This is a genomic window from Roseateles sp. L2-2, from assembly GCF_050613215.1.
GTDB lineage: Bacteria > Pseudomonadota > Gammaproteobacteria > Burkholderiales > Burkholderiaceae_C > Roseateles > Roseateles noduli.
This window is the reverse complement of sequence record NZ_CP192509.1, coordinates 5633099-5863784: the sequence shown is the minus strand read 5'-3', so window position 1 is coordinate 5863784 and position 230686 is coordinate 5633099. Positions and strand designations below refer to the sequence as shown.

General features: G+C 68.1%; 196 protein-coding genes and 2 tRNA genes (2 of these 198 cut by a window edge). 114 read left to right on the top strand and 84 right to left on the bottom strand.

The window, feature by feature from the left end; genetic code table 11:
• The 4 genes from ACQZ13_RS26165 to ACQZ13_RS26150 all read left to right on the top strand — a co-directional run.
• Positions 1-444, top strand: partial view of a YggS family pyridoxal phosphate-dependent enzyme gene (locus ACQZ13_RS26165; protein WP_431048765.1) — the 3' portion only. 288 nt of this gene lie to the left of the window's left edge; the window shows 444 of its 732 coding nt (coding positions 289-732); the start codon falls outside the window, past its left edge; the stop codon is at positions 442-444.
• On the top strand, positions 445-1977 hold the full coding sequence (locus ACQZ13_RS26160; RefSeq protein ID WP_431048764.1) for a diguanylate cyclase: 1533 nt from the start codon (positions 445-447) through the stop codon (positions 1975-1977). It abuts the gene before it with no gap.
• A gap of 333 nt (positions 1978-2310) precedes the next feature.
• Positions 2311-3870, top strand: coding sequence for a methyl-accepting chemotaxis protein (locus ACQZ13_RS26155; RefSeq protein ID WP_088407841.1), 1560 nt, complete (start codon positions 2311-2313; stop codon positions 3868-3870).
• A 56-nt stretch (positions 3871-3926) separates the two neighbouring features.
• Positions 3927-4265 carry an energy transducer TonB gene (locus ACQZ13_RS26150; protein ID WP_088407842.1) on the top strand — a complete coding sequence of 113 codons (339 nt, stop codon included), beginning with the start codon at positions 3927-3929 and terminating at the stop codon, positions 4263-4265.
• A gap of 50 nt (positions 4266-4315) precedes the next feature.
• On the opposite strand, the gene ACQZ13_RS26145 is transcribed toward ACQZ13_RS26150, so the two are convergent.
• Complete coding sequence (locus tag ACQZ13_RS26145; RefSeq protein ID WP_431048763.1) at positions 4316-7228, bottom strand: hypothetical protein; 2913 nt, start codon at positions 7226-7228, stop codon at positions 4316-4318.
• Between the two features lie 133 nt (positions 7229-7361).
• On the opposite strand from ACQZ13_RS26145, the gene ACQZ13_RS26140 reads away from it, so the two are divergent.
• From ACQZ13_RS26140 to ylqF, 6 genes are all read left to right on the top strand, one after another.
• Positions 7362-7871, top strand: a complete 510-nt coding sequence (locus tag ACQZ13_RS26140; RefSeq protein ID WP_431048762.1) for a hypothetical protein — start codon at positions 7362-7364, stop codon at positions 7869-7871.
• A gap of 99 nt (positions 7872-7970) precedes the next feature.
• On the top strand, positions 7971-8261 hold the full coding sequence (locus tag ACQZ13_RS26135) for a hypothetical protein (RefSeq protein WP_431048761.1): 291 nt from the start codon (positions 7971-7973) through the stop codon (positions 8259-8261).
• 10 nt (positions 8262-8271) lie between these two features.
• Positions 8272-9717 carry a TolC family protein gene (locus ACQZ13_RS26130; RefSeq protein ID WP_431048760.1) on the top strand — a complete coding sequence of 482 codons (1446 nt, stop codon included), beginning with the start codon at positions 8272-8274 and terminating at the stop codon, positions 9715-9717.
• 26 nt (positions 9718-9743) lie between these two features.
• On the top strand, positions 9744-11174 hold the full coding sequence (locus ACQZ13_RS26125) for a multicopper oxidase family protein (protein WP_431048759.1): 1431 nt from the start codon (positions 9744-9746) through the stop codon (positions 11172-11174).
• A 50-nt stretch (positions 11175-11224) separates the two neighbouring features.
• A complete protein-coding gene (locus ACQZ13_RS26120; protein WP_431048757.1) occupies positions 11225-11617 on the top strand; it encodes a copper-binding protein in 393 nt (130 codons plus the stop codon).
• Between the two features lie 139 nt (positions 11618-11756).
• Positions 11757-12773, top strand: a complete 1017-nt coding sequence (gene ylqF / locus ACQZ13_RS26115) for a ribosome biogenesis GTPase YlqF (protein ID WP_431048756.1) — start codon at positions 11757-11759, stop codon at positions 12771-12773.
• Here ylqF and ACQZ13_RS26110 read toward each other — a convergent pair.
• A complete protein-coding gene (locus tag ACQZ13_RS26110; RefSeq protein ID WP_431048755.1) occupies positions 12767-13384 on the bottom strand; it encodes a trimeric intracellular cation channel family protein in 618 nt (205 codons plus the stop codon). The genes ylqF and ACQZ13_RS26110 overlap by 7 nt on opposite strands.
• Before the next feature lie 133 nt (positions 13385-13517).
• Between ACQZ13_RS26110 and htpG the strand changes: the two genes are divergently transcribed.
• On the top strand, positions 13518-15419 hold the full coding sequence (gene htpG / locus ACQZ13_RS26105) for a molecular chaperone HtpG (protein ID WP_431048754.1): 1902 nt from the start codon (positions 13518-13520) through the stop codon (positions 15417-15419).
• An 18-nt stretch (positions 15420-15437) separates the two neighbouring features.
• Here htpG and ACQZ13_RS26100 read toward each other — a convergent pair whose 3' ends face one another.
• From ACQZ13_RS26100 to ACQZ13_RS26085, 4 genes are all read right to left on the bottom strand, one after another.
• On the bottom strand, positions 15438-22853 hold the full coding sequence (locus tag ACQZ13_RS26100) for a C80 family cysteine peptidase (RefSeq protein WP_431048753.1): 7416 nt from the start codon (positions 22851-22853) through the stop codon (positions 15438-15440).
• 178 nt (positions 22854-23031) lie between these two features.
• Entirely contained in the window at positions 23032-24045 is a 1014-nt protein-coding gene (locus ACQZ13_RS26095; protein ID WP_431048752.1) for a serine/threonine protein kinase, read from the bottom strand.
• A gap of 71 nt (positions 24046-24116) precedes the next feature.
• Positions 24117-25061 carry a DUF2726 domain-containing protein gene (locus ACQZ13_RS26090; protein WP_431048751.1) on the bottom strand — a complete coding sequence of 315 codons (945 nt, stop codon included), beginning with the start codon at positions 25059-25061 and terminating at the stop codon, positions 24117-24119.
• A gap of 239 nt (positions 25062-25300) precedes the next feature.
• Positions 25301-26053 (bottom strand): GNAT family N-acetyltransferase, encoded by a 753-nt coding sequence (locus ACQZ13_RS26085; RefSeq protein WP_431048750.1) that lies wholly within the window; start codon positions 26051-26053, stop codon positions 25301-25303.
• Between the two features lie 296 nt (positions 26054-26349).
• Between ACQZ13_RS26085 and rplM the strand changes: the two genes are divergently transcribed.
• From rplM to erpA, 3 genes are all read left to right on the top strand, one after another.
• Positions 26350-26778 carry a 50S ribosomal protein L13 gene (gene rplM / locus ACQZ13_RS26080; RefSeq protein WP_067065533.1) on the top strand — a complete coding sequence of 143 codons (429 nt, stop codon included), beginning with the start codon at positions 26350-26352 and terminating at the stop codon, positions 26776-26778.
• Positions 26779-26787: 9 nt separating this feature from the next.
• On the top strand, positions 26788-27180 hold the full coding sequence (rpsI, locus tag ACQZ13_RS26075; protein WP_088407854.1) for a 30S ribosomal protein S9: 393 nt from the start codon (positions 26788-26790) through the stop codon (positions 27178-27180).
• A 229-nt stretch (positions 27181-27409) separates the two neighbouring features.
• Entirely contained in the window at positions 27410-27784 is a 375-nt protein-coding gene (erpA, locus tag ACQZ13_RS26070) for an iron-sulfur cluster insertion protein ErpA (RefSeq protein ID WP_088407855.1), read from the top strand.
• Positions 27785-27949: 165 nt separating this feature from the next.
• Here erpA and ACQZ13_RS26065 read toward each other — a convergent pair whose 3' ends face one another.
• Positions 27950-29080, bottom strand: coding sequence for an anhydro-N-acetylmuramic acid kinase (locus ACQZ13_RS26065; protein WP_431048749.1), 1131 nt, complete (start codon positions 29078-29080; stop codon positions 27950-27952).
• 78 nt (positions 29081-29158) lie between these two features.
• Positions 29159-30544, bottom strand: coding sequence for a peptidoglycan DD-metalloendopeptidase family protein (locus ACQZ13_RS26060; protein ID WP_431048748.1), 1386 nt, complete (start codon positions 30542-30544; stop codon positions 29159-29161).
• Between the two features lie 398 nt (positions 30545-30942).
• Here ACQZ13_RS26060 and tyrS point away from each other — a divergent pair, with 398 nt between their 5' ends.
• Positions 30943-32121, top strand: a complete 1179-nt coding sequence (gene tyrS / locus ACQZ13_RS26055; RefSeq protein WP_431053401.1) for a tyrosine--tRNA ligase — start codon at positions 30943-30945, stop codon at positions 32119-32121.
• Between the two features lie 158 nt (positions 32122-32279).
• On the opposite strand, the gene ACQZ13_RS26050 is transcribed toward tyrS, so the two are convergent.
• From ACQZ13_RS26050 to gspG, 13 genes are all read right to left on the bottom strand, one after another.
• Positions 32280-35744 carry a S41 family peptidase gene (locus tag ACQZ13_RS26050; RefSeq protein WP_431048747.1) on the bottom strand — a complete coding sequence of 1155 codons (3465 nt, stop codon included), beginning with the start codon at positions 35742-35744 and terminating at the stop codon, positions 32280-32282.
• A 108-nt stretch (positions 35745-35852) separates the two neighbouring features.
• A complete protein-coding gene (locus ACQZ13_RS26045) occupies positions 35853-36752 on the bottom strand; it encodes a 5'-nucleotidase (RefSeq protein WP_088407860.1) in 900 nt (299 codons plus the stop codon).
• 63 nt (positions 36753-36815) lie between these two features.
• Positions 36816-38027 (bottom strand): type II secretion system inner membrane protein GspF, encoded by a 1212-nt coding sequence (gspF, locus tag ACQZ13_RS26040; protein ID WP_088407862.1) that lies wholly within the window; start codon positions 38025-38027, stop codon positions 36816-36818.
• Between the two features lie 50 nt (positions 38028-38077).
• Entirely contained in the window at positions 38078-39511 is a 1434-nt protein-coding gene (gene gspE, locus ACQZ13_RS26035; RefSeq protein ID WP_431048746.1) for a type II secretion system ATPase GspE, read from the bottom strand.
• A gap of 13 nt (positions 39512-39524) precedes the next feature.
• Positions 39525-41819 carry a type II secretion system secretin GspD gene (gene gspD, locus ACQZ13_RS26030; protein ID WP_431048745.1) on the bottom strand — a complete coding sequence of 765 codons (2295 nt, stop codon included), beginning with the start codon at positions 41817-41819 and terminating at the stop codon, positions 39525-39527.
• Positions 41820-41821: 2 nt separating this feature from the next.
• Complete coding sequence (gspN, locus tag ACQZ13_RS26025) at positions 41822-42718, bottom strand: type II secretion system protein N (protein WP_431048743.1); 897 nt, start codon at positions 42716-42718, stop codon at positions 41822-41824.
• 3 nt (positions 42719-42721) lie between these two features.
• The gene (gene gspM, locus ACQZ13_RS26020) at positions 42722-43219 is read right to left on the bottom strand and encodes a type II secretion system protein GspM (RefSeq protein WP_431048742.1); all 498 of its coding nucleotides are present in this window, start codon (positions 43217-43219) and stop codon (positions 42722-42724) included.
• Complete coding sequence (gene gspL / locus ACQZ13_RS26015; protein ID WP_431048741.1) at positions 43216-44454, bottom strand: type II secretion system protein GspL; 1239 nt, start codon at positions 44452-44454, stop codon at positions 43216-43218. The genes gspM and gspL overlap by 4 nt, the downstream gene beginning before the upstream one ends.
• 168 nt (positions 44455-44622) lie before the next feature.
• Complete coding sequence (gene gspK, locus ACQZ13_RS26010; protein WP_431048740.1) at positions 44623-45684, bottom strand: type II secretion system minor pseudopilin GspK; 1062 nt, start codon at positions 45682-45684, stop codon at positions 44623-44625.
• The gene (locus ACQZ13_RS26005) at positions 45684-46364 is read right to left on the bottom strand and encodes a PulJ/GspJ family protein (RefSeq protein ID WP_431048739.1); all 681 of its coding nucleotides are present in this window, start codon (positions 46362-46364) and stop codon (positions 45684-45686) included. Before ACQZ13_RS26005 ends, gspK begins: the two co-directional genes overlap by 1 nt.
• The gene (gene gspI, locus ACQZ13_RS26000; protein ID WP_431048738.1) at positions 46364-46744 is read right to left on the bottom strand and encodes a type II secretion system minor pseudopilin GspI; all 381 of its coding nucleotides are present in this window, start codon (positions 46742-46744) and stop codon (positions 46364-46366) included. The genes ACQZ13_RS26005 and gspI overlap by 1 nt, the downstream gene beginning before the upstream one ends.
• On the bottom strand, positions 46741-47223 hold the full coding sequence (locus ACQZ13_RS25995; protein WP_431048737.1) for a type II secretion system protein: 483 nt from the start codon (positions 47221-47223) through the stop codon (positions 46741-46743). Before ACQZ13_RS25995 ends, gspI begins: the two co-directional genes overlap by 4 nt.
• Positions 47224-47275: 52 nt before the next feature.
• Complete coding sequence (gspG, locus tag ACQZ13_RS25990; protein WP_431048736.1) at positions 47276-47725, bottom strand: type II secretion system major pseudopilin GspG; 450 nt, start codon at positions 47723-47725, stop codon at positions 47276-47278.
• Here gspG and ACQZ13_RS25985 point away from each other — a divergent pair.
• Positions 47724-48398, top strand: a complete 675-nt coding sequence (locus ACQZ13_RS25985; protein WP_431048735.1) for a hypothetical protein — start codon at positions 47724-47726, stop codon at positions 48396-48398. The genes gspG and ACQZ13_RS25985 overlap by 2 nt on opposite strands.
• Before the next feature lie 50 nt (positions 48399-48448).
• On the opposite strand, the gene ACQZ13_RS25980 is transcribed toward ACQZ13_RS25985, so the two are convergent.
• Complete coding sequence (locus tag ACQZ13_RS25980; RefSeq protein WP_431048734.1) at positions 48449-49567, bottom strand: nicotinate-nucleotide--dimethylbenzimidazole phosphoribosyltransferase; 1119 nt, start codon at positions 49565-49567, stop codon at positions 48449-48451.
• A 191-nt stretch (positions 49568-49758) separates the two neighbouring features.
• Entirely contained in the window at positions 49759-51345 is a 1587-nt protein-coding gene (gene ilvA / locus ACQZ13_RS25975) for a threonine ammonia-lyase, biosynthetic (protein WP_431048733.1), read from the bottom strand.
• 468 nt (positions 51346-51813) lie between these two features.
• On the opposite strand from ilvA, the gene ACQZ13_RS25970 reads away from it, so the two are divergent.
• Positions 51814-52236 carry an OsmC family protein gene (locus ACQZ13_RS25970; protein ID WP_088407875.1) on the top strand — a complete coding sequence of 141 codons (423 nt, stop codon included), beginning with the start codon at positions 51814-51816 and terminating at the stop codon, positions 52234-52236.
• Positions 52237-52284: 48 nt separating this feature from the next.
• Here ACQZ13_RS25970 and coq7 read toward each other — a convergent pair whose 3' ends face one another.
• Entirely contained in the window at positions 52285-52944 is a 660-nt protein-coding gene (coq7, locus tag ACQZ13_RS25965) for a 2-polyprenyl-3-methyl-6-methoxy-1,4-benzoquinone monooxygenase (protein ID WP_431048732.1), read from the bottom strand.
• 271 nt (positions 52945-53215) lie between these two features.
• Between coq7 and ACQZ13_RS25960 the strand changes: the two genes are divergently transcribed.
• From ACQZ13_RS25960 to ACQZ13_RS25930, 7 genes are all read left to right on the top strand, one after another.
• Complete coding sequence (locus tag ACQZ13_RS25960) at positions 53216-54232, top strand: porin (protein WP_431048731.1); 1017 nt, start codon at positions 53216-53218, stop codon at positions 54230-54232.
• 316 nt (positions 54233-54548) lie between these two features.
• The gene (locus ACQZ13_RS25955; RefSeq protein WP_431048730.1) at positions 54549-55610 is read left to right on the top strand and encodes a porin; all 1062 of its coding nucleotides are present in this window, start codon (positions 54549-54551) and stop codon (positions 55608-55610) included.
• A gap of 250 nt (positions 55611-55860) precedes the next feature.
• Positions 55861-56838 carry an ABC transporter permease gene (locus ACQZ13_RS25950; protein ID WP_431048728.1) on the top strand — a complete coding sequence of 326 codons (978 nt, stop codon included), beginning with the start codon at positions 55861-55863 and terminating at the stop codon, positions 56836-56838.
• A gap of 1 nt (position 56839) precedes the next feature.
• A complete protein-coding gene (locus ACQZ13_RS25945) occupies positions 56840-58060 on the top strand; it encodes a M20 aminoacylase family protein (protein WP_431048727.1) in 1221 nt (406 codons plus the stop codon).
• Between the two features lie 73 nt (positions 58061-58133).
• The gene (locus ACQZ13_RS25940; protein WP_088407881.1) at positions 58134-59096 is read left to right on the top strand and encodes an ABC transporter permease; all 963 of its coding nucleotides are present in this window, start codon (positions 58134-58136) and stop codon (positions 59094-59096) included.
• 16 nt (positions 59097-59112) lie between these two features.
• Positions 59113-60114, top strand: coding sequence for an ABC transporter ATP-binding protein (locus ACQZ13_RS25935; protein ID WP_431048726.1), 1002 nt, complete (start codon positions 59113-59115; stop codon positions 60112-60114).
• Positions 60111-61178: an ABC transporter ATP-binding protein gene (locus ACQZ13_RS25930; RefSeq protein WP_431048725.1), complete on the top strand. Its 1068-nt coding sequence runs from the start codon at positions 60111-60113 to the stop codon at positions 61176-61178. The genes ACQZ13_RS25935 and ACQZ13_RS25930 overlap by 4 nt, the downstream gene beginning before the upstream one ends.
• A 44-nt stretch (positions 61179-61222) precedes the next feature.
• On the opposite strand, the gene lptM is transcribed toward ACQZ13_RS25930, so the two are convergent.
• Positions 61223-61372, bottom strand: a complete 150-nt coding sequence (gene lptM, locus ACQZ13_RS25925; RefSeq protein ID WP_431053399.1) for an LPS translocon maturation chaperone LptM — start codon at positions 61370-61372, stop codon at positions 61223-61225.
• Between the two features lie 112 nt (positions 61373-61484).
• On the opposite strand from lptM, the gene cyaY reads away from it, so the two are divergent.
• Positions 61485-61832: an iron donor protein CyaY gene (gene cyaY / locus ACQZ13_RS25920; RefSeq protein WP_431048724.1), complete on the top strand. Its 348-nt coding sequence runs from the start codon at positions 61485-61487 to the stop codon at positions 61830-61832.
• Between the two features lie 166 nt (positions 61833-61998).
• Here cyaY and ACQZ13_RS25915 read toward each other — a convergent pair whose 3' ends face one another.
• Complete coding sequence (locus ACQZ13_RS25915; protein ID WP_431048723.1) at positions 61999-64443, bottom strand: penicillin-binding protein 1A; 2445 nt, start codon at positions 64441-64443, stop codon at positions 61999-62001.
• A 443-nt stretch (positions 64444-64886) separates the two neighbouring features.
• Between ACQZ13_RS25915 and ACQZ13_RS25910 the strand changes: the two genes are divergently transcribed.
• The 12 genes from ACQZ13_RS25910 (at position 64887) to ACQZ13_RS25855 (ending at position 82337) form a co-directional block, all read left to right on the top strand.
• Complete coding sequence (locus tag ACQZ13_RS25910) at positions 64887-65966, top strand: pilus assembly protein PilM (protein WP_088407946.1); 1080 nt, start codon at positions 64887-64889, stop codon at positions 65964-65966.
• A complete protein-coding gene (locus tag ACQZ13_RS25905) occupies positions 65963-66583 on the top strand; it encodes a PilN domain-containing protein (RefSeq protein WP_431048722.1) in 621 nt (206 codons plus the stop codon). Before ACQZ13_RS25910 ends, ACQZ13_RS25905 begins: the two co-directional genes overlap by 4 nt.
• Before the next feature lie 7 nt (positions 66584-66590).
• Complete coding sequence (locus tag ACQZ13_RS25900; protein WP_431053396.1) at positions 66591-67301, top strand: type 4a pilus biogenesis protein PilO; 711 nt, start codon at positions 66591-66593, stop codon at positions 67299-67301.
• A 41-nt stretch (positions 67302-67342) separates the two neighbouring features.
• On the top strand, positions 67343-67891 hold the full coding sequence (locus ACQZ13_RS25895) for a pilus assembly protein PilP (RefSeq protein ID WP_431053394.1): 549 nt from the start codon (positions 67343-67345) through the stop codon (positions 67889-67891).
• Positions 67892-67917: 26 nt separating this feature from the next.
• Complete coding sequence (gene pilQ, locus ACQZ13_RS25890; protein ID WP_431053392.1) at positions 67918-70122, top strand: type IV pilus secretin PilQ; 2205 nt, start codon at positions 67918-67920, stop codon at positions 70120-70122.
• An 85-nt stretch (positions 70123-70207) separates the two neighbouring features.
• Positions 70208-72259, top strand: a complete 2052-nt coding sequence (locus ACQZ13_RS25885) for an Ig-like domain-containing protein (RefSeq protein ID WP_431048721.1) — start codon at positions 70208-70210, stop codon at positions 72257-72259.
• Between the two features lie 22 nt (positions 72260-72281).
• Complete coding sequence (locus ACQZ13_RS25880) at positions 72282-72887, top strand: shikimate kinase (protein WP_431048720.1); 606 nt, start codon at positions 72282-72284, stop codon at positions 72885-72887.
• Positions 72868-73983: a 3-dehydroquinate synthase gene (gene aroB, locus ACQZ13_RS25875; protein WP_431048719.1), complete on the top strand. Its 1116-nt coding sequence runs from the start codon at positions 72868-72870 to the stop codon at positions 73981-73983. The genes ACQZ13_RS25880 and aroB overlap by 20 nt, the downstream gene beginning before the upstream one ends.
• Before the next feature lie 15 nt (positions 73984-73998).
• Positions 73999-75135 (top strand): deoxyguanosinetriphosphate triphosphohydrolase, encoded by a 1137-nt coding sequence (locus ACQZ13_RS25870; RefSeq protein WP_431048718.1) that lies wholly within the window; start codon positions 73999-74001, stop codon positions 75133-75135.
• A 26-nt stretch (positions 75136-75161) separates the two neighbouring features.
• On the top strand, positions 75162-75866 hold the full coding sequence (locus tag ACQZ13_RS25865; RefSeq protein WP_431048717.1) for a transposase: 705 nt from the start codon (positions 75162-75164) through the stop codon (positions 75864-75866).
• 206 nt (positions 75867-76072) lie between these two features.
• Positions 76073-80818, top strand: coding sequence for a glutamate synthase-related protein (locus ACQZ13_RS25860; RefSeq protein WP_431053390.1), 4746 nt, complete (start codon positions 76073-76075; stop codon positions 80816-80818).
• Positions 80819-80861: 43 nt separating this feature from the next.
• Positions 80862-82337: a glutamate synthase subunit beta gene (locus tag ACQZ13_RS25855; RefSeq protein WP_431048716.1), complete on the top strand. Its 1476-nt coding sequence runs from the start codon at positions 80862-80864 to the stop codon at positions 82335-82337.
• A gap of 155 nt (positions 82338-82492) precedes the next feature.
• Here the strand turns inward: ACQZ13_RS25855 and ACQZ13_RS25850 are convergent, their stop codons facing one another.
• The 6 genes from ACQZ13_RS25850 to ACQZ13_RS25825 are packed head-to-tail and all read right to left on the bottom strand — an operon-like array spanning position 82493 to position 89638.
• Positions 82493-86290, bottom strand: a complete 3798-nt coding sequence (locus ACQZ13_RS25850; RefSeq protein ID WP_431048715.1) for a pilus assembly protein — start codon at positions 86288-86290, stop codon at positions 82493-82495.
• Positions 86291-86298: 8 nt separating this feature from the next.
• Positions 86299-86901 (bottom strand): hypothetical protein, encoded by a 603-nt coding sequence (locus ACQZ13_RS25845; RefSeq protein WP_431048714.1) that lies wholly within the window; start codon positions 86899-86901, stop codon positions 86299-86301.
• Positions 86902-86941: 40 nt separating this feature from the next.
• Entirely contained in the window at positions 86942-88153 is a 1212-nt protein-coding gene (locus ACQZ13_RS25840; RefSeq protein WP_431048713.1) for a PilW family protein, read from the bottom strand.
• 2 nt (positions 88154-88155) lie between these two features.
• Complete coding sequence (locus tag ACQZ13_RS25835) at positions 88156-88560, bottom strand: type IV pilus modification PilV family protein (protein ID WP_431048712.1); 405 nt, start codon at positions 88558-88560, stop codon at positions 88156-88158.
• Positions 88557-89177: a pilus assembly FimT family protein gene (locus ACQZ13_RS25830; protein ID WP_431048711.1), complete on the bottom strand. Its 621-nt coding sequence runs from the start codon at positions 89175-89177 to the stop codon at positions 88557-88559. Before ACQZ13_RS25830 ends, ACQZ13_RS25835 begins: the two co-directional genes overlap by 4 nt.
• Positions 89171-89638, bottom strand: coding sequence for a type IV pilin protein (locus tag ACQZ13_RS25825; protein WP_431048710.1), 468 nt, complete (start codon positions 89636-89638; stop codon positions 89171-89173). Before ACQZ13_RS25825 ends, ACQZ13_RS25830 begins: the two co-directional genes overlap by 7 nt.
• Positions 89639-89910: 272 nt before the next feature.
• Between ACQZ13_RS25825 and ACQZ13_RS25820 the strand changes: the two genes are divergently transcribed.
• From ACQZ13_RS25820 to ACQZ13_RS25795, 6 genes are all read left to right on the top strand, one after another.
• Positions 89911-90753 (top strand): ABC transporter ATP-binding protein, encoded by an 843-nt coding sequence (locus ACQZ13_RS25820; RefSeq protein WP_431048709.1) that lies wholly within the window; start codon positions 89911-89913, stop codon positions 90751-90753.
• Positions 90750-91529: a lipid asymmetry maintenance ABC transporter permease subunit MlaE gene (mlaE, locus tag ACQZ13_RS25815; RefSeq protein ID WP_431048708.1), complete on the top strand. Its 780-nt coding sequence runs from the start codon at positions 90750-90752 to the stop codon at positions 91527-91529. Before ACQZ13_RS25820 ends, mlaE begins: the two co-directional genes overlap by 4 nt.
• Before the next feature lie 61 nt (positions 91530-91590).
• On the top strand, positions 91591-92079 hold the full coding sequence (gene mlaD, locus ACQZ13_RS25810) for an outer membrane lipid asymmetry maintenance protein MlaD (protein WP_431048707.1): 489 nt from the start codon (positions 91591-91593) through the stop codon (positions 92077-92079).
• On the top strand, positions 92076-93152 hold the full coding sequence (locus ACQZ13_RS25805; RefSeq protein WP_431048706.1) for an MlaA family lipoprotein: 1077 nt from the start codon (positions 92076-92078) through the stop codon (positions 93150-93152). The genes mlaD and ACQZ13_RS25805 overlap by 4 nt, the downstream gene beginning before the upstream one ends.
• Before the next feature lie 125 nt (positions 93153-93277).
• The gene (locus ACQZ13_RS25800; protein WP_431048705.1) at positions 93278-93922 is read left to right on the top strand and encodes an MlaC/ttg2D family ABC transporter substrate-binding protein; all 645 of its coding nucleotides are present in this window, start codon (positions 93278-93280) and stop codon (positions 93920-93922) included.
• A gap of 4 nt (positions 93923-93926) precedes the next feature.
• Complete coding sequence (locus ACQZ13_RS25795) at positions 93927-94241, top strand: STAS domain-containing protein (RefSeq protein WP_088407904.1); 315 nt, start codon at positions 93927-93929, stop codon at positions 94239-94241.
• Positions 94242-94310: 69 nt separating this feature from the next.
• On the opposite strand, the gene ACQZ13_RS25790 is transcribed toward ACQZ13_RS25795, so the two are convergent.
• Together ACQZ13_RS25790 and zwf are read right to left on the bottom strand one after the other, a co-directional pair.
• Positions 94311-95171, bottom strand: a complete 861-nt coding sequence (locus ACQZ13_RS25790; RefSeq protein WP_431048704.1) for a MurR/RpiR family transcriptional regulator — start codon at positions 95169-95171, stop codon at positions 94311-94313.
• Between the two features lie 10 nt (positions 95172-95181).
• Entirely contained in the window at positions 95182-96627 is a 1446-nt protein-coding gene (gene zwf / locus ACQZ13_RS25785) for a glucose-6-phosphate dehydrogenase (RefSeq protein WP_431048703.1), read from the bottom strand.
• A 229-nt stretch (positions 96628-96856) separates the two neighbouring features.
• Here zwf and tal point away from each other — a divergent pair, with 229 nt between their 5' ends.
• From tal to ACQZ13_RS25770, 3 genes are read left to right on the top strand one after another with little or no spacing between them, the layout of a single operon-like run.
• On the top strand, positions 96857-97807 hold the full coding sequence (gene tal, locus ACQZ13_RS25780; protein WP_431048702.1) for a transaldolase: 951 nt from the start codon (positions 96857-96859) through the stop codon (positions 97805-97807).
• Complete coding sequence (pgi, locus tag ACQZ13_RS25775; RefSeq protein WP_431048701.1) at positions 97804-99432, top strand: glucose-6-phosphate isomerase; 1629 nt, start codon at positions 97804-97806, stop codon at positions 99430-99432. Before tal ends, pgi begins: the two co-directional genes overlap by 4 nt.
• A gap of 40 nt (positions 99433-99472) precedes the next feature.
• Positions 99473-100093, top strand: a complete 621-nt coding sequence (locus ACQZ13_RS25770; protein WP_431048700.1) for an HAD family hydrolase — start codon at positions 99473-99475, stop codon at positions 100091-100093.
• 40 nt (positions 100094-100133) lie between these two features.
• Here ACQZ13_RS25770 and ACQZ13_RS25765 read toward each other — a convergent pair whose 3' ends face one another.
• The 8 genes from ACQZ13_RS25765 to ACQZ13_RS25730 form a co-directional block, all read right to left on the bottom strand.
• Positions 100134-100343, bottom strand: a complete 210-nt coding sequence (locus tag ACQZ13_RS25765; protein ID WP_431048699.1) for a DNA gyrase inhibitor YacG — start codon at positions 100341-100343, stop codon at positions 100134-100136.
• Positions 100344-100406: 63 nt separating this feature from the next.
• Entirely contained in the window at positions 100407-101162 is a 756-nt protein-coding gene (gene zapD / locus ACQZ13_RS25760) for a cell division protein ZapD (protein WP_088407952.1), read from the bottom strand.
• A gap of 76 nt (positions 101163-101238) precedes the next feature.
• Positions 101239-101832, bottom strand: coding sequence for a dephospho-CoA kinase (gene coaE / locus ACQZ13_RS25755; protein ID WP_431048697.1), 594 nt, complete (start codon positions 101830-101832; stop codon positions 101239-101241).
• Between the two features lie 22 nt (positions 101833-101854).
• The gene (locus tag ACQZ13_RS25750; protein WP_431048696.1) at positions 101855-102799 is read right to left on the bottom strand and encodes a prepilin peptidase; all 945 of its coding nucleotides are present in this window, start codon (positions 102797-102799) and stop codon (positions 101855-101857) included.
• Positions 102800-104035: a type II secretion system F family protein gene (locus tag ACQZ13_RS25745; RefSeq protein WP_431048695.1), complete on the bottom strand. Its 1236-nt coding sequence runs from the start codon at positions 104033-104035 to the stop codon at positions 102800-102802.
• A 125-nt stretch (positions 104036-104160) separates the two neighbouring features.
• On the bottom strand, positions 104161-105894 hold the full coding sequence (gene pilB, locus ACQZ13_RS25740) for a type IV-A pilus assembly ATPase PilB (protein ID WP_431048694.1): 1734 nt from the start codon (positions 105892-105894) through the stop codon (positions 104161-104163).
• A 328-nt stretch (positions 105895-106222) separates the two neighbouring features.
• A tRNA-Pro gene (locus tag ACQZ13_RS25735) sits at positions 106223-106299 on the bottom strand.
• A gap of 38 nt (positions 106300-106337) precedes the next feature.
• On the bottom strand, positions 106338-107390 hold the full coding sequence (locus ACQZ13_RS25730; RefSeq protein ID WP_431048693.1) for a polyprenyl synthetase family protein: 1053 nt from the start codon (positions 107388-107390) through the stop codon (positions 106338-106340).
• Positions 107391-107640: 250 nt separating this feature from the next.
• On the opposite strand from ACQZ13_RS25730, the gene rplU reads away from it, so the two are divergent.
• From rplU to proB, 4 genes are all read left to right on the top strand, one after another.
• On the top strand, positions 107641-107952 hold the full coding sequence (rplU, locus tag ACQZ13_RS25725) for a 50S ribosomal protein L21 (protein ID WP_297531896.1): 312 nt from the start codon (positions 107641-107643) through the stop codon (positions 107950-107952).
• A 38-nt stretch (positions 107953-107990) separates the two neighbouring features.
• Positions 107991-108248: a 50S ribosomal protein L27 gene (gene rpmA, locus ACQZ13_RS25720; protein WP_088407914.1), complete on the top strand. Its 258-nt coding sequence runs from the start codon at positions 107991-107993 to the stop codon at positions 108246-108248.
• A 234-nt stretch (positions 108249-108482) separates the two neighbouring features.
• A complete protein-coding gene (cgtA, locus tag ACQZ13_RS25715; RefSeq protein ID WP_431048692.1) occupies positions 108483-109688 on the top strand; it encodes an Obg family GTPase CgtA in 1206 nt (401 codons plus the stop codon).
• Between the two features lie 39 nt (positions 109689-109727).
• Entirely contained in the window at positions 109728-110885 is a 1158-nt protein-coding gene (gene proB / locus ACQZ13_RS25710; RefSeq protein ID WP_431048691.1) for a glutamate 5-kinase, read from the top strand.
• An 81-nt stretch (positions 110886-110966) separates the two neighbouring features.
• Here proB and ACQZ13_RS25705 read toward each other — a convergent pair whose 3' ends face one another.
• Entirely contained in the window at positions 110967-111692 is a 726-nt protein-coding gene (locus ACQZ13_RS25705) for an RNA pyrophosphohydrolase (RefSeq protein ID WP_431048690.1), read from the bottom strand.
• Positions 111693-111828: 136 nt separating this feature from the next.
• Between ACQZ13_RS25705 and ACQZ13_RS25700 the strand changes: the two genes are divergently transcribed.
• The 3 genes from ACQZ13_RS25700 to ACQZ13_RS25690 all read left to right on the top strand — a co-directional run bounded on the left by ACQZ13_RS25700 (position 111829) and on the right by ACQZ13_RS25690 (position 115405).
• Positions 111829-113571, top strand: a complete 1743-nt coding sequence (locus ACQZ13_RS25700; protein ID WP_431048689.1) for a proline--tRNA ligase — start codon at positions 111829-111831, stop codon at positions 113569-113571.
• On the top strand, positions 113568-114668 hold the full coding sequence (locus ACQZ13_RS25695) for a DUF418 domain-containing protein (protein ID WP_431048688.1): 1101 nt from the start codon (positions 113568-113570) through the stop codon (positions 114666-114668). The genes ACQZ13_RS25700 and ACQZ13_RS25695 overlap by 4 nt, the downstream gene beginning before the upstream one ends.
• A gap of 95 nt (positions 114669-114763) precedes the next feature.
• A complete protein-coding gene (locus tag ACQZ13_RS25690; RefSeq protein WP_431048687.1) occupies positions 114764-115405 on the top strand; it encodes a lytic transglycosylase domain-containing protein in 642 nt (213 codons plus the stop codon).
• A gap of 7 nt (positions 115406-115412) precedes the next feature.
• Here ACQZ13_RS25690 and ACQZ13_RS25685 read toward each other — a convergent pair whose 3' ends face one another.
• From ACQZ13_RS25685 to hemA, 6 genes are all read right to left on the bottom strand, one after another.
• Entirely contained in the window at positions 115413-116006 is a 594-nt protein-coding gene (locus tag ACQZ13_RS25685; protein WP_431048686.1) for a UbiX family flavin prenyltransferase, read from the bottom strand.
• Positions 116006-116320 carry a Grx4 family monothiol glutaredoxin gene (gene grxD, locus ACQZ13_RS25680; RefSeq protein WP_088407921.1) on the bottom strand — a complete coding sequence of 105 codons (315 nt, stop codon included), beginning with the start codon at positions 116318-116320 and terminating at the stop codon, positions 116006-116008. The genes ACQZ13_RS25685 and grxD overlap by 1 nt, the downstream gene beginning before the upstream one ends.
• Before the next feature lie 221 nt (positions 116321-116541).
• On the bottom strand, positions 116542-117159 hold the full coding sequence (locus ACQZ13_RS25675; RefSeq protein WP_431048685.1) for a hypothetical protein: 618 nt from the start codon (positions 117157-117159) through the stop codon (positions 116542-116544).
• 206 nt (positions 117160-117365) lie between these two features.
• Positions 117366-118205, bottom strand: a complete 840-nt coding sequence (gene prmC, locus ACQZ13_RS25670) for a peptide chain release factor N(5)-glutamine methyltransferase (RefSeq protein ID WP_431048684.1) — start codon at positions 118203-118205, stop codon at positions 117366-117368.
• Complete coding sequence (gene prfA / locus ACQZ13_RS25665; protein WP_431048683.1) at positions 118202-119293, bottom strand: peptide chain release factor 1; 1092 nt, start codon at positions 119291-119293, stop codon at positions 118202-118204. The genes prmC and prfA overlap by 4 nt, the downstream gene beginning before the upstream one ends.
• 127 nt (positions 119294-119420) lie before the next feature.
• On the bottom strand, positions 119421-120749 hold the full coding sequence (hemA, locus tag ACQZ13_RS25660; protein ID WP_088407925.1) for a glutamyl-tRNA reductase: 1329 nt from the start codon (positions 120747-120749) through the stop codon (positions 119421-119423).
• Between the two features lie 141 nt (positions 120750-120890).
• Here hemA and ACQZ13_RS25655 point away from each other — a divergent pair, with 141 nt between their 5' ends.
• The gene (locus ACQZ13_RS25655) at positions 120891-121163 is read left to right on the top strand and encodes a hypothetical protein (RefSeq protein WP_431048682.1); all 273 of its coding nucleotides are present in this window, start codon (positions 120891-120893) and stop codon (positions 121161-121163) included.
• Positions 121164-121207: 44 nt separating this feature from the next.
• On the opposite strand, the gene miaB is transcribed toward ACQZ13_RS25655, so the two are convergent.
• From miaB to ACQZ13_RS25635, 4 genes are all read right to left on the bottom strand, one after another.
• On the bottom strand, positions 121208-122548 hold the full coding sequence (gene miaB / locus ACQZ13_RS25650) for a tRNA (N6-isopentenyl adenosine(37)-C2)-methylthiotransferase MiaB (RefSeq protein WP_431048681.1): 1341 nt from the start codon (positions 122546-122548) through the stop codon (positions 121208-121210).
• A 93-nt stretch (positions 122549-122641) separates the two neighbouring features.
• Positions 122642-123106 (bottom strand): hypothetical protein, encoded by a 465-nt coding sequence (locus ACQZ13_RS25645; RefSeq protein WP_431048680.1) that lies wholly within the window; start codon positions 123104-123106, stop codon positions 122642-122644.
• A gap of 130 nt (positions 123107-123236) precedes the next feature.
• Positions 123237-123911 (bottom strand): L,D-transpeptidase, encoded by a 675-nt coding sequence (locus tag ACQZ13_RS25640; protein WP_431048679.1) that lies wholly within the window; start codon positions 123909-123911, stop codon positions 123237-123239.
• A gap of 232 nt (positions 123912-124143) precedes the next feature.
• The gene (locus ACQZ13_RS25635; protein ID WP_431048678.1) at positions 124144-125115 is read right to left on the bottom strand and encodes a LysR family transcriptional regulator; all 972 of its coding nucleotides are present in this window, start codon (positions 125113-125115) and stop codon (positions 124144-124146) included.
• Between the two features lie 406 nt (positions 125116-125521).
• Between ACQZ13_RS25635 and ACQZ13_RS25630 the strand changes: the two genes are divergently transcribed.
• From ACQZ13_RS25630 to ACQZ13_RS25615, 4 genes are all read left to right on the top strand, one after another.
• Positions 125522-128773: an efflux RND transporter permease subunit gene (locus ACQZ13_RS25630; RefSeq protein ID WP_431053388.1), complete on the top strand. Its 3252-nt coding sequence runs from the start codon at positions 125522-125524 to the stop codon at positions 128771-128773.
• A complete protein-coding gene (locus ACQZ13_RS25625; protein ID WP_431048677.1) occupies positions 128763-129983 on the top strand; it encodes an efflux RND transporter periplasmic adaptor subunit in 1221 nt (406 codons plus the stop codon). The genes ACQZ13_RS25630 and ACQZ13_RS25625 overlap by 11 nt, the downstream gene beginning before the upstream one ends.
• Entirely contained in the window at positions 129980-131497 is a 1518-nt protein-coding gene (locus tag ACQZ13_RS25620) for an efflux transporter outer membrane subunit (RefSeq protein ID WP_431048676.1), read from the top strand. Before ACQZ13_RS25625 ends, ACQZ13_RS25620 begins: the two co-directional genes overlap by 4 nt.
• Before the next feature lie 270 nt (positions 131498-131767).
• Positions 131768-133228, top strand: a complete 1461-nt coding sequence (locus tag ACQZ13_RS25615) for a pectate lyase family protein (protein WP_431048675.1) — start codon at positions 131768-131770, stop codon at positions 133226-133228.
• A 60-nt stretch (positions 133229-133288) separates the two neighbouring features.
• On the opposite strand, the gene ACQZ13_RS25610 is transcribed toward ACQZ13_RS25615, so the two are convergent.
• Together ACQZ13_RS25610 and ACQZ13_RS25605 are read right to left on the bottom strand one after the other, a co-directional pair.
• Positions 133289-133840: a hypothetical protein gene (locus ACQZ13_RS25610; protein WP_431048674.1), complete on the bottom strand. Its 552-nt coding sequence runs from the start codon at positions 133838-133840 to the stop codon at positions 133289-133291.
• A gap of 205 nt (positions 133841-134045) precedes the next feature.
• Positions 134046-134122, bottom strand: a tRNA-Met gene (locus ACQZ13_RS25605).
• A 99-nt stretch (positions 134123-134221) separates the two neighbouring features.
• On the opposite strand from ACQZ13_RS25605, the gene ftsY reads away from it, so the two are divergent.
• The gene (gene ftsY, locus ACQZ13_RS25600) at positions 134222-135475 is read left to right on the top strand and encodes a signal recognition particle-docking protein FtsY (RefSeq protein ID WP_431048673.1); all 1254 of its coding nucleotides are present in this window, start codon (positions 134222-134224) and stop codon (positions 135473-135475) included.
• Positions 135476-135517: 42 nt separating this feature from the next.
• Here ftsY and ffh read toward each other — a convergent pair whose 3' ends face one another.
• On the bottom strand, positions 135518-136912 hold the full coding sequence (ffh, locus tag ACQZ13_RS25595) for a signal recognition particle protein (protein WP_431048672.1): 1395 nt from the start codon (positions 136910-136912) through the stop codon (positions 135518-135520).
• 45 nt (positions 136913-136957) lie between these two features.
• Here ffh and ACQZ13_RS25590 point away from each other — a divergent pair, with 45 nt between their 5' ends.
• The 7 genes from ACQZ13_RS25590 to ACQZ13_RS25560 all read left to right on the top strand — a co-directional run bounded on the left by ACQZ13_RS25590 (position 136958) and on the right by ACQZ13_RS25560 (position 147419).
• On the top strand, positions 136958-137791 hold the full coding sequence (locus ACQZ13_RS25590; RefSeq protein WP_431048671.1) for a cytochrome C assembly family protein: 834 nt from the start codon (positions 136958-136960) through the stop codon (positions 137789-137791).
• An 88-nt stretch (positions 137792-137879) separates the two neighbouring features.
• A complete protein-coding gene (locus tag ACQZ13_RS25585) occupies positions 137880-138185 on the top strand; it encodes a PP0621 family protein (protein ID WP_431048670.1) in 306 nt (101 codons plus the stop codon).
• A 14-nt stretch (positions 138186-138199) separates the two neighbouring features.
• The gene (locus ACQZ13_RS25580; RefSeq protein WP_431048669.1) at positions 138200-139948 is read left to right on the top strand and encodes a sensor histidine kinase; all 1749 of its coding nucleotides are present in this window, start codon (positions 138200-138202) and stop codon (positions 139946-139948) included.
• On the top strand, positions 139938-141575 hold the full coding sequence (locus tag ACQZ13_RS25575; RefSeq protein WP_431048668.1) for a sigma-54-dependent transcriptional regulator: 1638 nt from the start codon (positions 139938-139940) through the stop codon (positions 141573-141575). Before ACQZ13_RS25580 ends, ACQZ13_RS25575 begins: the two co-directional genes overlap by 11 nt.
• Before the next feature lie 589 nt (positions 141576-142164).
• Positions 142165-145101 carry a ribonucleoside-diphosphate reductase subunit alpha gene (locus tag ACQZ13_RS25570; protein WP_431048667.1) on the top strand — a complete coding sequence of 979 codons (2937 nt, stop codon included), beginning with the start codon at positions 142165-142167 and terminating at the stop codon, positions 145099-145101.
• Between the two features lie 282 nt (positions 145102-145383).
• Positions 145384-146556, top strand: coding sequence for a ribonucleotide-diphosphate reductase subunit beta (locus ACQZ13_RS25565; RefSeq protein ID WP_431048666.1), 1173 nt, complete (start codon positions 145384-145386; stop codon positions 146554-146556).
• Between the two features lie 221 nt (positions 146557-146777).
• Positions 146778-147419: a histone gene (locus ACQZ13_RS25560; protein ID WP_431048665.1), complete on the top strand. Its 642-nt coding sequence runs from the start codon at positions 146778-146780 to the stop codon at positions 147417-147419.
• Between the two features lie 147 nt (positions 147420-147566).
• Here the strand turns inward: ACQZ13_RS25560 and ACQZ13_RS25555 are convergent, their stop codons facing one another.
• The 11 genes from ACQZ13_RS25555 to ACQZ13_RS25505 form a co-directional block, all read right to left on the bottom strand.
• Positions 147567-149186 (bottom strand): zinc-ribbon and DUF3426 domain-containing protein, encoded by a 1620-nt coding sequence (locus ACQZ13_RS25555; RefSeq protein WP_431048664.1) that lies wholly within the window; start codon positions 149184-149186, stop codon positions 147567-147569.
• Between the two features lie 148 nt (positions 149187-149334).
• Complete coding sequence (prmA, locus tag ACQZ13_RS25550) at positions 149335-150231, bottom strand: 50S ribosomal protein L11 methyltransferase (RefSeq protein WP_431053386.1); 897 nt, start codon at positions 150229-150231, stop codon at positions 149335-149337.
• Positions 150232-150372: 141 nt separating this feature from the next.
• On the bottom strand, positions 150373-151722 hold the full coding sequence (accC, locus tag ACQZ13_RS25545; RefSeq protein WP_088406404.1) for an acetyl-CoA carboxylase biotin carboxylase subunit: 1350 nt from the start codon (positions 151720-151722) through the stop codon (positions 150373-150375).
• 12 nt (positions 151723-151734) lie between these two features.
• A complete protein-coding gene (gene accB, locus ACQZ13_RS25540) occupies positions 151735-152205 on the bottom strand; it encodes an acetyl-CoA carboxylase biotin carboxyl carrier protein (RefSeq protein WP_088406403.1) in 471 nt (156 codons plus the stop codon).
• 84 nt (positions 152206-152289) lie between these two features.
• Positions 152290-152742, bottom strand: coding sequence for a type II 3-dehydroquinate dehydratase (gene aroQ / locus ACQZ13_RS25535; protein ID WP_088406402.1), 453 nt, complete (start codon positions 152740-152742; stop codon positions 152290-152292).
• A gap of 167 nt (positions 152743-152909) precedes the next feature.
• Entirely contained in the window at positions 152910-153473 is a 564-nt protein-coding gene (locus ACQZ13_RS25530; RefSeq protein WP_431048663.1) for a TlpA family protein disulfide reductase, read from the bottom strand.
• Positions 153474-154070, bottom strand: a complete 597-nt coding sequence (locus tag ACQZ13_RS25525; protein WP_431048662.1) for a hypothetical protein — start codon at positions 154068-154070, stop codon at positions 153474-153476.
• 75 nt (positions 154071-154145) lie between these two features.
• On the bottom strand, positions 154146-154892 hold the full coding sequence (locus ACQZ13_RS25520; RefSeq protein ID WP_431048661.1) for a transglycosylase domain-containing protein: 747 nt from the start codon (positions 154890-154892) through the stop codon (positions 154146-154148).
• 9 nt (positions 154893-154901) lie between these two features.
• Complete coding sequence (gene aroE / locus ACQZ13_RS25515; protein ID WP_431048660.1) at positions 154902-155813, bottom strand: shikimate dehydrogenase; 912 nt, start codon at positions 155811-155813, stop codon at positions 154902-154904.
• Between the two features lie 39 nt (positions 155814-155852).
• Entirely contained in the window at positions 155853-156713 is an 861-nt protein-coding gene (locus tag ACQZ13_RS25510) for an energy transducer TonB (RefSeq protein WP_421034977.1), read from the bottom strand.
• 18 nt (positions 156714-156731) lie between these two features.
• Positions 156732-158798 (bottom strand): ribonuclease catalytic domain-containing protein, encoded by a 2067-nt coding sequence (locus tag ACQZ13_RS25505; RefSeq protein ID WP_431048659.1) that lies wholly within the window; start codon positions 158796-158798, stop codon positions 156732-156734.
• A gap of 123 nt (positions 158799-158921) precedes the next feature.
• Between ACQZ13_RS25505 and lplT the strand changes: the two genes are divergently transcribed.
• On the top strand, positions 158922-160166 hold the full coding sequence (lplT, locus tag ACQZ13_RS25500; protein WP_431048658.1) for a lysophospholipid transporter LplT: 1245 nt from the start codon (positions 158922-158924) through the stop codon (positions 160164-160166).
• A gap of 171 nt (positions 160167-160337) precedes the next feature.
• Here lplT and ACQZ13_RS25495 read toward each other — a convergent pair whose 3' ends face one another.
• Positions 160338-161594 carry a glycosyltransferase family 4 protein gene (locus ACQZ13_RS25495; protein ID WP_431048657.1) on the bottom strand — a complete coding sequence of 419 codons (1257 nt, stop codon included), beginning with the start codon at positions 161592-161594 and terminating at the stop codon, positions 160338-160340.
• Between the two features lie 175 nt (positions 161595-161769).
• Between ACQZ13_RS25495 and ACQZ13_RS25490 the strand changes: the two genes are divergently transcribed.
• On the top strand, positions 161770-162411 hold the full coding sequence (locus ACQZ13_RS25490) for a hypothetical protein (protein WP_431048656.1): 642 nt from the start codon (positions 161770-161772) through the stop codon (positions 162409-162411).
• Between the two features lie 101 nt (positions 162412-162512).
• Positions 162513-163457 (top strand): alpha/beta fold hydrolase, encoded by a 945-nt coding sequence (locus ACQZ13_RS25485; protein ID WP_431048655.1) that lies wholly within the window; start codon positions 162513-162515, stop codon positions 163455-163457.
• Here the strand turns inward: ACQZ13_RS25485 and ACQZ13_RS25480 are convergent.
• The 3 genes from ACQZ13_RS25480 to ACQZ13_RS25470 form a co-directional block, all read right to left on the bottom strand.
• On the bottom strand, positions 163378-163728 hold the full coding sequence (locus ACQZ13_RS25480) for a hypothetical protein (RefSeq protein ID WP_431048654.1): 351 nt from the start codon (positions 163726-163728) through the stop codon (positions 163378-163380). The two genes, ACQZ13_RS25485 and ACQZ13_RS25480, sit on opposite strands and share 80 nt — an antisense overlap.
• Complete coding sequence (locus tag ACQZ13_RS25475; RefSeq protein WP_431048653.1) at positions 163721-164206, bottom strand: Panacea domain-containing protein; 486 nt, start codon at positions 164204-164206, stop codon at positions 163721-163723. Before ACQZ13_RS25475 ends, ACQZ13_RS25480 begins: the two co-directional genes overlap by 8 nt.
• A 187-nt stretch (positions 164207-164393) precedes the next feature.
• Complete coding sequence (locus tag ACQZ13_RS25470; RefSeq protein WP_431048652.1) at positions 164394-166064, bottom strand: aminotransferase class III-fold pyridoxal phosphate-dependent enzyme; 1671 nt, start codon at positions 166062-166064, stop codon at positions 164394-164396.
• A 77-nt stretch (positions 166065-166141) separates the two neighbouring features.
• On the opposite strand from ACQZ13_RS25470, the gene asd reads away from it, so the two are divergent.
• The gene (gene asd / locus ACQZ13_RS25465) at positions 166142-167035 is read left to right on the top strand and encodes an archaetidylserine decarboxylase (protein WP_431048651.1); all 894 of its coding nucleotides are present in this window, start codon (positions 166142-166144) and stop codon (positions 167033-167035) included.
• Positions 167028-168098 (top strand): transporter, encoded by a 1071-nt coding sequence (locus ACQZ13_RS25460; RefSeq protein WP_431048650.1) that lies wholly within the window; start codon positions 167028-167030, stop codon positions 168096-168098. The genes asd and ACQZ13_RS25460 overlap by 8 nt, the downstream gene beginning before the upstream one ends.
• A 3-nt stretch (positions 168099-168101) precedes the next feature.
• On the opposite strand, the gene ACQZ13_RS25455 is transcribed toward ACQZ13_RS25460, so the two are convergent.
• On the bottom strand, positions 168102-168689 hold the full coding sequence (locus ACQZ13_RS25455) for a YqiA/YcfP family alpha/beta fold hydrolase (RefSeq protein WP_431048649.1): 588 nt from the start codon (positions 168687-168689) through the stop codon (positions 168102-168104).
• A 289-nt stretch (positions 168690-168978) separates the two neighbouring features.
• Here ACQZ13_RS25455 and ACQZ13_RS25450 point away from each other — a divergent pair, with 289 nt between their 5' ends.
• On the top strand, positions 168979-171729 hold the full coding sequence (locus tag ACQZ13_RS25450; protein ID WP_431048647.1) for a zinc-dependent metalloprotease: 2751 nt from the start codon (positions 168979-168981) through the stop codon (positions 171727-171729).
• Positions 171730-171834: 105 nt separating this feature from the next.
• Here ACQZ13_RS25450 and ACQZ13_RS25445 read toward each other — a convergent pair whose 3' ends face one another.
• The 4 genes from ACQZ13_RS25445 to thiD form a co-directional block, all read right to left on the bottom strand.
• Positions 171835-172911: an AI-2E family transporter gene (locus ACQZ13_RS25445; RefSeq protein WP_431048646.1), complete on the bottom strand. Its 1077-nt coding sequence runs from the start codon at positions 172909-172911 to the stop codon at positions 171835-171837.
• A gap of 157 nt (positions 172912-173068) precedes the next feature.
• Positions 173069-174433 carry a UDP-N-acetylmuramate:L-alanyl-gamma-D-glutamyl-meso-diaminopimelate ligase gene (gene mpl, locus ACQZ13_RS25440; RefSeq protein ID WP_431048645.1) on the bottom strand — a complete coding sequence of 455 codons (1365 nt, stop codon included), beginning with the start codon at positions 174431-174433 and terminating at the stop codon, positions 173069-173071.
• Positions 174434-174581: 148 nt separating this feature from the next.
• Positions 174582-175868: a glutamate-1-semialdehyde 2,1-aminomutase gene (gene hemL, locus ACQZ13_RS25435; RefSeq protein ID WP_431048644.1), complete on the bottom strand. Its 1287-nt coding sequence runs from the start codon at positions 175866-175868 to the stop codon at positions 174582-174584.
• Positions 175869-175973: 105 nt separating this feature from the next.
• Positions 175974-176933 carry a bifunctional hydroxymethylpyrimidine kinase/phosphomethylpyrimidine kinase gene (thiD, locus tag ACQZ13_RS25430; RefSeq protein WP_431048643.1) on the bottom strand — a complete coding sequence of 320 codons (960 nt, stop codon included), beginning with the start codon at positions 176931-176933 and terminating at the stop codon, positions 175974-175976.
• A gap of 134 nt (positions 176934-177067) precedes the next feature.
• Here thiD and ACQZ13_RS25425 point away from each other — a divergent pair, with 134 nt between their 5' ends.
• From ACQZ13_RS25425 to ACQZ13_RS25355, 15 genes are all read left to right on the top strand, one after another.
• The gene (locus ACQZ13_RS25425; protein WP_088406382.1) at positions 177068-177259 is read left to right on the top strand and encodes a rubredoxin; all 192 of its coding nucleotides are present in this window, start codon (positions 177068-177070) and stop codon (positions 177257-177259) included.
• 124 nt (positions 177260-177383) lie between these two features.
• Positions 177384-177779: a response regulator gene (locus tag ACQZ13_RS25420; RefSeq protein WP_088406381.1), complete on the top strand. Its 396-nt coding sequence runs from the start codon at positions 177384-177386 to the stop codon at positions 177777-177779.
• A 122-nt stretch (positions 177780-177901) separates the two neighbouring features.
• Entirely contained in the window at positions 177902-178267 is a 366-nt protein-coding gene (locus ACQZ13_RS25415) for a response regulator (protein ID WP_423598206.1), read from the top strand.
• A gap of 4 nt (positions 178268-178271) precedes the next feature.
• Positions 178272-178790, top strand: a complete 519-nt coding sequence (locus ACQZ13_RS25410; RefSeq protein WP_088406379.1) for a chemotaxis protein CheW — start codon at positions 178272-178274, stop codon at positions 178788-178790.
• A 61-nt stretch (positions 178791-178851) separates the two neighbouring features.
• Positions 178852-181113: a methyl-accepting chemotaxis protein gene (locus tag ACQZ13_RS25405; protein WP_431048642.1), complete on the top strand. Its 2262-nt coding sequence runs from the start codon at positions 178852-178854 to the stop codon at positions 181111-181113.
• A gap of 87 nt (positions 181114-181200) precedes the next feature.
• Positions 181201-188019 carry an Hpt domain-containing protein gene (locus ACQZ13_RS25400; RefSeq protein WP_431048640.1) on the top strand — a complete coding sequence of 2273 codons (6819 nt, stop codon included), beginning with the start codon at positions 181201-181203 and terminating at the stop codon, positions 188017-188019.
• Between the two features lie 62 nt (positions 188020-188081).
• Positions 188082-189140, top strand: a complete 1059-nt coding sequence (locus ACQZ13_RS25395) for a GGDEF domain-containing protein (RefSeq protein ID WP_431048639.1) — start codon at positions 188082-188084, stop codon at positions 189138-189140.
• A gap of 4 nt (positions 189141-189144) precedes the next feature.
• Entirely contained in the window at positions 189145-190191 is a 1047-nt protein-coding gene (locus ACQZ13_RS25390; RefSeq protein ID WP_431048638.1) for an alpha/beta hydrolase family protein, read from the top strand.
• 334 nt (positions 190192-190525) lie between these two features.
• On the top strand, positions 190526-191965 hold the full coding sequence (locus ACQZ13_RS25385; RefSeq protein ID WP_431048637.1) for a CHASE3 domain-containing protein: 1440 nt from the start codon (positions 190526-190528) through the stop codon (positions 191963-191965).
• Positions 191946-192584 (top strand): response regulator, encoded by a 639-nt coding sequence (locus ACQZ13_RS25380; protein ID WP_088406373.1) that lies wholly within the window; start codon positions 191946-191948, stop codon positions 192582-192584. Before ACQZ13_RS25385 ends, ACQZ13_RS25380 begins: the two co-directional genes overlap by 20 nt.
• A gap of 155 nt (positions 192585-192739) precedes the next feature.
• Entirely contained in the window at positions 192740-193624 is an 885-nt protein-coding gene (locus tag ACQZ13_RS25375) for a response regulator (protein ID WP_431048636.1), read from the top strand.
• Between the two features lie 40 nt (positions 193625-193664).
• A complete protein-coding gene (locus ACQZ13_RS25370) occupies positions 193665-194138 on the top strand; it encodes a Csu type fimbrial protein (RefSeq protein WP_431048635.1) in 474 nt (157 codons plus the stop codon).
• 123 nt (positions 194139-194261) lie between these two features.
• The gene (locus tag ACQZ13_RS25365) at positions 194262-195020 is read left to right on the top strand and encodes a fimbrial biogenesis chaperone (protein ID WP_431048634.1); all 759 of its coding nucleotides are present in this window, start codon (positions 194262-194264) and stop codon (positions 195018-195020) included.
• The gene (locus ACQZ13_RS25360; protein ID WP_431048633.1) at positions 195004-197493 is read left to right on the top strand and encodes a fimbria/pilus outer membrane usher protein; all 2490 of its coding nucleotides are present in this window, start codon (positions 195004-195006) and stop codon (positions 197491-197493) included. The genes ACQZ13_RS25365 and ACQZ13_RS25360 overlap by 17 nt, the downstream gene beginning before the upstream one ends.
• Positions 197490-197999 (top strand): spore coat protein U domain-containing protein, encoded by a 510-nt coding sequence (locus tag ACQZ13_RS25355; RefSeq protein WP_431048632.1) that lies wholly within the window; start codon positions 197490-197492, stop codon positions 197997-197999. The genes ACQZ13_RS25360 and ACQZ13_RS25355 overlap by 4 nt, the downstream gene beginning before the upstream one ends.
• A 3-nt stretch (positions 198000-198002) precedes the next feature.
• Here ACQZ13_RS25355 and ACQZ13_RS25350 read toward each other — a convergent pair whose 3' ends face one another.
• The gene (locus tag ACQZ13_RS25350; protein ID WP_431048631.1) at positions 198003-199469 is read right to left on the bottom strand and encodes a cryptochrome/photolyase family protein; all 1467 of its coding nucleotides are present in this window, start codon (positions 199467-199469) and stop codon (positions 198003-198005) included.
• A 35-nt stretch (positions 199470-199504) separates the two neighbouring features.
• Between ACQZ13_RS25350 and ACQZ13_RS25345 the strand changes: the two genes are divergently transcribed.
• The 7 genes from ACQZ13_RS25345 to ACQZ13_RS25315 all read left to right on the top strand — a co-directional run bounded on the left by ACQZ13_RS25345 (position 199505) and on the right by ACQZ13_RS25315 (position 205119).
• Complete coding sequence (locus ACQZ13_RS25345) at positions 199505-200083, top strand: YqgE/AlgH family protein (RefSeq protein ID WP_431048630.1); 579 nt, start codon at positions 199505-199507, stop codon at positions 200081-200083.
• 14 nt (positions 200084-200097) lie between these two features.
• Positions 200098-200514, top strand: coding sequence for a Holliday junction resolvase RuvX (gene ruvX / locus ACQZ13_RS25340; RefSeq protein WP_431048628.1), 417 nt, complete (start codon positions 200098-200100; stop codon positions 200512-200514).
• The gene (gene pyrR, locus ACQZ13_RS25335; RefSeq protein WP_431048627.1) at positions 200511-201011 is read left to right on the top strand and encodes a bifunctional pyr operon transcriptional regulator/uracil phosphoribosyltransferase PyrR; all 501 of its coding nucleotides are present in this window, start codon (positions 200511-200513) and stop codon (positions 201009-201011) included. The genes ruvX and pyrR overlap by 4 nt, the downstream gene beginning before the upstream one ends.
• Positions 201012-201015: 4 nt before the next feature.
• Complete coding sequence (locus ACQZ13_RS25330; protein ID WP_331615559.1) at positions 201016-201978, top strand: aspartate carbamoyltransferase catalytic subunit; 963 nt, start codon at positions 201016-201018, stop codon at positions 201976-201978.
• The gene (locus ACQZ13_RS25325; RefSeq protein ID WP_431048626.1) at positions 201975-203303 is read left to right on the top strand and encodes a dihydroorotase; all 1329 of its coding nucleotides are present in this window, start codon (positions 201975-201977) and stop codon (positions 203301-203303) included. Before ACQZ13_RS25330 ends, ACQZ13_RS25325 begins: the two co-directional genes overlap by 4 nt.
• A complete protein-coding gene (locus ACQZ13_RS25320; RefSeq protein ID WP_431048625.1) occupies positions 203303-204040 on the top strand; it encodes a lysophospholipid acyltransferase family protein in 738 nt (245 codons plus the stop codon). The genes ACQZ13_RS25325 and ACQZ13_RS25320 overlap by 1 nt, the downstream gene beginning before the upstream one ends.
• A 206-nt stretch (positions 204041-204246) precedes the next feature.
• A complete protein-coding gene (locus ACQZ13_RS25315) occupies positions 204247-205119 on the top strand; it encodes a ribose-phosphate diphosphokinase (protein WP_431048624.1) in 873 nt (290 codons plus the stop codon).
• A 101-nt stretch (positions 205120-205220) separates the two neighbouring features.
• On the opposite strand, the gene gpmA is transcribed toward ACQZ13_RS25315, so the two are convergent.
• Positions 205221-205964 carry a 2,3-diphosphoglycerate-dependent phosphoglycerate mutase gene (gpmA, locus tag ACQZ13_RS25310; protein WP_088406360.1) on the bottom strand — a complete coding sequence of 248 codons (744 nt, stop codon included), beginning with the start codon at positions 205962-205964 and terminating at the stop codon, positions 205221-205223.
• 211 nt (positions 205965-206175) lie between these two features.
• Here gpmA and ACQZ13_RS25305 point away from each other — a divergent pair, with 211 nt between their 5' ends.
• From ACQZ13_RS25305 to ACQZ13_RS25270, 8 genes are all read left to right on the top strand, one after another.
• The gene (locus ACQZ13_RS25305) at positions 206176-207381 is read left to right on the top strand and encodes a hypothetical protein (protein ID WP_431048623.1); all 1206 of its coding nucleotides are present in this window, start codon (positions 206176-206178) and stop codon (positions 207379-207381) included.
• 21 nt (positions 207382-207402) lie between these two features.
• Entirely contained in the window at positions 207403-207831 is a 429-nt protein-coding gene (locus ACQZ13_RS25300) for a hypothetical protein (protein WP_331615564.1), read from the top strand.
• Between the two features lie 81 nt (positions 207832-207912).
• Complete coding sequence (locus ACQZ13_RS25295; protein WP_431048622.1) at positions 207913-209427, top strand: methyl-accepting chemotaxis protein; 1515 nt, start codon at positions 207913-207915, stop codon at positions 209425-209427.
• Positions 209428-209490: 63 nt separating this feature from the next.
• Positions 209491-209910, top strand: coding sequence for a rhodanese-like domain-containing protein (locus ACQZ13_RS25290; RefSeq protein ID WP_088406357.1), 420 nt, complete (start codon positions 209491-209493; stop codon positions 209908-209910).
• 73 nt (positions 209911-209983) lie between these two features.
• Positions 209984-210241 (top strand): glutaredoxin 3, encoded by a 258-nt coding sequence (gene grxC / locus ACQZ13_RS25285; RefSeq protein WP_431048621.1) that lies wholly within the window; start codon positions 209984-209986, stop codon positions 210239-210241.
• A gap of 120 nt (positions 210242-210361) precedes the next feature.
• Positions 210362-210826 carry a protein-export chaperone SecB gene (gene secB / locus ACQZ13_RS25280; protein ID WP_088406355.1) on the top strand — a complete coding sequence of 155 codons (465 nt, stop codon included), beginning with the start codon at positions 210362-210364 and terminating at the stop codon, positions 210824-210826.
• Positions 210827-210949: 123 nt separating this feature from the next.
• The gene (locus tag ACQZ13_RS25275; protein WP_431053384.1) at positions 210950-211960 is read left to right on the top strand and encodes an NAD(P)H-dependent glycerol-3-phosphate dehydrogenase; all 1011 of its coding nucleotides are present in this window, start codon (positions 210950-210952) and stop codon (positions 211958-211960) included.
• Entirely contained in the window at positions 211954-212946 is a 993-nt protein-coding gene (locus ACQZ13_RS25270) for a Bug family tripartite tricarboxylate transporter substrate binding protein (RefSeq protein WP_431048620.1), read from the top strand. Before ACQZ13_RS25275 ends, ACQZ13_RS25270 begins: the two co-directional genes overlap by 7 nt.
• 190 nt (positions 212947-213136) lie before the next feature.
• On the opposite strand, the gene trmL is transcribed toward ACQZ13_RS25270, so the two are convergent.
• A complete protein-coding gene (gene trmL, locus ACQZ13_RS25265) occupies positions 213137-213607 on the bottom strand; it encodes a tRNA (uridine(34)/cytosine(34)/5-carboxymethylaminomethyluridine(34)-2'-O)-methyltransferase TrmL (RefSeq protein ID WP_431048619.1) in 471 nt (156 codons plus the stop codon).
• Between the two features lie 24 nt (positions 213608-213631).
• Positions 213632-214165 carry a ComF family protein gene (locus ACQZ13_RS25260; RefSeq protein WP_431048618.1) on the bottom strand — a complete coding sequence of 178 codons (534 nt, stop codon included), beginning with the start codon at positions 214163-214165 and terminating at the stop codon, positions 213632-213634.
• Positions 214166-214444: 279 nt separating this feature from the next.
• Here ACQZ13_RS25260 and ACQZ13_RS25255 point away from each other — a divergent pair, with 279 nt between their 5' ends.
• From ACQZ13_RS25255 to ACQZ13_RS25225, 7 genes are all read left to right on the top strand, one after another.
• Positions 214445-215344: a biotin synthase gene (locus ACQZ13_RS25255; protein ID WP_431048617.1), complete on the top strand. Its 900-nt coding sequence runs from the start codon at positions 214445-214447 to the stop codon at positions 215342-215344.
• Between the two features lie 279 nt (positions 215345-215623).
• Positions 215624-216808, top strand: coding sequence for a cytochrome c oxidase subunit II (gene coxB, locus ACQZ13_RS25250; RefSeq protein ID WP_431048616.1), 1185 nt, complete (start codon positions 215624-215626; stop codon positions 216806-216808).
• An 87-nt stretch (positions 216809-216895) separates the two neighbouring features.
• Positions 216896-218527 carry a cytochrome c oxidase subunit I gene (ctaD, locus tag ACQZ13_RS25245; protein ID WP_431048615.1) on the top strand — a complete coding sequence of 544 codons (1632 nt, stop codon included), beginning with the start codon at positions 216896-216898 and terminating at the stop codon, positions 218525-218527.
• 46 nt (positions 218528-218573) lie between these two features.
• Positions 218574-218693, top strand: coding sequence for a cytochrome oxidase small assembly protein (locus tag ACQZ13_RS25240; RefSeq protein WP_331614812.1), 120 nt, complete (start codon positions 218574-218576; stop codon positions 218691-218693).
• Positions 218690-219331, top strand: a complete 642-nt coding sequence (locus ACQZ13_RS25235; RefSeq protein ID WP_431048614.1) for a cytochrome c oxidase assembly protein — start codon at positions 218690-218692, stop codon at positions 219329-219331. The genes ACQZ13_RS25240 and ACQZ13_RS25235 overlap by 4 nt, the downstream gene beginning before the upstream one ends.
• Before the next feature lie 35 nt (positions 219332-219366).
• The gene (locus tag ACQZ13_RS25230) at positions 219367-219618 is read left to right on the top strand and encodes a DUF2970 domain-containing protein (protein WP_088406347.1); all 252 of its coding nucleotides are present in this window, start codon (positions 219367-219369) and stop codon (positions 219616-219618) included.
• 25 nt (positions 219619-219643) lie between these two features.
• Positions 219644-220528, top strand: coding sequence for a cytochrome c oxidase subunit 3 (locus tag ACQZ13_RS25225; protein ID WP_088406346.1), 885 nt, complete (start codon positions 219644-219646; stop codon positions 220526-220528).
• Between the two features lie 50 nt (positions 220529-220578).
• Here ACQZ13_RS25225 and ACQZ13_RS25220 read toward each other — a convergent pair whose 3' ends face one another.
• Complete coding sequence (locus tag ACQZ13_RS25220) at positions 220579-220788, bottom strand: DUF2909 domain-containing protein (RefSeq protein WP_088406345.1); 210 nt, start codon at positions 220786-220788, stop codon at positions 220579-220581.
• 70 nt (positions 220789-220858) lie between these two features.
• On the opposite strand from ACQZ13_RS25220, the gene ACQZ13_RS25215 reads away from it, so the two are divergent.
• Genes ACQZ13_RS25215 through ACQZ13_RS25195 form a run of 5 tightly spaced genes read left to right on the top strand, consistent with a single transcriptional unit; the run spans position 220859 to position 225178 of the window.
• Complete coding sequence (locus ACQZ13_RS25215; RefSeq protein ID WP_431048613.1) at positions 220859-221665, top strand: SURF1 family protein; 807 nt, start codon at positions 220859-220861, stop codon at positions 221663-221665.
• Entirely contained in the window at positions 221658-222374 is a 717-nt protein-coding gene (locus tag ACQZ13_RS25210) for an SCO family protein (protein WP_431048612.1), read from the top strand. The genes ACQZ13_RS25215 and ACQZ13_RS25210 overlap by 8 nt, the downstream gene beginning before the upstream one ends.
• 19 nt (positions 222375-222393) lie before the next feature.
• On the top strand, positions 222394-223593 hold the full coding sequence (locus ACQZ13_RS25205; protein WP_431048611.1) for a COX15/CtaA family protein: 1200 nt from the start codon (positions 222394-222396) through the stop codon (positions 223591-223593).
• A complete protein-coding gene (gene cyoE / locus ACQZ13_RS25200) occupies positions 223590-224498 on the top strand; it encodes a heme o synthase (RefSeq protein ID WP_431048610.1) in 909 nt (302 codons plus the stop codon). Before ACQZ13_RS25205 ends, cyoE begins: the two co-directional genes overlap by 4 nt.
• Before the next feature lie 50 nt (positions 224499-224548).
• The gene (locus ACQZ13_RS25195; RefSeq protein WP_431048609.1) at positions 224549-225178 is read left to right on the top strand and encodes an SCO family protein; all 630 of its coding nucleotides are present in this window, start codon (positions 224549-224551) and stop codon (positions 225176-225178) included.
• A 68-nt stretch (positions 225179-225246) separates the two neighbouring features.
• Here the strand turns inward: ACQZ13_RS25195 and rpoH are convergent, their stop codons facing one another.
• The 3 genes from rpoH to ACQZ13_RS25180 form a co-directional block, all read right to left on the bottom strand.
• Entirely contained in the window at positions 225247-226161 is a 915-nt protein-coding gene (gene rpoH / locus ACQZ13_RS25190; protein ID WP_431048608.1) for an RNA polymerase sigma factor RpoH, read from the bottom strand.
• Positions 226162-226318: 157 nt separating this feature from the next.
• The gene (locus tag ACQZ13_RS25185; protein ID WP_431048607.1) at positions 226319-229108 is read right to left on the bottom strand and encodes a CHASE domain-containing protein; all 2790 of its coding nucleotides are present in this window, start codon (positions 229106-229108) and stop codon (positions 226319-226321) included.
• Between the two features lie 104 nt (positions 229109-229212).
• Positions 229213-230686, bottom strand: the 3' portion of a protein-coding gene (locus ACQZ13_RS25180; RefSeq protein ID WP_431048606.1) for an efflux transporter outer membrane subunit. 50 nt of this gene lie beyond the right edge of the window; only the last 1474 of its 1524 coding nucleotides appear in the window; the start codon falls outside the window, past its right edge; its stop codon occupies positions 229213-229215.

Genomic DNA, 230686 nt, shown 5'->3' with positions numbered 1-230686 from the left:
GACTGGGTGCACAGCGTGGACCGCCTCAAGATCGCCCAGCGGCTGGCGGAACAGCGTCCGGCCGAGCTGCCGCCGCTGAACGTCTGCCTGCAGGTCAACATCAGCGGCGAGGACAGCAAGAGCGGCCTGGCGCCGGCGGAGGTCGCCGACGTGGCCCGGGCCGTGGCCGCGCTGCCGGCGTTGCGCCTGCGCGGCTTGATGGCGATCCCCGAGCCGGCCGCCACACTGGAGGCGCAGCGGCAGCCGCACCGCGCGCTGGCCGATCTGCTGGCCGCGCTGAACCGCGACCTGGGTCTGGCGCTGGACACCCTGAGCATGGGCATGAGCGCCGACATGGAGGCGGCCATCCTCGAAGGCGCCACGATGGTGCGCGTCGGCTCGGCCATCTTCGGCTCGCGGGCCAGACCGGAGCCGCCGGCCGAGCCATCCCTTCCGGCGGTCTGAATGGACCCGCTGCAGCGTCCTGCCGATCTGGTGCCCGACACGCCGGGCGACCTGTCGGTCCGGGCGCTCTGGCGCGAGGGCGGGGCGGCGGAACGGGGCTGGGTGCTCGGCGGCTGGCTCGCGACGATGCTCGCGTGCGTCCTGCTCGGACTGGCCACGGTCCGGGAGGGCTGGTCCGGCATCCCCGTCGATCTCGGCGGCGCCAATGCCTTCCTGACCTTCTATCCCCCGATCCCGCTGTGCCTGTGGTGGACGCTGTGCTTCGGCTGGCGCTGGGGCGCCGTGCCGGCCTGGCTGGCGACCTTCGTCCTCGCCCTGGACGCCGGCATGTCGGCCCCCTGGTCGGCACTGTTCGCCTGCGCCAATCCTCTCGGACTGGCCGTGCTGGCCCTGGGCTACCGCGCCGTCGGCGCGCCGCGCGGGCTGCGCAGCCTGGGCGCCTGGCTGTTCTTCGTGCCGCTGTGCTTCGTCGCGGCGGTGTTCAGCTCCTCGGGCGCGCTGATCTGGAACTTCTCCCACGACCTCCCCGCGCACCGCCAGCTGCCGATCTGGCAGGGCTGGTGGCTGGGCGCCTTCCTCCAGAGCGTCCTGCTCGGCGGGCCGCTGATGGCGCTGACCTGGCCCCGGCTGTCGCGCTGGATCGTCGCGCGCCCGGCGCTGTTCACGCCGCCGCCCAGCGGTCGTCGCGCGATGGGGCTGGGGCTGCTGTTCGCCATCGTGCTGGCGGTGCAGGGGTACGGGCTGGTCAGCCTCGGCCTGGGTTCCCTGCAGCTGCGGACCGCGCTCGGCGGGCGGGACTGGGCGACGCTCGACGAGGCCTCGCGGGCCATGCTCAGCACCGCCTGGGTGTTCTTCTGGGTGTTCACGCTGATCGTGCTGTTCGTCGCCCAGTTCGGCTACCAGGCGCTGTCGCGCTGGCTGCGCTCCACCGAGGCGCTCGTGGCGCAGCTGGCGCAGGTGAACGCGGAACTGGAGCAGCGCTCGCGCACCGACGGCCTCACCGGACTGGCCAACCGCATGGCGACCGAAGAGGGCCTGGGCACCTTGCTGCGCACGGTGCGTCGCTACCGGACGCCGTCCGCGCTGCTGATGCTCGACATCGACCACTTCAAGCAGGTCAACGATCGCCATGGCCACGCCGCCGGGGACGCGGTGATCCGCGCGCTGGCGCAGGTGCTGAAGGCGTCCTCGCGCGACGTGGATCTGCCGGGACGTTTCGGTGGAGAAGAGTTCGTCATCGGCCTCGCCCACACGGATCTGCCGGGCGCGCGCCGTTTTGCGGAACGCCTGCGCGAGCGCATCGCCGCCACGCCGGTGGCGATCGAGGCAAAGGACGGCAGCGCGGCGGCTATCGCGTACACCGTCAGCATCGGTGTCACCGTGCTGCGCGAGAACGATGCCGGCATCGAGGACGCGCTGCGTCGCGCGGACGCGGCGATGTACCGCGCGAAAGAGGGCGGGCGCAATCGCGTCGAGGTCCTCGACGTCGACGTCGACGTCGACGCGGGGTCCGCGCCGACGGGCAACGCCTGACCCCCGCAAGGCTTCGGCAGCGGCGGTTACCGCGCGGGTACGCCCGCTGCACCGGGGCCTTGCGCAGGAATGTGCAGGAATCCTGAAACCGCGACGAGCGGCTCATTAGGGCTTCTACCGAGTGCGTCCGAACGGTTCGGCGAAGCGCTTTCATTCAGTTGCAAGTGCCGCGTCAGAATTCACGGGGCCTTGATCCCGCCCTGCAATCCCCGATTCAAGTGCAACGATGATCGCGCCGAAGCCGATGGGCGGCCCGTACCGTTGGCGCCACAAGCGCTCGCGGATCCACAGCGGTCCGACCATTCAAACAACTCAATCGTTGCGAGGGAATCGATGTCGTTTCTGTCCCGCCTGCGTATCGGCCAGCGTCTGACGCTGAGCTACGCGCTGCTGATCCTGCTGCTGGTCGTGATCGGTGCCTTCGGCGCCCACAACGCCAGCCGCCTGTCCCATGACCTGAGCACGACGGCCAACTCCAGCCTGGTGAAGATCGCGCTGGCCAACGCGCTCGAGAGCGACGTCAACGTCATCGCCCGCGCCTCGCGCGACCTGCTGCTGCTCGACACCGCCAACGCCATCAAGCGCCAGAAGGCCGACATCGCCGCCGCGCTCGAAGACGGCCAGAAGCAGCTGACCGAGCTCGACGGCAAGGTCTCCGACGCCAAGGACAAGGAACTCGCCGCCAAGGTGCGTGAGGCCCAGACCAAGTTCGTCGACTCGGTGTCCAAGTTCCTGAAGGTGCAGCAGGACGGCAGCCCGGACGAAGCGCGCGAAGCGCTGATCAAGGACGTGCGTCCCGCGCAGAAGGACTACCAGGACACGCTGAAGAGCCTGGTCGACCTGCAGTTCGCCAATGGCCGCGAGCTCGCCGAAGGCGGCGCCAAGCTGGCCAACCAGTCCATCGTCATCACCGGCATCCTGGTCGTGATCGCCGTGGTCATCGGCAGCGTCGGCGGCCTGACGATCGCCCGCTCGATCATCGTGCCGGCCCGCAAGGCCAAGGACGCCGCCCAGGCGATCAGCTCCGGCGACCTGTCGCAGCACATCGAGGTCGAAGGCTCGGACGAACTGGCGCAGATGCTGCATGCGATGCGCGACATGCAGACCGCGCTGTCCGGCGTCGTCGCCAGCGTGAGCTCCGCGGCCGGTGAAGTGGCCCAGAACTCCAACGAGATCGCCGGCAGCAACGTGGATCTGTCGGACCGCACCGCGCGTTCCGCCGAGAGCCTGCAGAACACCGCCGCGTCGGTGGAGCAGATCGCCTCCAACCTGAACGGCGCCAGCGAGCTGACCCGCAAGGCCGCGAGCATCGCGACCAAGGCGCGCCAGTCGGCCTCGGCCGGCGGCACGGTGGTGAGCCAGGTCGTGTCGACGATGGAAGAGATCAGCGCCAGCTCGCGCAAGATCGGCGACATCATCGGCGTCATCGACGGCATCGCCTTCCAGACCAACATCCTGGCGCTGAACGCCGCGGTCGAAGCGGCCCGTGCCGGCGAGCACGGCAAGGGCTTCGCGGTGGTGGCGTCCGAAGTGCGCGCGCTGGCCTCGCGCTCGGCGCAGGCCGCCAAGGAGATCAAGGTGCTGATCCAGGAATCGTCCGTCAAGGTCGAGAACGGCACCGCCCTGGTCAACAACGCCGGCGCCACGATCCGCTCGGTCGTCGACGAGGTCAACAACATGGGCCAGCTGATCGAGGAGATCTCGCACTCGGCCCAGGAGCAGGCCGCCGGCGTCGGCGTCGTGAACAACGCGATGAACGAGCTGGACCGCGCCACGCAGCAGAACACCACGCTGGTGGACGAGCTGACCCGCTCCACCGATTCGCTGCGCGACAGCAGCTCGCGCCTGGTGCAGGCCGTGGGCTTCTTCAGCACCGCGCGCGCCGCTTCCTGATTCCCCAGTTCCTACCGGAAACCCGATTTCCTCACCCAAGACGTACGAGGTCCCAAATGAGCAAGCAACTGAACAAGACTGTCTCCCGTACCCTGCTGGGCCTGGCCGCCGCGCTGGTCCTGGCCGCCGGCGCCCACGCCACCCCCAAGATCGTCAAGAAGGTGCCGCCGGAGTTCCCGCCCGAAGCCGCCCGCCAGTCGATCTCGCAAGGCTCCGTGCGCGCCAAGATGAACATCGAACCGGACGGCAAGGTCTCGGGCGTCGAGATCCTGGAAGCCGAGCCGCGCAAGGTCTTCGACAAGGCCGTGACGCGCGCGCTGATGGACTGGAAGTTCGAGCCCAGCGGCCAGAAGGAAACGCACGAGGTCAAGCTCGTGTTCAAGAACGAAGACTGATCCTTGATATTGACGGGACCGATGCCGTCCGCGTCATGATGAAGGGCCGCTCACGCGGCCTTTTCCTTTTCTGCGCCGGGAAGCGCCGGACTCCGGCGCGCCGCGCCGATCCGCGCCTGGATGTCATCGAGTCCGGGCCGCAGCATCGCGAGGCGCTGCGCGTGATGCCCTTCGTCGATACGCGCGAGCTGCACCGCAGTGCGGGCGCTGGCCTCGCCCTCATCCTGGCCGTCCGCCACGGCCTTCTCATAGGCGCGATGCGCCGCGTCACGGCGGTCGTCGAAGACGGCGCAATCGGGTTCCCGATCCAGGCGGGTCTGGAACACCGACCCGAGCGGATCGTCCTTGGCGGACAACAGCATCACCACCCCAGGGAAACCGTCGTCGGCCTCCCGTGCGACGAGCGCCAGCGCTTCCTTCCGGAATGCGGAAATGCGTTCGGGCGAGTCCCAATCCTTCCCTTCGACATAGGCGCCGAAGACGGGCTTGTCGCCGACGCGGACGCGGTCGGCGCCAAGCAATTCGGCCAGCACGCCCGACACGTGCCAGCGCAGGACCATGGCGTCCTCGACCGTTTCGTCGAACTCGGGGCGACGCTCGGCGCGATCGGCGCTGGCGCGAGCCAGGCAGGCCTGGACGAACGCGTTCTGCGCGACCTGCTCGATCGAGGTCGCTTCCGACGCATCCCGCAACGCCGACATGGCCGACAGCGTGAGCGTGCCGCCGTCCGCGCACGGTCCCGCGGGATCCTCGGCCATGGCCCGGCAGCGCTGCGCAAAGCCGGCGTCCTTCGACAGACCATCGATGATGGTGGTGAGATGCGCGCACAGTTCGACGTCCGCCTGACCGAACTGGCCGGTCGCGGCGCGTTGCCCACGTACGCGGCCGATGTAGTCGAGCACGGGTCCTCCTTCCGGCAGCGTGTTCACGGCCTGGGCGCGCAAGGCTGGCGGCATGCGTCCACCGGGCCAGAGGTCGCGCACCGGCACCATGCGCCTGCGATTGGTATCGCGAAGCACGTGACGCAGTTGTCCCGGCACGTGAGGGTCCCGGATCCAGCCGGGGGGCGTCGCGGCGCGTTCGACGCCCCGGCGCTGGTCGGCCAACCGGACGAGGTAGAGCGAGGGCAGCACACCCGCCAGTTCCTGGATTCGCTCCTGGAGCGACGAGGGCGCCAGGTCCCGGGAGTGATGCAACGTCGCGGCGGAGATGTCGGCATTGCTCAGCCGCCGCAACTGTTCGTGGGGGAGGAATTGCGGCGCCGCGAGGTCGAGATGGCGCACGCCCAGGCGGTCGAACAGCGTGGCGAGCGGCGTCGACTCCGTCAGGCGTTGACCTCTCCACCGCAGGGTGCCGCGATCGGCCAGGCTGTCCGGCGGCAACAGCGCATTCAGCGCGGACTCCGGCGGAAGCTCCGTGCCCTGCGCCAGCAGCTGGGCGGGAAGCAGGAGACGCGCTTCCGGGTCGAAGCTTCGATCGGTCAGGTATTGCAGCCATCGTTCGCGTCGCACGCCCTCCGCGCCGCGCGCTTCATCGACCCAGTCGGCGATTTCGGTGAGCGCCTGCCTGGACTGGGGCGGGCGCGCCAGATCGTCGGTCGCTGCCGCCCCGGGATCCCGGGGCAATGCCATCTGCCTGCGCGTCATGGCCGCGCTGACCCGCGCGAGCAGGGTGACTTCGTCGCGCGGCATGAAGGGCAGTTGCCGCGATCCGTCCAGGTAGGACGAGACCAGCGCCAGGGCCCAGTCGCGTTCCAGCCGGCCCGCGGCGCTGAGGCCGGGGCAATCGGGCATTCGCAGCATCTGCTGACACGCCGCCAGGTCGTCCCTGCTGGGCAGGCCGGAGGCGAAGTCGCCCAACCAGGGCGAGGCATCCGGCGAGAGTTGCACCGATGACATCGATGGCAGCCAGGCCAGCGATGCCAGCGATGCGGAGGAGGGTTGCTCCGAACCGGTCGAGCGCGACTCCGACGGGCCCCAGCTGGACCAGCTCCATGTCTGGGACCGCTCCGAGATCGACGCGGTGTCCGGTGCGGCCAGACGATGGCTCTCATCGGACAGCGTCAGCTCGGCGAGTTCATCGCACATCACGGCGGGGACCGTGACCGGCACAGCCAGACTGGCAGGGGACAGGGGGGCCGCGACGGGCGGGCCAGACTCCGTGGCCTGAAACGACGACAGATCCAGCGAGGGCAGGGGGGATGAGTCGAAGCTGATCTCCGACGAGAACGAAAGCTGCGGCATCAGCGCCCCCGTTCCCATGGCGTTGGCCAAGACCGGATTCGCATGGGAGACGGGCCGCGATCCCGGGGCGGATCCTTCGGCGCCTGACGTCGAAGGGGCGCGCAGATAGCCCGCGCGACTGTGGGTACCCGCGCCCGCCCTGCTCGAGGCGTGCATCTGCGGTTCTTGAATTTCCTTCGCACAGGCCAGCGTCTGCTCCAGGAGTGCGAAACGATCCCGCAACGGCGTCAGCGGTGGTGCTGCGCCATGCACCGCGCCAAGCGCCGCGGTGGGGTCGTCCCGCACGGTACGGTCGACCAGCTCGCAGACGCGGGAGGCCCAGGAGGCCTGCTTGAGTGGCGGCTCCCTGTCGGCGGCCTGGCGCCAGTCGTCCATCAACACCAGCAGTCCGGTCCGCACGAGACGATGCCAGGCCATGTGCACGGACGGCGCGTGCACATCGGTTGGCGCGGCGATCGCCAGCGAGCTGTCCGGGGGGGCATTGCGCAGATGCTGACCGATCAGGTAGCGGAGCTGCCCCGCGCTATCGGTGCTGTCGACCGCCCAGCGGGCGAATATCTCGTCGGACGAGGGCCCCCGCCTGTTCGCAACCGGTGGCTGAGATGGCGTGTCCGAAGTCGCCCCACCGTTGGGCGACATGTCGGACGCCTCGGCGACCGCAGACAGCCTGCCGTCCGCCCTGTCGGGCACGGGCGGGAAATGCTTCGAAGGGTTGACCATGAGGCTTCAGTGGCGAGGCTGCGGGGTAAGTCAGTGAGGGTGTCGCTCCGCGTCGTTTGACAACGGGTGTTCCGACATTGGCCGGGGTGATGGCCGGGGCGGGGAGCGGCGCCTTGCCCTTACACTCCGCCTCATGTCCTGCCCGACCGCGTCCACCCCGTGCCAGCGCTTCTGGAGCCGCTGGCTGGTGCTCGCCCTGCTGAGCCTGACCCTGCCGCTGCAGGGCGCGCTGGCCGCGACGATGGGCATCGGCATGGCGCTGATGTCGTCGACCACTGGCGCCGCCGTGATGACGATGCCGAGCGATTGCCAGGACATGAACCAGAGCATGGCGCATGACATGTCCGCCATGGACGGGATGTCGCAGGACATGGCCGGCATGGATCACGCCGACATGGATCACGCCGGCACGGCATCGATGAACCATGACGCGTCGCACCACGACGGCATGGACCACTCGGCGACCTCCGACCACCACTGTGGCATCTGCCTGCAATGCTGCATCGGCGCGGCGTTGCCGATCGCGTCCCTGACGCCGGCCGCGCAAGACCTGCGCGACGCCGCCCCCTCGCTCGACGCCCACGGTGCGCCCGAGCAGTCCCCCCAGCCGCTTGAGCGGCCGCCCAAAGCCTTCCTCGACTGAACGCCGGCGCTCGTCCTGGACGAGCCGCCGTTCGAGCCGTCGTCCGTTCGCATGTCCTGCGGCGGAACGGCATCGCACCTGTTCATTCGCGAGGCAGTCATGTCTTCCCGTTCCATTCCCGCACTCGCTCTGGCGATGTGCCTGGGCGCCGCCATTGCCGCCGTTTCCGTTGCGGCGGCGGCGCCGCCCGATCCCGCCGATGCGCGCCTGAGCTCCGCCGCATCGCGGCCCAAGCCCCCCGCGCCCGCATCGAGCGCCGCGGTCGTCGACCCCGGCGTCGGCGACTGGCGCCAGGCCAACCGTCGCGTGCTCGACGCCGGCGGATGGCGCGCGCTGCTGCGCGAGAGCCAGGCGGCTTCCGCGCCGGCCGGCGCGCATCACCACCACTGAGGAGTCGCCGATGTCCTCCTCAACGAAACCTGGTCACCCGTCTGTCCGACTGCTGATCGCGCTGGCCGCTTCGGCGATGTTGTCGGCTTGCGCTTCGCTCTCGCCCGAACAGGCCGCCGCGCCCGTTCAGCAGAAGAGCCGCGATTGGCTCGGCGCCGAACTGCCTTTGCAGCGCTCCGACGGGCAGCGTGCGTCCGCCCGTGCGCGCACCGACGCGCTGCTGGCGGAGCCGCTCGACGCAAAGGGCGCGGTGCAACTGGCGCTGCTCAACCACCGTGGCCTGCAGGCCGGGCTGTACGGCCTGGGCATGGCGGAAGCCGAACGCGTGCAGACGCTGCTCTGGCCGAATCCGGTGCTCAACATCGGCCGCCTTGTCCGAGGCGACGAACGCGAGATCGAACGCGGACTGGAGTTCAACCTGCTGAGCCTGCTCGGCCGCGGCGCCCGGCAGGACGCCGGCGCCCGCGCACTCGAACGCGAGCAGGCGCGCGTCGCGCAGCAGCTGCTCGACGTCGCCGGGCAGGCCCGACGGAGCTGGATCCAGGCGGTTGCGTCGCAGGAGCAGCTGCGGCACGCGCGCACGGTGCTCGATTCGGCGTCGGCCGGCGCCGAGCTCGCGCTGCGCATGCGGCAGGCCGGCAACGTCAGCGCGCTGCGTCTGGCGCGCGAGCGGACGGTGCTCGCCGAAGCGCAGCTCGCGATCGAGCAGGCGCAGCTGCAGGCCGCGGGCGACCGCGAAGCGCTGATCCGCGCGATCGGCCTTTGGGGCGACGATCTCACCGCGCTGAAGCTGCCGGAGCGTCTACCGGACGTGCCCACCGAATTCCGCGCCGCGGACGACGTCGAGCGCCAGGCGGTCGCCCAGCGGCTCGACATCCTGGCCGCAAAGCGCGAGTCGGAGCAGCTCGCCGCGCAACTGGGCCTGACGCGTCGGACCGGTCGCATCAACGTGCTCGAACTCGGTCTGCAGCGCAACAGCAGCAACGAGGAGCCGACCCAGCGCGGCGTCGAGCTGAGCGTCGAACTGCCGCTGTTCGACTGGGGTCAGGCGCGCGTCGCCGGCGCGCGGGAGGCCTACGGCCAGTCGCTCGAACGCACGGCGCAGATCGCGATCGAGGCGCGCTCCGACGTACGCGTCGCCCGCGCCCGGGCCGAGGCCGCCTGGCGCATCGCGCGACGCCATCACGACGAGGTGCTGCCGTTGGCCAAGCAGGTGTCCGACGAGACCCTGCTCCGCTACAACGGGATGCTGGTGGGCGTGATGGACCTGCTCGCCGATGCCCGCGTGCAGGCGCGCGCCGTGTCCGCGACGCTGGCCGCGCAGCGCGACTTCTGGCTGGCGGAGTCGGCGCTGTCGCAGAGCCTGCTCGGACCCGTGCGCGACGGCGCCCCTGCCGCTGCCTCTTCTTCATCGACTGCCGCCGCGCCTGAAGCCGCCGGCGGTGCCGCGCATTGAACGCGCGGCTTCGAAAGGACTCTCCGATGATCTCCCGAAGGAACCTCTTCGCCCGCGCGGCCGCGGGGGCGGCGCTCGGTGCCGCCGGCGCGGTGAACGCGAGCGGCGTCTCGCGCGTCGCCATGGCCGCGTTGCCCGAGCCCGCCCAGCGCGACAACGCCGACACCGCTCCGCCGCTGACGCCGCCAGACGGCCGCCCGTACAACCCCGTCGTCACCTTGAACGGCTGGACGCTGCCCTGGCGCCTGCGCGACGGCGTCAAGGAATTCCACCTCGTCGCCGAGCCGGTGCTGCGCGAACTCGCGCCCGGCACCACGGCGCACCTGTGGGGCTACAACGGCCAGTCGCCCGGTCCCACCATCGAGGTCGTCGAGGGCGACCGCGTCCGCATCTACGTCACCAACCGGCTGCCCGAGCACACCAGCGTGCACTGGCACGGCCAGCGGCTGCCCAACGGCATGGACGGCGTGTCGGGCCTGACGCAGCCGGCGATCAAGCCGGGAGAGACCTTCGTCTACGAGTTCGTTGCGCGGCGTCCGGGCACCTTCATGTACCACCCGCATGCCGACGAGATGACGCAGATGGCGATGGGCATGATGGGCTTCTGGGTCACGCATCCGAAGGCCCGGCATCCGCAGATCGCCGAGGTGCAGCGGGACTTCTGCTTCCTGCTGTCGAGCTACGACATCGATCCCGGCAGCTACACGCCGCGGACGATGACCATGACCGACTTCAACCTGTGGACCTGGAACAGTCGCGTCTTCCCGGGCATCGACACGCTCAACGTCCGCCAGGGCGACCGGGTGCGGATCCGCGTCGGCAACCTGACGATGACCAACCACCCGATCCATCTGCACGGGCACGAGTTCGAGGTCACCGGCACCGACGGCGGCCCCGTGCCGAAGACGGCGCGCTGGCCCGAGGTCACCACCGACGTCGCGGTCGGGCAGATGCGGCAGATCGAGTTCCTGGCCGACGAGCCCGGCGACTGGGCGATCCACTGCCACAAGAGCCACCACACGATGAACGCGATGGGCCACCAGGTCGACACGCTGATCGGCGTGGATCACCGCGGGCTCGCGGCGCGCATCAACAAGGTCATTCCCGACTACATGGCGATGGGGGAGCGCGGCATGTCCGACATGGCCGAGATGGAGATGCCGCTGCCCGAGAACACCGTGCCCATGATGAGCGGGCAGGGGCCGCACGGGTCGCTCGAGATGGGCGGGATGTTCAGCGTCATCAAGGTGCGCAAGGACCAGAAGCCCGGTGACTACGCCGATCCGGGCTGGTACGCCGCGCCGGCGGGCAGCGTCGCGCGACCCGTGGCGACACCCGCGGGAGCACCGGCCGCTCCGCAGGCCAAGCCTGCCGCCGTGCCGACCGCTCCCACTGCACCCGCCACGGAACCGTTGCGTGTCCGCAAGCCCGATGGGCACGGACATCAGGGGCATTGATCCCCTTGAGCCCCGATGAACCCGATTCACGAATCCAGAAAGTCAACACCATGAACCGCTTCCACACCGCCTCCGTCGCCTTCGCGGCCCTCGTCGTCGTCCTGGGCACTGCCGCCCTGCCGGCGCGCGCGCAGGAGCATTCGCACGAGGGGCATGACCAGCAGATGGAGACCGCCGAGGCCCCGGCGCCGTCTTCGCAGGACTGGATCCCGGCGGAAGTCCGCCGGATCGACATCCCCCAGCAGAAGCTCACGCTCAAGCACGGCGACATCCGTCACCTCGACATGCCGGGCATGACGATGCCGTTCAAGCTGGCGCCGGGCGTGGTGAGTGCCGCGCAGCTGTCCGCGATCAAGACCGGCGACCGGCTGGAGGTTCGCATCGAATCGCAGCAAGGCCAGTTGACCATCGTCGAACTGCGTCCTGCGCCTGCCGGCAACTGAGGGCAGGCCGCCTCCGGTTCGGGGACGGCAGTGCTTGAGGTTTTGCCGCTGGCCGGCAAGGCCTCATGCACTGGCGGCCAAGCGCTGAGAGGATGCAGGTGGAAAGAAAAGCCTCCCGGATCGCAGACAATCCCCCGCTATGGCGATTCAATGGTTTCCCGGGCACATGCACAAGACCCGGGGCGCGATCCGCGAGCGCATGAAAAGCGGGATCGACGTGGTCATCGAGATGCTCGATGCCCGCGTGCCTGCGAGCAGCGCCAATCCGCTGATCGCGCAGCTGACGCAGGGCCGGCCGGCGCTGAAGCTGATCAACAAGCAGGACCTGGCTGATCCGGCCCGTACGGCGGAGTGGCTGGCGTTCTATCGCGCGCAGCCGAACACCCACGCCGTTGCGATCCACCAGGGGCAGCCGGGGCTGGCGAAGCTGATGGCGGCCGAGTGCCGCGCGCTGGCGCCGAACCGGGGCGGGCTGGACAAGCCGCTGCGGGTGCTGATCTGCGGCATCCCGAACGTGGGCAAGTCCACGCTGATCAACACCATCGTCGGCAAGCGCGCTGCCGCCACGGGCGACGAGCCCGGCATCACGAAGATCGAGCAGAAGATCCTGCTCGACAAGGGCGTGTACCTGTTCGACACGCCGGGCATGCTGTGGCCCAAGATCCGCGTGCCGGAGGCGGGCATCAACCTCGCCGCCAGCGGCGCGGTCGGTCGCAACGCTTTCGAGGAGGAAGTGGTCGCGCTGGATCTGCTGGGTTACCTGCGCCTGCACTATCCGCAGTCGCTCAAGGCCCGCTACCAGCTCGAACCCGACGCCTCGCTGCTCGACGGCGAGGTGCTGCAGCTGATCGGCAAGCGCCGCGGCGCGGTGCTCTCGGGCGGCCGCATCAACATGCAGAAGGCCGCGGAAGTCCTGCTGTACGACCTGCGCCAGGGGCAGCTCGGACGCATCACGCTGGAGACACCGGCCGAATTCGACGAGTGGACCGCCGCCGCCGACGCCGCGGAGGCCGCCCGGATCGCCGAGAAGGAAGCCCGCGCCGTCGCCGCCAAGCGCGGCACGCGGGATGCGCAGCAGGCGGACGACGAAGAGGACGATGAAGACCTCGACGACGAAGACGAAGACGAAGACGAGGACGTCGACGATCGTCAGTGAACCTGCAGCATCTGCAGCGCCGGGAGTTGCCAGCCGAAGTACAGCGCCGCCAGGCGCAGCGCGGCGACGCCCACCATGCCGATGACGAAGGCCCAGCGCATCGGGACGCCCATCGCCTTCAGCAGGAAGTACAGCGCGATGCCGCCGATCGCGGCCGTCGCGTAGATGTCCTTGCGCAGCAGCAGCGGGGCCTGACCGCTCAGCACGTCGCGCAGCACGCCGCCGCCGCACGCGGTCAGCGTGCCCATCAGCAACGCGGGCATGGGCTTCACGCCGTGCTCCTCGGCGATCTCCGTGCCGCACAGCGCGAACAGCGCCAGGCCGAGCGCGTCGGCGATCTTCAGGATGCCGATGGCGTGTTCGGGGAACGGGCCCACGATCAGCGCCGCCAGCGCGCTGGCGATGATCACCAGCAGATAGCGCGTGTCCTTCATCCAGAACACCGGATGCCGGTTCAGCAGCAGATCGCGCAGCGTGCCGCCGCCCACCGCCGTCATGGCGGCGATCACCAGCAGCCCGAACAGGTCCAGCCCCGCCTGCATCGCGGCCAGCGCGCCACTGACGGCAAACACCGCCACGCCCAACAAGTCGAACCAGTAGATCATCGGCATAGGGCGCGCAGTTTAGAGGCGCTCGCCGTCCCTTGAAATCGGGCCCGGCCGCACCCATCTACCGCCGCGATAATCCAGGCCCCGTCGGGGCTTGCCCCGTTGGCATCCCTCCGCATCACCGCTCTCACGAACGATGGACAAGCAAACCCATTCCTTCCAGGCCGAAGTCAAGCAGATCCTGCATCTGGTGACGCACTCGCTCTACTCGAACAAGGAGATCTTCCTGCGCGAGCTGGTGAGCAACGCCTCCGACGCCTGCGACAAGCTGCGCTTCGAAGCGCTCGACCATCCGCAGCTCCTCGAGGACCAGCCGACGCTGGAAGTCCGCGTGTCCTTCGATACCGAAGCGCGCACGGTCACCATCAGCGACACCGGCATCGGCCTGTCCGCGGAAGAAGCCATCGCCCACCTCGGCACCATCGCCAAGAGCGGCACGCGCGAGTTCATGGCCAAGCTCGAAGGCGACCAGAAGAAGGACGCGAACCTGATCGGCCAGTTCGGCGTCGGGTTCTACTCCGGCTTCATCGTCGCCGACCGCATCACCGTCGAATCGCGCCGCGCCGGCCTGCCGGCCGAGCAGGGTGTGCGCTGGAGTTCCGAAGGCACCGGCGACTTCGAGGTCGAGACCATCACCAAGCCCGGTCGCGGCACCGACGTGATCCTGCACCTGCGCGAGGGCGAGGAGGAGTTCCTCAAGACCTGGCGCCTGAAGTCGACGATCGCGAAGTACTCGGACCACATCTCGCTGCCCATCCTGATGCGCAAGGAAGAGTGGGACGCCGACAACGCGACCCAGGTGCTGAAGGACGAGTGGGAGCCGGTGAACAAGGCCTCCGCGCTGTGGACGCGCTCCAAGAGCGACATCACGCAGGCCGAGTACGACGCCTTCTACCAGCAGATCAGCTACGACACCGAAGCACCGCTGGCCTTCACGCACAACCGCGTCGAGGGCCGCAGCGAGTACACGCAGCTGCTCTACATCCCGGCCAAGGCCCCGTTCGACCTGTGGAACCGCGACAAGCGCGGCGGCGTGAAGCTGTACGTCAAGCGCGTGTTCATCATGGACGACGCCGAGGCGCTGATGCCGGTCTACCTGCGCTTCGTGAAGGGCGTGATCGACTCGGCCGACCTGCCGCTGAACGTCAGCCGCGAGCTGCTGCAGGAAAGCCGCGACGTGAAGGCGATCCGCGAGGGCTCGACCAAGCGCGTGCTGTCGATGCTGGAGTCGCTGGCCCACAGCGAGGACGCCGGCGAGCGCGACAAGTACGCGCGCTTCTGGACCGACTTCGGCCAGGTGCTCAAGGAAGGCGTCGGCGAGGACCACGCCAACCAGGAACGCCTGGTCAAGCTGCTGCGCTTCGCCTCGACGCACGCCGACGAGAACGTCTCGTTCGCCGATTACGTGTCGCGGATGAAGGAAGGCCAGGAGGCCATCTTCTACATCACCGCCGACAGCCTGGGCGCCGCGAAGAACAGCCCGCAGCTCGAGATCTTCCGCAAGAAGGGCATCGAGGTCCTGCTGCTGACCGAGCGCGTCGACGAGTGGATGCTGTCGCACCTGCATGAGTTCGAAGGCAAGGGCCTGCAGTCGGTCGCCAAGGGCGCCGTCGACCTGGGCCAGCTGCAGGACGAGGAAGAGAAGAAGAAGGCCGAGGAAGCGGCCGAGCAGTTCAAGCCGGTGCTGGATCGCCTGAAGACCGCGCTGGAAGGTCGCGCGAAGGACGTGCGCGTCACCACGCGGCTGGTGGACTCGCCGGCCTGCATCGTGGTCGAGGAGCACGACATCAGCGGCCACCTGGCCCGCATGCTGAAGCAGGCCGGCCAGGCGGCGCCGGTGTCGCAGCCCACGCTGGAGATCAATCCCGACCACGCCCTGGTGAAGAAGCTGGGCGCGATCGAGGGTGACGAGGCGGGCGACGCCCGCTTCGGCGACCTGGCGCAGGTGCTGTTCGACCAGGCCTTGCTGGCCGAAGGCGGTGTGCTGGAGGATCCGGCCGCCTACGTGAAGCGGGTCAACGCGCTGCTGCTGGGTTGACCCGGTCCGCGGAGAGGTTCACGCCGCCGGGGTCAAGGCTGCCGGGGTCAGGGTCGCCGTGCGCGCTGCATGCGGGGGCGCCACCACGGTGCCGTTGGCGATGAGGCTGTCCGACGGCACCCACCGGGGCGCGAGGCCGCTGCCGGACCCCGGTGTCGCGGCCGCCATCACCTCGGACAGCTTGGCGCTGGTCAGCGACCATCGGTTTCTTGTGCCCGTGGCGTCGGCTGGCGGCGTTTCTGTCGCTTCCAGGAAGGCCATTGCGTGTTCGTCGTCGCGTACCAGCGTCCATTGCTTGGACGTGGCGGCACCGGCCCCCATCGCGGCGATGAGCGGCGCGGACAGACGTCCCAGTCGCCAGCGGCCGTCGGCGGCCGGGAAGCGGAGCAGGGCCTCGTCGTCGCCGCTCGGGCTGGCGCTGTAGCGACCGTCGGAGAAGGTAAAGACATCCGGCACCGTCATCCTGCTCCACCGGTCGGCATCGGTGATCCGCAGATCGATGCCCCGCCGGCCCACGTCCAGCGTCGAGCCGTGCAAGGCCATCATCGGCAGACGCAAGGAACTGTCCAGCTCCGGCCACCGCAGTCGGCGTGTGCCGCCCTGTCCGGTGACCTGCACCTCGGTGGTCCATTCGTCATCGAACGGCAGCGCGGTCGCGGAGGCGAGCGCGTTGCGGATCCGGGTCAATTGCCCGACGCTGTCCTCGTGGATCAGCAGGTCGCGCCCCTCGTAGAAGACCTCGACGTTGCCGGGGCCGCGATCGTCAAGGTCGATGCGTCGGGAGATCTCGTCGGGCTCGTCGAGGATCACGATCTCCGGAATGCCCAGCGACGTCGCGCCGTCCAGATCGATCTCGCGACCGTTGCCCTGTATCAGGAGCCAGCGAGGCGTCGTGCGCCCGTTCACGAACCGTTCGCGCCAGAGCTTGAACTCCGGGTCGTCGGACAGCCGGAACGTCGTGGCATCGCTGTCGTCGAGCCCGATGTGCAGGGTGCCGTTCTCCTCCAGGCGGAAGGTCGAACTGCCCCAGGTCGTGACTTCCAGGGCCTCCGGATCCAGGCGGAAATTGCGGTAGTCGCCGCCGCCCTGCGTCAACCGCTCGGACCACCACTCGAGGAGGCCCACGGAGAAGGTCTGTGGCTTCAACGAGTTCGGACCGTTCGCCATCGCGCCGAGCTCCGAGGCGCTCAGCGACTCCGAATTGCCCAGGTATTGCCAGTCCGCACTGCTGGAGCCGTCGACCGGGAAATGGTCGTAAGGGCGATCCGTCGGCAGCGCCTTCGCGTTGACGCGCAGGAGGCGGAACAGTTCGTCGCGCTGGCTGTGCGGATTCCGGTAGAGGTAGACGCCGCCGATCACCGGATTCGGATCGTCCTGGCGCCAACTGAAGTAGGTGGCGGGATCGATGACGACGGGGTTGTCAGAGGCGGGGGGGAGTGGAGGACGCAGATGCTCGTCCAGATCCTCGACGGGGCACAGGTAGGCCCAGAAGGGATTGCCGCGCAGCGCCGCGGGATCCCGGTGGAGTTGCAGCAGGTTGGTGTCGGGGCGGCGCATCAGCGCATAGTGGCTGCGTCCGTGGTCGTCGACGAACCGCACGACATCGCCAGGCACCGCCGTGTCCTGGCCCGCGACCTTGACGGCCGCGACGTCCGGGAGAAGCCGCCGCAGCGCGGCGAGCAACTGCCCCTGCAGGATCGTGTCGTCGTGCAGCGGCAGCGCGGGGACGTCCATCCGGGACGCTTGCGCTTGCAGACGGATCAGGCGGTCCCTCAAGGCGTCGACGGCGGCCGGTCGCAGCAGGACTTCCATGGGCGACCCGGGCACCGCATGGCTGACGTACCAGGCGTCCAGCAGGAGGCCTTGTGTGGCGGCCTGGGCGCGCCACCACCGCAGCGTGGCGTTGTCGATCATGCCGCCGGCGTCCGTGTAGGAGACGCGGCCCAGCCCGGTCGCGCCCGACGCGGTGGACCGCTCCGGTTCCCCGGTGGACGATCCAGAGAGCGGGGACTGGTCCACGGCCGGGCTCCAGTAGGTCAGGCCAGCCCGCCGGACCTGCTCCAGCACGTCCGCAGGCACGGGAGAGACCGGAGCGCCGTGGCCGGCCGCCACGGCCCGACTGGCGGCCAGCCTCGTGAGCGACGCCTGCAGCGGCGTGTCGGACGGGCCGGGCGGCCGCACGCTTTGCAATTGCCGCACGACGGCCGCGTCGCGTTCGAGAAGATCGGTGACGTCGTGCATGAACAGGCGCAGCGAGGGTTCCTGCACGTCATAGAAGTCGGTCGGGCCGGATCGGTCCGTGGACCGCGAGGCGGGCGCCTGGTCGGCGTCGTCGATGCGGATGTCCACGCCGGCGTCGCGCAGGCGGTGCGCCATGAGTTCCGACGCCTGCGGGGTATCGCCGAGCTTGATCCAGTGGGCGCCGTCTCCTGCCTTCCGGTGTCGCTCCAGCAGCTCGAGAAGCGCGTCCCGGAGCCTCACCAGATCCGTCCGTCGCTGCAACGTCAGCGGCGGCGCCGGCGGGTGCAAGTCCGACCAGGCGCCGTACGCGCCGGTGGCCTGTGCATGCGTCAGGGCCAGCCATTGCAGGGCGCGATCGACGTCGACGGCCGCCACGGTGCCTGTCTCCGGAAAGGTCGCGAGTCCGGCGCGGACCATGTCTCTCCCCAAGGTCGGATCTCCGTCGAGCAGGATCGGCCCGTCCTTCTGCGAGACCTGCTGGAGACGGTCCAGCCGGGACCAGAGCGCCATCGCGGTCCATCCTTCCGTCGGCAGCCGGCCCTCCACGTTCTGGTAGTGGTAATCGACGAGTTCCACCGGCATGGCGGCACCGCCCTCCGGGCCCGCGAGTTCCACCCCGGCCGCCAGTTCCGACGTCAGGAACCGACGCAGGTCCTCGCGCGTCCAGCCGGGGTGCGCGCGTGACCAGGCCATCAAGGCCCGCTTGCCGGCCTCGGTCATCGCCAGGCGGTCGCGCACGAAGCGCCGGAGCTCCGTCTGGTAGGTGAAGGTGACGGGCCCGAAGTTGCGGCCCCCGTCGTAGCGCACGCTCGGTCGCTTGTCGTCGCTGAGGCTCAGTTCGCCGCCCCTGAGCGCGTAGCGTCGCCAGGCAGGAAGCGGCCATCCGGCGCGCGGCCGCTCCAGCATCAGCAGGTGGTGGGCGCCGTAGAGCAACGCGGCGCCGGTGACCGGGTTGAGCAGGCCCGACAGCAATTCACCGGTGTCCAGCCGGCTGACCAGTTGAACCGGCGCCGGAGGCTGGCCGGAAGCGTCGGAGTGGAACATGGGCGGGAGGGCGCCTTCGCGGACCTCCTCGGGGGCGGAGAGCAGGCCGATGGCCTCGGTCAGGGCGGCGGCGGGATTCATGGCCTCGGTCCAGGGTGGCAGCGTCAGGACCAGTGACGCCGCCTTGCGCTGCACGTCCACGATCAGGCGGGCGCCGGGGACGAGCGGGTCCGCGATCTGGATGATGGCGTCGTTCAGCGCTTCGAAGTGGAACTCCTGACCGGCGATGCTGAATCCCGCGACCCCGCCGTCCAGGAAGGCCATGGGCTTGCCGCCGCCGATCAGGCCGCCCCGAAGCAGCATCGTCCAGACTTCCCGCACCAGCGGAGACGGCAGGATGCGGACCGGATTGCGTATCGCGCCGTCGGGCGGGAGCGCGATCGTGCAGCGACCGCCGCCGCCGATCAGCCGCACGTGGACCTGGGACTGGTTCAGCGGACGAAGGGTGCGCTGGTTGATCGATCGGCTGTCGGAGAACACGAAGAGGCCGCGTTCGTCCTCGAACTTGCCGGGCAAGGCGAGCATCCTCGACTGATCGTCGAGCGCCACTTCCAGCAGTGTCGGTTTCTGCTCGAAGCACCACAGGTCCGCCGATCTGGCGAAGCTGCCGGAGGACACGTAGTCGCCGACGAAGGAGGCGCCGCTGTTCTCCTGCATCCGTTCGATCAGGGGGTTGCCGAGCAGTGACAGGTCACCGCCCGCCCGCGACGACGAGTACTGGTCGAAATGGATCGCGATGTTCGGCGGCGTCACCAGCCCCAGGACCAGATTGGGGTCCCGCAGCGACCTGGACAGCGGAACCTGGGGGGACGTGGGACGGTCGCCGCTGCGCAGGAGGGTCCACAGATCCAGTTCCTGCCCGTGGCGCGCATAGCTGCCCTGATGATCGGCGTTGTCGCTGATCCACCAGTCGTGCAGCCGGTGGCTGCCGCCTTGCCAGTACAGCTGGTTGCGGTGCAGGGCAGAAGCGCCCACGGTGGCGTCGGCGAAGGTCACCGTGCCGTTCACGAAATCGATGCGCCGCAGGGGCGCGAAGCCGTGGACCAGGAGGGCCCGATGATCCGGATGCTCGGGATGGAGGCTGTCGCGGACCAGCGGCTCGGCATAGCCCTTGTCGATCAGGCTCAGCGGACCGAGGTTCCTGTCGAGTCGCTCGATCTCGTTCGACACCGCCGCGTTGAGGGCGGCAATGCCGACGATCAACCCCTGGAGCGGCACCGCCAGACCTTCGGCCACGGCGGCGATCAGCGCCAGCCCGGCCAGGTCGGCGGCCGCGGCGACGCCCACCAGCGCCAGCCCGGCCGCGTCCAGCCCGACCTGGACGGCCGCCTGGGTCACGCGGGCGCGGTTGCCCACGCCCAGGCTGTCGATCAATCGGGCGACATCGGTGGCGATCGTGCCGGCCTGCGCGAGCCGGCTCACCGCCGCGAGGGCGTGCGACAGGTTCTCGGTCGAATTCACCAGGACTCCGAGCGATGCCGCCTCGCTGCGTCCTGCCACCTGGGCGATGACCGATGCCATGGCCGCGGCGTCCGCACCGAGCTGGAAGCCGCCCTGGGTGACGCCGAGATACCAGAGGGCTTCCTGAAACGCGTCACCGCCGGATCCGTCGGCGGCCAGGTCCGACAGCATCAGGGCCAGCATCCCCAGATTGAGCAGGTCGAGGCGGTTGTGATTTGCGCTGACGTCCAGACCCTGATCCCGGATGTCGGCCAGGCCCGAGGTGATGGCGCCGAAGCCGGTGCGCAGCACGGCGATGTCGGCCGGGGCGACGACCTCGCGGGTCAGCGCCTCGCCGGAGTCCAGCCGCAGGTAGGTCAGCACCGCCGGACCGTCGTCCTTGAGCGTCAGGCTGGGCACCAGATGCATGCCCGCCGGGCGATGTTGCGACACCACTTCGCGGAAGCGGCCGCGCAGTCGGCTCCAGGCCGCGGCGCCCGCGTCGGTGAGCGCCAGCGACCGGCCTGTGGTCTCCGGATGCTCGCGGAGCTTCAGGATCGAACAGCACGCCACCGGCACGTCGACGCCGTCGTCGCCGTTCGGGAACTTGTCGCGGACGGACACACTGCCGTCGGGATCGACGCGGAAGATCCAGGTCTTGCCCGCGGCGCCGAGGCGCACGGGCGCGTTGTCGTGAAGCTGCGTGTACTTGCGGAAATGGTTCGATCTCAGGCTCGTGATCACGGAGTCGGCGTAGACCGTGGTCTCCATGCCCGCCTCACCCAGGGCGACGACGCCCGGGACGAACTCACGGCCGAAACTGCGTTGCTCCACGGGCGTCTCCAGCGCACAACTGAGCAGGCTGATGCTCTGCACCGAGCGGATGCCGAGCTGCGGCATCAGGCGCGACAGTTCCTTGGCCAGCCCGGTGGCGGTGCGGCCGCTGAGCAGGCGCTCCCGCGTCTGCGCGCTCGTGCGCCCGTGGCCGCAGACCAGGAGCTTGAATCTCGTGTCGGCGCTGCTGGCGTCCAGCAGCGATTGACCACGGACCACCCGGAACGTCCCGTCCAGATTCGACTGGACCCAGACGATGCGGTTCGGATGTGCGGCGGTCAGATCGCGGCCCGCCGTGAACATGTTCGGGTCGTTCTCCATCTGGACGTACACGCGCACGAGGTCGGTGCCAACCGCATCGGCCCCAGGACGCGGTTCGCGCGACTTCAACCTGTCCCAGCGGTCCAGCGGCGACTCCTTCGGACCCTCCGTGGCGTCTTCTCCGTAGATCTCCCGGGCGACCGCGACGCCGTCGTCATCAAAGATCCAGCGGCCGTCCGGCTGTCGCTCCGCAAGGGCGCGCGTGCCGACGAGGAACTGATCTTCGGTCAGCGTCGCCTGCGTCGGCAGCAACCAGCCCTGTAGAGGCAACTCGTCACCGAAGACGGTCAGCATGAAGTTGTCGAGCTGCGCGAGATGCGCATCCTGATCGGCGAGCTGTTGCGTGCTGGGGATCGCCGTCAGGGCGGGCACCTGCAGCGTGGACAGCAGCTTTCCCGCTCGCGAGCTGAGGGCCACCTCTCCGGACTCCCGGGACAGGCGCTGGCGCACATCCGGCATCAGCGTGCGCAGCAGTCGCAGCGGTGCTTCGGCGGAGGGCTGGCCGGTCGCGGCGACCGCGTCGGCCCCGGATCCGGTCGCGTCCGTCCGCGCCAATCCGATCAGTCGCACGAACGGTGGGCTGTCGTAGGTGAGAAGACGTCGCATCGGCGCCGGATGCCATCGCGCATCCGCGCGTTCCGATCCGGACAGGAAGGCGGGTGGTCCGGCGATGTCCAGATGGGACAGCCGGCTCACCGCCGGCCACAGGTCCTTGAGCGCCGCAAGATGGCCCTGTGCGCTCGAATCCGCACGGGCCGTCAGGCGGTCCAGCCGGTCGAGGTCGAACAGCATCGGCTCATGCGCCAGCGCCGACACCAGGAGGTAGGCCGTCAGACGTGCCGCTGCGACACGGCGGGCCAGCTCGGGGGAGGGAGGCGCTTTCCCGTGCAGCTGCCCCGCGAGATACGCGGTCGCCAGCAAGCCTTCCGCCAGCAACGCGCTGCCGCGATGCACGGGCACCTTCTTCGAGCGCAGGCTGCTCGGTGTCGCTTCGACGCCGTCGTCGCTCAGATCCCCGATGCCCCAGCGGCGCACCAGGACGGACTCCCGCAGTTCCTTCGGTTCCAGGATGGCGCCGCGGATCGTGTCGAGGCGGTCTCCGTTGCCCTGCAGCCCGGCATAGTCGCCGTCGAGCGTGGCGGCCACCAGCAGTCCGGCGACCCGATTCAGGAAGGCCAGATCCATGGTGTCGAGCGAGATGTCTTTCAGTTGCGCCGTCAGATGCGCCGCCACCGCCGTGCGGAGCCGGGCGCGTTGCGCCGTCGTGGCCTCGGGAAGGTCGGCGCTCATCGGCGCCAGGGCGTCATGGACGGCTTGCAGCACGACCCGCATCCGGCCTTCCTCGGGATGCACCGTATATCCGAAGAAGTCCGGCCGCAGACGCAGGAAGGACTTGATCCTGGGCATGACACCGGTCGACGTCTCGGGAGGCGTCGTGGCGGTGGCGGCAGGCGTCACGTCGCTGGACACGCCCGGGGCGGGCAAGGTCGGCAAGGTGACGTGCAGCGGGACGGCGTTCTTCTGACCGGCGGCGGGTGCGGTGATGGGCAGCATGGTGAGCTCCAGAACGAGGGTGCTGCGTCAGTCATGCCGAAGAAGGCGGCGCGCGGCGTGCGGCCGGCCGCCTGGAACGGTGGGACGGAGGGCGGCCTCTGGCTCGGATGCGAGGCGCCCGCCCCGATGCCGGTCAGCGCTGCGCTGCGCGGCCGACCCCGCGCAGCGGTCGCACGACTCAGCCGTGCCAGCCGTCGGCGGGCCGGGCTTGCGTCTGCATGGCGTCGAGCTGCTCCCGCAGCTTCACGACCTGGTCGCTCCAGTAGTTGGGCGTGCCGAACCAGGGGAAGGCCGCGGGGAAGGCCGGGTCGTCCCAGCGGCGCGCCAGCCAGGCGCTGTGATGGATCATCCGCTGCGTGCGCAGCGCCTCGACCAGCTTCAACTCGCGCCAGTCGAATTCGCGCACGCTCTCGTAGCCGTCGAGCAGCGCGTCCAGCTGGCGACGCGCCGCCTCGGGCTCGCCCGACAGCAGCATCCACAGGTCCTGCACCGCCGGCCCCTGCACCGCATCGTCGAGGTCCACGAAATGCGGGCCGCGATCCGGTGTCCACAGGATGTTGCCGGGATGGCAGTCGCCGTGCAGACGCAGCGCGCGGCGATCGGGCAGCGCCTCGAAGGCGGCATCGATGGCCTCGATGCAGCGCGCGGCCGCGTCGTGCCAGTTGGCCGCGACTTCCGGCGCCAGCGTGTCGTGTGCGCGCAGCCAGTCGCGCGCTTCCCGCGCGGGCGCGGCGCTGTTCCAGGACAACCGGTGCGCGAAGGGCTCGCGCTGGCCGACCTCGTGCAGTCGCGCGAGCAGCCGGCCGATCCAGCGCAGCACCTCGGGATCCTCCAGCTCCGGCGCGCGGCCGCCCTGACGCGGCGTCACCGCGAAGCGCTGGCCCTTGAAGTGGCCGAGCGTCCCGGTGACGCCGTCGGTCGTCAGCGGCAGCGCCGCGACCACGGGCACCTCGGCGTCGGCCAGCGCCTGGGCGAAGGCGTGCTCCTCCAGGATCTGCGCATCGCTCCAGCGGCCCGGGCGGTAGAACTTCGCGACCACCGCCGCCCCGTCCTCCAGATGGGCCATCAGCACGCGGTTCTCGTACGAGTTCAGCTGCAGCAGCCGGCCGTCGGGGCGCAGCCCCGCATGCTCCAGCGCGTCGAGCATCAGTTCGGGGGTCAGGAGGCCGAAGCCGGCCGTCATGTCAGTCATCGGAGCGGAGAGGGCAGCAAAAACGGCGCCGTGGCGCCGTCGTGTCCTCGAAGAGCGGGCAGGGGCGTAGCTTAGCGCCGCCCGTAGCGGGGCGTGTCGACCACCACGCCGCCGATGTCGGGGTCCGGGAGCTCGCTGGGCAGGGTCGGGAAGTCGCGACCGAACTGCGAGTCGCGGAACTGGGAGTCGCGGAACTGCGCCTCGCGCCCCAGAGTGTCGCGCGCATGCGGGTCGCGCAGCTGGGAGTCGCGGAAGGCCGCGGCGTCCTGCGCGCCGGCGCGCGGACGGTAGCCGCGGGTGCGCGGCTCCGCGGGCGGCAGCGGCGCCTGCATCGATTCGCCGCTGAAGGCGTCGTAGCGGCTGTCGGGCGCGAAGAAGGAATCGCTGAACACCGGCGAGTCGTTCCAGAGCGTGTTGCGCGAAGTCGCCGGTGCGGCGGGGGCCGCGCGACGCGGCGCGACCGGCGGGGCGCTCGGCAGGTGCGACGCACCGGCGCGCGGCATCGCGGCCATGCCGGCGCGGCTGCCCTGGTTGCTGTAGGGCACGAGCAGTTGCAATTCGGTCGCGGTGGGGAGGTTGTCCACCGACGAGCGCAGATAGCGGATGCGGCACGCCGCCAGCACCGCCTGCTTGATCTGCAGGCTGCGGGCGGAGCCCGGGCGGTCGGTCTCGATGTCGATCGCGGCCAGCACGCGGCCGTTGGGGCTGCAGATCGCGAAGTTCACGCTGATCCCGCCCAGCAGCTCATACCAGTAGCGCACGTCGCGCGCCTCGGTCGGCTGGCAGAAGCGCACCATCGGCAGCTTGCACATGACGACGTGGTGGGGCAAGGCCTCGCGCAGCAGGCGGAAGACGCGGCGTTCGTCGGCGCTGAAGACCGGACGCGCGTTGAGCGACCACTCCGTGGGCAGCGGCTTGCGCTCGCGGCGCGGGCGCCGCAGCAGGAGCGCGGCGGCCAGCCCCAGGACTGCCAGCGCCGACAGCCCCGCGATGATCCACGGAAGCAGGTTCTGCATACCCAATGAGCCCAATCAGCTGGACGGACCGTACGGATGGCGCTCGAGGGCGCCGGAGGACGCACGGGAGCAGCGAATCAGACACACCGTACCGGGCGAATCGCGGGAATGTAGCGGAAAGGCGTTACAAATTGCATCAGAACTGACCCCCGACACCCCCTGGAATCGGGTGGGAGCCCCGGGAATGAAACCGGTATCTGTGCGAACAGCGTGCCGCCGATGGGTCCTCGGCGCCTGGTTCAGCGCTTGGATCCGGGATCGTCGGAGCGGTCCCGCACCTTGCGGATGCGCGACTTCACCTCCGCCACGCCATCCAGGAAGTCGCCCACGGTGCGCATGTGGCGCTTGAACTGGAAGTCCCATTCGGCCATGTGGCGCTCCAGCGCCTCGTCGACGTGGGAGGAGACGGAGTCCGGCGGCAGGCGCAGCCAGGCTTCGGACTCGCCGCCGTCGCGCTCGACGGTCGCGCCGGCGTTGCGGGCGATCTTGAGCATGGGAGCGTTCTCGCTGAGCGCGTGGATGAACAGCGTATCGATGCCGCGGTTGCGCGCGTGCAGCGAGGCGCGTTCGAAGAGCCGGCCGCCGAAGCCCTTGCCCCGCGCGGAGGTGGCGACCGAGACGCCGAACTCCGCCATCGCCGGACGGCCCTTGATCTGCGGCGCCGGCGCGTAGGCCAGATGGGCCACGGCGATCAGCTGCAGGCGGCGGTTGAAGATGCCCAGCACCTCGTCGCGGACGAGGTCCAGGCCGCCGACGTACTTCTCGATCTGTTCGTCGCGGGCGGGGTAGCCGAAGCGCAGGTAGCGGTCGCGCTCGCCCAAGGCCAGCAGATGCTGCAGGATGCGCTTGCGGTGGCGCTTGCCCAGCGAGCGGATCGGCACCCAGCCGGTCCAGCGCGCCAGCATCGCGCGCGGGCTCCAGCGGGAGGGCGGCGTCGCCTCCGGCGCCTTCGGCGGAGGCGGGGTCGGGCGGGGATCGTTCGGGGCAGGCATGGTGGGTTCGGGGATGCGGACGGATGCTAGCGGGGAACGGCGCCGGCGCCTGTCCGGATGCGTCACAAAGCGGCGCCGCGAGCGGCCTGGCGAAGGCCGCTGCCGGGCGGCGACAGCCGGCATTTGGGCTTTCGGGCGGGTTCTGCTAGACTCGTCGGCTTTCCCGTTTCCAAGGCAGCGGGGGAACGTCCGTGAGAGGCCGCAGCGGAGTCACTTTGATCGTGACATCCGCAAACAAGCGTGCACCGAGCGTACGGGGGCAGATCGCCCGAAGTTTCGCCTTTTGAAAGAATCTCATGAAGACCTTCAGCGCCAAGCCGGCCGAAGTGACGCACGAGTGGTTTGTGATTGACGCCACCGACAAGGTGCTCGGACGTGTTGCCAGCGAAGTGGCACTCCGTTTGCGCGGCAAGCACAAGGCCATCTACACGCCTCACGTCGATACCGGTGACTTCATCGTCATCATCAACGCCGAGAAGCTGCGCGTCACCGGCAACAAGGCCACGGACAAGGTGTACTACCGTCACTCGGGTTTCCCGGGCGGCATCTACGCCACCAAGTTCAAGGACATGCAAGCCAAGCATCCGGGCCGCGCCCTGGAGAAGGCCGTCAAGGGCATGCTGCCCAAGGGCCCGCTCGGCTACGCGATGATCAAGAAGCTGAAGGTGTATGCGGGCGACACGCATCCGCACACCGCCCAGCAGCCCAAGGCGCTGGAAATCTAAGGAGCGGAGATGATCGGAAACTGGAACTACGGTACCGGCCGTCGCAAGTCGTCTGTGGCTCGTGTCTTCATCAAGAAGGGCACTGGCCAGATCACGGTCAACGGCCGCACGATCGAGCAGTACTTCGGCCGTCAAACGTCCATCATGATTTCGCGCCAGCCTCTGCTGCTGACGAACAATGGTGAAGCGTTCGACATCAAGGTCAACGTGCACGGCGGCGGCGAGTCCGGCCAAGCCGGTGCGGTCCGCCTGGGTATCACCCGCGCGCTGATCGACTACGACGCGGCCCTGAAGCCCGAACTGAGCCGCGCCGGCTTCGTCACGCGTGATGCGCGTGAAGTCGAGCGTAAGAAGGTCGGTCTGCACGGCGCCCGTCGCCGGAAGCAGTTCAGCAAGCGCTGATCGACTTCCGCCCATCGATGGCATCCGGGTTGGGATGTCATCGGTGGCGAAAGCTCAAGGACAAGGCCGCTGCTTCAGCGGCCTTGTTTTTTGGCGGTTCCTTCTTTCCGCCTTGTTTTTTGTTCGACAGGGTGCATATCCTGCCGAAGGGGCTTATCTCCAAGGATCCGCTTCCCAAGCGGGGGCTTTGAGATAATCCCGCCATTCCTCCGACACAACAGGATCCACGATGAGCGCAGTCCTCGAAACCACCTCCACCGATCTGGGCGGCATGCCGGCTCCGCTGGTCTTCACCGACAGCGCGGCTGAGAAGGTGCGCGAACTGGTGCTGGAAGAAGGCAATCCGGAACTGAAGCTGCGCGTGTTCGTGCAGGGCGGCGGTTGCTCCGGCTTCCAGTACGGCTTCACCTTCGACGAGGCCGTCAACGACGACGACACGCAGATGGCCAAGAACGGCGTGACGCTGCTGATCGACGCGATGAGCCTGCAATACCTGGTCGGCGCCGAGATCGACTACAAGGAAGATCTGCAAGGCGCCCAGTTCGTGATCAAGAATCCGAACGCGCAGACGACCTGCGGGTGCGGGTCCAGCTTCTCCGTCTGAGCGGCGCAAGCCCCGGACTTGTCGGAAGCCTCGGTCCTCGGGCCGAATGACAAAGACCGCCTTCGGGCGGTCTTGTCGTTTCTGGAGCCCGACCTTGGTCGCTGAGGAGTCTGTCGATCGGCGCGGTGGCCAGGCGGTCGATGAGGTGGGCGATCAGGCGGTCGATCAGGCCGGCGTGTAGCTGCCCAGCACGCGCAGGCCGGATGCGCCGGTCGCCGCCGGCAGGTTGCCGGGCAGTCCGCGCACATGGCGCATCGCCAGCCAGGCGAAGGCGGCGCCTTCAACCTGCATCGGCGGCAATCCTTTCGCTGCGGTGGTGCGGACGGCCACGGTCGGCAGCAGCGCCTGCAGGCGCTTCAGCAGCGTGTCGTTGAACGCGCCGCCGCCGCAGACCAGCAGCTCGCGCCAGGCGCCCGGCGCGAAGGCGACCAGGCTGTCGAGCACGCACAGCGCACTCAGCTCCAGCAGCGTCGCCTGCACATCGACGGCGGAGGCGCGGGGCGCATGCGCCTCGATCCGTCCGTCGAGCCAGTCGAGGTGGAAGAGATCCCGCCCCGTGCTGCGCGGCGGCGTCTGACGGAAGTAGGGCTCGTCCAGCAGCGCGTTGAGCAGCCCCGTGTGCACCTGACCCTGTGCGGCCCATTGGCCGCCGGCGTCGTACGCGGCGCCCTGGTGGCGATGGATCCATCCGTCCATCAGGCAGTTGCCGGGACCGCAGTCGAAGCCGCCGCTGCGACCGTCCGCCCAGAGCAGGCTCACATTGCTGATGCCGCCGACGTTCAGCACGACGACGTCGGTGCCGTCCTGTGCCAGCACGGCGCGATGGAAGGCCGGCACCAGCGGTGCGCCCTGTCCGCCGGCCGCGAGATCACGGGTGCGCAGGTCGTGGACGACGGCGATGCCGGAGAGCTCCGCCAGCAGCGGCGCGTTGAGCAACTGCAGCGTGAAGCCGATGCCATCGAATTCGCCAGGGCGGTGACGAACCGTCTGGCCGTGCGCACCCAGTGCGCGGACTTCCTGAGGCACGAGCCGCTGCGCTGTCAGCAACGCCCGGCTCGCCTGCGCATAGGCGCGCGTGATCGCATTGCCGGCGAGCGCCGCACGCTGCAGTTCGTTGTTCCCGGGGCTGTTGAGCGCCAGGAGTTCGGCGCGAAGTTCCGGGCCGAAGGCCTGGTAGTCGTGGGCGAGCGCCTGGACACGGCCATCGGCCTCGGCGCGCAGCAGCACTGCATCGACGCCGTCGAGCGAAGTGCCCGACATCAGTCCGATGTAGAGCTCGGTGCCGGACTTCTTCATGGCCGGGTGCTCGGGAGGTCGGGGTGCTGCGAGTGGGGCGGCGACGCGGCGGAGCGCTGGGAGGGCCCGCCGGTTCGCTTACTCGCCGACGACGCCGTCGTGGATCGAGGCGGCGGCCTCGAGGGCGTTCTTCGCGCTCGCGACCTGCGAGTTGAACGCGGCCTTGGCGGTCGCGGGCAGGGTCACGGCCTCGGAGGCGCGCGCGATCACGCGCGGATCCTGCTGCTTGCCGTTGACGCGGAACTCGAAGTGCAGGTGCGGTCCGGTCGCCCAGCCGGTCGAGCCGACGGCGCCGATCTTCTGGCCCTGCTCGATCTTCTGGCCCTTCTTGACGTCGATGCGGCTCAGGTGGGCATAGACCGTCATGCGGTTGCCGCTGTGCTTGAGCTGGATGACGTTGCCGAAGCCGTTCTGCCAGCCGGCGAACTCGACGTTGCCGTCGCCGACGCTGCGCACGGCGGTGCCGGTCGGCGCGCCGTAGTCGATGCCCTGATGCTGGCGCCAGGTCTGCAGGATCGGATGGAAACGCATCGCGAAACCGGAAGTGACGCGCGAGAACTCCATCGGACTGGCCAGGAACGAGCGGCGCTTGCTCTCGCCGTCGAAGCCGTAGTAGTTGCTCTTGCCGCTGGCCGGATCGCGGAAGTAGACCGACTGGTAGCTCTTGCCGTTGTTCACGAACTCGGCGGCCAGCAGGCGGCCGGAGCGGTTGCCCCAGGTGATGGGCTCGCCGTCGGCGGTCAGGGTTTCGTAGACCAGCGAGAAGCGGTCGCCCTTGCGCAGTTCGCGGTGGAAGTCGATGTCGCCCGAGAACATGTCCGCCAGCTGCGTGGCGATCGCGTCGGGCACGTTGGCCTCATCGGTCGCGGCGAACAGCGAGGACTGGATCGTGCCGCTGCCCAGGCGGGTCTGGGTCTCGAAGGCCACGGTCTCCAGCTTGGAGACGAACTTGTCGCCCTGGCGGGTGATGCTCAGGCGGGTGAAATGGGTGTCCTGCTGCTCGCTGGCCTCGGCCGCGTAGCGGGCGACCAGGGACTGCACTTCGCCGCTGGCGGTCGCGACGACCTGCACGCGCTTGCCGACGCGGCCGGTCAGCAGCTTCTTGGCGGTGTCGTCGGAGCGAAGGAAGGCGGCGGCGGCGGTGTCGAATGCGCCCATGCGCTTGAGCAGCGCATCGGCGGTGTCGGCGGCGCGGGTGACGTCGCTGCGCGACAGGCCCGGATCGAACGCGGCCAGGTCGGCCAGTTGCTCGTCCAGCGACTGCAGCGGGATGGATTCGGAGACGACGCGTTGCGGCAGATCCGCCGCGTCAGGGGCCAGCGGCGCGACGCCGAAGGCGGTCACGGCGAAGCAGCTCAGGACACCGACCACGGTGCCGGTCAGGGCGCGAGGGTGTTTGGCCGCGAAGGACTCGGCGCGAGCGAGGGTGCGCTGCACGCGCTGCCATTCGTCATTCCAATTCATCACGCGCCGAAGACCTTTTTCTGGAGCCTGAGGAGTGCCGTCCGCCGCTCACGCCGGTAAAAGCGCGTGGCCCGAATGGCTCGTTGTCCGACGATTCGGAAGACTCGATGCCCTTCAAAGCGAAGGACGCCCGAGCGGGGCGTCCAGATGCTGCGAGGAGCGTCCACTAGAATCGCCGTCTTGCGTTGCAGCGTCAGGTCAGGCATGTGAATTGCCCTCATGGCGCCCCGCAAAAACAGCCGGAAGTATACCGGCGGGTCCGGGTTACAAATGCTAGAAAACCCGATAAATCAAGACTTTACGTAAGCCCGTGCGGGCTTTGAAGCGCCATGTCTGACATCCGAACCCGGGCCCCGTCGGCCCCCGAATTTCCGATCACCGACCGGGTCCGTCATGCGATGCAGCAATCGCTGCGGGGCTGCGAGGAACTGCTGCCGCAGGACGAGTGGCTGAAGAAGCTGGCGCGTTCCGAGGCCACCGGCCAGCCGCTGCGCATCAAGCTGGGCCTGGACCCGACGGCGCCCGACATCCATGTCGGCCACACGGTGGTGCTCAACAAGATGCGCCAGCTGCAGGATCTGGGTCACCAGGTGATCTTCCTGATCGGCGACTTCACCTCCATGATCGGCGACCCCTCCGGACGCAACGCGACCCGGCCGCCGCTGACGCCCGAGCAGATCAAGCACAACGCCGAGACCTACTACAAGCAGGCCAGCCTGGTGCTGGACCCGGCCCGTACCGAGATCCGCTACAACAGCGAATGGAGCGATCCGCTGGGCGCGCGCGGCCTGATCCAGCTGGCCGCCAAGTACACCGTGGCCCGCATGATGGAGCGCGACGACTTCACCAAGCGCTACGCCGCCGGCACCCCGATCTCGGTGCACGAGTTCCTCTACCCGCTGATGCAGGGTTACGACTCGGTGGCGCTGAAGGCCGACCTGGAGCTGGGCGGCACCGACCAGAAGTTCAACCTGCTGATGGGTCGCCACCTGCAGGCCGAGTATGGCCAGGAGCCGCAGTGCATCCTGACGATGCCGCTGCTGGAAGGCCTGGACGGCGTGGACAAGATGTCCAAGTCCAAGAACAACTACGTGGGCATCACCGAGCCGGCCAACGGCATGTTCGCCAAGATCCTGTCGATCAGCGACGTGCAGATGTGGAAGTGGTTCGACCTGTTGAGCTTCAAGTCCATCGACGAGATCGCCGCGCTGAAGCGCGAGATCGAGGGCGGTCGCAACCCGAAGGAAGCCAAGGTGATGCTCGCCAAGGAGATCACGGCGCGCTTCCACAGTGCGCAGGCGGCGGAAGACGCTGAAGCCGACTTCAACAACCGCGCCCGCGGCGGCATCCCGGACGACATCCCCGAGGTCTCGCTCAGCGGCGCCCCGATGGGCATCGCGGCCTTGCTGAAGGCAGCCAACCTGGTGCCGTCGAATGGTGAAGGCAACCGCAAGATCGAGCAGGGCGGCGTCAAGATCGACGGCGTCACGATCAGCGACAAGGGCTTGAAGGTCGAGGCAGGCACGATGGTGCTGCAGGTCGGCAAGCGGCAGTTCGCGCGCGTCACGCTGAGCTGAACGCACGACGGCAACGCACGACATCAACGACAAACGGGAGGCCAAGGCCTCCCGTTTTCATTGGTGGGCAGCGAGTGCCACCGGGACCGGAACAGGGTGGGAGGTTCGCGGACGCGAGGCCTCCTACCCTGTGCAGGGCCGCGCTCGACGTCTCGAAGTTACTGCTTGATCGGCCGCAGATACGGTCCCGGCTTGGGCGTCTTGATCGGATCTTTCGCGATCGCGTCCTTGAGCCACGAGATCGCGGCATCGAGCTGCGCATCCTGCCCGTTGGCGGTCGCACGCGGCGGATTGTCGACTTCGATATCCGGCGTCACGCCCTTGCCTTCGACGAGGAACTGGCCGTCGACGGTGATCTGGCCGTTCTCGGCCGAGCGCATCAGCCCGTTGTCCATCAGCCGGTTCTGGTCCGACAGCCACACGCCCGCGCCTGAGGTCGTCTTGCCGATGACCGGACCCAGGCCGAGGCGCTTGAAGCCTTCGGAGAAGGTCTCGCCGTCGGAGTAGGTTTCCTCGTTGGCGATCACGACCACCTTGCCGCGGAACACCTGCTGCATGTTCGGATACGGCTTGCTCGCGTAGGGCGAGCGTGGCTGCCAGAACGCCCAGGCGCGGCGCAGCAGTGTCTGCAGGATCCAGCTGTCGATGTTGCCGCCGTTGTTGTGGCGGACGTCGATGATCAGGCCTTCGCGCTCGCTCTGGGCGTAGAACTCGCGGACGAAGTCGCCGATGTCGTCGCGGGTCATCGCGCGCAGATGCAGGTAGCCGATCTTGCCGTCGGCGGCCTTGTCGACGAGCTTGCCGCGGCTGAAGCGCCAGTCGTTGACGCGCAGTTGCCCTTCGCGGCGCATGTCGACCGGCGTGACGACCACCGGGCGTTCCTTGCCCGAGGGCTCGCGCACCTGCAGCAGGACCTGCTTGCCGGCCTGGCCGCGCATCAGCTCGCTCGGGTCGGGGACCTGCGTGGCGTCGCGGCCGTTGATCTGCGTGATCACCGTGCCCACCGGCAGGTTCAGACCTGGCGCCGCCAGCGGGGCCGCCTCGGACGGCAGTTCCGGATCGCCGGCGTAGATGCGGGCGATCTTCCAGCCCTTCGGATCGCGATCCAGCTGGGCGCCCAGGCCGGCGAAGCCCGGCTCCTCGACGCCGCGGCGCACCTCGCCCGGCGCGACCTGGCTGTGCAGCAGGCTCAGCTCACCGACCATCTGCGCCATGATCTCCGCGAGTTCGCCGCGTTCCGTGACGCGGTCGACCAGCGGCGCGTACTTCGCCTTCATCGCGACCCAGTCCACGCCGTGCATGTCCTTGTCGTAGAAGAAGTCGCGCTGCATGCGCCATGCGTCGTTGAAGAGCTGGCGCCATTCGGCCTTCGGGTCGACGGCGATCTGCCAGTCGGTCCAGCGCACGCGGGCCTTCTCCAGATCGCCGGGGATCTTCGGACCCGCGTCGACGATCAGGATCTCAGGCGCCGCGCCCGGTGCGGCCGGACGGCGGATCATCAGCTTCTTGCCGTCCGCGCTCAGGTCCCAGAAGGCGACGCCCTCGGAGAAGGTCTCCAGCTTCGATTCCTGCGGGCCGATCGGCAGCTGACGAAGGGCGGTGCCTTCCTGCAGGTACAGCCGCTTCGAATCGACCGCCAGCGCGTTGTAGTTGGCCGGCGCGACCGGCACCTCGTACAGGCGCAGCGAGAGGCCGGGGATCTGGATCTCGGGCTTGCCCTTGGGAGCAGGCTTGACCTCCTTCACCGCGGCGGCCTTCGCTTCCTCGACCTTCTGCTTGGACTCCTTGTTGTCGGGCTTGTCTTTCTCCTGCTCGCGGACCTCGGCTTCTTCCTTGGCTTTCATCGACTGCAGTTCGTCCGGCGCGGCGAAGGGGAAACGCAGGCCCGGCTGCAGCGCCAGCGCGTAGACCTTCCAGCCCCGGTCGAAGTACGGGCCCATGTTGCGATCGCCCCAGGGGCCGGGGTTGCCGGTCACGTTGAAGGTGCGGCGTGACAGGAAGTACAGCCACTGGCCGTCGGGGCTGAAGGCCGGCGCGGTCGCGGCGTAGCGGTCGCTGCCGAGTTGATGGACCTTGCCGTCGGCGACGGTCAGCAGCATCAGCTGCTCGCGGTAGGGGTTGCTGGTGTTGCGGACGTAGGCCATCGCCTTGCCGTCGGCGGACCAGGTCATGAACTGCGCGCCGTCGCCCAGCTGGTCGTGATCGACCTCGCGAGTGGCCGCGGCGCGGTTGGGATTCTTCAGATCGGTCAGGAAGAGGCGGCCTTCCTTGTCGGCATGGGCGATCCAGCGGCCGTCCGGCGACGGCGACAGCGAGCGTCGCATCGCGACCGCGCCTTCGGTGATCTGCTTGGGCTGGCCGGTGCCGTTGGCGGCGAAGCGCCAGATCTCCAGCTCGCCGCTGAAGTCGCAGAGCGCGAACACCGACTGGCTGTCGCCGCTGAAGGCGTTGTCGCGGCAGCGGCCGGCGTCGGTCAGGCCGGCGGGCACGGGCAGTTCCGCGCGGCGCAGCGGGCCGACGCCCTGCGTGGCCAGGCGGCCGCGCGAGGTCATCACCACCTGCTCGCCGTTGGGCGACAGCGAGACGGCGGTCAGGTAGTCCTGCGGGCGGGTGACCCAGCGCTTGCGCTGCTGGTCGTAGTCGCCGCCCAGGCTGACGGCGATCTTCTGCTCGGCGCTGCCGCTACCGCCATTGAGGTCGACGCGATAGAGATCGGCGCCGAGCGCATACACGGCCTGCGATCCGTCCAGGCTCGCATGGCGGACGTCCCAGCCCTTGTGGCGGGTGTGCTGCTGCGGGTCGGAGCCGTCGGCCTTCACCGACCACAGGTTGTAGGTGCCGTCGCGGTCGGACAGGAAGGCCACGCGCGCGTTGCCGGCAGCATCCTTGTAGGGCATCGGGCGGCGGTCGTTGGCGCCTTCGGGCAGCAGCGGCTTCGCTTCGGCGGTGCCGGAGAGGTCCATCACCCACAGGCGGGCGAGGGCGCCGCCGCGGTACTGGCGGGCGTTGTCGCCGCGCAGGCCGTTGCGGGTGAAGTAGAGGGTCTTGCCGTCGGCGCTGAGGGCGCCGTCGCTGGCCTGGCCGACGGGCAGCGCGCGATGCGCGCTGGTGATCAGCGAGACCAGATGCAGCTGGGTGCCGGGTTCGCCGCGCTCGGTGGCGCCCGAGTAGAGCACCTCGTTCTCGGCGGTGACGCCCCAGACGCGCACGGCGCCGGTGTCCCAGGTCAGGCGGCGGGCGACGCCGCCGGCCGCCGGCATCACGAACACGTCGCCGGTCGATTCCTGCTGACCGACGAAGGCGATCCAGCGGCCGTCGGGCGAGATGGCGGGGAAGGTCTCCGCGCCGCCGTGCGTGGTGATGCGCTGGGCGGTGCCGCCGGCGACGTTGGCCTGCCAGAGGTCGCCCTCGGCGACGAAGACCAGCCGGTCGCCGCGCAGTGCTGGCTGGCGGTAGAAGCCGAGCGAGGGATCGGTGACGGCCGGCCGCGCGGGGGCGCTGCGGGCGACGGCGTCGGCGGTGCCGGCAGCGGCGGCCGCCGTGGCGGTGGATTCGGCGGCGATGGCGAGGGTGGCCATCGAGCAGGCCGTGGCGATGGCCAGGCGACGGAGCGTGATGCGCATCGTGGGTCTTCCTTGTGGGAGTCCGGGGCGGAGCGTCGGAGCGTGGAGGGGACCGGCCTGACGGCAGCCGGAAGTCATGCGGCGCGGATTCTGGCGCCGCGGGCGGCGTCAGCGGTTCGTCACCCCCATGGCCACGTGCCCGGCGGGCACGTGCGGGACGGCGTTCTGGATGTGGCCGTGCTGGTCGTCGAAGAAGAAGTCGGGCTCGAACTCCCGGAGGAATTCGCCCTTGGGCAGACCGCCCAGGAACATGGCCTCGTCGACCTCGACGTCCCAGTCCATCAGCGTGCGGATGGCGCGCTCGTGGGCGGGCGCGCTGCGGGCGGTGACGAGGGCGGTGCGCAGGCGCATCGGCACGGCGGGCGCGGCCTGCAGGCGCTGCAGCTCATGCAGCACCTGCTTGAACGGACCGGCGGGCAGCGGGGTCAGCTTGCGGGCGATCTCGTGCTCCTGGAAGGCGTCCAGACCGTCGCGTTGATAGACCTGCTCGGCCTCGTCGGAGAAGAGCACGGCGTCGCCGTCGAAGGCGATGCGCAACTCATCCGGATAGGCGGCGGAGGCGCGCGCCGACTGCGGGAAAACACGGGCCGCGGCGACGCCCGCGACGAGCGCTGATCGCACGTCGTCCTCGTTGGCGGAGAGGAAGAGTTGCGCCTTGAGCGGCTTCAGATAGCGCCAGGGGCTGTGGCCGCGGGTGAAGACGCCGCGTTCGATGTTCAGGCCGTAATGCTGCGCGGAGCGGAACACGCGCATGCCTGAGATCGGGTCGTTGCGCGACAGCACGACCACCTCGACGCGGGGCGTCTCGCCGGGCGCGTTGAACGCGAGCAGCTTGCGCACGAGGGAGAACGCGGTGCCGGGTTTGGCGGGCTCGTCCAGGCGCTGCTGCTGCAGGCGCATGTAGGCGCGGTCGTCGCTGTCCTCGAAGAGCTGGTTCTCCTCTTCGAAGTCGAACAACGCGCGGGAGGAAAGGGCCACCACCAGGCGGCCGTCGAGAGAGGCGGGCATGAAGCGGATGATAGGCCGCCGCCTGACTCCGGAGGACCGGCGCGTGGGCGCCGGTGAGGCGCGTTACTGCGCCGCCAGCTTGTTCATGTCGATGATCGGCAGCAGCACCGACAGCACGATCAGCATCACCACGCCGCCCATCGCGACGATCAGCAACGGTTCGAGCAGCGTGGCCAGCGTCATCGCCCGGCGCTTCACCTCATTGCCGAGCTGCTTGGCCGCGCGCTGCAGCATGTCGGGTAGTTGACCGGTCTGTTCGCCCAGTCGCGCGAACATCGACAGCAGCCCCGGGAAGCGCTTCTTGCCCGCCAGCGCCGCGCCCAGCGGCGCGCCTTCGCGGACCTGCGCCAGCGCGTCCATCGCGTCGGCGCGCATCGCGCTGTTGGACAGCGTCTCCGCCGCGGCCTGCAGCGCCTTCAGGATCGGCACGCCCGCGCCCGCCAGCATCGCCAGCGTGCCCGAGAAACGCGCCGCGTTGTAGCCTCGCGCGAGCCGGCCCAGCAGCGGCAGGTTCAGGAAGGCGGCATCGAAGCGCTGTCTCGGACCTTCGCGCTTGAGCAACTGCTTCATGCCGATGAAGCCGCCGACCACGATGATCAGGATCACCAGCCCCCAGTTGCGGAGCACGTCGGAGGTGCCCATCATGATCCGCGTCAGCAGCGGCAGCGTCTGCCGCGTCTGCGTGAACACCGCCGCCACCTGCGGCACCACGTAGGTCAGCAGGAAGCTCACCGCCAGCACCGCGATGATGCAGACGATCACCGGATACGCCAGCGCGCCGAAGAGCTCGGAGCGCAGTCGCTGCTGTTCTTCGAGGTCGTCCGCCAGGCTCTCCAGCACCGGACCCAGCGCGCCGCTCTGCTCGCCGGCGGCGACCACCGCGCGGTAGACGTCGTCGAACTCGCGCGGGGCCGTGCCCAGCGCTCGCGCGAACGACGAGCCCGCGTTGACCTCCGCCTTCAGCTGCGACATCAGCTCGCGCTGGCGCGGATCCTCGGCTTCATCGGCCAGCGCGGCCATCGAGCGTTCCAGCGGCAGACCCGCCGAGATCAAGCCCGCGAGCTGCCGCGTCCACACCGCCAGCCCCGCCGCCTTGAACGCGCGGCGCGCGAAGCGCGCCTTCTTGCCCGGCTGCGCAGCCACCGCCTTCACGTCCAGCGGCACCAGGCCTTGCGTGCGCAACTGCGTCCGCGCGGCTTTCAGCGTGTCCGCCTCCAGCAGGCCCGTGCGGGATTTGCCGGACGCGTCCAGGGCGTCGTACTTGAAGGCGGGCATCGCTCGTAACCTCGGTCTCTACTGCTCGTGCGTCCGTGTCATCACCGCGATCACTCGCGCGTGACCCGCAGCACTTCCTCTTCGGACGTGACACCCGTGGCCACCAGCCGGTCGCCGTCCTCGCGCATCGAGCGCAGGCCGTTCGCGCGCGCCGCCGCCAGCAGCTCGGATTCGGGCGCCTGGTTGTGGATCAGGCTGCGCATCGCGTCGTTGCTCACCATCAGCTCGTACACGCCCGTCCGGCCCTTGTAGCCGCTGCTCGAGCAGGCCGGGCAACCCACCGGGTGGTAGCGCGTGCCGCCGCCGGGCAGGGGCTCGGGCGACTTGCACACCGGGCACAGCTTGCGCACCAGCCGCTGCGCCAGCACGCCCAGCAGCGAGGAACTCAGCAGGAAGGGCTCCACGCCCATGTCGGTCAGACGCGTCACCGCGCTCACCGCGTCGTTCGTGTGCAGCGTGGCGAGCACCAAGTGACCCGTCAGCGACGCCTGGATCGCGATCTGCGCCGTCTCGTAATCGCGGATTTCGCCGATCATGATCACGTCCGGATCCTGCCGCAGGATCGCGCGCAGCGCCTTCGCGAAGGTCAGGTCGATCCGCGAGTTCACCTGCGTCTGACCGATGCCGGGCAGTTCGTATTCGATCGGGTCCTCGACGGTCAGCACGTTCGTCGTCGACGTGTCCACCGTCTGCAACGCCGCGTACAGCGTCGTCGTCTTGCCCGAGCCCGTCGGACCCGTCACCAGCACGATGCCATGAGGCTGCTGCACCACGCGCTGGAAACGCTCAAGCCGCTCGCCGTCCATGCCCAGCGCCGCGAGCGTGAAGCGCGACTCCGACTTGTCCAGCAGACGCAGCACCGCGCGCTCGCCGTGCGCCGACGGCAGCGTGCTCACCCGCACGTCGATCGCGCGGCCGCCGATGCGCAGCGAGATCCGGCCGTCCTGCGGCAGCCGCTTCTCGGCGATGTCGAGTTCCGCCATGATCTTCAGCCGCGAGATCAGCGCCGCGTGCAGCGCGCGGTTCGGCCGCACGACTTCGCGCAAGGTGCCGTCGACGCGGAAACGCACCGAGCTCTCACGCTCGTAGGGCTCGATGTGGATGTCGCTCGCGCCGTTGTTCGCGGCCTGCGTCAACAGCGCGTTGAGCATCCGGATGATGGGCGCGTCGTCCGCCGCTTCCAGCAGGTCTTCGACCGCCGGCAGGTCCTGCATCATGCGCGACAGGTCGACCGCGCTCTCGACCTCGCCGATCACCAGCGCGGCGTTGTCCTCGCCGCCGGCGTAGGCGGCCTGGATGCGCGTCGACAGTTCGGCCACGCTCAGGCATTCGATGCGCGACGGCGCGTAGACGCGCTGCAGCTCGGACAGCACCGGCAGCGTCAGCGCGGGCGAGGCCCACAGCGTGCGCTGCGAGCCGTCGTCCTCGATCAGCAGGTGCTGCGCCTTGGCGACGGCGTAGGGAAGGGGATGGCGGCTGGCCATGGTCGCTCCGGGCTCAGCGGCCTTGCGGCGCGCTGGCGGCGTCGCTCGGTGCCTTGGCCGGACCCGGCACCGGCGACGACGCCGGATACACGGGCAGCGGCAATTGCTGCGGCAACGCGCCGCTCGGCGTGGAGGCCGGCTTCTCCGGCAGCAGCGGCGCGCCGGTGTCGGGCAGCACCAGGGTGCTCTTCGGTTGCACTTCCTGCTGGTAGGCGCGGATCGCGTCGTAGCGGTCGGCGGTCAGCGAGGCCGCGTTCTCCGGCGTGCGCAGCACCACCGGACGCAGGAAGATCATCAGGTTGGACTTGACGCGCTTGCGGCTCTGGCTCTTGAACAGGTTGCCCAGCAACGGGATGTCGCCCAGGCCCGGCACCTTGTCCTCGCCGTCGGTGTACTCGTCCTTCATCATGCCGCCCAGGACCAGAACCTGGCCGTCCTCCAGCGTCACGCTGGTCTCGACCGCGCTCTTGTCGAACGTCGGCCCCTGCGTCGCCGCGTTCACCGTGGCCACGACGCTCGAGTTCTCCTGGTACACCTTCATGCGCACCGTGCCGTTCTCGCCCACGGTCGTGCGGACCTTCAGCCGCAGACCGACGTCGCGGCGGTCGAAGGTCTGGAACGGGCTGGTCGTCGTGCCCGAGGTCGTCGTCGAGTTGCCGGTGATCACGGGCACGTTGCTGCCGATCAGCAGATCGGCTTCCTCGTTGTCCTGCACGACCAGCGAGGGTGTGGACAGCACGTTCGTGCCGGAGATCTGACCCAGCGCATTGGCGACGGCGCCCAGCGTGTAGAAGTCGCCGACCTTCTTCAGGAAGCCCAGGTTCAGACCCGCCGGCACCTGCCCCGACGCGAGGGCGGTGGTGGCGCCCGTCTTGCCCGACGCGACGGCGCCCGACAGGTTCAGGATGTTGCTGAAGCCGGTGCCGAAGTTGGTGCCGAACCCAGACACCGTCGAGTCGCCCCGGTTTCCGAACAGCTGCGTGAACTGCACGCCGAACTCGCCCAGCTTGCTGGCGTCGACCTTGACGACGAGCGCTTCGACGTAGACCTGCGCGCGACGCGTGTCGAGCTGCTCGACGACCGCGCGGATCTGGCGGTACATCGGCTCGGGCGCCGTGATGATCAGCGAGTTGGTGGCCGGGTCGGCCTGCACGAAGCCGCCGGTGCTGACCTGGGCGGTCTGGCTGACCTGCGTGGAGGCGCCGCCGCTGCTGGAGCCGCTGCTGCCCGAGCTCGACGACCCGCCGCCGAACGAGGCACTGTTGCCCGCGAAGCCGCCCGACTGTCCCGCGCTGCCGGTCTGCGCGCCGGCGAAGCCGCCGGTGCCGCCCTGGCTGCTGTTGGCACCGCCCGCGCCGGGGCCCGCATTGTTCGTGTACGCCGCGCGCAGCACGGTGGCCAGGCGCACCGCGTCCGCGTTCTTCAGGTAGATGACGCGGATGCTGCCGCCGGTGTCGCTGCTGGGCTGGTCGAGCTTGGCGATCATCGCGCGCAGCTGCATCAGCTTGGCCGGATTGGCCGCGCGCACGATCAGCGCGTTGCTGCGCGGATCGGCCATCACGCTGCCGCTGCCGCCGCCGCCGCCCTGCACCTGGACGCCCTGCGCGCCGCCGCCGCCGTCGGACAGGCGCTGCACCAGCTGCACGATGTCCGAGGCCACCGCGTTGCGCAGCGGGATCACCTCGATGTCGGTGTTGGAGGGCTGGTCCAGCGCCGCCACGATGCGGCTGATGCGCTGCAGGTTGTCGGCGTAGTCCGTGATCACCAGGCTGTTGTTGCCCGGGTTCGCGTTGATCGTGTTGTTCGGCGTGATCAGCGGACGCAGCACCGCGACCAGGTTGTTCGCGTTTTCGTGGCTGAGCTTGAAGATCTGCGTCACCACCTGGTCGCCGCGGGTGCGCGACTCGCCGGCGATGGTCACCGCGCCGGTCTGCAGCTTCGCTTCCGCTTCGGGCACCAGCTTGAGCAGTCCGCCCGTCTCGACCATCGCGAAGCCCATGCCGCGCAGTGCGGCCAGGTAGCTCAGGTAGGCCTCCTGCACCGGCACCGGCTGCTCGGCCGTCAGCGTCATCGTGCCCTTGACGCGCGGATCGACCAGGATCGGCTTGCCCAGCGCGGCGGACATCGCGCGCGACACCGCCTCGATGTCGGTGTTCACGAAGTTCAGCGTGACCGGCGTGCTCGCGCGCACGGCCGGCTGTCGGCGGTTCTGCTGCTGCGTCTGTGCGCCGGCCTGCATCGGCAGGCTGCCCGCGATCAGGGTGATCGCGACGCCCAGCGCCGTCGGTCGCATCATGTGCTTGTTCATGCTCATCCCACCGAGATGATCGAGCGCGCTCCGTTGCGCCGCCCGATGATGTTCAACAAATTGGCCAATGCGGCTTCGCTGCCGGGCGCGGCGGTCGCCTCGCCCTGGAATTGCGTCCGCGTCGCGCCCAGGGTGCCCTGGCCGCTCAATTGCAGCGGCCCCTGGATCGTCGACAGGATCAGTTGCGGCGCCTGGCCGCCACCCACCAGGCCCATCCGGTAGCTGCCCAGCGGCGCCACCTGCGCCAGGCGCGAGGAGAAGTCGCGCAGCTCGACCTGGGCCATGCCACTCACGGCGATGGTCTTGCCCTTGCCTTCGAAGACGAAGCCCTGCGCGCTGACGGCGATGACGCCGTCCGGCGCCAGCGTGTTCCAGGGCGTGCCCAGTCCGACCAGCCAGGCGGCCGGCCAGCGGATCCAGGGTTGTTCGGGCGTGGCGTCGGGCAGGCGCACGGTGAGCCGGTCCATGCCGAAGCTCGCCGTCAGCGGCGCCGCCGGCTTGATGCAGCAGGACTGGTCCAGGGTCAGGCGCACGCCGGGGCCGCCGTCCGCCCAGATCGGGCGCAGCGACCAGCCCAGGCGCTGCGGCAGTTCGCTGGCGTCGCGGCTGCCTTCGCCCGGGCTCAGGATCACGCGCGCGCTGCCGTTCCAGACGCTGCCGCGCGCATCGGCGAGCAGCAGCCGGTCATTCGTCGCCGAGGCCACCGCCTTGGCCAGCCAGGCCGCCGGCGCCCAGAGCACGATCGAGGTCAGCAGACCCAGCACGGCGCCCGCGACCGCCCAGCGCATCGCGCCGCGGTCGGTGCGGACCAGCGCCACGGCCTTGCCCGGCGCGGCCAGCAGCATGAAGGCCGACTGGACGAAGGCCGATTCCATGAAGCGAGGTTGTTGTTTGGCCATCGCTCAGTTCCCCGCCGCGGCCGGCAGCACGACGCTCAGGCGTCCGGTGTAGCCCTGCGGACCGGCTTGCAGCTCGGCCTCCTGCGGACGCGCACGCGCACCCTGGCGCGCCTCGCCGATCCACACCGCCAGCGCGCCGCCAGGCACGCCGCGCAGCCGCAGTTGCGCCTGCGTGCCGGTGATCGTCAGTTCGGCGTTCGGGCCGAGCCGCGCCGTCGCGGCGCGCAAGGCGGTCATCGCCTGCTCGGTCGACACCGGCACCGCCTGCTTGAAGCTCTGCACCTGCAGCGCCATCGCGCGCATCTGCTGGAGTTCGCGGTCGAGCCGGTCGATCTCGCCCGGCGCCTTGCGCAGCGTGGCCCAGGCCGGCGCCAGCGCGATCAGCCAGAGCAGCAGCAGTCCGACGAAGGTGGCCGTCAGTCGCGCGATCAGGCGTTCGCGCGGGGTGGCGGCCTGCCAGCGGGCCGTCAGGTCCCGTCGCATGGTCGTGATGGCGTTCATCGGTTGTCGGGTCGCAGGCTGAGTTGGAGCGTGTCGCCTTCCTCGGAGACCCGCAGCGCGGGATCCTGTCCGAGCCGGTCGCGCAGTTGCGCGCGCTGCGGCGGCGTGAGTCCGGCCAGATGCAGCCGTCCCTGTTCGAACCGGACGTTGGGCAACGGCGGCTCGCCTTGCGGCCAGACGCGGGCCACGGCGCCGAGCAGATCCTCGAGGTCGCCGGGGCCGACCTGGCCGGCGCCGCCGCGCAGCGTCTCGGTCTCGCGGACCATCTGCGCGCGGGCGTCACGGACGACGCGGATCTGCGGGAAGGCCTGGCGCAGCAGCGTTTCCTGTTCGGTCTTGCGCGCATCGATCGCGCGCCCCTGCTGCCAGGCCATCGCGTTCAGGCCGACCACCTGCACGGCGATCAGGCCGATGACGCCCCAGCGGAAGGGACGCCAGGTCGGCGACTGCAGCGTCTGCCAGCCTTGGTGGACGCGCTGCCAGCCGCGCTGGCGCGGCGTCAGGTCGAACTGCAGCAGGTTGACCGGCGCTTCGCGCGCGGCCCAGACGCGGTCGGTGTCGTTGAGCACGCGCACCTTGCGGCCCAGCCACTGCTCGGCCTCGGCCGAGGCGGCGGGGCTCGCGGTCACGGGCGCGTCTTCCCACCAGTTCTCGCCGAGCCAGCCGCGCAGGCCGCCGCTGTCCAGCGGGAAGGTGGCGACACCGTCGACGCGCGTGACGCGCAGCCGGGCGCGATCGTCGGAGCCGGCATAGACGTGGCCGCCTTCCTCGACGTCCTCTTCGCCGGGCTTGGCGACCCGCGGCCACGACAGCGGTCGCAGCGCCTCGATCAGCAGCCCGGCCGCCTCCATCGCCTGCAGGTGCGTGCGCAGCGGTTCGCGGGCGGTCACGGCGACCCAGTGGGTCTGGTCCTCGGCGTCGGGCGTGGCCATCAGCGCGAAGTGCAGCTTGTCGGCGTCCTCGAGCAGATGGTCCTCCATCACCCCGACGATCGCGGCGCGCAACTTTGCGCCCTTGATCTTGGGCAATTGGGCAGGGAGCCAACTGACCTGGTCGTCGGCGAGCAGCAGCATCACGCGGTCGGCGTGCGGCATCGCGTCCAGCGGCGCGCGCTGGCCGTGCCCCCGAGCGTGGGCCGGCGCTTGCGCGTCGTGGCTGAACCAGAATTCGTAGTCGAGCGGGGCGGCACCGTTCTGAGGCGGGCTGGCCGGCAGGAGGATGAGCAGGGTACTCATAGGATCGCGGATTCTAGGAGGGCTTGCGTGACGGAATGGCTCCGCGCGCCCCCGAGCAAGCCCGTAGTCGCGCTTTTACAAGTGCATGCATCCCGTCCCTCATTTTTCGATTCGTTTCAAGCGCGTGTGGGCGGCGCGCGACGCCGTCGCCCGCAGGGCTCACGGCGATCACGGCGTGGCCCCGTAGCCGGCGGTTCCGGGCAGCGCCGATTGGCGCAGCAGGCGCTCGCGATCCATCACGCGGACGTTGGTGCCGTCCCGGAACACCAGGGATCGCTGCGCCAGGACCCGATCATCCATGCGCATCTGGCCTTCGACGAGAAAGTAGTTCGACGTGAAGGCCACCATCCCCTGGCGCGTGTCGGTGGCGGGCACGCCCGGCACCAGCGTCGTGAGCCGGTCGTCCCAGGCCGTGAAGGCCTTGCTCTGACGGGCGCGCACGATGCTGTCGGCGACCCCGAGGTCCACGCCCAGGACATCCGCGATGACTTCCCGCGGCGCGGTATTGATGTTCAGCGTGGTGCCCGCCTTCGGCAGCAGCACGGCCAAAGTGCCCAGGCGGGCCACCTGTTCGTCGTTGAGACCGAACCAGCGCAGCTGCTCGATGCGGACGGGTCTCAGCGGCACGTTGCCCTGCTGGTCCGTGCCCTTGCCGCCGGCGGAGGCGATGAGGTTCTTCTGCACCTGTTCGGCGATCGACGCGCTCATGCCCGCGCGCTGGAAGATCCGCCGGGCCGCGTTCAGGTTGTCGAGGGCCTTCTGCACGGCCTGCGCATCCGGCGGCTGGCCGGGCTGCGGCTGCGTCGGCTGGGTCTCCAGGTTGCGCAGGTTGAACAGGCCCTGGGCGTCCTCGATGTGGCCGGAGAGGAAGGCGTCGGGACCGGCGTCCTCGGACTTGTTCTCGTCCTGCGCCAGGAAGCTCGACAGGCGGGCCTCGGCCAGCGGCACCGCCCACACCTCGCCGAGGTCGTCGCTCTGGGCGGCCTTGTTGCGCCCGGACTTGACGTCCTCGGCCAGGATCAGCCGCGCCCAGTCCAGTGCCCCCTGCAGCACCCAGTCGGCCTGGGCGCGACCGCGGTCGGCCGCCTCGATCTGGATCGAGCGCGACTGCCGGAACAGCATGGCGGCGGACAAGGTCGTCACCAGCACCACGATCAGCAGCGCGGTGAGCAGGGCCGCGCCGCGACGCGATCGCGCCGCAGGGGCCGGACGGCGGGAAGCGGTGCGCATCAGCTGCCGGCCTCCACCGCGACTTCACGGATCAGCTCGCCCCGATAGCCGCTGTCCTCGCCGAACTGCAGGCGCATGCGCACGCCTTCGGGAATCGTGTTGCTCGGCGCGGTGTTGTTGGTCCCGGTCCCGGTTCCGGTCCCTGTTCCGGTGCCGGTCTGCTCGGGCTCCTTGTCGAGCGACGACTGTGCATTGGCCCAGGCGCCGCGCTGGAAGAAGTACATCTGCCAGCCGGTGACGCGGTCGAGTCCGGGCAGCTCGCGCATCTCCTTGGCGTTGAGCTGCTGGCTGCGGAACCAGGCGTCGCGCAGCGTGTCGGCGCTGTTCAGGGTCTGCGATTCCCAGCGCGCCAGCCGACCTTCCTTCAGTTGCCAGGCCACCAACTGCAGGCCGGTCTCGCGGCGGCGCGTGATGCGCAGCGTCGCGCCGTCGAAGGTCAGCGCGTCGAAGACGTCGCTCTTCTGCACCTCGCGCAGGTCCAGCTCCCACTGCCGGATCAGCGTCTGCAGCGTCTCAGCGCGATCCATCGCGGCCTCGTTGCGCTCGCGGCTGGTCGTCAACGCGGACACCGCGCGCCAGGCCATGACCGACATCACCGCCATCACGACGAGCGCGACGACGACCTCGATCAGCGTGAACCCGCGCGCCGCGCGCCGGGAGGAGCCTGTGGCGCGGCGCATCAGGAGTTCCGTCCCACGATGGTGGTGATCGTCAGCAGCGGCCGGTCGCGGTCGTCGAACACCTGCGCCTCGACGCGGCGGAAGTTGGGGTTCGGCGTGCCGCGCACCGACATCTTCACGCTGAAGTCGCGACCGAGCTGGGCGCAGCTGACGTTGTTGTCGCCGATGCTCGGGAAGGTGCGGGTGAGGCGAAGTTCGGTGAGCTCGTTCTCGGCGCACCACTGGGCCAGCGAGTTGATCGCGAGCCGGTCGGAATTCGAGGTCATCGCGCCGGCAGCGCGCAGTCCGGCCGCCAGGCACAGCGCGACGATGGTCAGCGCCACCAGCACTTCGACGAGCGTGAAGCCGCGCGAACGCGGCCGGTGCAGGGCGGGGATCATTCGCCGCCCTTCGCGATCGCGAACGGACGCAGTCCGTCCGTGGCCAGCGTGATGCGGTGGTCGCCGCGGATCAGCGTCACGCGCTGTGCGCCGATCAGCGGTTCCGGGCCCAGGCGCAGCGAGCGCCCGTTGGCGTTCGCGCTCTCGATCTCGACGATGGGCGGGTCGCCGACCCAAGGGCGTTCCAGGTCCAGGCGCTTGAGCAACGGGGCCGGCAGGCCGGTGATGCGGTAGCGGCTGGCGTCGCTGCTCGAATCGGGCAGCCAGCGCACGTCCAGCGACGCGGCTCGGGCCTCCGACCGGGCGGTCTCGAGCACGGCGGCCAGTTGCAGCGCCTCGCGTTCCAGCTGCACGTCGGCGCGGTCGCGCACGGCCACCGCGACGGTGGCGCTGGCGATCGCCACGATCGTGATCGCGACGATCAGCTCGATCAGCGTGAAGCCGCGCTGGAGCAGTCGACCGGACGGACGCGCGCGCACGGCTCGGGGCGGTCGGTGGGGGCGGGGACGCAGCGCACGGCGGACCGCGCGCTTATTCCCAGGACCCGATGTCGGCGTCGGAGCCTTCGCCGCCCGGCTTGCCGTCCGCGCCCAGGCTGTAGATGTCGACTTCGCCCTTCAGGCCGGGGTTGTCGTACTGGTACGGATTGCCCCACGGATCCTTGGGCAGCTTCTCGATGTAGACCTTCCAGTTCGGCGCCGCGGGGCCGTTGGTCGGCTTGGCCACCAGCGCGCCCAGGCCCTGTTCGCCGCTGGGATAGCGGCCGTTGTCCATGCGGTAGAGCTTGAGCGCCTGCATCAAGGTGTTGACGTCGGAGCGCGCCGCGGTGCGGCGGGCTTCGGACACGTGGTTCATCACTGCGGGCACGACCACCGCGCCCATGACGGCGACGATGGTGATGGCCACGATCAGTTCGATCAGCGTGAAGCCGCGGGCGCGTCGCGGAGAGAACTTGGCGAACTTCGAAAGGGGTCGATGCATGGTGTTGCAATCCTCGTGGAGCCGCCCTTGGTGGCCCATCGCGCTGCATCATAATCGTCGGATGCATGCACGATGGTTAAGCTTCGTAGTCTGGGCGGCGATGGCGGCGAGCCTCGCTTATTGGGCACTGACGCTGATGGTGAAGGGACCTCAGGCCCCTGCCATGACGCGTTCTGCGACGTCCGAAAGCGTCGCCGCCGACTGGACTCGACTGTTCGCGGCCGCGAAGGTGGTGGAGACGCCGGTCGAGGTGGCCTCTTCGCGCTACCAGCTGCTGGGCGTGGTCGCGCCGACCGCCGGCGGGCGTTATCCCGGCGAAGGCGTGGCGTTGATCGCGATCGCCGGCGCGCTGCCGAAGCCCGTGCGCATGGGGTTTCCCGTCGATGGCGACCTGAAACTGATCGAGATCAATCGCCGGGATGTCGGGCTCGGAACCGGCAATTCGGTGACCGTTCGGCTGAGCCTCGCGCCCGGCGCGGCGGACGCGATGATGCCCGCGCAGCAGCCCCAGTTCGCGCCGGGTGGCGGCATGGCGCCGCCGCCGAACTTCGGTCCGCAGATGCCGCCGCATGCCGGCGCGCCGGGACCCGACGGCATCGTGCCGCCGACCGCCGTCACCGGTTCGCTGCCGCAGATGCCGCCCGGCGACGGCAGCGGCAACCCCATCAAGTAATTCCAAAGAGGTAGCGCGTGCGAGTGCCCAGGCACTCCGCGCGGCTGGGGTCAGTACTTGCTACCCAGCGTGGTCCGACCCGGACCGGTGTGCAGCGCTCCCGCGCCGCTCGAAGCCGTGTCGCGCAGGTCGGACGGCCGGCTGTGGATGGCACCGTCCGGCAGTTCCTGGACTTCCGTCAGCAGCGCCGCCGCGCAACGCACCAGCGGCCACGCCAGCGTCGCGCCGGTGCCGTCCCCGCATTCCATGCCGAGTTCCAGCAGCGCCGACGCGTGGAAGAGCTGCAGCGCCTCGTCCAGCCCGCGATGGGTGGTGCTGCGGCAGAACACCGCGTAGTCGGTGACCGGCGGCGCGATCATCGACGCCACCTTCAACGCCGCGCAGGCGGGAATGCCGTCCACGAGGATCAGTTGCCGCTTCGACGCGGCGACCAGCATCGCGCCGACCATGACGGCCAGTTCGAAACCGCCGAAGGCCGCGAGCACCGCCATCGGTTCCTGCACGTCGCGATGTCGCTGCTGAGCGCCTTGCAGCACCAGCATCAGGTGCGACAGGTCGTCGTGCGGCATGTCGGGGCCGGAGATGATGAAGTCCTGCACCGGCATGTCCATCAGCCGTGACAGGACCAGGGCAGACGCCTCCAGCGATCCTTGCCCCAGGCCCGCGCAGGCAATCACGTTGCCCGCGAGGTTGTCGGAGATCTCCATGCCGACGCGCACGCCGGCATGCGCCTGTTCGACCGTCATCGCCGCGCCGGCCCGCGAGTTGCGCGTCCCGTGCGCGATCTTGCGTGCCAGCAGGCGCTGCTGGGGGCTGAGCGGTTCGGCGATGCCGCAGTCGACGACCGTGACGTGCATGCCCTGGTTACGCGCGAACACGGTCGACGGCAGCCGGTGCTGCAGGGCGAGGAGGGCTTGTTCCCGCGTGCTGCGGCCGTTGGGCAGCGCGATGCCATCCACCGCCAGACCGTGGTCGGCGGCGAACAGCACCAGCGTCGGGTCGCGGAACTTCGGCGTCTGCGTGGCCTGGATCAAGCCTAGCCGCACGGCGAGCGGCTCCAGTTCCCCCAACCGGCCGGCCAGCGTGCAACGGCGTTCCAGGCGCTGACGCAAGGCGCGTTCCAGCTCCGGATTGGCGGTCGGCGAGATGAGGGACTGATGAATGGACATGGGGACCGCCATTCTCGGTCCGCGCCGCGGACCGGCCATCGGCAATTGCCCCCGACGCCCGGCATCTGCCCCTTGTCCCGGGGTCAGGGTGTTGGTGTCAAGCCGTAACGGTGCGATCGCCGGGCGGCGATGCGCCCGCGCGGTCACGACGGGTTGACGTCGACCAGCGCTGAGGGATCAGCGCAGAAGGATCAACGCAGGAAGAGCCGGTACACCGGGTTGTCGGTTTCCTCGGTGTACGGATAGTTCAACTGGTCGAGGAAGGTCTTGAACGCCTTGCCGTCGCCCTTGGGCACCTGCAGGCCGACAAGGATGCGACCGTAGTCCGCGCCCTGGTTGCGGTAATGGAAGAGGCTGATGTTCCAGTCCGGGCTCATGCTGGACAGGAAGCGCATCAGCGCGCCGGGCCGCTCCGGGAAGATGAAACGGAACAGGCGCTCGTTCTGCGCGAGCTCGGTCCGGCCGCCGACCATGTGGCGGACGTGCTGCTTGGCCAGTTCGTCGTCCGTGAGATCGACGGTGGCGAAGCGGTGCCGCTCGAAGCTGCGGACCAGCTTGTCGGCCTCCTCGCGCTTCGTGATGGAAACGCCGACGAAGACGTGCGCCACCTGCTGGTCGGAGATGCGGTAGTTGAACTCGGTGACGCTGCGTCCCTGGACCAGCTCGCAGAAGCGCCGGAAGCTGCCGCGCTCTTCCGGGATGGTGACGGCGAACAGGGCCTCGCGCTCCTCGCCGACCTCGGCCCGCTCGGCCACGAAGCGCAGCCGGTCGAAGTTCATGTTCGCGCCGCAGGTGATGGCGACGTAGGTCTCGCCCTTGGTCCCGTGCTGCGCGGCGTACTGCTTGATCGCCGCGACGCCCAGGCCGCCGGCCGGCTCCAGGATGCTGCGCGTGTCGACGAAGACGTCCTTGATCGCGGCGCAGACGGCGTCGGTGTCGACCAGGAGGTAGTCGTCGACCAGCTCGCGGCAGATGCGGAAGGTCTCCTCGCCGACCAGCTTGACCGCGGTGCCGTCCGAGAACAGGCCCACGTCCGTCAGCGTCACCCGCTTGCCGGCGCGTACCGAGCGCACCATGGCGTCCGAGTCCTTGGTCTGGACGCCGATGACCTTGATCTCCGGCCGCACCGCCTTGATGTAGGCTGCCACCCCCGAGATCAGCCCGCCGCCGCCGATCGCGACGAAGATCGCGTCGATCGGGCCCGGATGCTGGCGCAGCACTTCCATGGCGATCGTGCCCTGGCCGGCGATGACGTCGGGATCGTCGAACGGGTGTACGAAGCTCAGGCCCTGCTGCTGCTCGAGTTCCAGCGCATGGCCGTAGGCGTCGGTGAAGGATTCGCCGGACAGCACCACCTCGCCGCCCAACGCCTGCACGGCGTCGATCTTGACCTTGGGCGTGGTCACCGGCATCACGATGACGGCGCGGCAGCCGAGTTTCTTCGCCGACAGCGCCACCCCTTGCGCGTGATTACCGGCCGACGCGCAAATCACGCCGCGAGCCAATTGCTCGGGCGCGAGATTTGCCATCTTGTTATAGGCGCCCCGCAATTTGAAGCTGAATACCGGCTGCTGATCTTCCCGTTTCAGCCAGACTTTGTTGCCGATGCGCTTGGAGAGATTGCGGGCGGCGTCGAGGGAGGTTTCCTGCGCGACCTCATACACCTTCGCGTTAAGAATCCGTTGCAGATAACTCTGGTCGGCCGGGAGTAACGCGGGGTGCTGCGCCGACGGGCGCGTCGAGGTGGTCTTGCGCGATGCGCGGCGGGTGCCGGCCATGGAAATCCCTCCAGTTCCCCTTCCCGCGCGGGACGCGGCGGGAGTCGGGCGGACGATGATAGCCAGGGTTTGCCCGAGGCGCGGCCACCCCCGGACGGCGGCGGGGTGCCGCGCTTTCGCCATTGGAGGAGCCAGCCTTGCGGCTGGGCGCGGTCCGGGGAGGACGGAAGAGGGGCGAAAAAAAGCCCGAGGCTTGTGGCCTCGGGCTGAATCCACCATGGAGGCGGTGGAGGAGACAATCGGTGCGGGGCTGACCCCACTGTCGGGGTAGCGCTATCGCATGCCTAGAATTCTAGGGGGATGCATGTTGCGCTGCAATATTTTTTGGGGTCTCCGGCGCTGGAGTCGGGTCTCTAAATGCGCAAAATCACCGCCGGAGTGGGTGACCGCGACGGGCGGCTCCGCAGGAATTGGGGTCAGAGTGCCGCCGCATGGCTCGAACGGCCCATGGAACGAAGGAACGACGGAATGGAATGCACGATCAACTGGATGGGCGCCGACGGCATGAGCTTCATCGCGGAGACCGGCAGCGGCCACATGATCAACATGGACGGCGCCCCGGACGGCGGCGGGCGCAACCTCGCGCCGCGGCCGATGGAGACGGTGCTGGCCGGCACGGGTGGGTGCACGGCCTATGACGTCGTGCTGATCCTCAAGCGCGGCCGTCATGATGTCCGTGGCTGCCAGGTGAAGCTCAGCGCCGATCGCGCGGAGGTCGACCCCAAGGTGTTCACGAAGATCCACATGCACTTCGTCGTGACCGGGAAGAACCTGCCTCAGGCCACGGTGGAGCGCGCGGTCCAGCTCTCTCACGAGAAGTACTGCTCCGCCAGCATCATGCTGGCGAAGACCGCCGAAATCACCACTTCGGTGGAGATCGTCGAGGGTTGATTCCCTCCAAGGGAGGAGGGGCGCGCTGGTCCCCCCCCCTTTACCCATCTAGAGATGGTGTGCCGTACTCGTCATGACCTTGGCGGCGAGGCGCATCAGGCTCCGCACGGGGGCCGGGAGGTCCACGCCGCCCAGTTCGCGGGCTTCTTCGGCGTGGCGGGCCTCTTCTTCCTTCATCTGCGCGACGACGGCTCTTGAGCTGTGGTCGCCCTCTGGCAACCGTTCCAGGTGGCTGGCCAGGTGCGCTTCCACCTGGCGCTCGGTCTCGATGACGAAGCCCAGGCTGACCTTGTCCCCGATGACTCCGGCGACCGCCCCGATGGCGAAGGCACCGCCGTACCAGAGGGGATTGAGCAGGCTTGGACGGTCGTTGAGCGCGCGCAACCGGTCGGCGCACCAGGCGAGATGGTCGATCTCCTCCTGGGCGGCGTGTTCGAGGTGATCGCGCAGCGCCTCGTCCCGCGTGGTCAGGGCCTGGGCGCGGTAGAGCGCCTGCGCGCAGACTTCGCCGACATGGTTGACGCGCATCAGCGAGGCGGCCAGCTTGCGCTGCGGCTCATCCAGAGGCGTGTCGGCCGCCTCGGCTTGCGGCACCGGTCGTGCCGACGGCGCCACCCCCGCCAGCGTCTTCAGGCTGTGGTCCAGCGTGGATATCCACGCATCCGCTCTAGAAAGTATGCGCGCCGGGCGCGGGGGCTGAAATTCCATCTTGAATGCTCGCCGTGGGCATGGCACCGCAGTTTAGGAGCGGGGCGTCAAGCGGTTCGCCGGCCCGCGTTGATCCTTTGTGCGAATGCGTGATGACACAATTTTTTAATCCCATACGCGTTGCTTCGACCCAACGAAATCAGGACTTTTACGGGGTGGCTGCTGGTCAGGCGTGATGGGACCTGTTGCAATACACCACAGCTTCATTGCAGGAGCTTGGTTTGCGGGTGATCTACCAACCGCAACCTCATTGAAGATCTAGGAGTCTCTAATGAAGAAATCTCTCGTCGCGCTGGCTGTGCTGGCTGGTTTCGCTGGTGCCGCTGCCGCTCAATCGTCCGTCACCCTGTTCGGCGTGATCGACGTGGCCGCCCGTTACACGAAGGCCAATGGCCAGGACACGAAGCAACTGACGAACGACGGCAGCTCCTCCAGCCGCATCGGCGTCCGTGGCGTCGAAGACCTGGGTGGCGGCCTGAAGGCTGGCTTCTGGCTGGAAGGCGCCCTGGCTGCCGACACCGGCACTGCTGACGCTACCCGTTTCTGGGGCCGTCGCGCTTCCGTGAGCCTGATGGGCGACTTCGGTGAAGTCCGTCTGGGCCGTGGCAAGACCTCGACCCGTCTGGTCGTCGACGACTTCGACGTCTACACGACCACCGGTCTGGGCGACGTCACCCGCACGTACAGCCTGCTGGGCTCGAACATCGACACGATCAACCGTGCCGACAACCTGGTTCAGTACTTCCTGCCGGCCGACCTGGGCGGCGTGTACGGCTCGTTCGACGTGGCCGCTGGTGAAGGCACCGACGGCAAGAAGTCGTTCGGTGGCCGTCTGGGCTACAAGATCGCCGACTTCAACGTCGCCGGTGGCTACCAATCGACCGACTCGCTGAACTCGAAGTTCAAGCAGCTGTCGCTGGGCGCCAGCTACGACTTCAAGGTCGTCAAGGTGCAAGGCCTGTTCAGCCAGCTGAAGTTCGGTTCGCGCAAGCAGAACGTGTACACGATCGGCGCCGTGGTGCCGGTGACGGCTGCCGGCTCGGTGACCGCCCAGTACACCAAGGCTGAGACCAACGGTGCCGCTGACGCTGTCAACGCCTCCAAGGGTGACGCTCAAGCCTTCACGATCGGCTACCAGCACAACCTGTCGAAGCGCACCGCGCTGTACACGACCGCGTCGATCATCGACAACGACAACGCGACCTTCAAGGTGCAGAACAACGCCGTCAACGCCGCTCGCGGTGGCAAGTCGGGTGGTCTGGACGTCGGTATCAAGCACAGCTTCTGATCCCCGGATCAGCGCCCTGCGCTACGAAAGCCGCCCCTCGGGGCGGCTTTTTTTCGTCTCAACTTCTGTCTCAACGTTTGTCCGTAGAGTCCCTGTCGCGCAGGTGCCAGGTCTTGAGCACACGGATCAAGCACTGTCGCCGCAACGCACTGTTGTGGATTTTGTAGACAGTGATCGCGGGTTTTCCCTCTGCCGCAGCGTCACAAACTTGACAGGGTTTGCTCGCGTGGGCGATGTGCAACACAAAGCGTCTCCGTCTGGGGGCTTCGCTGAGAATCGATTCCGGCGACCACACCAAACAAATAGGAGACATCACATGAAGAAAGCCGCCTTGGCGCTGAGCATCCTGGCAGCGAGCACCAGCGCCGCCTGGGCACAGTCGAGCGTGCAGCTCTACGGCATCGTGGACGTGGGTCTGCGCTGGACCAGCAACGCGAACGCCGGAAGCTCGGAGAAGCAGGTCATCCCCGGCGGCATGTCTCAGAGCCGGCTCGGCGTGAACGTGACCGAGGACATGGGCGGCGGTCTGAAGGCCATCGCCAACCTGGAGCACCGTCTGAACTCCGACACCGGCACCGTGGCTGCCGCCGACTTCTGGCGTCAGTCCTGGGTCGGTATCCAGTCGGCCGACTTCGGCCGCATCACGCTGGGTCGCCAGTACAACATCCTGTTCGACATCTACACGTCGACCTACGCGTCGTTCAAGTACTCGCCTTACATCGAGGCGTACAAGCCTGAGATCGGCCTGTCGATGGGCGCGCGCCAGGACAACATGGTGAAGTACCTGTTCGAGACCGGCCCGGTCCGCGGCGAGATCCAGGTCTCGGCCGGCGAAGGCAACTCGCAGAACAAGTCGGTCGGCGGCCTGCTGCGCTACAACCAGGGGCCCATTGCCTTCGGCGGTGCTTTCCTGCAGGTCGAGGACACCCTGGGCAAGAAGGTCAAGGGCTACACCGCCGGCGGCGCGTACACGGCCGGTCCTTGGTACATCAACCTGTCCTGGGCGACCAACAAGTTCGATCAGGGCGGTCTGCTGGGGGCAGCCTACACCTCCGGCCTGCTCGGCACCGTGCTGAACGCAGCCGCGAACGACGTGAAGAAGCGCGACATGATCTCGATGGGCGCTGCCTATCAGCTCACCCCGCAACTGAACCTCGGCGCCCACTACTGGTACGCCACTCAGACGCATTACTCCGCGGCGCTGGCCAATACCAAGAGCAAGGGTCATTACCTGGCCTTCGTCGCCGACTACGCCTTCTCCAAGCGCACCGACGTCTACCTCGAGCTGGATTACACCAAGCACGAGGGCGCGGTCCGCTTCGCCAACAACGCCGAGAAGCGCGGCGGATCCATCGTCGGCATCCGTCACCGCTTCTGACGCGCCCAGTCGCGCGCGGCTCGCCGCGCGCGCCGGCCTCCCCGCCAAACCGCCTTCGGGCGGTTTTTTCGTTGGTGTCCGACGGTTGGTGCGACGTCGCGTTCACGCCGCGTCAAGGGCTAACCCACTTGCCGCTGGGCGTACGCTCCTTGATGATGGCCACTTCTGAAGCGTCCCGCCTCCGGGGTCAGGTCGTGCCAGGGCCGGTCACAAGCCGCATCGCCCGAGCCCATGCCGGAGGCCCCCGTCCATGCTGGTTTTCATTCTCCGCCGTCTGGCGCAGGCCCTCGTCGTCATGCTGACGGTGGCCTTCATCGCCTTCATGCTGTTCCAGTACGTCGGCGACCCGGTCAACAACCTGCTCGGTCAGGACGCCACCCCCGAGCAGCGCGAGCAACTGCGCAAGGACCTGGGGCTCGACCAAAGCTTCATCGTGCAGTTCGCGCATTTCGCCGCGAACGCGGCGCAGGGTGAATTCGGGGTCAGCCTGAAGCAGGGCCGCAAGGTGTCCGCGCTGATCGCCGAGCGTTTCCCGGCGACGCTGGAACTGTCGGCGACCGCCGCGGTGATCGCGCTGGTGTTCGGCATCCCGCTGGGGGTCTACGCCGCGCTGCGGCGCGGGAGCTTCGGCTCGCAGCTGCTGATGACGCTGTCGCTGTTGGGGGTCGCGCTGCCGACCTTCCTCATCGGCATCCTGCTGATCCTCATCTTCGCGGTGCAACTGGCCTGGCTGCCGAGCTATGGCCGGGGCGAGGTCGTGATGCTCGGTGCGTGGAGCACTGGTCTGCTGACCGGCGACGGGCTGCGCCATCTGCTGCTCCCGGGCGTCACGCTGGCGGTGTTCCAGCTGACGCTGATCATGCGCATCGTGCGTGCCGAGATGCTGGAAGTGCTGCGTGCCGACTACATCAAGTTCGCCCGCGCGCGAGGTCTCAGCGACCGGACGATCTACTTCGGTCATGCGTTGAAGAACACGCTGGTACCGGTCATCACCATCACCGGCTTGCAGCTGGGATCGCTGATTGCCTTTGCGATCATCACCGAGACCGTGTTTCAATGGCCCGGCATGGGGTTGCTGTTCATCCAGGCGGTGCAGTTCGCCGACATTCCGGTGATGGCGGCCTACCTCTGCCTGATCTCGCTGATCTTTGTCGTGATCAACCTGGTCGTCGACCTGCTGTACTTCGCCGTCGATCCGCGCTTGCGCGTGAGCGGCGGCGCGCACTGACATGAACGTCCCAGAGCACCTGACCGCCACCGCGGCGGGCACCTACCAGCGCCTCTTCGAGGCGCGCGGTGAACTCGTCGCCTTGCGACGCGAGCTGCACACGATGCCGGAACTCGGCTTCGAGGAGCACCGCACCGCCGCGCGCATCGTGCAGGCGCTGAAGGCCTGCGGCGTCGACGAGATCCACCAGGGCCTGGGCCGCACCGGGATCGTCGCGACCATCCACGGACAGACGACGCCGGGCACGCCGCCGAGACTCTTCGGTTTGCGCGCCGACATGGACGCACTCCCGTTGCGCGAGCAGAACGACTTCGCCTGGCGTTCGTCGACGCCCGGCCTGATGCACGCGTGCGGCCACGACGGGCATTGCGCGATGCTGGTGGGCACGGCGCGCTACCTCGCGCAGACGCGACGCTTCGCGGGCACGGCCGTGCTGGTGTTCCAGCCCGGTGAAGAGGGCTACGGCGGGGCGCGCGAGATGATCGCCGACGGCCTGTTCGATCGATTCCCGGTCGAATCCATCTACGCGATGCACAACTGGCCGCACCTGCCGCCCGGCAAGATCGGCCTGAACCGCGGCGCGATGATGGCGGCGGCGGACCGCGTGAACATCACGATCCAGGGCCGCGGCGGCCATGGCGCGCATCCACACCTGAGCGTCGATCCGGTGCTGATCGCCGGCCATGTGATCACCGCGGTGCAGAGCCTGGTGTCGCGCAACATCGCGCCGATCGAGCAGGCGGTCGTCAGCCTGTGTTCGATGCATGCCGGCGAGGCCAGCGCCTTCAGCGTGATTCCCGAAGCCGCACAGTTGACAGGGACCGTCCGCAGCTTCAAGCCGGAGGTGCAGCAACTGCTCGAGGAGCGGATGACGCGTTTGGTCGAATCGGTCGCATTGGGTTTCGGCGCGAGCGCCAAGGTCGATTACCAGCGCCTCTATCCGGCCACGGTCAACAGCGCGCGCGAAGCCGACTTCGCCGTGCGCGTCGCGCAATCGCTGGTCGGCGCCGAGAACGTCGACGACAAGCTCGTGCCCAGCATGGGCTCGGAAGACTTCGCCTTCATGCTGCAGGCGCGGCCCGGCGCCTACCTGCGACTGGGGCAGGGCGGTCCTTGCGGGCTGCATCAGCCGCGCTACGACTTCAACGACGAGATCCTGCCGCTCGGGTCCGCGCTGTTCGCTGCCCTCGTCGAGCAGGGATTGCCGCTCGCCCCGCATTGAGCGGTCTGTTCCGCCCGCCACCCGCCTGCCATCGATCCGACAGCCCGCCACAGCCCGCCTTTCCGATCCTCGAATGACCGCTTCCCTTCCTCCTCCGCCGGCCTCCGGCGCGCCGACTCCGCGCCCGCCGAATGCGCTGAAGCGCTTCTTCGACGGCGACGTCTGGCACTCGTTCACCCGATCGCCGTTCGCGATGGTCGCGGCCTTCGTCGCCCTGTGCTGCCTGGTCTGCGCGCTGTTCGCGACCTGGATCGCGCCGCACGATCCGTTCGATCTCTCCGCGCTGGAGCTGATGGACTCCCGGCTGCCGCCGGCGTGGATCGAAGGCGGATCGTCGAAGTACCTGCTCGGCACCGACGACCAGGGGCGCGATCTCCTGTCCGCGATCATGTACGGCGCGCGCATCTCGCTGCTGGTGGGCGTGGCCTCGGTGATCCTGTCGATGATCATCGGCGTCGGACTGGGCTTGCTGTCGGGCTTCGTCGGCGGCAAGGTGGACGCCTTCATCATGCGCATCTGCGACGTGATGCTGTCCTTCCCGTCGATCCTGATCGCGCTGCTGATCGACGGCGTGGGTCGCGTCGTCTTCAAGGACGCGCACGAATCGCTCGCCTTCGCGGTGCTGATCCTGGCGATCTCGCTGACCGGCTGGGTGCAGTACGCGCGCACGGTGCGCGGCTCGACGATGGTCGAGCGCAACAAGGAATACGTGCAGGCGGCGCGCGTGATCGGCGTCCAGCCGATGGCGATCATGTGGCGCCACGTCCTGCCCAACGTCACCGGGCCGGTGCTGGTGCTGGCCACCTTGCAGGTCGCGTCGGCGATCCTGACCGAAGCGACCTTGTCCTTCCTCGGCGTCGGCGTGCCGCCGACCAGTCCCTCGCTGGGCACCTTGATCCGCATCGGCAACGACTTCCTCTTCTCCGGGGAGTGGTGGATCACCATCTGGCCCAGCACGATGCTGGTGCTGATCACGGTGTCGGTGAACATGCTCGGCGATTGGTTGCGCGATGCGCTCAATCCCCGTCTGCGCTGATTGGAGGGACGGACCCATGACCGCACCCGCACCCCTGTTGCAAGTCCGGAACCTGCGCGTGGAATTTCCGACCCGGCGCGGCACGCTGCTCGCGCTGGATGACGTGTCTTTCGACATCGCCCCGGGCGAAGTGCTCGGCGTCGTCGGCGAATCCGGCGCCGGCAAGTCGCTGACCGGCGCCGCGATCATCGGCCTGCTCGAGCCGCCTGGACGCATCGCCGGCGGCGAGATCCTGCTCGACGGACGACGCATCGACAACCTGCCGGCCGACCAGATGCGCCGCGTGCGAGGCCGGCAGATCGGCGCGATCTTCCAGGATCCGCTGACCTCGCTCAATCCGCTGTACACGGTGGGCCGGCAACTGGTCGAGACCATCACGACGCACCTTGGCCTGAGCGCGAAGCAGGCCCGTGCCCGCGCGATCGAGCTGCTCGCGGCGACCGGCATTCCGGCGCCGGAAGCGCGCGTGGATCAATATCCGCATCAGTTCTCCGGCGGCATGCGGCAGCGCGTGGTGATCGCGCTCGCGCTCGCGGCCGATCCGAAACTCATCGTCGCCGATGAGCCGACGACGGCGCTGGACGTGTCGATCCAGGCGCAGATCATCGCCCTGCTCAAGCGCGTGTGCCGGGACCAGGGCGCGGCGGTCATGCTGGTCACGCACGACATGGGCGTGATTGCGGAGACCTGCGATCGCGTGGCGGTGATGTACGCCGGACGTGTCGCGGAGATCGGGCCGGTGCAGGAAGTGATTCATCGTCCCGGTCATCCGTACACCTCGGGATTGATGGGCTCCATCCCCGCCATGGACGAGGATCGCGAGCGGCTGGTGCAGATCGATGGCGCGATGCCGCGGCTCACCTCGATCCCGACGGGCTGCGCCTTCCATCCGCGATGCCCGCGGGCGTTCGATCGCTGCCATGAGCAGCGGCCCGAGTTGATGAAGGCGCCCGCGACCCAGGCGGCGTGCTGGTTGCATGCAGCGGACGTCGCCGTCGTGCAGGGAGGTGTCGCATGACGGTGTTGAACGAGACGATCCGAGCCGTGGATCCGGCGGGCGCGGCCGACGGTCGTGCGACGGTAGGGACGGGTGTCGCGCTCGTCGAGGTGCGGGATCTTGCGAAGACCTTCGACGTGTCGGCCCCGTGGCTCAATCGCGTGATCGAGCGCAAGTCGCGGCAGTTCGTGCATGCGGTGGACGGCGTCAGCTTCTCGATCGAGAAGGGGAAGACGCTCGCACTGGTCGGCGAATCCGGGTGCGGGAAGAGTACCGTGGCCCGGCTGCTGGTCGGCTTGTACGCGCCGACACACGGCGAAGTCCGTTTCGACGATGTCGACATCGCGACCACGTTGAAGGGGCCCGGCGCGTTGGCCTTGCGGCGCCGGATGCAGATGATCTTCCAGGATCCCTATGCGAGCCTGAATCCGCGCTGGAAGGTGCAGGACATCGTCGCCGAACCCCTGCGCGAACATGGCCTGGTGCGCGACGCTCAGGCGCTGAAGCAGCGGGTTGGCGAACTGCTGCAATCGGTGGGGCTGGCGCCTGCGGACGCGGAGAAGTTCCCGCACCAGTTCTCAGGCGGCCAGCGTCAGCGCATCTCGATTGCCCGTGCGCTGGCGACCGAGCCCGAATTCCTCGTCTGCGACGAGCCGACCTCGGCGCTCGACGTGTCGGTGCAGGCGCAGGTGCTGAACATCATGAAGGACCTGCAGCGCAAGCAGGGCCTGACCTACCTGTTCATCTCGCACAACCTCGCGGTGGTGCGGCACGTGGCCGACCAGGTCGGCGTGATGTACCTCGGCCGGCTGGTGGAGCAGGCGGACAAGCGCGCGCTGTTCGCGACGCCGCGGCATCCGTACACGCGGATGCTGCTCGACGCGATTCCGGACATCCACATGACGGGACGCTCGCGTACGCCCGTGCAGGGGGAGGTGCCCAATCCGCTGAATCCCCCGAGCGGGTGCAGCTTCCACCCACGGTGCCCGCATGCGAACGCGCGATGCAGCACAGAGCGTCCGCAGCTGTTGGCATTCCAGGGGATCCGCGTGGCATGCCATGCGGTCGAGGAAGGGCGGATCTGAGGTCCACTCCTCGTGGACCTGGCGGTCCTTGCAGGCCCGCCGCGTCAGTTCGCTGCGCTGGCAGCCGACGCCGGTGAGGAGGCCGTCGACGCCGAGGCCGGCGCCGGATGCTTCCCCTGCGGCAACTGCAACGGGCGCTTCTGACCGCAGGCGCTGACGGCAAGCGCAGCCGCGCACAACATCAGGGTCGTCATGGCCTTGGCGGCACGGCGGCGGGTCGGCGTGGAGGCAGCGCCTACACTTCGCGTCTTCACGTTCTTCATGGGCTCGCAGTCTAGTCCCTCGCGAGCCCGCTTCCGACTGCCCATGACGCCCACGCCACTGACCGATGCCGATTACGACGCCCGCACCGACGCCGTGCTGGCCAGCATTGAATCCGACGTCGACACGTGGCTCGACGACGACGTGGTCGATATCGACCAGCATCGCACCGGCGGCCTGCTCGAACTGGAATTCCCGGATCGCAGCAAGATCGTCGTGAACACGCAGCCGCCGCTGCACGAGCTGTGGCTCGCGTCGCGTCGCGGCGGTTATCACTTCAAGTTCGTCGACGGCCAGTGGGTCGATACCAAGGACGGCGTCGCCTTCTTCGCGCGACTGTCCGAAGAAGCGTCGCATCACGCGGGGAAGGCCCTGGCGTTCTCCGCGGTCTGACTGCTGCGTAGGCCGAGCGCGATCGACCCAACCGGGGGACCTTTTCTCCATGTCCCTCCTTCAACTGCCTCCCGGCAGTTGAATTCCTTCCTAATACTTCCGAAAAGGTCCCCCGGTCGGGTCGATCCGGGAGACCTGCGCATTCGGACGAAGGCGCAAGGGGCGTCTATCGTTTGAAGAGATCCAGGATGCTCTTCTTCTCTTCCTCGGAGCCCGAGGTTGGGACCTGTTCCTCGCTGCCGAGCGCCTTCACGCCGTTGTTGCCGGCAAACTCGTCGTAGTACCACTCGCCATTGAAGTTGACGACGCCTTCGGGCGGCTGGATCTCCTGCACCGGCGTGTTGCGCAGCGCGTACTGCATGAACTCGATCCACACCGGCAGCGCCAGTCCGCCGCCGGTCTCACGATCACCCAGCTTGCGCGGCTGGTCGTAGCCGATCCACACCACCGACACCAGCTCCGGCTGGAAGCCCGCGAACCAGGCGTCCATCGAGTCGTTGGTCGTGCCGGTCTTGCCGTAGATGTCAGGACGCTTCAGCGTTGCCTGCGTCCGGGCCGCCGTGCCGCTGCGAGCGACTTCCTGCAGCAGGCTGTCCATCAGGTAGGCGTTGCGCGGCTCGATGGCCCGTTGCGAGTCTTCGAACTGCTTGGGTTGCTGCTGGTACAGCACGCGACCGGCATGGTCGGTGATGCGCTGGACCAGCTGCGGCGCAATCCGGTAGCCGCCGTTGGCGAAGACCGAATACGCCTGCGCCATCTGCATGGGTGTCACCGAGCCGGCGCCCAGCGCCATCGTCAGGTAGGCCGGGTGCTTGTCCGCGTCGAAGCCGAAGCGCGTGATCCAGTCTTGCGCGTATTTCACGCCGACCGACTGCAGCACCCGGATCGACACCATGTTCTTGGACTTGGCCAGTGCGCGACGAAGCGGCATCGGACCGTCGAACTGACCGTCGTAGTTCTTGGGCTCCCAGGGCTGGCTGCCCGTGGTGGTCGCGTCGAAGAAGAGCGGTCCGTCGTTGACGATGGTCGCGCCGTTGAAGCCCTTCTCCAGTGCGGCCGAGTAGATGAACGGCTTGAAGCTGGAGCCCGGCTGCCGCCAAGCCTGCGTGACGTGGTTGAACTTGTTCTTGTTGTAGTCGAAGCCGCCGACGAGCGCGCGCACGCTGCCGTCCTTCGGACTGAGCGCCACCATCGCGCCTTCGACCTCCGGGAGCTGGGTGATCGTCCACTCGTCCTTGTTGTTCCGGGTCAGCTTGATCACGCGGATCACCGCGCCGCGGCGGATACGTGTCTTCGGGTTGCCCTTGTCGGACAGTCCCGAGGTGGCGGGTTTCAGGCCCTCGCCGGTGATGGTCACCGATTCGCCGCTCTGCAACGCCGCCACGACCTGCTTCGGGCTGGACTCCAGCACGACGGCAGCCAGTAGCTCGTCGTTGGCGGGGTGGTCCGACAACGCCTCGGCGACACGGGTGTCGAGTTCCTTCGGATCGGCCGGAAGGTCCACGTAGGCCTCGGGGCCCCGGTACACCTGGCGGCGCTCGTAATCCATGATGCCGCGGCGCAACGCACGGTAGGCGCGTTCCTGTTCGTCGGCGTGCAGCGTCAGGTAGACATTCAGGCCGCGGGTGTAGGCCTCGTCGCCGTACTGGCTGAAGATCAGCTGGCGGGCGAGCTCGGCGACATATTCGGCATGGCTGGCGGCTTCCTGCGGCGGCCGGATCCTCAGTTTCTCGGCCTTGGCCTGGGCGTGCTGCTCGGGCGTGATGAAGCCCATTTCCAGCATCCGGTCGATGATGTATTGCTGACGCAACACTGCGCGGCGCGGATTGTTGATGGGGTTGTAAGCAGATGGTGCTTTCGGCAACCCGGCCAGCATCGCGGCTTCCGCCACCGACAAGTCCTTCAACGGCTTGCCGAAGTAGACCTCGCTGGCCGCCGCGAAGCCGTAGGCGCGGTGCCCCAGGAAGATCTGGTTCATGTAGATCTCGAGGATCTTCTCCTTGGGCAGCGCGCTCTCGATCTTCAGCGCCAGCAGGATCTCGTAGATCTTGCGGGTGAAAGTCTTCTCGGTGGAGAGGTAGAAGTTCCGCGCCACCTGCATGGTGATGGTCGAGGCGCCCTGGCTCTTGGATTCGCTGACGTTGGCCAGGCCGGCCCGGATCACGCCCAGGTAGTCCACGCCGCCGTGCTGATAGAAGCGCGCGTCCTCGATGGCCAGGATGGCGTCCTGCATGAGCTTGGGGATCTCGCGGATGTCGGAGTAGCTGCGGCGCTCTTCCCCGTACTCGGCGAGCAGCTGGCCTTCGCTGGACATGACCCGCAAGGGCAGCTTCGGCCGGTAATCGGTCAGGCCGCTGATGTCGGGCAGTTGGGGATAGGCGATCGCCAGCGCCATGCCGACCAGGAGCACCACAGCGCCGATGCCCGCCAGCACCAGCCCGAAGAACCAGCCGAGCAGCCGCACGAACCAGTGCCGGCGTGGCCTGCCGTCACCCTTGGGCTTCTTCTTGCGAGAGGAGTCGCTCTTGTCTTTCCTGGAAGCGCTGCCCTGGCCCGGATCGGACGGGGCGTCGAAGGAGGGTTCGTTGTCGGGGGAATTCTTCGAGGGCATGGGCCGGAGTGTGCAATCTTGCGTGCCTGGCCGCGCCCTATCAGGGCCTGTACGGGTGACGATGCGGGCCGCGAGCGACGATTATAGGAACGGCCCCTCGTGGGGCTCCGCCAGTCCGATCCGCGGCCCCTTGACTGTTACAAGTGCTTTGGAACTTTCGCGGACACTGCGCGGCTTGCCTTTTCTTCCACACCCGGGACACCCCTCTTGAAGGTGTTCCGGCGGGGGATTCGGCAAAGTGGAAAACAGCGCAAAACCGTTCGAAACGAGGAGTAAAAGGGCCATTTTTCGGCGCTTTACCACCCGTCCGTGGCGTGTATGTTACGCAACGCTGCGTTACTTGCTGTGACCGCTTTGCCTTGGGGCGACAAAGGCTTTGCTGATAGCATTCAAGTAACTTATTAACAAACCGGCGCATGAGCGGCGCGTTGGGGGAACGCATCATGGGGCTGTTGGACCTACTGCGCGGACGTGCGCATCCACCCATGATTGGCCTGGACATCTCGTCGTCCAGCGTCAAGCTTGTGGAATTGAGTCAAAACTCGAATGGCGAATACGTTCTTGAGCGTTTCGCCACCGAGCCATTCGAAAAAGGCTGGATTACCGACGGCCAGATCGAGAAATTCGACGAGGTCGCGGACGCCGTCCGCCGGGTGGTCACGCGCAGTGGCAGCCGGACCCGACAGGCATCGCTGGCGATGCCTCAGAGTTCGGTGATCACCAAGAAGATCATGCTGCCAGCCGGCCTCCGCGAGGAGGAGCTCGAGCTGCAGGTCGAGGCGGAAGCCAATCAGTACATCCCGTTCTCGCTGGACGAGGTCTCGCTGGACTTCTGCGTGATCGGACCCAGCCCGACCTCGGTCGGCGATGTCGAAGTGCTGATCGCAGCGTCCCGCAAGGACCGCGTGCAGGACCGACAGGCGCTGGCCGAAGCGGCCGGGCTGCGGCCTGTGGTGCTGGACATCGAATCCCACGCTTCGCGGATGGCCGTCGGCCGTCTGGTGGAGACGCTGCCGAACGAGGGCAAGGATGCGCTGGTCGCGCTGTTCGAGATCGGCGCCGACACCACCTCGCTGAAGGTGCTGCGCGACGACGAGATGCTCTACGACCGCGATCAGGCCTTCGGCGGCTCGCAGTTGACCCAGCTGATCTCGCGCCAGTACGGCTTCTCGTTCGAGGAGGCGGAGTTGAAGAAACTCAGCGGCGAACTGCCGGACGACTACGACACGCAGGTGCTGAACCCCTTCGTCGACTCGCTGTCGCAGGAGATCGGCCGGGCCCTCCAGTACTTCTTCACCAGCACGCCGCATCACAAGGTCCATTACGTGATGCTCGCCGGCGGCACGGCCACGTTGCCGGGCCTCAAGGAGCGGGTGACGGAGCTGACAGGCTTCGCCTGCATGGTGGTCAATCCATTCGAGAACATGGTCCTCGGTTCTGCGGTGCGCGAATCCAAGCTGCGCCGTGAAGCGCCGGCCTATCTGACGGCCTGCGGCCTCGCCATGCGGAGGTTCTTTCAGTGATTCTGATCAACCTGCTCCCGCACCGCGAGGAGAAGCGCAAGCGCCGCAAGGCCGCGTTCTTCGTCGGGCTGGGAATGTCCTTCGTCGTCGGCCTGCTGATCGCGGCCTTCATCTATCTACTGCTGCAGCAGTTGACCGCCGCCCAAGCCGCGCGCAATGACTTCCTGAAGGCCGAGATCACCAAGCTCGACATCCAGATCAAGGACATTGCAACGCTGCGCGCGGAGATCGACGCACTGCGTTCCCGCCAACGGGCGGTGGAGAACCTGCAGAGCGACCGCAACACGCCGGTGCACCTGCTCAACGAACTGGCGAAGTTCACGCCGGAGGGCGTGTTCCTCCAGTCGATGCGCCAGACCGGCAAGGTCGTCGTGATTGCGGGCGTGGCGGCTTCCAATGAGCGTGTGTCCGAGATGCTGCGCAACCTGAGTCGCGCCGAATGGGTCGAAGCGCCTGATCTCGTCGAGATCAAGGTGGCCGCCGTGAACCCGCGTGATCCGCGTCGGCTGTTCGATTTCGCCATCAAGGTCGGGATCAAGAGCGTGGCGCCGGACCCTGCGGCCGGTGCTGCGAGCGGCCCCGGTGCCGCGCCGAACGCTCCGGCGAAGAAGGTGTGAGGACCCCATGGCATCGTTGAAAAACCTGGATCTCAACGCCTGGTTCGCGGACTTCTCCGGGCAGTTCCAGAACCTGAACATGAAGGAGCCGGGCCAATGGCCGCCGGCGCCGCGATATGTGAGCTTCTTCCTGGCGGTGCTGTTCACCGTGGGGGCGGGCTGGTTCGCCGTCCTGTCGGACGAGCAATCGGCCCTCGACGCGGAAGTCCAGAAGGAACCGCAGTTGAAGGAAGACTTCAACAACAAGCTGACGCAGGCCGTGAACCTGCCGGAGCTCCGCAAGCAGAAGAGCCAGGTGGAGGAATACGTCCTTCAGCTGGAAAAGCAGCTGCCGGGCAAGGCGGAAATGGACGCACTGCTGTCGGACATCAACCAGGCCGGTTTGGGTCGCGGTCTGCAGTTCGAACTGTTCCGTCCGTCCGGCATTGTCATGCGCGACTATTACGCCGAGCAGCCGATCGCGATCCGGGTGACGGGCCGCTATCACGACATCGGTGCCTTCACGGCGGATGTGTCGAACCTGTCGCGGATCGTGACGCTGCATGACCTGAACATCAATGCACCCGGTGGGCAAAGTGGCTCTGCGGGCACACCGCCTCGTACCGACACCAATGCGACGCTGTCGATGGATGCCACCGCGCGGACCTATCGCTACCTGGACCCCAACGAGGTCGAGGAACAGAAAAAGGCCGCAGCGGCTGCGGAGAAGAAGAAATGACGCGCTTCCTTCGCCCCCGTATGGTGTCGCCCGACGCGGCGATGCCGGATCGAGCGCCCGGTCGCGCGCTCGGATGGGTCGGTCTTGCCGTCGTCGGTGCGTTGCTGGCGGGCTGCACGTCCAGCACCGACGAACTGCAACAGTGGATGGACGAGCAGCGCGCGCAGGCGCGCCCGACCGTCAAGCCGCTGACGCCGCCTAAGACCTTCCAGCCCCAGCCGTACGAGGCGCAGGCGGTCGTCGACCCGTTCAGCACGCAGAAGCTGACGGTGGCGCTGCGGCGCGAGGCGGCTCAGCCCAGTTCGCTACTGGCCGCCGAGATGAAACGGCGTCGCGAACCGCTCGAAGCCTTCCCGCTGGACACGATGGCCATGGTCGGCAGCGTGTCGAGGGATGGCCGTCCGTATGCGTTGCTGCGGGTGGACAGCCTGCTGTACCAGGCGCGGGTCGGTGACTACATGGGCCAGAACTTCGGCCGCATCACCAAGATCAGCGAAACCGAAATCACGTTGCGAGAAGTCGTCCAGGACGCTGCGGGCGAATGGATTGAACGCACCAGTACTCTCCAGCTTCAGGAGCAGGGACGATGAAGAACACTGTTGTGGAGAACGCTTCGATGAGCGTCCGTACGAGGGAACGACAAGGGCGCGCCATTCGCTGGCAGGCCCTGGCCTGCGCGGTGGGTCTGGCGGTGCTCCTGCCCGTCCAGGCCTGGGCGCAGAACATGATCAAGTCGATCAGCGCGACGCAGCAATCGGGCTCGGACATCGTCCGGATCGAGTTGGCGCAACCGCTGACCGAGGTGCCGCGCGGCTTCGCCGTGCAGGTGCCGCCGCGCATCGCTCTGGACCTGCCCGGTGTGTCCAATGGCCTGGGCCGCAACGCCGTCGAAATCAATTCCGGCAACATGCGTTCGGCCAACGTCGCGCAGGCCGGCGATCGCTCCCGCGTGGTGTTGAACCTGCGCCAGGCGAGCACTTTCCGTGCGCAGCTGCAGGACAACTCGCTGCTGATCTACCTGGATAACGCGTCGAGTCCCGCCCAACCCGCCGCTGCAGCCGGGACGGCGGCCTCTCCGGAGCCGCTGCACTTCGCCCCGAGCCAGAATGCCGCCGCTCAAGGGCTTCAGGACATCGACTTCCGCCGCGGCAACGATGGTGCGGGTCGCGTGGTCGTGAACCTGCCGAGCAGCCAGGTCGGCGTCGACATCCAGCAGCAAGGTCAGGCGCTGGTCGTGGAGTTCCTGCGCAGCACGCTGCCGGAGCGCCTGCGCCGCAAGCTGGATGTGACGGACTTCGGCACACCGGTGCAGTCGATCACCGCCACGCAGCAGGGCGACCGCGTGCGCCTGGTCGTGACGCCGAAGGGCGTCTGGGAGCACAGCGCCTACCAGAGCGACAACCAGTTCGTCCTGGAAGTTCGCCCGCAGAAGGTCGATCCGAACAAGCTGACGCAGGGCCCCGGTTATGCCGGTGACAAGCTGAGCCTGAACTTCCAGAACATCGACGTGCGCGCGCTGTTGCAGGTCATCGCCGACTTCACCAACTTCAACGTGGTGACGAGCGATACCGTCACGGGCAACGTGACGCTGCGCCTGAAGGACGTTCCATGGGATCAGGCGCTGGACATCATCCTGCAGGCCAAGGGCCTGGGCCTGCGCAAGTCCGGCAATGTGCTGTGGATCGCGCCGAAGGAAGAGCTGGCCAGCAAGGAAAAGGCTGAACTGGAAGCCAAGCAGGCGGTTGCTCAGCTGGAACCGCTGCGCACGCAGTCTTTCCAGATGAATTACACGAAGGCTGAAGAAGTTGCCAAGGGGTTGACCGGCCAGAACAATCAGGGTGGTGGCACCGCCCAGGCGTCGCGCATCTTGTCGCCACGCGGCAGCGTGATCTGGGAGACCCGCACGAACCAGCTGTTCGTCAGCGATATCCCGTCCAAGCTGGAAGAGATCCAGGCGCTGATCGCGAAGATCGACGTGCCGGTGCGTCAGGTGCTGATCGAGGCTCGCATCGTCGAGGCCGACGACAAGTTCGGACGCGCGCTGGGTGTGAAGCTGGGCGCCAGCGACCTGCGTGGTCGTCAGGGTGGCATCCCTGGCTACAACGTCGGCGGCAGCAACTATGTGACTGTCGGCGGCAACTACTCGGCGATCGGCGCCCAGACGAACCAAGGCGCTGCCTACAGCTATGCGGACACGCAGTTCGTGAACCTGCCCGCGAACGTCACGGGCGATGGGTTCGGCGGTGCGACGGCCGCGAACTTCGCCCTCTCGCTGTTCAGCGCCACGGCAAACCGGTTCCTGAACCTGGAAATCTCCGCGCTGGAAGCGGATGGACGCGGCAAGATCGTGTCCAGCCCGCGCGTCGTGACCGCAGATCAGACCAAGGCGCTGATCGAGCAGGGCGAGGAAATCCCGTACCAGCAGTCGACCTCCAGCGGTGCCACATCGATCAGCTTCAAGAAGGCCGTGCTGAAGCTGGAAGTCACGCCGCAGATCACGCCGGAAGGCAATGTGATCCTGACGGTGGACGTCAACAAGGACAGCCGCGGCACGCTGACCCCGCAGGGCTACGCGATCAACAACAAGCACGTGCAGACGCTGGTGCTGGTCGAGAACGGCGGTACGGTGGTGATCGGCGGCATCTACACGCAGGAAGACCTCGAGAGCGAGAACAAGGTGCCGTATCTGGGCGACATTCCGCTGTTGGGCAACCTCTTCAAGAACAGGTCACGCAGCACCGCTAAAACGGAACTGTTGATCTTTATCACGCCGAAGGTGGTGAGCGACCGGGTGACGGCGACGACCGCGACGGTGCGTTGAGCCTGCTCCGAGCAGGGACGGACGAGTCACGAATCACGGGAGTGGCCGCGCGAAGGAACGCTCGGCCTGTTTGGAGTAGCAAGGCATGACAACATTTGCGACGTACGCGCGGGCCCTCAAGGCTGCCGTCCTGGGGGCCTTCGTGGCCGGTACGCTGGCCGCGTGCGGCGGCGGCGGCGGCAACGCCGGTGATCAGCTCAATGGCGGCAACGGCGGCACGGGCGGCGGCACCGGCACCGTGGCTGTGGCGGACGTGTCCGTCGTGCTGAGCAAGACGACGATGGCCAATGACGGCAGCGAAACGCTGACGTTGACGGCCACCGCGCTGGACGCGAACCGCGGCGGCATCACGAACGCGACCTTGCGTGTCGCCATCACCGACCCCAACAACTCCGTGTTCTCGTCGGCTTCGACGCTGACGACGGACAGCTCCGGCAAGGGCACGGCGACGATCTCGCTGGGTTCGGATCGCTCGCTGCGCACGGTGACGGTGAACGTGGCTGGTGGTTCCGTGACCAAGAGCGCCACGTTCAACGTGATCCAGACGACCACGCCGACGACCGAAGCGGCTGAGCTCGGGCTGTCGTTGGACAAGTACACGGCGTCGAATTCCGGCTCGGATACGATCGTGGCAACTGCAACGGCTGTGGATGCCAACCGCAATGTGTTGTCTGGCGTTCAGGTCGCCTTTGCGGTCAACAACGGCGCCACCGTTGCCGTGGTGAACGGCACCACCAATGCCGCCGGCCAGGCGGTCGCCAACGTGAAGATCGGTACCGACAAGTCGAATCGAATCGTGACCGTCACGGCGTCGAGCGGCACATTGACGAAGACTGCCAGCTTCCAGGTCAGTGGCGCCAAGCTGACCGCTTCGGCCGTGCCCTCCACACCCAATGCGGGGTCCACCGGCAACACGGTTCAATTCCGACTGTCGGACACCAACGACAACGCGATCAGTGGACAAGTCATTACCATCACCGCGCCGGGACAGACGGCTGTCACGGGCACGACGGACAACAGCGGTGCCTACACCTACACGTACACGGCGCCGACCGCACCGGGCGCGTACAACATCACCGCCGTCGGCGGCGGTGTGACCACGGTGACGTCGGTCATCGTGTCCTCCACAGGGAGCGTCATCCCGCCCGTGACCACGACGGCGGCATCGACCACGTTCTCCGCGAACCCGCAGGTCATTGCGGTCAACGCGACCGGCTCGACCACGAATCGCGTGGAGCTGAGGACCATTTTCCAGGCTGCGAACAACGCGCCGCTTCAGAACATCCGGGTGCGCTATGAGCCCTTCGGCGCGGCCTCGATCAGCGTCGGCGGCACGATCAGTTCCGGGACCTCGCTGGTTTACAGCGATGCGTCGGGCAACGCGACCTCCAGCTATTACCCGGGCACGACCGCCAGCGCCACGAATGGTCTGACCATCCGGGCGTGCTGGGATTACACCGACTTCGCCGTCGGCACCTGCCCGAACGCTTTGACAGCGACGATCACGGTCGTGTCGAGCCCGCTGGCCATCACCATCGGCACGGATGCGACGCTTCAGGAAGGCACGACCAAACTGACCTACATCAAGCGGTTCGTCGTGCTGGTGGTCGATGCCGCGGGCCGCCCCGCGGCCGGCGTGGACATCCAGCCGCTGGTCGACCTGAAGCGCTACTACAAGGGCTTCTACGCTGCTGGCGTTGATCAGTGGCTCCCGTACTACTACGTCAACAGCACCAGCAACCCCAGGGTCTCTGGAGTTGCCGCCTGCCTGAATGAGGATGATGACAACGACGGCAGCCTGGACGCAGGCGAAGACCGCAACGGGAATGGTGTGCTGGAACCGCGCAAGTCGGATGTCCAGATCTCCTATGAGGGCAGCTCGGCGAAGACCGATGCGTCAGGCCAGTTGGTCATCAAGATCGAGTACGCGAAGAGCCTCGCCACCTGGGTCGACTATGTCGTCACTGCTTCGGCGACCGGCGTGCTGAGCCCGCCCGCGACTTATCCTGGCCGACTGAGCGCCCTGGGGACGGACTTCTCGACCTTGACCTCGTCGCCGCCCTTCCAGAACAGCCCGTATGGTCGCGTGCAGCTGTCCACCGATACCGTCGGTTCCTACTGCACTGGCGCAAACTGATCATGCCGACGCCGCAGTGCCAGTGATCCTGAGCCTGGTCGGCATGCCGGGCGGTGGCAAGTCCACCGTCGGTCGCATGCTGGCCAGGCAACTGGACATCGCCTTCGTCGACACTGACGCCGAGATCGAAAAGGATCTCGGTGGCGAGACGATCAAGGACTACTTCGCCCGTGAGGGCGAAGCGTCGTTTCGGGAGCTCGAAACGCGAACTATCGCGCGCTTGCTCGACGAGGCTCAGGCCGGACGGGAACTCGTTCTCGCGACCGGTGGTGGCGCGGTGCTGCGCGAGATCAATCGCGACCGACTGAAGGCGTATTCGACAGTCGTGTACCTTCGCTCGTCGCCTGAAGAACTCTTCAGGCGCCTGCGTCACGACACTCAGCGTCCCTTGCTGCAAGTGGCCAATCCGCTGGCGAAACTGCGAGAGCTGTACGGGCAGCGCGATCCGCTCTATCGGCGCTGCGCGCATTTCGTGCTTGAGTCGAGCCGTCCCTCGGTGCATGGCCTGGCGAACATGATCCTGATGCAGCTCGAGCTCGCCGGGTTGATCGATCCGGCAAGGGTCGCGGCCACCGTGGGGGCCAGCGAGGCCCCGTACACTTCCAGGAATGACCGCACCGGCTCCTGACTCCGCGTCCACCGTCGCCATCGATCTCGGCGATCGTCGCTACGACATCCTCATCGGCTCCGGCCTCTTCGACACCTCGTCGTCCTGGTCAGGACTGCCGCGTGCTTCTGCGGCACTGATCGTCACCAACGACGTCGTCGCGCCGATCTATCTGGATCGACTGAAGCATCAACTGGCGCCTCATTACGGACGGATCGAGGCCGTGGTCCTGCCGGACGGCGAGCAGCACAAGAGCTGGGAGTCCCTCGATGTCGTCATCGACCATCTCCTCGCCGGTGCGGCCGATCGCAAGACCGTGCTGTTCGCGCTGGGCGGCGGTGTGATCGGCGACCTCACCGGTTTCGCCGCCGCGATCTACATGCGCGGCGTGCCGTTCGTCCAGGTGCCGACGACCTTGCTGGCGCAGGTCGATTCGTCGGTCGGCGGCAAGACGGCCATCAACCATCCGCGCGGCAAGAACATGGTCGGCGCGTTCTATCAGCCGGTCCGCGTCGTCGCCGATCTCGACACGCTCGATACCTTGCCCGAGCGCGAACTCTCCGCGGGGCTCGCCGAGATCATCAAGTACGGACCGATCGCCGATGCGGCCTTCCTCGAGTGGATCGAGGACAACCTCGATGCGCTGCTGGCTCGGGACAAGTCAGCGCTGGCGTATGCGGTGAAGCGCAGCTGCGAGATCAAGGCCTGGGTCGTCGGGCAGGACGAGCGCGAAGCGGGCCTGCGCGCCATCCTGAACTTCGGACACACCTTCGGCCACGCGATCGAGACCGGTCTCGGCTACGGCGCCTGGCTGCACGGCGAAGGCGTGGGTTGCGGCATGGTGCTGGCTTCCGACCTGTCGGTGCGGCTCGGATTGATGCCGGCGTCTTTCGTCGACCGGATGGCGCGGCTGATCGAGCGGGCGCGCCTTCCAGTCAAAGCGCCGGCGATGCCGATCGAGCGATGGCTGGACCTCATGAGGGTCGACAAGAAGAACGAAGGCGGCGAGATCCGGTTCGTCGTCATCGAAGGCCTCGGCAGGGCCGGCATGCGGGGAGCGCATGATGCGCTGGTGGCCGAGGTGATCGCCGCTCACACTGAGTCCGGATCCCGCTGAAAGCCTGAGACGACCATGATGCTGCTGCGCGCGCCCTTTGCCTCCGACCCCGCGCGCAGTCGCGGTCGACGGCATGCCGAGGCGTCGGCGCCGACGCGCAGCGAGTACCAGCGTGACCGCGACAGGATCGTCCACAGCACGGCCTTCCGCCGGCTGGTCTACAAGACGCAGGTCTTCCTCAACCATGAGGGCGACCTCTTCCGCACACGGCTGACGCATTCGCTGGAGGTGGCGCAACTGGGGCGTTCCATCGCGCGCAGCCTGTCACTGGACGAGGACCTCGTCGAGACGATCGCGCTGGCCCACGATCTGGGGCACACGCCATTCGGCCACGCGGGTCAGGATGTGCTGAACGATTGCATGAAGGCGCATGGGGGGTTCGAACACAACCTGCAGTCCTTGCGTGTGGTCGACAAGCTGGAACAGCGCTATCCGGCCTTCGACGGGCTCAATCTCAGTTTCGAGAGCCGCGAAGGCATCCTGAAGCATTGCAGCAAGCACGATGCACAGCGCATCGAGGACCGTGAACCCGGGGGCGTCGCGGCGCGCTTCCTTCGCGGCGGGCAACCGAGCCTGGAGGCGCAGCTTTGCAACCTGGCCGACGAGGTGGCCTACAACGCGCACGATGTGGACGACGGGGTGCGGTCGGGCCTCGTCACCTTGGAGCAACTGGAACAGGTGCCGCTCGTCCATCGTTACCTGCGCGAGACGCTGAACGCGTATCCGGGTCTGACCGGCAAGCGGCTGCTCGCGGAGACCATCCGCCGGATGCTGTCGCAGCAGGTCTACGACATCATCGACGCCACGCGCGCCGCCATCGAGGTCGCCGCGCCCGTCGACGCTCAGGACGCGCGCATGAAGGGGCCGCTGGTGCGCTTCAGCCCCGGGATGCGTCTGGCGAGCACAGAGCTGAAGCGCTTTCTCTTTGCCAACCTCTATCGTCATCCGGTCGTCCAGCAGCAGCGCGACCGGGCCGAGCAGGTGTTGCGAGAATTGTTCCAGCTCTACCTCACCGATCCCGGGCATCTCCCGCCGGACTTTGCGGATGGCGAAGACCATGCGCGAGCCTGCGCCGACTACATCGCCGGCATGACCGACCGGTTCGCGCTCAAGGAGCACGAGCGGCTCACCGGGAAGAAGCTGATCGCATAATTGGGGACAGACTACTGTTCCCTGCCATGGCCCGACTTCCCCGGCTGGCGCTCGCCGGCCATCTGCACCACCTGATCCACCGCGGGCACAACCTGCAGCCCATCGTGGTCGACGACGACGATCGCCGGGCGCTGCTCGCCGCGCTGCAGGACAGCGCCGCCACTCACAAGGTTGCGATCCACGCGTACGTCGTGATGCCCAACCATCTGCATCTGCTGGCCACGCCTGCAGCCGATGAAGGTCTGAGTCGCATGATGCAAGCGCTGGGGCGTCGCTACGTGAGCGCCTTCAATCTGCGCCACGGCCGGGTCGGTACCTTGTGGGAAGGCCGTTTTCGGGCCGCGCCGCTGGAGGCGGAGAGTCATCTGCTCACCGTCATGCGCAGCATCGAGCTGAACCCCCAGCGTGCGGGCCTCAGCGCCGAGCCCGGCGACTTCGCGTGGTCGTCGGCGGCGCACCATCTCGGACGCCGACGCGACCCGCTGATCAGCGATCCGCCTGGATTCTGGGCACTCGGCAATACGCCGTTCGAGCGCGAACTCGCCTGGCGTCGCTGGCTGGAGGAGGGGGAGTCGGAAGTGGACCGTGCGCGCCTCATCGACGCGGCGCTCAAGGGGTGGCCGCTGGGATCGGCACGTTTCCTGCAATTGCTTGGCGAGGTCAGCCCGCGGCCAATGAGCCCGCGTCCGCGTGGGCGTCCTCGCAAGAACAAGGCCTCGGCAGCAGAGTGATCGAGTCTGTCCCCAATTAATCGATACCTGCAGGCAACGTTCGCTCTAATTCGAGACTGACCCCATTTAGTTGTGCTTGTGCCGCTGCGGCACGCGTCTTAACCTGCGCGGGTTTCGTTATCCGAGAGTCCAGGAGGCCACCGATGTCGGCAGCTCAAGATCCGCGCCCCGCGCAAGCATCGTCCCCCGTCGAGAACCCGGCCGCCATGCCGGTGAGCGGCCCGTCCACGAACGAGATCCGCGAGCTCGCCGCCCACGGCCTGTACGACGGCGCCAATGAAAAGGACGCTTGCGGCCTCGGCTTCGTGGCGCACATCAAGGGTCAGAAGGCGCATCACATCGTCCAGCAGGGTCTGAAGATCCTGGAGAACCTGGATCACCGCGGCGCGGTCGGTGCCGACAAGTTGATGGGTGATGGCGCCGGCATCCTGATCCAGATCCCGGACGAGTTCTATCGCGCGGAGATGGCGAAGCAGGGCGTCACGCTGCCCCCGCCCGGCGAGTACGGCGTCGGCATGATCTTCCTGCCGAAGGAACACGCGTCGCGCCTGGCCTGCGAGCAGGAACTGGCCCGCGCGATCAAGGCCGAAGGTCAGGTGCTGATCGGCTGGCGCGACGTGCCGGTGGACCGCGACATGCCGATGTCGCCGACCGTGCGCGAGAAGGAACCGATCATCCGGCAGATCTTCATCGGCCGTGGTCCGGACATCATCGTCCCCGACGCGCTCGAGCGGAAGCTGTACGTGATCCGCAAGACGGCCTCCAGCGCGATCCAGGCGCTCAAGCTGACGCACAGCCGCGAGTACTACGTGCCGTCGATGAGCTGCCGCACCGTCATCTACAAGGGACTGCTGCTGGCCGACCAGGTCGGCAAGTACTACAAGGACCTGGCGGATCCGCGTGTCGTCAGCGCGATTGCGCTGGTGCACCAGCGCTTCTCGACCAACACCTTCCCGGAATGGCCGCTGGCCCACCCGTACCGCATGGTCGCCCACAACGGCGAGATCAACACCGTCAAGGGCAACTTCAACTGGATGCGGGCGCGCGAGGGCGTCATGAAGTCTCCCGTGCTGGGCGATGACCTGAAGAAGCTGTATCCGATCAGCTTCGAGCATCAGTCCGACACGGCCACTTTCGACAACGCGATCGAGCTGCTGACGATGTCGGGCTATCCGCTCGCGCACGCCGCGATGATGATGATTCCCGAGGCGTGGGAGCAGCACGAATGGATGGATGAACGCCGCCGAGCGTTCTACGAGTATCACGCCGCGATGATGGAGCCGTGGGACGGCCCGGCGGCGATGGTCTTCACCGACGGCCGCCAGGTGTGCGCCGCGCTGGACCGCAACGGTCTGCGTCCGGCGCGCTACTGGGTCACCGACGATGACCTCGTCGTGCTGGCGTCGGAATCCGGCGTGCTGCCGATCCCCGAATCCCGCGTCGTCAAGAAGTGGCGCCTGCAGCCGGGCAAGATGTTCCTCATCGACCTCGAGCAGGGTCGCATCATCGATGACGAGGAACTGAAGACCCAGTACGCGAACGCGCGCCCCTATCGCCAGTGGATCGAGAACGTCCGCGTCAAGCTCGACGAGATTCCCGCGCCGGAAGTCACCGCGCCCGTGTTCCCGGCTTCGCTGCTGGACCGCCAGCAGGCCTTCGGCTTCACCCAGGAGGACATCAAGTTCCTGCTCGCGCCGATGGCCGCGAATGGCGAGGAAGGCATCGGCTCGATGGGCAATGACAGTCCGCTGGCCGTGCTGTCCGACAAGAACAAGCCGCTCTACAACTACTTCAAGCAGCTGTTCGCGCAGGTGACCAACCCGCCGATCGATCCGATCCGCGAGGCGATCGTGATGTCGCTGAACAGCTTCATCGGACCCAAGCCCAACCTGCTCGACATCAACGCGGTGAATCCGCCGATGCGGCTGGAAGTGACGCAGCCCGTGCTCGACTTCGAGTCGATGGCCCGCCTGCGCGCGATCGAGCATCACACCAACGGCAAGTTCAAGCCGTACGAGCTCGACATCACCTATCCGCTGGACTGGGGTCGTGAAGGGGTGGAGGCGCAACTCGCCTCGCTGTGCGCCGAGACGGTCGACGCCATCAAGGGCGGCCACAACATCCTGATCATCACGGACCGCCATCTGAGCGCGAACCGCGTGGCGATTCCGGCGCTGCTGGCGCTGTCGGCCGTCCACCACCACCTGGTGCGCGAGGGGCTGCGTACGACGGCCGGCCTCGTCGTCGAGACCGGCACCGCGCGCGAGGTCCACCACTTCGCCGTGCTCGCCGGCTTCGGCGCCGAAGCAGTCCATCCTTATCTGGCGCTGGAGACGCTGCAGGCGATGACGTCGGAACTTCCGGCTTCGCTGTCGGCCGACAAGGCGGTCTACAACTACATCAAGGCGGTGGGCAAGGGGCTGTCGAAGATCATGTCCAAGATGGGCATCTCGACCTACATGTCCTACTGCGGCGCGCAGATCTTCGAGGCCATCGGCCTGAAGGCCGACCTCGTCGCCAAGTACTTCCGCGGCACGCCGACGCAGGTCGGCGGCATCGGGGTGTTCGAGGTCGCGGAAGAGGCCCTGCGCCTGCACCGCGCCGCCTTCGGCGACGATCCGGTGCTGGAGCACATGCTCGACGCCGGCGGCGAATACGCCTGGCGCGCCCGCGGCGAGGAGCACATGTGGAGCCCGGACGCGATCGCCAAGCTGCAGCACAGCACGCGCTCGGGCAAGTTCGACACGTACAAGGAATACGCCCAGCTGATCAACGATCAGAGCAAGCGTCACATGACGCTGCGCGGCCTGTTCGAGTTCAAGTTCGATCCGAGCCAGGCGATCCCGCTGGAGGAGGTCGAATCGGCCGCCGACATCGTCAAGCGCTTCGCGACCGGCGCGATGTCGCTCGGCTCGATCTCCACCGAGGCGCACGCGACGCTGGCCGTCGCGATGAACCGCATCGGCGGCAAGAGCAACACCGGCGAAGGCGGCGAGGATCCGGCGCGTTACCGCAACGAGCTCAAGGGCATCAAGATCACGGCCGGCACGAAGATGTCGGACGTCGTCGGCAGCAAGGTGGTCGAAGTCGACTACGAGCTCAAGGACGGCGACTCGATGCGCTCGCGCATCAAGCAGGTCGCGTCGGGGCGCTTCGGCGTCACAACCGAATACCTGGTCAGCGCCGACCAGATCCAGATCAAGATGGCGCAGGGCGCCAAGCCCGGCGAGGGCGGCCAGTTGCCCGGCGGCAAGGTCACCGACTACATCGGGTTCCTGCGTCATTCGGTGCCGGGCGTGGGTCTGATCTCGCCGCCGCCGCACCACGACATCTACTCGATCGAGGACCTGGCGCAACTGATCCACGACCTGAAGAACGTCAACCCGCGCGCCGATGTTTCGGTGAAGCTGGTGTCCGAAGTCGGCGTCGGCACGATCGCGACCGGCGTGGCGAAGGCCAAGGCCGATCACATCGTGATCGCGGGGCATGACGGCGGCACTGGCGCCTCGCCGTGGAGCTCGATCAAGCACTGTGGCACGCCGTGGGAACTGGGTCTGGCGGAAGCGCAGCAGACGCTGGTCCTGAACCGCTTGCGCGGCCGCGTGCGCGTGCAGGCCGACGGCCAGATGAAGACCGGTCGCGACGTCGTCATCGGCGCGCTGCTGGGCGCGGACGAGTTCGGCTTTGCGACGGCCCCGCTGGTCGTCGAGGGCTGCATCATGATGCGCAAGTGCCACCTGAACACCTGCCCGGTCGGTGTGGCGACGCAGGATCCGTTGCTCCGCAAGAAGTTCAGCGGTAAGCCCGAGCACGTGGTGAACTACTTCTTCTTCGTTGCGGAAGAAGCGCGTCAGATCATGGCGCAGCTGGGCATCCGCAAGTTCGACGACCTGATCGGTCGGGCCGACCTGCTCGACACGAAGAAGGGCATCAGTCACTGGAAGGCCAAGGGCCTGGACTTCACCCGCGTCTTCCACCGTCCGGAACTGGCGGCCGACGTGGCCCGCCTGCACAACGACCAGCAGGACCACGGCCTGGATCGCGCGCTGGACGTCAAGCTGATCGAGAAGTGCCTGCCCGCGTTCGAGAAGGGTGAGAAGGTGCGCTTCATGCAGGAAGTGACCAATGTGCGCCGCACCGTGGGCGCGATGCTGTCGGGCGAGTTGATCCGTCGCCGTCCTGAAGGCCTGGACGACCAGACCATCTTCATCCAGATGGAAGGCACGGGCGGACAGAGCTTCGGTGCCTTCCTGGCGCCGGGCATCACCTTCTATCTGATCGGCGACGCCAACGACTACACCGGCAAGGGCTTGTCCGGCGGTCGCATCGTCGTGCGTCCGTCGATCGACTTCCGGGGAGATGCGACGAAGAACATCATCGTCGGCAACACCGTGCTGTACGGCGCGACCAAGGGCGAGGCCTTCTTCCGCGGCGTCGCCGGCGAGCGCTTCGCGGTGAGACTGTCCGGCGCGACGGCAGTGGTCGAAGGGACCGGCGACCACGGCTGCGAATACATGACCGGCGGTACCGCGGTTGTGCTGGGCAGGACGGGTCGCAACTTCGCTGCCGGCATGAGCGGCGGGGTCGCGTACGTCTTCGACGAGGACGGTCAATTCGCCAAGCGTTGCAACACCAGCATGGTGTCGCTGGACAAGCTGCTGCCCGCGCACGAGCAGGAAGCGACGATGGACAAGGCGCTGTGGCACAAGCTGGGCGACGGCGAGGCCCGCACCGACGAGGCGCTGCTCAAGAAGCTGATCGAGGACCACCACCGCTGGACCGGCAGCCAACGCGCGCGGGACATCCTGGACCACTGGGCCGAATCGCGCGCCAAGTTCGTCAAGGTGTTCCCGAACGAGTACCGCCGCGCCCTGGGCGAGATGGGGGCGGCCAAGGAAACCGCCGCCACGATCGCCCAGGCCAAGGCCCCCGCCGCCAAGGCCAAGGCCTGACCGTCACCGCATCGAAGATTCAGGAATTCAGGAGCGAGCCGCCATGGGAAAAGTCACCGGCTTCATGGAGTACGAACGTCTGGAAGAGGGCTACGAGCCCGTCGAGGCGCGTCTCAAGAACTACAAGGAATTCGTCATCGGCCTCAACGTCGAGCAGGCGAAACAGCAGGGCGCGCGTTGCATGGACTGCGGCACGCCGTTCTGCAACAGCGGGTGCCCGGTCAACAACATCATTCCGGACTTCAACGACCTCGTGTACCGGGGCGGGGACACGGATTGGAAGAGCGCCATCGCGGTGCTGCACTCGACCAACAACTTCCCCGAGTTCACCGGGCGCATCTGCCCCGCGCCCTGCGAGGCCGCCTGCACTTTGAACGTCAATGACGACGCGGTCGGCATCAAGTCGATCGAGCACGCGATCATCGACCGCGCCTGGGCCGAAGGCTGGGTGCCGCCGCGCCCGGCGAAGGTGAGGACCGGCAAGACCGTGGCCATCGTGGGCTCAGGCCCGGCGGGTCTGGCGGCTGCGCAGCAGCTGGCGCGCGTGGGGCACAGCGTCACGGTGTTCGAGAAGAACGATCGTGTCGGCGGTCTGCTGCGTTACGGCATTCCCGACTTCAAGATGGAAAAGAGCCACATCGACCGCCGCGTCCAGCAGATGGAAGCGGAAGGCGTGGTCTTCCGCACCGGCGTGATGGTGGCGCATCTGCCCGAAGGCTCGAAGGTCACGAACTGGGCCAAGGACGTGGTGACGGCGGACGAGCTGATGCAGCAGTTCGACGCCGTGCTGCTGGCCGGCGGCGCCGAGCAGTCGCGCGACCTGCCGGTGCCGGGGCGCGATCTGGCGGGCGTGCATTTCGCGATGGAGTTCCTGCCGCAGCAGAACAAGGTCAACGCCGGCGACAAGCTCAAGGGCCAGCTGCGCGCCGACGGCAAGCACGTCGTCGTGATCGGCGGCGGCGACACCGGCAGCGATTGCGTCGGCACCAGCAACCGCCATGGCGCCAAGAGCGTGACCCAGTTCGAGCTGATGCCGCAGCCGCCCGAACTCGAAGACCGTCCGATGACCTGGCCCTACTGGCCGATCAAGCTGCGCACCTCGTCCAGCCACGAGGAGGGCTGCGAGCGCGAGTTCGCGATCGCCACCAAGGAGTTCCTGGGCGAGAAGGGTAAGGTCACCGGTGTGAAGACGGTGCGCGTTGAATGGGTCAACGGCAAGGTGGTCGAGGTCCCCGGCAGCGAGCAGATCCTGAAGGCGGATCTCGTGCTGCTGGCGATGGGATTCGTGAGCCCGGTGGCCGCGATCGTCGAGGCCTTCGGCGTCAGCAAGGATGCCCGCGGCAATGCCAAGGCGACGACGGACTTCACCGGCGGCTACAAGACCAATGCGGCCAAGGTGTTTGCCGCTGGCGACATGCGCCGCGGTCAGTCGCTGGTCGTGTGGGCCATTCGCGAAGGACGGCAGGCTGCGCGTTCCATCGATGAGTTCCTGATGGGGGACAGCGCGCTGCCTCGTTGAGACGAACCAGTGGCGCGCGAAGTATCCCGTGCGCTCTGTCCTCAAGCCCGCCGGTGAAAGCCGGCGGGCTTTTTGTTGACCTTCGTCATTGTTCGCCCATGAAAAAACCCGCCGTCTTGCGAGGGCGGGTCTTGTGATGAGCGCGCGGTGCCGGATCAGTTGCGGAGCGGGATCTCGCGCCAGTTGATCAATCGACCTGATCCTGTGGCGGCCATGCCAGTATCCGCCGTGCAGTCACTCACGCAGCACGGTTCCCCTCCAGCGCCGCAGTTGCCGCCGCCGTTGTCATCAATGCCGGGACGTCCCGCGATCACCAGCTTCACTGAGTCATTGCGATCCTTGATGAACCGGACGGCGTCAACCACGAAGGTGGCGTTGATTTTGCTCGTCACCCCAGTATTCAGATCGATGGTGAGCACCCTGCTGGAGCCGCCGGCGCTGCAAGCGTCAGTGGAGGATGGCCGCACGGCAGCAATTGCGACAAGATTATCGAGGGCGTCGGCCTCGCTGACGATCTGATAGCCGGCGCTTCCGGTGGCGGTGGGGACGTCGATCACATAGCCGACCTTGGTTGTCGGATCTACCGCCGCTGCTGTCGTGCTGATGTTCAGGAAATCGTGTCGGAGCGTGCTTTCGGTGAATGGAAGGGTGATGCCGGTGGGCAGGTCCGTTGCGATGGTCGGGCGAGCCTGGTAGCCGTCCATGATCGCGTAGACGCGGTTGGTGCGGGTCGCGGTGAGGTCATCCGTGCTGAGCAACTGACCCGTCCCGACGACGACCCAGCGACGATTGCCGTTGGAGTTGATCACCGGGGTCGGCGACGAGGTGACCGGCAATTCTCCGCCGGCCGCATTGGTGAGCTTGGCCAGCTTCACGGGCGCAGGGTAGGCGCCGGAGGTGGCCGTCAGATCCAGGCGCCAGAGGTTGCCGCGCAGGTCGCCTGCATAGATCGACTCCACCGTGGCGTCTGTGCGGTCGCGGTAATAGGTTTGCAGATGGGTCACGCCCGCGGGCGCCTGGGCGGTGCCGTCGTCTCCCGCGCCCAAAGCGATCTTCTGGATCAGCGCGCCGGTGGCTGCGTTCAGAATGTAGAAATAGCCCTTGCCGGTCGCATTGTTGTTGTATCCAGACCCGACGACGACGACCCAACCCCATTGGGCTGTCTTGGTGATAACGGGCGTTCCGAAAGTGAAGCCCAGATCGGCATCCTTGAACTCCCACATCACACGCTGCGCCGCCGCGGCTTCCGTGGTCACGTCGTTCACATCGGTCAGATTGAGCGCCCAGATGCTCTTCCCGCCTTTGCCCAGGCCACCGACGGCGATGCTGCGCCATTGGCCGGTCGTCGTGCTGCCGCCGGTGCGCGCGACGTCGACGTATGCCACCTGAGGACGGGCATCGATCAGATAGCGGTGTTCATAGTCCGGGTTGCCGGTGGCTGCAATCCCATCGACGCTTGGGGTGCTCCCAGGTCCGGTGATGGCGGGACTCGGGATGTAGGCGAAGATTTCGCTGCCGCCATCCGCGCGCGTGGTCGATCCGTTGATCACATGAACCAGCCCGCTGTTGGCGCCTGCGATCAGGATGTTCGGCTGCAAACTTCGTGCTGTCGCGAACGCGGAGTAGCCGGGGTTGGCGGCGTCGGCAAGCAAGCCTGCCGGCGGAGGTCCGAGTACCACGACCTGACTGTTGATGATGTCCCCGACGTAGCTGTTGCGGACGCGATAGGCGCGCGTGCTGGTCGGGCTCGGCGAATTGGCTTCGTTCTTCTTGTCGCCACGCACATAGGCAACAAAGTCCGCCCCGTCGCTGGCCGACGTGTAAGTCGGATTGATCGCCGTCTGCTGCGTAGACGTGAGGCTGTTGTAACGGAAGACGATGCCCGCGCCCGGCGTATTGCCGGAGGCCGGCGCAAAGGTGACGACGCGCCGACGTGTGTCCCAGCCGTTGCCGTCGGTGCCCAACTGGGTGGCCAATTTGTCGCTGAATTCCCATGCGAAGTTGTAGGCGATGGGATTGCCGAGCATATTGATCGAGAACGCGCTGATCCTGCCGGTCCAGCCCGCTGACTCATAGGATGAGCTGTACGACTCAGTGCCCGAATCGACGTCGTTGCCGGCGGTATTCACTGACGATGTGAAGGCCGCGATGCTCGAGACGATGCTGGCGAATGCGCTGTTCAGGCCATTCACCATCTGGTCCGCTTTCGCCGCCGTGTAATAAGTGTCGGGGCGCAATTGTCCGCCGACAGTGTCGGAGGTCGGGCCGGTATGCCAGGCGGATACAGGCAAGTCGGTGGAGGTGCCCAGCGCATCCCAATCGCTTGGAATGGTCGCGCCGCCGTAGCGAGTGGCCAGGTAGAACTGGTTGTTGGCCTTGTAGGTCTGGAGCTCCTGCACGTCCAGCCAGTAGGTCTTCACCGTCTGCTTGCCGTCCATCGTCGGACGGATGTCCTGCGTGTTGGCCCAGTAAGCCATGCCCGCCATCAGCGCGCCGTTGTTGGTGCAGCAGCCGTTGTAGGGCTGTTGATTCGACAACGAGGCGTCCACACCGCTGAGCGCCCCCACCTTGTTGGTCCAGATCGTCGCGTCGAACGCGGTGTCGGCGGAGACCGCCGCCGGCTTGGACGGCTCGGAGCGGCCAGTCGAGCCTGGAAGGTTACGGTCGGCGTGGGTGTTGACGTCGCCGATGCCCAGGATGAAGTTCCTCTGGCAGGAATAGAGAATGGGGTCTTCCCATGTCGTGATGACGGGGAAGCCGTCCGCCTGCGTCGCGCGAGCGGTCGAGCCGGTGGGCGGATTGGTCCACTCCGGCACGTTGGGCATGTTGCGGAGATAACGCAGCGCGGCGTAGTAGAGCTCGCCCACCGGGTCGTAGGTCTTGTACGACCCCGGATTGATCTCTCCGAACTTGTTCAGATAGTTCATCACCCCGCTGTCCTGGATGGTGATGCCCCATGAAGTTGCCGTAGCAAGCGCATCTGCGCGGTCGGGGTTCTTGACCATCACCCCGGTAGACGCATCCCATTCGAACCCAGCGTTCGCTACCGGATCCGAACCTGGCACCGGGCGGGTGGGACCCACGAACTTCTGTTTGGCACGGAGGACACCGCCATCGCGGTTCAGGTCTGAGTCGTTCAAGTAGCCGAAGGCGCTGAAGCGGATCTTCGACGAGTACTTCTGGATCAGTCCTTCAGGCTTGAAGTTCCCGCCGTCGTAGGCGACGCAGTTGCTCTCCAGACCGCCGGCGGCAGTGCTGGGATCGCAGACCTTGACGCGCACGACCACTTGCCAGACAGAGTCTTCGCTCCAGCCGTTATTTCCCGGTGCGGTGAAGGCGTTGATCCTGCTTTCGTCGTAGTTGTTACCGTTCCGCGTGAAGCGCAGATTGGCGCCCAGTCCCTGCACACGCAGTCGGATCCCGGCCCACCCCAGCGGCGTTGCGCCTGCGATGACGTTGCTGCTCGTGATCGTGCGGTCGGGGAAGTTGCCGGTGCTGCCCTGACCGCTGGCGTAGGCCTTTTCAAGAATGGTGGTCGTGGCGTTGTCCGTCACCCGGTAGCCGCCTGTCAGCGCCCACCGGAACGGATCGATGGTCTGCATCGTCGCCCAGTTCAAGAAGTTGCCGCTCCACTTCTTCCCGTTGCAGGCGCGCCCGGTGGCGACGCCGGCGGGTTGGAAGTAGCCCGAGGCGTAGACGTAGTCGTAGCACTTGTTGGGATCGAAGTACCCCAGGTAGGTGGACGCCGTCGTGTAGTTCTCGATGTGGGCATTGCTGACTGCGGTGGGGAATTCCACCGACAGCGCCAGCGCCAAGTTGCCGGGCACGGCGAACGCGGAGAACACCGGCTGGTTGGCAAGCGTTGTCTGCGACATGGCGGGTCCGGCGAGGGACGCCACGGTCAACACGACGGCGACGCCGAGGTGCCGGATCGGGGATTGGTGCTTGTTCATCGGAGGCCTCAGTTGCTGACGGTCGCCTGGTAGAAGGATTGCGCGCCGCGCGGCCCGTCCACCCGGACGGTGATGCGGTACAGCGGTTTGGGGTTGGGCGCGATGTCGCCCGGGCTCTTGCCGCCCTGCGATGGCGTTGATGCGGTCGCGCAGGTGGCAGCATTCATCAGGCCGTCGTTCTGGCACATGCGATCGATGACGTAATAGACCGTGAGTCTCGCGAGATCCGTGGCGCTCTCGCCGCTGACCGCGTTGTTCAGGTCGATGACATTGGTCGCAGAAGCGATGCCGCCCATGTTCCCAGGCGTGGGCATCGTGGTGAGGACCAGCGGAATGCCTTCCGCGGAGGTGTTGAGCATGGCTGCGCTGTAGTTCAGCGACGCATTGTTGGCGTTCAATGCACTGGCCGCGTTGATCGAGTCCATGGCGCGGCGCATGGCGCGATCGGCCTGATTGGTCATGTCGCGCTTGAACCCGAAGTTGCCGACGTTCGCCAGCGATACGTTCATCGAACGGATGGCTGCAACGGCGCCAATCATCAGCACGGCCAGGGTGATCAGCGCGATCACCATGATGACGCCGCGGGAGCGGCGGACAGGATGGGCTTGCATGGGCATCGTGGAGGAAAGGGAGGATGATCCGACCGGGCGCTCAGGGCGGGGGCGGGCGGCCGCTCATGGCGATCAGGTTGCGCAGCGGAATGGTGAACTCGACGACTCGATGGCGGCGCGTGCGGTCGGCGACCGTGTAGTTCAAGCGTTGGGCGGAAGGCAAGCTGGGGAACATGGCGACCGTGGCCGGCGCGATATTGACCGCCACGCCCTTGTCGGGCGCCTCCTGCAGTTCCGAGCGCAATACCATGCTGATCTTCACAGCCAAGATGCGGTTCATCAGGTTCTGGGCTGCGGATGTGCCGTCATTGAGGTTGGCCGGGGCCCAGGTGCCGGACGGCGTCACCCAGCTGTCCACCACGCCGGCCGTCGCGCTGCCAGCGGCATTGACGCCGTACATCACCCGCATGTCGACGACGCCGTCGGCCAGCGGCACCGGGTTCTGCGAGCTGTCGTTGGTGAACTGCAGCAGGTCGTAGCGCACCAGTTGCTGGCTGTCATTGACGCCGAGCAGCATCAGCTTCGGCGGGTTGCCGTTGGTGGCGTTGCCTAGCACCATGGCATTCGCGGTGGCCGCCGTAGAGCGCGTATTGATCGATTGCGAGCCGATCGACGTAGCGAAGTAGGCGCCGGCCAGATCGAGCTGCTGCGAGGCGCCGCCCGCTGCCGTCGACGTCACTTGCTCAAGCATGCACGGCTGGCTCGCTTCTGAGATCAGCAGCAGGTCGTCCCCGCGGATGCCGACCGTCGTCGTAAGGCGCAGGGTGTTCGTCTGGATGCTGTTCAGCCGCACCTGGGTCGCGGTTTCGCCAAGGCCGCCGGTTCCTAGCATGAACTGAAGCACGTCGGAGCCGCCGGCGCCCGCGCCGGGGTAAGCGAGAACCGGCATCATCCGCACGCTTGTCGTGACCGTGCTGAACGGGGCGGGGAACGCCGCCAGTGCCGGCAGGATCTGCGTGCCGTTGCGTGTGGCAAACAGCTGGCAGCCGTAGGTCTCCGCGCGCGTGACGCTGAAGCCTGACCCAGCGCTGCGCAGCTGACGATCGAGGTCGTAGGCGAGGTAGCCGGAATTGGTCGACAGATCGGAGGTCGCGCTGTCCTGGCGCTTGCTGGTTTCAAAACGCGAAGACACCGTGGCCATTGCGACGATGACCACCAGCGCGATCACCATCGACACCATCAGTTCGATCAGCGAGAAGCCGCGAGCCGGCGACGGACGGCGGGGGGAGAGGGGGCGTGCTTGGAGCTTCATGATCAGTTGGTCAGCCGCACGTCGGTGTAATAACGACGTTGCACACCGTTGGGCGGGGTCCACACGATGGTGATGCGTGCAACGTTGTTGGCCGCGGTGATCGTGCCGACGCCGCTGGGCAGACCCATGTTGACGGGGTCCGCGACCCGGGCGTTCCAGGCGGTGACCGTTACGGCGGGCAGCGAGATGGTGCGGGACAACCACATCTCGGTGGCGATCTCGTTGGCCAGCACGGCGGCCCGCTGCGCGTCGTCACTCGAGGTGGTCGCCTGGGACGCTCGTGCCATGAGCGACATCAGGCCCAGCAAGCCGATCGTCATGACGACGATCGCACACATGATCTCGATGAGCGTCATGCCGCGCGCACGGCGAAGACGCACGGATCGGTCGGAATGGGTCGGCTTCATGTCGTAGGCGACTGGTTGATGACGGGGCAGCCGTCCGGCAGGGCGTCGGACAGTAGGCGGGTCTTCTCGCAGGTGCGGACGGTGCCGCCCAGCGTCAACCAGACCTGCAGCTGCTTGAGGTTGGCCGTCGTGGCGGTGGGCTCGACGGCATAGATGATCCGGCCATTGCTGCCTGTCGTGCAGGCGACTCCCACGGCGGTCTGTGACGCCGTGAGCGACATCGGACGTCCATTTGCGCCGAAACACACCGCGGTCGGTCCGTTGAGGGCGAGCCCGTTGGCGTTCTCCAGCGCGTTGCCGCACTGTGCGCCGGTCGCGGCGCCACCCGCGATCAGCGGCAGGATCTTGATGACCCAGCGCGTGCCGTTGGCTGCGGCAGTCTCGCCGCCGGTGCAGGTGGGGTCGTTCGTACGGAAGAACACGACCTGGCGGAAACTCCGCACCGCTTCGGCCTGCGCCTGACGGAGGTTGCTCTGCAGCGCTGACGCGTTGGCGCGGATCTGCGCGTTGAGGGCCCAGCTCCGGATGCCGGGAACGGCGAGGGCGGTCATCAGCGCGATGATGGACACGACCACCATCAGCTCGACGAGCGTCATGCCGCGGGCGCGGGTCAGCACGTGTCCCCCTTGCGGGTGATCCAGCGCGTGGTGCAGTTCCAGCCGGTGCCGCCAGGGCCTGTCGTCGTGCGCTCGTCCCGTTGGTTCACCGTGTAAGTGAAGCCGGTGGTCGGGCCGCTCCCGACTGCCTGGATCGTGTAGGCCGTCGCAGTGAGCGTGGTGCAGGAAATGGTGAAGTTGCCCACCACCTTCGGGTCGGCGCAGGGGCTGGCCGCCACGCCGGAGGCCGAGGCGTAGGTGCGGAAGTCCTGGAAATATCTTTCGAGGTCGGCGCGCGAGGTCGTCAGGGCCGTGATGCCTTCGGTGATCTGGCCGCGGATGACGTAGTTGCGGTACGCCGGCAGGGCGATCGCCGCCAGGATGCCGATGATGGCCACGACGATCATCAGCTCGACCAGCGTGAAGCCCCGGGCGGCGCCGCGTTCACGGCGAGCAAAAGTGGTCTTGAGGGTCCCGAACATGAAGCGCTCCTTGTTGACGAAATTATCGACAGCATCGTTCGAAAGGCGAGCCCGCTCGTCGTGCCTCGGATTCCGCCCGTCTTTCGGCGATCTCCGGATGTGAGGTGCGTCACAAGCCGGCGACCGGGGTCCCCGGCCAAGCCCGACGTCAAGCCGGCTCATATATCTGCACCCCGCCCCAGGTGTCCTCCGGCATCAATTCGGGCTTTACCCTATGATCCCGGCTCCCGGACGCCTGCCGCCCGGCTTCGTCCCGGATCGATCCCAAGGAAATGGCATTCACTGATCCCAATTCATCCAGAAGCGTCCGCCCACTGATCGAAGTGAAGGATGTGACCGTTGGCTATGGCGACCGGGTCATCCTGCAAGACGTCAACGTGACCTTGCCGCGCGGCAAGGTGATGGCGCTGATCGGTTCGTCGGGCGGCGGCAAGACCACGCTGCTGCGCCTGTTGACGCGTCAGCTGAGGCCGCGCTCCGGACAGGTGCTGTTTGACGGCAACGACCTCGCTCCGATGGACCAGACCCAGCTCTACGCGCAGCGTCGCCGGATGGGGATGCTGTTCCAGTTCGGCGCGCTGTTCACCGACCTGAGCGTGTTCGAGAACGTCGCCTTCCCGCTGCGCGAGCACACCCGTCTGCCCGAGGCCATGATCCGCGACCTCGTCCTGATGAAGCTCAACGCGGTCGGCCTGCGCGGCGCCCGTGACCTGATGCCCAACGAGGTGTCCGGCGGCATGGCCCGTCGCGTCGCACTGGCACGCGCGATCGCGCTGGATCCGGACCTGGTGCTCTACGACGAACCGTTCGCGGGCCTGGATCCGATCTCGCTGGGCGTGACCGCGCGCCTCATCCGCGATCTCAACGATGCGCTCGGCCTGACCAGCGTCATCGTTTCCCATGACATCCACGAAACCTTCGGCATCGCCGATCACGTCGTGATGGTGGCCAACGGCGGCGTCGTCGCCCAGGGAACGCCGGAGGAGCTGCGTCACAGTTCCAACCCGCTGGTTCATCAGTTCGTCAACGCCGAGTCGGACGGCCCAGTGCGCTTCCACCAACCCGCCAAGCCGGTCCGCGAGGACTTCGGCCTGCCGCAGGAGGCGTCGGCATGATCGGTTTTGCCACCTCAATCGGTCGCGGTCTGCGCCTGAAGCTCGGTGACTGGGGCAGCGCGGCCCGGCTCCTCGGCATGCTGCTGCTGCATCTGGGCGCCTGCCTGCGCCGCTTCTCGCTGGTGCGGGAGCAGATCTTCTTCCTCGGCAACCGCTCGCTGTCCATCATCGGCGTGTCCGGCCTGTTCGTCGGATTCGTGCTGGCGCTGCAGGGCTACTACACGCTGCAGCGATACGGTTCGGCGGAGGCCGTCGGCTTGCTGGTCGCGCTGAGTCTGGTGCGCGAACTCGGACCGGTGGTGGCGGCACTGCTGTTCGCCGGCCGCGCCGGAACCTCGCTGACCGCGGAGATCGGCCTGATGAAGGCCGGTGAGCAGCTCAGCGCCATGGAAATGATGGCGGTCGACCCGGTGCAGCGCGTGCTCGCGCCGCGTTTCTGGGCCGGTTTCATCGCGATGCCGCTGCTCGCTGCCGTGTTCTCTGCGGTGGGCATCATCGGCGGCTGGCTGGTGGCCGTGCCCTTGATCGGCATCGACGCCGGATCGTTCTGGTCCCAGATGCAAGGCGGCGTCGACGTGTTCAAGGACGTCGGCAACGGCTTCGTCAAGAGCGTGGTGTTCGGCGTGACCGTCAGCTTCGTCGCCCTGCTGCAAGGCTATGCCTGCAAACCGACGCCCGAGGGCGTGTCCCAGGCGACGACGCGCACGGTCGTGCTGTCGTCGCTGGCGGTGCTGGGGCTGGATTTCATCCTCACCGCCATGATGTTTTCGATCTGACGCGCCGCGCGCGATCCGTCGACACCCCAACCGAATTCAAGAGATATCTCGGAGTTGCCTGATGCAATCCTCTCGTTATGACGCGCTGGTCGGATTCTTCGTGCTGCTGGGCGGAGCGGCCCTGCTGTTCCTGGCACTGAAGGCAGGGAACCTGCTGTCGCTGAACTTCCAGGACACCTACATCGTGACCGCCAAGTTCGACAACATCGGCGGGCTGAAGCCCGGCGCGGCCGTCAAGAGCGCCGGCGTCGTGGTCGGCCGTGTCGGCACCATCAGCTTCGACGACAAGAGCTTCCAGGCGCGTGTGATCCTGAACATGAACCAGGGCGTCGCGTTCCCCAAGGACAGCTCGGCCAAGATCCTCACGTCCGGCCTGCTCGGCGAGCAATACATCGGCCTGGAACCGGGCGCGGAAGAAAAGAACCTCGCCGCGGGCGACATCATCACGCAGACGCAGTCGGCGGTGGTGCTGGAGAACCTGATCGGCCAGTTCCTCTATAACAAGGCGGCCGATGCGTCCTCGACGCCGGCCTCGGGAGAGAAGCAATGAAGACCACCACCACGGTCGGGACCGCCGGAGCGGGACGGACCGAACTCGCGGCCGCTCTGCTGAGCGCTGCCCTGCTGGGCGTCGCGGCGCCGGCGATGGCGCAGACGGAGCAGCCGCTCGGACAGGCGCTTGAGCAGCCCCTTGAACAGCAGCAGATCGCCATCTTGACTGCACCGATCGCCGAGGAGGCCGTCGAGGCGCTGCAAGCCGCCGAACAGCAAGTCACCGAGCCGAAGCCGGCGGAGCAGCAAGCCGCCGGGGATCAGGCGGAGCAGGACCAGGCGGCCACTGCCGCCGCGCCCGCGTCCGCTGCCTCGTCGGCGGAGCCGGCCGCGGCAGGACAAGCCGGCGCTGCCGCAGCCGCAGCGCAGGATGCGCCGGCCCCAGGCCCGCGCGTGCGCAACCGTCTCGACCCGTGGGAAAGCTGGAACCGCAAGGTCTTCAACTTCAACGAGAAGCTGGACGAGAACCTGCTGCGCCCGGTTGCCACGGCCTACTCGGACCTCGTGCCGCAGCCGGCTCGCCAGGCCGTCGACAACTTCTTCGGCAACTTCTCGGATGCCTGGTCGGCGGTCAACCTGTTCCTGCAGGGCCGCTTCAAGACCGGCGCCACGCAGACGATGCGCGTCGCCGTGAACTCGGTGTTCGGCATCGCCGGCCTGATCGACATTGCCACGCCAGCCGGCCTGGAAAAGACCTCCGAGGACCTGGGCCGCACGCTCGGCTACTGGGGTGTCAAGACGGGCCCGTACATCGTCTGGCCGCTGCTGGGACCGTCGTCGCTGCGCGACTCGGTGACGCTGCCCGCCAACATCTACTACTCGCCGGCCTACCTGTTCGACGACGGCGAATACAAGTTCGCGATCTCCGCGCTCCAGCTGATCAACACACGCGCCAACCTGCTGCGCGTGACCGACATGCTGGACGGCATCGCGTTGGACAAGTACACCTTCGTGCGCGACGCCTACATGCAGCGTCGGACCATCAAGACGCACAAGGAACAGGAAGAGGATGACGACTACGAAGTCATCACCCCGGATGAAAAGCCGGTCAACCCTCAAGGCGACCGCTGAAGGTCCGTGAAGGAAGGTTGAACGCCGCAACAACCGGTAACGCCCATGGGGGCGGCCGGTGAACCGGCACCGGACTTGCCGCGTTGTGATCCGGTCCGTGTCATGAAGAGAGAGAAAGGACAAGCATGAATGCCACCAAACGACTGCTGCTCGGCGCGATCGTCTCGATCGCCGCGCTGAGCCCGCTGGCCTCCTTCGCCGCCGACAGCTCGGCGCCGGATCAACTGATCCGCGAGCTGTCGATCGAGACGCTGGACGCCGTCAAGGGCGACAAGGCGATCCAGGGCGGAGACGTCAACAAGATCATGCAACTGGTCGACACGAAGGTAATGCCGCACGTGGACTTCCAGCGCATCACCGCCACGGCGGTGGGCCGCTTCTGGCGCCAGGCGACGCCGGAGCAGAAGCAGCGCCTGCAGGACGAGTTCAAGACGCTGCTGGTGCGCACGTACGCGGGTGCTTTGACGCAGGTCAAGGACCAGACGATCGCCATGAAGCCGATGCGCGCGTCGCCCGAAGACAAGGAAGTCATCGTGCGCACCGAGATCCGCGGCAAGGGCGATCCGATCCAGCTGGACTACCGCCTGGAGAAGCTGGATTCCGGCTGGAAGATCTACGACGTGAACGTCCTCGGCATCTGGCTGGCGGACCAGTACAAGAACAGCTTCGCGCAGGAGATCAACGCCAAGGGGATCGATGGCTTGATCAAGTCGCTGGCCGAGCGCAATGCGCGTCCGGCCACGGCCGCCTCGGGCGCGAAGAAGGGCTGACGCGATGTTGAAGCTGCCGTCGCGGCTGCGCCTGGAGAACGTGCCCGAGGAATGGGTGCGGCTCGAAAGCGCGCTGCGCGCCGAACTGGCGCAGGTCGGCAACGCCGCCGGACGCAGCGTCACGCTGGATGCCAGCGGGCTGACGGACTTCGACTCCGCGGCGCTGAGCCTGCTGCTCAGCGCGCTGCGCTTGTGCGGTCAGGACGGATGGCAGCTGACGCTCCAGCAGGCGCCGCGCGAGTTGCGTGAACTGGCGCGCGTGTATGCGTTGGAGCATCTGTTCTGGGCCGACGCCCCGGCACCCGCCGAGATGGTGTGACGGGAACGTCTCCAACGACATCGGGCCGCTGACGCGGCCCGATGTCTTTTCAGCGCTGCGTTTTCAGCATCACTGCGCGTAGCGCTTGGTGCGGAGGTTGCGCTTGATTTCCTGCAGCATCGGGCGAAGGTTTTCACCCAGTCGCAGCGCGACGCCGGTGGTCAGCACGTCCACGACGATCAGGTGCAGCAGCCGAGACACCATCGGGCTGTAACGGTCGTAGTCCTCCGGGTGATCGACGGCCAGCAAGACCTGACCCGGCAACTGTCCCATCTGGGCCAGCGGCGAACCGCTCGCGGTGATGATGATCGTCGTCGCCCCCTTCTTGCGGGCGATCTCGGCGGCATCCATCAGATCGCGGCTGCGGCCCGAATTGGAGATGATCACCGCACAGTCGCCGACGCCCAGCATGGTTGCGCTCATCAACTGCACATGGCCGTCGCTGCATGCGAAGGTGTTGGCACCGAGTCGGAAGAACTTGTGCTGCGCGTCCTGCGCCACGATGCCGGAGTTGCCGACGCCGTAGAACTCGATGCGTTGGCGCTGGCGGGCCGTTTCAGACAGCGCCGTGATGGCGCGGTCAAAAGCGTGGCTGGCGGCGTCGTTGCGGTAGTGGAGCAGTGCAGCGACGGCGTTGTCGACCACCTTCACGATCAGGTCGCCGGGCTTGTCGTCCTCGTCGACGGCGCGATGCACGAAGGGCACGCCTTCGTTCACGCTGCCGGCGAGCTTCAGCTTGAAGTCGGCCAGGCCGTCGTAGCCGACGCTGCGGCAGAAGCGCACCACCGTCGGCTTGCTGACATGGGAGCGGTCGGCAAGCTCGCTGACCGGCAGGCTCGCGAACGAGCGCGGGTCGGCCAGCAGCAGCTTGGCGACCCGCTGTTCGGCGGGCGGCAGCGCGGGCAGCGCGGCCTTGACTCGTTCGAGCATGCTCATCGCGTCAGCATTCCTCGATCCAGGAGTGGCCGTCACGGGCCACCAGCGCGCTCGATGCGGGAGGTCCCCAACTGCCGGCGACGTAGGTGCGCGGGCCGGTGCTGTCCTGTTTCCAGAAGTTCAGGATCGGCTCGACCCAGCGCCAGGCCTGTTCCTGCTCGTCGCTCCGCACGAACAGGTTGAGGCGCCCGGCGATCGCGTCCAGCAGCAGCCGCTCGTAGGCACCGACGCGCGTGTGGGCGAAGGCCTTGTCGAAATCCAGGTCGAGCGAGACCGGGCTCAGCGCCTCGGTGCTGGAGCCACCCTTGTTGGCCATCAACTGCAGCTCCAGGCCGTCCTCGGGCTGCAGCTTGATGATCAGCCGGTTGGGACAGCTGCTGCCCGGGAAGATCGGATGCGGCACCGGACGGAAATTGATGACGATCTGCGCGTCGCGCGCGGCGAGGCGCTTGCCGGTGCGCAGATAGAAGGGAACGCCGGCCCAACGCCAGTTCTGGATCTCCGTCTTCAGCGCGACGAAGGTTTCGGTGTGGCTGTCCGGCGGGATCTTGCCTTCGTCCAGATATCCCGGCACCGGCTTGCCCTCGGCATTGCCGGCGCGGTACTGGCCGCGCACCACATCGCGGGCGACGCTCTCCGCGGTGAACGGCTTGAGTGCGCGCAGCACCTTCAGCTTTTCGTCGCGGATGGCGTCAGCGTCGTTGCTCGACGGCGCTTCCATCGCGATCATCGTCAGCAACTGCAGCGCGTGGTTCTGGATCATGTCGCGCAGCGCGCCGGTGCCGTCGTAGAACGGGCCGCGCGTGCCGACACCCAGGCCTTCGGCCAGCGTGATCTGGATGTTGGCGATGCTCTCGCGACGCCACAGCGGTTCGAACAGCGCGTTGCCGAAGCGCAGCGCCATCAGGTTCTGCACCGACGGCTTGCCCAGGTAATGGTCGATGCGGAAGGCCTGCGTCTCCGAGAACACCGAGCGGACGACGCGATTGATCTCCTGCGCGCTGGCCAGATCGTGGCCCAGCGGCTTCTCCAGCACCACGCGCACGTTGTCGCCGTTCAGGCCGGCGGCGCCGAGCTGCTGGCAGATCTGCGTGAACAGGTGAGGGCTGGTCGCCAGGTAGAACACGACCGTGTCGGCGTTGCGCTCGCCGAGCCATTCCTTCAGCCGCGCGTAGTGGTCGGGCTGGGACAGGTCCATGCGGCGGTAATGCACCAGCTCGGAGAAGCGGGCGAACTCCTCGTCGTTCGGTCGCTTGCCGGCCTCGACTTCCTGGAAGCGCTCCTTCAACCATTCGCGGTAGCGCTCGTCGGACTGCTCGTCGCGGGCGACGGCCAGGATGCGGCCGCCTTCGGGCAGCTTGCCGTGGCGGAACGCCTGGAACAGCGCGGGCATCAGCTTGCGCCAGGTCAGGTCACCGGTGCCACCAAAGAAGACGAGGTCGAAGGACATGAGCGCGGCGCCCCGCGTCGGGGCGTAAGAGTTGTTGGCGATGTCTTGATGTAACGAAGTTACCGGAATTATGATGCCCCAGTTTCTTGGGCCGGTCAACGTGCACGGCGCCCCCGAGGGCAGGTCCCCGCAGCAGTTCTAATAGGGGTTTCTCCGTCGGCGGAGTGGGGCAAGGCCCATGCCTCCGACGCGTTCCGTCCGTTCTCGACCGCCCCAGGCGCCTACGCTCATGAACCAGCTCGAACAACTCAAGGCCTTCACCACCGTCGTCGCCGACACCGGCAATTTCAAGCAGCTGGCGCAGTTCACGCCGCGCGACGCCACGACCAACCCGTCGCTGATCCTGAAGGCGGTGCAGTCGCCCGACTACGCGCACCTGCTGGAGGACACCGTCGCCGCGAACAAGACCGACGCGCTGGACCTGATCGTCGACAAGGTGCTGGTGGCCTTCGGCCTGGAGATCCTCAAGGTCGTGCCGGGCCGCGTGTCGACCGAGGTCGACGCCCGCCTGAGCTTCGACACCGTGGCCTCGCTGGCGCGGGCCCGCCGCCTGATCCAGATGTACGAGGATGCCGGCATTGGCCGCGACCGCGTGCTGATCAAGGTCGCGTCGACCTGGGAAGGCATCCAGGCCGCGCGCGAGCTGGAACTCGAAGGCATCCACACCAACCTGACGCTGCTGTTCTCGTTCTGCCAGGCGGTGGCTTGCGGCGAGAACGGCATCCAGCTGATCTCGCCCTTCGTCGGTCGCATCTACGACTGGTACAAGAAGGCGGCCGGCCCGAACTGGGACGAGGCGGCCAACGCCGGCGTCAACGACCCCGGCGTGAAGTCGGTGGCGGCGATCTACAACTACTTCAAGAAGCACGGCATCCCCACCGAAGTGATGGGTGCCAGCTTCCGCAACGTCGGCCAGATCCAGGCGCTCGCTGGCTGCGACCTGCTGACGATCAGCCCCGACCTGCTCGCCCAGCTGCAGGGCAGCGAGGCCCCGCTGGCGCGTGCGCTCGACGCGGACGCCGCCAAGGCCCAGGACTTGCCCAAGGTCTCCTTCAACGAGGCGGCGTTCCGCTTCGCCCTCAACCAGGATGCGATGGCCACCGAGAAGCTGGCCGAAGGCATCCGCCTGTTTGCCGTCGATGCCGGCAAGCTGGACCAGATGATCGAAAGCCTGCGATGACCGAGTTCCCGCGTTGCGACCGCAGCCCGACCTGGGCGGCCTTGCACACTCACTTCCAGCAATCCGGACGCGCGTTCGACGTGCGTCAGGCCTTTGCGACCGACGAGGGCCGCTTCGCGGCCTGGTCGCTGCAGGCGCCGGAGGTGTTCGCGGACCTGTCGAAGAACCGCATCGACGCCCGCACGCTGGAACTGCTGCTGACGCTGGCCCGGGACGTGCAGCTGGAGTCGCAGCGCGAGGCGCTGTTCAACGGCGATCCCATCAATGCGACGGAAGGTCGCGCGGTGCTGCACACGGCGCTGCGCGCGCCGGCGGGGCAGGGGCCTCATTCGGACGAGGTGCAGGCCTCGCTCGCGCGCATGCTGGCCTTCGCCGATGCGGTCCGCGACGCGGCCCGCAGCGGCATCACCGACGTCGTGCACATCGGCATCGGCGGCTCGGACCTCGGACCCGCGATGGTCGTGCAGGCCTTGCAGTCGTATGTGCCGGCCGGATTGACGCTGCATTTCGTGTCGAACGTCGACGGGCACGACCTGGCCCCGGTGCTGCGCAACCTGGATCCGAAGACCACGCAGTTCATCGTCGCCTCCAAGACCTTCACGACGCAGGAGACGCTGGCCAATGCGATGGCCGCGAAGGCCTGGTTCCTGCAGAACGGCGGGACCGACATCGCGAAGCATTTCGCCGCCACGACCAGCAATGCCAAGGCAGCGGCCGAGTTCGGCATCACGACGACCTTCGGATTCTGGGACTGGGTCGGCGGACGCTACTCGCTGTGGTCGGTGATCGGTCTGCCGATCGCGATCGCCGTGGGCTCGGCCCACTTCCGCGCGCTGCTGTCCGGCGCGCATGCGATGGACCAGCATTTCCGCAGCGCGCCGCTCGACAGCAACCTGCCCGTCCTGCTGGGCCTGCTGGACGTCTGGTACCGCAATTTCCACGGTTTCACGAGCCGCTCGGTGGCGCCCTATCACCAGGGACTTCGCCGGCTGCCGGCCTACCTGCAGCAGCTGGAGATGGAGAGCAACGGCAAGGGCGTGGACCGCGCGGGCGATCCGCTGAGCTACGCCACCAGCCCGGTGGTCTGGGGTGAGGCCGGCACCAACGGCCAGCACGCCTACTTCCAGATGCTGCACCAGGGGACCGACGTGATCCCGGTGGAGTTCATCGCCGTGAAGACGCCGAACTTCGGCGCGCACGTCCGCGGCGAACTGCTGGACAAGCTCCAGGACCAGCACGTGAAGCTGCTGGCGAACTGCCTCGCGCAATCGCAGGCGCTGATGCAGGGCAAGACCGCGGAAGCTGCGCGCTCGGAGAAGGCGCCTACGGCGTCGCAGGACCTGGACCCGGATGTGCTGGCGCGGCATCGGAGCTTCACCGGCAACCGGCCGAGCACGACGCTGCTGCTGGAGGCGCTGACGCCGTCGTCGCTGGGCGCGCTGATCGCGCTGTACGAGCACCGCGTGTTCGTCAGCGGCGCCGTGTGGAACATCAACAGCTTCGACCAGTGGGGCGTGGAGCTCGGCAAGGCGTTGTGCAACAGCCTGCTGCCGCGCCTGACCAGCGGCGATGCGTCGGGCCTGGACGCATCCACGGCCGGCCTGCTGGCCAAGGTGCGCGGCTGAGCGCGCTCCCCCGAATTCAACGCAGTAGAGAACGAATCAGATGAAGATCGTGTTTGATTTCGGCGCCGTGCTGTTCCATTGGCACCCACCGAGTTTCCTGGCCCGAGTCTGGGCCCATCGCGCCGCCGACGAGATTCAGGGCGCCGCCCTGGCCAAGGACCTCTTCCAGGATTACCGTGGTGATTGGGGCGCGTTCGATCAAGGCCTGATCGACGCTCCGACCACAGCGGACCGCATTCACGCGCGCACCGGCTGGCCGCGCGAGGAAATCGTCGCGGTGATGGACGCCGTGCCGTCGGAGCTGAAGCTCATCGAGGGCTCGGCGGCGTTGATCCAGGAACTGAAGGCGCAAGGGCACACGCTGCACTTTCTGTCCAACATGCCGGAGCCGTATGCCGATTACCTCGAACAGACCTTCCCGCTGGAGGACTGGTTCGTGTCAGGTGTGTTCTCGGGGCGGGTGAAGCAGTCGAAGCCGTCGCGCGAGATCTTCGAGCTCGCGCTCGCGCAGTTCGGCGCCAGACCGGAGGAGGTGCTGTTCCTCGACGACCATCCGGACAACATCGCTGCGGCGAAGGCGCTCGGCTGGCACACGCACCTCTTCACGTCGCCGGAGCTGGCACGGCAAGACCTGGTGCGTCGGGAACTGCTGCCGGCCTGAGGCGCGGCGCGATCGGGGCGCCGGTGGCGCGCCCGGTGTCTTACTTCGAGGCGTCGTCCTCGTCGATCGTCGTCGGCGGCGCGGCCACGCGGAACGATTCGTCGGACCAGTGGCCCAGGTCGATCTGGCGGCAGCGCTCGCTGCAGAACGGGCGCCAGAGGTTGCTCGGCGCGAACAGGCTGTCGCCGCCGCAGGTGGGGCAGGGGACGATGCGAGGCGCCGGCGTGGCGGGGATGAATTTCTCGGGCATGGCGGAGTCGGCACTACGGGCGGCGCGAGGCGCTCAGCGCCGCGCCGGGTCAGGAATACAGGGTCAGGAACACAGGGTCAGTTCGAAGGTGGCGTCGACCGGCGCCGGTTTCAAGCGCCCGTCTTCGTCCTGGCGCATCAGCCGGATCGAGACCATCAGCCGGTGACCGCTGATCTCGGGGATCAGGCCCAGGCTGGGGTCGATGCGCATGCGCAGCATGTGGAAGCTGCGGCCCGGCGGGAGGCTCTGCTGGTACTGGCCGCCGTGCGCGGCCACCTTGTGCGGCGAGCCGCTGTCGCGCAGCAGGCCCAGCAGCACGTTGAGCGCCTCGGCCAGCGGCATCAGCGTCTGCGCCCACTGCATCAGGTCGTTGCGACGACGCACCGGCAGCAGCTGCTGCCACGCGTAGTAGGCCGGCAGATCGAATTCGCAGGTGCCGCCGGGGATCGAGATCCGGCTGCGGATGCTCATCAGCCACTCATTGGTCGTGAGCGCGTGACCGGCCTTGCCGGGCAACTGGTTGAGCTTGTCGAACGCGGCATCGATGCGGCCGACCACCTCGTCCAGCACGGCTTCCGACACCGCCGGATTGCCCCGGTAGCTGTTGAACTGCGTGCGGTGGCGCTCCAGCTCCTTGAGCAGGTCGGCCTTGAGGTCGGCGCGCGAGGCGACGTCCATCACTTCGAAGATGGTGGCCAACGCGAAGTGGTGATCCATCGCGGTGTCGCGCGCCATCAACTGACCGAGCCGATCGAACAGGTGTTCGAGTCTGAGCATCGTGCGGATGCTCTCGTTGAACGGGTATTCGTAGAGGACCAAGTCGACCATCCCTTTGCGGCAAGTGGCCATTGTTCCACAGTGTGTCGTGACGTTACCCCGATCGGGTGAGGGGTGGTCAGAACAGGGGACCGGCGAGCAGACGCCCGACCTCTTCACGCAGTTGGGCCAGCGTGAGGCCGTCGTTATGGATCACCGCATCCGCGGCGGCGCGACGCTCAGTGCGCGTCGCCTGCTGGGCGAGGATGGCCCGCACGGCCGATTCGCTCAGGCCGGACCGCGCCATGACGCGGGCGACCTGCGTCTCTTCCCGGCAGTCGACGACCAGGACCCGATCGACACGGCGACGCCAGCGTCCTGATTCCACCAGCAGCGGCACATCGAACACGATCCGTTGCCCCGGTCCGGCGAGCGCCTCCTGCCGGGCGGTCTCCGCGCCGATCATCGGGTGCAGGATGGTTTCAAGCGCGCGTTTGGCGGACGGGTCGCGGAAGGCCAACTCCCGCATCGCTGCGCGGTCGAGCGCGCCGTCCGTTGAGACGAAGGCTGATCCGAAGTGCGCGGCGATGGCCGGCATCGCGTTGCCGTTGGGCTGGGTCAACGCCCGGGAGATCGCGTCGGTATCGATCAGCAAGGCGCCGCCCAGGTCCACGAGCGCCGCCGCGACGGTGCTCTTGCCGCTGCCGATGCCGCCGGTCAGGCCGATGCGCACGAGGGGCTCCCGGGGAGGGCGATCAGATCGCCCGAAGTCCCAGCCAGGCCGCGACCTCCGTGGTGCCGATCAGCAGGACGGCCAGTCCGCCGCCAGCGAGGAACGGGCCGAACGGGACATACCGGCCTTCGCGCAGGCCTCCCCGCATCTTCAGCGCGATGCCGACCACGGCGCCGATCAGCGAGGCGAAGAGCGCGACCGGCAGCACCATCTGCCAGCCCAGCCACGCGCCGAGGGCGGCGAGCAGCTTGAAGTCGCCGTAGCCCATGCCTTCCTTGCCGGTGGCCAGCTTGAACACCCAGTAGATGGACCACAGCGACAGATAGCCCGCGAGCACGCCGATGAGCGCATCGGCCAGCGAGACCGGAATCCATCCGGCGAAGGCGGCGATCAGGCCGGCCCACAGCAGCGGTTGGTTGATACCGTCCGGCAGCAGCGTGGTATCCCAGTCGATGCCGGCCAGCGCCACCAGCGCCGCGGCGAAACCGCAGTACAGCAGGGTCGCCGGTTGGGCGCCCAGCCGCCAGGCGATGCCTGCGAAGAGCAGGCCGGTGAGCAGCTCGATGAACGGGTATCGCGCAGAGATCGGCGCCTTGCAGGATGCGCATTTCCCGCCCAGCCGCAACCAGCCGAGCAGTGGCAGGTTCTCATGCCAGCGTAGCTGGTGGCCGCAGTGGGGGCAGCGCGAGGCCGGCCGGACCAGCGAGAAGGCCGGCTGACGATCCAGCGATTCGCGCAATGGGAGCGCGGCGGCGGCCAGTTGCCGGGCCGAGGTCTCGTCGAGTCCGGCGTGAGTTCGCAGGTCGCTGTCGATGGCTAACTGGTCCGCGCAATCGGACAGCCACTCCCGGTGCATCATCACCGGCAGCCGGTAGATGACGACGTTGAGGAAGCTGCCGACACACAGACCGATCAGGCCGAGATACGCAGGGGACAGCAGTGCGTCCCACAGGGCCGGATCCAGCACTTACACCACCGCGCCCAGCTTGAAGATCGGCAGGTACATCGACACCACGATGCCGCCGATCAGCCCGCCCAGGAACACGATGATGACGGGCTCCATCAGGCTGGACAGCGACTTGACGGCGTCGTCGACCTCTTCTTCATAGAAGTCCGCCGCCTTGCCCAGCATGTGGTCCAGCGAGCCGGATTCCTCGCCGATCGAGGCCATCTGCAGGACCATGATCGGGAAGATGCCGGTCGTCTGCATCGAGGTCGTCAGCGATGCGCCTGTCGACACGTCGCGTTGGATCTTCTCCGTCGCCTCGGCGAACACGGCGTTGCCGGAAGCGCCCCCGACCGAGTCCAACGCCTCGACGAGCGGCACACCGGCAGCGAACATCGTCGCCAGGGTGCGCGTCCAACGCGCGACCGCGGACTTGTAGATCAGCTGCCCGAAGATGGGGATCTTCAACAGCAGTCGGTCCATGAACTTCTGCATCTTCTCGGAGCGTTTCCAGCTCTGGAAGAAGAAGTAGATGCCGCCGCCGGTGACGCCGAAGATCAGCCACCAGTACGCGACGAAGATCTCCGACAGCGCCATCACGAACAGCGTCGGTGCCGGCAGTTCGGCGCCGAAGGACTTGAACACGTCCTTGAAGGCCGGGATCACGAAGATCATGATCACGGCCGTCACGACGAAAGCCACGACCAGCACCGCGATGGGGTAGGTCAGCGCCGACTTGATCTTGCCCTTCAGCGCCACCGTCTTTTCCTGGTAGATCGCCAGGCGGTCCAGCAAGGCTTCCAGGATACCGCCCTGCTCGCCGGCTTCGACCAGGTTGCAATACAACGCGTCGAAGTAGAGCGGATGCTTGCGGAAAGCCGCGGACAGCGATGTGCCGGTCTCGACGTCCTGGCGGATGTCGGTCAGCAGTTTCGTCAGCCGGGGGTTCGGACTCCCACGTGCGACGATGTCGAAGGACTGCAGCAGCGGGACGCCGGCGCGCATCATGGTGGCCAGCTGGCGCGTGAAGACCGAGATGTCCTTCTGCTTGATGGACTTACCGCCGGAGCTACGCCGCTTCTTGATCTTGTTGACCAGGATGCCCTGGCGCCTCAGCGACGCGCTGATGACGGCCTCGCCGCCGGCCCGCATCTCGCCGCGCACGATCTTGCCGTTGCGGTCCTTGCCTTCCCATTCGAAGACGTATTCCTTGATGCCCTTGGCCGCGCTCTTTGTGCCTGCGGTGGTCGTCGCCATATCACCTCCTGCCGTCGCGCCAGATGAGTGGCGCTCCCAATCTTTGACTCGTTCGAACGGTCCTGGTAGCCCGACGCCAGACGCACGAAAGCGGCGTCCGAGGACGCCGCGTCATGCCGCCGATGTCATTCGTTGGTGGCCGCCAGCACCTCTTCCAGTGTCGTGACGCCCGCCCGGACCTTGACCAGCCCGGACTGCCGCAGGTCCCGCACGCCATCCGCGCGGGCCTGGTGGGCGATGTCCACGGCTGTTCCCTCGGACAGGATGATCCGCTGGATCGGCTCCGTGATGGGCATCACTTGGTAAAGACCGACGCGCCCACGATAACCATTGTTGCAATTCGAGCAGCCGACGGCCCGGTACGGCTTCCAGCTGCCGTCCAGATCCGCCTCCGCGAAGCCCGCGCGCAGCAGCGCCTCGCGCGGATATTCCGCCGGCGCCTTGCAGTTCTCGCACAGCCGGCGCGCCAGACGCTGGGCGGTGATCAGCAGCACGCTGGAGGCGATGTTGAACGGGGCGACCCCCATGTTCAGCAACCGGGTCAGGGTCGTCGGGGCGTCGTTGGTGTGCAGCGTCGACATGACCATGTGGCCGGTCTGGGCGGCCTTGATGGCGATGTCGGCCGTGTCCAGGTCCCGGATCTCGCCGACCATGATGATGTCCGGATCCTGCCGCAGGAAGGCCTTCAGCGCCGCGGAGAAGGTCAGGCCGGCCTTGTCGTTGACGTTGACCTGGTTGATGCCGGGCAGGTTGATTTCCGCCGGATCCTCGACGGTGGAGATGTTGGTGCCGGGCTGGTTCAGGATGTTGAGGCAGGTGTACAGCGACACCGTCTTCCCCGACCCCGTCGGCCCGGTGACCAGGATCATCCCGTAAGGGCGGTGGATGCAATGGAGTAGCCGTTCCTTCTCGATCTTCTCGTAGCCCAGGGCCTCGATGCCCAGCTTGGCCGAGGACGGGTCCAGGATCCGGATCACGATCTTCTCGCCGAACAGCGTCGGCAGTGTCGAGACCCGGAAGTCGATCGCCTTGGATCCGAACTTCAGCTTCATCCGGCCGTCCTGCGGCACGCGGCGCTCGGAGATGTCCATCCGCGAGATCACCTTGATCCGCGAGGACAGCTTGTCCTTGATGGCGATCGGCGGCTGCGTGATCTCGCGCAACTCGCCGTCGACGCGGAACCGGACGCGGTAGTGGTACTCGAAGGGTTCGAAATGCAGGTCCGACGCCCGCATGTTGATCGCGTCCACCAGCATCTTCTGCAGGAAGCGCACGACCGGCGCGTCCTCGACGTCGGCGATCTCCTGCGTTTCCTCGGGCGGCGGGGCGCTGTCCTCGGCGATGTCGAAGTCGAAGTCCTCGCCGGCAATCGCTTCCAGGGCCTCTGCCGTCGATGCCGCGTTGAGGCCCAGCAGCTTCGCGAGCTTGTCGTGCTCGACGATGATCCATTCAGGCGTCAGCTGGGTGGCGAACTTGATGCGCTCGACGACTTCCTGCTCGGTCGGATCGGCGCCGCCGATGAAGAGCCGGTTGCCCCGGCGCGCCAGCACCACGACCTGGTACTGCGCCGCCAGTTTGGCGTCGATGATGTTCTGCGGCAGCTTGTGGCCGTCGACGGCGTTCAGGTCCAGCAGCGGGAGTGCGAGCGCGTGCGACAGCGTGTGCGCCAGGTCCGTCGGCGTGACGGTGCCCGAAGCCATGACCGCGTTGATGAAGCTGGTCTTCTTCTCCCGGGCCAGCTTGACCAGGTCCTCGGCGGCCTGCGGCTTGAGCTTGCCGGCGTGCACGAGCACGCGGGCAACGCCTGACAGGGCGGACTGAGGAGGTTCTGCCAGTGTGGTGTCCACGGATATCGCCATCGGGTAAGGTCTTGCCGGATGCCGGCGCAAGCGCCGGAACAGCCCCTCACTTTACCCCCATGAACGCAGGGGCGGCGGGAGGGGCAGCCCTGGCTTTCACTGAAGTCAGACGCTTCGTGCAGTTTCGGCCTTGGTCACTGGAAATTGAGCGCGAAATGTGCAATACCGTTCCTGCGCGCCCAGGAGGCCCGCAAGGCCTGACCCCATGAGGGTCCCAGGCGGGTGGCGTTACCGAGCGTCGTGTGGAGTGGCCTGCGACGCCGACCCGGTTTGGCGCGCGCAAAGAAAAACGCCGCGAACCTTGCGATTCGCGGCGTCATCGATGTCCTGGTCGGGGTGAGAGGATTCGAACCTCCGGCCTCTACGTCCCGAACGTAGCGCTCTACCAGGCTAAGCTACACCCCGTTTTGGTCACTCGATCAAGAGACTTCAAGAACGTCTGTTCAAGAACTTCTCTCCACCGACTGAGCCGCAAATTCTAGCAGGCTTTCTTTCCACTTGGAAAGAGGGAGCGCCGACAAATGTTGTCTCGCCTGTGCGACCTCCGCGCGGGCGGCTTCGCGTGTCGCTTCCAGTGCGCCGGTGCGACGCACGATCTCGACGATGTCCTGCAGCCGCTCGACCTCGCCATGCTCGATGGCGTGGCGGATCAGCGCGCGGTCGGCCTCGGTGCCGCGCTCCATCGCGATCAGCAGCGGCAGCGTGGGCTTGCCTTCGCGCAGGTCGTCGCCGACGTTCTTGCCCAGCGATTCGCTCGTGCCTTCGTAGTCCAGCGTGTCGTCGATCAACTGGAAGGCGGTGCCCAGCGCGCGACCGTAGCCGGCGCAGGCTTCCTCGAGTGCGGGCGGCGCGTCGGCCAGCACCGCACCCAGGCGCGCGCTGGCTTCGAACAGCTTGGCCGTCTTGTAGCGGATGACGCGCAGGTAGCTGTCGACCGCGACATCCGGGTCATGCATGTTCATCAACTGCAGGACCTCGCCTTCGGCGATGACGTTGGTCGCGTCGGCGAGTACTTCCAGTACACGCATGCGGTTCACCGACACCATCATCTGGAAGGCGCGCGAGTACAGGAAGTCGCCCACCAGCACGCTGGCAGCGTTGCCGAACAGCGCGTTGGCCGTCTGCTTGCCGCGCCGCAGCGCGGACTCGTCGACGACGTCGTCATGCAGCAGGGTGGCGGTGTGGATGAACTCCACCACCGCCGCGAGTTCCCGGCTGGCCGGGGAGTCTGCGTCCAGTGCATTGGCGAACATCAGCACCAGCTTCGGACGCATCCGCTTGCCGCCGGCGTGGATGATGTACGCGGAGATCTGGTTGATCAGGGCGACGTCCGAGCGAAGCCGTTGCGCGATCACGGCGTCGACTTCGTTCATCTGCGCGTTCAGCGCCTCGAGGACCTCGGCAACTGGGGTAGAGGCAATGGGCTGCACTCTGGACTCACTGTGAGGGGAAGCGCGGATTATAGGAAGGCGCGGGGCCAGGTCTGTCCGTGACATCCGCGCCTTCGCACGAGAGCGCCCTCAAAGCCTCTGCGGCGCCTCGCGAAGACCTCTGCGGTGTCGCTCGGATGCCTCGCAAGGCCGGTGGCTACGGGCTTCGCGATGCATCAGGGTTTGCATCGATGCAGCGGTCTGTGCTACATTCTCGGGCTCCGCATCTTTGTGCGGTGTTTTTTCTTGGGCGGTCGATGGATGCCTCCGGTTGTTTCGGGGTGCCGACGAGCCGCTCTCATGTGAAAGGGCTGATATGTACGCGGTCATAAAAACCGGCGGCAAGCAATACAAGGTTGCTGCTGGCGAAAAGATCAAGGTAGAACAGATTGCTGCGGACGTTGGCCAAGAGATCGTGATTGACCAGGTGCTGGCCGTCGGAAACGGCGCGGACCTGAAGATCGGGACTCCCTTGGTTGCGGGTGCAAGCGTCAAGGCCACCGTGGTGGCGCATGGCAAGCACGACAAGGTGCGCATCTTCAAGCTGCGTCGTCGCAAGCACTACAAGAAGAGCCAAGGCCATCGCCAGACGTTCACCGAGCTGGAAATCAGCGCGGTCAACGGCTGAATCTTTGACTCTCTCGTAATCTGATCAAGGAGTAATCCATGGCACAGAAAAAGGGCGGCGGCTCCACACGAAATGGCCGCGACTCGAAGCCGAAGATGCTGGGCGTCAAGGTGTACGGCGGCCAGACCATCTCGGCTGGCTCGATCATCGTCCGCCAACGCGGCACGAAGTTCCACGCCGGCACCAACGTGGGCATGGGCAAGGACCACACGCTGTTCGCGCTGATCGACGGCACGGTGTCCTTCACCGTCAAGGGCGAGAACAGCCGCTCCACGGTCGTCGTCACGGCGATCTGAGCGACTTGATGTCCTGACGCCGCGATGCGGGAGACCTGGTCTCCCGTGTCCGGCGGACCCAGAGCCCCGGCTTCGTCCGGGGCTTTGTTCTTTCTCGGGGCCCGATCCCGTCGGGCGCCGCGCCGACCGTGAGTCCGGCGAAACCTGACTCGCACCGATTCAAAGCATGGCCTCGCGCGGGAGCGCGGGGGCGTGAATTACGATAGCCCCGCTCTCCGGGACTGAAGGCCATCCATGAAGTTCGTTGACGAAGCCACCATCGATATCGCCGCCGGCAACGGCGGCGCGGGTTGCGCCAGTTTCCGCCGCGAGAAGTTCATTCCCTTCGGCGGCCCGGACGGGGGCGACGGCGGCAAGGGCGGCAGCGTCTTCGCGATGGCCGACCGCAACCTCAACACGCTGATCGACTACCGCTATGCGCGCCGCCACGAGGCGCGCAACGGCGAAGCGGGCCGCGGCTCGGACCAGTTCGGCGCTGCCGCCGACGACATCACGCTGAAGGTGCCGGTCGGCACCATCGTCCGCGACCTGGAGACCGACGAGATCATCGCCGAGCTGCTCGAGCCCGATGTGCCGGTGCTGCTGGCCAAGGGCGGCGACGGCGGCTTCGGCAACCTGCATTTCAAGACCTCGACGAACCGCGCCCCGCGTCAGAAGACGCCCGGCTGGCCCGGCGAGATCAAGAAGATCAAGATGGAACTGCGCGTGCTGGCCGACGTCGGCCTGCTCGGTCAGCCCAACGCCGGCAAGTCGACGCTGATCGCCGCCGTGTCCAATGCGCGCCCGAAGATCGCCGACTACCCGTTCACGACGCTGTACCCCAACCTGGGCGTGGTGCGCGTGGGTCCGGAGAAGAGCTTCGTCATCGCCGACATCCCCGGCCTGATCGAGGGCGCCGCCGAAGGCGCCGGCCTCGGCCACCAGTTCCTGCGCCACCTGCAGCGCACGCGCGTGCTGCTGCACGTGGTCGACCTGGCGCCGTTCAATCCGGAGGTCGACCCGGTCGCCGAGGCCAAGGCCATCGTCAAGGAACTGAAGAAGTACGACGAGGCGCTCTTCGAGAAGCCGCGCTGGCTGGTGCTGAACAAGCTGGACATGGTGCCGGCGGAAGAGCGCGCCGCCCGCGTGAAGGACTTCATCAAGCGCTACAAGTGGAAGGGCCCGGTCTTCGAGATCTCCGCGCTGACGCGCGAGGGCTGCGAGCCGCTGATCCGCGCCATCTACGACCACGTGGCGGCGATCCAGTCGCCGCCGGTCGAGGATGCCGACGCGCGCTTCGACGAACCGACCATCGATCCGCCCAAGGCTTTCCAGGAAACGCGCAAGACGCGCGCGACGAAGAACAAGGCGGTCAAGGCGGCGAAAGCCGACAAAGCCGAGAAAGCGGAGAAGGCGGAAAAGCCGCCCGAGCGCGATCCGCGCTTCGATCCGCTGCCCTGACTTCCGTCTTCGACCTCTCGGCTCCCTGATCCTCGACGCATGAGCAACGGCAATCTGACTGGAAATCTCGGCGCTGAACTGGCTGGTGTCCTCAAGGACGCGCGACGCATCGTCGTGAAGGTCGGTTCCAGTCTCGTGACCAACGAGGGCCGCGGCGTCGACGCCGAGGCGATCGGCAACTGGTGCCGGCAGCTCGCGGAGCTGGCGCGCGAGGGCCGCGAGGTCGTGATGGTGTCCAGCGGCGCGATCGCCGAAGGCATGAAGCGCCTGGGTTGGGCGAGCCGCCCGAAGGAACTGCACGAACTGCAGGCCGCGGCGGCCGTCGGGCAGATGGGCCTGGCGCAGATGTACGAGACCAAGCTGCGCGAGCAGGGTCTCACCAGCGCGCAGGTGCTGCTGACGCATGCCGACCTGGCGGACCGCGAGCGCTACCTGAATGCGCGCTCGACGCTGCTGGCGCTGCTGCAGCATCGCGTGGTGCCGGTGATCAACGAGAACGACACCGTCGTCAACGACGAGATCAAGTTCGGCGACAACGACACGCTGGGCGCGCTGGTCGCCAACCTGGTCGAGGCGGATGCGCTGGTGATCCTCACGGACCAGAAGGGCCTGTACTCGGCCGATCCGCGCAAGGATCCGAACGCCCGCTTCATCGACCGCGCGACGGCCGGCAAGCCCGAGCTTGAGGAGATGGCCGGCGGTGCCGGTTCCAGCATCGGACGCGGCGGCATGATCACCAAGATCCTGGCCGCCAAGCGCGCGGCCAGCAGTGGCGCGAACACCGTGATCGCCTGGGGCCGTGAGCCCGACGTCCTGCTGCGGCTGGCCGCCGGCGAGGCGATCGGGACGGCGCTGATGGCGTCCACCGCCAAGCTCGCGGCGCGCAAGCAGTGGATGGTCGATCACCTGCAGTTGCGCGGGAAGGTCGTCGTCGATGCCGGTGCGGCGATCAAGCTGCGGGAAGAGGGCAAGAGCCTGCTGCCGATCGGCGTGCAGGAGGTGTCCGGCGAATTCCATCGCGGCGACGTCATCGCGGTGGTCGACCTGGCCGGGCAGGAACTTGCGCGCGGGCTGACCAACTACGGCAGCGCCGAAGCGCGCCTGATCGCGCGCAAGCCGTCGTTCGACATCGAGCGCGTGCTCGGCTACGCGGCCGAGCCGGAACTGATCCACCGCGACAACCTCGTGCTGCGCTGAAGCGGCAGGCGGCAGCCACCCATCATGAACAAAGGCGCCCGAGGGCGCCTTTGTCATGTCCACACCGTCAGCGGCGAGCGCTCAATCCTTCGGAGGCTCCACCGGACCGCCGTGCGCGGCGCCCGGCGGCGCGGTCTCGCGACCGTCGTGCGACTCCCGATGCGCGGTCTCCACCTGTGCCGGACCGCCATGGTCCTGAGGCCGGTGATCGAAGCGCTCATGCCGGTGATGGTCCTGATCGCCGTGATGGTCGCCGTGGTCGCCATGTCCGCCATGACGGTCGCCGCGCGGCGGCGGCCGCATGCCGGCGCGCAGGTAACGGTTGTGATGGTTCAGGCGCGGCAGGAATCGCGCGAGTTCCGTCAGCGCCATCTGATACACGCCGCGCTTGAACTCGATCACGGCCTCCAACGGCACCCAATATTCGTTCCAGCGCCAGGCGTCGAACTCGGGGTGGTCGGTGGCGCGCAGATTCATGTCGCTGTCGCGACCCATCATCTGCAGCAGGAACCAGATCTGTTTCTGCCCGCGGTAATGTCCGCGCGCGTCGCGCCGGATGAAGTGGTCCGGGACTTCATAACGTAGCCAGTCCCGCGTGCGCGCGATGATGCGCACGTGGTCCGCAGTGAGGCCCACTTCCTCATGCAGCTCTCTGAACATCGCCTGCTCGGGCGTCTCTCCATGCTTGATGCCCCCTTGGGGGAACTGCCAAGAATGGGTGCGTATGCGCTTGCCCCAGAACACCTCGTTCTTGTGGTTGAGCAGGATGATGCCGACGTTGGGCCGGAAGCCTTCACGGTCGAGCATAATCAACCTTCAAATCATTCGTTGGATTGATTATTGCACCGGGGCTGCGACCCGGCGCGATCATCGCTAACCCTCGGTGATTCACGGTTTCTTCCGCGGCGGCCCGGCTGACCGCGGACTTTTATTTTCTGCGCCCATGAAAGCCTCCCAGTTCTTCATCTCCACGCTCAAGGAAGCGCCCGCCGATGCGGAAATCGTCAGCCACAAACTGATGATGCGGGCCGGCATGATCAAGCGCCTGGGCGCCGGCATCTACAACTACATGCCGATGGGCCTGCGCGTGATCCGCAAGGTCGAGCACATCATCCGCGGCGAGATGAACCGCGCCGGCGCGGTCGAGCTGCTGATGCCGGTCGTGCAACCGGCCGAGCTGTGGCAGGAGACGGGCCGCTTCGACAAGATGGGCCCCGAACTGCTGCGCGTGAAGGACCGCCACGGGCGCGACTTCATCATCCAGCCGACGTCGGAAGAGGTCATCACCGACATCGCGCGCCAGGAGCTGCGCAGCTACAAGCAACTGCCGAAGAATTTCTATCACATCCAGACAAAGTTCCGCGACGAACGCCGGCCCCGCTTCGGGATCATGCGCGGCCGCGAGTTCACGATGAAGGATGCGTACTCGTTCGACCGCGACAAGGAAGCAGCGGGTCGCAGCTACGACGCGATGTATGCGGCCTACGGCCGGATCTTCGACCGGCTGGGCCTGCAGTACCGCGCCGTGGCGGCGGACACCGGCGCGATCGGCGGCGACCGCTCGCATGAGTTCCAGGTCATCGCCGAGACCGGCGAGGACGCCATCATCTATTGCCCGACCAGCGACTACGCGGCCAACATCGAGCTGGCCGAGGCGCTGTCGCTGATCGCCACGCGCGGTGCCGCGACGCAGCCGCTGACGAAGACGCCGACGCCCGGCAAGGCCACCTGCGCCGACGTCGCCGAGCTGCTGAAGCTGCCGCTGTCGCAGACAGTGAAGTCGCTGGTGCTGGCGACCGACGAGCTCGACGACGAGGGCAACATCGTCAAATCGCAGGTCTGGCTGCTGCTGGTCCGCGGCGACCACGACCTGAACGAAGTGAAGGTCGGCAAGCTGGAAGGCCTGAAGGGCGGCTTCCGCTTCGCCACCGCCGCCGAGATCGACACCCACTTCGGCTGCAAGCCCGGCTACCTGGGCCCGATCGGCCTGGCGCAGCCGCTGAAGATCATCGCGGACCGGACCGCCGCCCACATGGCGGACTTCGTCTGCGGCGCCAACGAGGCCGACTTCCACTTCACCGGTGCGAACTGGGGTCGCGACCTGCCCGAGCCCGACCTGGTGGCCGACATCCGCAACGTCGTCGAGGGCGATCCCTCGCCGGACGGCAAGGGCGTGCTGGCGATCCAGCGCGGCATCGAGGTCGGCCATGTCTTCTATCTCGGCACGAAGTATTCGGCCGCGATGAACGCGAGCTACCTCGACGAAACCGGCAAGCCCCAGCTGATGGAGATGGGCTGCTACGGCATCGGCGTCACGCGCATCCTGGGCGCGGCGATCGAGCAGAACCATGACGAGCGCGGCATCGTCTGGCCCGACGCCATCGCGCCGTTCACCGTCGTGGTCTGCCCGATCGGCATGGACCGCAACGAGGACGTGAAGGCCGCCGCGACGAAGCTGCACGAAGAGCTGCTGGACCTGGGCATCGACGTGCTGCTGGACGACCGCGGCGAGCGCCCCGGCGCCATGTTCGCGGACTGGGAACTGGTCGGCGTGCCGCACCGCGTGGTGATCTCCGACCGCGGCCTCAAGGAAGGCCAGGTCGAGTACCAGGGCCGCCGCGATGCCGCCGCCACCAAGCTGGCACTGGCTGACGTCGTCGCTCACCTGAAGCAACGACTCGCGTGAATCCGGCCCGTCCGCCGCAGCGTGTCGCGGCGGTGGACGCGCTGCGCGCGCTGGCGCTGTTCCCGGTGGTCGCGGTCAACTGGGTGGGGTATCCCGCCCTGCCGGATGCCGGACCGCTCAGTCCGCCATCGCCCGCCGACGGGCTTGTCGCGCAGGTCGTCTCCTGGTTCCTGCACGCGCTCATCGCGGGCAAGGGCATCGCGCTGCTGGCCTTCCTGTTCGGCTACAGCCAGGGCCTGTCCCAGTCCCGCGGCGAAGAGGCGCTGGGCAAGCGCCGACGGCGCCTTGCGAAGCTGCTGACGCTCGGCCTGCTGCACGGCACGTTGCTCTACATGGGCGACATCCTGACGCTCTACGCGGTCTCCGGATCGGTGCTGGCGATCTGGGCCGGGCATTCCATGGGGATGCTGAAGGTCCGACTGCGGGTGCTGGTCGGATTGGAACTCGCGGTGATCGCGCTCACGGTGCTCATGGCCAGCATGCCGCTGTCGGGCGAGCCGTCGCTGTCGATGTCGGTGCCTGCGGCATGGGGAGACTGGACGCTGCGCAACGCGGGCCACTTCATCGCGTCGACCATCGCCTTCGCCACGCTGGGCCTGCCCACGCCGCTGCTGCTGATGACCGCGGGACTGATGGCGGCGCGTCTGCGGCTGTTCTCCCACCCGCGCTGGGAGCCCGCCTTGCGCCGTTGGTCGCGTCGCTGGCTGTGGCCGGCGGTGGCGGTGAACATCGCGTTCGCCTCGCTGCTCTGGCCCGGGTTGCGCGATGGCGACAGCTACGTCACCAGCCGCTTCGCGATCTTCTATCTCTATCCGACGATGCTGCTTTTGAGCGCCGCCGTGCCCGCGCTGGTGCTGCGTCTGCGCCGCGATCCGCGGCTGCTGGACGTGCTCGCGCCGCTGGGGCGGCACACGCTCAGCCTGTACCTGTTCAGCTCGGTGTTGAGCTTCTCGCTCTTCAGCGGCGCCGGCCTCGCGTGGCAGCCGGGAACGGTGCTGGCGGCCGGTCTGGCGCTCGCGTACTGGACCGGCGGCCTGCTGCTCGCGCGCGTACGCGGTCCGCGACCTTTGCCGCTGGAACGCTGGCTCGCCCGCTGACGGCGGCGGCGCGCGCCGTTATGCTGCCGCGCCTCGGCCTCTCGCTTCTCGATCGAGTTCCGATTTCCCCTGATCCCCTGATCTCCGCCGTTCCCGTGACTGACTCTGGCTTCAAGACGATTGCTCCCACCTCGCGCCGCGCGCTGCTGCTCGCCGGCGCGGCCAGTTGCCTGCCGCGTCCGGCGTTCGCCGGCGCCCAGGTGGAGGAGCCGCTGGCCGATGCGGTCCGCTCCGCGATGTCGGCCGCGATCGCCTCGGACGCGCCGCCCAAGCCGCATTTCGATTCGATCGAGCCGCGCCTGGCCTACCTGCGCTGGCTCGGCGAGATGAGCGAGCGCATGAAGCGCAAGAAGAGCGAGACCCAGGTGCGGATCGAGTTCCTGGAGACCCTCTGGTACGAGAGCGCCCGTGCAGGCCTGGAGACCGCGCTGGTGCTGGGCCTGGTGCAGGTGGAGAGCGGCTTCAAGAAGTACGCGATCAGCGTCGCCGGCGCGCGCGGCTACATGCAGGTGATGCCGTTCTGGATGCGCTCCATCGGCGACGGTCAGGTATCCCGGCTGTTCCACATGCAGACCAACCTGCGCTTCGGCTGCGTGATCCTGCGGCACTACCTGGACCGCGAGAAGGGCGACCTGTTCCTTGCGCTGGGCCGTTACAACGGCAGCCGCGGGCGCGCGGAGTATCCGAACATGGTGATGGGCGCCCGCAAGGGCTGGCTGATGCCGGGTCAGGCCTGAGGCCGGGTCAGGCCTGAGGCCGCAGCCCCAGCCAGGCCTGCGGCGCCGCGCCGGGCAGCTGGGCCAGTTCGAGCACGCGCTCGACGGTCTCGGCCACCATCTCGTCGATCGAGGTCGGCTTCAGGTACAGCGCCGGCAGCGGCGGGAAGACGATGCCGCCCATCTCGGTCACCGCGGTCATGTTGCGCAGGTGGGCGAGGTTGAACGGCGTCTCGCGCACCATCAGGATCAGACGGCGGCGCTCCTTGAGCGTGACGTCGGCGGCGCGGGTCATGAGGTTGTCCGACAGCCCGTGCGCGACCGCGGCGAGCGTGCGCATCGAGCAGGGCGCGATCACCATCGCGGCGGTCGGGAAGCTGCCGCTGGCGACGCAGGCGCCGATGTCGCCGGGCGCGTAGGCGAAGTCCGCCTCGCGCTCCAGCGCATCGCGTGCGAGCCCCAGTTCATGGTGGGCGTTGAGCACGCCCGCGGGGCTGAGGACCAGGTGGGTCTCCGCGCCGATCGCGCGGGCCCGTCGCAGCAGTTGCAGCCCGTAGGCGGCACCGGTCGCGCCGCTGATGCCGACGATCAGACGCGGCCGCGGTGCCGCCGCGGCGGTCATCAGGCCTTGGCCAGCAGCTGCTGCAGCTCGCCGCTCTCGTACATCTCCATCATGATGTCGGAGCCGCCGACGAATTCGCCGTCGACGTAGAGCTGCGGGATGGTGGGCCAGTTGGCGTAGTCCTTGATGCCCTGGCGGACGCTCTCGTCCTCGAGCACGTTGAAGGTCTTCAGCTCGCTGGCGCCGCTGGCCTTCAGGATCTGGATCGCGCGGCCGGAGAAGCCGCACATCGGGAACTGCGCGGTGCCCTTCATGAAGAGCACGATGCGGTTGCCCTTGACCAGGTCGTCGATGCGTTGCTGAACGTCGCTCATGGCGGAATCCTCTGAAAGCTGAAGCGGGAAGGCGTGTGCAGTGCGCGGCAGGATCCGTTCCGGGGTCCATGGACATGGAGAGTCACCGAGCCGCGCGATGGGAGGATTATCAAGCAGCGCGCAAGCCCGCGCTGGGCTGGGCTCAAACCGTTCGCCTGCCCCAGCCGGGCGGCTCCAACCGGTCGGCTCCAACCGGTCGGCTCGATCCGGCGCGGGCCGGATCAGAAGCTGTAGCTGACGCCCAGCTGGATGACCGGCTTGTAGCGCAGGTCCTGCGACAACTCGGCCTGCGGCGCGCTGTTGCCCAGGCGCAGGCTTGAGGCGCCGCCGCCCACCACGCCGACGTCGGCGCTGAACCCCCAGCCGTTGCGCAGCGAGTAGCTGGTGTAGCCGACGCCCACGTAGGAGAGCGACAGGTTGGGTTCGCGCTCCGGTCCGGTGAGCAGGCTGAGGCTGCGACGACCGGCCGACAGCGACGGCGTGACCGTCGCCGCCTGGCCCAGCGCCACGCCGGAACTGCTCTGCAGCAGCGACATCGGGCCGAGCATCAGGCCGCCGGTGGCCCGCAGGCCGCCGCGCGTGCCGGCGCCCATGCCGGATCCGGTGAGGTAGTAGTCCGCCAGCAGATTGGCGCTCAACACGCGGCTGCCGCTGCGGGCGTCGAAGGAGAGGCTGTCGTTGTCCTGGGCCTGGCTCAGTTGCAGCCGGCCCTGCCAGCTGGTGAAGGCCTTGCGGTCCGGTTTCAGTTGCAGGCCCTGTTGGGCCCACGCGGCGCCGACCATGCAGACACTGCCGGCCAGGACCACGGCAAGGCGCAGGAGCAAGGGGGCGGCGCTCATGACAGGTCTCCCAGACTCACGACAAACCCGTTTCAAGATGGATCAAAACGGGCACCAAGTCAGACCATGCTACGCCCGGGCCGGTTACCGCGCCAGATCGAGTTGAGGGGGTTTCCAGGCACTGTTGCGGATTCCCGGCGCGGTTTCTCGCAGTGTGGAAACAGTCTGTGAGGCGCGCCACATTCCTGTGCGTGCCGCCACATTCCTTACGCCGGCCAGCGGCCGCCGCTGGCGCGGGGTTGACCGCCCAGATCGCGCCGGTTCTCGACGTCGACGAAGCCTCGTGCGCTCAGCAGACCGGCCACCGCCTCGGCCTGGTCATACCCATGTTCGAGGAGCAGCCATCCGTTCGGACGCAGCCGGGCCGGCGCGCCGTCCACCAGCTCGCGCAGGTCGGCCAGTCCGTCGCCTTCCGGCGTCAGCGCCATCCGGGGCTCGTGGCGCAGCGCGTCGAGGTGGTGATCGTCCCCCGCAACGTACGGCGGGTTACTGAGGATCAGGTCGAATGCCGATTGACCCGCCAGAGGCTCGTACCAATGGCCGAGGTGGCTGTCGACCGCCAGACCCAGTCGGCGGGCGTTGTCCTGGGCGACGGCGAGGGCGCCCGCACTTGCATCGACCATGCGGACGTCCGCGTCGGGACGCCGCGACTTGATCGACAGCGCGATCGCGCCGGTGCCGGTGCCCAGGTCGACGACCCGGGGCGATGACAGTCCCGCGAGGCGTTCGAGCGCCCATTCCACCAGTACCTCGGTGTCCGGCCGGGGGATCAGCGTGTCCGGCGTGACGCGCAGCGTCAGGCCGAAGAACTCCTTCTCGCCGGTCAGATAGGCCAGCGGTACGCCGTCGAGCCGGCGGGCGAGCCAGTCCCGGAAGCGCTCCTGCTGGGGCGCATCGAGCGGATCGGTGTCGTGCGCGATCAGCCACGCCCGCGAGACGCCGAGCAGCGCTTGCAAGAGGTACAGCGCCTCGGCGCGCGGCAGACCGGCGGCGATGGCGGCACGTTCTGCTCCGACGATCGTCAAGGCCCCATCGGCGGCGCTCATGCCTGACCGCCTTCCAGCGCGGCGAGCTGCTCCGCGGCCTGCGCCTGCTGCAGACCTTGGAGGACGTCGTCGAGGTCGCCGTCCATGATCGCGCCGAGCTTGTAGAGCGTCAGGTTGATCCGGTGGTCGGTCAGGCGTCCCTGGGGGAAGTTGTAGGTGCGGATGCGGTCGCTGCGGTCGCCGGTGCCGACGAGGCTCTTGCGCTGCGCGGCTTCCTTGGCGGCGCGCTCGTTGCGGTCCTTGTCGCGCAGTCGCGCGGCGAGCACTGCCATCGCCTTGGCCTTGTTGCGGTGCTGGCTGCGGTCGTCCTGGCACTCGGCGACCAGGCCGGTCGGCAGGTGCGTGATCCGGATCGCGCTGTCGGTCTTGTTGACGTGCTGCCCGCCCGCGCCGCTGGCACGGAAGGTGTCGATGCGCAGCTCGGCGGGATTGAGCTGGATCTCCTCGGCCTCGTCGGGTTCCGCCATCACCGCAACCGTGCAGGCGCTGGTGTGGATGCGCCCCTGCGATTCGGTGGCGGGCACGCGCTGCACGCGGTGGCCGCCCGATTCGAACTTCATCTGCCCGTACACGCCGTCGCCGTCCAGGCGCAGCACGATTTCCTTGTAGCCGCCCAGGTCCGATTCGCTCGCCGACAGCACCTCGCAGCGCCAGCCGCGTCCTTCGGCGAAGCGGGTGTACATGCGGGTCAGATCGCCGGCGAAGAGCGCCGATTCGTCGCCGCCCGCGCCGGCACGGATTTCGAGGAACGCGGGTCTGTCGTCATCCGGATCGCGAGGGATGAGCGCGAGCTGCAGCTCCTGGTCGAGCTGCGCCAGATCGGCTTCGGCGCCGGCGATCTCCTCGCGGGCCATCTCGATCATGTCGGCGTCGCCGCTGTCGAGCAGCTCGCGCGCCGCGACGAGGTCCTGCTCGCGCTGCACGTAGCGCCGGTAGCGCTCGACCAGCGAGGACACCTCCGACTGCTCGCGCGTCAGCGCGCGGTAGCGCTTCATGTCGGCGGCGGCGCTGCCGTCGGCCAGGGTGCTGTCGAGCTCCGCCAACCGGTAGCCGAGGCGGTCGAACTTCTGGCGCAGGGCGTCTTTCATGGGGGATGGGCAGCGAGGGCGGGGAGAACGAAGCGGCGGAGGGACGATCGGTCGATGGACCGGGAGCAGGGCGGCAGGGTGTGCCGAAGAGCAGCCGGTGCCGGCCGCTCGCGCGCGGAACGCGCCGCTATGAGTCCGCTTCTTCGCCGAGCGCGTCCGGGCGGGCGCCCGAGGTCTTCGCGCCGCCGCGCAGGAACAGCCGCGACACGGTCTGTGCCATCTGCAGGCGCTGCTCGCCGTCGCTGCCGTTGAGTTCGGCCATGGCGCCGTGCAGCATCTTCTGCGTCAGTCCGCGCGCCAGCGCATCCAGCACGCTGTCGATGTCCTCGCCCTTGGCGATCAGCTTGCGCGCGCGCTGGATCTCTGCCTGGCGCCAGCTGTCGGCCTGCTGGTGAAGGGCCTGGATCAGCGGCACCGTGTGGCGCTGGCCCAGCCAGTGGACGAAGCTCTGGACGCCGGACTCGATGATGGCTTCCGCCTGCTGGACCGCGGCCTGGCGCTTCTCGCCGGCGGTCTGGACCAGCTTGGACAGGTCGTCCACGGTGTAGAGGTAGACGTCGTCCAGCTTGGCGACTTCCTGTTCGATGTCGCGCGGCACCGCCAGGTCGACCATGAACATGGGCTTGTGGCGGCGCTTCTTCAGCGCGCGTTCGACGGCGCCCAGGCCGATCAGCGGCAGGCTGGACGCGGTGCAGGAGATCACCGCGTCGAATTCGTGCAGGCGGTCGGGCAGGTCGGCCAGCCGGAAGGCTTCGCCGCCCAGTTGGTGGGCGAGCTTCTCGCCGCGTTCCTGCGTGCGGTTGGCGATGGCGATGGTCTTGGGCGACTTCGCGGCGAAGTGCGTGCCGACCAGTTCGATCATCTCGCCCGCGCCGACCAGCAGCACCTTGATGTCGGCGAGGTTCTCGAACAGCTGCGAGGCCAGCCGGACCGAGGCCGCGGCCATGCTGATCGAGTGGCTGCCGATCTCCGTCGAGCTGCGGACTTCCTTGGCCACCGAGAAGCTGCGCTGGAACAGCTGGTGCAGCGTGGTACCGAGCGTGCCGGCGGTGTCGGCCTCGCGCACGGCCTGCTTGAGCTGGCCGAGGATCTGCGGCTCGCCCAGCACCATCGAGTCCAGCCCGCTGGCGACCCGGAAGGCGTGGCGCGCCGCGGCGCCGTCCTCGACCACGTAGGAGTGGTCCATCAGCATCGTGCTGCCGACCCCGCCGACCTGCGCCAGCCAGTCGACGGCGGGGCGGACCATGTCGGCGTCGCCGGCCACGTAGAGCTCGGTGCGGTTGCAGGTGGAGAGGATGGCGGCTTCCGCGGCGGCCGTGCGGCGGCGCTGGCCGCTGCCGATCTGGTCCTGGAAACGCAGCAGCGTCGGGGCCAGTTGCTCGAGCGTGAACGCGAAACGGCCGCGCAGATCGAGCGGCGCGGACGTGTGGTTCAGACCCAGGGCAAAGACGGACATGCAGCGATTATAAAATTCCTGCCCGGCCCGTGTCTCGCACGGGCCTTGGCGGCGCGCTCATCGCCCCGGGATGCGTCAAGGAAAGACGCCTTTCCACCGCCGTCCCGTTACATCTACCTCTCGCCCGGAGCGAACCGACCCGTGGATCCACTCGACGCCGTCTGGCATTTCGGCAACCTGTTCCTGCCCGCCTGGGGCGTCGCGGCGCTGATGGCCGCCGCCCTGAAGTTGATCTGGCGGGAGACCGTCTCCGGCATGCGCTGGCGCACGCTCGCGTTGTGGGGCGGCGTCGGCGGCACGCTCGGCCTGTTCGCCGCGCTGATGCTCACCGGCGCCGACGGCACCATGGCCGGCTACGGCCTGATGCTGATCGGCATCACGGCCACGCAGTGGGGCGTCAGTTACAAACGCTGAGCCCGGGCCGACGTCACGTGCTACCGCTTTAGAGGAGGGTGGGCTCAGCCCTGCAGATCCTCGGTCACCGGTACCTCGCCTCGCAGCGAATGCGCGAAGGCCTCGGTGACATGCATCGGAATGATCTGGTGCATGAGGCGCTCGTGGCCCTTGAAGTTGACGATGCGGTTGCACTCGGTGCGGCCCATCAACTCGGTGGCGTCCCGGCGGGCGTGGCCTGAGACAAGCACCGGCACGGTCTTGCCGACCATGCTGTGGTTGTAGCGGACGGCGGTCGCCTCGATCTCGGCCTGCAGTTCCTGCAGGCGGCGGACCTTCACCTCGTGCGGCGTGTCGTCGGCCAGGTTGGCCGCCGGCGTGCCGGGACGCGGGCTGAAGATGAAGCTGAACGACGCGTCGAAGCCGATGTCGCGCACCAGCTGCATGGTCTTGGCGTGGTCCTCGTCGGTCTCGCCGGGGAAACCGACGATGAAGTCCGAGGCGATGCGGATGTCCGGACGGATGGCGCGCAGCTTGCGCACGATGCTCTTGAACTGCAGCGTGGTGTAGCCGCGTTTCATCGCCATCAGGATGCGGTCCGAGCCGTGCTGCACCGGCAGGTGCACGTGGTTCACCAGCTTCGGGATCGTGGCGTAGGCGTCGATCAGGCGCTGGCTGAACTCGTTGGGATGGCTGGTGGTGTAGCGGATGCGCTCGATGCCGGGGATCTCGGCGACGTATTCGAGCAGCAGCGCGAAGTCGGCGATCTCGTCCGTGCCGCCCATGGCGCCGCGATACGCGTTCACGTTCTGGCCCAGCAGCGTCACTTCCTTGACGCCCTGGTCGGCCAGTCCGGCGACTTCCTCGAGCACGTCCTCGAAGGGTCTGCTGACCTCCTCGCCGCGGGTGTAGGGCACGACGCAGTAGGAGCAGTACTTCGAGCAGCCTTCCATGATGGACACGAAGGCCGAGGCGCCTTCGACCTTGGCCGGCGGCAGGTGGTCGAACTTCTCGATCTCGGGGAAGGAGATGTCGACCTGCGGGCGCGACTGCTGCTGGCGCTGGGCCAGCATCTGCGGCAGGCGGTGCAGGGTCTGCGGGCCGAAGACGACGTCGACGTAGGGCGCGCGCTCGATGATCGCCGCGCCTTCCTGGCTGGCGACGCAGCCGCCGACGCCGATCATCACGCCCTTGGCCTTCAGGTGCTTGATGCGGCCGAGGTCGGAGAACACCTTCTCCTGGGCCTTCTCGCGGACCGAGCAGGTGTTGAACAGCACCAGGTCGGCCTGGTCGACGTCGGTGGTGGGCTCATAACCTTCGGCGGCGCGCAGGACGTCGGCCATCTTGTCCGAGTCGTACTCGTTCATCTGGCAGCCGAAGGTCTTGATGAAGACTTTCTTGCTCATGGGGAGCTCCGGGAATCGGGATGAATGCGGCGGCCCCGCGCGGTGCGCCTGCCCGGGGAACGGACGGCGCGGCGCGGGCGCTGGCTCAGTGGCTCAGGGCTTGCGCCAGACCTGGCTGGCCTGGTCGAACACCAGTTTGGAGGCCTGGTCCGGCGTGGTCGGCCAGGTCTTGTTGGCCAGTTCGACGTCGTTCAGTACCCAGATGTCCATGAGCAGGCCGTTCATGTCCCAGGTGTAGAGCACGACGGCCTTCTGCTGGTAGAGCGAGCCCGGCGTGGCGACCTGGTCGACCGCGTTGCGGATGCGCGCACCGGGCGCGAGGCGCGCCGGCTTGCCGTTGAGCTGCACGTCGGGCGTGACGCCGAAGACGATCTCGCCGCGCAGCGCGCGCTGCGGGAAGAAGCGGTGGCCCGGGGCGATCTGGGCCTGGGCGGGCGTAGGCGTCGCGATCGCGGCAAGACCGCCGAACGCGGCGGCGAGCGAGAACAGGGCGGTGCTGGCGGCCGTCGCCATCATCGAACGACGGCGGGGCAGGGCGGGCGAGGCACAGCGGTACATGGTGTAGATCCAGTGGCTGCGGAAATGCGCAAGGGCGCAAGTGTAGCGGGCGAGGTCGCGCCGCCGGCGGGGTCAGGGTGGCGGTTGCCTCTCGTTTCCGCCTGTCGTTTCTGCAGGGCGGAGGGCAGTGTCAGAGGCGCCCGGTGGCCGTGTTCTGCGCGACGGCGGCGGGGCCGGGTTCGGGCAGCACGTAGACGACGCCCGGTCCGCGGCCGAGCACCGGCGCGACGACGCGGTCGAAGAACTCGCCCGCGACGACGACGCAGCCCAGCGAGATGCGGTTGTCATCCGGCGACGGCGACGCGAGGCGCTCGGCGCGGCGCTCGTAGGCCGGGCTCGGGCGGAGCCGGTGGATGGCGAACGCCGCGTCGTAATCGACCCAGATGACGGTCTCGCCCTTGAGATTGGGACCAGGTTGGCTGTCGTAGCGTCCGGAAGGCGTGGTGCGCAGGCCCGGCGGAATGCCGGTACTCACCATCTGACCGACGCCAGGGGCGACCGTGTCGCCACGGGCCAGGCCCAGCAGCGCCGGTGCGGCGCCGACCAGTTGGCCGTCGGCATTGAAGACGAAGAGCTTGGCTTCCTTCTTGTCGACGACAGCGAAGGGGCGCCCCTTGGCGTCGAAACCCTCGAACGCCGCGCGGGCCGCGGCGCGGGCCTCAGGCGACGCGGACTCGCCGTGGAAGTCGACGGCGAGCGGCGCGATGTGCGCGGAAGGCGGCTGAAGCTGCTGGAGCGGTTGCTGAAGCGCGGGTTCGGCGCGAGCGCCGGGTGAGCCCAGCACGGCCGCGATGACCGCAGCCATCGCCATCCCTGTCCATACCGCCTTCGACGGACCCGACGAACTGATCGACTTCATACTGCCCGATGTCCTTCTGGCGGACGTTCTGACATGCGCCGACAAAAGCCGGGCGAGTCCGCTGGGGCCGCATATTAAGGAGCAACGGGTTGTTTCAACGGTCGATCTGTCGGCAAAAACGGGAGGACTTTCCCGGGAATTTGTAAGACGTGCGGGCTGCGGCACGAATCGACGTACGTTAGGTGCGCGATAGGAACTTCTCGCGCCCGTGGGCTTCCGCCGCCGCCAGTTCCTTGGCGCCGAGGACGTAGTCGTCGCTGTCCGCCAGACGCTCGATGGCCAGGTCGATGAAGGCGCGCACGCGCGCCGGTTGCGCGCTGCGGCTGCCCCAGTAGACATGCAGGCTGGAAGGCGCGGCCACATGTCGGGTAAGCAGGGGCACCAGCCGCCCCGCGCGGATGTGGGCGGCCACGGTGATGCTGGTCATCATGCTGATCACCTGGCCGCCGAGCAGCGCGTCGAATTCGAGTTCTTCATCGTTGACGCAGAGCGCCGGCGTGATCGGCTGCGCGGCGACCGCCTTCCCGACCTTGACGGTCCAGGCGACGATGCGGCCCTCGGGATGGCGGAAGGTGCTGCAGCGATGCGCGGCCAGCTCGTCCAGCGTCTGCGGCGCGCCGTGCTTGCGCAGGTAGGCCGGTGTCGCGCAGATGATCCCCTGCACCGGGAACAGCCGCCGCGCGATGACGCCGTCCGCGGGCGACGGGCCGATGCGGAAGCCCACGTCGACGCGGTCCTCGACCCAGTTGCCGATGTCGTCGGCCAGCTGGACTTCGGGCCGGACCTCGGGATGGCGGGTGCAGAACTCGTCCAGCAGGGCCCACAACGCCGGGCGGAACGCCGAGCGCGGACCGACGATGCGCAGCGGGCCGGCGATCTCGTCCTTGGCCTCGCGCACGTTCTCGATCGCGCGATGCAGCCAGCCCAGCGCGGGCCGCACGCTGTCCAGGAACTGGCGGCCCTCGTCGGTCAGCGCCATGTTGCGCGTCGTGCGATGGAACAGCCGCACGCCGAGGTGCTGCTCGAGCTGCGCCAGCGCCTGGCTCGCCGCCTGCGGCGTGATGCCTTGCGCGGTGGCGGCGCGGCGCAGGCTGCCCAGTTCGGCGGTGCGGACGAAGGTCGTGATGGCGCGGAGTTCGTTGACGGGCATGGCGTGAGGATGACCGATGCGGGACGGGCGGATTATCAAGTTCCGCTTGCCAATCCTTCAATGCGGACCCGCCTAGCGGCTTGCCAATCGCCTGCCTACAGTCCGGCCTGCCGAGCCCGTGCCCCCCGCGGTCAGGCGCGCAAGTCGTCGAGCCCGAGATCGAGCGGGGGCGTGCGGGAGCCGGGCAGGCGCCAGGCGGTCGGGAAGGGGCGTGCATCGCCCGGTTTTCGCACCACGCCGATGCATGCCGCCCAATCGGGGGGTGAGTGACCCCGTACGCGTACGGTCATTACCGATCAGCAATACATGGGCGCGTGTCGACACACAAAATCCGCGCTCGACAAGACCGGAAAACGGTCGTCCACCAGAGAGCAACGATGACAACGATCGTGGGAATCCGTCCATGCTGATGGCCGCCGTGCGCGTCGCGCTGCGACGCCCTTACACCTTCTTCGTGCTGGCGCTGCTGCTGCTGATCATCGGCCCGCTGGCGGCGGTGCGCACGCCCACCGACATCTTCCCGGAGATCCGGGTGCCGGTCATCGCGGTGGCCTGGCAGTTCACCGGGCTGCCGCCGGACCAGATGGCCGGGCGCATCTCGACGCTGTTCCAGCGCACGTTGACGACCACCGTCAACGACATCGAGCACATCGAGGCCAACACCTATCCCGGCGTCTCGGTGGTGAAGATCTTCTTCCAGCCGGGCGTGAACATCGCGGTGGCCAACGCGCAGGTGACCGCGGTCGCCCAGGTCGCCGTGCGGCAGATGCCGGCCGGCACGACGCCGCCGCTGATCCTGAACTACAACGCCGCCACGGTGCCCATCCTGCAGCTCGCGCTTTCGGGCAAGGGGCTGTCGGAGCAGCAGCTGTTCGACCTCGGCTTCAACACGATCCGCACGCCGCTGGTGACCGTGCCCGGCGCGGCGATCCCGCTGCCCTACGGCGGCAAGCAGCGCCAGGTGCAGATCGACGTCAACCCCGCCGCGCTGCAGGCGCGCGGGCTGTCGGCCCAGGACGTGGCCACCGCGCTGGCGACGCAGAACGTGCTCACGCCGATCGGGACGCAGAAGATCGGCGAACTCGAATACACGCTGCAGCTCAACAGCGCGCCGTCCGCGATCGAGGAACTGGGCCGGCTGCCGGTGAAGGTGGTCAACGGCTCCACGATCTATCTGCGCGACGTCGCCGACGTGCACGACGGCAATGCGCCGCAGACCAACATCGTCCATGTGGACGGCGGGCGCTCGGTGCTGATGTCGGTGCTGAAGAACGGCGCGGCGTCCACGCTCGCGATCGTCGACGGCGTGCGCGCCAAGCTCGGCGAACTGCGACCGTCGCTGCCCGATGAGTTGGAGGTCAAGCCGATCAACGACCAGTCCGTCTTCGTGCGCGCCGCCATCAAGGGCGTCGCGGTCGAAGGCGCCATCGCCGCGGCGCTGACCAGCCTGATGATCCTGCTGTTCCTGGGCAGCTGGCGCTCGACGGTGATCATCGCGGTGTCGATCCCGCTGTCCATCCTGGGATCCATCATCGGCCTGGCGGCGATCGGCGAGACGCTCAACCTGATGACGCTGGGCGGCCTCGCGCTCGCGGTGGGCATCCTGGTCGACGACGCGACGGTGACCATCGAGAACATCAACTGGCACCTGGAGCACGGCAAGGGCGTCGAGGAGTCGATCATGGACGGCGCGCAGCAGATCGTGACGCCGGCCTTCGTCTCGCTGCTGTGCATCTGCATCGTGTTCATCCCGATGTTCTTCCTGGAAGGCGTGTCGCGCTTCCTGTTCGTGCCGATGGCCGAGGCGGTGATCTTCGCGATGGTGTGCTCGTTCATCCTGTCGCGCACGCTGGTGCCGACGATGGCCAAGTACCTGCTGCATCCCCATGCGCCGCTGACCGACGGCCACGGGCATCTGGCGCAGCCGCCGTCGCGCAATCCGCTGGTGCGTTTCCAGCGCAATTTCGAAGCCCGCTTCGAGCGCGTGCGCGAGGGCTACCGCCGCATGCTGGAGGCCGCGCTGGGCAGCAAGAAGCCGTTCCTGATCGGCTTCGCGGTGGTGGTGCTGGCGTCCTTCGCGCTGGTGCCCTTCATCGGCAGCAACTTCTTCCCGCAGGTCGACTCCGGCCAGATCCTGATGCACGCGCGGGTGCCGGTGGGCACGCGCGTCGAGGAGACCGCCGCGCGCTTCGCGAAGATCGAGCAGGCGATCCGCCGCGTGATCCCGTCCGACAGGATCGAGACCATGGTCGACAACATCGGCCTGCCGCCGTCGTCGATCAACCTGACCTACAACAACACCGGCGTGCTGGGCACCTCCGACGGCGACTTCCAGATCGCGCTGAAGGAAGGCCACGCGCCCACGGCCGACTACGTGCGCCAGCTGCGCCAGGTCCTGCCGCGCGAGTTCCCGGACACGACCTTCTCGTTCCCGCCGGCCGACATCGTCAGCCAGATCCTGAACTTCGGCGCGCCCGCGCCCATCGACGTGCAGGTGCGGGGTCGCGACGTCGAGTCCAACTTCGCCTACGCGCAGCAGCTGCTCAAGCGCATCAAGGCGATCCCCGGCGTGGCCGACGCGCGCATCCAGCAGTCCAACAAGGCGCCGACCTTCAACGTCGACGTCGACCGCACGCAGGCGCAGCTGCAGGGCCTGACCACGCGCGACGTCGCCAACAGCCTGGTCGTGAACCTGGCCGGCAGCAGCCAGGTCGCGCCGACCTTCTGGCTGAATCCGCAGAACGGCGTCAGCTACTCGATCGTGATGCAGACGCCGCAGCATCAGCTGGATTCGCTGGCCTCGCTGAGCAACCTGCCCATCGGCAACGGCAGCCAGCCGGGCACGTCGACGCTCGGCGGCGTGGCGACCTTCCAGCGCGTCAACAGTCCGGCGCTGATCAGCCAGTACGACGTCGCGACGATGGTGCAGATTCATGCGACGACGCAGGACCGCGACCTCGGCGCGGTCGCGCGCGACATCCGCAAGGTGCTCGCCGAGACGCAGGCCGACGTGCCCAAGGGTTCCAACGTGCAGCTGCTCGGCCAGGTGCGCACGATGGATCGCGCGTTCTCGGGCCTGCTGTTCGGGCTGCTCGGCGCGGTGGTGCTGATCTACCTGCTGATCGTCGTGAACTTCCAGTCCTGGCTGGACCCGGCGGTGATCGTGTCGGCGCTGCCCGCGGCGCTGGCCGGCATCGTGTGGATGCTCTTCGCGACCGGGACGACCTTGTCGGTGCCCGCGCTGACGGGCGCGATCATGTGCATGGGCGTGGCGACCGCCAACAGCGTGCTGGTGATCAGCTTCGCGCGGGAGCGGCTGGAGGAACTGGGCGATGCCTACGCCGCCGCGATGGAAGCCGGATTCGTGCGCTTCCGTCCGGTGCTGATGACGGCGCTGGCGATGGTGATCGGCATGTTGCCGATGGCGCTGGGCCTGGGCGAAGGCGGCGAGCAGAACGCGCCGCTGGGACGCGCCGTGATCGGCGGCCTGGTCTTCGCCACCTTCGCGACGCTGGTCTTCGTGCCGGTGGTGTTCAGCATCGTGCATCGACACCACCGCAAGACCGGCCCCGCCGCCGACCTTTCTGAATCGAACGACTTGACCGCCGGCGCCGCCACCGCGCTGCCCGGGGCCGGAGATGCTTCCCATGCGAACTGATAACGACAACACCGTGGTGTCCTCGCGTCCTCCCGCGCGCTTCAAGCTCGCCGCGACCGTTGCGGTCGTCATCGCCATCGCGGTGGTGGCGGCGGGCCTGTGGTCCCGCAAGTCCAACGCCGAGCAATTGCAGAGCACTGCCGACGAGCGCGGCCAGCCGAGCGTCGCGCTGGTCTCGCCGCAGCCCTTGACCGAAGGTGGGCTGGAGCTGCCCGCGCGCATCGAGGCCTGGTCGCGTGCGCCGATCTACGCGCGGGTCAGCGGCTACCTGAAGCGCTGGAACGTCGACATCGGCGGCAAGGTCAAGGCGGGGCAGCAGCTCGCCGAGATCGAAACGCCCGACCTCGACCAGCAGCTGATGCAGGCCAAGGCCGAGCTGGCGACCGCCCGCAGCAATGCCGCGCTGGCGGCGAGCACGGCCAAGCGCTGGCAGGGGCTGCTGGAATCGGATTCGGTGTCCAAGCAGGAAGTGGACGAGCGCACCGGCGACATGACGGCGAAGCAGTCGCAGGTGACGGCGCTGCAGGCCAACGTCGACCGGATCGAGGCGCTCAAGCGCTTCACGCAGTTGTCGGCGCCGTTCGACGGTGTCGTCACCGCGCGCAACACCGATGTCGGCGCGCTGATCAACATCGGCGGCGCGCCGGGCAGCGAGCTGTTCGTCGTGTCCGACACGCGCAAGCTGCGGGTCTACGTGAACGTGCCGCAGCGCCAGGTCGCGCAGGTGCGGGCGGGCGGCAAGGCCGTGCTGACGGTGCCCGAGCGTCCCGGCCAGCGCTTCGCCGCGACGGTGCAGTCGACCTCGCAGGCGATCAACACGGCCAGCGGTGCGATGCTGGTGCAGCTCGCCGTCGACAACGACAAGGACGAACTGCTGCCGGGCGGCTTCGCGACCGTGCGCTTCGACGGTGCGGCGCCGGCTTCCGCGAGCGCGCAGGCGAGCGCGGCGGTCTCGCTGCCGCCGGGCGCGGTGATCATCAACAAGGACGGCGTGCAGGTCGCGACGGTCGACGCGGGCAATCGCGTGAAGCTGCGCAAGGTCACGATCGCACGCGACATGGGCACACGCATCGAGCTCGGCGGCGGATTGACCGCCGCGGACCGCGTCATCGCGAATCCGCCGGACGGCATCGCCGACGGCGACGTGGTGCGCGTCGCGCAACCTGCAGCCGCGCCGGGATCGGCGGCATCGGCGAAAGGCCGCACATGACGACGCGTCGGTCCGCTGGCGCCGTCCGCGGCGTCACGCTCGCCATGGGCGCATTGACCGCCGCGTTGATCGCCGGCTGCGCCCAGCCGCCGAAGACGGTGCTGCCGGAGGTGCCGATGACGACGGGCTTCAAGGAGGCTCGGGGTCCGTGGGTCGAGGCGGGATCGTCGACGTCCGCGGCCATCGCCTTCGACGGCTGGTGGAAGGGCTACGGCGATCCGGAGCTCGACGCGCTCCAGCAGCGGCTGGTCGAGAACAGTCCCGACCTCGCGTCGGCGCTCGCCCGCTACCAGCAGGCGAGGGCCGCGACCGACAGCCTGCGTTCGGCGCAATCGCCGACGTTGAACAGCTCGCTCAACGGACAGCGAGACCGGCAATCGGAGCGACGCCCGCTACGCGTGCTCGGGCCGACCTCGCCCGATTGGTACAACAGCGCGACGCTGGGCCTGGACCTGAGCTACGAAGTCGACCTGTGGGGCCGCATCTCTCAGCAGGTCCGCGCCGGATTGGCGTCGGAACGCGCGGCGGCGGCGGACCTCGCCACGGCGCGGCTGGCGCTGCAGGCGCAGCTGGCGGATTCGCTGCTGCAGCTGCGCGGGCTCGATCGCGACAACGCCTTGCTCGCCGATGCCGAAGAGGCCTACACCCGCGCGTTCGACCTGATTTCCCGCCGGCATCGGGCCGGCATCGCGTCAGGTCTTGACCAGGCGCGGGCGGAGGGCCAACTGGAGTCGGCGCGTTCGCAGCGTCGGCAGTCGCAGGCACAGCGTGCGGTGCTGGAGCACGCGATCGCCGCGCTGGTCGGTGCCAACGCCTCGAGCTTCCGGATCGAGCCGGCCGCGTCGCTGGATCTGGCGATGCCGGTGGTACCGCCGGGCTTGCCGTCGACCTTGCTGGAGCGTCGTCCCGACATCGCCGCGGCGCAGCAGCGCGTGGTGGCGGCGACCGCGACGCTGGGCGTGGCGAAGACGGCGTTCTTCCCCTCGGTCGTGCTGAGCGCGCAAGGCGGCTTCCAGAGCAGCGACTTCGGTCGCTTCCTCGAAGCGCCCAACCTGTTCTGGGCCATCGGGCCGACGCTGGCCTACAACCTGTTCGACGGCGGCCGGCGCAAGGCCGAGGAAGCGCGTGCCACCGCGGCGCTGGACGAATCGGCGCAGCGCTATCGCGGTACGGTGCTCGCGGCGTTCCAGCAGGTCGAGGACCAACTGGTCCTGCTCGACCGCTACGGCGAAGCGCTGGAGGCGGAGAACAAGTCGGTCGACGCGGCGGAGCGTTCGCTCGCGCTGGCGACCAACCGCTACCGCGCCGGCGCGGCGGCCTACCTGGAGGTGGTCACCTCGCAGACGGCGGGCCTGCAGGCGCGACGCAGCGCGGTGGATCTCGCCACGCGGCAGCGCCGCGCGACGGTGGCGCTCGTGCGGGCACTCGGTGGTGGATGGCAGGCGCCGGCGGAAATGAAGGCGGACGCGGGAGCGTCGGACGCGGTTGCGGTCACCAGAAACGGAAATCCGTAACGCCAGATCGGCAAATGTAAAACGCCTTTCCGAAATCAGACTACCTCGTTAGTCTGCCTCCCGTTGTCGACATGGCCGCGCCTGCGCGCTGGCGTGTCGACACGTGGCCTGTGCCGACGGCCACCGTCCCCGATGCGGATCCTGCTGGTCCGCGTCGCGCGAGGCGGAGGAAACGGCGTTGGGTTCCCGAGCATTTTTTGATTCACCGGTGACCGGTGAGGGCGGAGCCATGCCCGCGCCGATCGCCTCAACGACATTGGGAGACATTCGATGAAGAGCACCCGTATTGACGAGTCCGCCGTGCTGGTCGCGCCCAAGCCGCCGACCGCCGGATTGCTGCGCGCGCCGAGCCCGAGGCACGGCTTGATGGCGATGGCGGTCGTGGTCGGCGCCGTCGCGCCGATGGGCGCGGCGCACGCTGTGGATTGGCCGTCCGGCTTTTCCAAGTGCGCGGACGAGGGCGGCACCTGCAAGGTCGGCGACACGGCGCGCCAGGTCTCCTTCGGCGTGAAGGACAAGTGGGTCATCAAGACGCTGAGCGGCAACGTCGCCTGCACGTCGGCGACCTTCGGTGGCGCGGATCCGAATCCGGGCAAGGCGGAGAAGTGCGCGGTGGGACCGGCCGGATCGCCGGCGCCATCGCCGTCTCCGGCACCGTCTCCGGCGCCTTCACCCGCACCGTCGCCATCCCCGGCACCTTCGCCGGCTCCGGCGGGACACAGCGGCGGTTACGCGGGGCAGGTCACCGGCGGCGGTTCGGCAACGCCGATCACCGTCACCACCGCGGCGCAGATGCAGGCCGCGATCGATGCCTACAGCGGCACCGGCGGGCTGGTGATCCGCTACGCGGGCACTTTCGATTTCGGCAGCATCCCCGATCCCTGTGCGCAGTGGAAGAAGGCGGCGGGCGCGGTGGTCGAGGTCAAGAACAAGAGCAACGTCACGATCGAAGGCGTCAACGGCTCGGCGGCGAACTTCGGTCTCGCCATCAAGGCCGCGGCGACCAACATCATCATCCGCAACATGACGATCGGGCTGCTGCCCGGATCCATCGACGCCATCGGCATCGAAGGCCAGAGCGGCAAGTTCCCGGGCTATGTCTGGATCGATCACAACACGCTGTTCAGCTCCACCGCCGAATGCTCCGGCGCCGGTGACCTGGAGTTCGATGGCCTCATCGACAGCAAGGCCGGCGCGCATCACATCACCTACTCGTACAACTATCTGCACGACCACCACAAGGTCGGCCTGATCGGATCGAGCGACAGCGACGCGAGCGACCGCTACATCACCTTCCACCACAACGTGTACAGCAACGTCGGCTCGCGGCTGCCGCTGCAGCGCGCGGGCTACACGCACCTGTACAACAACCTGTACTCGGGCGTGCTGACCTCGGGCGCCAACATCCGCATGGGCGGCTACGCGCTGATCGAAGGCAACTACTTCGAGAACGCGCAGAACCCGGTGACCTCGCGGGACAGCTCGTCGATCGGCTACTGGGAACTGCGCAACAACAACGTGCGCAGCCCGGCCGACTTCGCGACCTACGGGATCAAGTGGGTGGCGAGCGGATCGAGCCCGTCGCGCGACGCGACCGACTGGGTGACGACGGCGAACTTCCCGGTGGGCATCCCGTATTCGTACACGGTGCACACGCCGGCTTGCGTGAAGCAGAAGCTGCTCACCGTGGCGGGGGCGGGGAAGAACTATGCGACCTTGAGCTGCAATTGAACTGCTGAAGCGAAGAGGCCCTCGCTGTTGCGAGGGCCTCGGTCCAGGTCTACGGATGCTCTACTTGTCCGCGGACTTGTACAGCTCGTAGACGAGGTTATCGACGGCTTCGATTCGCAGGAGCGGTGTCGATGACTTGCTGTCGTCGGGCTTGGAGCCGAACTTCACCAGTTCCCGCGAGAAGGCCGGCAAACGAACGCCGGGCGGGCGTTTGCACGAGGCGTTCATGGCGATCTTTTCGCCCTTGATGACGGCGAGTCCCGCGTGGAACGGACAGTCTCCTCCCACGCATTCCGTCATCAGGTATCTGAAGTTGCCGCGGTCGAACCAAACCTGGCTGACCCAAGCCCGAGGCGCGGCGGGCGAGACCGTGCCGCTGAAGAAGCGGCCATTCTCCGGAGTTGCGGCGAACTCGTTTTCCACAGTGCCTGAAGTGCCGTAGCGATAGGTGAGTGCGGTGGGAGCAGCCTCGGTGGGCGATGCGCAAAGCGACGCGGTCTTCTTGCCCGTGAAGCAGTTGAAGACCGCCTCCTCATGCGCTTTGCACAACGGGTCGCCTGGCTTGGCGGCTGAAGCCAGTGTTGGCAGAAGTGAGCAGGCCAACAGCGCCATCCAACTGTTTGGAATTCGGAAGTTCGCCATGAATCGGGGGGAGGGGAGGTCGAAGGAAATGCGTTGCTTGAGCAGGCCGCGCTTCGAATCGTAGTCTTGGCCTGTTGGTCCGCGACCTTGCTCTCTGGGCTGTTGGCACGAGCGCAGTTCACCAGGCCCAAAACGGAAAACCCCGCAGAACTTGCGTCCTGCGGGGTTTCGTATTTGGTGGCGCTTCAGGGATTCGAACCCCGGACCTGCGGATTATGATTCCGTCGCTCTAACCGGCTGAGCTAAAGCGCCTTGCGAAGACAGCGACTATAGCAAAGATTTCGAAGACAATGCAAGCCCCGCCGATCACGGCATCGAAATTTCGGCGCGCGAGTCCTACTCGACCCCTCCATGTTCAGCTTCCTCAAGAAAAAACTGGGCTTCGGCTCCGCCGAACCCACGCCGGCTCCCGCTCCCGAAGCGCCGCCAGCGGTCGACACCGCGCTCCCTCCGGCCGCCCCCGCGCCCGCCATCGAGCCGCCGTCGACCCCAGCCGCTCCGCAACCCCTGACCCCGCCGACCGCACCCGTTCCGGTGGCCGCCCCGGTCGTCGCTCCGGCCATTGCTCCGGCGCCCATCGCAGCACCCGCGCCCGTTGCGCCTGCACTCACGCTGGCCCCTGTTGCCGCACCGAAACCGGCTCCCGCTCCCGTCGCAGTGACGCCGGTTGCGGTGCCCGCGCCCGCGCCGGTCCCCGAGCCCGCGCCGCGCAAGAGCTGGATGGACAAGCTCCGCCAAGGTCTGCGCAAGACCGGGTCGAGCATCTCCCAGGTCTTCACCGGCACGCAGATCGACGACGCGCTGTATGAAGAGCTCGAAGCCGCGTTGCTGATGGCCGATGCCGGCGTGAAGGCCACCGAGTTCCTCCTTGAAGATCTGAAGCGTCGCGTGAGGGACGCCAAGGCCAGCGATCCGGCCGCCGTGCGGCAGCTGCTCGTGGACGCGCTGACCGAGCTGCTGCAGCCGTTGCAGCGCCAGCTCGTGATCGGCGAGCACTCGCCGACGGTGATGATGGTGGTCGGCGTGAACGGCGCCGGCAAGACGACCAGCATCGGCAAGCTCACGCGCCATCTGGCCGATGCCGAAGCCAACGTGCTGCTGGCCGCGGCGGACACCTTCCGCGCCGCGGCGCGCGAGCAGCTCGCCGTGTGGGCGGACCGCAACCGCGTGCAGATCGTGAGCCAAGAGGGCGGCGATCCGTCAGCGGTGACCTTCGATGCGGTGGTCGCGGGCAAGGCGCGCGGCTGCGATGTCGTCATCGCCGACACCGCCGGCCGCCTGCCGACTCAGCTCCACCTGATGGAGGAGCTCAAGAAGATCAAGCGCGTGATCGGCAAGGCGCAGGAGACGGCGCCGCACGAGGTGCTGCTGGTCGTCGACGGCAACACCGGCCAGAACGCGCTGATGCAGGTGAAGTCCTTCGACGACGCGCTCGGCCTCACCGGACTGATCGTCACCAAGCTCGACGGCACGGCCAAGGGTGGCGTGCTCGCCGCGATCGCGCGCGAGCGGCCGATCCCGGTCTACTTCATCGGCGTCGGCGAGAAGCTCGAGGACCTCCAGACCTTCGACGCGCGAGAGTTCGCGCAAGCGCTGCTGGAATGAAAATCGGCTCCCTCGGGAGCCGATTTTCATGGGTGGGTGGGGTTACATCGGGAACCCGCCGCCTCCGCCGCCCATGAGGTTCTTGAGGCCGCCCATCTTCTTCATCATCTTCATCAGGCCGCCGCCCTTCATCTTCTTCATCATCCCCTGCATCTGGTCGAACTGGTTGAGCAGGCGGTTGACTTCCTGGATGTGGACGCCCGCGCCCGCGGCGATGCGGCGCTTGCGGCTGGCCTTGGACTTGCCGTCCATCAGCAGCGCCGGCTGGCGGCGTTCCTTGGCGGTCATGGCGTTGAGGATGCCTTCCATGCGCTTCATGTCGCGCTCGGCCTTGTCCATGTCGGGCTGGCCGGCCTTGGCGGTCATCTGCGTGGGCAGCTTGTCCATCAGTCCGGACAGTCCGCCCATCTTCTTCATCTGCGAGATCTGCGCGAGGAAGTCGTTCAGGTCGAAGCCGTCGCCGGACTTGAGCTTCTCGGCCAGCTTCTGCGCCGCCTCGACGTCCACGCCCTTCTGGACTTCCTCGACCAGCGCGACGATGTCGCCCATGCCGAGCACGCGGCCGGCGTGGCGTTCGGCGTCGAAGACCTCCAGGCCGTCGATCTTCTCCGACACGCCCGCGAACTTGATCGGCGCGCCGGTGATCTGCTTGACCGACAGCGCCGCGCCGCCGCGCGAGTCGCCGTCCAGCTTGGTCAGCACGATGCCGGTCAGCGGCAGCGCCTCCTTGAAGGCCTTGGCGGTGTTGATCGCATCCTGACCCTGCATCGCATCGACCACGAACAGCGTCTCCACCGGCTTGAGCGTCGCGTGCAGGTCGCGGATCTCGGCCATCAGCGTTTCGTCGATCGCCAGGCGGCCGGCCGTGTCGACCAGGAGCACGTCGAAGAAGTGACGCTTGGCGTGATCCAGCGCCGCCAGCGCGATGTCGTGCGGCTTCTGGTCCGGCGCCGACGGGAACCATTCGGCGCCCGCCTGCTTCGTCACCGTCTTGAGCTGCTCGATCGCGGCGGGGCGGTACACGTCCGCGGAAACCGTCAGCACCTTCTTCTTGCGCTTCTCGGTCAGGTGCTTGGCCAGCTTGGCGGTCGTCGTCGTCTTGCCGGCGCCCTGCAGGCCGGCCATCAGGATGATGGCGGGCGGCTGCGCGGCGAGGTTGATGTCGGCGACGCCGTCACCCATCGTCGCGGCCAGTTCCTTGTGGACGACCGAGACCAGCACCTGGCCCGGATTCAGCGAGGCCGCCACCTCCTGGCCCAGCGCCTTCTCCTTCACGCGGGCGACGAAGTCGCGCACCACGGGCAGCGCGACGTCGGCCTCCAGCAGCGCCATGCGGACCTCGCGCAGCATGTCCTGCACATTGGACTCGGTGATGCGGGCTTGACCCCGCATGGTCTTCACAAGCCGGCTCAGTCGATCGGTCAGGGTGGATGCCATCGTTTCGGCCCCGCGCAAGCGGGCGCGCCTCATTACACTTTGCAGATGATTTTATCGTCCGCCTCCGCCGAGCCCAGCGGCCTGCTCCTCGCCGCCCTCAGCGCCGCCGGGGCACTGGCCTATGCCGCCGCCGCCGTCTTCGCCCACCGCCGCCCCCGCACCTGGCGCGCCGTGCTGGTCCTGGCCTGGCTGCTGCACCTGGCCGCGCTGGTCGTGGACATCGGCGGCATCGGCGCCGCGCCGGTCAACGGCGGGCATGCGGCGCGCTTCGGATTCGCGCCCTCGCTGTCGATGACGATCTGGCTCATGATCGGCGTCTATCTGGTCGAGAGCCGCTTCCTGCCGTTGCCGTCCGCGCAGCGGCTGCTCAGCGTGCTGGGGCTGGTCGTCATGGGGGTGGCCTGGGCCTTCCCCGGCGAGTACCGGCCGCAGGCCGGCTCGCCGCTGGCGCCGCTGCACTGGGCGATGGGGCTGGCGTCCTACGGCCTGTGCGGCGTCGCGGTGATGCACGCGGTGATGCTCAACCGCGCCGAGCGCCAGATGCGGTCGCAGAAGGGGCAGGGCGCGCCTGCCTTCGGCACGCCGCTGCTGCGGCTCGAACGCCTGACCTTCCAGTTCGTCGGCGCCGGCGTCGTCGTGCTGTCGATCGCGCTGCTGCTCGGCGTCGCCTTCACGCCGGAATGGCGCTGGGACCACAAGACGCTGTTCGCCGTGCTCGGCTGGATCGTGCTGACCGGCCTGCTCACCGGTCGCCGCGTGTTCGGCTGGCGCGGCAAGCGCGCCACGCGCTGGCTGTACTTCGGCGCCGCATTGCTGCTGCTGTCCTATGCCGGCTCGCGCTTCGTCCTCGAAGTCGTCCTGCAGCGCCCGCCGGTCTGATCGCAGTTCGCCCGCCAATGTTCTCCTCACCGATCCTCGCGACCGCTTCACCGACTGCCTCACCGACTGCCTCACCGACTGCCCCATCGTGATCAAGCTGCTCTTCTGGATCGTCCTGCTGGCGGTGGTCGCCTTCATGCTCGGCTTCAAGCGGGGCCGGCCAGCCTCGCGCGATGCGCGTCCGCAGTCGCCGTCCGCACCGCCGGCACCGGCTCCATCGCCTGAGCTCGAATCGATGGTGAGTTGCGCCGAGTGCGGCACCCATCTGCCGGCCGGCGAGGCCGTGCCCGGTCGCGGCGGCCTGTTCTGCAGCGCGTCCCATCGCGCGGCCCACGAGGCCCGTCTCGACGCGGCCGCCGCGGAGCGCGCCCGCGGCGGCGCGTCCGGGTCCTGAGCGCCGGAGCACGCATGGCCACCCAAGAGGCCCGCGGCGCCATCAGCGCCAGCACCATCCAGCGGCTGTACCGCGCCTTCATGGGTGCGCGCGCGGCGCTCGGCCTGGCGCTGCTGGCCACGCAGTCGCTCGCCGGCCTGATGGGCGCGAGGCCCACAGGTTGGGTCGCGCTGCTGGCGCTGGTCTACGGCGTGCAGACGGTGCTCGCGTGGCTGCTGCCGCGCTGGTTCGGCGGCGGCGAGGCGCCGCCCAAGGACCGCGCCGGCCTGAGCGCGCGGCAGTTCCTGGTCAGCATCGGCGCCGACCTGATCCTGTTCACGGGCCTGCAGCTGCAGGACCCGGGCGGGCCTTACGGCGCCCTGTTCTTCATGCCGGCGCTGATGGCCGGCGCGCTGCTGCCGCGCCTGCGGGCGCTGGGTTGCGCGGCGCTGCCGAGTCTGGTGCTGCTGATGCTCTCCGGCTGGGCCGTGCTGAGCGAGCGCGACGGCGCGCTGCGCATCAGCCAGGCGGGCCTGCTGGGCTGCGGCCTGTTCGTGGTCACGTTGCTGTCCAACGAGATTGCCTCCCGCCTCGCGCGCGAAGAGCGCGCCGCACGCGGCAGCCTCGAGTACGCCCGCCAGCAGGCCGACCTGAACCGCCTGGTCCTGGAAGAGATGGAGGAGGGCGTCCTCGTCGCCGACCGTCGCGGGCTGGTGCGCACCGCCAACCCGGCGGCGCGTGCGCTGCTGGCCGAAGGCGCCGCGCTGCGTTCGGGCGCCTTCCGGCTCGACACGACGCCGGCCTGGAAGCCGCTGCTGCGCGCGATCGAGAAAGCCTTCGGCGGCGAGCAGTGGCCCGAGTCCGGCCGCGACGTGCTGCTGGAATTCGGCCGCGGCAAGCAGCGCTCGCTGCGCGTGCGCATGCGCTTCACGCAGCGGCCGGTGGACGGCGACGACCTCTGCGTGCTCTTCCTGGAAGACAACCGGATGCTCGAAGCGCGCAACCGCCAGGAGAAGCTCGCGGCGATGGGCCGGGTTTCCGCCGGCATCGCGCACGAGATCCGCAATCCGTTGACGGCCATCGCGCAGGCCAACGCGCTGATGGCCGAGGACCTCGCCGACGACCCGCGGCTGGAGCCGTTGACACGCATGGTGACCTCCAACGTCGAGCGGCTCAAGCGTCTGGTCGACGACGTCATGGAGGTCGCGCCGGGCATCGCGCCGGTCTCGCTGACGCTGGCCATCTCGCCGCTGGTGCGCGAGTACTGCGCCGACTGGGCGCTCACGCAGCGCCTGCCCGAGGGCGACGGCAGTCCGCTGCGCATCGAGATCTGGCGCGACGGCCTGCTCGTCAGCTTCGAGCCCGAGCACCTGCGCCGCGTCCTGATCAACCTGCTGGACAACGGCCTGCGCCACGCGCGGCCCGGTCCCGGCGCCCTGCGCGTGCAGGTGGCCGAGTCCGACGAGTGGGTGCGCCTGTCGGTCTTCAGTCGCGCCGAGGCCATACCGCCCGAGGTAGAGCGGCATCTCTTCGAGCCCTTCTTCTCGACCCGCAGTCGCGGATCCGGCCTCGGCCTGTACATTTGCCGCGAGCTCTGCGAACGCTACGGCGGCCGCATCAGCTACCACCGCCATGCCGCGCCCTCGGGCGGCCCGGCGGATGCCGAAGCCAATGAATTCCGCGTGCTGCTGCCGCGCCCGGCGACGCCGGCCGGCGTGCTGGCCTCGATCCCGGCCGCGGGACCCGACTCCTATTTCCCCGATACCGAACTCCATGAGCGCTGATCCCCGCCTGCTGGTCATCGACGACGAGCCCGACCTGCGCACCCTCTACGAGATGACGCTGCTGCGCGAAGGCTTCACGCTGGACAGCGCCGGCACCGTCGAGGACGCGCTGGAGCTGCTCGGCTCGCGCCGCTACGACGCCGTCATCACCGACATGCGGCTGCCCGACGGCTCCGGGCTGGACATCCTGCGCTGGCTCGAACAGAAAGGGCGCAGCGAACGCGCGCTCGTGATCACCGCCTACGGCTCCGCCGAGAACGCCGTCGAAGCGCTCAAGGCCGGCGCGTACGACTACCTGACCAAGCCCGTCGACCTGCGCCAGTTCCGCATGGTGGTCGCCTCCGCGCTCGGGCGGGCGCCCAAGGCAGAAGGTCCGGTGCCCAAGCCGTTCTCGTCGGCGCCACCGGGCTCGCTGCCGGCCGCTGGCGCGCCCGCACGCCCCGTCGCCGCAGCCCCGGCTGCCGTCGAGTCCGAGGACGACGCGTTCGCGCCGACCGCGCCCGGCACCTTCGACATGTTGCCCCCGACGGATGCGCCCCGGCCGGAGCGCCGCAGGGCGCCGCGTCCAGCGCCCCCGCTGACCGGCTCCCCGTCCGCGCTCGCGCGTCTGGTCGGCGACTCGGCGCCGATGCGCCAGGTGCGCGAACTGATCGAGAAGGTCGCGCGCAGCATGGCGCCCGTGCTGATCAACGGCGAATCCGGCACCGGCAAGGAGCTGGTCGCGCGCGCGATCCACGACGTCAGCGCGCGTCGTCCCCAACCCTTCATCGCGGTCAACTGCGGCGCGATCCCCGAGCAACTGCTGGAGGCCGAATTCTTCGGCTATCGCAAGGGCGCGTTCACCGGTGCGAGCGAGGACCGCGAGGGCTTCTTCCAGGCCGCGCAGGGCGGCACGCTCTTCCTCGACGAAATCGGCGACCTGCCGATCGCGATGCAGTCCAAGCTCCTGCGCGCGTTGCAGGAGCGTTCCGTGCGACCGGTCGGCGCTGTGGCCGAGGTGCCGGTCAACGTCCGGCTCCTCAGCGCGACGCACAAGGACCTGACCGCCGAGGTCGCGGGCGGACGGTTCCGTCAGGACTTGTATTACCGGCTCAACGTCATCCAGATCCGCGTCCCGCCGCTGCGCGAGCGCATGGAGGACCTGGCGCCGATCAGCGCGCGGATCCTGTTGCGCATCGCCGCGGATGCCGGCGTCGAGCCGGTGCCCGTGCTGACGCCGGCGGCGTTGGCGACGCTCTCGCGCTACAGCTTCCCCGGCAATGTGCGGGAGCTGGAGAACCTGCTGCATCGTGCACTGGCGCTGTCCAGCGGCGACGGCATCGACCTGGCCGATCTCGGTCTGCCCGACAGCGTGCTGGGCCTGGACGATGCGCCGACCGATGCTGCCTTCGGCGGTGTCGAGGCGATGCTGGCCGCGACCTTGCCTGCCGAGTTGGCGGGCGGTGCGTCGCTGCCGTCGGATCTCGCGGCCTATCTGGACGAGGTCGAGAAGCAGATCCTTCTGCGCGCGCTGGAGCGACATCGCAACAACCGAACGGCCGCCGGTGCGAGCCTGGGCCTCTCGCTGCGCCAGATGCGTTATCGGATGGCCCGTCTGGCCATCTCCATCGGCGGCGACGAGTCCTGACGTTTCCACCCGTCCCCCGCAACTGGGCGGTCCGAAATGTGCGCGCTCCGACCTGGAGATGCGCGCATGGCGACCATGACCCCACCGCTGGTGGCGGCTAGGGGAAGGTCCTCATCCGGACTTGTCCTACCCCCTGGGGACACCTTGCGAAGTCGTCATCGGATTGCCATCGTCGCAAGCGCAGCAACCATGGGCGTTCGCGGCGCATTCGGGCCGCCAGACCGCGTGGATCCTCGCGTTCCGCGGGGGATGCGCGAATCCATCGGGGGTGTGCGGGGTCAGGTCTTCCGGCTAGCCCAGCGGGTGGCGGGCGTCAAGGGGAGGTGACGCTACCGCTAGTTCCTTGAAGGTCCCGCAACCACTAGATATAGTGTTTTGCATGCTATCCTGCTGACTTCGCAAACACGGCGATGAATGCTCCATCAGAAGTCTTGTCCGCAGTGCCGGCCCCTCAGCCGGAGGAGCGGAATCACCAAGCCAAGGCGCATCCTCAGCATCGCGAGCACCACCTGACCCCCTGATGTTTGGCCCTTCGGAAAAGCCGGGCCGGGCGCAGCTTTTTTTGTTTTCAGACCAGAACGAGGAACCCATGCAGACTGTCGCCGCCACACCGACCGCTGAAACGGGCCTGGCGCAGACTCCCCGCGAGTCCGCCGCCGCTTCGGCCAGCTTCCCGCAGCATCAGATCATCCGCCGCAACGGCGCGGTGGTGCATTTCGAGCCCAGCAAAGTGGCGGTGGCGATGATGAAGGCGTTCCTCGCGGTGCACGGCACCAGCGGCGCCGCCTCCGCCAGCGTGCGCGAGACCGTCGACGCGCTGACCGACTCCGTGACCCGCGGCCTGCTGCGTTCGCGTCCGGCCGGCGGCACCTTCCACATCGAAGATGTGCAGGACCACGTCGAGCTGGCGCTGATGCGCGGCGGCCATCATGAAGTGGCGCGCGCCTATGTGCTGTACCGCGAGCGTCGCACGCAGGAGCGTGCCCGCCAGGGCGAGCAGCAGCAGGCCGCCGTGCTGGAGTCCGGCATCTCGGTGACCGAGAACGGCGTGCGCGTCCCGCTCGACCTGAACAAGCTGGCCGCGCTGATCTCGTCGAGCTGCGAGAACCTGGGCGCCGACGTCAAGCCGGACCCGATCCTGGCCGAGACCAAGCGCAACCTGTACGACGGCGTGCCGATCGACGAGGTCTACAAGGCCGCCATCCTGGCCGCCCGCACCCTGATCGAGAAGGATCCCGGCTACACGCGCGCCACCGCGCGTCTGCTGATGCACACGATCCGCCGCGAGATCCTGGGCGAGGACGCGACGCAGGCCGAGATGGCCACCAAGTACGCCGACTACTTCCCCGGCTTCATCAAGAAGGGCGTGCAGGCCGAGCTGCTCGACGAGAAGCTGCAGCAGTACGACCTGGTCAAGCTGGGTGCCGCGCTGAAGGCCGAACGCGACCTGCAGTTCGACTACCTCGGTCTGCAGACGCTGTTCGACCGCTACTTCCTGCACGTCGACGGCACCCGCATCGAACTGCCGCAGGCGTTCTTCATGCGCGTCGCGATGGGCCTGGCCCTGGGCGAGATCGACCGCGAAGCCCGCGCCATCGAGTTCTACGAAGTCCTGTCGACCTTCGACTTCATGAGCTCCACGCCGACGCTGTTCAATGCCGGCACGCGCCGCTCGCAGCTGTCGAGCTGCTACCTGACGACGGTGGCCGACGACCTGGACGGCATCTATGAAGCGCTGAAGGAAAACGCGCTGCTGTCGAAGTTCGCCGGCGGCCTGGGCAACGACTGGACCCCGGTCCGCGCGCTGGGTTCGCACATCAAGGGCACGAACGGCAAGTCGCAAGGCGTCGTCCCGTTCCTGAAGGTGGTCAACGACACGGCCGTCGCCGTCAACCAGGGCGGCAAGCGCAAGGGCGCCGTCTGCGCGTACCTGGAGACCTGGCATCTGGACATCGAGGAATTCCTCGAGCTGCGCAAGAACACCGGCGACGACCGCCGCCGCACCCACGACATGAACACGGCGAACTGGATTCCCGACCTGTTCATGAAGCGCGTCATCGAAGGCGGCGACTGGACGCTGTTCAGCCCGTCCACCTGCCCGGACCTGCACGACCTGTTCGGCAAGGCCTTCCAGACCGCCTATGAGGCGTACGAGGCCAAGGTCGACCGCGGCGAACTCAAGCTCTACAAGCGCATGCCGGCCCGCGACCTGTGGCGCAAGATGCTGACGATGCTGTTCGAGACCGGCCATCCCTGGATCACGTTCAAGGACGCCTGCAACGTCCGCAGCCCGCAGCAGCACGTGGGCGTGGTGCACTCGTCCAACCTGTGCACCGAGATCACGCTGAACACCAACGACAACGAGATCGCGGTCTGCAACCTGGGCTCGGTCAACCTGTCGCAGCACGTCAAGGACGGCCAGATCGACCAGGAGAAGCTGAAGAAGACGGTGTCGACGGCGATGCGCATGCTCGACAACGTCATCGACATCAACTACTACGCGGTCAAGAAGGCGCGCGATTCGAACCTGCGTCACCGTCCGGTGGGCCTGGGCATCATGGGCTTCCAGGACGCGCTGTATCAGCTGCGCGTGCCCTACGCCTCCGACGCCGCCGTCGAGTTCGCCGACCGTTCGATGGAAGCCGTCTGCTACCACGCCTACTGGGCCTCGACCGAGCTGGCCGCCGAGCGTGGCCGCTACAGCAGCTACCGCGGTTCGCTGTGGGATCGCGGCATCCTGCCGATCGACTCGCTGGACCTGCTGGCCGAAGCCCGCGGCGGCTTCGTCGACGTGGACCGTTCGTCGACGCTGGACTGGGACGCGCTGCGCGCCAAGATCGCCCGCGACGGCATGCGCAACAGCAACTGCGTGGCGATCGCGCCGACCGCGACGATCTCCAACATCATCGGCGTCGACGCGTCGATCGAGCCCTGCTTCGGCAACCTGTCGGTGAAGTCCAACCTGTCGGGCGAGTTCACCGTGGTGAACGAGCACCTGGTCCGCGACCTCAAGAAGCTGGGTCTGTGGGACGACGTGATGGTCATGGACCTCAAGCACTTCGACGGCTCGCTGCGCCGCATCGACCGCGTGCCCGAGGAACTGAAGCAGCTCTACGCGACCGCGTTCGAAGTCGACACCGTGTGGCTGGTGGAAGCCGCCGCGCGCCGTCAGAAGTGGATCGACCAGGCGCAGAGCCTGAACATCTACATGGCCGGCGCGTCGGGCAAGCGTCTGGACGACACCTACAAGCTGGCGTGGCAGCGCGGTCTGAAGACCACCTACTACCTCCGCACGATGGGCGCGACGCACGCCGAGAAGAGCACCGTGCAGAACGCCGGTCAGCTCAACTCGGTGAGCAGCGGCGGCAGCGGCGTGAGCGCCGCGCCTGCTGCGGCGGCGCCGATTTCCGTCGCGACTGTCGCTCCGATCGCCGCATCGACGGCGCCTGATCTGGGCAGCGCGACGCCGGCGACCGACGTCACGTTCTGCGCGATCGACGACCCCGGTTGCGAGGCCTGCCAGTAAATCGAAACAGGAGGTGTCGACGTCCAACGCCGACACCTCCGACGCTCGCGATGCGAGTGTTCATCGATGTTTGCGGCGATCGGCGGTTTTCTCCGCGACGTCCGCGAGCGATCGATGAACGCTTGAAGCGACGCCCCGCCGCGCTCATCAAGAGGCGCGCCGCACACGGTCCCACGCAGCGAATGCGATGCGGACCAGCAACAGCGAAGCGGCGTCAAAGTCAAGAAGTCCTTTGTGTTTGAACACAACACTCCGATAATCCGCGACCATAGGAAGACCACCATGCTGGTTTGGGAAGAAGACCGTAAACCCTCGAGCAACGCGCCGCAGTCGGGCGCATCGAACCACGCAGCGACGCAGCCCGTCGCGCGTGATGTCGCCGCCTCCGCGACGGTCTCGATGTCCTCTTCCGACTCGTCGTCGACCGATGCCGCCGAGCGCCGTGTGAACGTCGCCGACAAGCGCATCATCAACGGCCAGACCGACGTCAACCAGCTGGTCCCGTTCAAGTACAAGTGGGCGTGGGAGAAGTACCTCGCCACCTGCGCGAACCACTGGATGCCGCAGGAAGTGAACATGTCGCGCGACATCGCGCTGTGGAAGGACCCGAACGGTCTGACCGAAGACGAGCGTCGCGTGATCAAGCGCAACCTGGGCTTCTTCGTCACCGCCGATTCGCTGGCCGCCAACAACATCGTGCTGGGCACCTACCGCCACATCACGGCGCCCGAGGCCCGCCAGTTCCTGCTGCGCCAGGCCTTCGAGGAAGCGATCCACACGCACGCGTACCAGTACATCGTCGAGTCGCTGGGCCTGGACGAGAGCGAGATCTTCAACGCCTATCACGAGGTGAAGTCGATCCGCGACAAGGACGAATTCCTGATCCCGTTCATCGACGCGATCATGGATCCGAACTTCGTCACCGGCACGCCCGAGAACGACCAGACGCTGCTGAAGTCGCTGATCGTCTTCGCCTGCCTGATGGAAGGCCTGTTCTTCTACGTCGGCTTCACGCAGATCCTGGCGCTGGGTCGCCAGAACAAGATGACCGGCGCGGCCGAGCAGTACCAGTACATCCTGCGCGACGAGTCGATGCACTGCAACTTCGGCATCGACCTGATCAACCAGATCAAGCTGGAGAACCCGCACCTGTGGACGCCTGAATTCCGCGCGGAGATCAAGGCGCTGTTCCAGAAGGCCGTGGAGCTCGAGTACCGCTACGCCGAGGACACCATGCCGCGCGGCGTGCTGGGTCTGAACGCGGCCATGTTCAAGGGCTACCTGCGCTACATCGCCAACCGCCGTGCGACGCAGATCGGCCTGGAACCGCTCTTCCCGAACGAAGAGAACCCGTTCCCGTGGATGAGCGAAATGATCGACCTGAAGAAGGAACGCAACTTCTTCGAGACGAGAGTGATCGAATACCAATCGGGCGGCGCCCTGTCCTGGGACTGACGTCCCGGTGCGGAGCGACCCTCGAGCATTGTTTGTTGAAGAAGAGATCAAGATTGGCGATGCCCCCTGAGACCGACGCAGAAGCGGCTCAGACGCATCGCACCCCGATTCACCGCACCGCGGAGCGCAACTCCCGCGCGTCGTGGGCGGTGAATACCTGCACCGGCATCAACCGGTTGATGACGGGCAGGGCTATTTCCACTTGATCAAGGAGAACTGAAATGGCAACTGCGAAGAAGGCCGCTCCGGCCAAGAAGGCTCCGGCCGCGAAGAAGGCCGCTGCGAAGAAGGCTCCGGCCGCGAAGAAGGCCGCTCCGGCCAAGAAGGCTCCGGCCGCCAAGAAGGCCGCTCCGGCCAAGAAGGCTGCTGCGCCGGCGAAGAAGGTCGCTGCGAAGAAGGCAGCTCCGGCGAAGAAGGCCGCGGCTCCGAAGAAGGCGGCTGCTGCGAAGAAGGCCGCTCCGGCGAAGAAGGTTGCAGTGAAGAAGGCTGCACCGGCGAAGAAGGTCGCTGCCGCCAAGAAGGCTGCACCGGCCAAGAAGGTCGCCGCCGCCAAGAAGCCGCCCGTCAAGGCGACCGCTGCCAAGGCTGCGAAGCCCGCCGCCAAGCCGGCTGCCAAGAAGGCTGCTGCGCCCAAGAAGGCCGCTGCTCCGAAGAAGGCTGCTGCGAAGGCTGCCCCCAAGGCTGCTGCCGCTGCCAAGCCTGCTGCGAAGCCGGCTGCCAAGAAGGCTGCTGCGCCGAAGAAGGCTGCCGCCAAGCCTGCCGCTGCGCCTGCTGCGAAGCCTGCCGCTGCGCCGGCTCCTGCCGCGAAGACCGCGCTGAGCCCGCAAGCCGCGTGGCCCTTCCCGACCGGCAACAAGCCCTGAGCTTGAGCGATGACCGGGCCTTCGGGTCCGGTCCTCTCGAAACCCGGCGCAAGCCGGGTTTTTTCTTTGGTGCGTCGATCTGCGCGCAGCAAAGGCAAAGGGCGCCGAGGGCGCCCTTTTTCATGTGCGAGGTCCGTCGCGTCTGCGTCAGGGATAGAAGAGTTCGACCGAGTAGCCGCTGATCTTCTGCGTGCCGCTGTCGAAGACCACCTGCAGCTGCTGATCGTTCCCCGCCGGCAGCGCCGCGCGGCCCGCCTGCATCTCCGTCGGCGACAGCATGCGGCGCACGACGAGCACGCCGCTGGCGTCGGTCAGGCTCAGGTCCACCCACGGCTGCGCGACTTCCCAGCTGCTGCGATTGCGCAGGCTGATGCTGAAGCGGTAGTGGTTGCCCGCGCCGGCCGGATTGAGGCTGCTGCTCTCGACGCTGAGCGCCTCGATGTGCTGCCAGGGCTTGATCTCCTGACCGAGCGCCTGCGCGACGGAGACGAGCATCGGCTTCGCCTGCGGGTACTGCGCGGCGATCGCTTCGCGCGCATGCCAGAGCAGTTGAGCCATCAGTCCGAGCGCCAGCACCGTCGTCAGGCTGCCGAGCGCGAGACGCACGCCCGGACGGCCCCAGCGGCGTGCCGCTTCGGCCTGGCGCATGAAGCTCGGCAACTGGTCCGGCATCACGCTGGGCGAGCCCTGCGCGGAGGCGGCATCGGCCATCGCCGCGCGCGCGGCCATCAACTCGGATTCGGCGGCGAGCACCGTCATCGTCGTCTCGGGGCTTTCGCCCGACGCGCGTTCACTCGTCTTGCGTCTGAACGGATTCCACGAGCGGCGCGGCGGCTTGGCTGCCTTCGCCTCTTTCCTGGCTTCCTGCTTCGCGGCCTTCCTCGCCGACTTCGCCGCCTTGGCGTTGCGCTTGGCGTCCGCGATCGTGTCCTCGTCCGCCACCATCAGCGACGAGGTCGGCTCGAGCGCGGGCTCGCGGTCCGGCGTCAGTTCGTTCGCGCGCAGCTGAGCAGCCGTCGCGGGACTCAGCGCGAGCGTCACGTCCGGGCGCTCGTCGTCCTCGATCATGGGCGGCGGCAGCTCGTCTTCCTCGAAGCGCATGCCGCGAGGCTCGGGCAGATGCTCGCGCGGATCGGGCGCGGCCGGTGCGGGGGCATCGAGGAACGGCTCGCGGCGCGCTTCGAACGACGGCTCGTCGAAGCGTGAGGCCGACGCGGAGAAGCGCGCGTCGACGACGTCGTCCGTCGGCTCGCGATCCGGTGCACGGTCGGAGGGGCGATCGGCCTGGCGCTCGGGCGGGCGCTCCAGTGCGCGATCCGGCACACGACGCGGCGGCGCGAAGGGGTTCAGCGACTCGTCGTCGGCCGTCATCCAACCGCTGTCGCGCGGCGGCTGATGGTGATGGGGCGGCGGCTCCGGCGCGAAGATGGGCGGCGGTGCAAACACCGGCGCCCGTGCCGGCGCCGGTGCCGGCGGCAGGGGCGCGGGCCGGCTGGGCGCGAAGTCGCTGGGGTGAGGGGCGTAAGCCGGCGCGGGCGGCGTCGGCTCGGGCGGAGGCGGTCGGCGCTCGACCGGTGCGGGCTCGGTGGGCGCGCTCAGCGGCGGCCAGGGCGGCGGGCTGTCGCGCTCCAGGTCGAACAGCTGCTCGCGCGCATCGAAGACCTCGGCGCAGCGGCCGCAGCGGACCCAGCCCTCGGAGACGCGCAGCTGGTCCTGCACCACCCGGAAGATGGTGCCGCAGGTCGTGCAGCGGGTCGCGAGATTCATGGACGCGATGATGCCACGAAGCAGGGTCAGTCCTTGCCGCGAACACCCCCAGGTTGACACTCGGTCACCGGGTGGGCGGAGGCGGAGAACTGTCTGTTCATCGGGGTTGGCGGTCGGTCTCGGGGGAAGGGGGAACGCGGTGCGACCGTCAGGCCGCGCGTCGCGCGGTCATGAGGATCCAGCCGTCCTCGCTGTCCGCGACCTCGAGCTGGACGTGCGGCGCGTAGGCCGCCTTCAGCTCGTCGGCCTGGCGCTCGAGGATGCCGGCCAGCACCAGGTGCGCGCCGGGGCGCAGGTGGTTGCACAGCAGCGGCGCGAGCAGCTTCAGCGGCGTGGCCAGGATGTTGGCCAGCACGACCGGGTACTCGCCGCGGGCGGCGTCGGGCAACGCGGCATTCAGCGTCACGCCGTTGTCCTTGGCGTTGTGTGTGGAGGCGATCAGCGCGGCAGGGTCGATGTCGACGGCGTCGATGGCTTTCGCGCCGAACAGGCCCGCGGCGATCGCCAGGATGCCCGAGCCGCAGCCGTAGTCGAGCACGCGGTCCCAGCCGGCCGCCTCGGCGCCATGGCCGGCGATCCAGCGCAGGCACATGCGCGTCGTCGGATGCGTGCCGGTGCCGAAGGCCAGGCCCGGGTCCAGCCGCATCACCTGCTTCGCCTGCGCGGGCGCCTCGTGCCACGACGGCACGATCCAGAACTCCGGCGTGATCTCGACCGGCGCGAACTGCGACTGCGTCAGCCGCACCCAGTCCTGCTGCGCGATCGTCTGGATCGATTGGACGTGCACGTCCTCGGCCCAGTCCTGCGCGAGCAGCAGCGTCGCCGCCTCGGTCGCCTCCTCCTCGGTGGCGAACAGCGCCTTCACCACCGAACGATCCCAGCCCGCGCGCGGCGCCGGCATGCCGGGCTCGCCGAACAACGCGCGCTCGGCGGGCGTGTCGGCGTCGGCGTCTTCGACCGACACGGCCAGCGACTCCACTTCCATCAGCGCGTCGCTGACGGTCTCGACGTCCTCTTCGCGGCAGATGAGCACGAGCTCGTGCAGCAGGGGATCGTTGGCGTGGTCTTCGCCGTGGTCTTCGCTCATAGCGGCTCCGGGACTTCGGTGGACTTCTGAAATGGAGAAGCCCTCAAGGCGGACTCGCGTCCACGCCTGAGGGCCTCGGTATTGTCGCTTAGGGCGAGATCAACGCTTGTGCGCAGCCATCCATTGCTCGAGGTAATGGATGTCGGTGCCGCCTTCGATGAACTTCGCATCGGCCATCAGCTCGCGGTGCAGCGGGATGTTGGTCTGGATGCCTTCGATCACTGTCTCCGACAGGGCGATCCGCATGCGGGCCAGGGCCTGCTCGCGGGTGTCGCCGTGGACGATGATCTTGCCGATCATCGAGTCGTAGTTCGGCGGCACGAAGTAGTTGGTGTACGCGTGCGAGTCCACGCGCACGCCGGGGCCGCCCGGCGGGTGCCACATCGTGATGCGGCCCGGCGACGGGATGAACTTGACCGGATCTTCCGCGTTGATGCGGCATTCGATCGAGTGGCCGCGCATCGTGATGTTGCGCTGCGTGAAGGGCAGCTTCTCGCCGGCGGCGATGCGGATCTGCATCTGCACGATGTCGATGCCGGTCACCAGCTCCGTCACCGGATGCTCGACCTGCACGCGGGTGTTCATCTCGATGAAGTAGAACTCGCCGTCCTCGTACAGGAACTCGAAGGTGCCCGCGCCGCGGTAGCCCATCTTCTTGCAGGCGGCCGCGCAGCGGTCGCCCACGCGCTCGATCAGGCGGCGCGGGATGCCCGGCGCCGGCGCCTCCTCGATGATCTTCTGGTGGCGGCGCTGCATCGAGCAGTCGCGCTCGCCCAGCCAGACGGCGTTCTTCTGTCCGTCGGCCAGCACCTGGATCTCCACGTGACGCGGATGCTCCAGGAACTTCTCCATGTAGACCTGCGGGTTGCCGAAGGCCGCGGCCGCTTCGGCCTTGGTCATCTGCACCGCGTTGACCAGGGCGGCCTCGGTGTGGACCACGCGCATGCCGCGTCCGCCGCCGCCGCCGGCCGCCTTGATGATGACCGGGTAGCCGATCGCGCGGGCGATGCGGACGATCTCCTTCGGGTCGTCCGGCAGGGCGCCCTCGGAGCCGGGCACGCAGGGCACGCCGGCCTTGATCATGGCCTGCTTGGCCGAGACCTTGTCGCCCATGGTCCGGATGTTCTCCGGGGTCGGGCCGATGAAGGTGAAGCCGCTGCGCTCGACGCGCTCGGCGAAGTCGGCGTTCTCCGACAGGAAGCCGTAGCCGGGGTGGATCGCTTCGGCGTCGGTGACTTCGGCCGTCGCGATGATGGCCGGCATCGACAGGTAGCTCTGCGCGGACGGCGCGGGGCCGATGCAGACGGCCTCGTCGGCCAGCTTCACGTACTTCGCGTCGCGGTCCGCTTCCGAATACACGACGACCGACTTCACGCCCAGCTCGCGACACGCGCGCTGGATGCGAAGGGCGATCTCGCCGCGATTCGCGATGAGGATCTTCTTGAACATCTGGGGACCGCCTTACTCGATGACGATCAGCGACTGGCCGAATTCCACCGGCTGGCCGTTCTCGACCAGGATCTTGACGATCGTGCCGGACTTGTCGGCCTCGATCTCGTTCATGATCTTCATCGCCTCGATGATGCAGATGGCGTCGCCTTCCTTGACCTGCTGGCCGACCTCGGCGAAGGCCTTGGCGTTCGGGCTGGAGGCGCGGTAGAAGGTGCCGACCATCGGCGACTTCACGATGTGGCCGGTCTCGGCGGCCGGGGCGGGCGCGGCGACCGGCGCCGCAGCGGCCGGGGCGGGCTGCGCGGCGGCCGGCTGGGCGGCCACCTGCGGCGCGGCTTGCATCATGGGCATGGCGGCCACGAGGGGCTGGCCATCGGACTTGACGATGCGCACCTTGCCGTCGGCTTCGGTGATTTCAAGTTCAGAAATGTTCGACTCGGACACGAGGTCGATCAGGGTCTTGAGCTTGCGCAAATCCATAAGAACTCTCCAACGGGGATCGGTGATCGGGGTGATCTTCGGTGATGTCTTCCGGCCCGCGACGACGTCGACGGACCGCGGCGCTCAGGTGGACGAGGCTGGCCGGCTCAATTGCTGAATCGCGAACTGCAGCGCCAGCCGGTAACCGGTTGGACCCAAGCCGCAGATCACGCCCTCCGCGAGTGCCGACAGGTAGCTGTGATGCCTGAACGACTCGCGCTTGTGGATGTTGGACAGGTGCACCTCGACGAACGGCAGCGCCACCGCCGCCAGCGCATCGCGGATCGCGACGCTGGTGTGGGTGTAGGCCGCCGGATTGATCAGGATGAAGCGCGTTCCATCGCGACCCGCCGCCTGAATGCGGTCCACCAGCGCACCTTCGTGGTTGCTCTGATAGCTCTCCAGAGCTACGCCGGCTTCCTGCGCGATCTGGCGAAGATCTGTATCGATCTCCGCCAAAGTGGTCGCGCCATACACCCCAGGCTCGCGGGTGCCGAGCAGGTTGAGGTTGGGGCCGTGTAGTACCAGGACTTGCATTCAGCGACCGGTCCCGCCAATTAGAGCGAAGACACTAGAAGCGTAAAAGGGTGGACTTTACGCGTTTTGAGACCAGATCCCGGCAGCAACCCAAAAATAAACCGCTTGACCGGTCTGGGGGCGACCGCTATGGCCGCGGACCGCCGCTTCTAGGGGTTGACCCGCAGTCAGGCTTTGCTGGCGCGCGCCATGGCGCGCAGTTCCTCGAGATTCGTCGCCCCCAGTTTGCGCCAGATCGGTTCGCCTTGAGGACCGAAGGCGACGGTAAAGGGCAGGCCGCCCTTGGCGTTGCCCAGGGTCTTGGACAGGTCGGTCCCGGTCAGCCCGGCCAGCGCGACCGGGAACTTCAGCGGGATCTTCTCCAGAAATCCGCGCACCGGCGTCGGCGCGTCCACCGCCAGACCGAGCACCTGCCAGCCTTGCGCGCTGAACTCGTCGTGGAACTGGTTGATCTCGGGCAGCTCCTTGACGCAGGGCGCACACCAGGTCGCCCAGAAATTCAGCAGCAGCGGCTTGCCGCGCAGGTGGGCGGCGGGCTGGAAAGTCTGCTGGTCGAGGGTGTCGAAGCTGGCATTCCAGAACGCCGCCGCTTCCGCCGACAGCGGACCGGCGGGTGTGTTGCCGCCGGCGCCTCCGGCGGCCTGCTTTTCATGATGCAGGGCGAGATAGGTGCCCGCCCCCGCGGCCACCAGGCCCGCGGCGCCCAAACCCAGAACAGCACGTCGTTGCATTCAATCGTCCTTCGAATTCATCAGTTGGCGCAGCGCGGCGAGGTCGCCGCGTTCGGTCCGGCCGCGCGAGTCCGGCTTGAGCCCGCCGCGCAGGTCGTCATGGTCCAGGATGGTCAGGGCGATCGCGACGCGTTCGTTCAGCGCGCGGCAGGGCGCGTCGATGATCAACTGGTCCACGGTGGCGCCCTTCGCGTTGCGCGACTGGCCGACGTCGAAATCGATGCCCTGGTTCAGCAGCGCGATCTCCGTCGATTTGCTGTCATCGCAATACAGCTGCAGGTGGATGGGCGACAGCCGCGTCGCGGTGCCGCGCCAGACGGCGCCGGTCAGGTGAGGGCGGAACTCGGCCAGGCGCTCCATCCAGACGGCGGCCAGCTCCCGCAGCGCCTGAAGTTCGGCGGGCTGGGTGTCGGCGCAGAAGATGTCCAGGTACTCGCGGACCTGGTCTTCCAGCTCGTCGTTGTTGGGCAGGGCCGTGCGGGACGACAGCCCCAGCACTTTCAGCGCGCGGGACTTGGCGGGGCCGTATTCCAGGCCTTCTTCCACCACCAGCCGGGCGGCGGTGGCGGCGATCTCTTGGGTCAGTTCGGATGTCATGGCGGGATCCCTCTCCCTCTGCCGGCCCGGGTCGGGCGGTCCGGAGGGCGCCTCAAGCGGCGCCTGCAGAGGCGGTCAGGGTACCTCGACCGCGCTCATCCGGGCCTCGATGGTGCCAGCACGGCCGACCACATAGGGCGAACCTGGGCGTTTCTCGAACCGCTTCGGTGCCGGCAGCATGACCGCGAGCCGCGCGGCCTGGTTCGGACCGAGCCGGGAGGCGTCGACGCGGTAATAGTGACGCGCGGCCGCCTGGGCGCCGAATACGCCTTCGCCCCATTCGACGTTGTTCAGATAGATCTCGAGGATGCGCTGCTTGCTGAGCATCGATTCCAGCATCAGCGTCAGCACGAGTTCCTGGCCCTTGCGGGCGAGGTTGCGCTCGGAATTCAGGAAGAGGTTCTTGGCGAGCTGCTGCGAGATCGTCGATCCGCCGATCACCTTCGGGACCGGCGGCGGCTTGGTCGGGTTGGTCTTGGCGAGCCGGGCGGCGCGCTTGTCGGCCTGTTCCTGGGCGCGCTGGTTCTTGTCCCAGGCCTTTTCGAGCGCGTCCCAGTCGACGCCGCCATGTTCGTTGAAGCCGGCGTCCTCGCTGGCAATCACGGCGCGCTTGAGGTTGCGGCTGATCAGCGCGTCGTCGACCCACTGCTGGGCCCAGAGGATCTGGTGCTTCTCGCGCAGCAGGCGCATCGCCTCGGAGCGCTGGAAGGTGGTCGACTGCGGCGACACGGCGGCCATCACCGCGATGCGGGCCGCGAAGAAGAGTTGCAGGCAGAGGACGCTGACCAGCAGCATCCCGGCGAAGCGCAGGAACTGTTTCATGCCCCGGGGTCAGTGCGACGCCAGACGCTGGCGGAGGTCCGCGAGCACCGTCGCGCTGTCGGGGCGCACGCCGCGCCAGAGGAGGAAGGCTTCCGCGGCCTGCTCGACCAGCATGCCCAGGCCGTCGCGCGCGGCGCCGCCGGGGCCGGCCTGCTCGGACGCCCAGTCGAGGAAGGGCGCCGTGGACGGGCCGTACATCATGTCGACGGCCAGACCGCCGTGCGCGAGCACCGGCGCGGCCGGATCGGGCAGCGGCAGTCCGGCGCCGCTGAGCGAGGCGCTGGTGCCGTTGATCACCACGTCGTGGCGGCCGTCGGGGGCCGGGGCGTCGAGGCCGCCTGCGCTCAGGCGCACGCCGTGTTCCGCGGCCCAGGCGCGATGGCTGTCGGCGAGCGCGAGGGCCTTGTCGGCGCTGCGGTTGACGATGCGGATTTCCGCCGGCCGGCCGGTGATCAGACTGCCGAGCACCCCCGCCGACGCGCCGCCGGCGCCGATGAGCAGCACGCGTTGGCCGCGCAGCGGTCGCGCGGCGTTGCGCTCGATGTCGGCCAGCAGGCCGGCGCCGTCGGTGTTGTCGCCGAGCCAGCCGCCCGCGGACGCGTCGTCGAAGCGGAAGGTGTTGACCGCGCCCGCCAGCTGCGCGCGCGGTGTCCGTCGGGCCGCCAGGCGGAAGGCCTCGAACTTGAACGGCACGGTGATGTTGCAGCCGCGGCCGCCGGCGGCGACGAAGGCGCGCATCGAGGCTTCGAACCCGTCGAGCGGGCAGAGCAGCCGCTCATAGACCAGCGACTGGCCGGTCTGCGCGGCGAAGGTGGCGTGGATCTCCGGCGAGCGGCTGTGCGCGACCGGGTTGCCGGCCACCACATAGCGGTCGAGGCCGGCGCCTTCGTGGGCGGTGGATGCGGACGGATCAGCGCTCATGACATTTCCCTGGGAACAGGACGACCGGCGAGGCGGTGCTCAGGACGGCTGGGCGGTGCTGAGCGTCGTCTCCACACTTTCATCGCGGTTGAACCGGAAGCGGAAGGTCATCACGAGGACCTCCGCGCCGCGGCGCATTTCCGACGTGAACTGGCCGAAGGGCCCGCTCGCGCGCACGATGGCGACGGCGCGTCGATCCAGCACGGCGTTGCCCGAGCCCTGGACGATCTCCGTGTCGACCACGCGGCCGCGGTAGTCGACCTGGATGTTCATCGTGAGCTCGCCGTAGAGCTTGCGACCCTGGTAGCTCGGGAAGTCGCGCGTGCCGCGCGCCTCGATCCGGCGACGCAGCTGGTCGTAATAGAGCGCATGCACCGTCTCGCGCGTGGCGGGACTGACGTAGCGCTTCTTCGGCCGCGCGTTCTCCGTGTTCACGCGCTTCTCGATCTCCGCCAGCGTCTGCACCAGCTGCCGGCGATGCTCGGCGACCTGTCGGCCTTCGGCGGTGCTCTTCTCGCGCGCGGGATCCGGCGGCGGCAGCATGGCCAACTGCCGGCGCAGCACGGTCAGCAGCTGTTCCTGCGCCTGCTGCAACTGCTGGATCTGGCTCTTCTGGAGTTCGATGCTGTCGCCGGTCTCCTCCAGCGGCGAGGGCGCCAGCGGCGACGTCGCCCGCACGTTGGCGGAGAGTTCGCCGCCGCCGGCCAGGTTGGCCTGCGCGAGCGCCTGCGCCTGGGTGGGGGCTTCCTGGCCGCGCGCGTTCACGAGGATCACCTCGAGCGGCTCGTCCTGGAAGATCCGGTCGAACTGCTCCGGGGCGACCAGCTTCAGCGTCCCCAGGCCCAGGTGCACCCCGGCCGAGACGATCAGCGCGTAGTGCAAAAGGCTGAGCTTGGGCATCTTGAAGAAGGGAAGGGATCAGGAAGCGGCAGGGGCGGGCGCTGACGACGTGGCCCCCGCGCCTTCGCCGCTCTTGGAAGAGTCGGTGCCGTCGTCGTTGACGTCGATCGCCAGCGTCAGGACGCCGCTGGGTTCTTCGTCCTCGTCGGCGCTTTCGTCGGCCGTCACCGGCGCGGCTTCGGCGTCCAGGCGCTCGATCAGGTTGGCGTGCAGGTCCAGCGTCAGTTCATCGAGGCCGGTGATGCGCACCTTCACGTGGGCGTTGCGCGGCAGGTTCTCGCAGCCGAGCGCGCGGAACACCAGCGGCAGCTCGTCGGCGCGGACCAGGCCGTCCTTCAGCACGGAGGCGGTCAGCTCGGTGATGCCCTGCTGCTGCAGGTAGCGCAGCGTCCAGTAGCGCTCGATGCCGGACTGGAAGCCGTTGTAGGCGCTGTAGGCGGCGTCGAAGCCCGAGATGACGGAGAACAGTGCCGCGTCCTTGGGCTTGAACGGCGCGGCCAGCGCGGCGGTCTTGCCATGACGGGCGCAGGCGATGATCTGCCACTGGTTCACCAGGTCGACGTAGCGGCGCAGCGGCGAGGTCGCCCAGGTGTACTGCGAGACGCCCATGCCGGCGTGCGGTGCGGGCTTGGTGCCCATGCGGACCTTGATGCCGGGCGCCAGGCTGGCCTGGCTGCGGTAGATGCCGGGCACGCCGCACTCGGCCAGGAAGCCGCCCCAGCTGGAGTTCGCCAGGATCATCGCCTCGGCCACGATCAGGTCCAGCGCGGTGCCGCGCTTGCGCGTGGAGATGCTGACCTGCTCGGCGCCGGCGGGTTCGGTCCCGTCGTTGTCCAGGCGGAAGTTGTAGTCGGGCCGGTTGAAGGTCTCGGGCTTGCCGCGCACGACTTCGCGCTTGGCCTTGAGGTCCTTGGCCAGCCGGTAGGCGAAGGCCAGTTCCGGGGCGAAGTCGTAGTCGGCCGGCGCGTCGCCGGTCAGCGTCGCGTCGGTGATGACGTCGTCGAGCTTGTCGTGGCGCAGGTTGGCGGCGATGGGCACGCGGTCGAGCTTGGTCTCACGCGCGGTGATCTCCAGCGTCGCCTCGTCCATCGTCAGGTAGATGCTGACCGCCGGGCAGTCGCGGCCCTCGATCAGCGTGTAGGCCTGGACGACGTCGTCCGGCAGCATCGTCAGCTTCCAGCCCGGCATGTAGACCGTGGAGAAGCGTTCGCGGGCGACCTTGTCCACCGGCGAATCCGGCTGGATCGCCAGACCCGGCGCGGCGATGTGCACGCCGAAGATCACCGTGCCGGTGCCCAGGCCCTGGACGGACAGCGCGTCGTCGATCTCGGTCGTGGCCGAGTCGTCGATCGAGAAGGCGCGCACCGGCGCGAGCGGCAGCGCGTCCTTGATCTCGGGCGCGGACAGCGCAGGGAAGTTCGTGCCCTTCGGGAAATGCTCGAAGAGGAAGCGCTTCCAGTGGAACTGGTAGGGGCTGGCGATCGCGCCGGCGTCCTTGAGCAGGTCCAGCGGCGCCTTGTGGCTGCGCTTGGCGGCCTCGACGACGGCCTTGTACTCCGGGCCGTTCTTGTCGGGGCGGAACAGGATCTTGTAGATCTGGTCGCCGATAGGCGCCGGGCACTGGCCCTCGGCCAGTTCGGTGGCCCACTGCTCGATCTGCGCGGCGATCTGCTTCTTGCGTTCGATGCCCAGCAGCGCGGCCTTGACGGTCTCGGCCGGCGCCTTCTTGAAGACGCCCTTGCCCATCCGGCGGAAGTAGTGCGGCGCGTCGAACAGCCGGAACAGCGCGCCCGCCTGCTGGGCGAGCGTGGACTTGGCGTCGAAGTAGTCGGCGGCCAGATCGGCGAAACCGAACTCGACTTCCGGCGCGAATTCCCAGGCGAGGTCGAGGTCGATCTCCTCGGCCAGGCGCTGCCCGTCCGCGATCAGTTCGGCCGGCGACGGCTTGTCGAACTTGAGCAGGACATGGGCGGCTTTCACTTTGACGCGCTTTCCGGATTCGAGCTCGATCTGCATCGAGGAATCGGCTTCGGACAGGATGCGGCCGGCGAGGAATTTTCCGGCGTCTTCGAACAGGGCAAACATAGAGGGCGGATTGTCGCTGATCGTGGAGGGGGTGCCGGGTGGGTGGGTGTGGGGCGCGTGTCAATTCGTTGTCAACACGCGGTCACGCCGCCGACGCAGACTCGCGCCGCACCCCGCGCGCCCATGCCCCCACGTTTCCACACCCTCATCGCCGCCCAGTTCTTTTCCGCATTGGCCGACAACGCGCTCCTGATCGTCGGCATCGCGCTGCTTCGGGAGATGGGCCAGCCCGTCTGGTGGGCGCCGCTGCTGAAGCTGTGCTTCACGGTGGCCTATGTGGGGCTGGCGCCGGTGGTCGGGCTGATCGCGGACGCGTGGCCCAAGGTGGCGTTGATGACCTGCATGAACGGGCTGAAGGCGGTCGGCGTCGGCGCGATGGCGGCGGGACTGGATCCGCTGCTCTCGTTCGGGATCGTCGGGGTAGCGGCCGCCTGTTACGCGCCGGCCAAGTACGGTCTGATCACCGAGATCGTCCCGCCGACGCGGCTGGTCGCGGCGAACGGCTGGATCGAAGTCTCCGTGGTGTGCTCCGTGCTGCTGGGCACGGTGCTGGGCGGGCTGCTGGTCAGCCCCTGGTGGATGACGACGATCGGGGAGCTGGGCGTGGCGCGGCCGCTGACCGCGTCGCTGTGCGCGCTGCTGGGGGTCTATGCGCTGGCCGCGGCGTTGCAGCTCCGCGTACCGGAAAGCGGCATCGTCTATCCCAAGCCGCCGCGCCGGATGAGCGAGATCCTGCGCGATTTCCGGATCTCGAATCAGGCCTTGTGGCGCGACCGGCTCGGCGGCCGCCTGTCGCTCTCGATGACGACCCTGTTCTGGGGCGCCGGCGCGACCCTCCAACTTGCCGTCCTCCAATGGGCGCAGGACGTGCTGGGCCTGCGACTCAACCAGGGCGCCTACCTGCAGGCGACAGTGGCGATCGGCGTGGTCGCGGGGGCAGGCCTTGCGGGACGCTGGATCGCGCTGCACCACTCGTTGCGCGTGATGCCGCTCGGCCTGATGCTCGGCGCGTTGATGCTCGCGACACCGTGGGTGACCTCCCTCGGTTGGGCCCTGCCCGCCATGGTCATGGTCGGCGCCGTCGGCGGCGCGATGGTGGTGCCGATGAATGCGCTGCTGCAACATCGCGGCGTGCAGATCCTCAGCGCCGGCCGCTCGATCGCCGTGCAAGGCTTCAATGAGAACCTGAGCATCCTGCTGATGCTCGGCGCCTACGCGCTGCTCCAGGCACTCGGCGTCCCGCTGGTCTGGCTGATGAGCGGGCTCGGAGTGTTCGTCTTCACCGGCGTGCTGGTGCTCATGATCCGGCAACGCGGACGTCGCGAAATACCGTCCGCCGATGTCGCGGGTGGCAGCATCGTCGGTTGACTCGACCGAGCCAGACGAAGAGCGCCCGGGGCCGTCGGCGTCGTCCGCCTAGAGGCGCCAACTCGCGCCGCTCACCTCCGGTTCGCTCTGCTCAAACAGACGGCGCCCAGTCAGTTGGGGAAGGCGGACGACGCCGACGGCCCCGGGCGCCCTTCGTCCACAACGAGCGGTTCAGTGCGCGCGAGCTTCGAGTCCGGAGAGTTGCGAGCCGGCACGCAGCGCCACCGAGGTGCCGTCGATGGCCGAGGCATACACATGCTCGATACCCTGCACGATGCCGTCCCAGTCGAGCGACTCCGCACTCTCCCGTGCCGCGAGGCGCATGGCGCGCAGGCGGGGCAGGTCCTCAAGCAGCGATAGCGTTCGAGCCTGGAAGGTCGCCGGATCGTTGAACGGCGCGAGCCCACCGTTGGCACCGTCGCGCACGAGCAACGCCGCCGCAGCGTACTGGTAGGCCATCACCGGGAGACCGCTCGCGAGCGCCTCGGGCGTGACGTTGCCGTAGGTCTCGGTGATGCTGGGGAACACGAACAGGTCGCCGCTGGCATAGCAGGCGGCGAGGTCCTCACCATGCTTCATGCCAGCGAAGACGACGTTGGACGAAGGCGGCAGGAGCTGCTCGAAATCAGCCCGCGCCGGGCCGTCGCCGACCAGCACGAGTCGCGCCCGCGGATGCCGCTGACGGATCGCCGGCCAGAGGTCGACGAGCAACTGGAGATTCTTCTCCGCAGCAAGCCGGCCGACATGCACCAGCACAGGATCGCCGGGCGCGGCGCCCCAGCTTTCACGCAGCGCATCGCCGCGGCGCGAGGGATGGAAGAGCTGCGTATCGACACCGCGCGCAATGACGCTGACGTGGCGGAAACCCTGCGCCATCAACTCGCCGGCGAGGGTGGCGTTGGGCACCATCGTCGAGTGGCAGCGGTTGTGGAACTTGCGCAGGTACGCCAGCAGCGGCCGGCGCAGCCAGCCGATGCCGTAATGCTGGGCGTAGGCGTGGAAATTGGTGCGGAACTCCGAGACGACCGGCAGCTTGAGCTGTCGCGCGGCCTGGAGCGCGGACCATCCCATCGGGCCTTCCGTCGCGATGTGGACGATGTCGGGACGCTTGCTGGCCCAGAGGTTGACCAGCGTGCGCTTGGACACGACGCCCATGCGCAGGTGCGGGTAGCGCGGCACGGCCAGGCCGCGCATCAGCACTTCGTCGACCGGCGCGTCGAGCGCATGCGAAGTCCCCGCCGGTGCCTGGCGCGGACGCAGCAACTGCACGGCGTGGTCGCGGGCCTGCAGGCCCTGGACCACGCAGGCGATGCTGCGCGCCACGCCGTTGACCTCGGGCGGATAGGTCTCCGTCACGACCGCGACGCGGAAATGCCGCTGCCGTGTGGGGAGCTCGTCGACTTCGAGTTCGATCGCCGGTGTCGTCATGGCGCGCATGATGGGCGGCGAACGCAACAGTTCTGTGACGGTGGGGTTCGTCACGCGCCTGACACGGCCGATGGACACAGTCGCCACGCGTCCGTCATCGATGCATCACCGTGCCATCACGGCGCTGCCATCGATTGCCGTCACGCTCACCGCTCATTTCACGGACGAGGGCCCCATGAAGGACTTTCTGGCACTTCTGAATGAACAGCGTTGGGACGACCACCGCTACTACCACCATTGCCGCATCAACCAGTCGCTGCATCTGCTGAGCGCCTGCTGCTTCGTGGTCGCCTACGGGCTGCTGCTCGTCGATCCCGCGTGGTCGGCGCTGCTGGCGTGGGGCGTGTCGATGACCAGCCGCCAGGCCGGTCATTTCTTCTTCGAGCCCAAGGGCTACGACCACGTCAACCAGGCGACCCACGAGCACAAGGAAGAGATCAAGATCGGCTACAACCTGCGCCGCAAGGTCGTCCTGATGGCACTGTGGGCGGCGTCGCCGGTCGCGCTGTGGCTGAAGCCGGGCCTGTTCGGACTGTTCGCGCCGGCCGCCAGCTTCACCGAGTACCTGCATCAGCTCGGCCTGCTGTGGTTCTGGCTGGGCGTCGGCGGTCTGGTGTTCCGCGTGCTGCAGCTGGCGGTGATCCGCGACCTGCGCACCGGCCTGGCCTGGGCCACCAAGATCATCACGGACCCCTTCCACGACATCCAGCTGTACCACCGGGCACCGTTGCAACTGTTGCGCGGTGAGCGGCTGGATCCGGCGCTGTGGCCGCGCGACGATGGGCACAATGCCGGCAACGGCGAGCAGGCGGCCTGATCCACCAGGGATGACGCGCCGCGCGGTCCCTCCTTGAAGGGCGCGTGCGGACGCGGGTGGATGCGGGAACAGGCCGGTTCGCCGGAAGAAGGAGTTCCCGCATGTCTGGAGTTGTACGGCGCCTTCGGGCGCCGAAGTCATTGGCGACGGCCGTTCCGGCCTTCTCGGCCTTCTCGGCCTTCTCGGGCCTCGCGACCTTGTTTGCCGCGATCGCCTTGTTGGCGGGCTGCGCCAGTCCGATGCCGAACACCGGCAACCAGCGCGTGACCGGCGGTCCGATCGTCTTCACCAAGGTGGGCCACGGCGAGCCGACCGTCGTCCTGCAATCGGGACTCGGCGACGGCCGGGATCCGTGGGCGAAGGTGCTGAACGAGTTGCGCACCGACTACAGCGTGTTCGCCTACGACCGCCCCGGTTATGGCGACAGTACCGCCACGCCGCCGGTACCGCGCAATCCCTGCGGCATCGCGACCGAGTTGCACGGGCTGCTGCAGAGCGCCGGCATCAAGCCGCCGTACGTGCTGGTCGGGCATTCGATCGGCGGGCTGTACCAGTACGCGTTCTCGCGGCTGTATCCGGACGAGGTGGCGGGCATCGTGCTCGTGGACGCGACGCATCCGCTGCATCTGCGGCGCATGCAGGTCGAGGTGCCGGTGATGGCCAACATGCTGGACAACATGAGCCGGCGGGTGTTCCGGGGCATGATGCAGGCGGAGTTCCTGCAGCAGCAGGACTGCATCGACACGCTGTGGCAGAAGCCGCGTCCGACGGTGCCGGTGCGGGTGCTGACGCGCACGGTCTATTCGCCGACGGAGATGGCGAGCGGTTTCGAGACCATGGTGCACAACCTGGAGCCGAACTGGCTGCCGCTGGTCGGCGGCAAGGAACTCCAGCCGGTCGAGGGATCGGGACACTACATCCAGCGGGACAAGCCGGAGGTCGTGGTGAAGGCGATCGAGGAGGTCGTCAGGGAGGCGCGGGAGCGCGCTCGTCCTTCCCCGGAAACAGCCCTCGGATCACCCCCAGGAACGCCGCCAGCACGCTGACGGTGACACCGGTGGTGACGGCGATGAGGACCTGGTCTGACCACATCTCGATGCCCGTCACTGTCTTGACGACCCCTTGCGCCGACAGCAGCAAGGACCACATGCAGATGCAGCCTGCCGCAAGGCCATAGGCCCGACCCGCATAGCGGCGTCGTAGCTGGCGATTTGCCTTCATGTCGGCGGTGATCTGGGCGGGCATGCCATCGTCGTCGCTGTCGTCGTCGATGGAATGAGCAGGCTCCAGGTGGTCGAGATCGGGCAGGTCAGACATTGAACTCTCCCGACAGGGACGGATCGTCCCGGATCATTGCATTCGAGATAGGGCTGCCGTCCGCTCCGCCGTGCGACCAGGCCGAACCGGGAAGATGGGTGAGATCAGAAAGGGCTTGCGCGGAGCGACCACCGTACATGCTTGTGATTCGATCGATGAAGTGGTGCGCGTCCACGTGTTCCGACGGGAGTGTCGGGGTGCGCCAATTGTCTCGATCGTTGTCTCCTGAGAGGGCTCGGATCGTCTGGGTGATCGGTCGGGTGCCATAAGCCTTCACCTGGTGCAGGATCGAAGGCAGCATCGGACCAAAGCGCCCACGCGTGAAGGTGTCTTCGAACAACGGGCGTCCCCAGCGCTTGAGGTGGTGCGCCTGCGCGAAGTACATCAGCTTCTGCAATTTCATGGACGACAGATCCGGCACGCGGCCGGCGAGGGCGCGCTCTATGAAGGCATTGGCGATCGAATAGGCGGAATACATGTGACAGCACCTCGTGGCACACGCAAATGCGCATGCAAGGCGAAGCAGTCTAGGAATCACACATCGCCAATGACAACGGGGCGCTCTGACATTCGTCAATGAATGTCGAGGCGCCCCGCTTTGTGGGGAGGCGTTGGGGGAGCCGATTTGGGGAGGTGTCGGGGCGCGGAGGGGGATATCCGCGCGATCAGTGGCGAAGGCCCAGCGTCTCCATCAACAGCCGGCGCTTGATCGCCTTGTTGGTCGGCAGTGCCGGGTTGCTCCACCAGCCGCCGTCGCGCATCGCGCGGGCCGCGGCGACGATGCGGCGCTGGACCTCGTCGAAGTCCGCGTCGCTGAAGTCCAGGCTGAAGATCAGCCGGCCCGTGCCCACCCAGCTCAGCGCCAGACCCTGTTCGCGCAGGAAGTACTGCAGCATCCAGTTGTAGCGCGACGGCTCGGTGTAATAGAGCGTCCAGATCGACGACATGTTGGCAGCGCGCAGCGGCAGCTGTTCCGCTTCGAGCGCCGCGTTCAGCCGGGCGCGCCGGCCGTCCTGCTGCTCGTCCTGCTCGTCGAGCTGGCGCAGGCGCTCCGGATCCTCCAGCGCGTCGAGGAACACCGACATCGCGCCCATCACGTACGGATGCGTGTTGAAGGTGCCGCGGGCGAAGCAGACATCGGCGGGGCGCTCGTCGCGGAAGCGCTTCATCCACGCCGCGCGGCCGCAGACCACGCCCACCGGCAATCCGCCGCCCAGCGTCTTGCCGTAGGTCACCAGGTCCGCCTGCACGCCGAAGTACGACTGCGCGCCGCCAGCGCCCAGGCGGAAGCCCATGAACACTTCGTCGAAGATCAGCGCGATGCCGCGCTCGGTGCAGACCTGGCGCAGCTCGCGCAGCCAGGCGGCGTAGGCGGCCTTGTCGTAGGACGCGCGCCGGGAGCTGTCGACCAGCGAGCCGTCGCCTGGCGCCGGCTTGTTCGGATGCAGCGCCTGCAGCGGATTCACCAGCACGCAGGCGATGTCGCGCCGCGTGCGAAGCACCTGCAGGCTGCGTTCGTGCATGTCGCGCAGCGTGTAGGTGCGTTCGGCCGGCAGCGGATTGCCGGGACCCGGCTGCGCCTCGTCCCACCAGCCGTGATAGGCGCCGCAGAAGCGCACCAGGTGCGTCCTGCCCGTGTGGTACCGCGCCAGCCGCACCGCCTGCATCACGGCCTCGGTGCCCGACATGTGGAAGGACAGCTGGTCCATGCGCGCATGCGACAGGATGCGGCGCACGTTGTCCTCGACCAGCGGGTGGTAGACGCCGAGCACCGGTCCGAGCGCGTCCACGCGCGCCGCGCCTTCGGCGATGCAGCGCTGATAGAAGGCGTAGCCGAACAGGTTCACGCCGTAGCTGCCGGCCAGGTCGATGAAGCGTTCGCCGTCGAAGTCGGTCAGCCAGTGGCCGTCGCTGGCGACCATCACCGGGCCCAGCGGCAGCTCGCTCTGCACCAGCGGGCTGAACGACGGCGGCACCCGGTAGCTGCTGGTGAACTGCAGGTCGGGCAGCGACGGCTTCATCGACTGCGTCGCGGCGATGCTGCGCGCATGCCGCGTCTTCAGCGTGTGCGAGAGCGCGCTGAAGCTGGAGCGCCGCGTCGCGACGATGTCGGCCGGCGCGTCGTCCGCGTTGAAGAAGTGCGCGTCGTCGAAGCGTTGCGTCGGCATCAGCCGGGCGAGCCGCACCGCCATCCGCGAGTGCCCCGCCAGCGACGGGTGCTTGGCCCGGGAGAGCTGCAGGCGGCGCCATCCGGTCGGCGCGTAGTAGAGCGCCAACAGTCCCGCCGCCGCGGCGGCGACGGGCAACAGGTCAAAGGTGAAGAACGTCGTCGACATGGGCATGGGCCTCCGGAGCCTCGTTCAGCTGTCACACAGCGTTGGCAAATTACCGGGGTGTATCCGACGGAATTGACATGTCTATGAAACTGGCCCGCTGGCGCGACCGTCTGACCCAGCAAGAGTCCCTCAACTTCCTCCTGACCAACCGCATTCCCCGCTTGGCGCTGACCCGATTCATGGGCCGGTACGCCCGGATCGACAGCCCCGCGCTGACGCGGTTCAGCGTCGCGGTGTGGCGGATGTTCACGGACCTGGACTTGAGCGAGGCCGAGCCGCCCGCCCACGGTTACCGCTCGCTGCGCGACGTGTTCACGCGCCGGCTGAAGCCGGGACGTCGACCGATCGATCCGGCGCCGGCGAGCCTCGTCAGCCCCTGCGACGCGATCGTCGGGGCGCACGGCCCGGTCACGCGCGGCATGGCGCTCCAGGCCAAGGGCATGGACTACCGCATCGCGGACCTGTTCGGCGACGCCGCCCGCGCCGCGCCTTACCTCAACGGCACGTATGTGACGCTGCGGCTGACCTCGGCGATGTACCACCGCTTCCACGCGCCGGCCGACCTGCGCATCCAGCGCGTCACCCACATCGCGGGCGATACGTGGAACGTCAACCCCATCGCTCTCAAGCGCGTGGAACGCCTGTTCTGCCGGAACGTGCGCGCCGCCGTCGAGTGCACGCTGCCCGACGGCACGCCGATCGCGCTGGTGCCGGTCGCGGCCATCCTGGTCGCGAGCCTGCGTCTGCACGCGCTCGACCTGACGCTGCGCCCGGACCATCCCGGCCCGCATCGTTTCGACGTCGGTCACGATCACGTCCGCGGCGAGGAGATGGGCTGGTTCGAGCAGGGCTCGACGATCATCGTGTTCCTGCCGCCGGGCGTGAACCTGTCGGCGAGCTTGCAGACCGGGCAGAGGATCCGCATGGGCGAGGCCCTCGCGCATCTACCATCCGCGGATGGCGATGAATGACACGACGCAGCTCCCGGGCGGATCGGCAGGGTCGATGGCTGGCGCACTGGCCGGCTCACTGGCCGGTCCGTACGGCGGAGACGAACACGGCCTGATCTGCGGCTTCTGGATCCACCCGGAACGGCCGACCGAGACGCTGCCCACGCTCGCGCAGGCGCAGGCCCGGCTGTCGCAGCCGGACGGCGGCTACCTGTGGCTGCACCTGAACCTGGCGCACGCCGGCGCGCTGCCCTGGCTGCGCCGCAACGCCGCGCTGGCCGAGAGCTTCGACGAGGCGCAGCAGCAAGGCTCGCGCTCGTCGCGCATCGAGCGCGTCGGCGAGCACCTGTTCGCCGTGCTCAACGACGTCACCTTCGATTTCGCCTTCGACGTCGGCGACGTCTCCACGCTGTGGATGCAGGTCAGCGAACACCTGGTGCTGAGCGTGCGGCGCGCGCCGCTGCGCTCGGTCGACCGCCTGCGCATGGCGATCAAGCGCGGCGACCGGCCGCGGTCCAGCGTCGCGCTGCTCGATCACCTGCTGCGCGACCAGGCCGACGAGCTGCAGCGCATCGTGCGCCAGGCCACCGAGCGGGTCGACGACATCGAGGACGCGCTGCTTGCCGGACGCCATTCGGGACATGGGTCCGAGGTCGCCGCGTTGCGGCGGCTGATGGTGCGCCTGCAGCGGCTGCTCGCGCCGGAGCCGAGCGCGCTGCTGCGCATGCTGTCGAATCCGCCGGAGTGGGTGGTGGCGCGCGACAAGCAGCAGCTGCAGCAGGCGAGCGAGGAATTCGCGCTGGTGCTGCGCGACATCCAGGCGCTGCAGGAACGCATCCGCGCGGTGCAGGACGAGACCTCGGCGCGCGTCGCGCAGGAGAACAACCAGACGCTCTATGTGCTGACGATGGTCACCGTGCTGGCGCTGCCGATCAACCTGATCAGCGGCCTGTTCGGCATGAACGTCGGCGGTCTGCCGCTGCTGGAGCACAAGCACGGTTTCTGGGTCGTCGTCGGCCTGATCGTCGTGCTCACCGGCCTGGTGACGCTGCTGCTCCTGAAAGCGACCGGACGACGGAAGTAGGACTCAGAGTTCGAGGAAGGCCGTCAACTCGTCCAGGTAGTCGTCGAAGTCGGCCAGGCCGTGGTCGCTGCCTTCGAGCAGCTTGATCCGGCACGCCGCGTAGCGCGCGTGCATCTCGCGCCAGTCGAGCACCTCGTCGCCCTTGGCGATGACCGCCAGCATCCGCTCCGGATGCGCGAGCGCGCCGACATTCAGCGCGACGAGTTCGTCGACGAACTCGGGCCGGAAGAAGAAGTGCTCCTCCGGGTTCTGCCAGCAGGTCTGCTCGCCGATGTAGTTCGCGAGGTCCCGGGCCGGGTCCACGGCCGGATTCAGCAGCACGGTGCGCGCGCCGGTGCGCTGGGCCACCGCGGTCGCATAGAAGCCGCCGAGCGAACTGCCCATCACGGCCATCGTGTCGCGCGGCCAGTCGCGGACCAGCGTGTCGACGAGCGCCATCGCCTCGCGCGGCGACGGCGGCAGCTGCGGGCAGGCGAACAGCAGACCCGGACGATGTTCCTTCGTCCAGCGCGCCATCCGCAAGGCCTTGGCCGAACGCGGCGACGACCGGAAGCCGTGCAGATAGAGGAGGTGGGTGCGACGCAGACTCATGGCGCGGCAGTGTAGGCGGCGGCCGTGCGGACCCCCTTCTTCGGGGTGTCCCCGGGGGATCCCGAGGCGAGCGGGTCACTTCCGGCACGGGTGGGGCGCTGCCGGCGTGGGCGATCATCGCCAAACGCGCGGTTCGCGAGGGTCGCTCGCTCGTTAGTGCGCATTGACGCGCGGGCCCCGGCCCCGCACATTGCCCGCTTCACCGGGGCCAGGCGGCGACACGACCGCCACGCCTGCTTTCTCAACATGGTCCGGCCCATTGCGGACGGACCCAAGACCACATCGATCCATGATCCACCGGGACACGATCCAGTTGACGGCCATCGCCGCCGCGGCGCTGCTGCTCACCGCCTGCGCCACGACCGGCCCGACCGGCGCCTCCACCTCCGCGCCCACCGCCCAGGCCGCTCCCGCGCCCGCCGGCGCCGCCTCCGGCGCGCCGGGCCAACCGGGCGCGACGTCGCCGATGACGGCGCCGCGTCCCGCCGCCGATCCGACCGCGCCCAAGCCGTTCGCCGAAGTCAGCCGCGACACCAAGCGCGACGACGGCCTGTTCCCCATCCTGCGCAAGGACGAGAAGGTCTGGCTCGAGATCCCGCGCGCGATGCTGAACAAGCCCTTCCTGTTCACCATCAACATCACCAGCTCCATCGGCGAACGCGGCTTCTACGCCAGCCAGATGGGTCCGGAGATCCTGGCCGAGTGGCGCCGCGTCGGCAACGCGATCCAGCTGGTCGCGCTGAACACGGCGTTCCGCGCCGAAGGCGGCGGCAAGCGCGCCGGCGAGGAGGCGTTCTCGCCCAGCCTGCTGGCCGCCGGCCCGGTCGCCAGCGCGGACCACCCCGAGCGCAAGTCCTTCCTGGTCGACGCCAGCCTGCTGCTGAGCGACATCCCCGGCATGTCCACGCGCCTGGAGATGGCCTACCGGCTGCCCTACAACGTCGACCGCAGCAACTCGTATTTCGAGCTGACCCGCGCCGACGCGCAGCTCACGACGCTGAACGCCAAGGTCCACTACTTCACGCCGCGCATCCCGGCGCCGCCGCTGGTGGCCCCGCCCGTGCCGGTCCCGACGCCGCCGCAGGCGCTGCCGGATCCGCGCTCGATGTTCATGGGCTTCGTCTACAACTTCCGCGCGCTGCCGGAAGAGAAGATGGCCACGCGCCGCGCCGACGGCCGCCTGGGCCACTTCACCGAGTCCTTCACCGACCTGAGCGACGACGCCAAGCCGAACCCGCGCGTCCACTACGTCGCGCGCTGGCGCCTGGAGAAGAAGGACCCCGCCGCGGCGCTGTCCGAGCCGGTGCAGCCGATCACCTACTGGATGGACAAGAACATCCCGCCGAAGTACCGCCCCGCGGTCGAGGCCGGCATCCTGGAATGGAACAAGGCCTTCGAGAAGATCGGCTTCAAGAACGCGGTCGTGGCCAAGCAGCAGCCCGATGACGCGGACTGGGACAACATGGACGCGTCGCATGCGTCGATCCGCTGGTTCGTCGGTTCGGACGTGGGCTTCGCCATCGGCCCGAGCCACCTGGACCCGCGCACCGGCGAGATCCTGGACGCCGACATCGGCATGAGCGACGTGTTCGCCCGCGGCGGCCGCGCCTTCATTTCCGAAGACGCGCCGCGCGGCATGGCCGGCGGTCAGGTGTCCACGCTGGCGGAAGAGGCGCAGGCGCTGGCCGCGCTGAACCAGGGCTGGCGCGAAGGTCGCAACGCGACCTACTGCACCTACGCGCATGACGCGGCCGCCGAGATGGACTTCGCGCTCGACGTGCTCGAAGCGCGCGGCGACATCGCGCCGGACAGCCCCGAAGCCGATGCCTTCATCCAGGCGCGGATCAAGGACGTGATCATGCACGAGGTGGGTCACACGCTCGGCCTGAAGCACAACTTCAAGGCCTCCACGCAGGTGACGCAGGCGCAGCTGAAGGACAAGGCCTGGACCGATGCCAACGGCCTGTCGGCCTCGGTGATGGACTACAACGCCTACAACATCCCGCTCGAGGGCGAAGCGCCGACGACGTACAACAACACGACGCTGGGCGCCTACGACTACTGGGCGATCGAGTACGCCTACAAGCAGGTGCCCAAGGAGCAGGAAGAGGCCGAGCTCAAGCGCGTCGCCGCGCAGAACACGCTGCCCGGCCACGCCTATGCGGACGACACCGACGCCGGCGGCTTCGGTCCGTTCGACGGCATGGATCCGACGATCAACCGCTTCGACCTCGGCGACGATCCGATGGCGTATTTCCGCAAGCGGCTGAAGCTGACGCAGGAGCTGTGGACGCGGGTGCAGAACCGCACGCCGGAAGCCGGCGACGATCCGCTGCGCCAGCGCCGTCAGCTGGCCGGCGGTTTCAACCAGCTGGCGCGCGCGTCGGACCTGGTGGGCAAGTACGTCGGCGGCATGTACACGCACCGCGACGTGCCGGGTTCGTCGGTCGCCGCGATGCGGCCGGTCGATCCCGCCAAGCAGCGCGAGGCGCTGCGCTTCCTGGCGCAGGGCATCTTCAGCGCGGACAGCTTCCGCTTCAAGCCGGAGTTCCTGACCTCGATCACGACCGACTATGTCGAGTTCAATCGCGCGGGCTTCGTGAACATCCCGGCGGCGGTGGCGCGGGTGCAGCTGGGCTCGCTGGACCGCCTGCTGCAGGCGCAGACGGCGATCCGCCTGATGGAGCTGCCGGCCTACGTGCCGGTGTCGCAGCGCAAGGGCCTGATCACGATCGGCGAGGTCTACGGCACGCTGCAGTCCTCGATCTGGAGCGAGCTCAAGACCGGCGCGGAGATCGATCCGCTGCGCCGCAACCTGCAGCGCGAATACCTGCGCCGCATCCAGGCCAACCTGACGAAGAGCGGCGCGGCCTCGGGCCAGTTCGCCGATGCCTACGCGGTGCTGCGCCTGCACGCCGTGCAGCTGCAGAGCGATCTGCGCGCCGCGCAGGGCAAGGGCTCGATCGAGACCCGCGCGCATCTGGCGGAGAGCCTGGACTTCCTCAGCAACGTGCTGAAGGCGACGATGACGCGGACTTGATGAGGTGACGGCGGGCGTGATCTCCGGATCGCGCCGCAGCAACGCCGCATCAAACGCAAAGGCCGGCGGAAGCCGGCCTTTTTCATTTGCGCGGGGGTTTGCCGGTCAGTGATCCCCGACCGGATAGCGCCGCTCCGCCGCGACGATGTCCCAGACCGCGATGAACATCGCCGCGATCAGCGGGCCGATGACGAAGCCGTTGATGCCGAAGACCGCCATCCCGCCCAGCGTGGACAGCAGCACGACGTAGTCGGGCATCTTGGTGTCCTTGCCGACCAGCAGCGGGCGCAGCAGGTTGTCCACCAGGCCGATGACCACGGTGCCGAAGACGATCAGGCCGATGCCGGAACCGACGTGTCCGGTCGACAGCAGGTAGATCGCGACCGGCGCCCAGACCAGCGCCGCGCCGACCGCGGGCAGCAGCGACAGGAAGGCCATCAGCACCGCCCACAGCACCGGCGCGTGGATGCCCAGCACCCAGAACGCCATGCCGCCGAGCGCGCCCTGGATGGCCGCCACGGCGATGTTGCCCTTGACCGTCGCGCGGATCACCGTCCGGAACTTCTCGCCCAGCTGGCGCTTGTAGGAGTCCTGCAGCGGCAGCGCGTCGCGGATGCGCGCCGAGAGCTGCTCGCCGTCGCGCAGCAGGAAGTACAGCAGGTAGAGCATCACGAAGAAGCTCACCAGGAAATCGAAGGTGTCCTGCCCGAAGCCCAGCGCCTTGGTCGCCATGAACTGGCTGCCCTGGTTCAGCGCGCTGCCCAGCTTCTCCTGCAGGTTCGACAGATCGTGCAGGCCCAGGCGCTCCAGCACGTCGATCAGCCACGTCGGCAGCGCCGCGTAGATCTGCGCCACGTAGGTGTTGAAGTTGAACTGGCCGGACTTGACCATCTCGAAGACGACCGCGGCTTCGCGCACCAGCGCGCCCATCACGTAGGTCAGCGGCAGCACCACCAGCAGCAGGATCACCAGGATCGTCGCCCCCGCCGACAGCCCGGGCCGCTTCGTCTTGCGCAGCAGCTTGCGATACAGCGGCTGGAACACGATGGCCAGGGCCACGCCCCAGAGGATCGCGCTCATCATCGGCCACACGATCCAGAAGAACGCCACCGTCACCAGCGCCAGCAGGCACAGGAAGGACCGGTTCTGCAGCGCGGGGACCAGCTTGCCAGGACCACTCATCGTGAAGTCGCTCCTCGGGAGTCGTGCAGGATCCCGGGCGGGATCTTGCGGGATGGGACAGGAAACCGCCGCAAGGCGGTGGATCGCGGGAAGGGCACGCGGCGTGCCAACCCGCCGCTCCGGCGCAATCCGGGCGCGGCGGCGCAGGATCGCCGGTTTACTTCAGCGCGTCCAGCAGCTTTTCGTGGATGCCGCCGAAGCCGCCGTTGCTCATGCACAGCACGTGGTCGCCGGGCTTGGCCGCGCGCTTGACCATCTGCACCAGCTCGTCGACGTCCGCGCCGACCAGGCCCTGCTCGCCCAGCGGCGCCAGCGCCTCGCGCGCGTCCCAGGTCAGGCCGTCCTGGTTGCAGAAGCTCAGGTCGGCCTCCTCCAGCGCCCAGGGCAACTGCGCCTTCATGGTGCCCAGCTTCATCGTGTTGGAGCGCGGCTCGAAGACGGCCAGGATGCGCTCCTGCGGCGGGATCCGGCGGCGCAGGCCGGCGATGGTCGTGTGGATCGCCGTCGGGTGGTGCGCGAAGTCGTCGTAGACCTTGATGCCGCGCGATTCGCCGCGCAGCTCCAGCCGTCGGCGCACGTTCTTGAACGTGCCGAGCGCCTCCGCCGACTTTTCCGGGTCGACCCCCACGTGTTCCGCCGCCGAGATCGCCGCCAGCGCGTTCAGTTGATTGTGCTCGCCCAGCAGCTCCCAGTTGACGTGGCCGACCTTCAGGCTGCCGCGCAGGACGTCGAAGGACTGCGGCTCGCCGCGGGCGCGCAGCGCGCCGGGTTCTTCCTTGCGGGCGCCGAAGCGCTGCACGTCGCTCCAGCAACCGCGCGACAGCACGCGCTGCAACGCTTCCTCACGCGCGTTGACGACCAGTCGCCCCGATGCCGGCACCGTCCGCACCAAGTGGTGGAACTGGGTCTCGATGGCGGCCAGGTCCGGGAAGATGTCCGCGTGGTCGTGTTCGAGGTTGTTCAGGATCGCCGTGCGCGGCCGGTAGTGGACGAACTTGCTGCGCTTGTCGAAGAAGGCGGTGTCGTACTCGTCGGCCTCGATGACGAAGAACCGGCCGTCGCCCAGCCGGGCCGACACGCCGAAGTTCTGCGGCACGCCGCCGATCAGGAAACCGGGGGCCAGACCGGCCGACTCCAGGATCCAGGTCAGCATCGAGGTCGTCGAGGTCTTGCCGTGCGTGCCGGCGACCGCCAGCACGTGCTTGCCCTGGAGCACGTGTTCCGCCAGCCACTGCGGGCCGCTGGTGTACGGCAGGCCGGCGTCGAGGATGGCCTCCATCAGCGGGAATCGGCCCTCGGACGAGCGCGTCACCACATTGCCGATCACGAACAGGTCGGGCTTGAGCGCCAGCTGCTCCGCGCCGAAGCCCTGGATCAGCTCGATGCCCAGGGCCTCCAGCTGCGTCGACATCGGCGGATAGACATTCGCATCGCAGCCGGTCACCGTGTGGCCGGCCTCGCGCGCCAGTGCCGCCAGCCCGCCCATGAAGGTGCCGCAGATGCCAAGGATGTGGATATGCATGTCTGTCTCTCAGCTGCTGTACCAATGGGTAAGCAAGCGTAATGCCTGTCGCGGATTGAAAAATTCGCGACAGGCCTGGCTCGGTGTTTGCCGGGGCCAGGCTTTCCCGAACCGGCCATCGGGCCCTTGGCCCGATGAACCGACGCCGTCAGCGCAGGGCAGCGCGGGCGGCGTCGAGCGTGGCGTCGATGTCCGCATCGGTGTGCGCGGCGGAGACGAAGCCGGCCTCGTACAGCGCCGGCGCCAGGTAGACGCCGGCATCCAGCATGCCGTGGAAGAAGCGGTTGAAGCGCTCCTTGTCCGTGGTCATCACGGTCGTGTAGTTCTGCGGCAGCTCCGGCATCAGGAAGAAGCCGAACATGCCGCCTTCGCTGTCGACGCTGAACGGCACGCCGTTCTCCGTCGCCACCGCCTTCAGGCCGTCGACCAGGCGGCGTGTGCGCGCCGACAGGGCGTCGAAGAAGCCGGGTTTCTTGATCTCGCGCAGCGTCGCCAGGCCGCAGGCCGTGGCCACCGGGTTGCCCGACAGCGTCCCCGCCTGGTAGACCCCGCCCAGCGGGGCGAGGTGACGCATGATGTCGCGGCTCGCACCGAAGGCGGCCAGCGGCATGCCGCCGCCGATGACCTTGCCGAACACGCTGATGTCCGGCACGAAGCCGGGGATCAGGTCCGCGTACACGCCCTGCGCGCTGCGCAGGCCGACGCGGAAACCGGTCATCACCTCGTCCAGCACCAGCAGTGCGCCGTGCTGGCGGCACAGCTCACGCATCCGGGTCATGAAGGGCACGCTGGCGCGCACGAAGTTCATGTTGCCGGCGATGGGCTCGACGATCACGCAGGCCAGTTCGGGGCCGTGCAGGGCGAAGGCCTCTTCCAGCTGGGCGACGTTGTTGTACTCCAGCACGATGGTGTGCTGGGCGGTCGCCTCGGGCACGCCGGCCGAGGTGGGGTGACCGAAGGTCGCCAGGCCCGAGCCTGCCTTCACCAGAAGCGCGTCGGTGTGGCCGTGGTAGCAGCCCTCGAACTTGATGAACTTGTTGCGCTGCGTCGCGCCGCGGGCCAGGCGGATGGCGCTCATCGTCGCCTCCGTGCCAGAGCTCACCAGCCGGACCTGCTCGCAGCTGGGGACCAGGGCGAGGATCTCCTCGGCCAGCTCGACCTCGCGCTCGGTCGGCGCGCCGAAGGAGAAGCCCTCCAGCACGGCCTTCTGGACCGCCTCGACGACGGCCGGATGGCCGTGGCCCAGGATCATCGGACCCCAGGAGCCGATGTAGTCGACGTAGCGCTTGCCGTCGGCGTCGACGATGTAGGCGCCTTCGCCCCGCGTGATGAAGCGCGGCGTGCCGCCGACGGCGCGGAACGCGCGGACTGGCGAATTCACGCCGCCGGGAATGACGCGCTGGGCGCGGGCGAACAGGGTCTCGTTCTGGCTCATGGGGAAGTCCGGTGCTGCGACTGCCGCGGGAGTGGCCGGTCGCGAAGGCGTAAGCAGATGAAAGGGGAAAAGGACGAGGGCGCCGCTCGGGCGCCCTCGGCGGTCTCAATGGATGCGGCGGGGGCCGCGGCTGGGCGGCTCGTCGATCGGCATCTCGTCGGTGACGGGCACGACCTCGGCGCCTTCCTCCCCCTCCTCGCCGGGCGGCAGCGCCCAGAAGAAGCGGTCCGGCACCACATTGCCCATGCCGGGACGGAAGCCCGCCTCCAGCGACTGGTCGAGGAAGGCCAGCGCCTCGCCGACCGCGTCGTGCGGCTCCGAGCCGACCGACAGCAGCGCCGCCAGCGCCGCCGACAGCGTGTCACCCGAGCCCACGAAGCTGGCTTCGAAGCGCTCGAACTTCTCGCCGGTGATCGCGCCCTGGGAGTTGGCGAGCACGTTGTCGATGTACTGGTTGGGCAGTTGGATACCGGTCACCAGCACGTTCGCGGCGCCATGTTGCTGCGCGGCCACGGCCAGCTCGCGCGGGGAGGCGGGCCGGTCAGCATCCCAGTCGGGCAGCAGGCAGTCGCTCAGCGTCTTCTGGTTGCCGACCAGCACCAGCGTCTGCGGCAGCACGAGCTCGCGGAACGCGTCCAGGTAGCTCTGCTGCTGCTCCTCGTCCAGCCAGGAGATGCTGGGCAGGTAGGCCACCAGCGGCACGTCGGGGTAGTCGGACAGGACCTCCGCGACCGAGGAGACACCTTCGGCGCTGCCCAGGAAACCGACCTTCCAGGCGGCGACCGGGACGTCCTCGAGGATGGAACGCGCCTGCTCGACGATGCAGTCGCCGTCCAGGGTCTGGTGGTCGAAGACCTCGGCGGTGTCGCGCATGACGATGGCGGTGACGACCGGCAGCGCGTGCGCGCCCATGGCGGCGATGGTGGCGACGTCGCCGGCGCTGCCGCCCGCGCCGCTCGGATCGGACGCATTGAAGCTCATCACGCAGGCCGGGGGCGGCGAATCCTGGTCCTCGATCGCGGCGGCGTCCTGGGGATCTTGTTGATGCGGGTCTGGGCGGCTCATGAATGGTTCGGCGAGAAGCCGTGAACTGGTGCGCAAAACGTGGAGAAGCACCGCAACCGACTGTTGTTTCATCGGTACTTCCGCCCCCCGGGTCAGACCGGGGGCATGGCTACAATCTTTCGATCATTGTAGTGATGCAAAGTCAACCCATCGTGAGCGAAGCAAGGACCTGGATGTGCCTGATCTGCGGCTGGATGTACGACGAGGCCGTGGGCGACCCTGAACACGGCATCGCCGCCGGCACCCGTTGGGAAGATGTCGACATGAACTGGACCTGCCCCGAGTGCGGCGCCCGCAAGGAAGACTTCGAAATGGTCCAGATCTGACCCTCGCATCGACCTTTCGGCAAGGCACCGGTCCTCGATCATCCGGCGTCCTTCCAGCGCTCGTCGCCTGTCGCGAGCCTGAAATCTCTCTGACAACCATTGTCTGAACAATACGGAGAAGAGCTTGGATTCCAGCGCAAGCCCCCGCACGGCGACCAAGGTGCTCGTCATCGACGACAGCAACACGATCCGCCGCAGCGCCGAGATCTTCCTGAAGCAGGGCGGCCATGAGGTCGTCCTGGCCGAGGACGGTTTCGACGCGCTCGCCAAGCTGAGCGACTACCAGCCCGATCTCGTGTTCTGCGACATCCTGATGCCGCGTCTGGACGGTTACCAGACCTGCGCCATCATCAAGCGCAATCCACAGTTCGCGTCGGTGCCCGTGATCATGCTGTCGTCCAAGGACGGCCTGTTCGACAAGGCCCGCGGCCGGATGGTCGGTTCGCAGGACTACCTGACCAAGCCCTTCACGAAGGACCAGCTGCTGCAGGCGGTCCGACAGCATTGCCAGGCGGGTTGACCGGCTCGACGGACAGCCCGCTTTCCACGACCTCATCCACGACATCCAACGACGCTCACGCCTGGCTCGAACGACGACTCCACCGACGCGAATCGACACGAGCCAAGACAGAGGGAGATCCCATGCCCATCCACAAGATCCTGCTGGTCGACGATTCGAAGACCGAGCTGCACGCGCTGAGCGACCTGCTGACCAAGCGCGGCTTCACCGTGCGCACCGCCGAGAACGGCGAAGAGGCGATGAAGCGCCTGGCCGAGGACAAGCCCGACCTCATCCTGATGGACGTGGTCATGCCCGGCCAGAACGGCTTCCAGCTGACCCGCGCGATCACCCGTGACGAGCGTTATGCCGACGTCCCGGTGATCATGTGCACCAGCAAGAACCAGGAAACCGACAAGGTCTGGGGCATGCGCCAGGGCGCGCGCGACTACGTCGTCAAGCCGGTGAAGGCCGACGAGCTGCTGGCCAAGATCAAGGCGCTGGGCTGACATCATGGCCAACAAGCAAGCGCTGCGCGAACTTCAACAACGGCTGGCGCAGCGCATGCAGGCGGCGCGCGAAGCGCCGCAGGCGGCGAGTTGGCTGGCAGTCGAATGCGCAGGCCTCGGCCTGCTGCTTCCGCTCAAGCAATCCGGCGAAATTTTCACGCCGGTGCCGCTTCAGGCGGTCCCGTACACGCAACCCTGGATGCTGGGCGTGGCCAACTTGCGGGGCGGTCTGCACACGGTGGTGGACCTGTCGGCCTTCCTGGGCCTGCGGGGTCCCGCACCGCTGACATCGGCCCACCGGCTGGTGTCGATCAATCCGGATCTGGGCATCAACTGCGCGCTGCTGGTGGACCAGCTGCTGGGGCTGCGCGGCGATGAACAGCTCCAGGCCGAGCCCGACGAGGGCGGCCATCCCGATTTCGCTCCTGCCCGCATGCGCGACGGGCAGGGCCGGCGCTGGCAAGTGCTGGACCTGGATGCGCTGACGCAGCATCCGCAATTCCTGCGCATTGTTTTGAACTGATAGCCAGACGACGGTCCCGTCACAGGCGCCGATTCGACGAACGAGATCAAACGAGGGTGAGATGAGCTTCCTGGACAAGATCAAGAACAAGGGCAAGAACGAGGGCAACGACGACTTCGACGCCGGTCCGCAGACCGACGCGGGGGCCGTTCCGGAGGACACGCGTGACTTCCAGCCTTCGATCATCACCACGGCGCAGCCCACGCCGGAGTTCCAGGACACGTCCGCGGGCTACCAGCCTTCGGCGTCCGCCCCGGAATCGCCCCAGCCGATGCCGGCCGTGGCTCGCCAGCCCGAGCAGCGCCGCACCGGCCTGCTGACGGCGCTGGTCGCCGCTGGCCTGATCGGCACGACGCTCACGGTGTCGTGGTCGCTGATCGCCTCGAACCGCTCCGCGGCGCAGGTGCGCGGCGCGGGTCAGGCGGCGACGCAGTCGCAGCGTCTGGCGAAGGCGGTCTCGACCGCACTGCTGGGCAACAAGAACGCGTTCCCGGAAATGAAGGAAGCGTCGGAGATCCTGACCGGCGTGATCGGCTCGCTGCGCGACGGCAGCGGTGAGCTGGCCAAGGCGCCGGGCTCGGTCGATCCGCTGCTCGAGAAGATCGCCCCGATGGTGGCGCGCGCCGACAAGAACACCAAGGTCATGCTGGCGCAGGAAAAGGTGTTGACGCAGGTCGGCGCCGCGCTGCGCGCGATCAACCGGCAATCGTCCGACCTGCTGGAAAGCGCCGAGGCCGTGGCCTCGCTGTCGCTGCAGAGCTCGGCCCCGACGGGCGAAGTCGCCGCGGTCGGCCAGCTCGTGATGCTGACCCAGCGTATCGGCAAGTCGGCCAACGAATTCCTGACGCAGGAAGGCGTGAGCCCCGAGGCCGTGTTCCTGCTGGGCAAGGACTTGAACGCGTTCCGCGAGATCGCCCAGGCGCTGCTGAACGGCAACCCCGAGCTGCGCCTGAACGGCGCCAAGGACGCGCAGGTGCGCGAACGCCTGAAGGTGCTGCTGACGCAGTACGACCAGACCCGTTCGCAGGCCACCGCCATCCTGTCCAACCTGCAGGGCCTGGTGTCCGCGCGGGAAGCGCAGACGGCGATGCTGAATGACTCGGAAGTGCTGCGCAAGGACCTGGACGACCTGGGCGTCGGCCTGGAATCGGCCGGCGGCCTGAACCCGGCGGTGCTGATCGCCATGCTGGCCTCGCTGGCGGTGCTGGTGATCGGCTCGGTCGGCTTCCTGCGGCTGTACGTGTCCGACCAGTCGCGTCGCGCGCAGATGGCGGAAGAACAGCGTCGCGAAGCCGAGGCGCAGGAGCAGGAAGCCAAGCGCGTCAACGACGCGAACCAGGCGGCGATTCTGCGACTGATGAACGAACTGCAGACGGTGGCGGAAGGCGACCTGACGCACCAGGCGACCGTGACGGAGGACATCACGGGCGCAATCGCCGACTCGGTGAACTACACCGTGGAAGAACTGCGCTCGCTGGTGCACCAGGTGCAGACGACGGCGGTCCGGGTGACGGACACGACCGCGCAGGTCGACCAGACGTCGACCGAGCTGCTGGCCGCATCGACCGAACAGCTGCACGAGATCCGCGCCACCGGCGAGGCGGTGCTGCAGATGGCGCACCGGATCAACCAGGTGTCCACGCAGGCGCAGCAGACCGCCGACGTGGCCCGCCAGTCGCGGGAAGCGGCCGAGCAGGGTCTGGAGGCGATGCAGAACAACATCGGCGGTATGAACCAGATCCGCGACCACATCCAGGAAACCTCCAAGCGCATCAAGCGTCTGGGCGAGTCGTCGCAGGAAATTGGCGAGATCACGGAGCTGATCTCGGACATTACCGAACAGACCAACGTGCTGGCGCTGAACGCGGCCATCCAGGCGGCGTCCGCGGGCGAAGCGGGTCGCGGCTTCTCGGTGGTGGCGGAAGAAGTGCAACGACTGGCGGAACGCTCCGCCGACGCGACGCGCCGGATTGCGGCGCTGGTCAAGACCATTCAGACCGACACACACGACGCGGTGGCCGCCATGGAGCGTTCCACGCTGGGGGTGGTCGAGGGCACGAAGCTGTCCGACGCGGCCGGCCGCGCGCTGGAAGACATCGACTCGGTGTCGCGTCGCCTGGACGACCTGATCGGTCAGATCTCGTCGGTCGCGCAGAACGAAGCGCGCGCCGCCAACGAGGTCGGTGCGAACATCCAGCACATCTTCGCGGTGACCGAGCAGACTTCCGACGGTACGCGTTCCACCGCCCAGATGGTGCATGAGCTGTCGCGGTCGGCGGAAGCGCTGAAGCAGTCGGTGTCCCGGTTCAAGGTCACGTCCTGATCGGACGGGCCTCCGCCCCGCGGCCCCACCGGTAGAACAGGGATCACCCCGCACCGCGTCGACAATTAGAAGAGAACAAGAGCGAGCATGGACCTTACGCGCGAATCCGAGTTCCCCGCCGACCTGAGCCCGCTGGCCTGGGTCCAGGAGGAGCTGCGCCGCACGCTGGAATCGGTGCACAAGGCCCTTCGCCGCGTGCTGCGCGATGCCGATGCGCGGTCGACGACGCTGGGCGGCGACGGCCAGCCCAGTCCCGCCCTGCAAGGCGCGGCCCAGCAGATGCACCAGGCCGCCGGCGTGCTGGCCGTGGTCAGCCTGCCCGCTGCCGCGCATCTGCTGCGTGCCGCCGAGGCGACGCTGTTCCGCCTGGCCGAGAACCCGGCCAGCGTGAGCATCGCCGAGGTCGAAGCGGTCGAACGCGCGGACTTCGCGGTCCTCGCCTTCATCGCCAAGACGCTGGCCGGCGGACAGCCGAGCTCGCTGGCGTTGTTCCCCGCCTACCAGACGCTGCAGGAACTCAACGGCGCGGGACGCATCCACCCGGCCGACCTGTGGACCGAGGAATTCCGCTGGCGCGAGCTGCCGCTGGACCGCGGCGTGCGCGCCCTGACGTCCGAGCAGATGCGCACGCCGTTCGAGGCGCTGCTGCTCAAGCAGATGCGCGCACCGGCGCCCGGTCAAGGGCAACTGCTGAGCGACCTGTGCGCCGGTCTGGCGCTGACACAGACGCAAGCGAACGCGCGCACGCTGTGGATGCTGGCCGCTGGCCAGTTTGAAGCGCAATCGCGCGGCCTGCTGCCGGTGGACACGCTGGTGAAGCGGCTCGGCTCGCGACTGCTGGCGCAACTGCGCGCCGGCAGCGACGCGGCGCCGTCCGAGCGTCTGGCCAAGGACCTGCTGTTCTTCGCCGCCGCCGCCAAGCATGCCGAGCCCGGCTCCGCGCCGCGCCTGAGCGCGGTGCAGCAGGCCTACGGCCTGATCGAAGCCGACACCGTCGACTACCGTGACGACGCGCTGGGCCGCATCGACCCGAACTGGGTCGCCGCGGCAAAGCGTCGCGTGATCGCCGCCAAGGAATCCTGGGCCTCCGCCGCCGAAGGCGAGACCCACCGCCTGGGCGGACTGGACGAGCAGTTCGCCAACGTCGCCGAGTCGCTGCAGAAGCTGTTCCCGAGCGGGGAAGTGCTGGGTGACACGCTCCGTCGTGCCGTCGTCACGACGCTGCGTTCGGGTCGCGCGCCCGAGGCCGCGCTGGCGATGGAAATCGCCACGTCGATGCTCTATCTGGAAGCGGCCCTCGAGGACGAGGCCTTCGACCAGCCCGAGCAGGGCGATCGCGTGAAGAGCCTGGCCCGCCGCATCGAGTCGGTCGGCCATGGCGAAGCGCCGTTGGCGCTCGAAAGCTGGATGGAGGAGCTCTACCGCCGCGTCGCCGATCGGCAGACGCTGGGCTCCGTCGTCCATGAACTGCGTGCCAGCCTGTCCGAGGTCGAGCGCCAGTGCGACGAGTATTTCCGCGACCCCACCAAGCGCGACCTGCTGATCCCGGTGCCGGGACAGCTGCAGGCGATGCGGGGCGTGTTCAGCGTGCTGGGCCTGTCGCAGGCCGCGCAAGCCACGCTGAAGATGCGCGACCAGGTCGACGAACTGGCCAACACCGAGGTCGATCCGACGCTGTCGGGACCGCGCGCGCAGTTCGACCGGCTGGCCCACAACCTGGGCGCGCTGGGTTTCCTGATCGACATGCTGAGCGTGCAGCCGCAACTGGCCAAACGCATGTTCCGCTTCGAGGAAGACACCGGGCTGCTGCAGTCGCTGGTGGGCCGCGAAAGCGAGCTGCAGCCGCAGGCGCAGGAACCGGCGGTCCCTGAAGTCGAGGCGCAGCCGCAACTGATCGATCAGCTGCAGGCCACGGCGCAGGCCGTCGCGCAGGGCGATCGCTCGACCGAGGACCTGGCCCGGGATCTGGAGCGCATCTCTCACGAAGCTCGCGCCGCCGACGACCTCGGCATGGCGCAGGCGGCGCAACAGGCGCAGCAGCAACTGCTGTCGGCCGGCGGCGATGCCGCGGGCAGCCATGCTGCCGAATCGCTGCAGCAGTTCATCGAGGCCGCCGCGCCCGCCGCGCCGCCGGCGCAGGCCCCGAGCGCGCCCATCCCGCAGGCCGAGGAAGCGATCGACGAGGAGATGCTGGGCATCTTCCTGGAAGAGGCCGCCGAGGTCGTGACCACCGCTCGCGACGCGATGACCGCGCTCGCCCGCAACGGCAGCGACAAGGAACAGCTGACGACCGCGCGTCGCGCCTTCCACACGCTGAAGGGCAGCTCGCGCATGGTCGGGCTGAACGAGTTCGGCGAAGCCGGCTGGGCCTGCGAGCAGCTCTACAACCATCGCCTTTCGGAGCATCCGCAGGCCGACTCGGACCTGCTGCGCTTCAGCAACGAGGCGCTGGACGCCTTCCAGACCTGGGCTGCCGCCATCGCCGACAAGCGTCCGCACGGCTTCCACAGCGCGCCGTTCCGCGCGTCAGCCGATGCGCTGCGGCTGGAAAACCGCTATCTGCCCCTGCAGGTGTCGGCCGAACCGGTCGCACCCGCGGTCGCACCCGTGATCGCGCCGATCGCCGCGATCCCTGAAGCCATCGAACTGGCTGATGTGGTCGAGTTCGGTGCCGTCCCCGAAGTGATCGAAGTCGCCGAAGTGGCTGAGGTCGTCGAGGTGCCCACCGTCGAGGAAGTCCACGACATCGATCTGTCCGGTCTGCCGGAGCTGTCGCTGGCGGACGAGGTCGCTGCGCCTGCTCAGCCCGTCGCGCCCGAAGTCGCCGCCGATGAACGTGCTGCGCTGGACCTGCTGGCCACGCTGGATGCGGCGCCGGTGCCGGCCGCCTCGGTCCTGCCGTCGCTGGACCTGCCCGCGTTGGACCTGCCGGGCCTGGACGCGCCGGCGCTGCCGGTCGCCGACCTGTCCCTGGACTTCCCTGGCGAGTTGCCCGAGCTGACCCAGGCGGTACCGGAACTGAGTTCCTCGGTCGATCTGGACGCGCTGTCCGCGGCCGACCTGCCCGCGCTCGACACGACGATGTCGCTGCCGACCGTGGCCGACGTGGTCGAACCCGCCGCACTGAACGGGCCGCCGGCGCTGGAGCTGCCGATCGCCGTCGAGCCGCCGGTCTTCCACGACGAGCCGACGCAGGCCCTGGAGCCGACGCTGACGTCCGCCGATGACGCGACCGTCACGATGGACCTGCCGGCCGGCTGGCCGTCGGATGCGCCGATGGTGGAGATCGAAGCCACGACGCCGATGCCGCTGGACGAACTGCCGGTCGCCGCGGTGGTCGACGAGCCCGCGCTGGACCTGCTGGATCTGTCGGACCTGAACACCGAGCCGGTGACCGCGCTGGACGCGGCTGCGACGCCGGAAGATCTGTCGCTGACGCTGGACTTGGGCCAGGAACTGGTCGAGACGCCGCCGGAAGGCTTGTCGCCGCGCACCTTGTCCGACCTGGATCTGCCGGACCTCGACCTCGATACCCCGGTGACGCATGCGGCGCCGGCGCTGAGCCTGGTGGGCGGAACGGCGGTCACGCCGCCGGCCGCCGAGGCACCGGTCGAGGCCGTCGACGAGGACATCGATGCAGAGGACAGCGACGAGGGCGTCAAGGTCATCGGCCCGCTGCGCATCAGCATCGCGTTGTTCAACATCTTCCTGAACGAGGCCGACGAGCGCTCGCGCCGCCTGCAGGTGGAGCTGACCGAGTGGTCGCTGCTGCCGCAGTCGCCGCTGCCGCAGGACGCGGAAGCGCTGGCGCACGGCTTGGCCGGCAGCGCCGCGACGGTCGGTTTCGACGACCTGTCGACGCTCGCCCGTTGCCTGGAGCACGCCCTGGGCCGCGCCCTGGGCCACCAGGTCGGCGATCCGACGCTGTTCCAACGCGCCTCGGATGAAATCCGCCGCCTGCTGCATCAATTCGCCGCCGGTTTCCTGAAGGAAGCCGATCCGGCTTTGCTGGCTGAACTCCAGGCCTTCGAGCCGGGCGCGCTGCTGCCCGACGGTCATGCCGACAGCGACGAAGGCCTGCTGGCCATGTCGCTGGAGGAAGTCTCCACCGCCTCGCTGCCGGCCAGCCTGCTCAGCGTGCCGGTGCCGCCGGTCGCGGCGGCTGACCATGATTTCCCGACCTCGCAGGAGGCCTTCCATCAGGCGGCCGAGGCCACCGACGACGACTTCGACTTCAGCCAGCCCGACCAGATCGAGCCGGAACTGATGCCGATCTTCGAGGAGGAAGCCGAGGACCTGCTGGGGCAGCTGCACGGCGCATTGCGCGAGTGGGCCGCCCAACCGGCGGACTCCAGCCGCGCTGCGGCCTGCATGCGCGTGCTGCACACCTTCAAGGGTGGCGCGCGCCTGTCCGGCGCGATGCGGCTTGGCGAAGAGGCGCACCGCCTGGAATCGCAGGTCGAGCATCTGGTGGCCGAAGGCGAGCCGCGCTTCGAGCAACTGCTCGTTTTGCAGGATGCCGGCGACAGCCTGGAGCACTCCTTCAAGACGCTGCAGCGCACCTGGCGCAATCCCGCGCCGGTGGTGCCCGCGCCGATGGCGTCTGCGGCGCCGGTCGCGACTCTTGCTGAGCCGATCGTTGAGCCGGTCGCACCGATCCCTGCAGCCGAAGCGGTGGAAGCGATCGAATCGCCCGCCGAAGGCTCCGATGCGATTCCGGCTCAGGCCGCTGAAACGCCGGCCGAACCCGAGTCCCCGATCGAAGAGATCGTGGAGCTGGTAGAGGTCGTTGAGCCCGTCGCGCCCGTGCTTGAGGCCGAGGTGCCGACCGCAGAACCGGTGGTCGAGACGGTCGCCGAAGCGGTTGTCGAACCCGTCATCGAACCGATCGCCGAGCCGGTTGCCGAGATCGTCGAGCCGGTCGTCGAAGAGCCCGCTCCCGTGGCCGCGCCGGTCCCCGCGCCGCTGGCCGACATCGACATCGACTGGGCCCACTTCAGCGAAGTGGCCGACATGGGCCAGCCGCTGGAAAGCGCGCCGGTCGCGCCGGCCGCGCAAGTGCGTGTCCGTGGCGCGCTGCTGGAACGCATGGCCGCGCTGTCGGGCGAAGTCTCCATCCGCCGTGCCCGTCTGGAATCCGAACTGGGCCAGATGCGCACGTCGCTGGGCGACCTGGACGACAACCTGGAGCGCCTGCGCACGCAGTTGCGCGAGCTGGAACTGCAGGCCGAAGCCCGCATCGCCGCTCGCCAGGAAGCCGCGCAGGCCACCGGCAAGGACTTCGATCCGCTGGAATTCGACCGCTACACCCGCTTCCAGGAACTGACCCGGATGCTGGCCGAGTCCGTCAACGACGTGGCGACGGTCCAGCGCGGCCTGCAGCGCAACGTCGCGGCGGGCGAAGACGAACTGGCCGGCCAGTCCCGGCTGACGCGCGAGCTGCAGGACGACCTGCTGCGCACGCGGATGGTGGAGTTCGACAGCAGCCTGGGCGAACGTCTGCACCGCGTCGTGCGGCAGGCTTCCCGCGAGAGCGGCAAGCAGGCCCAGCTTGAGATCCGCGGCGGCGGCGTCGAACTGGACCGCGCCGTGCTGGAGCGTCTGACGGGGGCCTTCGAGCATCTGCTGCGCAACAGCGTGGTCCACGGCATCGAGACGCCGGACGTCCGCCAGCAGGCCGGCAAGGCCCCGGTGGGCCGGATCGTGCTGAACCTGCACCAGGAAGGCAACGAGATCCAGGTCCGCTTCAGCGATGACGGCGCCGGCCTGAATCTGGCGCGCATCCGCGCCCGCGGCGAGAGCCAGGGCCTGATCCAGCCGGGTCAGGACGTCAGCGACTCGCAGCTGATGGACCTCATCTACGAGCCGGGCTTCTCCACCGCCGATGCGCTGACCGAAATGGCCGGCCGCGGCGTGGGCATGGACGTCGTGCGCTCGGAAGTGAACACGCTGGGCGGCTACGTGCTGACGCAGTCGACCGCAGGGCAGGGCGCGAGCTTCGAGCTCCGCGTGCCGCTGACGACGGCGCTGACGCAGGTCGTCGTGCTGCGCTACGGCGATCGCAAGGTCGCGGTGCCCGCGGCGCTGATGCTGTCGGTGCAGCGTCTGCCGGTCGAGACGGTCGAACAGGCGTATGTCGACGGTTCGCTGATGGCGGCCGGCGAGCGCATGCCCTTCTACTGGCTGGGCGGCCTGATGCGCCACAGCGATCGCGGCTTCGCCCACGGCAAGACGCTGCCGGTGGCGCTGGTCCACAGCGCACAGCAACGTCTGGCGCTGCATTGCGACGAAGTCCTGGGCAACCAGGAAGTCGTCATCAAGAACCTGGGTCCGCAGCTGATGCAGGTGCCGGGCCTGGCGGGCATCAGCCTGCTGGCCTCCGGCGACGTGGCGCTGATCTACAACCCGGTGGCGCTGGCCAACCGTTACGGCCATGCCGCGCAGCAGCGCGTGCACGACGCCGAAGCGGCGGCGCGTCAGGTCGTGGTGGAGGAGGAGAAGGTCCAGCTCGCGCCGCTGGTGATGGTGGTCGACGATTCGTTGACCGTTCGCCGCGTCACGCAGCGTCTGCTGGAGCGCGAAGGCTACCGCGTGCTGCTGGCCAAGGACGGCCTGGATGCGATGGAACGCCTGGGCGGCGACGAGCTGCCCGCGGTGGTGCTGTCGGACATCGAGATGCCGCGCATGGACGGCTTCGACCTGGTCCGCAACCTGCGCGCCGACACGCGTCTGGCGGGGCTGCCCGTGATCATGATCACGTCGCGGATTGCGCAGAAGCATCGCGAGTATGCACAACGGCTCGGAGTCAACGATTACCTGGGCAAGCCCTATGACGAAGAGCACCTGCTGGGTCTGATCGCCCGATACACTTCGCATCTGTCCGCCGCTCAGCCGGCGAGGGCGTAGCGTCCGGCCTCCCGGACATCGGGAAGCCGGCGCCTGGATCCTCCCTCCACGCTGCATACACCATGTCCGGGGTAGTCGACCATCTTGCCGAACTGACGGGCTTCCGTGACCGCGATGTCATGGACGTCACGCTCGTCACCGCGTTGCGGGATCTGCTCAACGGCCCCGCGGCCGCGGTGGCGATCTACCGCTGCGTCGGCGAGCCCGGTCAGCAGCGCTGGTTGACCCGCGCACGGCTGCGCGCGGGAGACCCGGTCGCCACGGCGGATTCGCTGTGGGTCGACCCCGAAAAGCTGCCGCGACTCGCCGAAGATCCCCGCCGCCTCGAATGCCTGACGCAGCGCAGCGTGCTGCAGCAGCGCGAGGGCGACGAGTGGGTGACGCTGTTCCCGCTCGCCACCGAGCGCGAGGTCGTCGGCGTGCTGGAACTGCACACCGCGCGCAGGCTCAAGGCCGAAGCGCAGCGCATGGTCGCCAGCGTGCTGCGGATCTATCACAACTTCCAGGGCCTGCTGGACTACAGCGAGCGCGACACGCTGACCGGCCTGCTCAACCGCAAGACCTTCGACGAGAGCTTCCTGAAGGCGGTCTCGGAACTGCCGACGCGCGCCCCCAGCGAAGCCGCGGTGCACGATGAGGCGAGCCAGGATCGTCGCCATGCCGTCGTGCATCCGCGCTACTGGCTGGGCGTCATCGACATCGACCTGTTCAAGTCGATCAACGACCGTTTCGGCCACCTGATCGGCGACGAGGTCCTGCTGCTGCTGTCGCGCCTGATGCGCAGCAGCTTCCGCTTCAACGATCTGCTCTACCGTTTCGGCGGCGAGGAATTCGTCGTGCTGATGCGCTGCGAGGACGAGCCCGACGCGGCCCATGCCTTCGAGCGTTTCCGCAGCAACACCGCGCATTACGCCTTCCCGCAGGTCGGTCGCATCACGGTCAGCATCGGCTTCACGCAGATCCGCGCGGGCGATTCGCCGGCCGCGGCCTTCGAGCGCGCCGACAAGGCGGTCTACCACGCCAAGGGCGCGGGACGGAACCAGGTGCAGAGCCATGCCACGCTGGTCGCGCAGGGCGCGATGTCCGAGGCCAAGCACCTGAGCGACGTCGAGCTGTTCTGACATCGTGAACAGGACGTGGCGCTGGTCCGCGCTCGCCGCCTCGGCGATGGCGGCGCTTGCGGCGCTGCTGATCGGTTGCGCAACGCCTGCACCCGCGAGCGGCCCCGATCTTCCCGCACAGCCCGGCGCACAGCTCGCCGACGACGGCAGTCACCACTGGCAAGACTTCGACTGGAACGATCCGGCGCGCCATCGCGCGGTGCCGGTCCGTGTCTACTGGCCCCAGGGCGAAGCGCCTGCGGGCGGATGGCCGGTCGTGGTGTTCTCGCACGGCATGGGCGGCTCGCGCCGCGGCTACAGCTATCTGGGCAGCTACTGGGCCGCGCACGGCGTGGTCGCCATGCATGTGCAGCACATCGGCAGCGACCGCCGGCTGTGGTCGGGCGGTTTCGGCTGGTCGAACTCCCTGAACCTGGTCCTGCGGCTGCAGCATGCCGCCCAGCCGGAGGAGGCTGTCGACCGCACGCAGGACGTCCGCTTCGCGCTGAACCGCCTGCTTGCCGGACCGCTGGCGCCTCAGTTGGATCCGTCGCGGCTCGCGATCGCAGGCCATTCCTACGGCGCCAACACCAGCCTGCTGCTGGCCGGCGCGAAGGTCCCGGCCTCGGCCGCATTGCCCGGCGGCATGCCTCCGACGGCGCTGGTGGAGCCGCGCTTCAAGGCGGCGATCCTGATCTCCGCGCCGCCGTTCTACGGCGAGGGCGATCCCGCGCCTATCCTGTCCGGCGTCGCGATTCCCACGCTGCACATCAGCGCCACCGACGACGAGATCACCATTCCCGGCTACTACAGCGGACCGGCGGACCGCGTCGCGCTGTTCGACGCGATCGGCGGCCCCCACAAGGCGCTCGCGATGTTCAGCGGCGGCTCGCACAGCATCTTCACGGATCGGATGAATACCGGCGGCCTGGATCTCAATCCAAAGGTCAAGGCGGCCACGCGCGAACTCAGCCTGGCCTATCTCCGGCTCGTGCTCGACGGCGAAGAGGCACCGATGCGCGAGTGGCAGCGACGCCATGCCGCGCTGCTCGCGCGGTGGCAAGCGCCATGATCCGTGGCCGTGTGTCAAGCCCTGACCCCTGAACACACCGTACGTCCGCGCACTTCAGGCGTCGCCATGACCGGGACGTGGCTTTCACGGAACGCGCCACGTGAGCAGGGACTTGCTTTTCCCGCGCTACCCCTCTAGCGTTAGGCCCATGTGAACGGTCTCCACAGAGAGATGCGGCACGAGGCCCCAGGACGCGGGGCTTGAGAGAGGCGCGACCACAGGTCGCGAGCAACAGAAGCACTGGGGTGGATGTCGGCGCGGATGTCATCGCTGTGATGCCGTCGTCCACAGGGTTGTACCAACACGGGCGCGCAAGCCCGGACCTTCGATGCGCATGCTGACCTTTCCGGTGGCTGCGGGCCTGTTGCTGGCCGGCTGCATCGCTTTTGTAGCCACCGCCTACGGCGAGTACCGCAGTCTTGGCGAATTGACGCGTCAGGAGAACGTGCGCGCCCAGGCGTTGCGCACGCAGCAGCTGATCTCCGACCTCAATGCGCTGCTGATCGACCTCGAGACGGGGACGCGCGGTTTCCTGATCACCGGCGATGCGGCCTTCCTGCAGCCGTATGAGCGCGCACAACGCGATCTCGACGCCCACTATGCGGAACTCAAGACTGCGCTCGCGCAATCGGCGGATCGGCAGGAGACGGCGTTCGAGCGCCTGGACCGCTTCATCGCCGAGCGCCGCCATCAGGTCGAACGCCAGGTCGAGGGCCGCTGGAAAGACGGCGAATCGGTGCTGAAGGACCGCCAGGCCTACGTGGCGGGCAAGCAGTTGATGGACGAGATCCGCGGCGAGCTGGGCCGCTTGAAGTCCTTGCAGCAACAAAGGATCGACGGCATCGAAACGGCCGTCGCGATCCAGACGAAGGAGACCACGCTGCTGGCGCAGGTGTTGCCGCTGGCCGGCGGCGTGATGGTGGCGGCGGCAATGGCCGCGCTGTGGATGGAGCGCGAGCGCCGCGATCAGGCCGAGCGCGCCCTGCGCGACAGCCATGCGCAGCTGGAAGGCGCCGTCGTCGAGCGCACCCGCGAACTGACCGAGGCGCTCCAGCGCATCCAGAGCTTCGCCGCGGAGCTGGACCGCAGCGTCGAGGCGGAGCGGCGCCGGCTGGCCCGCGAGGTTCACGACCAACTGGGCCAGCTCGGCACGGCGGCCAAGATGCTGGCCTTGTCGATGGCCCGCAAGATTGCGCCGGCCAAGGAGCCGATGCACGAGGAAATGCTGTCCATCGCCGACGAGGTCATCGGCGCCGCCCGCCGCATCGCCAACACGCTGCGGCCGCCGCTGCTGGACGATTTCGGTTTCGGTGCCGCGGTGCAGCATTACGTGCAGGGCCTGCAGCGGCAGAGCGACCTCATCGTCGACGTCGATCTGGCGTCCGACGAGGCCCTGACGCCGGAGCAGCACAACCAGCTGTTCCGGCTGTTGCAGGAAGCCGCGACCAACGTGCTGCGGCATGCGCAGGCGCAGCAATTGACCATCGAATCGCGCCTGGAGGACGGCGAATACCGGCTGCGGATCGAGGATGACGGCGTGGGTCCCGGCCATGTGCGCGTCGATGCGTCGGGCTTGCGGAACATGCGGGAGCGCGCCGTGCTCGCAGGGGGGGAGATGGCCTTCGGACCGGCGCCCCAGCGCGGCACGCGGATCGACGTCCGGGTGCCGGTAGGCGCCGACGGCAGTGAACTGGAGGACGCGGACGACGCCAACGGTGGCGGCGGCGCGAGACGGGAGAACGAGGAGGGTTGGGATGAGATTTCTGATCGTTGACGACCATCCGATCATGCGGCTCGGGGTCAAGCAATTGATCCAGGGCCACTGGCCGCAGGCGGTGATCGACGAGGCGTCGACCATCGCCGAGGGGCTTCAACTCGGCCAGGCGCACAAGCCGGACGCGCTGGTGCTGGACCTGTCCTTGCCCGACGCGAGCGGGACCGAGGGCGCGAGCCGCATGCTGCGCGCGATCAAGGGCGTGCCTGTGCTGGTGCTGAGTCTCAATGCGGAGTCCGCCTATGCGGCGCGGCTGCTGCAGATGGGCGTGTCCGGTTATCTGCCCAAGGACAAGGCGACCGACGAGCTGGTCGTCGCGCTGCAGCGCCTGCTGCAGGGCGGGCGTTACGTCACCGCGGCGATGGCGGACCACCTGCTGGGGCTGCTGAGCGGCGCGACGCCGGGCCAGTTGCCGCACGAGCAGCTGTCCGCGCAGGAGCACCGCGTGATGCTGCTGATCGCGGCCGGCAAGACGCCGGCCGAGATCGCCGACACCATGCACCTGTCGGCCAAGACGGTCGGCACCTACCGCGCGCGCATCCTCGAGAAGACGGGATGGCGCAACAACACCGAGCTGACGAAATACTGCGTCCAGCACGGTCTCACGGACATCCAGTGAGCAGGCGGAGGACGTAGGTGATCGCCCGACAAACCCTGCGGAGGGAACCCGACATCAGCTTGGGCGGGGTGCCGCTGATGTGGGCGGGAGGGCGCGCGCAAGATGCCGGACAGGCGGTGACAACCAGTCGCCGCGTCGATCCGGAGCACCCTTTCATGGACATCTTTCTCGTCGAGGACTCGTCGGCCATCCGCCGGCTCCTGGCACGCCGGCTCGAGGACATGCCCGGCGCCCGCGTCGTGGGCGAGGCGGACTCCGCGCCGCAGGCCATCGCGCTGATCGACTGGCTGCAGCCGGACACGGTGCTGCTGGACATGACGCTGCTGGTCGGTACCGGCATCGACGTGCTGCGCGCGCTGCGCAGCAAAGGCTATCGGGGACGCATCCTGATGCTCACGCATCACGCGATGGACGCCTACCGCGACATGTGCATGCAGGCCGGCGCCGACGGCTTCTACGACAAGGCTTCCGGCCTGGAGACGCTGTTCGGCGATCTCGACGACCTGCTGCAGAGCGAGCTCGTCGGCGGCCGGCAGCAGCGGCCCTCGCCGCTGCTGCGCGACGCCGCGACCGGTCTGCTGGGCCAGGTCGCGCTGCTCGAACGGCTGGACCAGGTGCTGCGTCTGGTCAACGCCGAGGCCGGCAAGGTGGCGGTCACCGTGGTCGTGCTGAAGGGCCTGGAGGCGCTCCTGCGCAGCCAGGGCGTCACTGCGGCGGCGCCGGTGCTGGTCGAGATCGGTCGACGCATGTCGGGCTGCGCCGGCCCTGCCGATCTGCTGGCGCGGCACGCCAACGAGCAGTTCGCGCTGGTCGTCTCGCGCGCCGGTTCGGTGCAGGAGGCGGAGGCGCTGACCGACCGCATCCGCGAATCGCTGGCCGACCCCTTCGACCTGGGCGGCCATGAAGTGCGGCTGGACAGCCATGTCGGCCTGGCCGTCTATCCCCGCGACGCGATCTCCGCGCGCGGACTTCTCATCCTTGCGGAGGCCCGGGCCCATGGCACGCGGTTGCCCGAAAGGGGCAGCGCCGTGGTGCACTGACGGGACACGGATGCGGAGACACCTCCCGCTGCTCCTGATCATGGCCGCACTCGTCGGCCTGATCGGCGTTGCGCGCGGCGGGACGGCGACCAACACGTTGAGCTCGCAGACGACGGTGTCGTCCGCGTGCAATGTGTCGGGCTCGACGCTGGCCTTCGGCTCGGCGATCAATCCGATCAGTGCGGGGCCGGTGAACGGCACCTCGACGCTCACCATCGAATGCACGGCCACCACGGCCTACACCGTCGCGCTCAGCGCCGGAAGCAACGCCGGCGGCGCGGCCAACTTCTCGGCCCGCAAGATGATCAACGGCGCCTATACGCTGGGCTACCAGCTCTATGTGGATGCGGGGCGGACCTCGGTCTGGGGGAACAGCACCGGCGGCAGCAGCGTCTACAGCGGCACCGGCACCGGGGGCGTGCAGAGCGTCACCATCTACGGGCAGGTGCCCTCGCTGACCGGGGCGGTCCCGGGGGCCTACACGGACACGGTCACGGTGACGGTCACCTACTGAATTCGAACGGCAAGCCGCCCTCGGGCGGCGCGCAAGGAGAGCGAGGAAAGCAAGAAAGGACGGCAGCGGGCGGCCGGAACGCCCAGGGAGACATCGGACGACAAGACCACAGGAGAGAGACCGATGAACACGATCCGACGCGGACTGGCCGCCGTCCCGGGCATGACGGCCATGCTGGCGGCATTCATGGCGGCGCTGCTGGCGATGCCGGCGGCTCATGCCGCCGATGTCAGCATCATGCCGGTCAACGTGCGGCTGGACCGCGCGAACGACCGGGCGACGGTGCAGGTCCAGAACAACGGCACCGAGCCGGTGACGATGCAGGCCGAGGGCATCCGGTGGACGCGGGAGAACGGCCAGGACGTCGACGGTCCGACCACGGACCTGCTCGTGAATCCGCCGATCTTCACCTTGCAGGCCGGGCAGGTCCAGGTCTTGCGCGTGGGCCTGCGGCGACCGCCCGATCTCCAGCAGGAGGCGACCTACCGCATGGTCCTGCGCGAGGTCCCGGTGGCGCGCCAGGGCGGCGACACGCAGGTCACGGGCGCGGTGCGCGTGCTGGTGGCGCTGCGGGTGCCGGTCTACGTCGCGCCGAACCAGGTGCGTCGGGACTCCACCTGGAGCGTGCAGCGCGCCAGCAGCGGCGAGACCGTGGCGACGGTGACCAACGCCGGCAACGTCCATGTGAAGGTCAGCGAACTGCGGGTGACCGGCGCCAACGGCGAGGTGAAGTCGATGGCGGTGCCGGGCGCGCAGAGCGTCGTGTTCCCCGGCGAGCAGCGCAGCTACCGCATCCCGACGCCGGCCGGCCCGCCCGGCAGTCTGCAGGTCATGACCGACCAGGGATTGCAGCAGGTCACGGCCGGTGCAACGGGCAAGTGAACCCGGCCTGCTGCCGGCCGCGGTCTGCCTGTGCATGAGTGCCGCGGCGCAGGCGCAGCAGCCTCCGCCGGCGGCGCCCTTGCCCGCGCCCGCATCGGCGCCTTCCGATCCGGCGCAGGCGCTGGCCCAGGCGCCGCGCTTCGGTGAGACGCTGCTGCTGGGTCTGAAGATCAACGGCATCCCGCAGCCGCAGACCGTGCGCGCGGTGCGCGTGCCTGAAGGGGTCGCCATTCCGCAGGCGCTCTGGACCGAACTGAAGTTCAGACCTCCGGCGCTGCCGCCGCGCATGATCGACGGCGAGCTGCACATGATCCTTGGCGACGGGCCCGGCGAACTCATGCGCTGGCGCGTCGAGGAGCTCAGCCAGACCTTGGAGATCGATGCGCCGCCGCAGGCCTTCTCCGATCAGCAGGTCGAGGTGGCGCGGTCCGCCACGCAGGTGACCTTGCCGTCGACCTTCGGCGTCTACGCCAACTACGACGTGCAATGGCAGAAGCGCCTGAGCGGCGACGGCAACGTCGACGGCGTCACCGAACTCGGCGTGCTGACGCCGCGCGGCGACCTCAACCATCAGCAGCTGTACCGCAGCGGCACGGGCGGCGGCTGGGTGCGGCTGGACTCGCGCTGGACCATCGACCGCCCCGAGCACCTGACCAGTTGGCGGCTCGGCGACAGCATCGCGCAGCCGGGCACCTGGGGCCAGGCGATGCGCTTCGGCGGCGTGCAGTGGAGCACCGACTTCTCGCTGCGGCCCGGGTTCCTGAGCTTTCCGCTGCCGACCTTGCGTGGCGAGGCGTCCTTGCCGTCGACGGTGGATGTCTTCGTCAACAACAGCCAGCGGCTGCAGGGGCGGGTGCAGCCGGGGCCGTTCGACATCAGCGATCTGCCGCTGGTCACCGGCCAGGGGGAGATCCGCACCGTGGTGCGGGACCTGCTCGGCCGCGAGCAGATCGTCGTGCAGCCGTACTACATCAGCCCCTCGCTGCTGAAGCCGGGGCTGTCGGCCTACAGCGTCGAGGCCGGCTGGCTGCGGCTGAACTACGGCATCGACAGCAACCGCTACGGCCGCGCGGTGCTGGCCGGTACCTGGCGCAACGGCCTCACGTCCGGCTTCACGCAGGAATGGCGCGGCGAACTGACGCAGCGTCAGCAGGCGCTGGGCGCGACGGGGTTGTGGCTGTTCCCCGCCCTGGGCACGGTGAGCCTGGCGGGCGTGGCCAGCCGCAGCGACGACCCCGAGGCGCGTCGCGGCGCGCTCGCGACGCTGGGCGTGGAGCGCCAGGGCATGGACTGGAGCGGCGGCGTGCAGGTCAAGCGCGCCACGGCGGGTTTCACGCAGCTCGGCAATCCGGTGCTGCCGAAGTGGAGCGTCTCGGCCTCCATCGGTACCTCGTGGAAGCAATGGGGACTGGGTCTGGGACTCGTCAACCAGGGCGCACCGCAGCGGCTTGCGCCCCAGGGGCAGCTGCAGGTGGCCAACAAGCTCTGGTCCTTCAACGCGAGTCGCAGCCTCGGCGGCTGGGGCTTCTTCGGCCTGTCCGCGCTGAAGGCGGGCAACGGCGGCGGCACGGCGATCTCGGTCTTCTGGAGCCTGCTGCTCGACGGCAACAAGAGCCTGTCGACGGCCTGGCAGGGTCAGCGCGGCGGCGGGCAGCCCTCGCGCGACCTCTGGCAGGTCCAGTTGCAGAGCAACCCGCCGGTCGGCGAAGGCCTCGGCTATCAGCTGCTGTCGGAGTCGTATGGCCGGCAGCAGGCGCAGGCGCAGTGGCAGACCAACAAGGTGGCGCTGAACGGCGGCGTCTCGCGGACGTCGGGCAATACCGACGTGCGGCTCGGCGCGAGCGGCGGCCTCGCCTACATCGACGGCAGCGCCTATGCGAGCCGGCGCATCGACGGCGGCTTCGCGGTCGTGCAGGTGGACAACCAGGAGAACGTGCGCATCCTCCACGACAACCAGCCGGTCGCGCGCACCGATGCCAAGGGACGCGCGTTCCTGCCGGCGCTGCGGGGATACCAGATGAACCGCGTCGGCGTGGTCGCCGACGATCTGCCGCTGGACGCGGAGATCGAGGCGCTGGAGCTGCAGGTCATGCCGGCGGCGCGCAGCGCGGCGCTGATCCGGTTCCCGATCGTGCACAGCCGCACCGCGACCTTCCGCGTCGTCGACGAGGCCGGCGAGCCGCTGCCGCCGGGGACCGACTTGCAGGTCGCCGGATCGAAGCGCACATTCCCGATGGGCCTGGACGGCCGGGCTTTCGTGACGGGACTGCCGGACGGCACCGGCGCGGTCGGCGACGTGCTGGCGCGGCGCGAGGACGGCACGCCGTGCCGCATCGAGCTGAAGCTGCCGGCGCAGGCGACCGAACTGCCGGACCTCGGCACCGTCGTGTGCCGCAAGATCACGACCTGGTCCACCGGCGCATCGCCCCGACCGGAGACGACCGTTTCGAATCCCCGCAAGGAGTCGCCATGAATGCCATGCCCCGCCGTCTGCTTCGCGCGTTGCCCTGGCTGGTGCTGATGGGCGCGGCGCCCTCGGCCCATGCCTTGTGCATCCAGGGCGTGTGCTCCTGCACCGTCACGACGACCTCGGTGCTGTTCGCCAACTACAACCCGCTGGCCTATGGCAACACCGACTCGACCGGCACGGTCACGGTGAAGTGCGGCGGCGTCGCGGGTCTGCTGATCCCTTTCACCATCGCGTTCAACCAGGGCGGCGGGCCCAGCATCTCCGCCCGTCGACTCAGCTTCGGGGCGAATTCGCTCAACTACAACCTGTACATCGACAACACCTACACGACGGTGTGGGGCGACGGCACGACCGGCACGATGGTCGGCGGCGGTCTGCTGCTCGACGCGCTGGGGCTGTCGCCGGGGCTGGTCTACACGGTCTATGCCCGCATCCCGGGTCGGCAGACCACGGTGCCGCCCGGCGGCCCGTACACCGATGCCGTCAGCGTGACGCTCACGTACCAGTGATGCTCACGCGTCGGGGAAGGTCCGGTCCTTGACCACGGCGTAGCGCGCCATCGTCGCCATGCGCGCCGTCTCATGGCGCACGACCGGTTCCGGATAGTCGCGACCCAGCACCACGCCGCAGGCCGCGAGTTCGGCCGGCTTCGCCAGCCACGGCGCGTGGATCAGCTTGGGCGGCAGCTTGGCGAGCTGCGGCAGATAGCGCTTGATGAACTTCCCGTCGGGATCGAACTTCTCGCTCTGGTTGACCGGATTGAAGATGCGGAAGTAGGGCTGCGCGTCGCAGCCGCTGGACGAGGCCCACTGCCAGCCGCCGTTGTTGGCGGCGAGGTCGAAGTCGATCAGCTTCTCGGCGAAGTAGGCCTCGCCGCGACGCCAGTCGATGCCGAGGTCCTTGATGAGGAAGCTGGCCGTCACCATGCGCAGCCGGTTGTGCATGTAGCCGGTCTCGTTGATCTGATGCATCGCCGCGTCGACCAGCGGATATCCGGTGCGGCCCTGGCACCAGGCCTCGAAGTCCGCGTCCGCGTCAGGGCCGTCGGCCCACGCGATGCGGTCGTACTCGGGGCGGAATGCGCCGGCGACGACATGCGGATGGTGATGCAGGACCTGGTGATAGAAATCGCGCCAGATCAATTCGGAGAGCCACACCTGCGCGCCGGCGCTGACGGTCGTTCCGCGCTTGGGAGCGTGGCCGAGCGTCCAGGCCTCGCGCGCCAGTCGCCGGATCGAGATCGTCCCGAAGCGCAGGTGCGTGCTGAGGTAGCTGGGACCTTTCGCGGCCGGGAAGTCGCGCGTGTCGCCGTAGCGGTCGATGCGTTCGAGGAACTCGTCGAACAGCCGCTGCGCGCCTGCGCTGCCGCCGGTGAGCGCCGCGGTGAGTCCGGCCGCCTCGAAACCGATGTCGCCCAGCGTCGGCACGTCCCGTTGCGGTGCCTTCGCCAGGTGCGACGCGTAGCGCTCGACCGGGTAGCTGCTCAGGAAGAAGGGATTGATCTCCCGCAGCCACGCGTTCTTGTAGGGTGTGAAGACGCCGTAGGGCTTTCGTGAACCGGTCAGGATCTCCGAGCGCTCGAAGACCACGTGATCCTTGAAGCTCTCCACCTGGACGCCGCGTGCGAGCAGCGTTGCGCCCACCTCGGCGTCGCGGCGCAGCGCGTCCGGCTCGTCGTCGTGGTTGAAGTAGAGCGCGTCGATCTCCAGCTCCGCAGCCAGGGCGGGGATCTGCTCCCGCGCCGTGCCGTGGCGCACGATCAGCCCGGCGCCGGGCGCCAGCGCCGCCAGATCCGCGTCCAGCACGCGCAGGGCGTCGACGATGAACTCCACGCGGCGGTCCGCGCGTGGGAGTGCGTCCAGGATGTCCGTGTCCAGCACGAAGGCGCAGAACACGCGTTCGTGGTGCTTGAGGGCGTGGAACAGGGCGGCGTGGTCGTCCGCGCGCAGATCGCGCCGGAACCAGACAAGGGCGTTCATGGAGAGGGAGTGTCGGTGAAATAGAATCCGCCCCTATGTCCAAGGAACGCATCGACCTGACCAACCAGTTCCTGATCGCCATGCCGGGCATGGTGGACGAGACCTTTGCCGGCTCGGTCATCTACCTGTGCGAGCACAACGAGAAGGGCGCGCTGGGCCTGGTCATCAACAAGCCGATCTCGCTGACGCTGGGCAACCTGTTCGAGAAGGTCGAGCTCGAGTTGTCCGACCTGGACATGGCCGCGCGGCCGGTGTTCTTCGGCGGGCCGGTGCAGACCGAGCGCGGCTTCGTGCTGCATGAGGCGCTGGACGAGCAGGGCAACCACTACAGCGCGACGCTGGCGGTGCCCGGCGGGCTGGAAATGACCACCAGCCGCGACGTGCTTGAAGCCTTGTCCAACGGTGCCGGTCCCAAGCGCGTGCTGGTCACGCTGGGCTACAGCGGCTGGGCCGCGGGCCAGTTGGAGGAAGAGCTCGGCCGCAACGGCTGGATCACCGTCGATGCCAAGCCCGAGATCATCTTCGACACGCCGATCGAGGAGCGCTACGACAAGGCGCTCGCGCTGCTCGGCATCGATCCCCGCATGCTCAGCCAGGAGGCCGGGCACGCATGAATCCAGGAGGCGTCATGAGCACTGTCTCTTCCGCTTCTTCCCCCGCTGCCTTCGTTTCCCCTCTCGGTTTTGATTTCGGTACCAAGCGCCTCGGCGTGGCGACCGGCAACCGGATGCTGGGGAGCGCGCGCGGGCTGCGGACCATCACCGAGCAGGGCGACGCCCGCTGGGCCGCGATCACCGCGTTGATCCAGGAGTGGGAGCCCGATGCGCTGGTCATCGGCGTCCCGCGCCATCCGGACGGCGCGCCGCACGAGATGACGGCCCGTGCGCTCAAGTTCGCCGGGCAGCTGCGCGGCCGCTACCGGCTGCCGGTGGTCGAAGTCGATGAACGCTACACCAGCGTGGAAGCCCAGTCGCAGGGCGCGCGCGACCTCGATGCCGCGAGCGCGGCATTGATCCTCGAACAATTCTTCCGGGAACACCCATGAGCACATTGCACCTTGATGCGGAAGCGCTCTACGCCGACCTCGTGCGCGGCGTCCAGCGCCTGCTGCAACCCGAAAGCGCGCTGGTCGGCATCTGGTCGGGCGGCGCCTGGCTGGCCGAGCGTCTCCAGCAGGACCTGAAGCTCGCCGGCCAGCACGGCGTCATCTCCAGCGCGCTGCACCGCGACGACTTCGGCAGCAAGGGCATGAACGCCAGCGCCGACCACACCAAGCTGCCCTTCGAGGTCGAAGGCCGGCACATCCTGCTGATCGACGACGTGCTCTACACCGGCCGCACGACGCGCGCCGTCATCAACGAGCTGTTCGACTTCGGCCGCCCCGCGAGCGTCACGCTGGCGGTGCTGGTCGACCGCGGCGGCCGCGAGCTGCCGATCGAGCCGGTGTTCTCCGCCGCGCGTGTCGCGGTCGCCGCGAACCAGCGTCTGAGCCTCGTCAAGGGCGACAACGGCCGCTTCAGCTTCGACGTGAAGGAGGACTGATCCCATGCTGAGCAAACGCAACCCGCAGCTGAACAAGCATGGCGAGCTGATCCACCTGCTGTCCACCGAAGGTCTGCCCAAGGCCGTGCTGCACCAGATCCTGGACACGGCGGGGACCTTCCTCTCGGTCAACGACCGCGAGGTCAAGAAGGTGCCGCTGCTGCGCGGCAAGTCGGTGTTCAACCTGTTCTTCGAGAACAGCACCCGCACCCGCACCACCTTCGAGATCGCCGCCAAGCGCCTGTCCGCCGACGTCATCAACCTCGACATCGCGCGGTCCAGCACCGCCAAGGGCGAGACCCTGCTCGACACGGTGGCCAACCTGTCGGCGATGCATGCCGACATGTTCGTCGTCCGTCACAGCGAGTCCGGCGCGCCCTACCTGATCGCGCAGCACTGCGCGCCGCATGTCCACGTGGTCAACGCCGGCGACGGCCGCCACGCGCATCCGACGCAGGGCCTGCTCGACATGTACACGATCCGCCACTACAAGAAGGACTTCACCAACCTCACCGTGGCGATCGTCGGCGACATCGTGCATTCGCGCGTCGCGCGCAGCGACATCCACGCGCTCACCACGCTGGGCGTGCCGGAGATCCGCGCGGTCGGTCCGAAGACCCTGGTGCCCGGCGACCTCAAGGACATGGGCGTGCGCGTGTGCCACGACATGGCCGAAGGCGTCCGCGACGCCGACGTCATCATCATGCTGCGCCTGCAGAACGAGCGCATGAGCGGCGCCATGCTGCCCAGCGCCGGCGAGTACTTCAAGAGTTTCGGCCTCACGCCCGAGAAGCTGGCGCTGGCCAAGCCCGATGCCATCGTGATGCATCCGGGCCCGATCAACCGCGGCGTGGAGATCTCCTCCACCGTCGCCGACGGCCAGCACAGCGTCATCCTGCCGCAGGTCACCTTCGGCATCGCGGTGCGCATGGCCGTCATGTCCATCCTCGCCGGGAACGAAGCATGAAGATCCTCATCCAGAACGGCCGACTCCTCGACCCCGCGTCGGGCCTGGACAAGATCGGCGACCTCGCCATCGCCTCGGGCCGGATCGTCGGCCTCGGCAGCGTCGGCGACTTCAACGCGGACCGCATCATCGATGCTGCCGGCCTCGTCGTCGCACCGGGCCTGGTCGATCTCGCCGCGCGCCTGCGCGAGCCGGGCCACGAACACGAAGGCATGCTGGAGAGCGAACTCGCCGCGGCTGCCGCCGGCGGCGTCACCAGCCTCGTCTGCCCGCCAGACACCGATCCCACGCTCGACGAGCCGGGTCTGGTCGACATGCTCAAGTTCCGCGCCCGCAAGCTCAGCCGTTGCCGGCTGTTCCCGCTGGGCGCGCTGACGCGCGGACTCGCCGGCGAATCGCTCACCGAGATGGCCGAGCTCACCGAGTCCGGCTGCGTCGGCTTCTCGCAGGCCTACGTGCCCATCCGCAACACGCTGACCGTCCAGCGCGCGATGCAGTACGCGGCGAGCTTCGGCTACACGCTGTGGCTGCATGCGCAGGATCCGTGGCTGAGCGGCGGCGTCGCGGCCAGCGGCGCGGTCGCGACGCGCCTGGGCCTGTCCGGCGAGCCGGTCGCGGCCGAGACCATCGCGCTGCACACGATCCTGGAGCTGGTCCGCGTCACCGGCTGCCGCGTCCACCTGTGCCGCCTGAGCAGCGCCGCCGGCGTCGAACTCGTTCGCCAGGCCAAGAAGGACGGACTACCGATCACCGCGGACGTCTCGATCAACTCGCTGCACCTGAGCGATGTCGACATCGGCTACTTCAACTCGTCGATGCGCCTGCAGCCGCCGCTGCGACAGCAGCGCGACCGCGACGCGCTGCGCGCCGCGCTGGCCGACGGCACCATCGATGCGCTCGTCAGCGACCACAACCCCGTCGCCGCCGACGAGAAGACGCTGCCTTTCGCCGAGGCCACGCCCGGCGCCACCGGACTGGAACTGCTGCTGAGCCTGGCGCTGCGATGGGGTCAGGATGAAGGCCTCTCGCTGGCGCAGGCGCTCGACACCATCACCGCGCGTCCGGTGAAGGTGCTGGGCAACGCGCTCGGCTCGCTGGCGGCGAGCGCGGGCCGGCTGGTCGAAGGCGGCGTCGGCGACGTCGTCGTCTTCGATGCCGAGGCCAGCGGCGCGGTGACGCCGGAGCGTCTCGTCAGCCAGGGCAAGCACACGCCGTTCGCGTTCGACATCACCGGCTTCGAGCTGCCGGGCCGGGTGCGCTACACGCTGGTGGCCGGCACGGTCGCCTACGAGTCGCTGGTCACCGAAGCCGAGCGGACCGTCTGATGCGTGCCCTGGTCGGGGCGTGGCGTGCGCTGCGGATGCTGGCGCACATCGGGCACGGGGTGTACCTCGTCCAGTTTCGCTGGCGTCGTCTGGAGACGCCGGCCAAGCAGCGCTATGTGGGCTGGTGGTCGGCCAAGCTGCTGCGCGTGCTGGGTGTGCGACTTGAGTCGCCCGGGCCTCAGGCCCCGTCGCCGCGCCTGATCACGGCGAACCACATTTCCTGGCTGGACATCGCAGCGATTCATGCGGTGATGCCTGAAGCGCGCTTTGTCTCCAAGGCTGACATTGCGACCTGGCCGTTGGTCGGCGCACTGGCGACGGCGGTCGGCACGCTCTACATCGAGCGGGCCAACAAGCGCGATGCGCTGCGTGTCGTGCACAAGACGGCCGAGGCGCTGGCTGCTGGCGAGACGGTGGCAGTGTTCCCTGAAGGTACGACGGGTGCGGGCTACCCGTTGCTCCCGTTGCACGGCAATCTCCTGCAGGCGGCGATCAGCACGCACACGCCGTTGCAGCCCGTGGTGTTGCGCTGGCATCAGCCCGACATGCCGTACAGCGATGCGGCGCAGTACATCGGTCAGATGTCCTTGATGGAGAGTCTCTGGCGCATCCTGACCGCCAAGGATCTGGCGGTCGAAGTGCGATCGTTGCCCGCGATGCCCACCGAGGGACTTGATCGCCGCCATCTGGCGGGGGCTCTCTCGGACCGAATCGACAACGCACTCCCAAGGCCCTGAGTCCGTGGTCGTTCGGGGACGGCAAGTCGTGAGGTTTCCGCGCTTGCCGCGGGGGCCTCATGACTTGGCGGCCAAGCGCGCCGTTGCTGGCAGGTAGGCGGCCCCGCCAATCCGCATCTTCTCTATCCCCCAACCGCCGGGCTCAGTTCGCCCAGCCCGGGTATGCCGGATGCCCTCCGGGTCCCGATTGGTGCGAGGATCCGGCGATGCTGCTTTGTTTCGAAGATGAACGGGAGTTGGCCACACGCCTGGCGCGTGAGCTGGGTCGGCCGCTTGGCGTGATCACGCGTCATCGTTTTCCGGATGGGGAGTTGCGGCTGGTTCTGCCCAAGCCCTTGCCGGCTGACGTCATCGTGCTGCGTGGATTGCAGCATCAGCCCAACGATCGCCTGGTCGAATTGCTGATCACCGCGCCTGCCGCGCGCGGCTGGGGCGTGAAGCACCTGATGCTGGTGGTGCCGTACCTGGCCTACATGCGGCAGGACATGGAGTTCTCGCCCGGTGAGGCGGTCAGCCAGCGGCACATCGCGGCCTTGCTGGCCACGCAGTTCGACCGTGTCGTCACGGTGGATCCGCACCTGCACCGCATTGCGAGCCTCGACGAGGTGATGCCCAAGGGGAAGGGTGTGGCGCTGTCGGCGGCGGCCTTGCTGGGGCGCTTCATCGCTGTGCAGGAGCCGGGCGCGGTGCTGGTCGGTCCGGATGAGGAGTCCGGCCAGTGGGTCGCGGAAGCGGGGCGTGCCGCGAAGCTGGAATTCGCGATCGGCCGCAAGGTGCGCTTCGGGGACACGCAGGTGCAGCTCGCCTTCCCGGATCTGGAAGTTCGCGGCCGGGCGGTCGTCCTGCTCGACGACATGGCGTCCACGGGTCGGACGCTGATCGGCTCGGCGCGCGAGGCGCTGGAGCGCGGCGCGTCCAGCGTGGACGTCGCGGTCACCCATGCCCTGTTCAATGGCGACGCGTTGCCGGCGCTGCGCGCGGCCGGCGTGCGGCATGTCTGGAGCAGCAACGCCGTGCCGCACGAGAGCAACGCGGTCTGCGTTGCCGAACTGCTGGCGACGGCGCTGCGGCGGAAATAGGTCGCTGCGCCACGCACGGCGTCGCGACGCACGTCAACGAAAAAGCCCGGCACTGCCGGGCTTTCGTGTTCCTGCGCCACGCCTCGTGACGCGCAGCGGCGTCAGGCCTTGCCCTGGTTCGCCACCGCCGCCGCGGCCTTCGCGGCCGCTTCGGCGTCGCCCAGGTAATAGCTCTTGATGGGCTTCAGGTCCTTGTCCAGTTCGTAGACCAGCGGGATCCCGTTGGGAATATTCACGCCAACGATGGCTTCGTCGGCGATGCCGTCCAAATACTTCACGAGGGCGCGGATCGAGTTGCCGTGCGCGGCGATCAGCACGCGCTGGCCCGACAGAATCGCGGGTGCGATCTGTTCGTTCCAGTAGGGCAGCACGCGGGCCACGGTGTCTTTCAGGCACTCGGTCAGCGGCACGTCCGAGGGCTGCAGTCCGGCATAGCGGATGTCGCCGCGCTCGCTGCGCGGGTCCGACGCTTCCAGCGCCGGCGGCGGGGTGTCATAGCTCCGGCGCCAGACGAGCACCTGCTCGTCGCCGTACTGCTTGGCCATGTCCGCCTTGTTCAGACCCTGAAGGCCGCCGTAGTGGCGTTCGTTCAGGCGCCAGCTGTGCTTCACCGGCAGCCATTGGCGATCCATCTGATCCAGGCAGTGCCACAGGGTCCAGATGGCGCGCTTGAGCACCGAAGTGTGGGCCACGTCGAAATCGACGCCGGCTTCCTTCAGCAGACGGCCCGCCTGCTTGGCCTGCTCCACCCCGGTGGGCGTCAGATCCACGTCGGTCCAGCCGGTGAAGCGGTTCTCGAGATTCCAGGTCGATTCGCCATGGCGAATCAGCACGAGCTTGTACATGGGTCTTGGGTGGGTTCGTGAGGTTTGGCCGGGTTCCGGCAGGCCCGGCGGATTCTAGAGGCAGCCCTCCAGGGCGCCTGCCTCAAGAAGCCTTCCGCAGGGCCGACAACTGCTTTCGTACCGGGCGAAAGGCGCACCTGCGCCCCAGTTTGGTTCGTCAAAAGAACATGCCCCCGTTGGGCATTCACGCTGTACAGGAGTACTTGCAATGATGGTGGTGAAGAACTTGCGCATGACGCCGCTGGCGCTGGCGCTGGTGGCTTTCGGCGCGCAGGCGCAGGGCCAGTCGGACTCGATGTTCTCGTTCTCGGGCTTCGGCACGGTCGGTCTGACCGGCGCGACCAAGGACGGCGCCGAGTACGTCATCCCGGGCCAGGTCCACGGCGCCGACAAGACGATCAGCGGCGAAGTGGACAGCAAGCTGGGCCTGCAGGGCACGGCGAAGTTCAACTCGCAGTTCTCGGCCACCGTGCAGGTGCTGACCAAGCAGACCGGCAAGGGCGACTGGACGCCGCAGGTCGAATGGGCCTTCGCCAAGTGGCAGGCCACGCCGGGTCTGGCGATCCGCGCGGGCCGCATCGGCGCGCCGTTCTTCGCCGTGTCCGACTTCCGTGACGTGGGCTACGCCAATACGTGGCTGCGTCCGCCCATCGACGTCTACGGCCAGGTGCCCGTCAGCCACTTCGACGGCGCCGACGTGAACTGGACGACGCAGGTCGCCGGCAAGAGCGTCTCGCTGCAGGCCTTCGGCGGCGAAGCCTCGTCGTATGTGCGTCAGACCAAGCTCGAGATCAAGAAGATGGTCGGCGTCAACGCCACCGTCGAGCTGGCCGACGGCCTGAATCTGCGCGTCGGACACGCGCAGGGCAAGCTGACCGCGCACAGCGCGACCGTCACCTCGCTGGTCGGCGCGCTGCGCCAGACGCCGTTCGCCTCGGTGGGCAACGAGATCGACCCGACCGACAAGGATGCGAGCTTCTCCGGCATCGGCCTGACCTACGACGAAGGCCAGTGGGTCGTCGCCGCCGAGTACACCAAGCGCCGCAACGACTCCTTCGTGCCGGACACCACCGGCTGGTACACGACGGTCGGCTACCGCGTCGGCAAGTTCACGCCGTACGCGACGCTGTCGCAGCAGAAGACCGACAGCAGCAACGTCAACAACACGATCCCGGGCACGGTCGTCGTGGGCGGCCTGCCGCTGCGCGCCGTCGTCGACGCGGTCACCGCCGCGCAGAGCACGCCGCAGAAGACCATCGGTCTGGGCGTGCGCTGGGACGTCTGGCGCAACATCGCCGTCAAGGCCCAGTACGACAGCATCAAGACCACCGGCGCCGGCCAGTTCTACAACGTCCAGCCGGGCTTCAACAACGAGCGCGTCGGCGTCTACAGCGTCGCCGTCGACTTCGTGTTCTAAGCATCAGAAGAAGAGGCCCCCATGCAGTTCAACATGATCAAGCCCGTGATCGGGGCGGCGTTGTTCGCCGCCGCCGTGGCCGCGCAGGCGCAGGTCGCCGTCGTGGTCAATCCGAAGAGCCCCGTCGCCAGCATGACCGCCGACCAGGTCGCGAGCATTTTCCTGGGCAAGTCCAACCAGCTGCCCAACGGCAGCGCCGCGCAGGCGGTGGATCTGCCCGACAGCGCCGCGGCGCGCGAGCAGTTCTATTCGAAGGCCACCGGCAAGTCGTCCGCGCAGGTCAAGGCCGCGTGGTCGCGGCTGGTGTTCTCGGGCAAGGGCACACCGCCGAAGGAACTCGGCAGCGCGGCCGACGTGAAGAAGTTCGTCGCCGCGAATGCCGATGCCATCGGCTACATCGAGAAGTCGGCCGTCGACGGCTCGGTGAAGGTGGTGCTCAGCGTCGATTGAGCCCACCGCCCGGGCGACCCTGAGGCCGCCCGGGCCGACCTGGGGAGGTCGTTGGAGACATAGGATGAATTGGAGTCAGGCATGAACTTGAAGACCCGTATCGCGATGCTGCCGGTGCTGGCGGCGATCGTTTTCGCGGTGGGCATCGCGGTGGTGCTGTTCTTTTCGTCGCGGACCTCGGGCGCGATCCACGCGCTGGGCGAGGCCGACTATCCGTATCTGGTGGCCACCAACCAGGTGGCCGCGCAGCTGGAGGCCTTGGGCGGGACCATCCAGTCCGCCGTGGCCGAGGGCGAGAAGAAGCGCCTGGACGAAGCCGCCGAGCGCGCGACCGCGATGCGCAAGGTGATCGCGTCCATCAAGGCGATCCCCGGCCGTGCCGATGCCGGCGCGAAGCTGGAGAGCGGCTTCGAAGCCTACTACGCCGCGTCGGTCGAGACCGCCCAGCTGTTCCTCGGCATCAAGCAGGGCGACCAGGCGGGTTCGATTCCGAAGATGCAGGCCGCGCAGAAGGCGCTGGAACAGACGCTGGGCGACGCGCGCGCCGATGCGAAGACCACCTTCGACGCGACGCTGTCGAGCGCCGAGAAGGGCGTCGGCGCGGGCCTGTGGGCCACGGTGCTGAGCGGGCTGATCGTCGTCGTGTGCCTGGGCCTGGGTTCGTGGCTGCTGATCGCCAGCGTGTGGCGCCAGCTCGGCGGCGAGCCGGAATACGCGCGCGACGTGATGCGCCAGATGGCCGGGGGCGACCTCTCGCAGGACATCCGCGTCGCGCCGGGCGCCGACGCCAGCCTGCTGGCGGCGGTGCGCGACATGTCGCAGGGCCTGTCGGCGATCGTCGGCAACGTGCGCAGCGGCACCGACTCCATGACGGTGGCCTCGCGCGAAATCGCCGCGGGCAACCAGGACCTGTCGGTGCGGACGGAGAAGCAGGCCGGCTCGCTGGAGCAGACCGCATCCAACATGCAGCAGCTGACCGAGACCGTGCGCCAGAGCGCGGATGCGGCCAGCCAGGCGAACCAGCTGGCCGGTAGCGCGGCGACCGTCGCGAAGAAGGGCGGCGAGGTCGTGGGGCAGGTCGTCTCGACGATGGACGAGATCAGCGCGAGCTCGCGCAAGATCGGCGACATCATCGGCACCATCGACGGCATCGCGTTCCAGACCAACATCCTGGCCCTGAACGCGGCGGTCGAAGCCGCCCGCGCGGGCGAGCAGGGTCGCGGCTTCGCCGTGGTCGCGAGCGAGGTGCGTTCCCTGGCGCAGCGCAGCGCCGAAGCGGCCAAGGAGATCAAGTCGCTGATCGGCGCGAGCGTGACCCGCGTCGAGGCCGGATCGCGCCTGGTGCAGGACGCGGGCGCGACGATGGAGGAGATCGTCGCCAGCGTGCAGCGCGTCTCCGACATCATCAGCGAGATCACCGCGGCGTCCGCCGAGCAGAGCCAGGGCATCGGCCACGTCAACGAGTCGGTGGTGCAGCTCGACCAGATGACGCAGCAGAACGCGGCGCTGGTCGAGGAGGCCGCCGCGGCGGCCAACAGCCTGGAGCAGCAGGCGCGGGCGCTGCAGTCGGCAGTTTCCACTTTCAAGTTGAACTGACGGACCTGCCTGGCGGGGTTTCTATAATCCTCGGCTTTTGCATCCAACCGAACGGGCCCCGCCTTGAAGTTCCTGATTGAAAACTGGTATCTCGTGCTGTCGGCCCTGGTGTCGGGCGGTCTGCTGCTGTGGACGTCGATGCGAGGCAAGGCGGGCGGTGTGCCGACGGCCGAGGCGGTGCGTCTGGTCAACCGCGAGAAGGGCGTGCTCGTGGACGTGAGCGAGCCGGACGAGTTCGCCGCCGGCCACGCCAAGGGCGCCCGCAACGTGCCGCTGTCGACGCTGACTGGCACGGAGCTCCCGGCCAAGCAACTGCCGAGCAACAAGGCCCTGCCGGTGGTGCTGATGTGCAAGACCGGCGCACGCGCGCAGCGCGCTGCTGGCATCCTTCAGAAACAGGGCTACGCGAACGCGGTCGCTGTCCAGGGCGGTCTGACCGCCTGGCGCGCGGCGAGTTTGCCCGTCGAGACGTCCGCGGCCTGACCGCCCTGGCGACCGCGCCGGCATCCTGACTGCCGGAAGAGGGACGCTCGACACGATTCTTGGAGAACTGGCGATGGCCGCCGTGAAGATGTATACGACCCTGGTCTGCCCGTACTGCGTGCGGGCCAAGCACCTGCTCAAGCAGCGGGGGGTGGACCAGATCGAGGAAGTGCGGGTGGACCTGGATCCGTCGCAGCGCGACACCATGATCCAGAAGACCGGCCGCCGCACCGTGCCGCAGATCTTCATCGGCGAGACCCACGTCGGCGGTTGCGACGACCTGTTCGCGCTGGACCAGCGCGGCGGTCTGCAACCGTTGTTGCAGGCCTGATACCTCCCGACCCGAAGCCGTCGCCGTTCACCGGAAACCCCTCACCGGACTGTCGCGAACGCTCGGTCATAATGCCCGCCACGGCTCGCCGCTGGCGGGCTTTTTCATTTGGATGACCCCATGGCCGACGACAACAACGCTCCCGTGTTCCAGATCCAGCGCATGTACCTGAAGGACCTGTCGCTGGAGCAGCCCAACGCCCCGGCGATCCTGCTGGAGCAGGCCCAGCCGCAAGTCGACATCAAGCTCTCGCTGGCCGCCGAACCGGTCGCCGAAGGCCTGTTCGAAGTCAGCGTCACCGCCACCGTCACGACGACGGTGCAGGACAAGACCCTGTTCCTGATCGAAGCCAAGCAGGCCGGCATCTTCGAGATCCGCAACCTGCCGCAGGACCAGCTCGAAGGCATCCTGGCGATCGTCTGCCCGCAGATGATCTATCCGTACCTGCGCGCCATCGTGTCGGACGTCTGCACGCGCGCCGGCTTCCCGCCGGTGATGCTGACGGAAGTGAACTTCCAGGCGATGTTCGAAGCCCAGCAGGCACAACTGGCCGCCAGCGGCCAGGGCGAAGGCGCACCGAACTGAGCGTCGCGCGCCCATGAACGCGCCGGCCTCGCGGAGTCGTCCGCCGGCCGGCGTGTTTCATTGCAGGATCCCTTTCATCGATCTCTTCATCGATTGTTCGAACCGACCATGACTGCTCCGCGCATGAAGATCAGCGTGCTCGGCGCCGGTGCCTGGGGCACGGCGCTGGCGATCGCCGCGAGCGCGCGCCATGAGGTGACGTTGTGGGCGCGCGACGCCGGCGCCATCGCCGCGATGCGCGCCGACCGTCGCAACGTCCGCTACCTGCCCGATTCGCCGTTGCCGGCGTCGCTGGGATTGACCGACGACCTGGACGGAGCGCTCGCGCACGGCCGCGACGGGTTGATCGTCATCGCGACGCCGATGTCGGGCCTGCGCGGCATGCTGGCGACATTGCCGGCGGGCGCGCGGGCGCAGTGGCTGTGCAAGGGCTTCGAGGCCGGCACCGGGCTGCTCGGCCACGAGATCGCCCGCGAGGTCGCGCCGCAACTGGCCACCGGCATCCTGTCAGGGCCGAGCTTCGCGCAGGAAGTGGCGGCCGGTCAGCCGACGGCGCTTGTCTCCGCCTCGGGCGACGCGGCGCTCGCGCAGCTGGGCGTGTCGGCGTTCCACAGCGAACGGCTGCGGGTGTATTCGTCGGCCGATCCGGTCGGCGTCGAAGTCGGCGGCGCGGTGAAGAACGTGATGGCGATCGCCGTCGGCATCGCCGATGGACTGCGCCTCGTCGCCGAGGCGAAGGGCGTGAAGGGGCCAGGTCTCAACGCCCGCGCCGCGCTGATCACGCGCGGACTCGCCGAGATGCAGCGGCTCGCGCTCGCGCTGGGCGCGCAGCAGGAGACGCTGCTCGGGCTCGCGGGCCTGGGCGACCTCGTGCTCACCGCTACCGGCGATCTGTCGCGCAATCGGCGCGTCGGTCTGCTGCTCGCCGAGGGCCTGGACCTGCCCGGCATCCTCGTGAAGCTGGGGCATGTGGCTGAAGGCGTCTACAGCGCGCCGACCGTGCTGGCGCGCGCGCAGCGGGCCGGCGTCGACATGCCGATCACCGCCGCGGTCGTGGAGGTCCTGGAAGGCCGCATGACCACGCATGAAGCCCTGGACGCGCTGATGGGGCGCCAGGCGAAGTCCGAGTGGTGAAGCGCCGCGGATGGATCGCCGCGGCCACCGCCACGGCTGCCACGACGGTGCTGGGCACCTGGCCGTTGCAGGCTCGCGCGGCGACGACGTGGCCGTCGCGGCCGATTCGACTCGTCGTGCCGTTTCCCGGCGGCAGCTCGCCGGACCTCATCGCGCGCTATCTCGCCGAGCCGCTCGCGCAGGCGCTCGGCCAACCCATCGTCATCGACAACAAGCCCGGTGCGGGCGGCAACATCGGCACCGGCGCGGTCGCGAAGGCCGCGCCCGACGGCCACACGCTGCTGTTCACGATCCAGGGGCCGTTGATCACCGCGCCGTTGCTCGCGAAGGCCTTGCCCTATGACCCGCAGCGCGAGCTGCGCGCGGTCAGCTTCATCGCGAGTTCGCCGAACGTGCTCGTCGTGCCGCCGTCGCTCGGCGTGGACACGCTGGCGCAGTTCGTCGCGCTGGCGAAGCAGCGCGCCGGAGCGTTGAACTACGGCAGCATCGGCATCGGCAGTGCCGCGCATCTGGCGATGGAATCGTTCATCGCGCGTGCCGGCTTGAAGCTGGTGCACGTGCCGTACGCCGGCTTCCCGCAGGTCGTGAACGCGATGCTGGCCGGCCAGATCCATGCAGGGTTCATGGTGCCGGCCATTGCGATGCCGCAGGTGAAAGCGGGGAAGTTGAAGGCGCTGGCGGTGACCAGCACAGGGCGCTTCGGCGCGCTCGCGGAATTGCCGACGGTCGCCGAGTCCGGATATCCCGGCTTCGAAGCCACGTCGTGGCAGGCGTTGCTGGCGCCGGCTGGAACGCCCGAGCCGATCGTGCGTCGCGTGGCCGACGAAGTCATCCGCATCGTCCGCAGCGAAAGCTTCCGTCGCGAACTGCTGCCGCTTTACTTCAGCGCGGCAGGCACCTCGCCCGAAGGGCTCGACAGCCTCATGAGCGACGAACGCAAGCGCTGGGGCGCGTTGATCCGGCAGCTCAAACTCGAACGCGAGTAGGCGTCCTGCGACGGCCGCTGGCCCTCACCCCCGCCCTCTCCCGCAAGCGGGAGAGGGAGTGAGAATGCACCGAGCTGACCTGGTGATCGCGCCACTCTTCTTACTCCCTCTCCCGCTTGCGGGAGAGGGCAGGGGTGAGGGGCGCGCGCAGCGCGCTGGGTCTTCGAAGTGACGCAGCGCCTCGCGGCGATCAGGTGCCCTCGGCGTAGCCGTTCTGCCGCCACGCCTCGAAGACCGCGACGGCGACCGCATTGCTGAGGTTCAGGCTGCGCTGCCCGTCGCGCATCGGCAGACGCACGCGTTGCTCGAGCGGGAAGCTGTCGCGCAAGGCTGTCGGCAGGCCCGCCGTCTCGCAGCCGAAGACCAGCCAGTCGCCGGGCTTGAGCTCGACCGATGGCAGCAGCCTGCTGCCGCGTGTCGTGAACGCGAACATGCGCGTCGCATCGGGCTGCTCGGCGGCGATGAAGTGTTCCCAGTCCGCATGCCGCAGCACCGGGGCGTACTCGTGATAGTCGAGGCCCGCGCGCTGCAGCAGCTTGTCCTCCATCGAGAACCCCAGCGGCTCGATCAGATGCAACCGGCAGCCGGTGTTGGCCGCGAGCCGGATCACGTTGCCGGTGTTGGGCGGAATCTCCGGATGGACCAGCACGATGTTGAACATGGGACGAAGCTCTCTCGACAGGGGTCAGGGCGTGCGCGCGACGACCCAGGCCTGCACGTCGCGGGCGCCGGCACGGCGCAGGGCCAGCGCGGCCTCGTGCAGCGTGGCGCCGCTGGTCATCACGTCGTCGACGATCGCGACGCGCAGCCCGTGCACCGGCTTCACGACGGCGAAAGCGCCGCGCAGGTTGCCGCGGCGCTCGTCGAGCGGCAACTGCGCCTGCTGGTCGGTGTGACGCACGCGCATCAGGGTCAGCGCGCAAAGGCGTGATTGTCGCTGCGTCAGCGAGGGCGACGGCGACTGCGTCTCGGAGGGGAGGACGAGTCGCCGTGCGATCTCATGCGCCTGGTTGTAGCCGCGCTCACGCAGCCGCTGCGTGGACAGCGGGACCGGCACGATCAGATCGGGCGGCTCCACCTGCGCCAGTTCGAGCGCCCGCGACAGCCGCGCGGCGAGCAGCGGTGCGTGTTCCAGCCTTTCGCCGAACTTCAGCCCGAGCAGCAGCCGGTCCCACGGGAACACGTAATCCATCGCCGCGACGCCACGCGACAGCGGCATCGGATGCGACGCGCAGCGCCCGCAGCGCATCGCGCCCGTGGCGCACGTACCGGCCGGCAGCCGCAGGGCGCAAAGCGCGCAACGCGGTCCCGCATCGACGGGATGCTGCGCCTCGCAGTCCTCGCAGAGCGGCCCCCGGCACCAGCACCGGCAGAACGTGCACTGTCCCGGCCAGAACCGCGCGAGGCCGCTTCCCATCGAGGATCGCGCCAATGCCCGGCGCCGGAACAGGTCAAGCATGGCCGCCTACAATCCCGCCCCATGACTGGAGATGAGGCCTTGCCGCCGAGCACACAGCAGATCGATGCGGGCGCGGCGCTCCGGCAGCGCCGTCGCCTGTCCGCATCGGACCAGGCCCCGTGGCTGCATCAGGAAGTGGCTTCGCGCATGCTGGACCGGCTGCCGGTGATCCGCCTCCAGCCGACGGCCGTGCTGCAGAGCCGGCCCTCCCTCGGCGGCGGCGATGAAGGCCTGCGCCAGCACTACCCCCAAGCGACGCAGCTGTGGCTCGAACCCGATGCCGAGGTGCGCGCGCTGCTCGCGCAGCGCCTCAAGCGCGGCTTCATGCAATCGATGGTGGACAAGCTGCGCGGCAGCGCGCCGACCGAGCTCATCACCGAGCCGCCCGCCGGCGCCGCGCAGCTCGCGTGGTCCAACATGGAGCTCCACGCCGAGGCCGACAAACCCGAGCTTGTGAAGCGCTGGCACGCCGGCCTCGCGGTCGAGGGCTGCCTGATGTTCTCCTGCCTCGGTCCCGACAGCTTCATCGAACTGCGCCCGATCTTCGCCCGCGAGGGCTGGGGCGTACCGGCGCCGGACTGGGTCGACATGCACGACCTCGGCGACCTGCTGGTGCATGCGGGCTTCGCCGATCCGGTGATGGACCAGGAGCACCTGAAGCTCACCTGGAGCTCGCCGCAGGACCTGCTGCGCGATCTGCGCGCACTGGGCGGCAACCTCGCGCCGGCCCGGCTGCGCGGTCTGCGCACGAAAGCCTGGCGCGAACGGCTCCTGCAGGCGCTCGAATCGTTGCGCGGCGCCGACGGCCGTCTGTCGCTGAGCATCGAGCTGGTCTACGGCCATGCGTTCAAGCCTCAACCCAAGGTGAAGATCGCGGCCACGACCGAGGTCTCGCTGGACCAGATGCGGGCGATGGTGCGCGGCGCGGGCAAACACTGACCCCCGTCCTGCGCGGGCTCGGCTAGCCCAGCGTTTTCAGAGGGCGAGAGTGCACCATTCTGCGGGTAATCCTGGGCGGTTTGGCGCGTCGCGCCCAGTCATAGTGCGCCAGGGGGGTGGGCTAGAATCCGCCCCCGACTGGAGTACGTCTGCTGGCCCCGTAGGTTTCCGCCATCGCTTGGCGCTGGAGCCCGCGCTACGAGCGGGCTCGAGCCCCGAAGCCGCCTGGAAGAGACCTGGGTGACAAGAGCTTGAGAAAGACTGGATAAAGAGACGACCATGACGATTGAACACAGTTGTGTGCAACTGGGGCGCCGCTGCAGCCAGCTCGCGTTCGGCCTGACGGCCGCGCTGGCCAGCCAGGTCGCCTTGGCGGTCAACGACCTCCCCGGAGGTCCGGCCGTCAACCAGCTGAATCTGCACCCGCCGGTCACCAAGATCGCGCACGAGCAGATGTGGCTGCACAACATGATGCTGATCCTCTGTCTGGCGATCTTCATCGCCGTGTTCGGGGTCATGTTCTATTCGATCTTCAAGCACCGGAAGTCCAAGGGCGCCGTGCCCGCGAACTTCCATGAGAGCGTGAAGGTCGAGATCGCGTGGACCGTCGTGCCCTTCATCATCGTCATCCTGATGGCGCTGCCCGCGACCAAGGTCGTCGTGGCGATGAAGGACACCACCAACTCCGACATCACGATCAAGGCCACCGGCTACCAGTGGAAGTGGGGCTACGACTACCTGAAGGGCGAGGGCGAGGGCATCGGCTTCGTCTCGACGCTGGACGCCTCGCACCGCGCGCTGTCGGACTCCGGCCATCCCGGCCAGGTCGACAACTACCTGCTCAAGGTCGACAACCCGCTGGTGGTGCCGGTCGACAGGAAGATCCGCATCATCACCACCGCCGACGACGTCATCCACGCCTGGATGGTGCCGGCCTTCGGCGTGAAGCAGGATGCGATCCCGGGCTACGTGCGCGACACCTGGTTCAAGGCCGAGCAGGTCGGCGACTTCTACGGCCAGTGCGCCGAGCTCTGCGGCAAGGAGCACGCGTACATGCCGATCCACGTCAAGGTGCTCAGCGCCAAGGACTACAGCGCCTGGGTCGGCGAAGAGCAGAAGAAGATCGCCGCCAAGGCGGACGATCCGAGCAAGGTCTGGACGATGGACGACCTCATGGCCCGCGGCCAGAAGCTGTTCGACGCCAACTGCGCGGTCTGCCACAAGGCCGACGGCAAGGGCGCGGGCCAGTTCCCGGCGCTGGACGGCTCCGCGATCGTGAAGGCCGACGACCACGCCCAGCAGCTCCACCTGGTGCTCAACGGCAAGGGCCAGATGCCGGCCTGGAAGACGGTGCTCAAGGACAGCGAGATCGCCGCCGTCGTGACCTATACGAAGAACGCCTGGTCCAACAAGACCGGCCAGATCGTGCAGCCGTCGGAAGTCGTGGCCGAACGCGCCAAGTGACCCCCGTCACGCGCGCCTGACCCGACCTTTTCCGCCTGACCGATTGAACGCCAGCTCGCACCTGCGACTAGCCACCGAGGATTTGACATGAGTGCAGTGCTCGACCACCCGACCGGTCATGCCCATGACCATGACGATCACCACGACCACCATGCCCCGACGGGCTGGCGGCGCTGGGTCTTCGCGACGAACCACAAGGACATCGGCACGATGTACCTGCTGTTCAGCTTCACGATGCTGATGGTCGGCGGCATCCTGGCGCTGTGCATCCGTGCCGAGCTGTTCCATCCGGGCCTGCAGTTCTTCAATCCTGAGCTGTTCAACCAGTTCACGACGATGCACGGCCTGATCATGGTGTTCGGCGCGATCATGCCGGCCTTCGTCGGCTTCGCGAACTGGATGATCCCGCTGCAGATCGGCGCGTCGGACATGGCCTTCGCGCGGATGAACAACTTCAGCTTCTGGCTGATGATCCCGGCGGCGCTGATGCTGGTGGGCTCGTTCTTCATGCCCGGCGGCGCGCCGGCGGCCGGCTGGACGCTCTACGCGCCGCTGACGCTGCAGATGGGCCCGTCGATGGACGCCGGCATCTTCGCGATGCACATCCTGGGCGCGTCCTCGATCATGGGCTCGATCAACATCATCGTGACCATCCTCAACATGCGCGCCCCCGGCATGACGCTGATGAAGATGCCGATGTTCGCGTGGACCTGGCTGATCACCGCCTACCTGCTGATCGCGGTGATGCCGGTGCTGGCCGGCGCGATCACGATGACGCTGACGGACCGCCACTTCGGCACCAGCTTCTTCACGCCCTCGGGCGGCGGCGACCCGGTGATGTACCAGCACATCTTCTGGTTCTTCGGCCACCCCGAGGTCTACATCATGATCCTGCCGGCGTTCGGCATCGTGAGCCAGATCGTCCCGGCCTTCGCCCGCAAGCGCCTGTTCGGCTACGCCTCGATGGTGTACGCGACGGCCTCGATCGCGATCCTGTCCTTCATCGTGTGGGCGCACCACATGTTCGCCACCGGCATGCCGGTGACGGGCCAGCTGTTCTTCATGTACGCGACGATGCTGATCGCGGTGCCCACCGGCGTGAAGATCTTCAACTGGCTGGCGACGATGTGGCGCGGCGCGATGACCTTCGAGACCCCGATGCTGTGGGCCGTCGGCTTCATCTTCGTGTTCACGATGGGCGGTTTCACGGGCCTCATCCTGGCGGTCGCACCGGTCGACATCCAGCTCCAGGACACCTACTACGTGGTGGCCCACTTCCACTACGTGCTGGTGGCCGGCTCGCTGTACGCGCTGTTTGCCGGCGTTTACTACTGGGGTCCGAAGTGGAGCGGCGTCATGTACTCGGAGACGCGCGGCAAGATCCACTTCTGGGGCTCGCTGATCTTCTTCAACCTGACCTTCTTCCCGATGCACTTCCTCGGCCTGGCCGGCATGCCGCGACGCTACGCCGACTACCCGATGCAGTTCGCCGACTTCAACGCGGTGGCCTCGATCGGCGCCTTCGGCTTCGGTCTGATGCAGGTCTACTTCTTCCTCGCCGTAGCCATCCCGATGATGCGCGGCAAGGGCGAGAAGGCCCCGCAGAAGCCCTGGGAAGCCGCCGAAGGCCTGGAATGGGAAGTGCCGTCGCCGGCGCCGTTCCACACCTTCGAGACGCCGCCCAAGCTGGACGTGACGGCCACGAAGATCATCGGCTGATCGCCTGATCCATCTCGCCACCGCAGCGGAACCCGAGGACCGATCGATGTCGCCGACGCCCGAGCAACGCAAGAGCAACCTGCGCCTGGCCCTCATCCTGGCCAGCGTGGCCGCGATCTTCGGGATCGGCTTCGTGGTCAAGATCGCGTTCCTCGGGGCGTCATGAGCGAACCGACCAAGCGCGCCAGCTGGATCCGCCGGGAGAACCTGCGGATGACCGGGAAGCTGCTGGTCGTGGTGGCGGTGATGTCGTGCTTCGGCTACGCGCTGGTGCCGATGTACCGGGCAATCTGCACGGCGCTGGGCATCAACGTGCTGTCGCTGTCGGAGCGCCAGCACGCGGTGCGCGCCGAGGACGTGAAGAACACGCAGATCGACTACAGCCGGACGATCTCGATCGAGTTCGACGCCAACGCGCGCGGGCCGTGGGATTTCAAGCCGGCCAAGCGCCACCTGACGGTCCATCCGGGCGAGCTGACGACGGTGATGTACACCTTCCAGAACATCCAGACGCGGACCATGTCGGCGCAGGCGATCCCGAGTTACGCGCCCAAGCAGGCGACGCCGTATTTCAACAAGCTCGAGTGCTTCTGCTTCAACGAGTACACGCTGAAGCCGGGCGAGCAGAAGGAGTGGCCGGTGGTATTCGTCATCGACCCGAAGATCCCGAAGGATGTGCGCACGATCACGCTGTCGTACACCTTCTTCGAGATCGCCGGGAAGGGCAAGGCGCAGGCGAACCTGACGGCGCCGACCACGGTGAAGACGCCCGGGGGCGACGTGAGGATCCAGCCCGGCGCCTGAGCGGCGGGTTGAGTAGAACGACGACGTAGACGACGATGTCCGATGACCTGAAGCCGGGCGAGGATCTGAAGCAGGCGATGCAGCGCAAGGGGTCCTTCTGGGCCACGCTGCGCGCGGTGGCCTGGTCCTTCTTCGGCGTACGCAAGGGATCGGATTACGAGAAGGATGTATCGCAGCTCAATCCGCTGCACGTGATCGCGGCCGGCGTCATCGCCGCGGCGGTGTTCGTGGTCGGATTGATCCTGCTGGTCCGCTGGGTGGTGAGCAGCGGTGCGGCAATGAACTGAGAACCGAGTTCGAGGAGAAGAACGCATGTCGGCAACGACGACTCATGGCAACACGCCTTATTACTTCGTGCCCGGCCCGTCGCGGCATCCGGCGATGGCCGCGTTCGGCCTGTTCTGGGTGATCCTGGGCGCGGGGCAGTGGATCAACGGCCACGACTGGGGCAAGTGGTCGCTGCTGTTCGGGCTGCTGTGGTGGGCGTTCACGCTCAAGCAGTGGTTCGGCGACGCGATCCGCGAGAGCGAGACCGGCCAGTACAGCGACCGCATCGACCTGTCGTTCCGCTGGAGCATGGGCTGGTTCATCTTCTCGGAGGTGATGTTCTTCGCGGCCTTCTTCGGCGCGCTGTTCTGGTCGCGCGGCTACAGCATCCCGACGCTGGGCAGCCTGGACAACGCGCTGCTGTGGCCCGACTTCAACGGCCTGTGGCCGAGCGTGGCGGCGGGGGCGACGGCCTCGCCGGCGGGCACGGTCGATGCGTTCGCGACCATGGGTCCGTGGCCCATCCCGACGATCAACACGGCGCTGCTGCTGACCTCGGGCATCACGCTGACCATCGCGCACCATGCGCTGATCGCCGGCCAGCGCGCCAAGACGATCGCGTGGATGTGGATCACCGTGGTCCTGGGCATGACCTTCCTGGGCTTCCAGGGCTACGAGTACTTCCATGCGTACCACGAGCTCAACCTGAAGCTGAACTCGGGCATCTTCGGCTCGACCTTCTACATGCTGACGGGCTTCCACGGCTTCCACGTGTTCGTGGGCATGCTGATGCTGCTGTTCATCACGCTGCGGCTGATGAAGGGTCACTTCACGCCGGACCGCCACTTCGGCTTCGAAGGCGCCGCCTGGTACTGGCACTTCGTGGACGTGGTGTGGCTGGGCCTCTACGTCATCGTCTACTGGCTGTGACCGCGCCCACCGGCGCACAATGAAGAAGCGCCGCTTGAAGCGGCGCTTTTTTACTTTCCGATCGGCAGGCCCGTGGGATGGATCCAACCCATCCAGGCGCTGAAGAGGATGAACAGGAACAGCGCCACCGACAGCCCGACGCGCACCGCCAGCGCGCGGGCCATGGTGGCCTTGCCCTTCTGCCTGCGCAGCATCAGGATGCCGGCCGAGAACAGCGCGGCCAGGATGCCGATGAACGCGATGAGGACGATGACTTTCATGGCGGACGATTATTCCCACGCGGCCCCGACGGGGCCATCGGGCCGGGCCCGAAGGCGTCATGCGATCGTGGTGATCGCGACGATCGCCGGCACGGCGGCGGCGCTGTCGCTCGGGGCCTGGCAACTCGATCGGGCCGATCAGAAAAAGACGATGCAGCGGGCGATCGACGAACGCGGGCAGGAGGCGTCGCTCGCGACCGCCGCGCTGCCGTCGGCCGAACAGCCGCCGTCGTCGGCGCTCGAACATCGCCGCGCCGTGCTGACCGGCGAATGGGACGCGGCGCACACCGTCTACCTCGACAACCGCGTGATGGACGGCCACACCGGCTTCTACGTGGTGACGCCGCTGAAGCTCGCCGGTCGCCACGATGCGATCCTGGTCCAGCGCGGCTGGGGTCCGCGCAACGTGGCCCAGCGCGAGGCGCTGCCGCCTGTGCTCACTCCAGCGGGCGAGGTGCGGATCGAAGGCCGGCTGGCGGCGTCCGTGTCCAAGGCCTATGCGCTGGGCCGGGACGCGGAGACGGGGCCGATCCGGCAGAATGTGGACCTCGCGGGCCTGCAGGCCGAGACCGGCCTGCGGCTGCTGCCGCTGGTGCTGCTCCAGACGGAGCCGGACCGGCGCGCAGCGTCGGAGGGCGCGGCGCCCGCCGTGTTCGCCGCGCCTGCGACGCCCGCGGGGGACGCCGGCGACGGCCTTCACCGGCACTGGCCGCCGCCCGCGGTCGACATCCACAAGCATTACGGGTACGCGTTTCAATGGTTTGCGCTTGCGGCGCTGATCCTGGGTCTTTATGTCTGGTTCCAAGTCCTCGCTCCCTACCGCGCTGGCCGAGCCGCCCGTGCCACCAAGGTCTCCGATGAACAGCGCGATGCGTGACGACAACGACCATGGCCGCGACGCCGCCCCGGCGCCGACCGACACGCCGCTGCCGCCCGACGGTCCGGTGACGCTGGCCGTGCATTCCGTGCCGGTGCCCGAGCTCGATCCGCCCAAGCGTTCGCGCTGGACGCTGTGGCTGGTGATGCTGGTCTGCGCGGCGCCGGTGATCGCGTCGTACTTCAGCTTCTACGTGCTGGACCTGCGCGGTCGCGCTTACAGCGACCTGATCACGCCCACACGCGATCTGCCGGCCGCGATGGCGCTGACGACGCTGCAGGGCGCGCCGGTGGCCGCCGAATCGCTCAAGGGCCAATGGCTGCTGACCTACGTGCCGGACCGTGCCTGCGACGAGGCCTGCGAGCGCATGCTCTTCATGCAGCGCCAGCTGCGCGAGATGCTCGGCAAGGACCGCGACAAGCTCGACAAGCTGGTGCTGCTGCCCGACGACGTCACGCTGACGCCGGCGCAGATCGATGCGCTGACCGGCCACGGCGCGCCGGCGACGGTGCTGCGCGCGCCGCGCGCGTCGATCGAGGGCTGGCTGATGGCCGCGCCGGGACGCCGCATGGGCGAGCACCTGTTCCTGGTCGATCCGATGGGGCGTTGGATGCTGCGCTCGCCGGCGACGCCGGAACCGTCGCCGCTGAAGAAGGACCTCGAGCGCCTGATGCGCGCCAACGCCGGCTGGGACAAGCCCGGCCGGTGATGACGAGGACGACCCGCGCATGAACGGATTGGCGATCGGTTTCGATTTCGAGCCGCTGCTGGAGCTGCTGGCGATGGCCGCGCTCGTCGGCGCGGTGCCGCTGGTGTGGTGGCAGTGGCGGCATCGCGGCGACCCGGTGGCGAAACGGCTGCGCGCGCTGACCGTGCTCGCCACCTTCCTGACCTTCGACCTGATCCTGATCGGCGCGCTGACGCGGCTGACTGATTCCGGCCTCGGCTGCCCGGACTGGCCCGGCTGCTACGGCAGCGCCTCGCCGATCGGCGCGAAGGCCGAGATCCTCGCCGCGCAGACGGCGATGCCGACGGGCCCGGTGACGCATGGCAAGGCGTGGATGGAGATGCTGCATCGCTACATGGCGGGCGGCGTCGGATTCCTGCTCGTGGTGTTGGCGGTGCTCAGCTGGTGGGTGTGGTGGCGCGGCCGCCGCACCGGCGAAGCGACACCGTCGCCGTGGTGGGCGACGTTGTCGCTGGTCTGGATCCTGGTGCAAGGATTCTTCGGCGCCTGGACGGTGACGATGAAGCTGTTCCCGGCCATCGTGACGACGCACCTGCTGCTGGCGCTCGGGCTGCTGATGCTGCTGGCGTGGCAGGCCGAATCGTATGCACCGAAGCCGCTGACCTGGCCCGCCGGCTTGAGACGCGCATTCGCGGCCTTCACGGTGCTCGCGATCGTGCAGGTCGCGCTGGGCGGCTGGGTCAGCACGAACTATGCGGTGCTGGCCTGCCAGGACTTCCCGACCTGCCAGGGACAATGGCTGCCGCCGACCGACTTCGAACATGGCTTCACGCTGTGGCGCGAACTGGGTCGCGGCGCCCACGGCGGCTGGTTGCCGTTCGAGGCGCTGACGGCGATCCACCTGGCGCATCGCGGCGGCGCGATGATCGTGTTCGCCGCGTTGCTGGCGCTGGCCTGGGCGCTGTGGCGCCAGGGCGGTGTCGAGGCGGGCGGTGAAGGGCTCGAAGCCCGACGCTGGGCGCGCCGCCTGCTGGCGGTGGGCGCGTGGCAACTGGCCTCGGGCTTGTCGAACGTGGTGCTGGGGTGGCCGCTGGTGGCTGCGCTGGCCCATACCGGCGGCGCCGCGGCGCTCCTGCTGATGTGCGCGATCGTGCTGGCGCGGCTGCGTGCCGGCCGGACGACAACTGTGATTGAGCCGGCGCCGGTGCGCGCCGGCATCCTGACGATGGGTTCGAAATGAGTTCCGCGACGCAGGCCACCATGCCCTCCCGCTGGTGGCAGTTCTACCAACTGACCAAGCCCCGGGTCGTGCAGCTGATCGTGTTCTGCGCGTTCATCGGCATGGCGCTGGCGATCCCCGGCCTGCCGCAGGGCGACGAGTGGGTGCGGCTGATCGCCGGCACCGGCGGCATCTGGCTGGTGGCGGGCGCGGCGGCGGCGTTCAACTGCCTGATCGAGCAGCACATCGACGCCAAGATGAAGCGCACCGCGTGGCGTCCGACCGCACGCGGCGAGCTCAGCCGCAACCAGACGCTGCTGTTCTCGGGCGCGCTGTGCGCGTTGGGATCGGCGATCCTGTACGTGCTGGTGAACCCGCTGACGATGTGGCTGACCTTCGCGACCTTCGTCGGCTACGCGATCATCTACACGATGGTCCTGAAGCCGACGACGCCGCAGAACATCGTGATCGGCGGCGCGTCCGGCGCGATGCCGCCGGTGCTGGGCTGGGCGGCGATGCGCGGGGAGCTGGGCTCCGAAGCCTGGCTGATGTGCCTGATCATCTTCCTGTGGACGCCGCCGCACTTCTGGGCGCTGGCGCTGTACCGCAGCGAGGACTACCGCAAGGCCGGCCTGCCGATGCTCCCGGTGACGCACGGCAACGAGTTCACGCGGCTGCAGATCTTCCTCTACACCTGGATCCTGTTCGCGGCGACGCTGCTGCCCTTCCTGACGGGCATGAGCGGATGGATCTATCTGGCTGCGGCCCTCGTGCTGGGGCTGATGTTCTGCTACTACGCCTTCAAGCTGTGGAGGGCGTATTCGGAAGCGCTGGCGCGCAAGACCTTCATGTTCTCGCTCCTGCACCTGTCGCTGCTCTTCGGCGCGCTGCTGCTGGACCACTACGTCAGTCCGTGGATCAGTTGAGCTGACTCGGACCGGGGACCTCAGGACCTTCTTTCGGATCGGATGTACGGATGATCTCGCGACGTTCTCTCGGGCTCGGCGCCCTGGGTTCCCTGGGCGCCATCAGCGCGGCGACGCTGCTGGCGGGCTGCGACAAGCTGGGCTTCTCCTCGGCGCCCAAGGCCAGCTTCCAGGGCGTGGACCTGACCGGCGCGGCCTACGCGCGCGGCTTCAGCCTGCCCGACCAGAACGGCAAGACCCGCACGCTGGAGGACTTCAAGGGCAAGGTCGTGGTCGTGTTCTTCGGCTTCACGCAGTGCCCGGACGTCTGCCCGACCACGCTGGCCGAACTGGCGCAGGTCAAGAAGGCCCTCGGGCCGGACGGCGACAAGGTCCAGGGCGTGTTCGTCACCGTCGATCCGGAGCGCGACAAGCCCGAGCTGCTGAAGGCCTACCTCGAAAGCTTCGACCCCGGGTTCGTGGCGCTGCGCGGCACGCCGGAGCAGCTCAAGGAAACGGCCAAGGAATTCAAGATCTACTACGCCAAGGTGCCCGGGAAGACCCCCGACAGCTACACCATGGACCACACGGCGGCGAGCTTCCTGTTCGATCCGCAAGGACGGGTGCGCGTGTTCTCGCGCTACGGCGCGGGAGCGTCAGCGCTGATGAGCGATATCAAGGCGTTGATCGCCGGCCAATAAAGACGAAGGCCCCGCATCGCGGGGCCTTCTTCATGGGGCGTCGATCAGGCGATCGAGCGACTCGTCGATCAAGCGGCTTCCGCCACCATCGCCTTGCGCATCTTCTTCATCGCGGCGACTTCGATCTGGCGGATGCGTTCCGCGGAGACGTCGTACTCGGCCGCCAGTTCGTGCAGCGTCATGCCCCCCGAACCGTCGTCGTTGACGTTCAGGTAGCGCTCCGTGACGATGCGGCGGCTGCGGTCGTCCAGCAGGTCCAGCGCCTTCTGCAGACCGTCCGTGGCCAGGCGGTCACGCGACTTGGACTCGATCACCCGCGTCGGTTCCTGCGTGTCGTCCGCCAGGTAGGCGATCGGCGCGAAGGTCTCTCCGTCGTCGTCGGTCTGCGGCTCCAGCGCCACGTCGCCGCCGGAGAGCCGCGTCTCCATCTCGACCACGTCCTCGGGCTTGACGTTCAGCTCTTCCGCCACCAGCGCGATCTCGGCTTCCGTCAGCGAGGTGCGCTGCTGGTTCTCGGCGTGTTCCTTCAGCGCATGCTTCTTCGAGCGCAGGTTGAAGAACAGCTTGCGCTGCGCCTTGGTCGTCGCGACCTTGACCATGCGCCAGTTCTTCAGGATGTACTCGTGGATCTCGGCCTTGATCCAATGCATCGCGTACGAGACCAGGCGGACGTTCTGCTCCGGGTCGAAGCGCTTGACCGCCTTCATCAGGCCCACGTTGCCTTCCTGGATCAGGTCGCCCTGCGGCAACCCGTACCCCAGGTACTGGCGCGAGATCGACACCACCAGCCGCAGGTGCGACAGCACCAGCCGACCGGCCGCGTCGACGTCGCCATGCGTCTTCAGACGCGTGGCGTAATCCTTCTCTTCTTCCGGCGTCAGCAGCGGGATGTGGTTGATCGCCGTGATGTACGCATCCAGGTTCCCGAGCGATGGCACCAGGGACCAGGGATCGCGGACCTTCAATGCAAGGGTGTTGGACATGGGTTCGTTGCTCCTGTATCGGGGCGGTCCTCCGACCCGACGCAAAAGATATTAGCACTCATGGGGGAGGAGTGCTAAAGCTCCCGGAATCAGGTTGGTCACGGAAGGGCTACCCCGGAAACCGAGTGTGAACCCGCCGTCTTATGACCAACTTAAGTCATTGATCTGCCGAAGAAATCGGCAGATCAAAGCTGAATGTGGCGCCCTCGCCGGCCGTGCTGGCCACCCGCAGCCGGCTGCCCATCAGCTCCAGCAGACGTTGCGTGATCACCAGACCGATGCCGGTCCCTTCGATCGCGCCGACCTCCCGTCCCAGGCGATTGAAGGGCTGGAAGAGCTGCGCCATCTGCGCCTCCGTCAGGCCGGGGCCGGTGTCGCTCACGCTGAGTTCGATCCGCGAATCGTCGATCCGCCGCGCCCGGAGCTGGACGCGCCCGCCGTCATGGTTGTACTTGACGGCGTTGCTGAGGAGGTTGGTCAGGACCTGCTTCAGCCGGGTCGCGTCGGCGCGCAGCCGGCCGGCGTCAGGCGCCAGGTCCACATCGATCGTCACGCCGCGTCGCTGACGCTGGGTCTCGATCATCGCGAGGCTGTCCGAGGCGATCGGCCCCAGGTCCTGGTCGTCGATCTGCACGCGCAGGCCGCCGGCGTCCAGCCGGGACAGGTCCAGCGTGTCGTTGATCATTGCCAGCAGATGCCAGCCTGATTGCTGGATCTGCGTCAGCCAGCCGCGTTGCCGGGTGCTGAGCGCCGACTCCGGATCCGACTCCAGCAGTTGCGAGAAGCCCAGCATCGCGTTGAGCGGCGTGCGCAGTTCGTGGCTCATGCGGGAGAGGAACTCGTTCTTGGCGCGGTTGGCGCCGAGCTCGGCCTCGTGGATGCGCTCCAGCTCCGCGAGCCGGAGCTGCTCGCCGATGTCCTCGACGACGCCCAGCAGCCGCGACGGCTGCCCCTGCGCATCGCGCAGCAGGCTGACCGTCGACCGCACCGTGATCACCTGTCCCTGTGCGCCGATGTAGCGCTTGATGCGGCTGTAGCGGCCGAGCTCGCCGCGGATCAGCGCCATGCCCAGCCGGCTGTCCTCGGCGCGATCCTCGGGATGGGTGATCGCCAGCACGGAGCGCGCCTTCAGCTGCTCGATGCTCATGCCGAGCAGCTGGCAGAAATAGGGGTTGATCTCCTGCGGCCGGGCGTTGAGATCGCAGGTGACGACGCCGATCGGCGCGTGCTCGACGATGTCCCGGAAGCGCTCCTCGCTGACGCGCAGGCGCTGCGTGGCCTCTTCGACGCGCCGCGCGACCCGCGCGGTGCTGCCGGTGACGGAGAGCAGCAGCAGCCCCAGCAGCGCGGTGCCGACCAGCCCCGCGATCGCGAAGGGCAGGGCGGCGCCGCCTTCGAGCACGGGCAGCCCCGCCGGGTTGTAGACGATGAGACGCCAGGCGCGTCCGGCGAAGTCGAAGTCGCGCGACTGGCTCGGCAAGGTCTCGGGGAGATGGAGGCAGCGCTCGTCGCCGGCCAGCAGCGGACGGCGACTGCCGGCGGTGGCGTCGATCAGGCAGTAGTCGAGCCGCCCCGCGCGAGCGGGCAGCGCGTCGTGCAGCAGCGCCTCGGGACGCAGCGTCGCGAAGGCCACGCCGGTCGGCCGGCGGGCGCGGCCGGCGGCGTCGCGCGGATCGGTGGAGCCGCCTTCATAGAGCGCGCGGTAGACGACCACGCCCATCAGCGTCACGCCCGCGTCCTGGGAGAGCGGGAAGCTCTCGCTCGCCGACGGTTCGCCGGTCGCCATCGCGCGTTCCTGCGCGGCGCGCGCCTGCGGGATGTTGCGGACGTTGGCGCCCATCGCCGGCCGGTTGCGCGCGAACGGCGCGATCAGCCGGATCGGCACCCGGTCCTCGGCGGGGTCCGGGGTCAGGTCACCCGGCCGGCGTCGTTCATACACGCGATAACCGACGTAGCCGTCCGCCTGCGCCGCCTTCTCGAAGGCGGGCAGGTCCTGCGGACGCACCAGCGGCGCCCAGCCGACCGCGTACACGGCGCCGCCGGCGCGGGCCCGCTCGGCATGAGCGCGTTCGAAGTCGACGCGGCTGATGTCCGGCGCGACCAGCAGCAGGCTGTGATTGGCCTCGAGCGCGGTCAGCGGCATCGACAGCGTGTCGGACAAGGTGTTCAGCGCATTGACGGCTTCCAGGTCGAAGGCGTGACGCCTGCGGCCCTCCTCGTTCCGGGCGACATGCAGCGTGGCGCCGAACAGCAGCGCACAGGCGATCAGCATGGGCAGCGCCACGCTCAGCCGCCGCGGCGCCCAGTGCCTGCGCGGCAGGCCGAACAGCGCCAGCGATACGGGCGCGCCGATCAGCACGCCGATCGCGTCCCCGACCCACCAGGCGAACCAATGTCCGGCGACCTGCGAGGGTCCGATCGCTCCCGCGAGCCACAGCGCCGCGACGCCGAAGCTCGGCCCGACGAGGCACGCGACGCCGGCGGTCGCGGCGAGGAAACGCAGGAGTTCGGCGGGCTCGCAGAGCGGCGGGTGTTCGCCGGTCCACCGTCTCGCGAGCCACGCACCCAGCCACGCCTGCAAGGCGCCGCCCAGGCCGATCAGCAGATGCTGCAGCGGCTGGATGTGCGAGCGCTCGATGCCGAGCGTGAGGCTGACCGCCGCCCCGCCGATCGCGATGCCCGGCAGCACGCCGGGGCCCCAGCGCAACGCGGCGGCGACGGCAAGCCCGGCGGCGGGATAGATCGGGGAGACGAAGTCGGGCGGCAGGATCAGCTTCAGCGCCAGCACCCCGAGCGCGGCGTAGGCCAGCGCGATGGCGAGGTTGAGGAGCACCAGCCGGATGGCACCGGCCGACCCGCCCGAACCGCCCGGTGGTCGTCCCTCGCCGGTCTCGTCGAGCGCCAGCGCGATGGAGGCGGACGTGGCGGGGGCGGACGCGTCGGTCATGAGCGCCAGCCTACCCTCGCCGCGACGCGCCCGGTACGTCGGTTTGCCCCCGGATCAGGCGCTTGTCCTGCGAAACCAACGACGGTGCGAAACCGGCAATGGCGTCAGGCCGGCAGATCCCAGCCGAGCCCGAGGCTCTTCTGCAGCGCGACGAAGTCCTTCAGCAGCGCGGACTCGCCGTCCAGCGCCTTCAACCGTGCATCGGTGTCGCGGCGCTGCGCGTCGAGCAGGTCGATCTGGCTCGCGGCGCCGGCCTGACGGCGTTGCCGCGTCAGGTCCAGCGTCCGCGCCGTGGAGCCTTGCTGCGCCAGCAGATGCTGGACCGATTGCCGTTGACGGCCGAAGCGCGCCAGCGAGGTGTTGGCGTCCTGCAGCGCGCCGAGCACCGCGGCCTTGTAATTGGCGACGGCCTCGTCGCGGCCCGCTTCGGCCTCGCGCACGGCGGCCGCGGTCCGGCCGAAGTCGAGGAAGTTCCAGCTCAGGTAGGGCACGGCGGCAAGCGCGAGGTTGTCGGTGCGCAGCAGCTTGCCGGGGTCGGTGCCGGCGACGCCGATGTTGCCCAGCAGGCTGAGCTTGGGGAAGTACTTCGCCTTCTCCTGGCCGATCTGCGCGTTGCGGCCGGCGAGGCGGCGCTCGGCCGCGCGGATGTCCGGACGACGCTGCAGCAGCGAGGCGGGATCGCCGATGGCGACGCTGTCCGGCGCGTGGGGCAGCGCGAGCGGCTCCGCCTGCGAGGTGCCGAGCTGTTCATCGAGCGCGCCGGGGGCCTGTCCCGTCAGCAAGGCGAGCCGGTCGAGCGAGGCGGCGATGTCCGCCGCCACGTCGGCCAGCGAGGCCTGCGTCGCTTCGCCTTGCTGGGCGCGTTGCTCGACGTCGTCGGCGCTCGCGACGCCCTGGTCGCGCCGCTGACGCACCAGCGTCAACGCCTGCGCGTCGAAGGCCGCGGTGTCGCGCAACAGCGCCTGCCGGCGTTGCTGGGCGCGCAGGCCGACGTAGGTCGAGGCGACCTCCGCCGTCAACGAGACCTGCGCATCGGCGAGGTCCGCCTGCACGGCTTGCGCCTGCGCCGAGGCGGACTCGACCGCGCGCCTTGTGCCGCCGAAGAGGTCGACCTCCCAGGTCGCATCGAAGCCGACGCTGTAGAGATGGAGCGAGCTCTCGTGGTCGGTGCCCGGGCCTTGCCAGACACCGGCGCCGAGCGCCGACGCCGAGCCCTTCGGACGGCCGTTGGCTTCCTGTTCGTTGAAAGCGGCGCGCGCGGAACGCAGGCGCGCTTCGGCGGCTTGCAGCGTCGGGCTCTGGTTCAGCGCCTGTTCGACGAGTCCGTCGAGCGTGGCATCGCCGAGCGCGCGCCACCACTGCGCCGCGACCGGCGCGGGTGCGTCGGCTGAGGTCTGAGTCGTTGCGCCGGTCGGCGCGTCGTCGCGCTTGAAACGCGACTGCTGGAGCACATCGGCCGCGACGGCCGGCGCGCCTTGGTAGTCGGGACCGACCGTGGTGCATCCCGCGAGCAGCAGCATGGCGGCCGCAGCCGCCACGGCCGACAAGGTCGTGAGCGTGGTGAGCCTGAGCGGCCCC

Bases quoted from the DNA above. Each gene is read 5' to 3' on its own strand.
- ACQZ13_RS26160 (WP_431048764.1), top strand. From the start codon at position 445: ATGGACCCGCTGCAGCGTCCTGCCGATCTGGTGCCCGACACGCCGGGC.
- ACQZ13_RS26155 (WP_088407841.1), top strand. From the start codon at position 2,311: ATGTCGTTTCTGTCCCGCCTGCGTATCGGCCAGCGTCTGACGCTGAGC.
- ACQZ13_RS26150 (WP_088407842.1), top strand. From the start codon at position 3,927: ATGAGCAAGCAACTGAACAAGACTGTCTCCCGTACCCTGCTGGGCCTG.
- ACQZ13_RS26145 (WP_431048763.1), bottom strand. From the start codon at position 7,228: ATGGTCAACCCTTCGAAGCATTTCCCGCCCGTGCCCGACAGGGCGGAC.
- ACQZ13_RS26140 (WP_431048762.1), top strand. From the start codon at position 7,362: ATGTCCTGCCCGACCGCGTCCACCCCGTGCCAGCGCTTCTGGAGCCGC.
- ACQZ13_RS26135 (WP_431048761.1), top strand. From the start codon at position 7,971: ATGTCTTCCCGTTCCATTCCCGCACTCGCTCTGGCGATGTGCCTGGGC.
- ACQZ13_RS26130 (WP_431048760.1), top strand. From the start codon at position 8,272: ATGTCCTCCTCAACGAAACCTGGTCACCCGTCTGTCCGACTGCTGATC.
- ACQZ13_RS26125 (WP_431048759.1), top strand. From the start codon at position 9,744: ATGATCTCCCGAAGGAACCTCTTCGCCCGCGCGGCCGCGGGGGCGGCG.
- ACQZ13_RS26120 (WP_431048757.1), top strand. From the start codon at position 11,225: ATGAACCGCTTCCACACCGCCTCCGTCGCCTTCGCGGCCCTCGTCGTC.
- ylqF (WP_431048756.1), top strand. From the start codon at position 11,757: ATGGCGATTCAATGGTTTCCCGGGCACATGCACAAGACCCGGGGCGCG.
- ACQZ13_RS26110 (WP_431048755.1), bottom strand. From the start codon at position 13,384: ATGCCGATGATCTACTGGTTCGACTTGTTGGGCGTGGCGGTGTTTGCC.
- htpG (WP_431048754.1), top strand. From the start codon at position 13,518: ATGGACAAGCAAACCCATTCCTTCCAGGCCGAAGTCAAGCAGATCCTG.
- ACQZ13_RS26100 (WP_431048753.1), bottom strand. From the start codon at position 22,853: ATGCTGCCCATCACCGCACCCGCCGCCGGTCAGAAGAACGCCGTCCCG.
- ACQZ13_RS26095 (WP_431048752.1), bottom strand. From the start codon at position 24,045: ATGACTGACATGACGGCCGGCTTCGGCCTCCTGACCCCCGAACTGATG.
- ACQZ13_RS26090 (WP_431048751.1), bottom strand. From the start codon at position 25,061: ATGCAGAACCTGCTTCCGTGGATCATCGCGGGGCTGTCGGCGCTGGCA.
- ACQZ13_RS26085 (WP_431048750.1), bottom strand. From the start codon at position 26,053: ATGCCTGCCCCGAACGATCCCCGCCCGACCCCGCCTCCGCCGAAGGCG.
- rplM (WP_067065533.1), top strand. From the start codon at position 26,350: ATGAAGACCTTCAGCGCCAAGCCGGCCGAAGTGACGCACGAGTGGTTT.
- rpsI (WP_088407854.1), top strand. From the start codon at position 26,788: ATGATCGGAAACTGGAACTACGGTACCGGCCGTCGCAAGTCGTCTGTG.
- erpA (WP_088407855.1), top strand. From the start codon at position 27,410: ATGAGCGCAGTCCTCGAAACCACCTCCACCGATCTGGGCGGCATGCCG.
- ACQZ13_RS26065 (WP_431048749.1), bottom strand. From the start codon at position 29,080: ATGAAGAAGTCCGGCACCGAGCTCTACATCGGACTGATGTCGGGCACT.
- ACQZ13_RS26060 (WP_431048748.1), bottom strand. From the start codon at position 30,544: ATGAATTGGAATGACGAATGGCAGCGCGTGCAGCGCACCCTCGCTCGC.
- tyrS (WP_431053401.1), top strand. From the start codon at position 30,943: ATGCAGCAATCGCTGCGGGGCTGCGAGGAACTGCTGCCGCAGGACGAG.
- ACQZ13_RS26050 (WP_431048747.1), bottom strand. From the start codon at position 35,744: ATGCGCATCACGCTCCGTCGCCTGGCCATCGCCACGGCCTGCTCGATG.
- ACQZ13_RS26045 (WP_088407860.1), bottom strand. From the start codon at position 36,752: ATGCCCGCCTCTCTCGACGGCCGCCTGGTGGTGGCCCTTTCCTCCCGC.
- gspF (WP_088407862.1), bottom strand. From the start codon at position 38,027: ATGCCCGCCTTCAAGTACGACGCCCTGGACGCGTCCGGCAAATCCCGC.
- gspE (WP_431048746.1), bottom strand. From the start codon at position 39,511: ATGGCCAGCCGCCATCCCCTTCCCTACGCCGTCGCCAAGGCGCAGCAC.
- gspD (WP_431048745.1), bottom strand. From the start codon at position 41,819: ATGAACAAGCACATGATGCGACCGACGGCGCTGGGCGTCGCGATCACC.
- gspN (WP_431048743.1), bottom strand. From the start codon at position 42,718: ATGGCCAAACAACAACCTCGCTTCATGGAATCGGCCTTCGTCCAGTCG.
- gspM (WP_431048742.1), bottom strand. From the start codon at position 43,219: ATGAACGCCATCACGACCATGCGACGGGACCTGACGGCCCGCTGGCAG.
- gspL (WP_431048741.1), bottom strand. From the start codon at position 44,454: ATGAGTACCCTGCTCATCCTCCTGCCGGCCAGCCCGCCTCAGAACGGT.
- gspK (WP_431048740.1), bottom strand. From the start codon at position 45,684: ATGCGCACCGCTTCCCGCCGTCCGGCCCCTGCGGCGCGATCGCGTCGC.
- ACQZ13_RS26005 (WP_431048739.1), bottom strand. From the start codon at position 46,364: ATGCGCCGCGCCACAGGCTCCTCCCGGCGCGCGGCGCGCGGGTTCACG.
- gspI (WP_431048738.1), bottom strand. From the start codon at position 46,744: ATGATCCCCGCCCTGCACCGGCCGCGTTCGCGCGGCTTCACGCTCGTC.
- ACQZ13_RS25985 (WP_431048735.1), top strand. From the start codon at position 47,724: ATGGTGTTGCAATCCTCGTGGAGCCGCCCTTGGTGGCCCATCGCGCTG.
- gspG (WP_431048736.1), bottom strand. From the start codon at position 47,725: ATGCATCGACCCCTTTCGAAGTTCGCCAAGTTCTCTCCGCGACGCGCC.
- ACQZ13_RS25980 (WP_431048734.1), bottom strand. From the start codon at position 49,567: ATGTCCATTCATCAGTCCCTCATCTCGCCGACCGCCAATCCGGAGCTG.
- ilvA (WP_431048733.1), bottom strand. From the start codon at position 51,345: ATGGCCGGCACCCGCCGCGCATCGCGCAAGACCACCTCGACGCGCCCG.
- ACQZ13_RS25970 (WP_088407875.1), top strand. From the start codon at position 51,814: ATGGAATGCACGATCAACTGGATGGGCGCCGACGGCATGAGCTTCATC.
- coq7 (WP_431048732.1), bottom strand. From the start codon at position 52,944: ATGGAATTTCAGCCCCCGCGCCCGGCGCGCATACTTTCTAGAGCGGAT.
- ACQZ13_RS25960 (WP_431048731.1), top strand. From the start codon at position 53,216: ATGAAGAAATCTCTCGTCGCGCTGGCTGTGCTGGCTGGTTTCGCTGGT.
- ACQZ13_RS25955 (WP_431048730.1), top strand. From the start codon at position 54,549: ATGAAGAAAGCCGCCTTGGCGCTGAGCATCCTGGCAGCGAGCACCAGC.
- ACQZ13_RS25950 (WP_431048728.1), top strand. From the start codon at position 55,861: ATGCTGGTTTTCATTCTCCGCCGTCTGGCGCAGGCCCTCGTCGTCATG.
- ACQZ13_RS25945 (WP_431048727.1), top strand. From the start codon at position 56,840: ATGAACGTCCCAGAGCACCTGACCGCCACCGCGGCGGGCACCTACCAG.
- ACQZ13_RS25940 (WP_088407881.1), top strand. From the start codon at position 58,134: ATGACCGCTTCCCTTCCTCCTCCGCCGGCCTCCGGCGCGCCGACTCCG.
- ACQZ13_RS25935 (WP_431048726.1), top strand. From the start codon at position 59,113: ATGACCGCACCCGCACCCCTGTTGCAAGTCCGGAACCTGCGCGTGGAA.
- ACQZ13_RS25930 (WP_431048725.1), top strand. From the start codon at position 60,111: ATGACGGTGTTGAACGAGACGATCCGAGCCGTGGATCCGGCGGGCGCG.
- lptM (WP_431053399.1), bottom strand. From the start codon at position 61,372: ATGACGACCCTGATGTTGTGCGCGGCTGCGCTTGCCGTCAGCGCCTGC.
- cyaY (WP_431048724.1), top strand. From the start codon at position 61,485: ATGACGCCCACGCCACTGACCGATGCCGATTACGACGCCCGCACCGAC.
- ACQZ13_RS25915 (WP_431048723.1), bottom strand. From the start codon at position 64,443: ATGCCCTCGAAGAATTCCCCCGACAACGAACCCTCCTTCGACGCCCCG.
- ACQZ13_RS25910 (WP_088407946.1), top strand. From the start codon at position 64,887: ATGGGGCTGTTGGACCTACTGCGCGGACGTGCGCATCCACCCATGATT.
- ACQZ13_RS25900 (WP_431053396.1), top strand. From the start codon at position 66,591: ATGGCATCGTTGAAAAACCTGGATCTCAACGCCTGGTTCGCGGACTTC.
- ACQZ13_RS25895 (WP_431053394.1), top strand. From the start codon at position 67,343: ATGCCGGATCGAGCGCCCGGTCGCGCGCTCGGATGGGTCGGTCTTGCC.
- pilQ (WP_431053392.1), top strand. From the start codon at position 67,918: ATGAGCGTCCGTACGAGGGAACGACAAGGGCGCGCCATTCGCTGGCAG.
- ACQZ13_RS25885 (WP_431048721.1), top strand. From the start codon at position 70,208: ATGACAACATTTGCGACGTACGCGCGGGCCCTCAAGGCTGCCGTCCTG.
- aroB (WP_431048719.1), top strand. From the start codon at position 72,868: ATGACCGCACCGGCTCCTGACTCCGCGTCCACCGTCGCCATCGATCTC.
- ACQZ13_RS25870 (WP_431048718.1), top strand. From the start codon at position 73,999: ATGATGCTGCTGCGCGCGCCCTTTGCCTCCGACCCCGCGCGCAGTCGC.
- ACQZ13_RS25865 (WP_431048717.1), top strand. From the start codon at position 75,162: ATGGCCCGACTTCCCCGGCTGGCGCTCGCCGGCCATCTGCACCACCTG.
- ACQZ13_RS25860 (WP_431053390.1), top strand. From the start codon at position 76,073: ATGCCGGTGAGCGGCCCGTCCACGAACGAGATCCGCGAGCTCGCCGCC.
- ACQZ13_RS25855 (WP_431048716.1), top strand. From the start codon at position 80,862: ATGGGAAAAGTCACCGGCTTCATGGAGTACGAACGTCTGGAAGAGGGC.
- ACQZ13_RS25850 (WP_431048715.1), bottom strand. From the start codon at position 86,290: ATGAACAAGCACCAATCCCCGATCCGGCACCTCGGCGTCGCCGTCGTG.
- ACQZ13_RS25845 (WP_431048714.1), bottom strand. From the start codon at position 86,901: ATGCAAGCCCATCCTGTCCGCCGCTCCCGCGGCGTCATCATGGTGATC.
- ACQZ13_RS25840 (WP_431048713.1), bottom strand. From the start codon at position 88,153: ATGAAGCTCCAAGCACGCCCCCTCTCCCCCCGCCGTCCGTCGCCGGCT.
- ACQZ13_RS25835 (WP_431048712.1), bottom strand. From the start codon at position 88,560: ATGAAGCCGACCCATTCCGACCGATCCGTGCGTCTTCGCCGTGCGCGC.
- ACQZ13_RS25825 (WP_431048710.1), bottom strand. From the start codon at position 89,638: ATGTTCGGGACCCTCAAGACCACTTTTGCTCGCCGTGAACGCGGCGCC.
- ACQZ13_RS25820 (WP_431048709.1), top strand. From the start codon at position 89,911: ATGGCATTCACTGATCCCAATTCATCCAGAAGCGTCCGCCCACTGATC.
- mlaE (WP_431048708.1), top strand. From the start codon at position 90,750: ATGATCGGTTTTGCCACCTCAATCGGTCGCGGTCTGCGCCTGAAGCTC.
- mlaD (WP_431048707.1), top strand. From the start codon at position 91,591: ATGCAATCCTCTCGTTATGACGCGCTGGTCGGATTCTTCGTGCTGCTG.
- ACQZ13_RS25805 (WP_431048706.1), top strand. From the start codon at position 92,076: ATGAAGACCACCACCACGGTCGGGACCGCCGGAGCGGGACGGACCGAA.
- ACQZ13_RS25800 (WP_431048705.1), top strand. From the start codon at position 93,278: ATGAATGCCACCAAACGACTGCTGCTCGGCGCGATCGTCTCGATCGCC.
- ACQZ13_RS25795 (WP_088407904.1), top strand. From the start codon at position 93,927: ATGTTGAAGCTGCCGTCGCGGCTGCGCCTGGAGAACGTGCCCGAGGAA.
- ACQZ13_RS25790 (WP_431048704.1), bottom strand. From the start codon at position 95,171: ATGCTCGAACGAGTCAAGGCCGCGCTGCCCGCGCTGCCGCCCGCCGAA.
- zwf (WP_431048703.1), bottom strand. From the start codon at position 96,627: ATGTCCTTCGACCTCGTCTTCTTTGGTGGCACCGGTGACCTGACCTGG.
- tal (WP_431048702.1), top strand. From the start codon at position 96,857: ATGAACCAGCTCGAACAACTCAAGGCCTTCACCACCGTCGTCGCCGAC.
- pgi (WP_431048701.1), top strand. From the start codon at position 97,804: ATGACCGAGTTCCCGCGTTGCGACCGCAGCCCGACCTGGGCGGCCTTG.
- ACQZ13_RS25770 (WP_431048700.1), top strand. From the start codon at position 99,473: ATGAAGATCGTGTTTGATTTCGGCGCCGTGCTGTTCCATTGGCACCCA.
- ACQZ13_RS25765 (WP_431048699.1), bottom strand. From the start codon at position 100,343: ATGCCCGAGAAATTCATCCCCGCCACGCCGGCGCCTCGCATCGTCCCC.
- ACQZ13_RS25745 (WP_431048695.1), bottom strand. From the start codon at position 104,035: ATGGCGACGACCACCGCAGGCACAAAGAGCGCGGCCAAGGGCATCAAG.
- pilB (WP_431048694.1), bottom strand. From the start codon at position 105,894: ATGGCGATATCCGTGGACACCACACTGGCAGAACCTCCTCAGTCCGCC.
- ACQZ13_RS25730 (WP_431048693.1), bottom strand. From the start codon at position 107,390: ATGTCACGGACAGACCTGGCCCCGCGCCTTCCTATAATCCGCGCTTCC.
- rplU (WP_297531896.1), top strand. From the start codon at position 107,641: ATGTACGCGGTCATAAAAACCGGCGGCAAGCAATACAAGGTTGCTGCT.
- rpmA (WP_088407914.1), top strand. From the start codon at position 107,991: ATGGCACAGAAAAAGGGCGGCGGCTCCACACGAAATGGCCGCGACTCG.
- cgtA (WP_431048692.1), top strand. From the start codon at position 108,483: ATGAAGTTCGTTGACGAAGCCACCATCGATATCGCCGCCGGCAACGGC.
- proB (WP_431048691.1), top strand. From the start codon at position 109,728: ATGAGCAACGGCAATCTGACTGGAAATCTCGGCGCTGAACTGGCTGGT.
- ACQZ13_RS25705 (WP_431048690.1), bottom strand. From the start codon at position 111,692: ATGCTCGACCGTGAAGGCTTCCGGCCCAACGTCGGCATCATCCTGCTC.
- ACQZ13_RS25700 (WP_431048689.1), top strand. From the start codon at position 111,829: ATGAAAGCCTCCCAGTTCTTCATCTCCACGCTCAAGGAAGCGCCCGCC.
- ACQZ13_RS25685 (WP_431048686.1), bottom strand. From the start codon at position 116,006: ATGACCGCCGCGGCGGCACCGCGGCCGCGTCTGATCGTCGGCATCAGC.
- grxD (WP_088407921.1), bottom strand. From the start codon at position 116,320: ATGAGCGACGTTCAGCAACGCATCGACGACCTGGTCAAGGGCAACCGC.
- ACQZ13_RS25675 (WP_431048685.1), bottom strand. From the start codon at position 117,159: ATGAGCGCCGCCCCCTTGCTCCTGCGCCTTGCCGTGGTCCTGGCCGGC.
- prmC (WP_431048684.1), bottom strand. From the start codon at position 118,205: ATGAGCGCCGCCGATGGGGCCTTGACGATCGTCGGAGCAGAACGTGCC.
- prfA (WP_431048683.1), bottom strand. From the start codon at position 119,293: ATGAAAGACGCCCTGCGCCAGAAGTTCGACCGCCTCGGCTACCGGTTG.
- hemA (WP_088407925.1), bottom strand. From the start codon at position 120,749: ATGTCCGTCTTTGCCCTGGGTCTGAACCACACGTCCGCGCCGCTCGAT.
- miaB (WP_431048681.1), bottom strand. From the start codon at position 122,548: ATGAGCAAGAAAGTCTTCATCAAGACCTTCGGCTGCCAGATGAACGAG.
- ACQZ13_RS25645 (WP_431048680.1), bottom strand. From the start codon at position 123,106: ATGTACCGCTGTGCCTCGCCCGCCCTGCCCCGCCGTCGTTCGATGATG.
- ACQZ13_RS25640 (WP_431048679.1), bottom strand. From the start codon at position 123,911: ATGGCTGCGGTCATCGCGGCCGTGCTGGGCTCACCCGGCGCTCGCGCC.
- ACQZ13_RS25635 (WP_431048678.1), bottom strand. From the start codon at position 125,115: ATGCCCGTCAACGAACTCCGCGCCATCACGACCTTCGTCCGCACCGCC.
- ACQZ13_RS25625 (WP_431048677.1), top strand. From the start codon at position 128,763: ATGCGAACTGATAACGACAACACCGTGGTGTCCTCGCGTCCTCCCGCG.
- ACQZ13_RS25620 (WP_431048676.1), top strand. From the start codon at position 129,980: ATGACGACGCGTCGGTCCGCTGGCGCCGTCCGCGGCGTCACGCTCGCC.
- ACQZ13_RS25615 (WP_431048675.1), top strand. From the start codon at position 131,768: ATGAAGAGCACCCGTATTGACGAGTCCGCCGTGCTGGTCGCGCCCAAG.
- ACQZ13_RS25610 (WP_431048674.1), bottom strand. From the start codon at position 133,840: ATGGCGCTGTTGGCCTGCTCACTTCTGCCAACACTGGCTTCAGCCGCC.
- ftsY (WP_431048673.1), top strand. From the start codon at position 134,222: ATGTTCAGCTTCCTCAAGAAAAAACTGGGCTTCGGCTCCGCCGAACCC.
- ffh (WP_431048672.1), bottom strand. From the start codon at position 136,912: ATGGCATCCACCCTGACCGATCGACTGAGCCGGCTTGTGAAGACCATG.
- ACQZ13_RS25590 (WP_431048671.1), top strand. From the start codon at position 136,958: ATGATTTTATCGTCCGCCTCCGCCGAGCCCAGCGGCCTGCTCCTCGCC.
- ACQZ13_RS25580 (WP_431048669.1), top strand. From the start codon at position 138,200: ATGGCCACCCAAGAGGCCCGCGGCGCCATCAGCGCCAGCACCATCCAG.
- ACQZ13_RS25575 (WP_431048668.1), top strand. From the start codon at position 139,938: ATGAGCGCTGATCCCCGCCTGCTGGTCATCGACGACGAGCCCGACCTG.
- ACQZ13_RS25570 (WP_431048667.1), top strand. From the start codon at position 142,165: ATGCAGACTGTCGCCGCCACACCGACCGCTGAAACGGGCCTGGCGCAG.
- ACQZ13_RS25565 (WP_431048666.1), top strand. From the start codon at position 145,384: ATGCTGGTTTGGGAAGAAGACCGTAAACCCTCGAGCAACGCGCCGCAG.
- ACQZ13_RS25560 (WP_431048665.1), top strand. From the start codon at position 146,778: ATGGCAACTGCGAAGAAGGCCGCTCCGGCCAAGAAGGCTCCGGCCGCG.
- ACQZ13_RS25555 (WP_431048664.1), bottom strand. From the start codon at position 149,186: ATGAATCTCGCGACCCGCTGCACGACCTGCGGCACCATCTTCCGGGTG.
- accC (WP_088406404.1), bottom strand. From the start codon at position 151,722: ATGTTCAAGAAGATCCTCATCGCGAATCGCGGCGAGATCGCCCTTCGC.
- accB (WP_088406403.1), bottom strand. From the start codon at position 152,205: ATGGATTTGCGCAAGCTCAAGACCCTGATCGACCTCGTGTCCGAGTCG.
- aroQ (WP_088406402.1), bottom strand. From the start codon at position 152,742: ATGCAAGTCCTGGTACTACACGGCCCCAACCTCAACCTGCTCGGCACC.
- ACQZ13_RS25530 (WP_431048663.1), bottom strand. From the start codon at position 153,473: ATGCAACGACGTGCTGTTCTGGGTTTGGGCGCCGCGGGCCTGGTGGCC.
- ACQZ13_RS25525 (WP_431048662.1), bottom strand. From the start codon at position 154,070: ATGACATCCGAACTGACCCAAGAGATCGCCGCCACCGCCGCCCGGCTG.
- ACQZ13_RS25520 (WP_431048661.1), bottom strand. From the start codon at position 154,892: ATGAAACAGTTCCTGCGCTTCGCCGGGATGCTGCTGGTCAGCGTCCTC.
- aroE (WP_431048660.1), bottom strand. From the start codon at position 155,813: ATGAGCGCTGATCCGTCCGCATCCACCGCCCACGAAGGCGCCGGCCTC.
- ACQZ13_RS25510 (WP_421034977.1), bottom strand. From the start codon at position 156,713: ATGCCCAAGCTCAGCCTTTTGCACTACGCGCTGATCGTCTCGGCCGGG.
- ACQZ13_RS25505 (WP_431048659.1), bottom strand. From the start codon at position 158,798: ATGTTTGCCCTGTTCGAAGACGCCGGAAAATTCCTCGCCGGCCGCATC.
- lplT (WP_431048658.1), top strand. From the start codon at position 158,922: ATGCCCCCACGTTTCCACACCCTCATCGCCGCCCAGTTCTTTTCCGCA.
- ACQZ13_RS25495 (WP_431048657.1), bottom strand. From the start codon at position 161,594: ATGACGACACCGGCGATCGAACTCGAAGTCGACGAGCTCCCCACACGG.
- ACQZ13_RS25490 (WP_431048656.1), top strand. From the start codon at position 161,770: ATGAAGGACTTTCTGGCACTTCTGAATGAACAGCGTTGGGACGACCAC.
- ACQZ13_RS25485 (WP_431048655.1), top strand. From the start codon at position 162,513: ATGTCTGGAGTTGTACGGCGCCTTCGGGCGCCGAAGTCATTGGCGACG.
- ACQZ13_RS25480 (WP_431048654.1), bottom strand. From the start codon at position 163,728: ATGTCTGACCTGCCCGATCTCGACCACCTGGAGCCTGCTCATTCCATC.
- ACQZ13_RS25475 (WP_431048653.1), bottom strand. From the start codon at position 164,206: ATGTATTCCGCCTATTCGATCGCCAATGCCTTCATAGAGCGCGCCCTC.
- ACQZ13_RS25470 (WP_431048652.1), bottom strand. From the start codon at position 166,064: ATGTCGACGACGTTCTTCACCTTTGACCTGTTGCCCGTCGCCGCCGCG.
- asd (WP_431048651.1), top strand. From the start codon at position 166,142: ATGTCTATGAAACTGGCCCGCTGGCGCGACCGTCTGACCCAGCAAGAG.
- ACQZ13_RS25460 (WP_431048650.1), top strand. From the start codon at position 167,028: ATGAATGACACGACGCAGCTCCCGGGCGGATCGGCAGGGTCGATGGCT.
- ACQZ13_RS25455 (WP_431048649.1), bottom strand. From the start codon at position 168,689: ATGAGTCTGCGTCGCACCCACCTCCTCTATCTGCACGGCTTCCGGTCG.
- ACQZ13_RS25450 (WP_431048647.1), top strand. From the start codon at position 168,979: ATGATCCACCGGGACACGATCCAGTTGACGGCCATCGCCGCCGCGGCG.
- ACQZ13_RS25445 (WP_431048646.1), bottom strand. From the start codon at position 172,911: ATGAGTGGTCCTGGCAAGCTGGTCCCCGCGCTGCAGAACCGGTCCTTC.
- mpl (WP_431048645.1), bottom strand. From the start codon at position 174,433: ATGCATATCCACATCCTTGGCATCTGCGGCACCTTCATGGGCGGGCTG.
- hemL (WP_431048644.1), bottom strand. From the start codon at position 175,868: ATGAGCCAGAACGAGACCCTGTTCGCCCGCGCCCAGCGCGTCATTCCC.
- thiD (WP_431048643.1), bottom strand. From the start codon at position 176,933: ATGAGCCGCCCAGACCCGCATCAACAAGATCCCCAGGACGCCGCCGCG.
- ACQZ13_RS25425 (WP_088406382.1), top strand. From the start codon at position 177,068: ATGCAAAGTCAACCCATCGTGAGCGAAGCAAGGACCTGGATGTGCCTG.
- ACQZ13_RS25415 (WP_423598206.1), top strand. From the start codon at position 177,902: ATGCCCATCCACAAGATCCTGCTGGTCGACGATTCGAAGACCGAGCTG.
- ACQZ13_RS25410 (WP_088406379.1), top strand. From the start codon at position 178,272: ATGGCCAACAAGCAAGCGCTGCGCGAACTTCAACAACGGCTGGCGCAG.
- ACQZ13_RS25405 (WP_431048642.1), top strand. From the start codon at position 178,852: ATGAGCTTCCTGGACAAGATCAAGAACAAGGGCAAGAACGAGGGCAAC.
- ACQZ13_RS25400 (WP_431048640.1), top strand. From the start codon at position 181,201: ATGGACCTTACGCGCGAATCCGAGTTCCCCGCCGACCTGAGCCCGCTG.
- ACQZ13_RS25395 (WP_431048639.1), top strand. From the start codon at position 188,082: ATGTCCGGGGTAGTCGACCATCTTGCCGAACTGACGGGCTTCCGTGAC.
- ACQZ13_RS25385 (WP_431048637.1), top strand. From the start codon at position 190,526: ATGCTGACCTTTCCGGTGGCTGCGGGCCTGTTGCTGGCCGGCTGCATC.
- ACQZ13_RS25380 (WP_088406373.1), top strand. From the start codon at position 191,946: ATGAGATTTCTGATCGTTGACGACCATCCGATCATGCGGCTCGGGGTC.
- ACQZ13_RS25375 (WP_431048636.1), top strand. From the start codon at position 192,740: ATGGACATCTTTCTCGTCGAGGACTCGTCGGCCATCCGCCGGCTCCTG.
- ACQZ13_RS25370 (WP_431048635.1), top strand. From the start codon at position 193,665: ATGGCCGCACTCGTCGGCCTGATCGGCGTTGCGCGCGGCGGGACGGCG.
- ACQZ13_RS25365 (WP_431048634.1), top strand. From the start codon at position 194,262: ATGAACACGATCCGACGCGGACTGGCCGCCGTCCCGGGCATGACGGCC.
- ACQZ13_RS25355 (WP_431048632.1), top strand. From the start codon at position 197,490: ATGAATGCCATGCCCCGCCGTCTGCTTCGCGCGTTGCCCTGGCTGGTG.
- ACQZ13_RS25350 (WP_431048631.1), bottom strand. From the start codon at position 199,469: ATGAACGCCCTTGTCTGGTTCCGGCGCGATCTGCGCGCGGACGACCAC.
- ACQZ13_RS25345 (WP_431048630.1), top strand. From the start codon at position 199,505: ATGTCCAAGGAACGCATCGACCTGACCAACCAGTTCCTGATCGCCATG.
- ruvX (WP_431048628.1), top strand. From the start codon at position 200,098: ATGAGCACTGTCTCTTCCGCTTCTTCCCCCGCTGCCTTCGTTTCCCCT.
- pyrR (WP_431048627.1), top strand. From the start codon at position 200,511: ATGAGCACATTGCACCTTGATGCGGAAGCGCTCTACGCCGACCTCGTG.
- ACQZ13_RS25330 (WP_331615559.1), top strand. From the start codon at position 201,016: ATGCTGAGCAAACGCAACCCGCAGCTGAACAAGCATGGCGAGCTGATC.
- ACQZ13_RS25325 (WP_431048626.1), top strand. From the start codon at position 201,975: ATGAAGATCCTCATCCAGAACGGCCGACTCCTCGACCCCGCGTCGGGC.
- ACQZ13_RS25320 (WP_431048625.1), top strand. From the start codon at position 203,303: ATGCGTGCCCTGGTCGGGGCGTGGCGTGCGCTGCGGATGCTGGCGCAC.
- ACQZ13_RS25315 (WP_431048624.1), top strand. From the start codon at position 204,247: ATGCTGCTTTGTTTCGAAGATGAACGGGAGTTGGCCACACGCCTGGCG.
- gpmA (WP_088406360.1), bottom strand. From the start codon at position 205,964: ATGTACAAGCTCGTGCTGATTCGCCATGGCGAATCGACCTGGAATCTC.
- ACQZ13_RS25305 (WP_431048623.1), top strand. From the start codon at position 206,176: ATGGTGGTGAAGAACTTGCGCATGACGCCGCTGGCGCTGGCGCTGGTG.
- ACQZ13_RS25300 (WP_331615564.1), top strand. From the start codon at position 207,403: ATGCAGTTCAACATGATCAAGCCCGTGATCGGGGCGGCGTTGTTCGCC.
- ACQZ13_RS25295 (WP_431048622.1), top strand. From the start codon at position 207,913: ATGAACTTGAAGACCCGTATCGCGATGCTGCCGGTGCTGGCGGCGATC.
- grxC (WP_431048621.1), top strand. From the start codon at position 209,984: ATGGCCGCCGTGAAGATGTATACGACCCTGGTCTGCCCGTACTGCGTG.
- secB (WP_088406355.1), top strand. From the start codon at position 210,362: ATGGCCGACGACAACAACGCTCCCGTGTTCCAGATCCAGCGCATGTAC.
- ACQZ13_RS25275 (WP_431053384.1), top strand. From the start codon at position 210,950: ATGAAGATCAGCGTGCTCGGCGCCGGTGCCTGGGGCACGGCGCTGGCG.
- trmL (WP_431048619.1), bottom strand. From the start codon at position 213,607: ATGTTCAACATCGTGCTGGTCCATCCGGAGATTCCGCCCAACACCGGC.
- ACQZ13_RS25260 (WP_431048618.1), bottom strand. From the start codon at position 214,165: ATGCCGCTGTCGCGTGGCGTCGCGGCGATGGATTACGTGTTCCCGTGG.
- coxB (WP_431048616.1), top strand. From the start codon at position 215,624: ATGACGATTGAACACAGTTGTGTGCAACTGGGGCGCCGCTGCAGCCAG.
- ctaD (WP_431048615.1), top strand. From the start codon at position 216,896: ATGAGTGCAGTGCTCGACCACCCGACCGGTCATGCCCATGACCATGAC.
- ACQZ13_RS25240 (WP_331614812.1), top strand. From the start codon at position 218,574: ATGTCGCCGACGCCCGAGCAACGCAAGAGCAACCTGCGCCTGGCCCTC.
- ACQZ13_RS25235 (WP_431048614.1), top strand. From the start codon at position 218,690: ATGAGCGAACCGACCAAGCGCGCCAGCTGGATCCGCCGGGAGAACCTG.
- ACQZ13_RS25230 (WP_088406347.1), top strand. From the start codon at position 219,367: ATGTCCGATGACCTGAAGCCGGGCGAGGATCTGAAGCAGGCGATGCAG.
- ACQZ13_RS25225 (WP_088406346.1), top strand. From the start codon at position 219,644: ATGTCGGCAACGACGACTCATGGCAACACGCCTTATTACTTCGTGCCC.
- ACQZ13_RS25220 (WP_088406345.1), bottom strand. From the start codon at position 220,788: ATGAAAGTCATCGTCCTCATCGCGTTCATCGGCATCCTGGCCGCGCTG.
- ACQZ13_RS25210 (WP_431048612.1), top strand. From the start codon at position 221,658: ATGCGTGACGACAACGACCATGGCCGCGACGCCGCCCCGGCGCCGACC.
- ACQZ13_RS25205 (WP_431048611.1), top strand. From the start codon at position 222,394: ATGAACGGATTGGCGATCGGTTTCGATTTCGAGCCGCTGCTGGAGCTG.
- cyoE (WP_431048610.1), top strand. From the start codon at position 223,590: ATGAGTTCCGCGACGCAGGCCACCATGCCCTCCCGCTGGTGGCAGTTC.
- ACQZ13_RS25195 (WP_431048609.1), top strand. From the start codon at position 224,549: ATGATCTCGCGACGTTCTCTCGGGCTCGGCGCCCTGGGTTCCCTGGGC.
- rpoH (WP_431048608.1), bottom strand. From the start codon at position 226,161: ATGTCCAACACCCTTGCATTGAAGGTCCGCGATCCCTGGTCCCTGGTG.
- ACQZ13_RS25185 (WP_431048607.1), bottom strand. From the start codon at position 229,108: ATGACCGACGCGTCCGCCCCCGCCACGTCCGCCTCCATCGCGCTGGCG.